This is a genomic window from Bacillus sp. GbtcB10 (assembly GCF_019091365.1).
In the GTDB taxonomy this organism is placed as follows: Bacteria; Bacillota; Bacilli; order Bacillales; family Bacillaceae; genus Bacillus; species Bacillus altitudinis.
This window is the reverse complement of record NZ_JAGXJP010000004.1, coordinates 110,392-313,091: the sequence shown is the minus strand read 5'-3', so window position 1 is coordinate 313,091 and position 202,700 is coordinate 110,392. Positions and strand designations below refer to the sequence as shown.

The 202,700-nt window shown below is 41.1% G+C and carries 195 protein-coding genes, 1 pseudogene and 2 other annotated features (1 of these 198 running past the window's edge); of the genes and pseudogenes, 68 read left to right on the top strand and 128 right to left on the bottom strand.

The window, feature by feature from the left end:
- Positions 1-208: 208 nt before the first annotated feature.
- Positions 209-1,087 (bottom strand): nucleotidyltransferase-like protein, encoded by an 879-nt coding sequence (locus tag KVT11_RS16490; RefSeq protein WP_017358856.1) that lies wholly within the window; start codon positions 1,085-1,087, stop codon positions 209-211.
- Positions 1,088-1,276: 189 nt separating this feature from the next.
- On the opposite strand from KVT11_RS16490, the gene KVT11_RS16485 reads away from it, so the two are divergent.
- Positions 1,277-1,624, top strand: coding sequence for a YgzB family protein (locus tag KVT11_RS16485; protein ID WP_017358855.1), 348 nt, complete (start codon positions 1,277-1,279; stop codon positions 1,622-1,624).
- 35 nt (positions 1,625-1,659) lie between these two features.
- Here KVT11_RS16485 and perR read toward each other — a convergent pair whose 3' ends face one another.
- Both perR and bcp read right to left on the bottom strand, forming a co-directional pair.
- On the bottom strand, positions 1,660-2,097 hold the full coding sequence (gene perR, locus KVT11_RS16480; RefSeq protein ID WP_003217782.1) for a peroxide-responsive transcriptional repressor PerR: 438 nt from the start codon (positions 2,095-2,097) through the stop codon (positions 1,660-1,662).
- A gap of 159 nt (positions 2,098-2,256) precedes the next feature.
- Entirely contained in the window at positions 2,257-2,724 is a 468-nt protein-coding gene (gene bcp / locus KVT11_RS16475) for a thioredoxin-dependent thiol peroxidase (RefSeq protein WP_007496746.1), read from the bottom strand.
- Positions 2,725-2,853: 129 nt separating this feature from the next.
- Between bcp and KVT11_RS16470 the strand changes: the two genes are divergently transcribed.
- Positions 2,854-4,149: a glutamate-1-semialdehyde 2,1-aminomutase gene (locus tag KVT11_RS16470; RefSeq protein ID WP_116307681.1), complete on the top strand. Its 1,296-nt coding sequence runs from the start codon at positions 2,854-2,856 to the stop codon at positions 4,147-4,149.
- Between the two features lie 247 nt (positions 4,150-4,396).
- A complete protein-coding gene (locus tag KVT11_RS16465; RefSeq protein ID WP_116307679.1) occupies positions 4,397-5,470 on the top strand; it encodes an FUSC family protein in 1,074 nt (357 codons plus the stop codon).
- Positions 5,471-5,499: 29 nt separating this feature from the next.
- Here KVT11_RS16465 and KVT11_RS16460 read toward each other — a convergent pair whose 3' ends face one another.
- From KVT11_RS16460 to fabL, 10 genes and pseudogenes are all read right to left on the bottom strand, one after another.
- A complete protein-coding gene (locus tag KVT11_RS16460; protein ID WP_116307677.1) occupies positions 5,500-6,396 on the bottom strand; it encodes an ABC transporter permease in 897 nt (298 codons plus the stop codon).
- 18 nt (positions 6,397-6,414) lie between these two features.
- A complete protein-coding gene (locus KVT11_RS16455) occupies positions 6,415-7,416 on the bottom strand; it encodes an ABC transporter permease (RefSeq protein WP_007496737.1) in 1,002 nt (333 codons plus the stop codon).
- A 61-nt stretch (positions 7,417-7,477) separates the two neighbouring features.
- Positions 7,478-9,064 carry an ABC transporter substrate-binding protein gene (locus KVT11_RS16450; RefSeq protein WP_017358851.1) on the bottom strand — a complete coding sequence of 529 codons (1,587 nt, stop codon included), beginning with the start codon at positions 9,062-9,064 and terminating at the stop codon, positions 7,478-7,480.
- Positions 9,039-10,016 carry an ABC transporter ATP-binding protein gene (locus KVT11_RS16445; RefSeq protein ID WP_217609077.1) on the bottom strand — a complete coding sequence of 326 codons (978 nt, stop codon included), beginning with the start codon at positions 10,014-10,016 and terminating at the stop codon, positions 9,039-9,041. The genes KVT11_RS16450 and KVT11_RS16445 overlap by 26 nt, the downstream gene beginning before the upstream one ends.
- Entirely contained in the window at positions 9,985-11,007 is a 1,023-nt protein-coding gene (locus tag KVT11_RS16440) for an ABC transporter ATP-binding protein (protein WP_024718262.1), read from the bottom strand. Before KVT11_RS16440 ends, KVT11_RS16445 begins: the two co-directional genes overlap by 32 nt.
- A 112-nt stretch (positions 11,008-11,119) precedes the next feature.
- On the bottom strand, positions 11,120-12,862 hold the full coding sequence (locus KVT11_RS16435) for an ABC transporter ATP-binding protein (RefSeq protein WP_007496730.1): 1,743 nt from the start codon (positions 12,860-12,862) through the stop codon (positions 11,120-11,122).
- Positions 12,863-12,957: 95 nt separating this feature from the next.
- Positions 12,958-13,488, bottom strand: coding sequence for a nucleoside tri-diphosphate phosphatase (ntdP, locus tag KVT11_RS16430; protein WP_008341956.1), 531 nt, complete (start codon positions 13,486-13,488; stop codon positions 12,958-12,960).
- 147 nt (positions 13,489-13,635) lie between these two features.
- Positions 13,636-13,896, bottom strand: coding sequence for a YgaB family protein (locus KVT11_RS16425; RefSeq protein ID WP_017366881.1), 261 nt, complete (start codon positions 13,894-13,896; stop codon positions 13,636-13,638).
- A gap of 174 nt (positions 13,897-14,070) precedes the next feature.
- Positions 14,071-14,220: pseudogene (locus KVT11_RS16420) on the bottom strand (gamma-type small acid-soluble spore protein); the annotation flags it as partial.
- A 75-nt stretch (positions 14,221-14,295) separates the two neighbouring features.
- Positions 14,296-15,048: an enoyl-[acyl-carrier-protein] reductase FabL gene (gene fabL / locus KVT11_RS16415; RefSeq protein ID WP_007496726.1), complete on the bottom strand. Its 753-nt coding sequence runs from the start codon at positions 15,046-15,048 to the stop codon at positions 14,296-14,298.
- Between the two features lie 81 nt (positions 15,049-15,129).
- On the opposite strand from fabL, the gene KVT11_RS16410 reads away from it, so the two are divergent.
- Positions 15,130-15,354, top strand: a complete 225-nt coding sequence (locus tag KVT11_RS16410) for a hypothetical protein (RefSeq protein ID WP_008341962.1) — start codon at positions 15,130-15,132, stop codon at positions 15,352-15,354.
- On the opposite strand, the gene mutY is transcribed toward KVT11_RS16410, so the two are convergent.
- On the bottom strand, positions 15,341-16,441 hold the full coding sequence (mutY, locus tag KVT11_RS16405) for an A/G-specific adenine glycosylase (protein ID WP_017366880.1): 1,101 nt from the start codon (positions 16,439-16,441) through the stop codon (positions 15,341-15,343). The genes KVT11_RS16410 and mutY overlap by 14 nt on opposite strands.
- A 191-nt stretch (positions 16,442-16,632) precedes the next feature.
- Between mutY and KVT11_RS16400 the strand changes: the two genes are divergently transcribed.
- Positions 16,633-17,613 (top strand): metal-dependent hydrolase, encoded by a 981-nt coding sequence (locus tag KVT11_RS16400; protein WP_008341965.1) that lies wholly within the window; start codon positions 16,633-16,635, stop codon positions 17,611-17,613.
- Positions 17,614-17,631: 18 nt separating this feature from the next.
- Here KVT11_RS16400 and rsoA read toward each other — a convergent pair whose 3' ends face one another.
- Together rsoA and KVT11_RS16390 are read right to left on the bottom strand one after the other, a co-directional pair.
- Positions 17,632-17,853, bottom strand: coding sequence for a sigma-O factor regulator RsoA (gene rsoA, locus KVT11_RS16395; RefSeq protein ID WP_034620885.1), 222 nt, complete (start codon positions 17,851-17,853; stop codon positions 17,632-17,634).
- Complete coding sequence (locus KVT11_RS16390; protein WP_116307671.1) at positions 17,801-18,403, bottom strand: sigma-70 family RNA polymerase sigma factor; 603 nt, start codon at positions 18,401-18,403, stop codon at positions 17,801-17,803. Before KVT11_RS16390 ends, rsoA begins: the two co-directional genes overlap by 53 nt.
- Before the next feature lie 166 nt (positions 18,404-18,569).
- On the opposite strand from KVT11_RS16390, the gene KVT11_RS16385 reads away from it, so the two are divergent.
- The 3 genes from KVT11_RS16385 to KVT11_RS16375 all read left to right on the top strand — a co-directional run bounded on the left by KVT11_RS16385 (position 18,570) and on the right by KVT11_RS16375 (position 20,482).
- Positions 18,570-18,734 carry a YvrJ family protein gene (locus tag KVT11_RS16385; protein WP_003217819.1) on the top strand — a complete coding sequence of 55 codons (165 nt, stop codon included), beginning with the start codon at positions 18,570-18,572 and terminating at the stop codon, positions 18,732-18,734.
- A 94-nt stretch (positions 18,735-18,828) separates the two neighbouring features.
- Positions 18,829-19,992 carry an oxalate decarboxylase family bicupin gene (locus KVT11_RS16380; protein WP_017358845.1) on the top strand — a complete coding sequence of 388 codons (1,164 nt, stop codon included), beginning with the start codon at positions 18,829-18,831 and terminating at the stop codon, positions 19,990-19,992.
- A gap of 67 nt (positions 19,993-20,059) precedes the next feature.
- Positions 20,060-20,482 (top strand): regulatory YrvL family protein, encoded by a 423-nt coding sequence (locus KVT11_RS16375; RefSeq protein WP_110487603.1) that lies wholly within the window; start codon positions 20,060-20,062, stop codon positions 20,480-20,482.
- Positions 20,483-20,486: 4 nt separating this feature from the next.
- On the opposite strand, the gene KVT11_RS16370 is transcribed toward KVT11_RS16375, so the two are convergent.
- A complete protein-coding gene (locus KVT11_RS16370; RefSeq protein WP_025206969.1) occupies positions 20,487-20,954 on the bottom strand; it encodes a DinB family protein in 468 nt (155 codons plus the stop codon).
- Positions 20,955-21,160: 206 nt separating this feature from the next.
- Here KVT11_RS16370 and KVT11_RS16365 point away from each other — a divergent pair, with 206 nt between their 5' ends.
- Positions 21,161-22,294 (top strand): FAD-dependent oxidoreductase, encoded by a 1,134-nt coding sequence (locus KVT11_RS16365; RefSeq protein ID WP_110487604.1) that lies wholly within the window; start codon positions 21,161-21,163, stop codon positions 22,292-22,294.
- A 23-nt stretch (positions 22,295-22,317) separates the two neighbouring features.
- Here the strand turns inward: KVT11_RS16365 and KVT11_RS16360 are convergent, their stop codons facing one another.
- The 3 genes from KVT11_RS16360 to KVT11_RS16350 all read right to left on the bottom strand — a co-directional run bounded on the left by KVT11_RS16360 (position 22,318) and on the right by KVT11_RS16350 (position 26,557).
- Complete coding sequence (locus KVT11_RS16360) at positions 22,318-24,912, bottom strand: YfhO family protein (protein ID WP_210552339.1); 2,595 nt, start codon at positions 24,910-24,912, stop codon at positions 22,318-22,320.
- Between the two features lie 87 nt (positions 24,913-24,999).
- The gene (locus tag KVT11_RS16355) at positions 25,000-25,983 is read right to left on the bottom strand and encodes a glycosyltransferase family 2 protein (protein WP_008341983.1); all 984 of its coding nucleotides are present in this window, start codon (positions 25,981-25,983) and stop codon (positions 25,000-25,002) included.
- Positions 25,984-26,284: 301 nt separating this feature from the next.
- A complete protein-coding gene (locus KVT11_RS16350) occupies positions 26,285-26,557 on the bottom strand; it encodes a YfhJ family protein (RefSeq protein WP_017358840.1) in 273 nt (90 codons plus the stop codon).
- Between the two features lie 116 nt (positions 26,558-26,673).
- Here KVT11_RS16350 and KVT11_RS16345 point away from each other — a divergent pair, with 116 nt between their 5' ends.
- Positions 26,674-26,823, top strand: a complete 150-nt coding sequence (locus tag KVT11_RS16345; protein WP_003217849.1) for a small, acid-soluble spore protein K — start codon at positions 26,674-26,676, stop codon at positions 26,821-26,823.
- Between the two features lie 25 nt (positions 26,824-26,848).
- Complete coding sequence (locus tag KVT11_RS16340) at positions 26,849-27,022, top strand: YpzG family protein (protein WP_003217811.1); 174 nt, start codon at positions 26,849-26,851, stop codon at positions 27,020-27,022.
- Between the two features lie 227 nt (positions 27,023-27,249).
- Here KVT11_RS16340 and KVT11_RS16335 read toward each other — a convergent pair whose 3' ends face one another.
- A complete protein-coding gene (locus KVT11_RS16335) occupies positions 27,250-27,564 on the bottom strand; it encodes a YfhH family protein (RefSeq protein WP_017358839.1) in 315 nt (104 codons plus the stop codon).
- A gap of 3 nt (positions 27,565-27,567) precedes the next feature.
- Positions 27,568-28,359 (bottom strand): recombination regulator RecX, encoded by a 792-nt coding sequence (recX, locus tag KVT11_RS16330; protein ID WP_017358838.1) that lies wholly within the window; start codon positions 28,357-28,359, stop codon positions 27,568-27,570.
- Between the two features lie 95 nt (positions 28,360-28,454).
- Between recX and KVT11_RS16325 the strand changes: the two genes are divergently transcribed.
- The 3 genes from KVT11_RS16325 (at position 28,455) to KVT11_RS16315 (ending at position 29,731) form a co-directional block, all read left to right on the top strand.
- Positions 28,455-29,351 (top strand): TIGR01777 family oxidoreductase, encoded by an 897-nt coding sequence (locus tag KVT11_RS16325; RefSeq protein ID WP_217609076.1) that lies wholly within the window; start codon positions 28,455-28,457, stop codon positions 29,349-29,351.
- 52 nt (positions 29,352-29,403) lie between these two features.
- The gene (locus KVT11_RS16320; RefSeq protein WP_017358836.1) at positions 29,404-29,514 is read left to right on the top strand and encodes a YfhE family protein; all 111 of its coding nucleotides are present in this window, start codon (positions 29,404-29,406) and stop codon (positions 29,512-29,514) included.
- A 61-nt stretch (positions 29,515-29,575) separates the two neighbouring features.
- Positions 29,576-29,731, top strand: a complete 156-nt coding sequence (locus KVT11_RS16315) for a YfhD family protein (RefSeq protein WP_048002109.1) — start codon at positions 29,576-29,578, stop codon at positions 29,729-29,731.
- A 34-nt stretch (positions 29,732-29,765) separates the two neighbouring features.
- On the opposite strand, the gene KVT11_RS16310 is transcribed toward KVT11_RS16315, so the two are convergent.
- A complete protein-coding gene (locus KVT11_RS16310) occupies positions 29,766-30,353 on the bottom strand; it encodes a nitroreductase family protein (protein ID WP_024720283.1) in 588 nt (195 codons plus the stop codon).
- A gap of 270 nt (positions 30,354-30,623) precedes the next feature.
- Between KVT11_RS16310 and KVT11_RS16305 the strand changes: the two genes are divergently transcribed.
- Positions 30,624-31,880 carry a transcriptional regulator gene (locus tag KVT11_RS16305; protein WP_008341668.1) on the top strand — a complete coding sequence of 419 codons (1,257 nt, stop codon included), beginning with the start codon at positions 30,624-30,626 and terminating at the stop codon, positions 31,878-31,880.
- A gap of 35 nt (positions 31,881-31,915) precedes the next feature.
- Here KVT11_RS16305 and KVT11_RS16300 read toward each other — a convergent pair whose 3' ends face one another.
- From KVT11_RS16300 to mprF, 3 genes are all read right to left on the bottom strand, one after another.
- Positions 31,916-32,383, bottom strand: coding sequence for a thiol-disulfide oxidoreductase DCC family protein (locus tag KVT11_RS16300; RefSeq protein ID WP_025206964.1), 468 nt, complete (start codon positions 32,381-32,383; stop codon positions 31,916-31,918).
- A gap of 338 nt (positions 32,384-32,721) precedes the next feature.
- The gene (locus tag KVT11_RS16295) at positions 32,722-33,270 is read right to left on the bottom strand and encodes a thioredoxin family protein (protein WP_116307659.1); all 549 of its coding nucleotides are present in this window, start codon (positions 33,268-33,270) and stop codon (positions 32,722-32,724) included.
- Between the two features lie 93 nt (positions 33,271-33,363).
- Positions 33,364-35,934, bottom strand: a complete 2,571-nt coding sequence (gene mprF / locus KVT11_RS16290; RefSeq protein ID WP_079919260.1) for a bifunctional lysylphosphatidylglycerol flippase/synthetase MprF — start codon at positions 35,932-35,934, stop codon at positions 33,364-33,366.
- 168 nt (positions 35,935-36,102) lie between these two features.
- Between mprF and KVT11_RS16285 the strand changes: the two genes are divergently transcribed.
- Positions 36,103-36,582: a MarR family transcriptional regulator gene (locus KVT11_RS16285; protein WP_008341672.1), complete on the top strand. Its 480-nt coding sequence runs from the start codon at positions 36,103-36,105 to the stop codon at positions 36,580-36,582.
- Positions 36,583-36,599: 17 nt separating this feature from the next.
- Here KVT11_RS16285 and KVT11_RS16280 read toward each other — a convergent pair whose 3' ends face one another.
- The 6 genes from KVT11_RS16280 to KVT11_RS16255 all read right to left on the bottom strand — a co-directional run bounded on the left by KVT11_RS16280 (position 36,600) and on the right by KVT11_RS16255 (position 40,456).
- Positions 36,600-36,884 (bottom strand): hypothetical protein, encoded by a 285-nt coding sequence (locus KVT11_RS16280; protein ID WP_116307657.1) that lies wholly within the window; start codon positions 36,882-36,884, stop codon positions 36,600-36,602.
- Between the two features lie 12 nt (positions 36,885-36,896).
- On the bottom strand, positions 36,897-37,427 hold the full coding sequence (locus KVT11_RS16275; RefSeq protein ID WP_017366866.1) for a YfiT family bacillithiol transferase: 531 nt from the start codon (positions 37,425-37,427) through the stop codon (positions 36,897-36,899).
- A 13-nt stretch (positions 37,428-37,440) separates the two neighbouring features.
- Positions 37,441-38,448, bottom strand: coding sequence for a zinc-binding alcohol dehydrogenase family protein (locus KVT11_RS16270; RefSeq protein ID WP_052320912.1), 1,008 nt, complete (start codon positions 38,446-38,448; stop codon positions 37,441-37,443).
- Positions 38,449-38,537: 89 nt separating this feature from the next.
- Complete coding sequence (locus tag KVT11_RS16265) at positions 38,538-39,035, bottom strand: hypothetical protein (RefSeq protein WP_116307655.1); 498 nt, start codon at positions 39,033-39,035, stop codon at positions 38,538-38,540.
- A gap of 99 nt (positions 39,036-39,134) precedes the next feature.
- Positions 39,135-39,893 (bottom strand): anti-sigma factor, encoded by a 759-nt coding sequence (locus KVT11_RS16260; RefSeq protein ID WP_048002102.1) that lies wholly within the window; start codon positions 39,891-39,893, stop codon positions 39,135-39,137.
- The gene (locus KVT11_RS16255) at positions 39,890-40,456 is read right to left on the bottom strand and encodes an RNA polymerase sigma factor (protein WP_008341682.1); all 567 of its coding nucleotides are present in this window, start codon (positions 40,454-40,456) and stop codon (positions 39,890-39,892) included. Before KVT11_RS16255 ends, KVT11_RS16260 begins: the two co-directional genes overlap by 4 nt.
- A gap of 354 nt (positions 40,457-40,810) precedes the next feature.
- On the opposite strand from KVT11_RS16255, the gene KVT11_RS16250 reads away from it, so the two are divergent.
- Positions 40,811-41,137, top strand: coding sequence for a YnfA family protein (locus tag KVT11_RS16250; RefSeq protein WP_116307653.1), 327 nt, complete (start codon positions 40,811-40,813; stop codon positions 41,135-41,137).
- Between the two features lie 55 nt (positions 41,138-41,192).
- Here KVT11_RS16250 and KVT11_RS16245 read toward each other — a convergent pair whose 3' ends face one another.
- From KVT11_RS16245 to KVT11_RS16215, 7 genes are all read right to left on the bottom strand, one after another.
- A complete protein-coding gene (locus tag KVT11_RS16245; protein WP_116307651.1) occupies positions 41,193-42,908 on the bottom strand; it encodes an ABC transporter ATP-binding protein in 1,716 nt (571 codons plus the stop codon).
- 12 nt (positions 42,909-42,920) lie between these two features.
- Positions 42,921-43,847, bottom strand: a complete 927-nt coding sequence (locus KVT11_RS16240) for an ABC transporter substrate-binding protein (RefSeq protein ID WP_024720274.1) — start codon at positions 43,845-43,847, stop codon at positions 42,921-42,923.
- 111 nt (positions 43,848-43,958) lie between these two features.
- Positions 43,959-45,563, bottom strand: a complete 1,605-nt coding sequence (locus KVT11_RS16235) for a helix-turn-helix domain-containing protein (RefSeq protein ID WP_116307649.1) — start codon at positions 45,561-45,563, stop codon at positions 43,959-43,961.
- A gap of 75 nt (positions 45,564-45,638) precedes the next feature.
- Positions 45,639-46,679, bottom strand: a complete 1,041-nt coding sequence (locus KVT11_RS16230; RefSeq protein ID WP_007496663.1) for an NAD(P)/FAD-dependent oxidoreductase — start codon at positions 46,677-46,679, stop codon at positions 45,639-45,641.
- 153 nt (positions 46,680-46,832) lie between these two features.
- Complete coding sequence (locus KVT11_RS16225) at positions 46,833-47,462, bottom strand: rhamnogalacturonan acetylesterase (RefSeq protein WP_024720271.1); 630 nt, start codon at positions 47,460-47,462, stop codon at positions 46,833-46,835.
- Positions 47,463-47,591: 129 nt separating this feature from the next.
- Positions 47,592-48,077, bottom strand: coding sequence for a DUF6884 domain-containing protein (locus KVT11_RS16220; protein ID WP_116307647.1), 486 nt, complete (start codon positions 48,075-48,077; stop codon positions 47,592-47,594).
- Positions 48,074-48,622: a VanZ family protein gene (locus tag KVT11_RS16215; protein WP_008341698.1), complete on the bottom strand. Its 549-nt coding sequence runs from the start codon at positions 48,620-48,622 to the stop codon at positions 48,074-48,076. Before KVT11_RS16215 ends, KVT11_RS16220 begins: the two co-directional genes overlap by 4 nt.
- Before the next feature lie 164 nt (positions 48,623-48,786).
- On the opposite strand from KVT11_RS16215, the gene KVT11_RS16210 reads away from it, so the two are divergent.
- The 3 genes from KVT11_RS16210 (at position 48,787) to KVT11_RS16200 (ending at position 50,105) form a co-directional block, all read left to right on the top strand.
- Entirely contained in the window at positions 48,787-49,365 is a 579-nt protein-coding gene (locus tag KVT11_RS16210) for a TetR/AcrR family transcriptional regulator (RefSeq protein ID WP_008341700.1), read from the top strand.
- Positions 49,366-49,445: 80 nt separating this feature from the next.
- A complete protein-coding gene (locus KVT11_RS16205; protein ID WP_003217798.1) occupies positions 49,446-49,790 on the top strand; it encodes a DMT family transporter in 345 nt (114 codons plus the stop codon).
- Positions 49,791-50,105 (top strand): DMT family transporter, encoded by a 315-nt coding sequence (locus KVT11_RS16200; protein WP_017358818.1) that lies wholly within the window; start codon positions 49,791-49,793, stop codon positions 50,103-50,105. It abuts the gene before it with no gap.
- Between the two features lie 40 nt (positions 50,106-50,145).
- Here KVT11_RS16200 and KVT11_RS16195 read toward each other — a convergent pair whose 3' ends face one another.
- The 4 genes from KVT11_RS16195 to KVT11_RS16180 form a co-directional block, all read right to left on the bottom strand.
- Positions 50,146-50,958, bottom strand: a complete 813-nt coding sequence (locus KVT11_RS16195; RefSeq protein ID WP_116307645.1) for a leucine-rich repeat domain-containing protein — start codon at positions 50,956-50,958, stop codon at positions 50,146-50,148.
- Positions 50,959-51,341: 383 nt separating this feature from the next.
- On the bottom strand, positions 51,342-51,668 hold the full coding sequence (locus KVT11_RS16190; RefSeq protein WP_019743549.1) for a hypothetical protein: 327 nt from the start codon (positions 51,666-51,668) through the stop codon (positions 51,342-51,344).
- A complete protein-coding gene (locus KVT11_RS16185) occupies positions 51,661-52,263 on the bottom strand; it encodes a class D sortase (RefSeq protein ID WP_116307693.1) in 603 nt (200 codons plus the stop codon). Before KVT11_RS16185 ends, KVT11_RS16190 begins: the two co-directional genes overlap by 8 nt.
- A gap of 21 nt (positions 52,264-52,284) precedes the next feature.
- On the bottom strand, positions 52,285-58,443 hold the full coding sequence (locus KVT11_RS16180) for a SpaA isopeptide-forming pilin-related protein (RefSeq protein WP_223255676.1): 6,159 nt from the start codon (positions 58,441-58,443) through the stop codon (positions 52,285-52,287).
- Positions 58,444-59,142: 699 nt separating this feature from the next.
- On the opposite strand from KVT11_RS16180, the gene KVT11_RS16175 reads away from it, so the two are divergent.
- A complete protein-coding gene (locus KVT11_RS16175; RefSeq protein ID WP_017358812.1) occupies positions 59,143-60,651 on the top strand; it encodes an AcpB/EbpR/MafR family transcriptional regulator in 1,509 nt (502 codons plus the stop codon).
- Positions 60,652-60,703: 52 nt separating this feature from the next.
- Here KVT11_RS16175 and KVT11_RS16170 read toward each other — a convergent pair whose 3' ends face one another.
- From KVT11_RS16170 to KVT11_RS16125, 10 genes are all read right to left on the bottom strand, one after another.
- Positions 60,704-60,985, bottom strand: a complete 282-nt coding sequence (locus KVT11_RS16170; RefSeq protein WP_017358811.1) for a hypothetical protein — start codon at positions 60,983-60,985, stop codon at positions 60,704-60,706.
- Positions 60,986-61,341: 356 nt separating this feature from the next.
- The gene (locus KVT11_RS16165) at positions 61,342-62,625 is read right to left on the bottom strand and encodes a hypothetical protein (RefSeq protein ID WP_074041641.1); all 1,284 of its coding nucleotides are present in this window, start codon (positions 62,623-62,625) and stop codon (positions 61,342-61,344) included.
- Positions 62,626-62,651: 26 nt separating this feature from the next.
- Positions 62,652-63,221, bottom strand: a complete 570-nt coding sequence (locus KVT11_RS16160; protein WP_060832175.1) for a hypothetical protein — start codon at positions 63,219-63,221, stop codon at positions 62,652-62,654.
- Positions 63,222-63,393: 172 nt separating this feature from the next.
- Entirely contained in the window at positions 63,394-65,313 is a 1,920-nt protein-coding gene (gene thrS / locus KVT11_RS16155) for a threonine--tRNA ligase (protein WP_116307691.1), read from the bottom strand.
- A 51-nt stretch (positions 65,314-65,364) separates the two neighbouring features.
- Positions 65,365-65,589, bottom strand: a binding site (T-box leader).
- Positions 65,590-65,627: 38 nt separating this feature from the next.
- Positions 65,628-65,852 (bottom strand) — a binding site (T-box leader).
- 74 nt (positions 65,853-65,926) lie between these two features.
- Entirely contained in the window at positions 65,927-67,111 is a 1,185-nt protein-coding gene (locus KVT11_RS16150; RefSeq protein WP_035391318.1) for a DUF1835 domain-containing protein, read from the bottom strand.
- A gap of 274 nt (positions 67,112-67,385) precedes the next feature.
- A complete protein-coding gene (locus KVT11_RS16145; protein ID WP_056703342.1) occupies positions 67,386-68,216 on the bottom strand; it encodes a DNA alkylation repair protein in 831 nt (276 codons plus the stop codon).
- A 213-nt stretch (positions 68,217-68,429) separates the two neighbouring features.
- Positions 68,430-69,617, bottom strand: a complete 1,188-nt coding sequence (locus tag KVT11_RS16140) for an MFS transporter (protein WP_116307639.1) — start codon at positions 69,615-69,617, stop codon at positions 68,430-68,432.
- A 26-nt stretch (positions 69,618-69,643) separates the two neighbouring features.
- Positions 69,644-70,465: a MerR family transcriptional regulator gene (locus KVT11_RS16135; RefSeq protein WP_099496393.1), complete on the bottom strand. Its 822-nt coding sequence runs from the start codon at positions 70,463-70,465 to the stop codon at positions 69,644-69,646.
- Between the two features lie 140 nt (positions 70,466-70,605).
- Complete coding sequence (locus KVT11_RS16130) at positions 70,606-70,929, bottom strand: carboxymuconolactone decarboxylase family protein (RefSeq protein ID WP_046526907.1); 324 nt, start codon at positions 70,927-70,929, stop codon at positions 70,606-70,608.
- A 26-nt stretch (positions 70,930-70,955) separates the two neighbouring features.
- Positions 70,956-71,345 carry a tautomerase family protein gene (locus KVT11_RS16125; protein WP_065460026.1) on the bottom strand — a complete coding sequence of 130 codons (390 nt, stop codon included), beginning with the start codon at positions 71,343-71,345 and terminating at the stop codon, positions 70,956-70,958.
- A 111-nt stretch (positions 71,346-71,456) separates the two neighbouring features.
- On the opposite strand from KVT11_RS16125, the gene KVT11_RS16120 reads away from it, so the two are divergent.
- Complete coding sequence (locus tag KVT11_RS16120; RefSeq protein ID WP_058214335.1) at positions 71,457-72,341, top strand: LysR family transcriptional regulator; 885 nt, start codon at positions 71,457-71,459, stop codon at positions 72,339-72,341.
- A 29-nt stretch (positions 72,342-72,370) separates the two neighbouring features.
- On the opposite strand, the gene KVT11_RS16115 is transcribed toward KVT11_RS16120, so the two are convergent.
- The 4 genes from KVT11_RS16115 to KVT11_RS16100 form a co-directional block, all read right to left on the bottom strand.
- Positions 72,371-72,784, bottom strand: coding sequence for a DUF6508 domain-containing protein (locus KVT11_RS16115; RefSeq protein WP_058214336.1), 414 nt, complete (start codon positions 72,782-72,784; stop codon positions 72,371-72,373).
- A 147-nt stretch (positions 72,785-72,931) separates the two neighbouring features.
- Positions 72,932-73,693 carry a methyltransferase domain-containing protein gene (locus tag KVT11_RS16110; RefSeq protein WP_377837153.1) on the bottom strand — a complete coding sequence of 254 codons (762 nt, stop codon included), beginning with the start codon at positions 73,691-73,693 and terminating at the stop codon, positions 72,932-72,934.
- A 441-nt stretch (positions 73,694-74,134) separates the two neighbouring features.
- Positions 74,135-75,520: a 23S rRNA (uracil(1939)-C(5))-methyltransferase RlmD gene (gene rlmD / locus KVT11_RS16105; RefSeq protein WP_411266128.1), complete on the bottom strand. Its 1,386-nt coding sequence runs from the start codon at positions 75,518-75,520 to the stop codon at positions 74,135-74,137.
- Positions 75,521-75,622: 102 nt separating this feature from the next.
- Positions 75,623-76,492, bottom strand: a complete 870-nt coding sequence (locus KVT11_RS16100; RefSeq protein WP_017358802.1) for a DNA-3-methyladenine glycosylase family protein — start codon at positions 76,490-76,492, stop codon at positions 75,623-75,625.
- Positions 76,493-76,925: 433 nt separating this feature from the next.
- Between KVT11_RS16100 and KVT11_RS16095 the strand changes: the two genes are divergently transcribed.
- The 3 genes from KVT11_RS16095 (at position 76,926) to KVT11_RS16085 (ending at position 79,051) form a co-directional block, all read left to right on the top strand.
- Positions 76,926-77,432: a hypothetical protein gene (locus tag KVT11_RS16095; protein ID WP_007496625.1), complete on the top strand. Its 507-nt coding sequence runs from the start codon at positions 76,926-76,928 to the stop codon at positions 77,430-77,432.
- Between the two features lie 131 nt (positions 77,433-77,563).
- Positions 77,564-78,523 (top strand): magnesium/cobalt transporter CorA, encoded by a 960-nt coding sequence (corA, locus tag KVT11_RS16090; protein WP_007496624.1) that lies wholly within the window; start codon positions 77,564-77,566, stop codon positions 78,521-78,523.
- A gap of 33 nt (positions 78,524-78,556) precedes the next feature.
- Positions 78,557-79,051 carry a DUF2716 domain-containing protein gene (locus KVT11_RS16085; RefSeq protein WP_099496392.1) on the top strand — a complete coding sequence of 165 codons (495 nt, stop codon included), beginning with the start codon at positions 78,557-78,559 and terminating at the stop codon, positions 79,049-79,051.
- Positions 79,052-79,083: 32 nt separating this feature from the next.
- On the opposite strand, the gene pdaA is transcribed toward KVT11_RS16085, so the two are convergent.
- Together pdaA and KVT11_RS16075 are read right to left on the bottom strand one after the other, a co-directional pair.
- Positions 79,084-79,875: a delta-lactam-biosynthetic de-N-acetylase gene (pdaA, locus tag KVT11_RS16080; RefSeq protein WP_024720249.1), complete on the bottom strand. Its 792-nt coding sequence runs from the start codon at positions 79,873-79,875 to the stop codon at positions 79,084-79,086.
- A gap of 102 nt (positions 79,876-79,977) precedes the next feature.
- Positions 79,978-80,169: an SE1561 family protein gene (locus tag KVT11_RS16075; RefSeq protein WP_003218031.1), complete on the bottom strand. Its 192-nt coding sequence runs from the start codon at positions 80,167-80,169 to the stop codon at positions 79,978-79,980.
- 147 nt (positions 80,170-80,316) lie between these two features.
- Between KVT11_RS16075 and yfkAB the strand changes: the two genes are divergently transcribed.
- The 4 genes from yfkAB (at position 80,317) to KVT11_RS16055 (ending at position 83,636) form a co-directional block, all read left to right on the top strand.
- The gene (gene yfkAB, locus KVT11_RS16070) at positions 80,317-81,438 is read left to right on the top strand and encodes a radical SAM/CxCxxxxC motif protein YfkAB (protein ID WP_017358799.1); all 1,122 of its coding nucleotides are present in this window, start codon (positions 80,317-80,319) and stop codon (positions 81,436-81,438) included.
- 7 nt (positions 81,439-81,445) lie between these two features.
- Positions 81,446-82,282, top strand: a complete 837-nt coding sequence (locus tag KVT11_RS16065; RefSeq protein WP_061418371.1) for a mechanosensitive ion channel family protein — start codon at positions 81,446-81,448, stop codon at positions 82,280-82,282.
- A 100-nt stretch (positions 82,283-82,382) separates the two neighbouring features.
- Entirely contained in the window at positions 82,383-82,784 is a 402-nt protein-coding gene (locus tag KVT11_RS16060; protein ID WP_017366831.1) for a nuclear transport factor 2 family protein, read from the top strand.
- 132 nt (positions 82,785-82,916) lie between these two features.
- A complete protein-coding gene (locus KVT11_RS16055; RefSeq protein WP_007496614.1) occupies positions 82,917-83,636 on the top strand; it encodes a YebC/PmpR family DNA-binding transcriptional regulator in 720 nt (239 codons plus the stop codon).
- A 374-nt stretch (positions 83,637-84,010) separates the two neighbouring features.
- Here KVT11_RS16055 and KVT11_RS16050 read toward each other — a convergent pair whose 3' ends face one another.
- The 3 genes from KVT11_RS16050 to KVT11_RS16040 form a co-directional block, all read right to left on the bottom strand.
- Positions 84,011-84,793 carry a YfkD famly protein gene (locus tag KVT11_RS16050; protein WP_017358796.1) on the bottom strand — a complete coding sequence of 261 codons (783 nt, stop codon included), beginning with the start codon at positions 84,791-84,793 and terminating at the stop codon, positions 84,011-84,013.
- 67 nt (positions 84,794-84,860) lie between these two features.
- Positions 84,861-85,928 (bottom strand): calcium/proton exchanger, encoded by a 1,068-nt coding sequence (gene cax, locus KVT11_RS16045; protein WP_217609075.1) that lies wholly within the window; start codon positions 85,926-85,928, stop codon positions 84,861-84,863.
- Between the two features lie 65 nt (positions 85,929-85,993).
- The gene (locus tag KVT11_RS16040; RefSeq protein WP_041090698.1) at positions 85,994-86,371 is read right to left on the bottom strand and encodes an OsmC family protein; all 378 of its coding nucleotides are present in this window, start codon (positions 86,369-86,371) and stop codon (positions 85,994-85,996) included.
- A gap of 75 nt (positions 86,372-86,446) precedes the next feature.
- On the opposite strand from KVT11_RS16040, the gene KVT11_RS16035 reads away from it, so the two are divergent.
- Positions 86,447-87,610, top strand: a complete 1,164-nt coding sequence (locus KVT11_RS16035; protein ID WP_099496391.1) for an MFS transporter — start codon at positions 86,447-86,449, stop codon at positions 87,608-87,610.
- Between the two features lie 14 nt (positions 87,611-87,624).
- Positions 87,625-88,134, top strand: coding sequence for a GNAT family N-acetyltransferase (locus KVT11_RS16030; RefSeq protein ID WP_099496390.1), 510 nt, complete (start codon positions 87,625-87,627; stop codon positions 88,132-88,134).
- Between the two features lie 32 nt (positions 88,135-88,166).
- Here the strand turns inward: KVT11_RS16030 and KVT11_RS16025 are convergent, their stop codons facing one another.
- The 4 genes from KVT11_RS16025 to KVT11_RS16010 are packed head-to-tail and all read right to left on the bottom strand — an operon-like array spanning position 88,167 to position 90,002.
- The gene (locus tag KVT11_RS16025; RefSeq protein WP_189337204.1) at positions 88,167-88,310 is read right to left on the bottom strand and encodes a hypothetical protein; all 144 of its coding nucleotides are present in this window, start codon (positions 88,308-88,310) and stop codon (positions 88,167-88,169) included.
- Positions 88,311-88,341: 31 nt separating this feature from the next.
- The gene (locus KVT11_RS16020; protein WP_008341753.1) at positions 88,342-89,160 is read right to left on the bottom strand and encodes a YihY/virulence factor BrkB family protein; all 819 of its coding nucleotides are present in this window, start codon (positions 89,158-89,160) and stop codon (positions 88,342-88,344) included.
- Between the two features lie 18 nt (positions 89,161-89,178).
- Positions 89,179-89,511, bottom strand: a complete 333-nt coding sequence (locus tag KVT11_RS16015) for a hypothetical protein (RefSeq protein WP_058214342.1) — start codon at positions 89,509-89,511, stop codon at positions 89,179-89,181.
- Between the two features lie 20 nt (positions 89,512-89,531).
- Positions 89,532-90,002, bottom strand: coding sequence for a low molecular weight protein-tyrosine-phosphatase (locus KVT11_RS16010; protein WP_017358791.1), 471 nt, complete (start codon positions 90,000-90,002; stop codon positions 89,532-89,534).
- Positions 90,003-90,176: 174 nt separating this feature from the next.
- Here KVT11_RS16010 and KVT11_RS16005 point away from each other — a divergent pair, with 174 nt between their 5' ends.
- Both KVT11_RS16005 and KVT11_RS16000 read left to right on the top strand, forming a co-directional pair.
- A complete protein-coding gene (locus KVT11_RS16005; protein WP_116307637.1) occupies positions 90,177-91,532 on the top strand; it encodes an alanine/glycine:cation symporter family protein in 1,356 nt (451 codons plus the stop codon).
- Between the two features lie 75 nt (positions 91,533-91,607).
- Positions 91,608-91,823, top strand: coding sequence for a DUF1128 domain-containing protein (locus KVT11_RS16000; protein WP_008341757.1), 216 nt, complete (start codon positions 91,608-91,610; stop codon positions 91,821-91,823).
- Positions 91,824-91,930: 107 nt separating this feature from the next.
- Here the strand turns inward: KVT11_RS16000 and KVT11_RS15995 are convergent, their stop codons facing one another.
- Positions 91,931-92,449, bottom strand: a complete 519-nt coding sequence (locus KVT11_RS15995; RefSeq protein WP_007496591.1) for a type 1 glutamine amidotransferase domain-containing protein — start codon at positions 92,447-92,449, stop codon at positions 91,931-91,933.
- Positions 92,450-92,703: 254 nt separating this feature from the next.
- On the opposite strand from KVT11_RS15995, the gene KVT11_RS15990 reads away from it, so the two are divergent.
- The gene (locus KVT11_RS15990) at positions 92,704-96,984 is read left to right on the top strand and encodes a multifunctional 2',3'-cyclic-nucleotide 2'-phosphodiesterase/3'-nucleotidase/5'-nucleotidase (RefSeq protein ID WP_099496388.1); all 4,281 of its coding nucleotides are present in this window, start codon (positions 92,704-92,706) and stop codon (positions 96,982-96,984) included.
- Between the two features lie 46 nt (positions 96,985-97,030).
- On the opposite strand, the gene KVT11_RS15985 is transcribed toward KVT11_RS15990, so the two are convergent.
- The 7 genes from KVT11_RS15985 to KVT11_RS15955 form a co-directional block, all read right to left on the bottom strand.
- Positions 97,031-97,465 (bottom strand): hypothetical protein, encoded by a 435-nt coding sequence (locus KVT11_RS15985; RefSeq protein ID WP_017358788.1) that lies wholly within the window; start codon positions 97,463-97,465, stop codon positions 97,031-97,033.
- Between the two features lie 82 nt (positions 97,466-97,547).
- Entirely contained in the window at positions 97,548-98,264 is a 717-nt protein-coding gene (treR, locus tag KVT11_RS15980) for a trehalose operon repressor (protein WP_017358787.1), read from the bottom strand.
- A 19-nt stretch (positions 98,265-98,283) separates the two neighbouring features.
- Positions 98,284-99,984, bottom strand: a complete 1,701-nt coding sequence (gene treC / locus KVT11_RS15975) for an alpha,alpha-phosphotrehalase (protein ID WP_017358786.1) — start codon at positions 99,982-99,984, stop codon at positions 98,284-98,286.
- Positions 99,985-99,999: 15 nt separating this feature from the next.
- Positions 100,000-101,433: a PTS system trehalose-specific EIIBC component gene (gene treP, locus KVT11_RS15970; RefSeq protein WP_116307633.1), complete on the bottom strand. Its 1,434-nt coding sequence runs from the start codon at positions 101,431-101,433 to the stop codon at positions 100,000-100,002.
- A gap of 143 nt (positions 101,434-101,576) precedes the next feature.
- Complete coding sequence (locus tag KVT11_RS15965) at positions 101,577-101,981, bottom strand: DnaJ family domain-containing protein (protein ID WP_017366818.1); 405 nt, start codon at positions 101,979-101,981, stop codon at positions 101,577-101,579.
- An 81-nt stretch (positions 101,982-102,062) separates the two neighbouring features.
- The gene (locus KVT11_RS15960; protein ID WP_058214346.1) at positions 102,063-103,787 is read right to left on the bottom strand and encodes a methyl-accepting chemotaxis protein; all 1,725 of its coding nucleotides are present in this window, start codon (positions 103,785-103,787) and stop codon (positions 102,063-102,065) included.
- 31 nt (positions 103,788-103,818) lie between these two features.
- Positions 103,819-105,477, bottom strand: coding sequence for a pyridoxal phosphate-dependent decarboxylase family protein (locus KVT11_RS15955; protein ID WP_217609074.1), 1,659 nt, complete (start codon positions 105,475-105,477; stop codon positions 103,819-103,821).
- A gap of 578 nt (positions 105,478-106,055) precedes the next feature.
- Between KVT11_RS15955 and ltaS the strand changes: the two genes are divergently transcribed.
- On the top strand, positions 106,056-108,038 hold the full coding sequence (gene ltaS / locus KVT11_RS15950; RefSeq protein WP_017358781.1) for a lipoteichoic acid synthase: 1,983 nt from the start codon (positions 106,056-106,058) through the stop codon (positions 108,036-108,038).
- Positions 108,039-108,139: 101 nt separating this feature from the next.
- Positions 108,140-108,727, top strand: a complete 588-nt coding sequence (locus tag KVT11_RS15945) for a YjgB family protein (protein WP_046344941.1) — start codon at positions 108,140-108,142, stop codon at positions 108,725-108,727.
- A gap of 42 nt (positions 108,728-108,769) precedes the next feature.
- Here KVT11_RS15945 and KVT11_RS15940 read toward each other — a convergent pair whose 3' ends face one another.
- On the bottom strand, positions 108,770-109,273 hold the full coding sequence (locus KVT11_RS15940) for a DoxX family protein (protein ID WP_007496570.1): 504 nt from the start codon (positions 109,271-109,273) through the stop codon (positions 108,770-108,772).
- A gap of 194 nt (positions 109,274-109,467) precedes the next feature.
- On the opposite strand from KVT11_RS15940, the gene KVT11_RS15935 reads away from it, so the two are divergent.
- Positions 109,468-110,226 (top strand): DUF817 domain-containing protein, encoded by a 759-nt coding sequence (locus KVT11_RS15935; RefSeq protein WP_060780872.1) that lies wholly within the window; start codon positions 109,468-109,470, stop codon positions 110,224-110,226.
- Positions 110,227-110,244: 18 nt separating this feature from the next.
- On the opposite strand, the gene nagE is transcribed toward KVT11_RS15935, so the two are convergent.
- Positions 110,245-111,609: an N-acetylglucosamine-specific PTS transporter subunit IIBC gene (gene nagE, locus KVT11_RS15930; protein WP_038475020.1), complete on the bottom strand. Its 1,365-nt coding sequence runs from the start codon at positions 111,607-111,609 to the stop codon at positions 110,245-110,247.
- Between the two features lie 190 nt (positions 111,610-111,799).
- Here nagE and map point away from each other — a divergent pair, with 190 nt between their 5' ends.
- The 3 genes from map (at position 111,800) to KVT11_RS15915 (ending at position 113,309) form a co-directional block, all read left to right on the top strand.
- Entirely contained in the window at positions 111,800-112,549 is a 750-nt protein-coding gene (gene map, locus KVT11_RS15925; protein ID WP_008341769.1) for a type I methionyl aminopeptidase, read from the top strand.
- Positions 112,550-112,875: 326 nt separating this feature from the next.
- The gene (locus KVT11_RS15920) at positions 112,876-113,037 is read left to right on the top strand and encodes a hypothetical protein (RefSeq protein WP_008341770.1); all 162 of its coding nucleotides are present in this window, start codon (positions 112,876-112,878) and stop codon (positions 113,035-113,037) included.
- Between the two features lie 134 nt (positions 113,038-113,171).
- Positions 113,172-113,309 carry a YflJ family protein gene (locus KVT11_RS15915; protein ID WP_008341771.1) on the top strand — a complete coding sequence of 46 codons (138 nt, stop codon included), beginning with the start codon at positions 113,172-113,174 and terminating at the stop codon, positions 113,307-113,309.
- Positions 113,310-113,350: 41 nt separating this feature from the next.
- Here the strand turns inward: KVT11_RS15915 and KVT11_RS15910 are convergent, their stop codons facing one another.
- The gene (locus tag KVT11_RS15910) at positions 113,351-114,001 is read right to left on the bottom strand and encodes an MOSC domain-containing protein (RefSeq protein WP_046527349.1); all 651 of its coding nucleotides are present in this window, start codon (positions 113,999-114,001) and stop codon (positions 113,351-113,353) included.
- A gap of 122 nt (positions 114,002-114,123) precedes the next feature.
- Between KVT11_RS15910 and KVT11_RS15905 the strand changes: the two genes are divergently transcribed.
- On the top strand, positions 114,124-114,396 hold the full coding sequence (locus tag KVT11_RS15905; protein WP_035391366.1) for an acylphosphatase: 273 nt from the start codon (positions 114,124-114,126) through the stop codon (positions 114,394-114,396).
- Between the two features lie 14 nt (positions 114,397-114,410).
- Here KVT11_RS15905 and KVT11_RS15900 read toward each other — a convergent pair whose 3' ends face one another.
- The 3 genes from KVT11_RS15900 to KVT11_RS15890 all read right to left on the bottom strand — a co-directional run bounded on the left by KVT11_RS15900 (position 114,411) and on the right by KVT11_RS15890 (position 116,705).
- Positions 114,411-114,836 carry a hypothetical protein gene (locus tag KVT11_RS15900; protein WP_041090675.1) on the bottom strand — a complete coding sequence of 142 codons (426 nt, stop codon included), beginning with the start codon at positions 114,834-114,836 and terminating at the stop codon, positions 114,411-114,413.
- Between the two features lie 100 nt (positions 114,837-114,936).
- On the bottom strand, positions 114,937-116,043 hold the full coding sequence (locus tag KVT11_RS15895) for a nitric oxide synthase oxygenase (RefSeq protein WP_046527348.1): 1,107 nt from the start codon (positions 116,041-116,043) through the stop codon (positions 114,937-114,939).
- Positions 116,044-116,147: 104 nt separating this feature from the next.
- On the bottom strand, positions 116,148-116,705 hold the full coding sequence (locus KVT11_RS15890; protein ID WP_019743519.1) for a PadR family transcriptional regulator: 558 nt from the start codon (positions 116,703-116,705) through the stop codon (positions 116,148-116,150).
- Between the two features lie 113 nt (positions 116,706-116,818).
- Between KVT11_RS15890 and KVT11_RS15885 the strand changes: the two genes are divergently transcribed.
- The gene (locus KVT11_RS15885) at positions 116,819-117,304 is read left to right on the top strand and encodes a phenolic acid decarboxylase (RefSeq protein ID WP_008341777.1); all 486 of its coding nucleotides are present in this window, start codon (positions 116,819-116,821) and stop codon (positions 117,302-117,304) included.
- Positions 117,305-117,376: 72 nt separating this feature from the next.
- Here the strand turns inward: KVT11_RS15885 and KVT11_RS15880 are convergent, their stop codons facing one another.
- From KVT11_RS15880 to KVT11_RS15825, 12 genes are all read right to left on the bottom strand, one after another.
- A complete protein-coding gene (locus KVT11_RS15880; RefSeq protein WP_046527347.1) occupies positions 117,377-119,008 on the bottom strand; it encodes a M14 family metallopeptidase in 1,632 nt (543 codons plus the stop codon).
- Positions 119,009-119,189: 181 nt separating this feature from the next.
- Positions 119,190-120,488 carry an Mg(2+)/citrate complex secondary transporter CitM gene (gene citM / locus KVT11_RS15875; protein WP_008341779.1) on the bottom strand — a complete coding sequence of 433 codons (1,299 nt, stop codon included), beginning with the start codon at positions 120,486-120,488 and terminating at the stop codon, positions 119,190-119,192.
- Between the two features lie 191 nt (positions 120,489-120,679).
- A complete protein-coding gene (locus tag KVT11_RS15870) occupies positions 120,680-121,657 on the bottom strand; it encodes a tripartite tricarboxylate transporter substrate-binding protein (protein ID WP_017358771.1) in 978 nt (325 codons plus the stop codon).
- A 2-nt stretch (positions 121,658-121,659) separates the two neighbouring features.
- Positions 121,660-122,358 carry a response regulator gene (locus KVT11_RS15865; protein ID WP_041090673.1) on the bottom strand — a complete coding sequence of 233 codons (699 nt, stop codon included), beginning with the start codon at positions 122,356-122,358 and terminating at the stop codon, positions 121,660-121,662.
- 3 nt (positions 122,359-122,361) lie between these two features.
- Positions 122,362-123,957, bottom strand: coding sequence for a sensor histidine kinase (locus KVT11_RS15860; protein ID WP_148780599.1), 1,596 nt, complete (start codon positions 123,955-123,957; stop codon positions 122,362-122,364).
- A gap of 141 nt (positions 123,958-124,098) precedes the next feature.
- Positions 124,099-126,852, bottom strand: a complete 2,754-nt coding sequence (locus KVT11_RS21105; protein WP_254636504.1) for an exosporium glycoprotein BclB-related protein — start codon at positions 126,850-126,852, stop codon at positions 124,099-124,101.
- 116 nt (positions 126,853-126,968) lie between these two features.
- Positions 126,969-128,051, bottom strand: coding sequence for a bifunctional diaminohydroxyphosphoribosylaminopyrimidine deaminase/5-amino-6-(5-phosphoribosylamino)uracil reductase RibD (gene ribD, locus KVT11_RS15850; protein WP_135226991.1), 1,083 nt, complete (start codon positions 128,049-128,051; stop codon positions 126,969-126,971).
- A 281-nt stretch (positions 128,052-128,332) separates the two neighbouring features.
- Positions 128,333-130,090, bottom strand: coding sequence for a WD40 repeat domain-containing protein (locus KVT11_RS15845; protein WP_008343181.1), 1,758 nt, complete (start codon positions 130,088-130,090; stop codon positions 128,333-128,335).
- Positions 130,091-130,094: 4 nt separating this feature from the next.
- The gene (locus tag KVT11_RS15840; protein WP_008343182.1) at positions 130,095-130,898 is read right to left on the bottom strand and encodes a formylglycine-generating enzyme family protein; all 804 of its coding nucleotides are present in this window, start codon (positions 130,896-130,898) and stop codon (positions 130,095-130,097) included.
- 32 nt (positions 130,899-130,930) lie between these two features.
- Positions 130,931-131,656 (bottom strand): GTP cyclohydrolase II, encoded by a 726-nt coding sequence (locus tag KVT11_RS15835; RefSeq protein WP_210552328.1) that lies wholly within the window; start codon positions 131,654-131,656, stop codon positions 130,931-130,933.
- Between the two features lie 517 nt (positions 131,657-132,173).
- Entirely contained in the window at positions 132,174-132,830 is a 657-nt protein-coding gene (locus tag KVT11_RS15830; protein ID WP_210552327.1) for a class I SAM-dependent methyltransferase, read from the bottom strand.
- Between the two features lie 1,141 nt (positions 132,831-133,971).
- A complete protein-coding gene (locus KVT11_RS15825) occupies positions 133,972-134,319 on the bottom strand; it encodes a YflT domain-containing protein (RefSeq protein ID WP_007496775.1) in 348 nt (115 codons plus the stop codon).
- A gap of 222 nt (positions 134,320-134,541) precedes the next feature.
- Here KVT11_RS15825 and KVT11_RS15820 point away from each other — a divergent pair, with 222 nt between their 5' ends.
- Positions 134,542-134,919: a YfmB family protein gene (locus KVT11_RS15820; RefSeq protein ID WP_017366799.1), complete on the top strand. Its 378-nt coding sequence runs from the start codon at positions 134,542-134,544 to the stop codon at positions 134,917-134,919.
- Between the two features lie 121 nt (positions 134,920-135,040).
- A complete protein-coding gene (locus KVT11_RS15815) occupies positions 135,041-136,045 on the top strand; it encodes an NADP-dependent oxidoreductase (RefSeq protein WP_099496381.1) in 1,005 nt (334 codons plus the stop codon).
- A 37-nt stretch (positions 136,046-136,082) separates the two neighbouring features.
- On the opposite strand, the gene KVT11_RS15810 is transcribed toward KVT11_RS15815, so the two are convergent.
- Positions 136,083-137,225, bottom strand: coding sequence for a DEAD/DEAH box helicase (locus tag KVT11_RS15810; RefSeq protein WP_046342921.1), 1,143 nt, complete (start codon positions 137,223-137,225; stop codon positions 136,083-136,085).
- Between the two features lie 152 nt (positions 137,226-137,377).
- Here KVT11_RS15810 and KVT11_RS15805 point away from each other — a divergent pair, with 152 nt between their 5' ends.
- Complete coding sequence (locus tag KVT11_RS15805; protein ID WP_008343192.1) at positions 137,378-138,931, top strand: ABC-F family ATP-binding cassette domain-containing protein; 1,554 nt, start codon at positions 137,378-137,380, stop codon at positions 138,929-138,931.
- A 46-nt stretch (positions 138,932-138,977) separates the two neighbouring features.
- Here the strand turns inward: KVT11_RS15805 and KVT11_RS15800 are convergent, their stop codons facing one another.
- Both KVT11_RS15800 and KVT11_RS15795 read right to left on the bottom strand, forming a co-directional pair.
- Positions 138,978-140,168, bottom strand: coding sequence for an MFS transporter (locus KVT11_RS15800; protein ID WP_210552326.1), 1,191 nt, complete (start codon positions 140,166-140,168; stop codon positions 138,978-138,980).
- Positions 140,169-140,427: 259 nt separating this feature from the next.
- Positions 140,428-140,853 carry a MerR family transcriptional regulator gene (locus tag KVT11_RS15795; RefSeq protein ID WP_017366797.1) on the bottom strand — a complete coding sequence of 142 codons (426 nt, stop codon included), beginning with the start codon at positions 140,851-140,853 and terminating at the stop codon, positions 140,428-140,430.
- A gap of 143 nt (positions 140,854-140,996) precedes the next feature.
- Here KVT11_RS15795 and folE2 point away from each other — a divergent pair, with 143 nt between their 5' ends.
- Positions 140,997-141,893 (top strand): GTP cyclohydrolase FolE2, encoded by an 897-nt coding sequence (gene folE2 / locus KVT11_RS15790; RefSeq protein WP_019743925.1) that lies wholly within the window; start codon positions 140,997-140,999, stop codon positions 141,891-141,893.
- 28 nt (positions 141,894-141,921) lie between these two features.
- Here folE2 and KVT11_RS15785 read toward each other — a convergent pair whose 3' ends face one another.
- Positions 141,922-143,814: an ABC-F family ATP-binding cassette domain-containing protein gene (locus KVT11_RS15785; RefSeq protein ID WP_017366795.1), complete on the bottom strand. Its 1,893-nt coding sequence runs from the start codon at positions 143,812-143,814 to the stop codon at positions 141,922-141,924.
- Between the two features lie 133 nt (positions 143,815-143,947).
- Here KVT11_RS15785 and KVT11_RS15780 point away from each other — a divergent pair, with 133 nt between their 5' ends.
- A complete protein-coding gene (locus KVT11_RS15780) occupies positions 143,948-145,021 on the top strand; it encodes a tetratricopeptide repeat-containing glycosyltransferase family 2 protein (protein ID WP_017366794.1) in 1,074 nt (357 codons plus the stop codon).
- 178 nt (positions 145,022-145,199) lie between these two features.
- Positions 145,200-146,591 (top strand): branched-chain amino acid transporter BcaP, encoded by a 1,392-nt coding sequence (gene bcaP / locus KVT11_RS15775; RefSeq protein WP_008344176.1) that lies wholly within the window; start codon positions 145,200-145,202, stop codon positions 146,589-146,591.
- A gap of 35 nt (positions 146,592-146,626) precedes the next feature.
- On the opposite strand, the gene KVT11_RS15770 is transcribed toward bcaP, so the two are convergent.
- Together KVT11_RS15770 and KVT11_RS15765 are read right to left on the bottom strand one after the other, a co-directional pair.
- A complete protein-coding gene (locus KVT11_RS15770) occupies positions 146,627-146,860 on the bottom strand; it encodes a hypothetical protein (RefSeq protein ID WP_008344178.1) in 234 nt (77 codons plus the stop codon).
- Between the two features lie 6 nt (positions 146,861-146,866).
- Positions 146,867-147,124, bottom strand: a complete 258-nt coding sequence (locus KVT11_RS15765; RefSeq protein WP_008344180.1) for a hypothetical protein — start codon at positions 147,122-147,124, stop codon at positions 146,867-146,869.
- A gap of 65 nt (positions 147,125-147,189) precedes the next feature.
- Between KVT11_RS15765 and KVT11_RS15760 the strand changes: the two genes are divergently transcribed.
- Positions 147,190-147,669 carry an Hsp20/alpha crystallin family protein gene (locus KVT11_RS15760; protein ID WP_008344182.1) on the top strand — a complete coding sequence of 160 codons (480 nt, stop codon included), beginning with the start codon at positions 147,190-147,192 and terminating at the stop codon, positions 147,667-147,669.
- On the opposite strand, the gene KVT11_RS15755 is transcribed toward KVT11_RS15760, so the two are convergent.
- Positions 147,650-147,877, bottom strand: coding sequence for a hypothetical protein (locus KVT11_RS15755; RefSeq protein WP_142154338.1), 228 nt, complete (start codon positions 147,875-147,877; stop codon positions 147,650-147,652). The genes KVT11_RS15760 and KVT11_RS15755 overlap by 20 nt on opposite strands.
- Positions 147,878-147,968: 91 nt before the next feature.
- Between KVT11_RS15755 and KVT11_RS15750 the strand changes: the two genes are divergently transcribed.
- Positions 147,969-148,373 carry a hypothetical protein gene (locus KVT11_RS15750; RefSeq protein ID WP_056705609.1) on the top strand — a complete coding sequence of 135 codons (405 nt, stop codon included), beginning with the start codon at positions 147,969-147,971 and terminating at the stop codon, positions 148,371-148,373.
- Here KVT11_RS15750 and KVT11_RS15745 read toward each other — a convergent pair.
- Positions 148,305-149,735, bottom strand: a complete 1,431-nt coding sequence (locus tag KVT11_RS15745) for an SLC13 family permease (RefSeq protein WP_210552325.1) — start codon at positions 149,733-149,735, stop codon at positions 148,305-148,307. The genes KVT11_RS15750 and KVT11_RS15745 overlap by 69 nt on opposite strands.
- Positions 149,736-149,966: 231 nt before the next feature.
- Here KVT11_RS15745 and pbp4 point away from each other — a divergent pair, with 231 nt between their 5' ends.
- Both pbp4 and KVT11_RS15735 read left to right on the top strand, forming a co-directional pair.
- Positions 149,967-152,006, top strand: a complete 2,040-nt coding sequence (gene pbp4, locus KVT11_RS15740) for a penicillin-binding protein PBP4(5) (RefSeq protein WP_210552324.1) — start codon at positions 149,967-149,969, stop codon at positions 152,004-152,006.
- Between the two features lie 145 nt (positions 152,007-152,151).
- Positions 152,152-153,390: an MFS transporter gene (locus tag KVT11_RS15735; protein ID WP_116307610.1), complete on the top strand. Its 1,239-nt coding sequence runs from the start codon at positions 152,152-152,154 to the stop codon at positions 153,388-153,390.
- 34 nt (positions 153,391-153,424) lie between these two features.
- Here KVT11_RS15735 and KVT11_RS15730 read toward each other — a convergent pair whose 3' ends face one another.
- Genes KVT11_RS15730 through rfbF form a run of 5 tightly spaced genes read right to left on the bottom strand, consistent with a single transcriptional unit; the run spans position 153,425 to position 158,206 of the window.
- Positions 153,425-154,354 carry a putative nucleotide-diphospho-sugar transferase gene (locus tag KVT11_RS15730; RefSeq protein ID WP_060780859.1) on the bottom strand — a complete coding sequence of 310 codons (930 nt, stop codon included), beginning with the start codon at positions 154,352-154,354 and terminating at the stop codon, positions 153,425-153,427.
- Positions 154,355-155,545, bottom strand: a complete 1,191-nt coding sequence (locus KVT11_RS15725; RefSeq protein ID WP_108611401.1) for a glycosyltransferase family 2 protein — start codon at positions 155,543-155,545, stop codon at positions 154,355-154,357.
- The gene (locus KVT11_RS15720; protein WP_108611400.1) at positions 155,542-156,453 is read right to left on the bottom strand and encodes a putative nucleotide-diphospho-sugar transferase; all 912 of its coding nucleotides are present in this window, start codon (positions 156,451-156,453) and stop codon (positions 155,542-155,544) included. The genes KVT11_RS15725 and KVT11_RS15720 overlap by 4 nt, the downstream gene beginning before the upstream one ends.
- Before the next feature lie 12 nt (positions 156,454-156,465).
- The gene (locus KVT11_RS15715) at positions 156,466-157,437 is read right to left on the bottom strand and encodes a GDP-mannose 4,6-dehydratase (RefSeq protein WP_057078351.1); all 972 of its coding nucleotides are present in this window, start codon (positions 157,435-157,437) and stop codon (positions 156,466-156,468) included.
- 4 nt (positions 157,438-157,441) lie between these two features.
- Positions 157,442-158,206 (bottom strand): glucose-1-phosphate cytidylyltransferase, encoded by a 765-nt coding sequence (rfbF, locus tag KVT11_RS15710; RefSeq protein WP_099496375.1) that lies wholly within the window; start codon positions 158,204-158,206, stop codon positions 157,442-157,444.
- 354 nt (positions 158,207-158,560) lie between these two features.
- Here rfbF and KVT11_RS15705 point away from each other — a divergent pair, with 354 nt between their 5' ends.
- Complete coding sequence (locus KVT11_RS15705) at positions 158,561-158,710, top strand: DUF1540 domain-containing protein (protein ID WP_008344201.1); 150 nt, start codon at positions 158,561-158,563, stop codon at positions 158,708-158,710.
- A 200-nt stretch (positions 158,711-158,910) separates the two neighbouring features.
- Positions 158,911-159,990 carry a DUF3900 domain-containing protein gene (locus KVT11_RS15700; protein ID WP_017360425.1) on the top strand — a complete coding sequence of 360 codons (1,080 nt, stop codon included), beginning with the start codon at positions 158,911-158,913 and terminating at the stop codon, positions 159,988-159,990.
- A gap of 63 nt (positions 159,991-160,053) precedes the next feature.
- Here KVT11_RS15700 and KVT11_RS15695 read toward each other — a convergent pair whose 3' ends face one another.
- The gene (locus KVT11_RS15695; protein ID WP_035391404.1) at positions 160,054-161,253 is read right to left on the bottom strand and encodes an MFS transporter; all 1,200 of its coding nucleotides are present in this window, start codon (positions 161,251-161,253) and stop codon (positions 160,054-160,056) included.
- A gap of 103 nt (positions 161,254-161,356) precedes the next feature.
- On the opposite strand from KVT11_RS15695, the gene KVT11_RS15690 reads away from it, so the two are divergent.
- Complete coding sequence (locus KVT11_RS15690; RefSeq protein WP_057078352.1) at positions 161,357-162,265, top strand: LysR family transcriptional regulator; 909 nt, start codon at positions 161,357-161,359, stop codon at positions 162,263-162,265.
- Between the two features lie 32 nt (positions 162,266-162,297).
- Here the strand turns inward: KVT11_RS15690 and KVT11_RS15685 are convergent, their stop codons facing one another.
- Positions 162,298-162,777, bottom strand: a complete 480-nt coding sequence (locus KVT11_RS15685; protein WP_017360428.1) for an aminoacyl-tRNA deacylase — start codon at positions 162,775-162,777, stop codon at positions 162,298-162,300.
- Between the two features lie 146 nt (positions 162,778-162,923).
- Between KVT11_RS15685 and KVT11_RS21100 the strand changes: the two genes are divergently transcribed.
- Both KVT11_RS21100 and KVT11_RS21095 read left to right on the top strand, forming a co-directional pair.
- Positions 162,924-163,397 carry an MFS transporter gene (locus KVT11_RS21100; RefSeq protein ID WP_223255674.1) on the top strand — a complete coding sequence of 158 codons (474 nt, stop codon included), beginning with the start codon at positions 162,924-162,926 and terminating at the stop codon, positions 163,395-163,397.
- Positions 163,398-163,432: 35 nt separating this feature from the next.
- Entirely contained in the window at positions 163,433-164,125 is a 693-nt protein-coding gene (locus KVT11_RS21095; RefSeq protein ID WP_246877068.1) for an MFS transporter, read from the top strand.
- Between the two features lie 13 nt (positions 164,126-164,138).
- Here the strand turns inward: KVT11_RS21095 and KVT11_RS15675 are convergent, their stop codons facing one another.
- Positions 164,139-164,870, bottom strand: coding sequence for a MurR/RpiR family transcriptional regulator (locus KVT11_RS15675; protein WP_017366780.1), 732 nt, complete (start codon positions 164,868-164,870; stop codon positions 164,139-164,141).
- Positions 164,871-165,074: 204 nt separating this feature from the next.
- Between KVT11_RS15675 and KVT11_RS15670 the strand changes: the two genes are divergently transcribed.
- Positions 165,075-166,403, top strand: a complete 1,329-nt coding sequence (locus KVT11_RS15670; protein ID WP_116307608.1) for a 6-phospho-beta-glucosidase — start codon at positions 165,075-165,077, stop codon at positions 166,401-166,403.
- Positions 166,404-166,435: 32 nt separating this feature from the next.
- Here KVT11_RS15670 and KVT11_RS15665 read toward each other — a convergent pair whose 3' ends face one another.
- On the bottom strand, positions 166,436-167,083 hold the full coding sequence (locus KVT11_RS15665; protein WP_116307687.1) for a DUF3885 domain-containing protein: 648 nt from the start codon (positions 167,081-167,083) through the stop codon (positions 166,436-166,438).
- Between the two features lie 113 nt (positions 167,084-167,196).
- On the opposite strand from KVT11_RS15665, the gene KVT11_RS15660 reads away from it, so the two are divergent.
- On the top strand, positions 167,197-167,397 hold the full coding sequence (locus KVT11_RS15660; protein WP_017360433.1) for a hypothetical protein: 201 nt from the start codon (positions 167,197-167,199) through the stop codon (positions 167,395-167,397).
- A 10-nt stretch (positions 167,398-167,407) separates the two neighbouring features.
- On the opposite strand, the gene KVT11_RS15655 is transcribed toward KVT11_RS15660, so the two are convergent.
- Together KVT11_RS15655 and KVT11_RS15650 are read right to left on the bottom strand one after the other, a co-directional pair.
- A complete protein-coding gene (locus KVT11_RS15655; RefSeq protein ID WP_116307606.1) occupies positions 167,408-168,322 on the bottom strand; it encodes an NAD(P)/FAD-dependent oxidoreductase in 915 nt (304 codons plus the stop codon).
- Positions 168,323-168,388: 66 nt separating this feature from the next.
- The gene (locus KVT11_RS15650) at positions 168,389-168,826 is read right to left on the bottom strand and encodes an Rrf2 family transcriptional regulator (RefSeq protein ID WP_017366776.1); all 438 of its coding nucleotides are present in this window, start codon (positions 168,824-168,826) and stop codon (positions 168,389-168,391) included.
- A gap of 181 nt (positions 168,827-169,007) precedes the next feature.
- Here KVT11_RS15650 and KVT11_RS15645 point away from each other — a divergent pair, with 181 nt between their 5' ends.
- Positions 169,008-169,379 carry a hypothetical protein gene (locus KVT11_RS15645; RefSeq protein WP_217609073.1) on the top strand — a complete coding sequence of 124 codons (372 nt, stop codon included), beginning with the start codon at positions 169,008-169,010 and terminating at the stop codon, positions 169,377-169,379.
- A 76-nt stretch (positions 169,380-169,455) separates the two neighbouring features.
- Here the strand turns inward: KVT11_RS15645 and KVT11_RS15640 are convergent, their stop codons facing one another.
- The 5 genes from KVT11_RS15640 to KVT11_RS15620 form a co-directional block, all read right to left on the bottom strand.
- A complete protein-coding gene (locus KVT11_RS15640) occupies positions 169,456-170,313 on the bottom strand; it encodes an SMI1/KNR4 family protein (protein WP_217609072.1) in 858 nt (285 codons plus the stop codon).
- 106 nt (positions 170,314-170,419) lie between these two features.
- Complete coding sequence (locus tag KVT11_RS15635) at positions 170,420-171,394, bottom strand: tRNA dihydrouridine synthase (protein WP_217609071.1); 975 nt, start codon at positions 171,392-171,394, stop codon at positions 170,420-170,422.
- Positions 171,395-171,773: 379 nt separating this feature from the next.
- Positions 171,774-175,355, bottom strand: coding sequence for an SIR2 family NAD-dependent protein deacylase (locus KVT11_RS15630; protein WP_217609070.1), 3,582 nt, complete (start codon positions 175,353-175,355; stop codon positions 171,774-171,776).
- A gap of 207 nt (positions 175,356-175,562) precedes the next feature.
- Positions 175,563-176,954, bottom strand: a complete 1,392-nt coding sequence (gene rlmD, locus KVT11_RS15625; protein ID WP_217609069.1) for a 23S rRNA (uracil(1939)-C(5))-methyltransferase RlmD — start codon at positions 176,952-176,954, stop codon at positions 175,563-175,565.
- Between the two features lie 61 nt (positions 176,955-177,015).
- Positions 177,016-177,924, bottom strand: coding sequence for a diacylglycerol kinase (locus KVT11_RS15620; protein WP_217609068.1), 909 nt, complete (start codon positions 177,922-177,924; stop codon positions 177,016-177,018).
- Positions 177,925-178,105: 181 nt separating this feature from the next.
- On the opposite strand from KVT11_RS15620, the gene KVT11_RS15615 reads away from it, so the two are divergent.
- Entirely contained in the window at positions 178,106-179,059 is a 954-nt protein-coding gene (locus tag KVT11_RS15615) for a nucleoside hydrolase (protein ID WP_213406480.1), read from the top strand.
- A gap of 30 nt (positions 179,060-179,089) precedes the next feature.
- Here the strand turns inward: KVT11_RS15615 and KVT11_RS15610 are convergent, their stop codons facing one another.
- Entirely contained in the window at positions 179,090-182,311 is a 3,222-nt protein-coding gene (locus tag KVT11_RS15610) for an efflux RND transporter permease subunit (RefSeq protein ID WP_035391423.1), read from the bottom strand.
- 131 nt (positions 182,312-182,442) lie between these two features.
- Here KVT11_RS15610 and KVT11_RS15605 point away from each other — a divergent pair, with 131 nt between their 5' ends.
- Positions 182,443-183,288 carry a TetR/AcrR family transcriptional regulator gene (locus KVT11_RS15605; RefSeq protein WP_116307594.1) on the top strand — a complete coding sequence of 282 codons (846 nt, stop codon included), beginning with the start codon at positions 182,443-182,445 and terminating at the stop codon, positions 183,286-183,288.
- Between the two features lie 182 nt (positions 183,289-183,470).
- Here the strand turns inward: KVT11_RS15605 and gatB are convergent, their stop codons facing one another.
- From gatB to gatC, 3 genes are read right to left on the bottom strand one after another with little or no spacing between them, the layout of a single operon-like run.
- Positions 183,471-184,901 (bottom strand): Asp-tRNA(Asn)/Glu-tRNA(Gln) amidotransferase subunit GatB, encoded by a 1,431-nt coding sequence (gene gatB, locus KVT11_RS15600; RefSeq protein WP_116307592.1) that lies wholly within the window; start codon positions 184,899-184,901, stop codon positions 183,471-183,473.
- A gap of 13 nt (positions 184,902-184,914) precedes the next feature.
- Positions 184,915-186,372, bottom strand: coding sequence for an Asp-tRNA(Asn)/Glu-tRNA(Gln) amidotransferase subunit GatA (gatA, locus tag KVT11_RS15595; protein WP_007496857.1), 1,458 nt, complete (start codon positions 186,370-186,372; stop codon positions 184,915-184,917).
- A 14-nt stretch (positions 186,373-186,386) separates the two neighbouring features.
- The gene (gene gatC / locus KVT11_RS15590; RefSeq protein ID WP_003213898.1) at positions 186,387-186,677 is read right to left on the bottom strand and encodes an Asp-tRNA(Asn)/Glu-tRNA(Gln) amidotransferase subunit GatC; all 291 of its coding nucleotides are present in this window, start codon (positions 186,675-186,677) and stop codon (positions 186,387-186,389) included.
- A 388-nt stretch (positions 186,678-187,065) separates the two neighbouring features.
- Here gatC and putP point away from each other — a divergent pair, with 388 nt between their 5' ends.
- Both putP and KVT11_RS15580 read left to right on the top strand, forming a co-directional pair.
- A complete protein-coding gene (putP, locus tag KVT11_RS15585) occupies positions 187,066-188,547 on the top strand; it encodes a sodium/proline symporter PutP (RefSeq protein WP_039168534.1) in 1,482 nt (493 codons plus the stop codon).
- Between the two features lie 168 nt (positions 188,548-188,715).
- The gene (locus KVT11_RS15580) at positions 188,716-189,408 is read left to right on the top strand and encodes an MgtC/SapB family protein (RefSeq protein WP_008344247.1); all 693 of its coding nucleotides are present in this window, start codon (positions 188,716-188,718) and stop codon (positions 189,406-189,408) included.
- Positions 189,409-189,452: 44 nt separating this feature from the next.
- Here KVT11_RS15580 and KVT11_RS15575 read toward each other — a convergent pair whose 3' ends face one another.
- From KVT11_RS15575 to pcrB, 5 genes are all read right to left on the bottom strand, one after another.
- Positions 189,453-190,460, bottom strand: coding sequence for a phosphotransferase enzyme family protein (locus tag KVT11_RS15575; RefSeq protein ID WP_217609067.1), 1,008 nt, complete (start codon positions 190,458-190,460; stop codon positions 189,453-189,455).
- Positions 190,461-190,623: 163 nt separating this feature from the next.
- Positions 190,624-191,811, bottom strand: a complete 1,188-nt coding sequence (locus tag KVT11_RS15570; protein ID WP_008344253.1) for a CamS family sex pheromone protein — start codon at positions 191,809-191,811, stop codon at positions 190,624-190,626.
- Between the two features lie 15 nt (positions 191,812-191,826).
- Positions 191,827-193,833 carry an NAD-dependent DNA ligase LigA gene (ligA, locus tag KVT11_RS15565; RefSeq protein WP_007496867.1) on the bottom strand — a complete coding sequence of 669 codons (2,007 nt, stop codon included), beginning with the start codon at positions 193,831-193,833 and terminating at the stop codon, positions 191,827-191,829.
- 44 nt (positions 193,834-193,877) lie between these two features.
- Entirely contained in the window at positions 193,878-196,100 is a 2,223-nt protein-coding gene (gene pcrA, locus KVT11_RS15560) for a DNA helicase PcrA (RefSeq protein ID WP_217609066.1), read from the bottom strand.
- A 57-nt stretch (positions 196,101-196,157) separates the two neighbouring features.
- Complete coding sequence (gene pcrB, locus KVT11_RS15555) at positions 196,158-196,850, bottom strand: heptaprenylglyceryl phosphate synthase (protein ID WP_008344257.1); 693 nt, start codon at positions 196,848-196,850, stop codon at positions 196,158-196,160.
- Positions 196,851-197,102: 252 nt separating this feature from the next.
- On the opposite strand from pcrB, the gene KVT11_RS15550 reads away from it, so the two are divergent.
- Positions 197,103-197,504, top strand: a complete 402-nt coding sequence (locus KVT11_RS15550; protein ID WP_223255673.1) for a DUF2283 domain-containing protein — start codon at positions 197,103-197,105, stop codon at positions 197,502-197,504.
- A 1-nt stretch (position 197,505) separates the two neighbouring features.
- Here the strand turns inward: KVT11_RS15550 and KVT11_RS15545 are convergent, their stop codons facing one another.
- Complete coding sequence (locus tag KVT11_RS15545; protein ID WP_017366762.1) at positions 197,506-197,736, bottom strand: hypothetical protein; 231 nt, start codon at positions 197,734-197,736, stop codon at positions 197,506-197,508.
- Positions 197,737-197,875: 139 nt separating this feature from the next.
- Here KVT11_RS15545 and KVT11_RS15540 point away from each other — a divergent pair, with 139 nt between their 5' ends.
- Complete coding sequence (locus KVT11_RS15540; protein ID WP_116307587.1) at positions 197,876-199,456, top strand: FMN-binding glutamate synthase family protein; 1,581 nt, start codon at positions 197,876-197,878, stop codon at positions 199,454-199,456.
- Between the two features lie 215 nt (positions 199,457-199,671).
- On the top strand, positions 199,672-199,887 hold the full coding sequence (locus tag KVT11_RS21090; RefSeq protein ID WP_234805336.1) for a DUF3916 domain-containing protein: 216 nt from the start codon (positions 199,672-199,674) through the stop codon (positions 199,885-199,887).
- A 64-nt stretch (positions 199,888-199,951) separates the two neighbouring features.
- Here KVT11_RS21090 and KVT11_RS15530 read toward each other — a convergent pair whose 3' ends face one another.
- Both KVT11_RS15530 and KVT11_RS15525 read right to left on the bottom strand, forming a co-directional pair.
- Positions 199,952-200,266: a YerC/YecD family TrpR-related protein gene (locus KVT11_RS15530; RefSeq protein ID WP_007496879.1), complete on the bottom strand. Its 315-nt coding sequence runs from the start codon at positions 200,264-200,266 to the stop codon at positions 199,952-199,954.
- Between the two features lie 531 nt (positions 200,267-200,797).
- Positions 200,798-202,540 carry an adenine deaminase C-terminal domain-containing protein gene (locus KVT11_RS15525; RefSeq protein WP_007496880.1) on the bottom strand — a complete coding sequence of 581 codons (1,743 nt, stop codon included), beginning with the start codon at positions 202,538-202,540 and terminating at the stop codon, positions 200,798-200,800.
- 125 nt (positions 202,541-202,665) lie between these two features.
- Between KVT11_RS15525 and KVT11_RS15520 the strand changes: the two genes are divergently transcribed.
- On the top strand, positions 202,666-202,700 hold the beginning of the coding sequence (locus KVT11_RS15520; RefSeq protein WP_081114585.1) for a YgaP family membrane protein. The gene runs 187 nt beyond the window's last position; only the first 35 of its 222 coding nucleotides appear in the window; it begins with the start codon at positions 202,666-202,668; its stop codon lies beyond the right edge, outside the window.

Sequence of the window (202,700 nt, the reverse complement as noted above, 5' to 3'; positions counted from 1 at the left end):
TTTTTTATAAAAACTCGAATTAACAGGTACGTTTTGTCTTGTTTAGTTTTCAAAGATCATCTTCGTTATCGCTCAGAAGCGACTTTCTTAATATAACATTTGAGCGCCGTGTGCGTCAAGTGTTTTTTCGAATTTCTTTTTGTCCGCTTTTCTTTCAAAGCAACTCGGTTGCTCATTAGCGACGTTTAATAATATACCATCATAATATTCATGCGTCAATATCTTTTTTAACAAAATATCCTCGGTGATAGATTTTTTGTCCCTTCGTCTCAATTGGCTCTACTAGCACAATTCCTTTTTCCACAAAGAAATCAATCATCACACTAAGATCAGGCGTGAAATGTTTGAGATCAGGATGTGCAAGAAGCTCGCCAAACAGCCAAATATCCTGCTGTTCCATGACATGACGCAAATGAGCCGCACCAATTTCTGCTTTTGAATGAATCAAGAAATCATTCGCTAGGAATAAAAGTTCTAACCGTTTATGAAGACTTTCGTGGCTTTCAATCAACTCTGAATAAAGTTTATATACTTCCGGCTCCATATGACGTACTTGGTTCCAAACGGTCACTTCTGGGTGGAAGCCTTTATCAATCACTTCAATACGCGCCAGGTGATGCAGGGCATGCACAATGGAATTATATGCATCGAGGAATTGATTTGATTCAAAAAATGCTTTTCCTTCTATATATCTGCGAATGAGCTTGCCATATTCTAAACCAATTTTGAGCTTGCGGTTAGAAAACGGGAATGTACTCAGTTCATCAATCAAGTTGAAAATATATTCATTTCGATCGAACAGGACTTTTCCGTTTAAAATCCAATCAATAATCCGTCTGTTGGTACCTAAGGTAATCCATTCCTTCAACTGATCATCTGTGACAACATTTAAAGAAGCTGTTTGGTGACCGGATTCATAGTGCTTAATAAATAACGGTTCTTCCGCATCCTTTACGATGACTAGAAGCGCTGCATCAAAGTTATCCGTCTCAGAAGATACTTTATGTCTTCTTTCTACTATAATCACAGCTAATGTATCTGGATGACTTGCTCTCTCTTGATAAATAGGACGGAGAAGATTTTCCATAGTGATTCCTCCAATACTCGGGTGTAAGGTTCTTCTCTAATGCTATGTATTTCTCCTCATAGAATCAAAATTCCTTCAATACATGAAAAAAGATCGTTGAATCATTATAAGCAATTTATTCACAAAACTCTATAACTAATTCAAACAGAAAGGTAAAATGTGCTATATTGGAGATAAGGGGGACTAGGGATGGCGAAATACTCCAGTAAGATTAATAAAATCAGAACATTTGCACTTAGTTTGGTTTTTGTTGGTTTTTTGATCATGTATATCGGTGTGTTCTTCAAGGAATCGGTCTGGCTGTCGACCTTCTTTATGCTACTCGGCGTGTTATCGATTGGATTGAGTACAGCCGTTTACTTTTGGATCGGTATGCTTTCTACGAAGGCAGTCCGTGTCGTATGTCCAGGCTGTGAGAAGGAAACAAAAGTGCTTGGGCGAGTGGACATGTGCATGCATTGCAGAGAGCCACTTACACTCGATCCAGCATTAGAAGGCAAAGAGTTTAATGAATCCTACAATCGAAAAAAGTCATAAAAATAAGCTGACCATTCAACTGGTCAGCTTTTTCATTAATGATTTTCTTTTTTTGCACATTCTTGACAAGTGCCATAGATCTCCAAGCGATGATGACTTACTGTAAAGCCTGTCACATGGGATGCAAGCTGTTCTACTTCATCAAGGCCAGGATAGTGAAAGTCAACGATCTTTCCGCAGTTTTCACAAATCGCATGGTAATGGTCAGATGTCGCAAAATCAAATCGGCTTGAGGAATCCCCATACGTTAATTCTTTTACTAATCCAGATTCCCGGAAGACTCGTAAATTGTTGTAAACCGTTGCTACACTCATATTAGGAAATTTTCCTTCAAGTGCCTTATATATATCGTCCGCGGTTGGGTGTGTCATAGAATTTACGAGAAACTCCAAGATGGCATGGCGCTGCGGAGTAATTCGAACACCGGTTTCTTTTAGAGCGTCTAAAGCATCTTTTAGTTCGTGAGCAGCCATTTCATCATGCACCTCTCTTTTCAAAAATATTCTTATATTATAATCTTTATAAATAGTGTACCCCCAGAGCCGAAACTTTGTCAATTACAATCCTCTTTTTTACCTATTCTTCTATACAAAAAAGACCGGCACGACTGCCGATCTCATCACGTCAACATATTAAGCGTGAGCTTTCAGTTCCTCAAGCGCTTCTTCCACATGATCTTTCACCTTTACTTTACGCCACTCTTTCACAAGCTTTCCTTCTTTATTAATAAGAAACGTTGAGCGTTCAATTCCCATGTATTCCTTACCAAAGTTCTTTTTCAGCTTCCATACACCGAAAGCTTCAGACAATTTTTGTTCGTCATCTACAAGAAGCAGGAAAGGTAAGTCATGTTTTTCTTTAAACTTTTGGTGCTTGTCTTGACCGTCTGGGCTTACGCCGATGATCACAGCATCTAATTCCGCAAAGCTTTGATGGCGGTCACGGAAATCACAAGCTTCCGTTGTGCACCCCGGCGTCATATCTTTTGGATAAAAATAAAGGACAATGTGTTTCCCTTTAAAATCAGAGAGCTTTACTTTCTCTCCATTATCACCAAGTAATTCAATATCAGGTACTTGCTGCCCCACTTCGATTGTCATGATACAATCCCTCCAACCTATTTTTTCATTAGCCTATCCAATTTCGAGAAGATATTCAACTAAGGACGCTTGCATCGGCATGTTAAAATAATGATAGACGACGTGATACGTTGAGATAGGAGGCTATTTATGAAATTCACCGAATCAGAAAAATTACATCAAGAGGCGCTGGAGCATATTGTTGGAGGGGTTAACAGCCCATCTCGTTCATATAAAGCAGTGGGCGGCGGGTCACCTGTTGCAATGGAAAAAGGCGAAGGCGCTTATTTTTGGGATGTTGACGGAAACCGTTATATCGACTATTTGGCAGCATACGGTCCAATTATTACGGGACATGCTCATCCTCATATTACAAAAGCCATCACGAAAGCAGCCGAGACGGGTGTCCTTTACGGAACACCAACGAAGCATGAAGTCACTTTTGCTAAGATGCTGAAGGAAGCGATGCCTGCTTTGGACAAAGTTCGTTTTGTCAATTCAGGTACAGAAGCTGTGATGACGACAATCCGTGTCGCTCGCGCTTATACAGGCAGAACAAAGATCATTAAGTTTGCCGGATGTTACCACGGTCATTCTGATCTTGTGCTAGTTGCGGCCGGCTCTGGACCTTCCACTTTAGGAACACCAGATTCAGCGGGCGTGCCTAAAAGTATTGCCAATGAAGTCATTACCGTTCCATTCAACGATATAGACAGCTACAAAGAAGCATTAGACCGCTGGGGTGATGAAGTAGCAGCTGTTCTTGTTGAGCCAATTGTCGGGAACTTTGGCATCGTAGAGCCTAAAGACGGTTTCCTGCAGCAGGTGAATGACCTGACTCATGAAAAAGGGGCTCTAGTCATCTATGATGAAGTCATTACAGCTTTCCGCTTTATGTATGGTGGTGCACAGGACTTGCTTCAAATAAAACCTGACCTCACTGCATTAGGTAAAATTATCGGCGGCGGTCTTCCAATCGGCGCTTACGGCGGCAAAAAAGAAATTATGGAGCAAGTCGCCCCGCTTGGACCAGCCTATCAAGCTGGTACGATGGCAGGAAATCCCGCCTCCATCCTTTCTGGTATTGCATGCTTGGAAGTGTTAAAAGAAGACGGAGTCTACGAACGTCTGGATCAGCTCGGGGCCATGTTAGAAGAGGGAATTTTAGCCCACGCAAAAAAACATCAAGTAGATATTACAGTGAATCGCTTAAAAGGTGCTCTCACCATTTATTTTACAAAGGAAACGATTGTGAACTACGAGCAGGCTGAAAATACGGATGGTGAAATGTTCGCCCGTTTCTTTAAATTCATGCTCGCACAAGGTATTAACCTCGCTCCTTCTAAATATGAAGCGTGGTTCTTAACCATTGCGCATACTGAAAATGATATTTCTGAAACGCTCAAAGCAGTAGATCATGCGTTTGAACAACTGAAACAATCATAATGAAGAGAAAAACAGACGTAAATTCATGCGTCTGTTTTTTTATTTACCAGCTCTTGATTGTCAAAAGCGAGTGAATCTGTTACATTTTTTCTCAATACCTTCTTTTGATGTTTTCATGAACTTTCAAAAATCACTTGAATATTTCGGAAGACCGCTGTATATTACTTAGTTGTTTCATCAAAATATTTATGATATATGACAAGTGGTCATCTATTATCGAAAAGAAAGGAATGCAGGGACAAAACCAATGAAACTTGGAGCCCGTATTTTAAAAACTGGTATTGCCATTGTACTCGCGCTTTACCTGGCAACATGGCTTGGGTTGCCGACACCCGTCTTCGCGGGAATTGCAGCTGTATTTGCTATCCAGCCATCTATTTATCGATCATTTTTAACGATTGTTGATCAAGTGCAAGCCAATATTATTGGAGCAGCACTTGCCATTACGTTCGGTCTGCTTTTTGGCACAGGACCCGTCATCATCGGCTTAACTGCCGTCATGGTCATTGCGATTAATTTAAAGCTGAAGATTGAACACACGATTCCGATTGCACTCGTAACCGTCATCGCGATTTTAGAAAGTGCAGGGGATCATTTCCTTTCCTTTGCCTTAATTCGAACAGCAACTGTGGTGTTAGGCGTACTTTCTTCATTTTTAGTGAATTTGATTTTCCTGCCGCCAAAGTATGAAACAAAGCTTGTTCATCACATTATGGAAAATACGGAGGAGATTTTAAAATGGATCCGTCTGAGCTCCAGACAGTCAACTGATCATTCCACTTTAAAGGATGACATCGATCAAATAAAAGAACGCATGATCAAATTAGATCACATTTACTTGTTATACAAAGAAGAACGAAGCTATTTAAAGAAAACAACTTATGTCAAATCTAGAAAGCTTGTTTTATTCAGACAGGCAATCATGACGTCTAATCGAGCGCTGTACTTGCTGAAAAAGCTTCATAAGTTAGAAAATGAAATTCATTTGATGCCAGAGCATTTCAGAGAGAGCTTAACAGATGAGATTGATTATTTGCTTTATTGGCATGAACGTACCTTGATGAAGTTTGTTGGAAAAATGAAACCGCAGGACGATGATTTTCAGAATGAATGCTCTCTTCGTCTTGAAGCATTAACGAAATCATTTATTCAGCACCAGCAAAATCAAGAAAACAACTTGCTGGATTACAATATGCTGAATGTGATGTCGAGTATTATTGAATACCGTGATGAATTGGAGCATCTAGATACTTTGATTACAAGCTTCCAAACGTATCACCCAAAAGATAGTGAGATTGAGACAGAAGAAAAAGAAGCTTAAATAGAAAAGACCGATTCTTAGAATCGGTCTTATTTTATTTTCTTCATTTTAGGATCAAGGGTGTCTCTTAATCCATCTCCCATCAAGTTAAAGCCAAGAACCGTCAGCATAATCGCAATCCCCGGGAAAAATAAAGTCCATGGCGCTTGTACGAGATAAGGTCTCGCATCTGCAAGCATTTTCCCCCACTCTGGACTTGGCGCTTGTGCACCTAATCCTAAAAATCCTAAAGCCGCCGCTTCAATAATGGCAGTACCAATCGCAAGCGTCGCTTGAACGATGACCGGCACCATACTATTTGGCAGAATGTGACGAAGAACAATGCGGCGGTGTGACATCCCAACTGCTTTTGCTGCTAAAACATATTCTTCTTGCTTAATGCTCAGCACCTTTGAACGAACCAGCCGCCCAAAAGTCGGGACGTTAATAATCGCTATGGCAATAAGGGCATTTTGTAAGGAAGGGCCTAAGATGGAAACGATCGCAATCGCTAATAGAATGCTAGGAAAAGCGAGTAAAATATCAAATAGTCTTGAGATGACAGCATCCAGCAATCTGCCGCCGTAACCTGCCACCAATCCAAGCAATGTCCCTAAAATAACCGACCCGAGAACGGAGAAGAAACCCACCCATAATGAAATCCGAGCTCCATGCACGACTCTAGAAAATATGTCTCTCCCGAAATCATCCGTACCAAACCAATGTGCAGCCGAAGGGGCACTAAATCGTTCGCCTAGTGACTGCTCGTTGATTCCATAAGGAGCAATGAGCGGTGCAAAGATTGCTAGGATCAGAAATAAAAAGACAATCACAGTGCCAATGACCGCCAGCTTGTGCTGAAAGAACAGTTTCATCGATTCAAGAATCAGTGATTGAGAGCGTTCTTCCTTTTGTTTAGGTGCTTGAAGCTCTTTTTGCGCTTCCATGTCGTCACTCTCCCTTCTCTAGTATTTAATCCTCGGATCAATGACTGCATACAAGATATCCACAATGAAATTGATCAGCACAAATATGAGCGCAACAACAAGAATGCCAGTTTGAATAACAGGATAATCACGATAGCTAATTGCATCGTAAATATACCGCCCAATTCCCGGCCAAGCAAAGATCGTTTCTGTTAAAATGGCTCCGCCTAGCAAGAGACCTGTTTGAAGACCAATAATCGTTAAAATCGGAATGAGCGCATTTTTCAGCCCATGCTGATAAATGATGAAAAATGAACGTACCCCTTTTGCTTTTGCTGTTCGAATAAAATCTGAATGAAGAACTTCCAGCATACTTGCCCTCGTAATCCTTGCAATAATCGCAGCAGGAATCGTTGCGAGAGCGGTACTTGGTAAAATTAAATGCTTGATGCTGTCAAAGAATTGATCAAATCGTCCTTGCAAAAGCGTGTCCAGCGTATGGATATAAGTGATCGACTCTACCGGATTTCTGACGTTTTCTCGTCCTGTAGTCGGCAAAATACCTAATTCAATCGAGAATAGCCACTGTCCCATTAAGCCTAACCAGAAAATCGGCATGGACACCCCAATGAGCGCAATAAACATGGCCACATAATCAAAGAATGAATGTTTAAACCACGCACTAATGATTCCGGCATTCACACCGACAATAATCGCTAGCAACATAGCGAAGAAAGTCAATTCTAATGTAGCGAATAAGTAAGGCTTCATTTCCTGGGCAATAGCCGCTCCTGTTCGTATGGAAGTCCCTAGATCACCTTTTAAAAGCCCCAACATGTAGTGACCATATTGTACGTACCACGGCTGATCTAAACCAAGCTGAATCGTCAATTGCTCTACTGCTTCTTTCGTTGCCCGCTGTCCTAAGATGACCTGCGCCGGATTTCCAGGGATAAACCGAATAATAGAAAATACAACTAAGGTCATTCCGATCAGTACTGGAATGAGCATTCCTGCTCGCTTCATACAATAAGCAAACAAACAGCTTTCACCGCCTTTTCATTGTTTGGATAAGGGAGATCGAACGATCTCCCTTATTTGCTTATTCGAAATATACGTCAGTCAATGCTTCGGAACCAGTCGGATGCGGCTGGTAGCCTTTTAAATCTTTAGATGCGGCAAGCATTGGAATTGAATGGACTAATGGAATCCAAGGCGCTTCATCATGAATGATTTCTTGAGCTTCTTGATATAATTCATTTCGCTTCTTTTGATCCGTATCGGTCTGCGCTTCAATGAGGATGTCATGCATTTTATCGTTTTGGAAGAATGTATAGTTGTTACCGCCAATACTGTCTTTATCCAATAGTGTGTAGATGAAATTATCAGGATCGCCATTGTCCCCTGTCCATCCTAATAAGAACACATCTGCTTCGCCTTTACTTGCTTTATCTAAATAAGTCGCCCAATCATATGTGACGATTTCGGCTTTGACACCAACTTTTTCAAAGTTTGACTGAATGACTTCAGCTACCTTCATCCCGTCTGGCATATATGGACGCGGCACAGGCATTGCCCAAAGCTTGATGCGAAAACCGTCAGGGAAGCCTGCCTCTTTCAATAGTTCTTTTGCTTTTTCCGGATCATATGGATATGGCTCAATCTCGTCATTGTAGCCTTCTAATGACGGAGGAAGTGGATTTTTTGCTGGTTCAGCAAGCCCTCCATAAAACGACTCGATGATTGATTCTTTATCAACTGCATAATTGAGCGCCTGACGAACCAACTTGTTATCAAGCGGCTTTCTAGTCACTGTCAGCCCGATATAACCTACGTTCATGGATGGTCTTTCAATCAGCTGGAGCGCTTTGTCTGTTTTAATGCCATCTAAATCGGACGGATTGACGCCGTCCATTAAGTCAATTTCGCCTGTTTTAAGCGCATTTAAACGAGCAGAGTTTTCAGGAATAGAGCGGAAAATGATTTGTTTCAGTTTTGGTTTATCTTTTTGCCAGTAATCTTCGTTCTTTTCTAAGACAATACGGTCGTTCTGCTTCCATTCTTTAAACTTAAATGGTCCTGTGCCAACTGGGTTTTCTCTAAATGAATCACCGCTTTTTTCAACTGCTGCAGGACTAGCGATACCAAATGGTGACATGGCGATGTTTTTCAGAAATGTTGCTTGCGGGCGTTTGAGTTGAAATTCAATTTCATGCTCTCCTTTGACGATGATGTCTTTAATGACATGCCCTTTATCTTTTTTATAGCCGCCAAACATGCCGTAGTAAGGAAATTTTTCGGCATCTCCATTCATCCAGCGGTCAAAGTTGAATTTCACTGCTTCTGCATTAAAATCTGTGCCATCGTGAAATTTCACACCTTCTCTTAAGTAGAACGTGTAAGATTTTCCGTCCTTTGCAACATCCCATTCTGTTGCGAGGCCCGGATGGATGGTCGTGTCTTTTTCACCGTAATTCAAAAGTTTTTCAAACATATTCTCTGTGACCTTGAAGGTTTCGCCTTCTGTTGTTGTAATCGGATCAAGTGACGTAGAGTCCCCTCCTCTGCCGAATACGAGAGTGTCTTTTGTGGCTTTTTCTTCTGATGTTGATGAAGATGAACAGCCCCCTAAAAATAACGCAAGTGCCAGCACAAAAATGAAACTACTGAATAACCATGTCTTCTTCATTGTGTTCCTCCTTTTGATATAAATAGCACGCAGCTGCATGACCTGTTTCCTTCTCATACAAAGGCGGAACAGCTTGCAAGCATTGCGCCCACCTTTTTGGACATCTTTTATAGAAAGGACAGCCATCTTCTGACACCAGGGTGGATTCTTCCGCTGACACATCCTGCGTTTCCAGCACGTGATCCATATGTGGAATGGATGTCAGAAGAAGCGATGTATAAGGATGAAGCGGCTTGTGAAATACGTCCTCCGCAGGACCCATTTCTACAATACGGCCAGCGTACATCACTGCAATTCGGTCGCTCATATACTTGACAACGCCTAGATCGTGAGAAATAAACAAGTACGTCAGAGAAAGCGTCTTTTGCAATTCGAGCATTAAATTCAATATTTGCGCTTGAACCGATACATCTAAAGCGGAAACTGGCTCATCGGCAATCACAAGACTTGGATGAGTAATCAGCGCCCTAGCAATTCCAATACGCTGCCTCTGACCGCCGCTAAATTGGTGCGCATAACGGTCTCCATAGGATGGGTCAAACCCAACAATGTGCAGCATCTCTTTTACACGCTTTTGTCTTTCTGCTTTTGTTCCATGTTTATGAACAATGAGCGGTTCTTCTAAAATGTCTTTGATTTTCATTCGTGGATTTAAGGAAGCGTATGGATCTTGGAAAATCATTTGAATGTCTTTTCTGAAGGAACGCATGTCTCGTTCTTTCAGAAGCGTCACTTCTTTTCCTTTCATTTGAATTGAGCCAGAAGTCGGTTCGATTAATCTCATTAAGCTTTTGCCAAGGGTTGATTTCCCGCAGCCAGATTCGCCCACAATGCCGAGCGTCTCTCCTTCTTTCACGTGAAAGGACACTTGATTTAAAGCCAAAGTCGTCTGTTTGTGTTTAGAAAAAAATGCCGATGTGTCATAACGCTTCGTCAGTTGATTCACTTGCAACAGTGGGTGATTCAGTGTCTTCTCCTCCTTCCATTAGAAAACATGCGACGCGGTGATTGTGTGAAATGGATTGTAAAGATGGGTCTTTTTCAAGACATTGCGTCATTTGATATGGACAGCGTGGTGCAAATTGACAGCCGGACCGAATAGCTCCTGGCTTAGGTACATGACCCGCAATAGACATGAGTTTTTCTTTTTTCTCTTTAAATGATGGAACAGAGGCGAAAAGACCTTTCGTGTAGGGATGGAGAGGTTTTTGGAAAATACGGTCAACGGTTCCTTCTTCTACGATTCGACCGGCATACATAATCATGACACGCTGGCATATTTGCCGCACGACGCCTAAATCATGAGTAATAAATAAAATAGCGGTGTCCATCTCTTCATTTAACTTTTTGAGCAAACGAAGAATTTGTGCTTGGATGGTGACATCAAGTGCAGTCGTTGGTTCATCTGCAATCATGAGCTTTGGGTGACACAGCATCGCCATCGCAATCATCACACGCTGACGCATGCCGCCCGATAGTTCATGTGGATATTTTTTGAGTAATGACGCTGCTTGTTTCAGGCCAACCGTTTGAAGCAAATCTACCGCCTTCACTTTTGCTTCTTTTTGGTTGATAGTCTGATGTGTGAAAAGGGCTTCTGTCATTTGCTTGCCGATGGTCATGAGTGGATTGAGAGAAGTCATGGGTTCCTGGAAAATCATTGAGATGTCATTCCCTCTGACCTCTCGCCATTGTTTCTCCGACAGTGACAGCAGGTTTTGACCTTCAAATTGTATGTGACCTGTTGTTTCTGTTTGGTGATTCAGCCCCATTAAAGACATCGATGTGATGCTTTTCCCGCAGCCAGATTCGCCCACAATACCTAAGGTTTCTCCTTTTTGAATAGAGAATGAGATGTCATGGACGATCGGCACTCTCTGTTTTTTTTGCTGAAAGGCAATGGACAGCTGTTTAACATCTAGCAATACTTCTTGTTCTTTCACATCTTCACCACCCCGTCATACTTTTTAAAATTGTATTGAGACAAGCTGGGAAATATGTCATGTTTTTGACAAGCATAAAAAAGCCTATCCGCTAGAATCGGATAGGCTTCTACTAATTTAATGTTTGAATGGTAAATAGATGGCGATAGTGGCTGTCTCGGTTCATTAATTCCTCATGTGTTCCTTTTTCCACAATCTCGCCTTGTTCCATGACCACAATGAGGTCCGCATGTGTAATCGTTGATAAACGGTGCGCAACTATAAAAGTTGTGCGATCTTTTGCCAGCTTTTGCATCGCCTCTTGAATGTAATGTTCACTTTCTAAATCAAGTGCAGACGTCGCTTCGTCTAAAATAAGCAGCGGTGGATTTTTAAGAAATACCCTCGCAATTGAAATTCGTTGTTTTTGACCGCCTGATAGCTTTACGCCACGTTCTCCTACTTTCGTGTCATATCCTTCAGGAAGAGACATGATAAAATCATGCGCATTTGCCGCTTTTGCAGCCGACACAATTTTCTCAAAGGATGCTTCCGGGTCTCCCACAGCGATATTTTCTTTAATGGTGTCACTGAATAAGAATGTATCTTGGAGCACCATTCCGACTTGATTCCGGAGGCTTCTTGCCTTGTACTCTTTAATATCAATGCCGTCAATTTCGAGTGATCCGCTTGTGACATCATAAAATCTTGGAATTAAGCTGACGAGTGTCGACTTCCCTCCGCCACTCATTCCTACAAGCGCAACGGTTTGACCTTTTTCTACTTTCAAGGAGATATTGTGTAAAATCTCTTCCTGTGTATGTTCATAACGGAACGACACATCTTTAAACTCTACCTCTCCTTTTAAGTGATTGGCTTCTTTTGCATTGGGCTTGTCTGTTACTTCATACGGTTCATCAATAAACTCAAAAATACGATCCATTGATGCTACTGACTGAGTTAAAGTCGTCGATGAGTTAATGAGACGACGAATCGGGTTGTACATCCGGTCAATGTAGCCGACAAAGGCAATCATTGTCCCAATTGAAAGCGACCCGTTAATGACGGTATAGCCAGCAAAAGCAATGATGAGCAGCGGCGCAATGTCTGTGATCGTATTGACGACGGCGAATGTTTTGGCATTCCAATTCGTATGATTGATCGCTTTGTTTAAGAAATTTTTATTTTCATCGTGAAAATTCTCTTGTTCGTATTCTTCAATCGCAAAGCTGCGAATGACAGGCATTCCTTGTACTCGCTCATGCAGGTGCCCTTGTACCTCAGCCAGTGCCTGCGACCGCTCTTTTGTCAGCTTGCGAAGCCGTCCGTAAAAATACTTCACTGCTAACGCATACAGCGGAAAAATAATGACAGACACAATGGTGAGTTTAAGATCCAGTGTACACATAATGGCTATCACAATCAGGACGGTCATCAAATCAAGCCAAATGTTCATAAGCCCTGTGATGACAAATTCCTTTGTTTGCTCCACATCGTTGATGACCCTTGAAATAATTTCCCCTGTTCTCGTGTTGGCGTAATAACGAAGGCTTAACTTTTGAATGTGCGAGAACAGTTTTTCCCGAATATCAAATAATACTTTACTGCCTGTCCACTGTGCATAGTATTGTCTGTAGTACTCAACAGGCGGTCTCATCACTAAAAATAATACAAGCATGATTCCCATAATAATAAAGAGAGTGGATGTTTTTTCTTCAGCCGATCCAGAGCCTTGAATGACATCATCAATGACATACTTTAAAAGCAGAGGCAATGTTAAGGGAATCGAGAACTTAATCATTCCGATCACCATTGTCAATGCAATCTGTTTTTTATACGGTGTTACAAAAGCCATGTAACGTTTTATGACCCCCATGTAAATCTCCTTCCCAATCTATCAGTGCCTCTTATCCGTACGCAGTCAAAAACCTGTTGGCTTTGAAAAGCCAAACAGGTTTTAGCTGCTGTTACTTATTTTGTATAACGCAAAAAACGTTCATACCACATATCCACAAATTCTGGAGCAAACGGTCCCTTCCGCTGGTGAATCCAATGCAGTAATGTATTTAGATGCTCTCGTAAGATACTATCGATTTCTTTTGGATAATTCATCTGCCTCTTATGATCTGCATATTCATCCTCATCCAAAATATTATACGTCATGTCCGGAAAGACTTTGACATCTAAGTCGTAATCAATATACTTAATCGCCTCTTCATCTGTCGCAAAAGGAGAGCTGATGTTGCAGTAATAATACACCCCATCATCTCGAAGCATCCCAATGACATTAAACCATTGTTTTGCATGAAAATAGCAAATAGCCGGTTCTCTTGTCATCCATGTTCGGCCATCGGATTCAGTCACCATTGTTCGATCGTTTGCACCAATGATACACAATTCCGTTGCTTTCAGAATCGTGGTTTCATTCCAAATCCTGTGGATCAAGCCATTATGTTTATAGCTTTGAATTTGGATGGTTTCTCCTTCCTTGGGATAGCCCATATTTTCTCCCCTACTTTCTATAACAAACAAACCTAACAGTCCAAAGACCTAATTTTCCAACTAAACATGTCTCTATTATATTATACCGTTACATCATTAAAAAATGAAATGAAAAAGCCATTCAACCCAATTGAACGGCACACTCTTTTACATGACGGTTGAGCTCTTCTCCATTTGTTTATACGAATTGATGACTTGTTCAGTCTGTTTTGTAAATAGTGTTTGGACTTTTTGCAGTTCCTCTCGTTTTTGTTTGATTTGATCATGAAGCTTATGCCGCTCTTCCTTTTTTTCACCTTGCAGCAATCGTTTTTCTGTCTCTAAGTACAGATCAAGTTCCCCTTGTACATCGAGCAGCTGATCCATAAGCTGCATTTGTTCTCTGACAAGCTGATCGAAATCAGACATCTAACTCCTCCCTTTCATTCGTATCGACTTTTTGTATCTATACCATTTCTTGAAAGAAGGAAGAAGTCCTTTGACTGTTTATGTAGAGGTTTTACAGGTTTTGTCGGATGGTGGGGAGAGGCAAAAAGAAAAGCACTTCATTCGTAGATGAAGTGCTTCCCTTTGTTTCAGTGATTAGCTGTTTTGTTGTTTGTTTTGCTCAGCTTTTTGGTTGTATTTTTTTACGTGCTGTGCGTCAGTCTCGCTAGCAAATTCAGTGCCATATTGACCGCCTTGTGCAGCAGCTTGGTTTTGTTTTTTCACTTGTTGTGCGTTTGTTTTGTTTTGTTGTTTATCCATCATTATCACCTCCACGCACATTAATTTGTGCAGAAGGTGTATATCTTATTCATGTTTTTTTTAAACAAGCAAAGAACGTCCGCCATCGACGATAATCGTCTGTCCTCTAATCATATCTGCTTTGCCTGATACAAGGAATTCTACACTGTCGACCATGTCTTTAATTTCCACCATACGGCCTGCTGGTGTATTTTTCTTAGCGTCTTCTAATAGCTCTTCACGATTTGGGAAGTGCTTGAGTGCATCTGTATCAATGGCGCCGCCTGATACGGCATTCACAACGATATTTTTTTGTGACAGCTCAACGGAAAGGTAGCGTGTCAAAGCTTCTAGTGCTGCTTTAGATACACCGACCACCGTGTAGTTTTCAAGGTAGCGGATAGAGCCTAGTGAGCTAATGCTGACGATATGTCCGCCGCCGTTTTTCTCCATTAATTTGGCTGCTTCTTGTCCGCAGAATAACAAGGCTTTCGCATTGATATTCATGGTCCAGTCCCAATGATTTTCTTCAAGATCCATGATTGGGCGCTGAACGCCAGATGCCGCATTGTTCACAAATACGTCTAAACGGCCAAACGTTTCGTCAATTTGCTGGAACATGTCTTTGATTTTCTCTGGCTGACCAACGTTGGCTTTGACAACTAATGTTTTAACACCCATCGCTTCAATTTCTTCAGCTGTTTCAAGTGCTGCTTTTTTGCTTCTTGCATAGTTAATGACAATGTCATATCCTTTTTCAGCCAGGCGAAGGGCTACTTCTTTCCCGACACCTCTACTGCTGCCTGTAATTAGTGCACATTTACGCTTGTTCATTATGGTTCATCTCCTGATTTGAATAGTTTTCGTCCATTCGCTTCACACTAATAGGAAAGTTCCTATTAGGAGGTTACATTCATGTATGTCGGACGCGATTTAAGCCAGCTTGGCATGATGTCAAAGGATCAATGGAAAGATACTGAGCTTGCTTTTTTTCATCATGCTTTCCAACAAATTTTACCTTATTTAAACGAAGAAGGGCAATCTAAGTATCGAGAAATCATTTCTGAAATTGAAAACCGCGGGGGTCTGCACCGAAATGAAGCCGATTATACCCATGGTACAACGGTTAAATATGACTAGGTTGTTCAAGAGCCATCTTCCATATTTTTTGATGTGAGACTGGCAAAGCATATGCCTCAAATTCTTCTGTTGTGACTTTTTTCAGCATCGTGTCATCAGATACAGAGGTCACACGTCCAAAGAAAACAGAAATATTCCAGATGAGGTGGGTAAATACATGTTGAATGGTGCCTTCTAAATCACCAAGTTCTGCTTGTACACCCGCTTCCTCTTTTAAGAAATCAATCAGCTGCTCTTTTTCCGTTTTTCTTCCCTTCATTGTTTCCATGTTTGGGAACTCCCATAAATTCGCAAGCAGACCTGTACTTGGACGCTTATGAATATAGAGGTGGCCTGCATCATCAAATAACACCACCGCTGCCATTGATTTCGCAGTCGGCTTTTTCTTTTTACTTTTCACCGGCAGCTCATGCTGAACGCCTTCCTCAAGTGCTGAGCAATGCATGTTTACAGGACAAATGAGGCATGCAGGAGAGGTTGGGGTACAAATAAGCGCACCTAGCTCCATTAGCCCTTGATTGAATTCTGACGGCTTTTCCCGGGAAATGAGCTGATCAACCGCAAATTCGAAAATGTTTCTCGTTTTTGGTTTTGCAATATCATCCCATATGGACAAGATACGGGAAATGACCCTCATCACGTTGCCGTCTACCGCAGGGTATGGCTTGTTATAAGCGATACTCAGCACTGCGCCGCTCGTATACGGACCTACACCTTTCAGCTTTGAAAATTGTTCTTTCGTATCAGGGACAACGCCCTCGTAGGATTCATATACTTCTTTCACAGCAGCCTGTAAATTACGCACTCTTGAGTAGTAGCCCAGACCTTCCCATGCTTTCATGACCTTTTCTTCATCAGCTAAAGCAAGATCTTTCACCGTCGGGAATTGCTCCATAAACCGGTTGAAGTACGGAATGACCGTATCCACTCTCGTTTGCTGGAGCATCACTTCTGATACCCAGACGCGGTATGGATCTTGATTTTCACGCCATGGAAGTGTTCGTTGTTCTTTTTCATACCAATCGATTAAATCATGCTGAAAACCCGCAATATCTTTGCGGTCCAGCTTTTCTTGAATGTCTTTCATCTCTATACTCCTTCTTATCGAACCGAGAGCTAACGTTCTGAAAAGAACCTTATTTGTTGTATACTGTTTGTAGATACGTTAACATGTTACATTAAATCGGGATAAAGCAAAAGTGATTTTGCACATAGTCTTGATGAGAAACGTATACTTTGTATGATTGTTCCTAAGCATGACAACTAGGAGGTAATCAATTGGACACTGGTACTCATGTAGTAATGGGCATTTCTCTTGGGGGACTTGCGCTTTTAGATCCAGCCGTCAGCGCAGATCCACACATGGCACACGCCGTGATGATCGCGACCATCGCCGGCTCCCAAGCACCAGACATTGATACTGTGCTAAAACTAAAAAATAATGCAGTTTATATAAGAAATCACCGGGGATTTACTCATTCCATTCCGGCTGTACTGTTTTGGTCATTGCTAATTCCTGCTGTGATTTTCCCATTTGTGCCGGGGGCGAATTTACTTCACCTTTGGTTATGGACACTATTAGCCGTCGTGCTTCATGTGTTTGTCGATATATTCAATGCATACGGCACACAGGCCATTCGTCCATTTTCAAAGAAATGGGTAGCGCTTGGGATCATTAACACGTTTGATCCGTTTATCTTTTTTACCCATCTTGTCGCCATTGTCGTTTGGGCGATTGGCGGGCATCCCGGCTATACGTTTATTACGCTGTATGCCGTGATTTTCTGTTATTATATCGTCAGGGTCATCATGCAGCTTCAGATTAAACGTCAGCTGCGTGCACGATTCGATGAAATTGAAGACATTATTATTTCGCCTACAATGAAGTTCAGACAATGGCGCATTGCCGTGAAATGTAAATCCTCTTTCCATGTTGGACGCAGTATGAATGGTGAGATCATCATTTTAGACACCTTTAACCGTGTGCCGGTCCCTGATACAGAGATTATGAAAATTGCCAAGCAAGACGAAAACATTTCAGCCTTTCTCTCCTTCTCCCCTGTCTACCGGTGGGAAGTGGATAAATACAAGGATCATTATGAGGTACGGTTCATTGATTTGCGCTACCGCAGCAAAGGTCATTATCCTTTTGTCGCGATCTGCCATATCGACATGGACCACCAAATCAAAAACTCCTATACCGGCTGGATTTTCAGTGAAGAAAAACTGCAAAAAAAATTAAGACTCGGCTCTGTGTGAGCGAGTCTTTTTTTGTGCTTACAACTTCGTCATATATTCCACAATAAACTCCCAAAAGCCAGGTCCCTCTTGGTAAATCAGCCAGTCTACTTTTTCGATGAGTTTGATGTAGAGTTCTTGTTCGAGGTCTTCTCTTTCTTGATATGCCGTGTTTTGTAGTTTCTTTTTGATCATGGGTGTGAAGGTTTCAATGAGTTCTTCCATTTCTCCATTGGTCATTTTTTCTTCGTTCACGGACATCTCCCCCTGTTTCTTCTTTTAGTTTGTTGAGCGCTTTTTTGTGGATGTTTGAGATGTTTTGTCTCGTTTCGCCTAGCCGGTCGGCTATTTCTTTCATTGTTTGACCTTCAACATAAATATGGGTTAAGACCATTTTTTGTTTGTCTGTGAGCTGCTGGTAGGCCTTGTACAATCTTTGATCTTGCAGGTGCTCTCCTAAGTCTTGCTGGTTGAAGAGCACGGCTTCATACGTATCGGTTTGAACAGGGTCTTTCACTTCTTGCGTATCAGGATGATCAAGTATGAGCGGAAAACGCTGCTGCTTTTTTTTCACTCGTTTGTCAAAGTCGACTGAAAAGATGCGGATCATTGTGGAAATATACTTGATGATGCGGATTTTTTGATAAAACTGCTTGAACTCGGAATCTAGTTTTTTCGCATTTTCTTCGTTTGGCTCTTCCATGACTTGCCGGAGCAGCTGCTGGTTTTTAGGATTGCTTAAAAACTGCTGAATGAGCGGGTGATCAATGATTTCTTTCCATTTTGCTTTCAATAACAGCCGATAATCCATGTGCATCCTCCCCTTTGTTCTCTCTACTTGCATTAAGTGGACAAAAGTTAAAAAAAGTAAACTTTGTGAAACGGGTCTAATGGTTCATTTTCTCCCCCTTTAATTTCCTATTTCTTCTTTCATACCACTTATAGAGAAGACGAGCATCCGCTGGGAGGTGAGACAAATGGAGACCTTTTTTTCGGAGGAATGGTTGAAGCAGCTCGGTCAGGCTGGCTTTCCTGCCATTTTGACGGTTTATTTGCTGACACGTTTTGAACGAAAGTTTGATGAATTAAGTAAACTCATCCAACGATTGGTCGCTGTTCAAAAAAATGATGAATCAGATTGACATCTTCTTGATTCGTTTCACCTTATGAAAGCGAGGGCGAAATGAAAGGCCTTTTGTCACCTCACACAATACGATGTTGAAAGGGGATTTTAACATGAGTGAAAAGCAAAATGGGGTACCACAGCCGATTCGAGGAGAAAAAGGAGCAACGGTCAAAATTCCACGTAATCTCGAGCGAGACAGACAAAACCCAGATATGCTCACGCCACCAGAAACCGATCATGGAACGGTTCCCAACATGAAATATTCTTTTTCTGATACGCACAACCGTTTAGAAAAAGGTGGTTATGCAAGAGAAGTCACGGTGCGTGAACTGCCAATTTCTAAAAGTCTTGCCTCTGTGAACATGCGGCTAAAGCCTGGTGCGATTCGCGAGCTGCACTGGCATAAGGAAGCGGAATGGGCGTACATGATTTATGGGGAAGCACGAATTACATCGGTTGATGCAGAGGGGCGCAATTTTACAGAGGATGTGACAGAGGGTGATTTGTGGTACTTCCCTTCTGGCTTGCCGCACTCTATCCAAGCACTTGAACCGGGAGCTGAATTCTTGCTTGTGTTTGATGATGGATCTTTCTCTGAAAATAGTACGTTCCAAGTGACTGATTGGCTTGCCCATACCCCAGAGGAAGTCGTTCTCCAAAACTTTGGAATGACAAAGGAGCAATTTAAGAAGCTACCAGAGAAAGAGAAGTATATTTTCCAAAAAGGAATTCCTGGTTCCCTTGAATGTGACAAGGTGCAAACAGAGCAAGGGGAAGTCCCAAATTCTTTTAAATATGAATTGTTAAAGCAAGAGCCGATAACGTCAAGCGGTGGACAAGTGTGGATTGCGGACTCTACCAATTTCAAAGCGTCTAAAACGATTGCATCCGCTCTTGTGAAAGTTGATCCAGGTGCCATTCGTGAGCTGCACTGGCATCCAAATACGGATGAATGGCAATATTTCATTTCTGGAAAGGCACGAATGACGGTCTTTGCTTCTGATGGACATGCGAGAACCTTCAACTATCAGGCGGGAGACGTTGGCTATGTGCCATTTGCGATGGGGCATTATGTAGAAAATACAGGTGACGAACCGCTTTATTTCTTAGAAATCTTCAAGAGTGATCATTATGCAGATATCTCACTCAATCAGTGGCTTGCGGTCACACCGAAACAGCTTGTTTTGGATCATTTAGATCAAGGTGAAGAATTCTTGAAATTGCTTGATACTGAAAAACATCCTGTCATCGCTGCACCTAAAAAAGAGGATTAATTCTACCTTCCTGCAAAAAGGCTGTCCTTTTTGCAGGTATCTTCATGTAAAGGAGTGTTGTTTACCCATGCAGCAATCTGTTCACGCTTTATGGCAAGGGCTGAAATGGCTGATGGCGATATCAGTTATCTGTTACATATTTTTGTTGTTTTGTGTGCTGTTCTTTCATTTGACCGGTGCTTTTTACCAATCGGTTTTATCGCTGCTACTGTTTATGGGCATCTACGTCGTACTCGGGATCTCTTTTGAACATCTGGAACACGTGCTCATGCGGTTTCTTCGTAAGTGTCGGTCCAAAAAACGATCCATCGTTTTCTATACCGTTTTATTTCACCTTTTGTTTATTTGGGGTGCTGTCTACTTATCAGATGAATTGGTTGACGGCATTTTGCTGACTACTTCTGAAGAAATTCTCTTTGCGCTAAGTCTTTGGCTATTTCATTTTTTGTTTGATTATGCGTCGTTTTCGTTTGATAAGGAAGCTTCGTGAGGCGCTATCGTCTTTCTGTAGAGAGCGCTTGTTTGACCTGCTCCATATGATGGAGATCATGTTTAATCAAACCTTGAAAATAACTTGATAACGTCAGCTCGGTTTGACCGATCAGAAAGGGTGTAGCCCAGCGAGATGCTTCGATTTTCTTCATTTCTTGAAGCAATTTTGTTCTAACAGCAATAAATCGCCCGATCGTCTCGCTTCTCTCTTCCTTTCTTGCTCTTTCGGCTGACTGCTGATTCATTTCATGCACATCAGGTGCCTGAGGTAACGCTTTATTGTTCCAAAATTCCTTTAGGCGATCGTGTAAAATAAATTCATCCCATGGAACGAAATGTGCGATGATCTCAGCAATGCTCCACTTTCCATCAGCGATGGCGCTACGCCATTCTTCTTCTGTTACTTCCGTTAGTGACTGTACCCATTCAAGGGTGTGTTCATAGTGTTTTATCACGGTGTCTTTGTTCATGTTTTGTTATCCCCTTCATGTTTTTAAAAGAAGTTGATCAGAAATTGGTTAGTTTCATTCTTGCTAAATCATTTATAACATATTATCATATACTTTAATTACCAAATGAAAAGGGGGAATTGTGATACGCTGTCCTATATGAAAAAGCTTATTTTTTTGCGCCAAAATAAACCGACCGGTCTGTTTATAAAAAGGGAGGAAAAATGATGAAATCTCAAAATGTGATCATTATCGGCAGTGGTGTAGCAGGATTGGCTACTGCTTTATTTTTAAAAAAGGCTGGAATGGAAAGTACGATTTATGAAAGCAGGTCAGATGAAGAATTAGAAACAGGAGCAGGTTTTTTACTATCTCCGAATGGGGTAAAGATTTTGGATGGAATCGGGTGTAAAAATGAAGTGATAGCAAATGCAACAGTGATAAAGAAGATCCAGCAAATAAACAGTGAAAATGAAATAGAAGCGATCTTTCACAATTATAGTGAAAAATATTATGATGCCCCTTTACTGAACGTCATGAGAGACCAAATCATCAAATCACTTTTAAAAGAAGTTCACCGCCAAGGAATAGAAGTGAAATACAACAAAAAGTTAACCTCGATCAAACAGCAGCCTCATTCCGTTCAGGCTCTTTTTGAAGATGAAACTGTGATAACAGGTGATATCGTAATAGGAGCAGATGGAACTTTTTCTAAAACAAGAGAGGCTATTGCGTTTAATGCTAAATTAGACTATAGCGGTTTTTGGGGACTACAAGGAGTATCGTTTGTGAAGGATTTTGTATTGGATGAGGCAACAAGTTATTTTTACAATGACGGAAACTTTCAATTCATTTTTGGGAAAGCGCATCCAACAAATAAAATGAATATTTTATGGCAAGCTTTCTCTCAGTGTCCTGAGAAGTTACCTACAAAACATTTTGAGAAAGCCAATCAAGAAACCATCCGACAGTTATTATATAAACAAATGGAACATTGGAACATTCCTAAACACCTTTCTGACATCATCGATCATACAAACATGTTCTTTCCAAGAAGTATCTATGAAATAAAGGATTTTCCTGTGTGGTCAAAAGGACGTGTTGTTCTTGTAGGTGATGCGGTACATACGGCGAACCCTTTTGTTGGTCAAGGAGCATCGTATAGTCTAGAAGATGCCATGCTCATAGCAAAGATGCTAAGGGATCATGATTATCGAGATGCGTTCTATTATTATGAAAAGGATCGAAGAAAGAGGACAGAAGAATTGAATGCGCTATTTCAGCACATGAGTATTCAAAACGATATTGATAAAAAAATGAACGAATACACGATTGAATGGGATGAAGAAACTTACGTATGAGATGAAAGATAAAAAAACACCACTTATGATGAAAAGTGGTGTTTCTTGTTTTTTCTCCGTGCATATAAAATCGCAACGATCAAACTGACGAGTGAAATCAATGCGAGAATTCTGATATAAGGCGGATAGTAGGTTAGCACGATCTCGTTTTTGCCTTTTTCTATTGGAAAACCGATAAACGCATAATTGGCTTGTTCAATATCGGTTTGATGGCCGTTCACCGTGAGCTCCCAGCCTTTTTCATATGGAACAGGCAGAATCATATAATCATCGCCGCGCTTGTTCTCATAAGAAATCGTAAAGCGGTTATTTTTAAGTTTCACCTGCTGGCTGCCATCATCCTGTTTTTCTTTTTCATATGCCCGCGCAAGGGTGCGGTAAGGCTCATGATACAGCTTTAATTGACTCAGCTCATACGTCCCTTTTGGCACTCGTATGGAAAGGATTTTTTCCGCAGGGACTCGGATCGTCACGTCATTAACGCCTGTTTTGTAGATAGACGTATTGCTTTTGCGTGATGTGACGTAGTCATCCACAGATAACTGAAACCCTTCGTTACGGTCGGTCCGCTTCACATAAAAGCTCACATACACATCCCCCACGCGAGCGATATCATCTGGAAGGGTGATATTCAGCCCGCCCGTTTTTCCGTATACATCAAGCACGCCATTTTCGTATACCGCTTGTTCAGTATGAATGTTTGTATCCTTTATTCGATCAGCCGATTGGTCGATTTCAGCATTTCCTTTTTTGTTTAAGATCACACCTTGCAACATCGCATGTTCTTTATCAAGTGCTGACGCATGCTCTAGTGACTTTTCTGAATAGACGGTACTCGTTGTTCTTGCAAATGGGAGCGGACGTGTATTTTCATACACTTCATAATGTTCGCTTTCCAATATTGGCTTAAAATAAACCGGCGGTGAGAAAGACATCGATTTGTCTCTCATATAATACTTCCCGTAGGTCAGACTGTATAAATTCGCCCTGTCCCCCATTGTTGCATACCGGCTGACACTTTCCCGTCCCATATCAATTTGCAGGTCATTCCAGTAGAAATGGAGCAGATGCTGATTCAATATACTTGAATACGCACTCATGCCTTGAAAGCCTTCAAATAACGGGGTGTTGTTGCGCACGCCGTTCATCCAATCAATCCGGGCAAGCGGATCTTCTTTTGAGCGGCTTTGAATCTGCTGAATGAGCTTCATTTGCTCATGTCCAGCATACGCCTCACTATTCAGATACGTATCTGATACGCTCTTAATATTGCTTCTTTCAAATAAGTAGCCCTGCTGATACACGCCTGCTGTCAGTAAGCTCACAACGATGAGCACAGCTGAAAAGAGACGAAGGTGCAGACGTTTCCCCGCATGTATCGAGAGGAAGAACAAGCTGATCACAAGTAGTCCTATTCCGGTAAATACAACAACATCCATATTTCCCTTTGCTCGTTCTGAAAGGGCGACTGCGAGAAGGAATACAATCCAAGCGCCTAAAACCGCACGTTTTTTCCACTTCCACTCCATTTGCGAGAAATGCTTGATGGTGATGGCTACGACTGCTCCGACTGTAAAAGCAAGAATGTATTCAAATCTGTACTGCGGTGCAGAAAAACCATTAAACACGCTCGCCATCTTTGGACTGTAGTGAAAAATGATCAGCAGAACACTGATCGATGTGAACATGAAAAACCATCTGTTCCGGTATAGCGGAACGAGAAACAGACAAATCAGAAAGATGACCGGCAATAAATACACCCTGCTTGTAAACAGCAGATGATCATGCAGCTCGAACCAAGGAATTGCCTGTTCATACGGCGGTCTTACATTATTGAGAAAGCCGTAAACAGACGGGATAAAAAAGGCAGCACTGATCCCAAACGATAACAACGTAGAGATCGCAAGGGTCCAGAACACCTTCCAGCCTCGCTCCTCGCTTTGAAGCTTAATCATATATCTGAAGACGAGATAAATGGCTAAAAAGATAAAGTGAATGTAAGCAAAGTAAAAGTTATTGATCAGCATGAGACTGCAAGCCGCAATAAACCATGCTGGCTTGCCTGTTTTGAAAATACGTTCAACCCCAAGCACAAGCAGCGGAAGCCACATCATGCTGTCGGTGAAAAACTCCCAAAACGTTTGATGCCGAAAGTACACAATAGACAGTCCGTAAATACCGGCACCTGTCAGCGCCCCCAGCCTATGCTGCACAATCGAAAGGAGCACACGATATGCGATGAACAGAATGACTGTCAGCTTGATCACACTCAGCCAGATAACTGCATTTGCCCAAAAGTGAATGTCTGTTGACTGTATAAGGTGAAGCGCATTTAATAGCCAGACAACAGCGACTGTGACCATAAAGACCATCGACGTTGTAAAATAATAACCTAATTGCGTATATGTACCGCCGCCTAGGCCAAATTGATAGGAATAAAAGAAGTTTCCTTTGATGTATTCGTCATACAGCAGCTTTTTAAACGGGAGCATTTGCGAAATGCCATCCCCATCTCCCGTCATATATCGGCCTTGCGTATATTCATATAAGAAAAAGGAGTGGCCTAATAAAGCAAGAATGAGGCACATTCCAATGAGTATCCATCTACGTTTCATCATCTAAATCCTTTCTCCAAAAGATCCACTGTTCATTGAAACAAAACAACCCAGCAAGCGATTCGTGCTTGCCGGTTATTTGACTCCACGTTATTTAAATAACTGCGTTAACACTCGGTCTTGTTCTTTTGAGCTTGTCTCTTGTTCCATGACATTTGATTCTTGAATTAAGTAATGCGGCCTCTTTTTCGTTTCATAGTAAATCCGGCCAATGTATTCTCCGATCACACCTAGACTCAAGAGCTGGACACCACCGAGGAAAAGCACAGCTGAGATTAAAGTGAAATAACCCGGTACCATGATGCCCGTTCTGACGATTTGAATAAAGGTCGCCACGATGTAAATCAAAGAGAGAAATAAGATCAAAATACCCGTATAAAAACAAATACGCAGCGGGCGGTTGTTAAAGGAAATGACACCATCAATCCCGTAGTTAAATAATTTCTTCAGTGACCATTTTGTATCACCGTGCTGTCTTTCCACATTTTCATAATAGATGACCTTTTCTTCAAAGCCAATCCAGCAAAAAAGGCCTTTTGAAAAACGATTTCCCTCTTTTAGCTGAAGCAATGCGTCGATCGCTTGACGGGAAATTAAGCGGAAATCTCCTACCCCATCACGCAAGTCCACTTCGACCACCTTGTTCATCACTTTATAATACATCGATGATAGGTAAGAACGAAGCTTGCTGTCCCCTTTACGGTTTCGTTTGGCAATGACTTGATGATAACCTTCTTCGTAGCCTCTAACAAAATCCTGAATCAAATACGTTGGGTGCTGTAAGTCGGCGTCCATAATGATCGCAGCTTCCCCTTTTGCATGCTCAAGACCTGCTAAAATTGCAGCTTCTTTCCCAAAGTTACGAGAAAAGGAAATGTATTTGACTTTTGCACTTTTGTGAGAGAGCTCTCTCATGTATTGAAGCGTATTGTCTTTGCTTCCATCATTCACAAAGATGATTTCAAAGTCATAATGAAAATCGCGAAACTCTTCCTCGAGTGCCTCAAAGATTCGTCTGATGTTTTCACCTTCATTGTAAGAAGGAATTATAACAGAGAGCAGTTCCCGTTCCATATCGCACCTTCTCTTCACTTTTTTCACATAGTCTGTTATGTTCATTATTCCTTTTTTGTCAGAAAACGAAACCCTTTTTTATTATCCATAAATTTCATGTATCCTTAATCGTTACATTATATCAGAGTTTTATTTCCAGTGATTTTCACCAACATGAATTTAATGTAATTTTAAGTTTATCCATTGTAAAAAGCCTGTAATTTTGATCACAGACTGGGTATTGTTTCATAAAATTGTTTAGTTATTTATATATTTTCCTGTTTATTGAAAAAGATGAGTAGAAGTGAAAAGGGCAACCCTTTTAATGCAGTAGCCCTTTGTTGTTTTGTTGCAAATGCTCATTTGCCTTCGATTGTTTATTTTGAAATAAATGCAGCTGAGCACCATAGCTTTCGATCCATTCTTGGACAATCCGTTCAGTCGTTTCCTGTCCTTTATATTTGCGGCCAGCCTTTGCATAGGTTGTTTCAAAATCACTCCAAAGGAGCTCTACCCATGTACGTGCTTCTTCATATGTGAGCATATTGTTTTTTTCCATTAGTTGTTCGGTTAATCGCTCAAAATATTGTTCCATACTGGTTCCTCCTTCATCTAGCAGAAAGTGCCTTTTTAAAAAAATCTCTTTTTTCATATACTACCCTTACGTCTTCAAAAGACGCAAATGATTTGTATTGTTTGGAGGGAATCAGTATGCGTAATAAAGCAAAGGGCTTTCCAAATCAAGTGAATCACAAGTTTGAAGGCGAACCAGGGGCCACAGATGCTTATGCGTCTAAAAGGCCGAACGGTGAGACGAATACACGTCCACAGGAACGTATGAGGGCATCAGGGAAACGCTAATTTTTCCAAAGGGAGTGCTTGAGATATGAGTTCAAATGGGAAATCGTATATGGAAGACTTTGTTCAATTAAGAACAACCGCTTACCCTCAACCATGGGCGAATGCTAAACATTCTGCCTCTCAGGTCAACGGAGAAACGCAGCAAACGCAGCACGACATCGTACTTCAGAACAACGTCCGTAAACAACGTTCGAAGTAAAGAAAAGGACTGATCTCTAACGATCAGTCCTTCAGATTGTTGACAAAGGGCTAAAATGAACTCGATTTTAGCCCTTTGTCTTCTTTTCAGCGTGATAGAAAACCTTTGCAGCCCTAGGAAGGACGAGTACTGGCGCGGAGCGAATTTCACATTCGTGAGCACCAGCACGCAGGACTGACAAAGAATGCGAGGGTTTGTCTACACGCTGAAGGACTGATCTCTAGGGATCAGTCCTTTTGCGTAAGCATTGAAATCGGCAGGGCATCTTCTTTATTTGGCGCTGATACTCTGTAGCCCCAAGCAAAAACACCATTTAAATACTCCACATAAAACAGCTCGTCTGTATCTTTGATGTGATAAGTCGTTTTGGTCTGAATAGCAGCTGGATCTAATAAATAGGCTTTCGCCATGTCAATTTTCCGCTCCAACACGGCATATTCATTCACAATGCCTAGCTGCTCAGCTTTTCTTGCTTTTTCAGAAAGAGCGGCAATCTCCTGCTTTAATTCGTATTCTGTCATTTCACTATAGCGTTTTTCCATCTGTCATTCCCCTTTGTCTAAAACGTGATCAATTGTATCAAGATCAAATCCTTTTCGGTAAAGGAATTGCTTCACTTTCATTTTTTTCTCAAATGATCCGTCATAACCTACCTTGCGTTTTGCCTTCTCAAGCATATAGTGAAGGGCTTCTTCTTCCTTTTCCTCTTCTTGTCCATCATAGGCTTCTTGAAGGGCTTTATCAATGATATCAAATGAAAATCCTTTTCGCTGAAGCTGCAATTTGATACGCTGTTCAATTTCTTTTGCGGACCGGTTTTTCTCTTTCTTAACCAGCTTTAGCACTTGTTTCACTGCTTCCTCTAGCTGCAAATCATTCGGATATTGCGATAGTGCTTGTTCGATGGTGTCATCGTCTATGCCTTTCAGCTTTAATTCTTTTTTTAGCACTGACGGGCCTTTGCTATTCGTTTTTCGGTGGGTGCTTACATACGCTTCTGCAAATTCAAGATCATTTACATACTTATAATGTTTTAATTTGTGTATAATTTCACTAATAGCAGGTGCTGGTATGTCTTTTTTCGTCAAATAATCGGTGACTTCTTTCACTGATCTCATCCGATACGATAAATAATCGACGGCCTGCTGAAATCCTTTTTTTACTGCATCACCGAATTGAATCTCTATGATATCGGCTTCGTCCAGCTCTTTTCCCTTTTTCAAATCATGCTGGACGAGCACATCTAGATCAACGCTAAAAGCGTACTTTTCATCAAGAAAGATGTTCACGCGTTCTGTATTGTTTTTCTGAGCAGAGATTTTCGTAATATAGGGCATCCTGTGATCACTCCTTTTTTCAAACAGTCAGGATGTTTCTTCTGATTCAAAATCGTGAAAGATATAGGTATGTATATGAGAGGAGAAGATGTCAATTGAATATCGCCATTACCGGAGGAACCGGGTTTATCGGCCAGCATGTCACAAAGGTGCTCGCAGCTGAAGGACATCATCTATATATTTTAACAAGAAATCCAAAGGAATCCGAACAAAATCATTTACACTATGTGCAGTGGCTGACAGAAGGTGCTAAGCCTGAACATGAATTGCCTGCGATTGATGTATGGATTAACCTTGCTGGAAAATCCATTTTCACACGCTGGACGGACAAAGCAAAAAAAGGCATTCTCTCCAGTCGTCTTCAATCAACGCAAGAAGTAAGACGCATCATAGAAGCGCAGGAATCGAAACCATCTGTGCTCATTCAAGCAAGTGCTGTCGGTATCTATGGCACTTCCAAGACAGAGGATTTTACGGAGGAGGCCCCACCAGCCGATACAGACTTTTTAAGTCATACGTCAAAGCTTTGGGAAGCTGAAGGGCAAAAAATTGAGGCGCTTGGTATTCGCACGGTTTATACACGCTTTGGGGTGGTATTAGGAGAAAAAGGCACACTTCCTCTTATGACCTTGCCATACAAGCTGTTTGCCGGTGGAACAATTGGCTCTGGCTCGCAATGGGTATCTTGGGTTCACGTGGAGGATGTAGCACATCTCATTGCGTATGCCATTCTACATGATCACATATCAGGTCCACTCAATGTCACGTCTCCAAATCCTGCTCAGATGAAGCAGCTGGGGCAAACCATTGCATCTGTCCTTCATCGCCCTCACTGGCTGAAGGTGCCGTCCTTTGTCATCAAAACCGCACTTGGCGACATGTCATTGCTTGTATTAGAAGGCCAGCGCGCCCTGCCGAAAAAGGCACTGCTGTCTTCTTATGAATTTTTACACCCTGAGCTAAAAGAAGCGATTTTGCATTCAGAGGAATAAATGTTGTCAAAAACACCCATCCTATTAAAAATGAGATGAGGGGGCGATTTTGATGAAGAAAAAAGAACACCAGCCGACTTCAAAACTGAAGAAAACCCAGGAAGTTCTGTATCAGCAGGAATTCAAAAAAGCGGAAAGAGCAGCAGAAAAAAGAAACAAATAAAGCGGATATTCCTCTTTTACAAGCACATAACTAAAGTGATCTTGTAAAGGAGGGAAAAGCTTTGAAAAAAGACCAACTCAAAAAATCCAACCAGCAGCTTGCGGCACAAGAGACGGATGGCGAATATGTTGAATTTTCCAAAGAACTTGCAGATCCGAATGACGTAAAAGCGATGGCACGTATGAAAGCAGCCGATCAGCGTGCCAAAAAACAATAAGTAAAAAAAACAGACCTTATCAAAAGGTCTGTTTTTATTTGATTTCAGTTAGCAGGCTTGATGCCTTCTGACGTGACTTTTCCTCAGGCACCTCTTCTGGATAACCGATGTGAAGAATCGCGGCAAAGCGTTCGTTTTCCTTTAATCCCATATCCTGTTGAAACCCTTTGTCGTATAAGATACGGCCGCTCTTCCATACCATACCGATTCCTTGATCCCAAGCCAGCAGCTGGAAGTTTTGAATGAGCGCACTCACAGCGGCAAAATCATCATTTCTCACAACTGGATTTTCGTCTTCTTTTAGAACAACAAGTAAAAGTGCTGGTACTTTAGAAAAATAATCTCTGTACTGATTAATCTTTTCTTCTTTTGCGTCTGGATTGTTGCGTTTAAAGAAAGCAATAAACCGCTCAACAAATACCTCTTTCGCTTCATCCGTCACTGCATATAAAAAACGCCAAGGTTCCGTGATTTTATGATTGGGTGCATAGACTGCGTCCTCTAATAATGGCTGAAGCTGTTCAATGCTCACCGGCGTTTCTTTGAATTTTCGAATCGATCGTCTATATCTGACAGCGTCTCGAACCGTTAACGCTTCTGTTTGTTGTTTTGTTTCTGGCATATATGTCATCCTTTCAATCAACCTTAATTGAAATTGATTCTCATTCACATTATAAACATGATCATGTGCTGTTTGCAAATAAGACCTCACCTCTCTGCTAAAAAGTTGTTTGCCTTTTTCAAGTAATGTTACAATCATATTACGTTTTAAACAAATTTTGAGAAAAAAGCCAAGATGATGAAATGATTTCAGGTATTTCCACTTTGTCTCATGCGGCTATTTTTTCAAAAAGCTTTCAACCCATGATTGGAAGGGAGGCTTCTGGATGGAATGAAAATCAATATTGGGCAAATCATCAAACTCTATCGTTATAAACAAAATATGACCCAATCGGAGTTGGCAGAAGGAATTTGTTCTGTCTCTCATTTAAGTAAAATTGAAAATGGCTCAAAAGAGGCCAATCAAGATACGATCAATCTTTTGCTTGAACGGCTTGGAATTAGTCAAGAAACGCTGTCGCAAAAGGCGCGTCATCTGTTGTCATTACTCGATGAGTTTCAGATGAACATGTATTTCTATGCGCTCGATCAAGCAGAGCAAAATGCAGAAATGATCATTCATCACGAGGAACAGTTCTTTTCGCTAGATTTAGGGATTCAGTATCATTTGTCCTTATTTCAATTTTATTTATTAACAGAAAAACAGCAGCTTGCCTTAAAAACGCACCGCGTGCTTAAGAAGTTTGAAAAAACCTTTATTGACACAGAAAAAGAAACGTTTGAATATCTAGATGGCATCCACCAGATTAAAATCGGTCAGCTCGAAGAAGGATTGAAAAGACTTGAAAGCTGCTTTTCTTACGCTTCTGTTGAACAGAGCGACCTGTATTATCACTATGCAAAAGCACTTGGAGCCATGGGGCATCTCGGTGATGCGCTTGAGGCCACACATCAAGCAATGGATTTGTATAGACAAAAAAATAATTTCAAGCGGGTCATTCATTGTACACTCATTCATGGGGTCATCTCACTGGAATTAAAGGCCTTTCAAACAGCTAAAAGATATTTAAAAGAAGTGATTTTACACACATCGCTTCACCCTGATGCTTATATTAAGATGACAGCTTATTTTTATTACGGGGTTCTCTTAAAACGCCAAGGCGATTTCTCATCCGCTGTGCCTTATTTACTAGATTCACTCAATTATTTTAATCAAGAACAGATAGAAGATCGTTACTGTGAAACGCTTTATGAAATCGCGACATTGTATGCGGAATATGATCGCAAAAAGGCGCTTCCATACATACACGAGCTGCTCAAACAGCCTCGTATTCAACCAAACTGTTTATATATGATTAAAATCTATAAATTGATGATTGAAGAGAATCCTCATGATTTGAAAACTTATTTAGTAGAAGCAGCGATTCCTTACTTTGAACACAATCAGCTCCACAATGAGTACTTGTTTGCTCTTAGAACCTTGCTTTCCTATGCGGCTTCTGAGCTTGATAAGCGTGCATATATGTCTTACACAACGAAGCTGCTTGATCACTTAGCATCATATATCCCGTATTATAAAAAAGCATGACCTTCTGCCGATCGAAGGTCATGCTTTTTCTATGATTAGATGGTCTTTTGTTGATCTGTATCGGGACGGGTGACTTGTTCGACAGAATGAATGTACCGTTTTCTCGCAAAATAATCGTAAGCATGCTGCCCAAAGCCAAGCCAAATGCTGAGTACAATGAATGGGACCGTTCCCCATAATGCAGGGATATGACAAGCCATTCTCAGCCACGTATAAATCCCTGAGTTTTTTTGATTTTTCGCTAAGTAAATAGACACGATTCGTTTCTCTGCCTTCTCTTCACTAATTTTATTCAGTCTCAGCAGCTGTGAGTTTCTAAATGATTCAAAGTGAATTCGGTTTTTCCAATCGAGTGATTTCAACAGGTCAATTGCTTTTGCACATGAAGGACTTTGTCCGTCATAAAACACAAGCAGTCTGAGTGATTTGATGGAACGCTGTTCTCTTTTCTTTGATTCAGCGAGCTTCTTTTTTTCTTGATCGAGATAGATGATTTTTTTCATAAATTGATCGCCAGCCCTTTTCCTTCATTTATTTTTTTTAGTTCGTTCAAAGGAGATTACAACTAGATTACTATAGTTGCTGGGCCTCTTGTATTGGGAAAAAGCCATCCGACGTGCGTTATATGAGCCTTTAGATAAGGGCAAAATAGCTGATTTCATGGCATATATGAGGTTTTTCAACTAAAAGTGGTTGGGAAAATCGTGATGCTTTGCGGTTTTCTGCGGTATTTGATAGAATTCTGCGGTTTTTCTACATCTTTATGCGGTGTTTTGTAGGTGAAACGCAAAAACAAGATAAAAAAAGACTACTTCCCATTGCGGCGAAGTAGTCTTTTGGTTTATATTTTTGCCAAAACTTCTACTATTTCTTTCTCAATATCTTTCCATAAGTAACGATCTGTCGTATAGTGATGTGCGGCTTCTTTCGCAAACACTTTAAATGCCTCCTCAAAATCAGGTGCATCTTTATCCGGCTTTTTCTCGTCGACAAAGCACTGAGCTTCTGCTGAGCGAGGTCCCCATTTCCCCACTTCTTTCCCGTCCTGATCAATAATGACGATAATCGGAATCGATCTTGCGGTCCCGTTCGTTAAATACTGATCCATCAGGTCTAGGTGCTCGTCCCGAATGAAATAGCGCGCATCAATCAGTGCTTCATTTGCAATACGCATGAAAATAGGTACATTGACCATCGCATCACCGCACCAATCTGCCGTGATCACAAGCGCTCTGAGCTTTTTCTTTTGAAGTTTTTGAAGCAGCTCTTTTTCCTTTTGATGAATTGCGTACTGGTTGTACACCGTGAGTAAGTTTTCACGGTTTTTCTCCATGTTGTGTACATATGTACGTTCAGCTAATCCCTTTGTAAACCATTCATTTAGTGTCATGTGAACATCCCCCTTACCCTTCAACTTTACCACTTTTGCTATTCTTTTGTCTAAAAAAACCTTCACCTAGTGAAAGGTAAAGGTTCTTTGGACTTATGGACGCCGTTTTCGATTTGGGTCCATTCCTATCAGCTTAGTGACGAGCACCATTGTGACAGGCAGTGATGTATTCTTTTTATACGCTAAATATTTTCCGCGCCATTCTGGTTTATATTTCTGTTTAAACGACCGTAAGCCGCTGAAACTATACATATATCTGACGTTATTGAAGATGACACTCGCCAAACGTTCTGTCAGAAAGGACTGGTGGAACGTGCCTACATTCGATAATGGCGCCATTCCCATGTTAAAGGATGTGTAGCCTTTTTCTTTCGCCCATTGAAAAAGGTGGATAAAGAGTGCATCCATCATCCCGTTCGGTGCATCATGCATATGACGCATGAGGTCGATGGATATCTCTCCTTTTTGATACATCGGCATTAAGGACACAAAAGATATGATCTGTCCTTGTTCATCCTTTAAAATCGCAATCGGTGCTTTTTGAATGTAGTCTTCATGGAAATAGCCTAATGAAAATCCTTTTTCTTTTTTCTTGCCCAGCCAGCTGTCAGAGATTTGTTTTAAGGTTGAGATCAATTCCTCTGAAAAGGGCGGCTCCAGCATTTCAAACGTATAGCCTTCTCGTTCAAATTTATTTGCGACAGCCCGTAAGTTTGATTTTTTCTTTCCTGACAAAGAGAACGTTTCTAAATCGACCATGGCTTCTTCCCCAAGCTTAAAGAAGTGAAAACCTAGGTCATGATAAAGCGCCATTCCTTCACGTTCTACTTGATAAAAAGCGACACGATAGCCTGCTTTTTCTGTCTGCTCCAAAAATTCTTCCAGTACAAGCGGATAAGAGGCTCTACGCCCAGAAGGATCTCCAAGCACAATAACGCAGCGGCCAATCCGGCCAAACTGAAGCATCGCCTCTCCATCACTTGAGAAAAACAGTTTTTTGTCTCCCAAAAAACCTAGATGACTAAGAGCATTTCCTCCCTTTTCTTCGAGAAAAGTTTTTAATTTTTCTTCATCTGCTTCTTCGCCGATTGGAACTGCTTTTTTATTAAAAATCAATTTGCTAATGAAAAAGAAAAGAGGGACGCCAATTAAAGCAATCATACTGGTCATCGTGATATGCCGTTCATTATGAACCAAATAGTCCTTGCTTAAGAAATGACCAATTTTCATCCAAATGAAGTTCCCAATGACATTATAGTTAAACAACACGAGTAAATATCCGGCGGCGGCGGCCACAAACTGATTCAAAGAATAAGGCGCCTGCTGCTTCACAAATTGATTTCGAAGCGAGAAAAATACCACCATGATGACCGGCAATATAAAGATCAAACTCAGGTTAAACCCTTTTAGTAAAGTAAACACAAAGCCGCCTGCTAGGGCAATCATTGTCAATAGATAAGACCGTTTTGTTCTTTTATACACTTCAATGGACAAAATCATTAAAATGATCCCGAACATTAAAGAAAGACCATTAAATCCTGATAACAAAAAGCGTGGAATGGTTGTAATCACACCTAAACGATCAACAGGAAGCACAACGGAAGCCATAATGAGCAAACCGCTTCCAAACGTTAAAATGGACAAAGATCCGTACAATAAACGGATAAGCAGAGCACGGTGCAACACAATTAAGACGTTTGTTGTTTCAATAGCAGGCGCCATTCTCGGATTGCCTTCAAGACGCCTGAGTGTTGTTCCAGTTAAATCGTATGCCGCTAGACAAAGTCCAAGAATAAACGGGAAAATGGAGTAAACGAAGCGGTACAAGACAAGCGCTGTCAGTACCATCTCTTTATCAAACCCAATGTATTGCATACTGAGTAAAAAGATCAGATCAAACGAACCGAATCCGCCCGGAACCATACTGATTAAACCGCCGATTGACGCAATCGCAAAGACGCCTAATACAATACGGACATCAACGTTCATCCCCATAGAGACAACAGCCATGTACATGACAAGACCAGCTGCCAGCCACTCTAAAAACGATGCACCAATATAAGCATAGATCGGGTGCTTCAGTCCGTTTTCACCGCTCTCAATCGAGCTTTTTCGAATGGACGCCATGATGATGTAAATGGGCACAATACAAGCAAAAATAATGACAAATGCCCATAACCACGGCTCCTGACTAATAATACTTTCAACAGGCAGGACCCTAACTAAAATCAAATCACTGAAAATAGATAAGCCTAGCAGAACAGAGGATGTTAAAAGCGCAATGCCTTTCAGCAGTTTTTTCGTATCTGTTATGTATTCCTTGTATAGAAGCGTTCTAAGCCCTGCTCCTGATAAACCACCGAATCCAAGTACACTGTTAAAGGAGTTGGCGATCCAAGAAATTCGGATCGTTTTCCAGCCGCTGATGGGCATATCAAGGCTTTTTCTTAAAATAAAATCATATAAGGACATGGACAAAACAGCGACAAGTCCAAGAAAGACAAGAATAAACAAGTCCATTCGATTCAAGCTGTCAATAATATAAAACGTCTTTTTAATGGAAAGGCCGCTCAGCTCCTGCTTGGCGACAAAAATTAAGACAAGGATGATCACGATCGGAAAAAGCATTTTTAAGATCGTCATACCCGTTTTTTTGTTCCACATGTTTTTCCCAACTTTCTAAGTTGCTTCATTAATTTCAACTGACCATTATTATACAACAAATACCACTTAATTCATGCAGTTTAACATTCAAAAGCTTCATGATACTTTCAATTAGAAGTAAAAATCAGTAATATAAAGAAAAGAGCCGCTTAAAGGAAGTGAACAAGCGTGGAATATAATATTCATGACACCACCGTACTAAAAGAGGAAATCCTATCTCCTGAGGAAAAAAAGACATGGGTGCTGTATATGAAAGTGCTCACTGCTGCAGGACTTGGAGATGTTTCTGAATGGATGAAGCTGGATATGAGTATGCCTCAAATGAAGGTGCTCATGCTGCTCAATAACCATGGCTCTCTTAAAGTGTCCGAAATTGCTGAAAAAATGGGGGCTTCTTTGTCCAATATGACAGGGCTGCTTGATCGGTTAGAACAATCGAACTTTGTGGAACGAAAGCATTCTGAGCGTGATCGTCGAATCATTGTCGTAGAATTGACAGAGGAAGCGAAAAATATTTTCAGAAGTATTTATCAAAAAGGGCATGAAAAAATTAAAAATTCCCTGCAACGGCTCAATGACGAGGAAAAAGAAAAAGTCAATGAAGGTCTAGCGATTTTAGAAAAAGCACTTCGTCCCGAACGTGGCTAAAAAAGGAAAAAAGACGGTCACTTGAGGTCCGTCTTTTTTATTTCTTCTTTTTCTTGTTTATCTGGGGTGAAAAGATATTGACGAATGACTTCCCGGTCATCCCACAGGAGATAACCTAAACCGATAATGAGAAAAATGATGCTGATCCACGTACCGCCTGGGAGTATATCTTTCAGTTCCTCGATCGTTCTTTCTGCGCCTACATTTCCACCATAACGAATCTCAAACAAAACGAATTTTGCTATATAAAACAATGCCGCCGTGCAGATAAACATAGCGCCGACAATTCTTCTACTAGACATGTGTTAACTCCTTTACTTCCACTGATTTCTTTTGATTAATTCCGTGATATGGGCAAGATGATGCTGTGAATGCCAGACGTACATTCCTGTTGCATCATATAAGGACACCGTTTGTTGATCGGCTGGATGGTAATATGCAGCGTTGAAATCTTCCTCTGTCATCTCGCGAAGTAATGTGACCCATCGGCGATGCAGACTGCTGATTAACGGCAGCGATAGACTGATAGACGCCTTACTGTCAGGAAGTGAAGCAAATGCTTCCTGATCATATGGACGTATGTGCGGTGTTTCTTCTGTCAGCGCAAGTTTAAATCGCAAGTAGGCGTTCAGATGGCTGTCGGCTACGTGGTGAATGAGCTGACGAACGGTCCATCCACCTGGCCGGTATGGGGTATCCAGCTGATCATCTGTCAATGGAACAACTGCCTCTTCATACTTTTGAGGAATGAGTGCCAGCTCATCAATCCATGCCTCCAGCTGCTTTTTCGTTTGTTGGTCCACCCGTTCATATAAGCCAATCGGATATTGTAATGACGTCGTCATTTGCTGCCCCTCCTTAAAATCCTTCTAGAACAAATTTACCTATCATCTTCCCTTGCTCAAGTGTTTGATGTGCCTGCTTCAAATTGGCGGCATTGATGGGGCTAAGCACCTTTGTTAATGTATGTTTTAACTTCTTCTCTTCAAATAATGTACTCGCTTCTTTTAAAAGCTCGTGCTGCTTCATCATATCCGATGTTTTGTACATCGGCCGTGTGAACATGAATTCCCATACAAATGCAGCACTTTTATTTTTGAGTAATTGAATGTCTAAATGCTGCTGATTTTCAACAATGGTACAGATCGTCCCTTGAGGTTTAATCGCTTCTGCCATCCCTTTGAAATGGCCATCTGTATCATTTAAGCATAAAATGTAATCCACTTCGCCAATCCCTTTTTCCTGAAGCTGCGCTAAGAGCGGCTGGTGATGGTCAATGATATGATCAGCCCCTAATGAGAGACACCATTCATTTGTTTCAGGTCTTGAAGCAGTGGCGATCACAGTCGCTTTCGCTAATTTGGCGAGTTGAATGGCGATAGAGCCCACTCCGCCTGCTCCACCGATGATCAGCAAGGTCGAGCCTTCTGCATTCCGCTTCATATGCATTCGGTCGAATAGCGCTTCATATGCCGTAATTGTTGTAAGAGGCATGGCAGCTGCTTCGGCAAAAGAGAGATTTGCAGGCTTTTTCGCCACAATTCTCTCATCCACAAGCTGGTATTCACTATTTGAGCCTTGTCGCGTGATATCTCCTGCGTAATAGACGTGGTCACCCGGCTGAAACAACGTACACGCTTCGCCCACTTCCACCACCGTACCGCTTGCATCGTAGCCAAGAATTTTCAGTTCTTCTTCTTTCTGATTCTTCGGTGACCTCACCTTTGTATCCACTGGATTCACCGACACAGCCTCTACTTTCACCAAAATATCCCTGCCAGCTGCTTTGGGCTTTGCCACCTCCTGATCGATCAAGCTTTGTTCATGCTCAATTGGCAAATACTCAAATAGTCCAACTGCTTTCACTCGCTCGCACTCCCTTTCTCCATGCTTCTTTTCCACATTTTATCATACATTTCTGATGCTGATGGATCAGTCAGCAAGCGATTGCACATTTAGGAGTTCTTCAAAGCCCTTCGTTCCCTCACGATGTAAGAAGGTCGAGCCTTTTGTAAAGAGAGGACATAGGTGAACCAGCCGCTCGATTTAAAGAAGTACTGAACATAATAAAACTGAATGTGCTGAAAGAAAACGACGATGAACAGAAAAATTGTGAATGATAGCGTTACAATGTCTCCCTGCATCCATCCACTGATCAATAACATCACAAAACCGAGCATCATGAGCTGTTCGAGCCTCTGCACGATCTGGACAACGAGATGTCCCCGTTTGGTTAGGTCACCTGATTGGCGCTTTCGAATGTTTCTCGATTTATAAAACCATACGATACTTGTCACTAGATGATGAATGATAAAAAGAGCGATCATGACCATAAATAAAGGAGTTGATTCAAAAAGGTCTTTTATAATGAATGGGATCACCAAAAAATAAAATGCGGTAAATGCGTGTCTAGCTGATAAGAGAAATAGTTGTTTTTCTATGTATCGCTGCATGTGTCTCACCTCTATATGTAGTACGTCTCATTTGTCATAAGGTTCCTTCTGCCTATCAAAAAAGGATGCCCTGAAAAAGGCATCCTTCATGAATCAAGCTTAAAATGCAGCACTCAGTACGACAGGGCCTTGCGGAAGCTTGTTATCCTTTTTTGGTTCAAGGGTGACAGCCACAGTATCCCATGATTCGTTTGCTTCTTTTTCAGATAACGCATAGGTGACGGTGCCCTCCCCTTTGCTATCTGTTTTAAAGGCACCGGCCGGAACAGGCTGATCTCCTTTAATGAGCCATACTTGATAAACAGCTGATGAATCAAGCTGATCTTTTAATCCGTCGGCACTCACGACAAGCTCTTTTTTGCCGTGATGCTCAATCACTGAAAAAGCACCCGTTGTTTTTGCTGATTCGGCAGATGCCAGTGATTTTGTCGCAACAACTTTGATAGATTCTTCTGCTTGATCTGTTCCATTTGTTAAGAAATAAACGTTCCCAGCTGCAGAAATGAGAAGCAGTGCGGCAACGAGAGGCAAAAGCCATTGATTTTTTTTCTTCATTGGCGGTTTCATCTCATTTGCATCACGAACCATTTTGAGATCTTGAGGCGGGTTCGATGTTGCAGCGATTGTTGTCTCTCGTATCTCTTCTTCAAATACCCTGGATAAAATGCGGTCTTTCATCCCTGCCGGAGGCGTTTCGTCCTCTGCTAGAAACGGAATATCAGACATGAGCGATGTCAGTTCTTCAAGCTCTTCTTTGCAATCCGAGCAATGTTTGATGTGCTCTTCAAACTGCGCCTTTTCTTCTCCTTGTAAATGCCCGTTAAAGTAATCAATGACTTGATGTTTACACTGAGTCATGCCTCTTCCTCCTTTCCTCCGCGAGACAGTTTCGTTCGTAAATGCTTCAATGACAATCGAACTCTTCCCTTCACCGTTCCAATAGGAATGCCTAGTTTTTCCGCAATGCTCTTTTGTGTCATTCCTTTAAAATAGACATCTTCGATGATGGTTTGCTGTTCTTTCGACAATGTTGATACTGCTTCACGTATGATTTGTTTTTCTTCGTTCCATTCTACTTCTTTTGACACATCTTCTTGATGATCTGCCAAGTATTCAATATGCTCATCTTCAAGAGCTGTTTCATTTCGGTGTTTCCTTAATAGATCGATTGCCGTGTTTCGTGACATCATAAATAACCATGAGGAAAATTTCCCTTTATCTGTATTATATTCTCCTATGCCGCGCCAGAGCTTGATAAAGACTTCTTGAAGCACTTCCTCCGCCAGCTCACGGTTTCCAGTCATTTTATAAATAAACGAATATAACACACGTTCATAGCGATCGTACAATATTTCAAGCGAGGGCTTGTGTCGATCATGTTTGATCTTGTGATACAGCTCAAAATCCTTCAGTGTGTCCATGGTCATCTCCTTCCTTTTTCATGAGAAAGAGCATTATGCATTCATCATGAAATCTTCACGTATGGCTCATCACTCAAATTGCTGAGATAAGCCTCCTTTGTACTTTACTCTTTTTTCAAGGAGAAAAAAAGAGCGCTGAAAAAGGAAATGTGTTCCTCATGAGAATGTACTTACTAAACGGATGGATTGACCATTTGGATCACCCGCCTCAAGGAAAGTCAAGAATGCATGTGTTTCATTCACTGTTCAGTTGATTTTAGCAAACTCTCATTAGTCTCTCAATTTACATCAGGTAGAACGCATCCTTTCATCATGTCATAATAGAACGAAATAGGAGAACTGGAGTGTCCGAAAATGATTGTAACGATTGTTCTTTTTTTATTAGCTGGTCTGGATGAAATAGGCGGCGGTTATCTTGTCTGGCTGTGGCTGCGTGAAGCAAAACCCGTCAGCTACGGAATCGCAGGTAGCCTCATCTTGGTCGCTTACGGCGTCATCCCTACATTCCAGCAGTTCCCGACCTTTGGGCGGGTTTATGCGGCCTATGGCGGTGTTTTTGTCGTTCTCGCTGTGTTTTGGGGCTGGTGGGTCGATCGCAAAACCCCTGATATGTACGACTGGATGGGTGCTTTGATCTGTTTAGCTGGTGTCAGTGTGATGTTATTTGCCCCCCGCAGTTAATGGTCGGATGATGATCACACGCTAAAAAGCCGGCAATATGCCGGCTTTTCCTCTTTTACATTCTAAATTGTGTTTCATACAAACGCCGGTACATCCCGTCCATTTCAAGCAGGTCCTCATGCCTGCCTTGCTCCTTGATGCCCTCTTTTGTTAAAACTACAATCCGGTCAGCATGCTGGATGGTCGCTAGGCGATGCGCAATAATAAACGTGGTTCGTCCTTCAGATAGTTCTTCAAGTGAGCCCTGAATAAAGGATTCTGTCTCCGTATCCAGAGAAGATGTGGCTTCATCTAAAATAAAAATTGGCGGATTTTTAAGAAAGATACGTGCAATGGAGATACGCTGTTTTTGTCCGCCAGATAACATCATTCCGCGTTCACCGATGATCGTATCAAGCCCATTTGGCAAGCTATTTACAAGATCCTTCAGTTGGGCTTTCTCCACTGCCTGCCACACTTCTTCATCAGATGCATCGAGTTTTCCGTATAAAATGTTTTCTCGGATGGTCCCATGGAATAAATAAATATCTTGCTGGACGACACCAATTTGTCTACGCAGCGAAGGCAGTGTCATCTTTCTTGTCTCTATGCCATCAATTGTAATGATTCCCTCCTGCCATTCGTAAAAGCGTGGCAGTAAACTGCAAAGCGTCGATTTTCCAGCACCAGAGGGACCTACGACCGCAATGGTCTCTCCTTGTTTCACCTCAAGATTGATGTCATGAAGAACCGGTTTGTCTGATTCATATTGAAAAGACACGTGCTCAAAAACGATATCCCCTTTTAACTGATCAACTTCAATGGCATCATCCGCGTCCTTTTCATCAGGTGATTGATCGATGAGTGATGCAAATCGTTTAAAGCCCGCTGCACCTTTTGGATACATTTCAATGACTGCATTGATTTGTTGAATGGGTCCTAAGAAGATGCCTGTTAATAGTACAAATGACACAAATTCCCCATACGTCATATTTTTTTGCAGCACAAACCATGCGCCGCATACAAGGCCAAACACTGTCACACTCTTAATAAGAAAATGACTAACAGCGGTATGCACAGCCATCATTTGATATGTGGTTAGCTTTGTCTTTCTAAATTGCTCGTTATGTTCAATAAATCGGTCCATTTCATGTGATTCATTTCCGAATGCTTTCACAACCCGTATGCCACTAATATTGTTTTCCACACGTGAATGGAATTGACCAATACTCGAGAACATTTTATCAAAAGCAGCAGACATTTTTTTCGTAAAGTAGACGGATAATCCGATCAAGAATGGAACGACAATAAATGTGAGAACCGCCAGCTGCCAATTAATCGACAGCATCAAGCCAAAGGCACCCGTGAGTGTCATGATCGCGATAAATAAATCCTCCGGGCCATGATGCGCGATTTCTCCAATATCCATTAAATCATTTGTCATACGGGACACGAGTTTTCCCGTTTTCTTTTTGTCAAAGAAGCGAAAGGACATTCTTTGTACATGAGAAAATAGCTGATTCCTCATATCCGTTTCTATATTAATGCCTAATTTGTGCCCAAAATAGGTGACGACATAATGCATCGTAGAACTGATCACGTATAAAACGAGGAGCAGAATGCCCCAAAACCAAATGGCATTCCAATCACCGTTTGGCAGTAAATCGTCCATCACTTTACTGATGGCAAGGGGAAAGGATAATTCGAGTAAGGCTGCCAGTACTGCACAGGAAAAATCTAATATAAACAGCCCCATATATGGTTTGTAGTATGAGAAGAAACGCTTTAACAATTGACAGACCTCCTACCGATCAGACATTTCTGTCAATATGTCAGCAAACTCTTCCGCTTGATTGGCTACTGCAATCGGATCGTAAGGCCAGAAGAACTCTGTATCCATTTGATAGGTCTGCTCTTTTTTGACAGATTCTAGACTCTTCCAAATAGAATTGTTTTTATCAAATGTTCCGCCGTTGCTTTCATCGATGAAAATGTAGTCTCCTGCATATTCAGGAAGGGTTTCATACGAAATGACTTCATACCCTGTCTTACTTTTTAAAATCGTATCTCTGACCTGTTTTGGCGGGTTTACCTGTAATTGCTGATATAATGCCTGCCCGCCTCGATAAATTCCGTTACCATATACATAGACATCATTTTTAAAAGCACCCATGATCGAGACCGTTTCATTCTCTTTTAAAGCAGACTTCACTTTTTTCCTAGCAGCCTCAATTCGTTGATCGAAGGCGGTGAGGAATGCTTTTCCTTCCTCTTCTTTATTTAAAATTTTTGCCAGCGTCGTTAATTCTTCATGTGCATCTTTGAAAGAACCGTAAGGATACACGATGGTAGGGGCTATTTTTTTGTACACATCATAGACTTTTTCATCCTGTACCGCTGTGATAATCAGATCAGGCTTTAAGCTAAGTGCTTTTTCAGCTGAACGCTCGTCACTGATGTCCTCTATTCCTTTTATCTTGTCCTTTAAGTGTACGTTCTTTAAATCCTGCGTGGTCGATCCCACAGGCTGAACGTCAAGTGCAATCACACTCCCTAAATATCCATCTACAAGAATTCGTTTAGGTTCAGCTGGAATCTCTATCTTTCCTTTCACTGTTTCAACCGTTTTCGTTTCTTGCTTTGATTCTGCTGTTTTGGCTTGTTCTTTATTGCCACAAGCCGTCAATATCATTAGAAGAATGACAGCACATATCCAATACGTCTTTTTCATCTCCATATTCCTCCTTCATTTTCGCCACTACAAATGAGAATAGTTATCAATTACTAGTCTCATGTATTCTATCAACCTCATCTGTCGTGGTCTATGGAGGATTCTCGCAACTTACATATGGACAATTGTTGGATAGGCTGGCTGTGTCAATTGAGAGACAAACCGGTCCATCAAAAGAAGTGCACGCTCTCCTTCATCAAATCGAAACTCCTCCAGTTTTACTGGATAAAAGGTACCATTTTTCACAGCCGATAATTGACGAAGAACATCACTTTCTTCCATTCGCTTGTCCATTTGCCTATACCACCCATATTGGTCAGAGACAATAAAAAACATATGATCCGCCTCGTATTCTCCAAGTCTCTCTAAAGGAATGACTGTATGTTGATTAGGAAGAAGAACTTCTTCTAAAATGGCTTTTGGAGGTTTTAAGCCAAGCGTTTCGTAAAGATAGAAGGCCCCTCTTGCCTCATAGGACCACATATACACTTTGTCATGTCCTCTCATTTCATAGATTGCAACGGTCTCGCCTTTTTCTCTAAAGGAAGACAGGCTGTTTCTTGCCTGTTGACTAAGCTGTTCAAATCGTTTCACCCATTCGTTTGCCTCGTTTTCTCTTCCTAAAAGGCGTCCTATAGACAGTACTTCTTGTACAGCATGATGACCGGCGTATGGCAGAACAAGAACAGGTGCGATTTGCTCCAATCGCTTGATCAATGCAGGTTTTGAATAATAATAGTTAGGGACGATGATGACATCTAATTGAAGTGATTTAAAGACGTCATCAGGCGTATGTTCATTTATGACGAGCGAACTAGCTAGATGTTCTTTGAGTATATCTGAATGGAGATCGGTTTCTTCGTCAATACAAACAGGCTCAATGCCTATTGCAACCAATGACCCGACAAATTGAAAAGCAGCAATCCGCTCTGGTCTTCGGTTCATTCGAAACTGACTGGGCGTTCTTCCTGTTTTTTGACGGAACTTCCTGCTGAAATATAAACTGTCTGCATACCCGACTTGCCGTGCTATGATTTGAATTTGATCGTCTGTTTGCAGAAGACGTTTTTTGGCTTCGTCTATTCGAATTTGTGCAATGTATTCTGTCACACTCATCCCCATACTTTGTTTGAAAAAGGTAGAAAAGTAACTTTCATGAAACCCCATCTTATGAGCTAAGTCTTTTCTTGTTAGTTTTTGATCATAATGCTCAGCCATATACTGCAAGATCATGTTAATCGAATAATGCACTTTTTCGTTGTATGGCTTGGATTGTTTGCGGAAAATGAACATGATTTCTTCCAGCCATTTCGCCTGTTCTTGTATGATTTGGCTCGCCTGTATTTGTTTGATGTAAGAAAAAAGGACGGCAGAGCCTTTCACCACTTCCCCGTTATCAGGGAGATGATCGTGATTCACCTTATAGACCAATTCATTTTGTGCATCTTGTGCCAGAGTGAATTGGTCAAATGTGACAGTATAGATCTCCACTTGCTCGCTCGATAAAGATTGAACCATGACATCTATTCCTGAGCGGATCAACACACTGTCTTTGGCGTTTAGCTCATATCGAATTCCTTCCATGTCAAGTCTCACCGCACCGTCCGTAGTCAAGAACATCAGTGAAGATGTTTGCCATGAGTCCGTTTGTTTCACAGAAAGAGATCGTTTACTGCTTTCTTTCATGCGAAGAATTGTATGAGTATAGGCGGTCATTTTCTCTTTCTCCTTCCATATAAAAAAGTGCTAAAATAAACCATTTTAGCACTTCAATGTCTGACTGAATGGTGATTATCGCGCTCCAGCCGTTTGTAATTCTTTGTTTTTCTCTTTAAAGCGTTCATTATGTGAAGACACGTACGCTACTTTTTCTGCTTCTGGTTCGATGTATAGCTTTGCGCTATTGAGTGCATTGACTCCATCAACAAACGTACCGGCAATTAAACGCACTTTACTTTTATGTGTGCATAAGTCGCCAACTGCATAGACACCAGGTAAATTGGTTTCCATCTTTTCATTGACCTCGATGAGTCCCCACTCACCTTGCTTGAGTCCCCATTCTGATAGAACACTTAAATCACCTTTCATGCCATGGTTGACGATGACAGCATCGGTTTCGATTCGTTCGATGTCGCCTGTTTCTAAGTGCTGAATGGTGACGGCTTCAATTTTGTCACCTTGACCATGAAGCTCTGTGAGTTCATGCGGTGTGAGAATGCGAGCACTGGATGCTTTCATGTTGGCAACGTTTTTTTCATGTCCGCCAAACATATCACGACGATGCACAACGGTCACACTTTCAGCAATTGGAACGAGGGCATTTGCCCAATCAACAGCTGAATCTCCGCCTCCAGAGATGACCACCCGCTTCCCTGCAAACGTCTTTAGCTCCTGCACAGTGTAATAAAGGTTTGTTACCTCATAACGGTCTGCATGCTCGATTTCAAGTTTTCGCTGAACTGGAATTCCGTGACCCATGGCTAAGATGAGGGTCTTTGTCAAATGACGATCGCCATTTTCAGCCGTCAGCAGGATATGACCATTCTCATCCCGCTCGAATTGCGTGATTTTTTGATTCAACGCAATCTCTGGTTCAAATGTTTTCGCCTGCGTTTCTAACTGCTGAATCAGCTGTTCACCTCTTGTTGGCGGCAAACCACCCACATCCCATATGACTTTTTCAGGATAGAGGAGGATTTTTCCGCCAAGGCTTTCGTTATACTCCAGTACCTTCGTCTTTAAATCCCGCATCCCGCTATAAAAGGCGGTGTACATTCCTGCTGGACCGCCGCCAATAATGGTGACGTCAAACAATTCAAGTTGTTCTGTCATTTGAGTCCCTCCAGTTTTTCATCGATTGATCTATTTATAAGTGATATTGATTCTCATTATCATATGTACCTATTGTAGTCTACTCTGGTGAAGGGAATCAATAGCTTTCTGCAAAAAAAGAACAGGACGAGCGCTTTCTCGTCCTGTCATCCATCACACAATCGTTAATCCAAGGTCCTTTAATTCTAGCGAAACAAGCCTTGCAATCGCATCTGCTCCTTCTTTTGTAAAGTGCGTGCGATCCTCTATACCTGTTGACAGCATAAAGTAAGAAGTCGTTTTCTCTATGCCGGAAATTTGATAAAACTGAAGGCTTGCCGTATTTAAATCTACAAGAAGGACTTCTTCTTCATCAGCTAGTTCTTTCATCGCGGCACAGTAATCAGGGAAATCATTGATATATTCTCCGTCTTTTTCATGAAAGCGGCCGACTGGCGTTAATAAAAGTGGTGTTGCCCCTTTTGCTCTTGCTCCGTGAATATATTGAGACAAATAGCTTTTATACGTTGTGAAAGGATCTGTATGCCGTTCGGGCTTCTCCGTTGAAGCATCATTGTGCCCCATTTGTGTAAACAGCCAGTCTCCCGGCTGAATGACGGACAATATCTGATCAAGGCGTCCTTCTTCAATGAATGTCTTTGAACTTCTTCCACCGATCGCCCGATTCTCGACTTTGACATCATGCGCTGTATAACGGTGTAAAAACTCTCCCCATCCTCCTTGAACAGGACGATCCGGGTAAGATGAAACGGTTGAATCACCAGCTAAATAGATGGTTGTCATGTTCATACGCCTCCTTTTTCATTGAGCCACCTCTTCAAGAGCGATGCAGACGCTAGTGGCTACTGAAAAGATATGAAACCATTCACATCGCTTATTCAATGATTCTCTTTTTTGTGCTGAAAACCCTGCTTACGAGGAGATATGAGTGTATGAAATATGCGGCGGAAGTTCTATTTTTGTCTCAGTCGCTCTCTTTAATGCCTGAAGCATATAGCCAATGCCTTGATAGGGAGCGAGCGGATAATTCGCCTTTTGGTGAGGCTGTAATAAAGGATCGATCACTTTCCGATATTTCTTTCCGCCTAGTATGACTAACTCATCATATGCGGCGAGATTTTTTTCATCAAATTGATGACTCAGTTCTTCTCGTGTCACCTGTTCCTTGTGCGGTTTGCCAAATGCCACATCATAATTTTCATGAATCATGTCCCCCGCCTTTAGGAATCCGTGCTTTGCGGATAAGATCATCCAGTCTGAAAAGAATGTTTGAGCATAGATTTTTGTTCGCTGATGCAGCGGACTCAAGTAGACGAGACCCGCTGGCTGGCTTCCTGCCTCTGGATTCACGTCCCATATTTTCTTGGCGCCGCACGGGATGATACATATTCGCTTCATCTCTTATTCTCCTTTCTTCGCCGGTACGTTACATAGACGATACAGCCTAGTGCCGTTCCAAGTGTATTTAAGATCATATCATCTATATCACTGCTTCTTGTAATCATACCAGATTGTGAGAATATCCATTGAAGGATTTCGATGATCGCTGACAAGATCAACCCAGCCAGCACCGCCTTTTGAAAGCGACATGTCCGAAAGGCTTGATATAGAAAAAAACCAAGCGGCACAAATAAGAGAATGTTCCCTGCCAAATTTAAAAAGACAAGGTTTGGATAGCCATGCTGAAAGGCGTGTAGGTTTTGTTGAATGGAGTGGAAGGGAATCAGATTGACGCTCACTTGATCTTTTGGTGCCGAAAAGCGATTCGGAAAGACCGTTAAATAAAAGAGAACATTCGTATATACAAATAGAAAAGCAAGGACCATTTCTGTTCGTAAATAGATAAAACGTTGCTGTTTTTTTGCCAGTCTATATCTCATATTTAGATAGAACGGGACGAGCAGAAGAAAATAAGCCATTGAAAACATAGCACTGGATGTCATACAAATAGCTGCCCCTTTCTCACGTCATGCTTGACCATATTACAGGTTATTCAAGCTTTTCTGTATCTATTCATCACTTATTCTCACAATCCATGCGATATTGACAAATCGTCATTTTCTCGGTATACTGACTGACATTCAGTCATTTTAAGGTCGGTGATCCTGTGTCAAAACGAGAAAAAATTATGCTTGCTGCGATTGATGCCTTTAAAGAGAAGGGAATTGAAAAGACGACTATATCGGATATTGTGAAAACAGCAGGAGTAGCGCAAGGAACTTTTTATTTATATTTTCCTTCAAAGCTGTCTGTCATGCCTGCCATCGCTGAACATCTAATCGCACAGATGGTCCCTGCCATTGAAAAGGAACTCACTCAGCATGCGGATGTACTTGATCAAGCAGATGCACTAGTTGAATTTATTTTCTCTTTTACAAGACAATACCGTGATGTTCTTGCCCTAACGTATTCAGGTTTAGCTGCCACCGAGCATTTAAAGGAATGGGAAGATATTTATGAACCGATTTACAAATGGGTCGCTTCTTTTTTAGAAAAGGCAAAACAGGACAAAAGAGTACGTGCGAACTTGAACTGTCAATATGCTGCGAAATTCATTATCGGTTTACTTGAATCATCAGCTGAGCAAATGTACTTATTTACAGAAACAGATACAGAAGAGGTTCTAATTCAAAAACGAGAGGTGAAGCAATTTCTCCTTTACGCACTTGGCATAGAGACACCTTAACTTAGTACAGCACTTGCTGTACGCTCTTTTTTGGCTCCAAAATGACGAATCGTCAGTTTTAAGGTTTAGGAGGAAATACGATGAAAAAAAGCTGGATGTATGTTGCACTCACATGTTTATTTGAATTACTTTGGGTGTTTGGTTTAAATAGAGCTGATGCTGTGTGGGAGTGGGCGATCATAATCTGCCTGATCCCGGTTGATTTTTATTTTTTAATGAAAGCCTGCGAGAAGCTGCCGACAGGGACTGTGTACGCCGTGTTTGCAGGAGTTGGAACGATTGGTACATCTTTGATGGATTATGCGCTATTCGGCGGTTCGTTTTCATTAGAAAAGCTTTTATTTATGGGTATTTTAATTCTCGGAATTATTGGACTGAAAGTGTCTGATGGAGATGCACATGAGCAGAAAGGAGAAGCGGTATAAATGGGCTGGTTTTTTGTACTGTTGGCCTCTGCCTGTGAAATTGGCGGAACCATTGGTCTCAATATGTTTAGTAAGAAAAAGCAACTCACGACAGGTATTATATTTGTCGGCGGATTTGCCTTATCCTTTTTGTTTTTGTACGCCTCGTTCTCTTCCGTTCAAGTCTCCGTTGCCTATACGGTCTGGATTGGACTTGGAACAGCGGGCTCTGTCTTGTTTAATATGATTCTATTTAAAGAACCGAAAAACATGATTCGTATCCTCAGCTTGCTGCTGATTGTGATTGGCGTCGTTGGGCTGAAGTTGTTTGCGTAATAGAAAAAGCAATGGAATAGATTGTCCATTGCTTTTTCAGTTAATCTTTATACTTTTCTTGGTACGCTTTAAATTGTTCTTCGTATTTTTTCAACTTTTCCCCATCGACTTTTGAATTTAATTTCGGTTTCCGCTTTCCAATTACCATTACATCTTTATCTACAATAGGACTTGATAAAAAGATGTATGGTGCAAAACGATCACACTTCGTATGTGGAAGGGTGACGGATAATCTAGCATATTCTTCTGTCGGGAATTGGTTTGAAATGTCAAGTTCCTTGAGTCCCTCTAATGCCGATATTGGCTCTAAAGACTCGTCCTTCACTTTTATATTTGATAAGCACAGATATTTTAAATTCTTGAGGTATCTTAAAGGTTGTAGAGTATTTAAATTTAATGAATTCCAAATCCCACCTGACAATTGCAACCATTCTAAACCAGTGTTTTTTTGCAAAGGAGCTATGTCATTCAACTTTGAAAAATCTGTTAAGGATAAAGATTTTAAAAAAGTGTTTTTTGATAGATCCCATAAACTTTGTGCCTTTGTATTCCATTCAAGTGCCAATACCTCAACATCTTGAAGATAACTGATGATTGATAAATCTTCTACTCTCAGTTCACGCATATAGAGCATTTTAGGGTTAACTAAGCTCAAGATCGTATTAAATTCCTTTTGGCTCACTTTGTAAATCCACAATTTCGTCAGGTTAGAAAAAGAGTTCAACCTATCAATATTTTTTGTTTTTCCTGTGATTAACAACTCTGTGGAATTTTCATCTACAACGGCTAAATCATGAACAGCTTCTGGTCGTGCATCATGACGAAAAATATATTGAGGGTCTTCTTTTAGCATTCTTTTACCTCCACACCTACTAATGACGGATATCTAAATGAATTTTATCAGAGTTTTTCCGAAGAAACAGGGAAAGGGATAAAATCGAGATGGTCTTCCTTGGTCCGTTTAACCACAATCCGCCGATGATTACGTCTGTTTTCAATCCATTTTATAAAATCTTTTTCATCTAAAATATGGAGCAACAACATATCAACGACTTCGCTTTCACTATACTCCATATATTCTGCACAGGTCTTGACGCTAGCTCGTACTCTTTCATATAAACAAATAAAAGAACTCCAATTCATATACGAATTAGAGTCCTCATTATATGACTAATACAATTTTCCCACCTTAAAACCGAACCCGTTAATCAAAGCCCTTCCTTTTTTATTTCTCGTTTAATGTGGATCATGCTGCTCAAGCAAGAGATCCATTGCGTAAATCGATTCGCCTTTTTCATCCAATAAAAAGTACACAATCAAAGGCTCTCCAAAGGACCCTGTCTGCTGCGTGAACAAAACACATGTGAATTTTTCAATACCTATCGGAAGCTTTTTTCTTAATAAAGGATGAAGAATAGGCGAAGTCCGAATTGTATCTATATCCACATCCCAACGTTCGTTTTTTAAAGTGGGATAATGCTCTGATAACAGTTGGTGTAACATGTCGGTCGTGAACGCTGCTTTTCCATCGAACCCATCATCTATTATGTTGGTGTTATACATCCGACGGTTGCTTATCCTTTGAAGCATTGATTCGTATTCCTTTTAAGACAAAGCGTTTCTGGCCATCAAGTGTACAAGTGATCAATGTCAGTTCTTTTATCCCGCGATCCTTTAATACATCTACATCCGTCGGTTCTATCGTAGCAGAGCTGACAATTTTATATTCGTATGTTTCTGCTTGATGATGTAAGACGACTTTTTCTCCTTTAGGCACCTCTGGCAGCTGCCGGAAAAGCCGGTCGCCTCTATACCCTCTATGGCCTGCAATCGTGAAATTTCCTTCACCTGGCATTTGATGAGATTTGATTTGAGTCAGTGCAATACTTAAATTTTCTTTTGTTGTAACAGGTAGCACTTTTTCATTTAAATCAATTGACGGGATTTCAAGCTCCATCGTATCTCGCAGGTCTTCTTCTGACACAGTTAAATGTGGAATAGAAGAAAGGGCATCACTGTCATTTTCTTCAATCATTTTCAATGCCTGTTCCATGGCTGCTGTCTCCTGAGAAGTTCGCCACTCATATAGAAAAGGAACGGAGATGAGCATTAGTCCCGCGACCACCAAAAAGCTGCCTAATAAGGTTCTTTTTTTCATCAATACACTCGTTCCTTCCTTTTACTGAATGGTTCTTCTTCTGACAACAAGAAGAACAGTTCCAGACACTACTAGTAAAATCCCTGCATACATCAAATAACGAAGCCATACTTCCCCAGTCTTTGGCAGCTCCCCGTTTGAGTTTGAGCCATGAGGTGGATGTTGATCCCCTTGATCTGAGGCTGGAGGATTCGTGTGGTCCTCTTCATTCTTCATTGGAGCATTTTTTACAATCAATGTCTTGATCTCCACTTCGCCCATTTGAATTGTAAAAGCGAGTGGTTTCTTTAACGCTACATAACCATTTGGAGCTTTCGTCTCTGTGAGTGTATATTCACCAGGTTTAAGCCCTTTGACAATGGCTTCTCCGTCTTTTCCTGTTGTCACAGATTTGATGATTTTCCCGGCTTTTGTACGAATGTCAAAGGCTGCACCTTTTAAGGTTCTATCTGTCTGCTGGTCTACCTTTATGATACGCAGACTTCCTAAAATCAAGTGATTCTTCGCTGTTAATTGAAGAGGCTTCTGCTGATTTTTCTCAATCGTAAACCGGATCGGCTGATCATCTAATTCATAGCCGTGAGGCGCTTTCGTTTCAACGAATTGATATTCTCCCGGTTTTAGATCGTTGATGTGAAGCTTTCCTTTTTGATCCGTTACAAGTGATTTCTTCAACGTTTTCCCGTCTTTACTTTGAAGAGCAAACTCTGCGTTTTCCAGCGTGTGTCCTTCAGCATCCACTTTGGTCAGTTCCACTGCTCCAGGCGTCAGTTTGTTGATCATTTCTACTTTTGCTGGTTTGTCTTGACCTAATCGAATCGTAAATGAGACAGGTGTCTGATCCAATTCATAGCCGGCAATGCTTGCTGTTTCGACAAATCGATAGGTTCCTGGCTTCAGTTGATCGACTGTCAGTTGACCGTTTTTGTCTGTCTTTAAGTCTTTCTGAATACGCTGATCATGCTCATCCATCAGATCGAAGGTCACCCCAGCGAGCAACTGACCATCTTCTCCTTTTTTCTGAAGCTTCACAGCACTTGTCGTGCGAATATTTTCTTTTGTCACTTTGACCAGTTGATTTGGATTGAAATCAATCTTGAAGTCTACTGGTTCTGCATCAAGTTGATGTCCAAAAGGAGCCTTCGTTTCAACCAATTGGTAAGCGCCTGGTTTCAAATCGTTGACAGTGATGATGCCTTTTTCGTTGGTTGTTAAACCTGACAGCAATTCTTTACCATTGTCATTGAAAAGTGTAAATTCTGCGCCTTTCAATCTTTCTTTTTCTTCGCCTATTTTTGTTAGTTCTACAGAACCTTTCTTGAGCTGATTGATCGCCTCCACTTGAATCAATTCTTTTTGACCTAATTCAACTTCAAAGACAAGTGGTTTCGCACTCAATTCATAGCCTTCAAGACTCTTTCTTTCAACAAATTGATAGGTTCCAGGTTTTAAACCTGTGAAGGTAATCTTTCCATCCTGATTGGTTGTAATCCCTTCTCCTCCTGCCACTATCTTTCCTTTGGCATCAGATAGATCAAAGACAACCCCTTCTAATGATTTCCCATCTTCTCCTTTTTTGTGTAACAGCACTCCGCCAGTTGTGCGGCTATTTTCTTTTGTCACACTGACCAGCTTCTCAGGGTTAAATGGAATAGCAAAAGTGACAGGTGTTTCGTCAAGCTCATGACCGAATGGCGCCTTCGTTTCAACAAACTGATAGGTTCCAGGTTTCAGATTGTTGACGATGATCTTCCCGTTCTCATCTGTGACAAGACCTGTTTTTATCTCTTTTCCATTTGCATCTACTAGCTTGAATTCTGCTCCTTCAAGCACATCATTCTTTTCACCGAGTTTCGTGAGCTGGACAGCTCCAGTTTTGAGATCATTGATCACTTTGATCTCTGCCGGTTTTTTTTGTGCGATTTCGATGGTAAACGGATAAGGTTTATTTTTCTTTTGGTAACCATCAATACTCTCTGTCTCCACAAGCTGATATTTGCCCGGTTTGAGGTCATCGACCAACAGCTTCCCATCTTCATCTGTTGTCAAATCTTTACGCACGACTTTGTCATTTTGATCCAAGACTTCAAATCGAACACCTTGAAGCTTCTTGCCATCTTCCCCTTCTTTCATCACTTCTAATGCACTTGTTTCATAGAGGTTCTTTTGTGAAATGATGACTGGTTCTTTTGGATCGAGTGGTACTTCAAATGTGATGGGTGTTTCATCTAATACATAACCGTCTGGTGCGTTTGTTTCGATGAGCTGATACGTACCCGGTCTTAGTTCATTGATCGTGATCTTGCCATCTTTTCCTGTGACAAGCGCACCATTTAGCTCATGCCCATCTTGATCTAAGAGCTTGAACTGTGCACCTTCTAGTCTCTCTCCGCCTTCACCTATTTTGCTCAATTCTGCAGAGCCTTTGATGATGTCATTTACTGCGGTGACAACCGTTGTTTCTGTTTGATTTTCTTTAATGGTGAACGGCCATTTTTGCTGATTTAATTGATAGCCTTTCGGTGCGTTTGTTTCAACAAAATAATAGGAACCTGGCTCAAGATGTTTGAATAGGATTTCTCCTTTTTCATCCGTTTTCAAATGGGTTTGGACGGTATCTCCAGATTCATTTTTCAGTTCAAATTCTGCATTTTCTAATGCCGCACCCGTTTCTTTGTCTTTTTTCGTGAGCTTCACATGCTGGCGGATTTCTTGGTTTTGCACCGTCATGCTGTTTCCTATTTTCGTTTGATCTCCTGATTCGTAAGGCTGATCAATCGTGACATTGATCGGTTCCTTCGTTTTCAAATAACCATCAGGTGCTTTCTCTTCTGTCACGATATAGTCACCATACAGAAGACGATCAAATCGAAGAGCTCCTTCTTCATCTGTTGTCTTTGTTCCAATGACGATACCGCTCGCAGCATCTGTCAGAGAAAAGCTTGCTCCTTTTAGCGCTTTTCCACTACTCGCATCTACCTTATGAATGGTTAAAGCGCCAATCGCTCCTGTGCCATCTCCCATGCCAGCGGTACGTTTGACCACAATTGAGGCTTCGGATTCCTTTTTGATTTCTTTTACATTTTCACCTCTAAACGTTACTTCGTTTTGAAGTGTACTTCCCACCTTATCTAAAATGAGAGATTGGTATTCTAAAATATATGGTCTCGTGATTTCTTCTTTAAATTTGATTTGAAAAGAATCTGGATCGAATTCAAGGTCTAGTTCATAATCCTTCCCTTTTTCCAGCTCATCCTTTTTAGTCACTTGCCCCTTTTCATCTATTGTTGTCGAGTACAGATGAAATGAGTTTTCTATTATGGCTTGATTACTGCTCGGATGGTCTATAATCGTCGCATCTTGGACTGTTGATTGACCAAAGTTGATATTCAGTTTCCAATCAATGACTTTCCCTTGTTGATTTCCTGATTTGCTCGTGTATTTCCCTCCATTTGGAATGGACACCACAGCATTCACGTCTGATTCTTTCGTCTTTCCATCATAAAGGGTCGCTTTATTTTCGTAGGTTTTCTGTACTAAATCCATTCCTTCAACACTTGTTTGATACGTGATTTTGTATGGGGAATCAATGGCATGTTTGAAAATGACTTCGAAGCCTGATTCTCCCTTTTCATTTTCAAGGAATTTGATGTCATAATGTTCTTTCGCTAATACTTCTTTTTCTTCCGCACCATTTTCCCCGCCTTGTAAATCAAGCGAGTAGACGATAATTGAATCTTTAAGCAAACGCTGATTTCCTTGAATGAAATCCTCGATTTTCGCCTCTTCTAGATGCTTCAAATTATAGTTCACACCGATATTCCATGTGATCTCTTTTTTCTTTGCATCATATGTTCCATTCTTGAACCCATTGGACTGCGTGTATGTGTCAGGCGTAAAGACAGATTGGTTTTCCTTCGTCAAATCCTTGCCATCTTCATTTACCCATTCAAGTTTTACATGGTTACGCAAGTTCTTTTGATCTTTATCTGCTCTTTTTTCATAATCAAAAGACGTTGTATATGTGATAGTATGTTCTGTCTTGATTTCTTTCGTAAATTGAATATCAAATCCATTTGCATGTTCAACGATTTGATAATCTGTGCCTTCTTCAAGCACTGTATTACCTGTCGTCACTTTTAAACTATCTTTTTGCAGCGTCAATCCTTCGTTTGTAAACGTATCTTTTAATATTACGTTGTTCATGGTTTGTTGATCTTTGTTGAAGATGATACGCCATGGAATGGTTTTGTTCTTGTAATTCGGTGTTCCATGATTTTTCGTTAGGATTTGCTGGTCAATTCTTTGCTTCCCTTGTTCGCTCTCTTTGCCAGCTGTTACAGTATTGATAATGTCTTCAGCTTCGAAAATTCGCTCGGTTGCTTTTGTTTGATATGTGATCAGGTAAGCCGATTGGATATCTTGATTGAATTGCAAGGTAAACCCGTTTTGTTCATCCTTTTTTTGAGGTTGAACCACATAATCTTCAAACGCTTTTGTTCCTGATTCTTTGCCATTCTCATCAATTGTGACTTCTTTGACTTGAATTGAATCAGATATTAGCGCCTGTGTACCGTTAAAGAAGTCTTCTATCAAAGCATCCTTTTGAGCCAGCTTTTTTTCGTTATAGTTATACCGAATTTCCCAAGTAATCGTTTGAGTGACTGGATCGTAGTGGGCGGCTTTTTTATTTAAAGGACTGCCTCTTGTCACATTCACGGTTCCTTCTGCTGAACTAATCTCTTTATCAGCAGAGACAAGGGACGCTTTATTACGAAACACAGACTGATCTTGATTCGTAATGTCCGTTTCATACATTAAACGGTAAGCGAGATGCACGTCATCTTTAAATTCGATCGTGAAATCTTGACCATCTGCTGTTTGGCCGATGGTGTAGTGATTTTCGTCAAGCAGCTGTCCAAGCGATGTTTCACCATTTAGCTTTGTATCTACACGATAAAGCTTGATTGAATCTTTTTTTAACGCTTGACCTTCTTGAATCGGATCTAAAAGTTTCGCTTGTTTCACATCATCTAAGTCCATATTAAAATCGACTGTCCATTGAATGGTTTCAGCATTGTAAGATCGATTGGGTTCTCCCTTTTTAGAGACATTCGGACCATTTGGAATGTATTGAATCGGAATCGATATCGTATCTTTGCCTTCAATCGGGGTAATCACCACTTCTTTTTCTTCAGTGATCACTGTTTGTTTATCTAATTGTGTCCATACTTGAAGTGTTCCTTGGATATTTGAATATTGTTTAATAAAATCTGTGAACTCGATGGAGGCATTTCCGCTTTCATCTACAGAAAAATAGCCGATGATCGATTGATTAAATTTCATCTCGAGTCGATCGATTTTTTCGTAAATGACTAATTCCTCTGGAACCTTGAAATGGAATTCATCCCCGCCATTATAGTTATGACCATTCGGGATGGCCCACTTATAGTTAATGGAAATCAGTGAGTTGACGTCAGGCTTATCAACTGAATTACCTTCCTGATCTTCAAAAATTAATTTCGCATCAGTAAGGAGATTTTCTTGTATCTGCATTTGTTTTGAAACACTTTGCAGCCCTACACGCTTAGACACGTTCACTTTGTTTTCTAGTAACTCCTCTTCATCGCTTTGTGTCTTTTGAACAGTTTCTTGATTGTTAGCAGCTTTGTCTTTCTCCGATGAGATTGAATCATCTTTTGAAAGATTTTCTTTATGCTCATTTTGCTTTGTTTTCTCTTTTTTCTCAGCTATACTGGTGACGTCAATATCTATAGATCCTTCTAAATTCGGATCAAGCTCAATATCCTCATTGAATGTGACAGTCACTTCATTTTGTTGTGAAACGGTATACTCACCAACAGGGATGTCATCGACAGTAATGAGTTCTTTCTGCTCCTTCTCTACCTGCATGACTGAAGGAAGAGAGAGAATATACGGATATTGCTTTTTGAGATCAATTCCTTTAATAGACCAATGCACAATGGCCTTTCTAACTTGCTGATCTTCTATGTTTGATAACTTGTTGCCTTCGCTATCAGCAAACTCAATATTCCCATAAATATTCTCTTGAATGTCTTTAGCTTGTGCCCCTGCTAAAGGCAAGATTCCTAATATAATAGACTGTATGACTAACATGGTCATCAGTGCCACCGACAATATTCTTTTCAATACATCCACCCTTTTCTACAATTATTTTTCAACAACGATTAAAAAATCATTTGTATACTGTCTGATCAATCACTCCGCTTCTGATCAAATTTTTCTAAAAATTGCATCTTAAGACCCTATGAATAAAATGAGTTGATCAACCATGAGTTTGAAAGGTCATCATGAGTAGTAGATATAGTAGCTGGATAGGGGTCTATAGCAATGGGGAATAGTGAGAGGGAACATGAAAAGAATAAATGTGAATTTTTCTATTTATACTGGAATGAACAACAAATGATTAGTACATGCATATATAAGCATGTATTCACATATAGAACGTTCATATAAAATAAGCATGTATCATATGGTATGTATGGTGAGATAGTTCAGCATCATATAGATCGCATTCCTTCTACTCCCTTCCATATGGTAATCAAAAAGCCGATGCTTTTTATTCTTACTTTTACCGTTTGAGCAGCAAAAAAATAAACAAAATGATCCATTTTTATGGGATTCATGGCATACTTATCATCTTTTAAAAGAAAGATATGGAGAATTAGGGTATAACATTTGTTTTCGTCTAATTTTTTTCTCTTTTATCATGAAAAGTGAAGACAAAACGATTTAGCCTAAACATTAAAATCATTTTATGCCTATTTAGAAATTAAAATGTTCTTTAAGTGAACTTCATAATATAAAGGCAAGCCAAGGGAAGGAGTTAGTTGTTTAATGGAGCTCATTGATAATAAATCAAAGAGATGGATAAAAATTCTAAAACTGCTTGTATCAAAAGATAAGTGGTGGAGCCTTCAAGAGATATCGAATGAACAAATCGGTTCGGTTCGTGCCATTCAAAACGATTTAGAACAAATGAAGTCGTTCCAAACAGAGAACGGTGAGCCGTTAATCCGCATAAAGCCAAGACAAGGCATATCCATTTGTTATACACAGACGATACGAGTCGACTACTATATCAAAGAAATTCTAAAAGATACGATTGAAATTCGATTGATTGACGGCGTTTTCTTTGAACAAAACAGGTCTTTCTATGAATGGATGGACACGCTGAATATCAGTAGATCCACATTGTATAACACCATACATAAAATCAATTCGCTTCTTACCTCGTATGACATTGAGTTACGACCAGATAGTATGCAGTTCCATGGAAATGAGAAGGAGATTCGTCAATTTTTTGTGGAATTTTTGTTTGAAGTTTATGGAAGCAGGCTTTGGCCATTCGATGATATTCAAAAGCAAGATGCAGTTGATTTTTTACAAAAGCTATTTCAGGTGCTCGAAGTCAATCTACCTGATGTGGCTTTAGATAAATTTTGCCTATGGCTCGCCGTTTCCATACACCGATTGAGGAAAAATTTTACCATACGACGCAATTATAGGTACTCAATGGATAAGGAAAAACAAACATCTACAGCTAAAGGTATCTATAAACAAATCAAAAACTTGGAAGAACACGTTTGCCAAATGACAAAGGACACTTTTGGTGTTACATTGGATCGTCACGAATTTGTCTTTTTATTATTGATTGAACCAGCTATTGGCCATTATAAATCAATTGAAACGGTCGAAGAAAAATTGACGTTCTTTCAATCGCATACACCACAGCTCTTTGAAGCCATTCATTCCTTTATCAATCAATTGGAGTTGATTTTTCATCAAGAGGTGGCTAATCGCAAGGCGATGACACTGATTCTTCTCCAATATTATGTGTATTCTAGGGAAATTACCGTAAGAGATGGATTCCTTTTCAAAAAGAAATCGAGTTATTTATCAGAGGTAAAAAAACAGCTTCCTTACTTCTATTCGAGGATTACTCATATCATCCAAGAGTTAAAAACAGACGATATACTCGCTTCTTTTGTGAAAAATGAACGAGAATTGATTCGTATCATTACTTCTAACTGGAGAGGGCTTGTTCATTTGGAAATGGATCGGAGAAACGTGTTGAACATTTTTGTCATTTCAACATTAGGTTATAATCATAGTTTGTTTATTGCGGATTTAATTAAATTAAGATTGCCTCCTCTCATTCATATTTTCACAAGTCCAGAAAATACATTAAATGAACTGACAATGGATCGACTTGGGATTGATATGATTGTGACCGATACTGAGCTTCCTCATCAATTAGGACGGTCTACGCTGCTGATCAGCTCTTTTCCAACAAAGAAAGAATTGGACAACTTGCACTCAAGATTGGCTGATATGACAAACTAAGTTTCACCAAAAAAGCTGCTGAGACATGCTCAAGCAGCTTTTTGGTTCTGTATTAATGAAGCACGATTTGTTCATTCATCAAATCAATGGCGTAAAGCGATTGCCCATATTCATCTAATAGAAGGTATACTTTGAGCGGGGCAGTGGTTTGATCTGTTTGCTGCGTGAATAGGACACAAGTGAATTTTTCAATCCCATCTGGCAGCTTGCTTTTCAGAAAAGGATGAAGAATAGGAGAGATTCGAAGGGTATCAACATCTTTCAGCCAAAGCTCATCTTGTAACGAAGGATAATGGTCAACCAAAAACTGACGAAACACTTCCAATGTACTCAAGGTAGATATCCTCACTTTCTTCTAACTTGGCTTCAAACTCACCTAAAAACAAACGGAACCAACTCATCATATGATCTCGGTACACGTATTTTCGCATACGGCTTGAGACATGATCACTTACTTTTTAGACTTGATACTGTAGATCAACTGTACTGTCACGAATGTTCAATATGTATAACGTTTCCTATGTCTTCTCATTGACTCCACCACGAATTCAAACAATGGACCTATGATCATATTCTTACCTGTTTTCTTTCGTGATGAAACGACAACTTCCTGCTACAAAATTCCATTTTTCTGCAAAAAAGAGGGAGATGGGACAAAAAAAGAACAGCTCCTCACTGTTCTTTTGGAAGTTATGAAAGGTCTGTCAAAGAGAACACTTCGCCGCTCACTGCATCAATGCCATCATGACAATCGAGCCTGCCGCATAAAACATATTGTTTTTGCACATCGTCATAGACATAGATAGGTATAAGTTCGAGGCGTTCTCTCAATGTTTCAAAGGCTTGTTTCTGAGTTATGGTGATTTCACTAGCTGTTTGAGATGGATTGAGTATCCCACATACTTGAAACATCTCTTTTTTATCTATGTAATTAATGGCTTCAAAAGTGTTGGCATCAATGAAGACCTTGATTTTATCCATAAATCCACAGCCTTCTTGTTCATTCGTTTTTAATATCGCATGGATGTATCCGTGATCACGTTGGAGTGTTTTTAGAACCCACTTTCCTGTATCCTTTGGATATTTTTGCGCCAAGAAGGTGCAGACTGCTTTGATACACTCATCCTGGTCTTCTTTTGATATCGGGAGGGAATCTGGTGATGATTCCAATGAGAAAGCTTGTTCAGCTGAAATGTTCTCATGAATGTCCATTTCTTTTTTTTCAAAGGCACTGTTTATCGGTTCATTCCACTCAATGACTTCATTCATGTGTATACAATGCGTTTCTTCACGCCCAATTTCAAACGGAAGAGTTCCTGTTCCATCGTTCTTCACATAGATTTCTTCTAACGCATAAATAGACCGGATTTGATTGTGCTCGAAGGAAGGCCATTGAAACAGCTGCACTTGCTGCTCAGCTAAGTTCTCCACCTGATCAAGGGAAAGCACATACTCCTCATCTTTCAGTAATGTTTTGGCTAAAAATGGACCGTGATGTGTAAAGTACATGAGCTGTCCATGTTCATTCCATTTCACTTCGATTCTGCCTGAAGGTGTTACTTTCACACCATCTATTGCTTCTTCGAAAGAAAGTTCCCCTTTCTCCTTCAGATGCATATGAAAATGCTCTCCATAGATCAATCCTGTTTCTTGTTCGATCCATTGAATGACATGAGCTGGATAAGGTCTCTTAAACGTGACACCATGCTGCGCATAGGTTTTGTCCATAACAAAAATAACTGATTCGGTCTGTCCTGTATTCAAGTTCACTTCAATGACAGCTGTGCCGTCTGGGTTTAGATCATCGTCCTCGGGTTCCGTTTCATGAGAGGGAAACCATTCCATATTCAATGTATACACCGTTTCATTGAACATATTGACGTAGCGATGAAAACTGTGTCTTTTTAGATAGTAAAGATCTAAGCCAAATTTCGTCTTTGTCTGATCGATCAGTTGTTGTATGTTTGCATTCATTTATTTCACCTCAAAATGATTCAGTCTTATGGAAGAACAAAGATGACGATAAAGCCGAAGATAACGATCGCTGTTAATAATCCTAAAACCATTGACACCATGTTTGTTTTCTTTGTAAAGCCTTTTAATTCATGCTCTTCAGTCGACCGGTCGATTTTTCTAAAGCGAAAAAGCATGCTTAAATTAATAAGGGCTAGAGTTACAAATAATAAGAAAATTAAAAGCATAGGTTGTATGTTTAAGAATGGATTTGTTACATCTTGGAAGCTGAATGACTGAAGGAACATCAGACCACTTAATACTACTCTTGAAATATTTTCTGCCTTCTTTTCTTTCTCCCACTCTTCCCCCAATTTTTCTTTTTCATAAATGGCTATCTGCTCGAAAAGGGGAATGAAAGACTTTGTTGATCCTTTTTTAATAAAACCATAAATACTTAGAAAGAGCATAATAATTCCTAAACAAAGAAAGAAATGTGTAAATCGAATGTCAGACATTTGAAGCAAGATAAAAAAAGCGACGATTATGATGCCGGCTATTAAATTAGAAACGACTATTTGCTTTGACCTCATCTTTTTTAATGCAGCTTGTTCCATACAATACTCCTCCTCGTTTCAAATGTTTCTGTTAAGCGCTCTATCTCTATTACGATGTTATTGAAAAAATGTTTCAATATTTTCCCTTTCAATTGTCAATTCGGCTTTTTCACAAATGAAAAGACGCCCACCATTCAATGAACGTCTTATCCTTCTTCATGAAATCAGCACATCATATTTGAGCTGTTCTGTCTTTTATTTGCTGGGCTGCCAAGTGTTTAAAGTCATCAATAGACAGCAGCTTTGACATTTTTTCTCCATGTTGTCTGATGTTCAGTGTTTTTTCTTGCATTTCTGTATCTCCAATGACAGCGATATAAGGAATTTTTTGCATTTGTGCTTCTCTCATTTTATAGCCGAGTTTTTCATCCCGTTCATCGATTGTGACTCTAATTCCGATATTTCTTAATTGCTGCCGCACCTCTATGCAGTAATCAAGGTGAACGCTTGAGACAGGTATGATTTGTACTTGGATTGGTGCGAGCCATAACGGGAAGACGCCGGCAAAATGTTCAATGAGAATACCAAGGAACCGGTCAAGTGAACCAAAAATGGCACTATGAATGACAACTGGCCGCACCTTTTCATTTTTCTCGTTGATATATGTTAAATCAAATTTCTCTGGCATTTGAAAATCCAGCTGAATTGTGGCGCACTGGTGGCTCCGCTTTAGTGCATCTTGAATATGAAAGTCGATCTTCGGACCATAAAATGCCCCATCTCCTTCATTTAAGTAGTAGTCAATCTTTAACTGATCAAGCACATTTTTTAGCGCTTTTTCGGATACATCCCAAATAGCGTCATCCCCTAATGCTTTTTCTGGACGAGTGGATAGTTCGACTGAATACTCAAAACCAAATGTCCGATATACGTAATCAACTAATTGGAAAATCTGTTTAATTTCAGCTTCAATTTGTTCTTCTCTCAAAAAAATATGGGCATCATCTTGGCAAAATGTTCTGACCCTGAACAATCCATTTAATGCTCCGCTGAATTCATGACGATGCACCTGACCAAATTCAGACATTCTAATTGGAAGGTCTCTATAGGAATATAAGTTATTTTTGAACATGAGCATATGCCCTGGACAGTTCATCGGCTTTAAAGCAAAACTTGTATCGTCTACTTCTGAGAAATACATATTCTCATGATAATGATCCCAATGACCTGACTTTTCCCAAAGTTCTTGGTTCATCATAAATGGCGTACTTACTTCTTCATATTGCGCTTTTCCTCGCACTTCTCTAGAAAAGGCCATTAATTCATTTCTGACAATCTGACCTTTTGGTAAATAAAACGGCATGCCTGGCGCTTCTTCTGAAAACATAAAGAGGGATAACTGTTTCCCTAATTTCCGGTGATCACGTTTATTTGCTTCTTCCATGAAATGAAGATAATCAGCTAGATGATTTGGATGCTGAAACGCTACACCATACACTCGCTGCAAGACATCCTGATTGCTATCTCCCCGCCAATAAGCCCCTGCCACACGTGTTAGTTTAAATGCCTTTAAATACCCTGTAGAAGGTAAATGGGGACCGCGGCACAAATCGATAAATTCTCCTTGCTGATAAATCGTGATGGCTTCTTGTCGAGGGAGACTTTTTAAAATATCCAGTTTATATGGATCATGTGCAAACATCACTTCAGCTTCTTTGTAAGAGACTTCCATTCTTTGAATAAGGTGATTCTCGTTTATGATGTTTTTCATCTCTTTTTCAATCATTGCCAAATCCTCTACGCTTAACGTTTGATTCAGCTTCATATCATAGTAAAATCCATTCTCAATGACAGGTCCGATCCCCAGTGTCACATTGTCATATAACCTTTTCACAGCTTGGGCTAATACATGTGTAGCTGTATGACGTAACACTTCCAGCCCTTCTTTTGAATCAAGTGTTAGAATCGAAACCCCCGCATCGTTGTTTAACGGATAACTTAAGTCCACTGTCTGATCATTGATCTTTCCCGCTACTGCTTTTTTTCTTAAACTTGGGCTAATATGGGAGGCAACCTCTGCGACTGTCGTACCTGCGGAGAACTCCTTGATCTTTCCATCTGGAAATTGAATTTTCACCATTTTTTCTCTCATCACTGACACACCTTTCTCTTTTTTGAAATAAAAAAACACACTCATCCCTCATAGAGGGACGAATGTGTAATCCGTGGTTCCACCCAAATTCCCATAACGCGTATTCGCTTTATGGCTCTGGTGCCGTAACGTGGCGTAGACGGTATTGGATACTGTAATGTTCCCCAATACAGCTCAAAGGTGGTAAGATAGCTTTTCTGCGTTAGGAAGATTTCACCGTGACTTCCCTCTCTGTGAACCGATAAAAGCTACTCATGTCCTTTTCAAAGCAATCATGCTATAAAAGTAAACAAAAAAAACACACCCATCCCTCATAAAGGGACGAATGTGTGATCCGTGGTTCCACCCAAATTCCCATAACGCGTATTCGCTTTATGGCTCTTGGTGCCGTAACGTGGCGTAGACGGTATTGGATACTGTAATTTCCCCAATACAGCTCAAAGGTGGTAAGACAACTTTTCTGCGTTAGGAAGATTTCACCGTGACTTCCCTCTCTGTGAACCAATAAAAGCTGCTCATGTCCTTTTCTTCGCTTTTGATTTCTCCATATATTACATGATGATGGGGAATGATGTAAAGATTTATTTTGTATAGTGCTATTGAATTTTATTCACTAAATGAAATGTCTTGTCATTTCACTGGGGCTATATTCGACTTGATACTTAGGAGATAACGCATTCTTCACTTCTTCCGTTATACACTCCCCTGCTTGATTAAATTTCTTTTCCATTTCTACCCCTTCTGGCAGCAAGTCATCTGTTTCTTCATCAAACCAACAACCATACTGTATGGCCCAATTCCATATTTTAGAGAATAGTACATCGCTTATAGGTACATCATCTCTTTCTAAATGACATTGACAATGTCCGCATTGAAAAGGTTCGCCACCATAGGTTCCTTCAATTTTCACATAAGGTTGGTGCTCAAAATCACGACAACATACCCATTTTTTGAATTCCTGACCAAATGTTGTCAGTTTTATCGAGTAATAACGCATGGACGTTCGTTTTCCTTTCATAGCAAAAACACCTTGATCAATCAGCTTCTTTAGCCGATACTCAATAAAATCATCTCCGATATATTGTTCTAAATGACCAAGGACTTCTCCAATTAAGCGTGGAGTTACAATGTATTCCTCTTCTGGCTCGGACAGATGAAGCCGCTTAGCCATTTTTACTAAATAAGCATCAAATTCATCTTCTGGTACGTTAATTGTTTGTTCACTTCGCCATATCCGCAGCGTATGATCTGTTTCGGCAATGTGAAGCCACTCTTCTTGTAATCGTTCTCTTTCTTCCTTGGAAATGGTGTGAAAGTGATTTTTACTTTCATAAATAATTTTAAATTTTTCAGATGGGATTTCCCCAGTATGTCGAAGGTCCATGCGAAACGTCTTTGTATTAAAATGGTGATCATATGCAATCGCTGTATTGATGACAGACACGTCCACGTTTTTTCCTTTTAATAAATAGATGGCAAATCGTAGACCTATTTGTTCATGTGCATTGTTGCCTATCCATATCATTAAATGTGATCCATCTTTTATATCCTTCACTTGTTGAATCATTATTTGCTGATCGATGACCATATCATCAAATCTACCAAACTCATTGGACATGACATGACGAAGCCACTCAATACGAGTCTCTTGTCCTTGACGTTCATGTAAGTGTGTAAGTGGGCCAATGGAGTAGATATCATCAAAGGTGATGATGTCTTCCACTGGTTTTTGCTTCATTTCTCGTAATGCTTGTTTTAAACTACCAGCAGTTGCTGCCCCAAATACGATATGTATCATCATTCGTCTCCCTTTATCTTACATTTTATTTCATCTTCACCTATTCATGGTTCTTTCGTCAATTCTATTGAGTCAATTTCATTCAAAAGTATGACAAGGAGATGATTAGATCTTTACAGAAGTAATCATGGCAGAACAGTGGAAGCTAGACTTTTACGAAAAACAAAAAGCCCCACGAAATGGGGCCATTTGCGTACAACTCTCTGAGACTTTCTTTCCGATTGATTTATCGATAGAAATCTCCTCATAAAAGGAATGTAGATCATGCTCTAATTCACAAATTCCCCTTCACAATCGTTCTTTTGGCTTTCTTAACAATTCTGCTAGTCGCTTTTGTATCAGAATCCATTGACCACTGTTCGCACAGGTTTCGTACCCAATCAGGCTGTGTTTTACTAGCGTCATTCAGCCAGTTTCCTACAGAATCTTGAACATATGTTGATGGATCAGATTTGAGGTGATTTAGAATTGGCAGTGCTCTTTCTGGCTCCTGTTTTAATAACTCAATATGCTTTGTCCATACACCTCTTGGACGGATTGCCTCTACAGAGAATCGACGAATATTTTCATCCTCACTTTTTGCCCATTCTGTTAAATATTCTATACTTTGATCGAGCTGCTGACTTAGACTTTCTCTCACTGACATCCAAGCAATTTCGCGTACACCAAAATGATGATCAGCTGCAAATGGCTGAATGTACGCTAGTTTCTCTTCTAAAGAGGATGAATGCTGTTTGTTCATATAAGCAGCCCAGCAGCGGACGCTATCAGATATGTGACAACTGCATGCCTGTATGACTTCCACTCTTTTTTCCTCATTTTCTTCCTGCAGCATTTCATCTAACAAATGACCGATAAGACGAATCGCTTTCATGCCTGACTCCGCTTTTTGTTTGGCGATTTCTGCTGAAAGATCGATTAAATGTTTGTCTAAACCAATGGACGGCAAAACATGCTGTAATAGAGTCACATGATTGACAGCCAGCCATTCAGTTAAATTGACACTCTCTAACTCTCCCTGATTCAAAAGAATCAAGACGTCATGAGGAATGTCACTCCCCTTTCGAGCGCCTTTACGATTGATGATCTTCTCACTTATTGGCATTATGTATTCTCTCCTGTCTAGTAGTACTTTTGTTTGACATACATTTTTAAAATAATTTATTATTCACCCTTAAAAAGCTAGTGTGAAATTGATCCCTTCATTCTTTGGATATTTACTCCTATTGTAGCAAATAAACTTCTCAACTGGTGCATTCTTCAAATCAAAAAAGGAACTACCGAAATAAGTAGTTCCCTCAATACTAGTAAATCTATGTTACCTTCCTTGCTCCATCACCTTCAAACTCTTATGCTGAGAAATTCGGTCAAATGCCACCATCAGAATGGTCATGAGCAAAGCGAGAAGAACCGTTCCAGCGCTGATCCAGCTGAGGTTCAATATAGATGTCCTGCTCAATACAAGCCCTCCTACCCCCGAGCCTAAAGCAAATCCAAATTGAATAAATGATGTATTGACACTTAATGCGATATCAGGAGATTTCGGTACAAGTGTGACAAGATATAGCTGCTGAGCTGGCGATGTGCTCCATGTAGCGATCATCCATATCATGATAACAGCCACCATGACCACGAGATTCCCTGTGACAAATGCTAGTAGCATGAGCATCATGATTTGCAAGATGATGCCAGAAAAAATCGTGAAGATTGGCCCTTTTTTATCTGCTGCCATCCCTCCAAGGCTTGATCCTAAAAAGCTGCATATTCCCGCTAGTAACAAAATGCCACTGATTTCTGTGATGCTTAGGTTGGCTGATGCTTGCAGGAAGGGCGTTAAATAGGTAAATAAAGTCGAATATCCCCCTACATAGAATAACGTGACTGCCACTGCAAGCAATATTCGCTTGTCTTTTAAAATCGATAATTGCATACGAAGCGTCACCGATTCTTGTTCTTTCATAGAGGGGATTCGCCTGTACACAACAATCAGCGGAATAAGCGTGATCACTCCAATGGCTGCGAATAATGCTTTCCATCCGATCATACTGCTGAGAAATGTGCTGATCGGCACTCCTAGAACCAATGAGCTGCTTAATCCCATTAAAATGATGCCAATCGCTGTTCCTCTTTTTTCCCGTTCCACAAGACGAGTGGCCACAGCCATTGCCACCACAATGGCCGTCCCTCCACTAATTCCTTGTAAAACCCTTGTCATCAGCACCATTTCAAACGAATGGCTGACACTTGTGATGATATTACTTAAAGTAAAAATGATCAGCATCCATGATAATATTTTTCTGCGGTCGATATTGATGGTTAGTGCAATGACAATCGGTGCGCCGATTGCTGCTGAGAGCGCTAAGGATGTGACCAATAAACCAGCAGCTGATGTCGTGACCTGTAAATCATCTGCGACCATTTGAATAATCCCTGTAATGATATATTCGATTGTTCCGATTAAAAAGGCTGCTAAAGCAAGTAAATAAACAACGGCTTTATTTTTCATCGTGACGTTTCTCCTTTGGGCAATGTTTACACTTCATTTTTTATAGGAATTTGAATTTCAATGAGTCTTCCTTCTTCATTTTCAGACAATGGGTAATAAATCTCTCTGCCCGGCTGATCTTCTTTCACGCGGTATCCGTTATTTTCGATCCATGTCGCCAGGTCAACACAAGCAGTTTGTGCAGATGGAGAATGTGAATGAAATAAGAGTGTCGCCATGGTGTCTTCTGCAGGTAACGTGCGAATTGTCATTCCCTGAGGAAGCGAGCATCTTAACGATTTGACGGAATACCCCACCTCAAATTCGAACTCACTTTCTTTATCCAGTGATTCTCTCCATAGCACCACTTGTGGTCCCGAGATCGATTCTTGTTGATGTTTATGTAATAAATGATGAAACATTTGAAAGAATGAAGGGATTTCTTCAACAGTTCCGTTGGATTGAAAAGACATGATGCGTTTGCTTTCAACCGATTTGATGATGACCTCCTGCTCTTTTTCAACACAACCCTCTCGTTTGATGAGGTGCATCCGCTCCTTAATACGCGCTAATTTCTGCTGTTCTCTCTCGATCAATTGCTGAATCTCACTTTCTTTCAAGAGAAACATGCCCTGAATCTGCTCGACAGAAATATCTTCACGAAGAAGCTGACTCATTTGCTTTAACGTAAAGCCTAATTCCTTGTACAGAAAAATCCGATTAACCTCAAGCAGCTGCTCAGCTGAGTAATACCGGTATCCAGATTCTTGATCGATCTGTTTAGGTTTTAATAAATCGATCTGGTCATAATACCTTAAGGTTTTGACAGGGACTTTACTTAACATAGAAAAATCGCCAATCTTGAACATCCTGCATCTCCTCCGTTTTGTTGATCTGATCAAAGTATAAACCTTTCAGTAAAGGGGAAAGTCAATAGAAGATTTTAAAATACAATTTATTCGCATATAAAAAAGCCCTATCTCAAATAGGGCTCGTTGTTTGATGAATTTTATTTGTCCTCCAAAATATGTTTAGCCGCTTCTAGTGCTGAAGCTGCTTTAGGCCATCCGATATAAAAACTAAGATGAGTGATGACTTCAATCAATTCGTTCTTGGTGACACCATTTTCTTTGGCAAGATGTAAATGGTATTCCAGCTGATTCAGACTGCCCGTACTTACTAAAGCTGAGACTGTAATCATACTGCGATCTCTAAGAGAAAGTTCCTCCCTTCTCCATAAATCTCCAAAGAGAACTTTTTCTGAATACTCAACAAATGCTGGAGCAAAATCTCCGAGAGTGAATTTTACAGTTTGCTTGATTGGTTGATGCATAGCTATTTCCCCTTTCAATCGTTCCGTTACTTGATCATCTGCGCAAGCCCTTCTCCAAAGGACCAATTTTCCAAGCCTGTCTCAATCAGCATAATGAATACATTTTCTTTTGATATATGGAGTTTGTTATACAACTGGTCAGCTATTTCCTTATATAAAGATTGCTTCTGTCCCTCGGTTCTTCCTGAACCACATGTAATTTGGATATATAAAAGACGATGATCTCTTTCATGACGAACAAGATAATGGGGATCAAAAAAAAATTCTTCTTTCTTATGTGAACTGAATACCTGAAAGTAGTCTTTTTTAGGAACTTGAAATTCTTTTATCAGAGCCTTCATGATCGTTTGGCTAATAGAAGTTAAGCTTTCTTTATCGTACTCATCTTCCATATAATTGACTTTTACAAATGGCATGTATGTCATCTCCCTTTTTCTGTCTCACTTCATTTTACATCCCAATACTCGTTTTATATAATTGAATAATATATAAAAATGTATTCATATATCGAATGGAGAATATTAGAAATGGACCTAAAAGAGTTAAAAGCATTTCAAGCCGTGATTCAGGAAGGGACCTTCTCAAAAGCCGCTCAAAAATTGAATTATGCACAGTCGACCATAACGAATCAGATTAAACGATTAGAAAAGGAGTTAGGATTTCAATTGTTTGTAAGAGGATGGGAGGCTGAATTAACCCCTTCAGGACAATTGTTTGCCAAAGAGATTGATCAGTTGATACTCCATTGGCATTTTGTATTAGAGCAATCACAAAAACTCCAAAAAGAAGAAATCGGAACCTTGAATATAGGCGTCATAGAACCAATTGCTGTCTCTATTCTTCCTTCCGTCCTTCAAACATTCAGAAAGCAAAAACCGAATATCACATGCCACTTTATCATCGGTAATACAGATTTCCTTCACAAGCAGCTCCTCCAGGGGGAGATCGATTTTGCTATTGCAGGGGAACCTGTGATGAACACACTTCCGTTTGAGGAGTTGTACAAGGAGGAAATGTCTTTTATTATTGCAAAACAGCAGGCAGATCAAGTTGGAACGATCTCATTGATCAAGGAACTTTATGAACAGCCTCTGATCATAGGCGGGGAAAGTTGTTTATATCACATGAAGTTACAAAAGGAACTTTCAAGAATAAATGTGGAGCCCTTCACTTATACCGTCAGCCAGATTTCAGCCATTCCATCATTTCTAAAGGGATTTCCCTCTGTCGGCGTCGTCCTTTCCTCTACCCCATTATCAGACGAGTTTGTGAAAATTCCAATTGAAATGGAGGACCCTTTTATCCCGATAGGAGTCTTAACTCATAAGGACCCCCATCTCTCTCTGGAAAACACCAAGCAGCTGCTGCTTAATCTATTTCGTCAAGAAGCGGAGCAATTCACATGCTCGTGATCTCGTATCAAAAACAAAAAACCTAGATTTCATACATCTAGGTTTTTTAATCTTTCAAGCCATTTCAAGATCGCTCCACTTTTAAAGAAATTGAATATGGCTCCCTCACTAAATCGCTCAGCTCTCAAAACCCCCATGATGAGAGCAAGTACACACTGTGCATTTAAATTTGAAATGTCCACATGCTCCATATCGTTCGTTCCCCATTCAATGCCATTTTCTTTGAGGATTTCTCTATAGTGGATAAGTTCCATTTCTTGATGCTGTTCTGCAAAGGTATAGACATCTTCAATAAAGCGTTGGACCGTTTCTGAATAATTCACAAAAGGCATCTGGATTGGGCGTTCAGCTATTCCATCATTTTCTTGATCGATCACCCATTCTCCGATATGATCCTCCTGAAGCTTCGGTATGTATTTTGTCAGAATCTCAAATTGACTCATCGTTATCCTCCTCTATTTTTTTAGAATGCTTTCAAGTCCGACAATAATAAAAGGAAACATTTTCAGGCCATGTATCGTGCATACAGGAATGACATTAGTTCAGAATTAAGCTGGAGCCTTCAAATAGATCGAAGGCTCCATTTCCAACTAAATTGCTTTAGCTAAAATCATAAATCGGTGTTGTTTTGCGTCAAAATAACCCTTTTGTTCAATGGTTTTATGAATGGTGTATAATTCATCCTTGAAATTACTTATTTCAAAACCTGGCACTTGCCAAGGAATTGCTTTTAGATAATACACCAATGCTCCGATATCATAAAATCTTAGAATGGGGAACTCTTCAGCACTTTTCAACACCTCAAAATGATTCTCCTGTATCTCTTTTAAAGCTAGCTTTAAGTTCCAATCAATAAATTCTTCATTTATTGGTACCCTTAGATTCTCATTAATCTCTATGCAATCGAGTCCACCGACTTGTTGAGTTAGAAAAATACCTTCTTTCGAGATAATTCTTCTCACCTCTTGAGATGAAAATGACTCATGTTGATTGATGATAAGATTAAATTTTCCAGTCTCAAACGGCAAATTTTCATCATTAGAAATTTGAACTACCTTAACTCCTAAAGGGGTTAATCGTTCTTTTGCGACAGGTACATTAGGTAAGTAACCTTCTGTAGCATAAACTGATGTTGGAAAAGGTCTTAATTTTGATAAAAACTCTCCACCACCTGTTCCCATGTCCAGCATTGATTTTGCACTTTGAACAAGAGAAGTAGCTATACTACCATATGACCATGAAAGCAACTCACTTTTCATTCTTCCAGTTTCAGATATGAATGAGAAATCCCACCCAACAAAAGGTTCATCTGCTTGTTTTATAAATGAAGAAAACTGTTTGTCATTCATCATAATCCCTCCAATTATCATTTTGCAGTTTTAATGATTAAATAATAGGTGGGCCTCTTACGAATATATAAAGTTGTTATATTTCATGTTCTTTTAGTCTCATATTCAATAACTCCCTGTAAGAATCTTGATTTTTGACATTCATTCCAAAATTCATTCAACTGATATTTGAGTAAGACATGATTTTGTTTGAGAATCGAGAGTTCATGATGGATGTCTCATTATAGAGGTCTAAGTACAATGATAGAAGAGAATACGAAAAAAGAGCTTAGGAAAAAATAGATTGTTAGTTAAAGTAAAACCCCTCCTGTTGGAAGGGTTTTTTCATTTAGTTACTGCCTTTTCTATTGCTGTTTTCGGTCCACCAATTTCGTCTGCTGTGGGTCCATATATAGTTGGAATCGTTTGAATGCATTTTGGTCTATCATAGCTGTCATTCCCTTTTTATTTAAGAGATAAAGACACTACACACTCCACATGAGCCGTATGCGGAAACATATCCACTGGTTGCATGTATTCGATTTTGTAGTCTTTTGACATGTATTCAAGGTCTTTTGCTAGTGTGGATGGGTTGCAAGAGACGTAGACAAAGCGTTTTGGTTTGACTTGTTTGACGGTGTCTAAGAAGGTGCGCTCGCAGCCGGTTCTTGGCGGGTCGACGACGATGACGTCAGGACGGAAGCCTTCTTTGACCCATTTTGGCAGCCAATGTTCAGCTGTTCCTGTCACATAGGTTGCGTTTTTCAGGCCGTGTTTTTTGGCATTTTTCTTCGCGTCATCAATTGATTCTTTGATGACATCCATTCCTCTTACTTCTTTTGCGCCATCTGAAAGCCACATCCCAATGGTCCCAACGCCGCAATACGCATCGACAACCTTTTCTTTGCCTGTCAGTTTGGCCGCTTTTTTCGCTTCATCGTAAAGCTTTAGCGTCTGCTTCGGATTCAATTGGAAGAAAGCACGTGCACTCAATTCAAATGAGACGTCTCCTAAAAATTCTTGAATGACCATATTGCCAGCTAGGTGAGATGTTTTATGGCCGAAGATGACTGACGTTTTTTCGCCATTGATATTGTGCATAATAGACGTCACTTCTGGCAGACGTTTTTGAATGGCTTCGGCGATTTCTTTTTTCTTTGGAAACTCAGGCTTTGATGTGACAAGGACGACTTGGACTTCACCTGTTTCAAAGCCAACACGCACAACAATCGAGCGCACGTCGCCTTTTCTTGTCCGCTCGTTGTAGACAGATACGCCGAATTTCTCTAAAGTTTTGCGGACGACGCCTGTTGTTTTGTTCGTTTTCGGATGCTGGACGATACATTCCTTGATTGGGACAAGTTTATGGGAATTCAGCCCATAAAGCCCTGCGATGATGTCGCCGCTATGTGATCTTCCGACTTGGAACTGACTTTTATTCCGATAGTGCCATGGATCTTCCATACCGATTGTTGGTCTAATGTCGATCTTTTCAACCGACAGCTTTGTATGACGCTCCATTGATTGAATGACAATATCGCGTTTTTCCTTTAACTGCTGCTCATACGCCAAATGTTGAAGCTGACAGCCGCCGCACTCTTCGTATACTGGGCATGGCGGTTTGACTCGATGTTCTGAGCGCTTGCGGACTTTCCTCACCGTACCTTCTGCATATTTCGCTTGAACATTCGTTGCTTCAACTACTACTTCCTCACCTGGAAGTGCACCTGGGACAAAGACCACTTGCTTTTTAAAATAACCGACCCCTTCCCCATTAATTCCAAGGCGTTTAATGGTAAGCGGGAACTGCTGTCCCTTTTGCAGAAGGGCTCCTTGCTGTTTTTCTTTCACGTTTATTCTCTCCGTTCTATTTAAACCTTTATCAGTTGTCCTCATTTTATTCCATCTGAATAGTATATCACGACTTGGACGAAGAGCGAAAATGCCTTTCAATTATTTATCTGTCTCTATACTTCTCCATAAATAAAGGGAGGCGTAGCTTAAATACGGTGCCCACTCCTTGCTTAAAACTGCCATCTCTTCTTTTGTTGGCTTTTCTGGCAGGTCAAAGTGACGTTTGATCGCATTTTGAATCCCGATATCTGCCATTGGAAAGAGATTTGGTCTTCCAAGTCCATTCATGAGGACATTTTGAACCGTCCAAGGTCCAATCCCTCTAATCGGAAGCAGACGTTCTTCAATTTCAATATCCGTTAAGTCGTGTAATTCTTCTAAATTCAGAGAGCCGCTCACTATTCGCTTTGAGACATCAATCACATATTCCGCTTTTCGCTGACTGAATTGCAGTTTTCTCAAATCATCGGTTTCAAGTGATGCAATGGTTTCCGGTAAAGGGTCAAACCAAACGCCGTCGATTTGCTCACCATACGTATGAACAAACCGTTTCGTCAGCTCATAAGCAAATGCAAGATTGAGCTGTTGATGAATGATGCATTTCATCAAGCAATGATATAGATGGAAATCCAGCATAAGCGGCGTTCCGATATGACGTTCAAAAATGGGCGCAAGATTTGTTTGAGCAAAATGGTCATGCACGGCATGTAATTGATGCTCCATGCCAAATATCCGCTTCACCTCAGAAAGGATGGCTTCCTCCGGCCCGTTAGCCTGTACCCGGAACGAAGGTGCTTCTTTTGTTCCTGTCGCTTGAACGACTGCAATGTACGGTTTATGATTCAGCCTCATCGGTACTTTGATTTCTCTTTTATCCAGATCGACCGCCTTTAATGGATCGCTCGACAAACGTCTCAGCACTTGATCGAAGTGATAGGGCGGTTCAACCAATAGGTGTTTTTCCCACATGTTTTTCCTCTTCCTTTCTGTCAACACACGCAGATGTGATTGTTTCACTTTGCATGAATGATTCTCTATATTGAATACTTTTAAATATAAAGAGTACAAGAATTTATCAGTTATATCTTCCTTATTTATGGTCATTCTCCTTTTGGATAGATGAAAATTTTTAGTCGAATTTAGCTAAAATTCGACAGCAATCTTCAACATTTTAGGATCATTTTCCTTAAATTAGAAATAGAACCTATGGGTGATATCTTCTATTCCAAAAATATTTGTATAATTATGACATATCAAGGAGGTGAACAAAGGAATTAGCGGATTAGGCAATCATTTGTTTCATCTTGCAGGAACATATTTACCTCATTGATAACCGGCTTCACCTAGTTTCACGTTTTACTAAAAGAAGACCCAAAATTTAAAAACAAAGGAGATCCGACCAATGAAAAAAACAATTCTTTCTGTTGCCCTTGCCACTGCTGTTTCTTCGACACTACCAGTATTCGCTGACGCTGCTGAGCAAAAAACTGCTCCAGTTTCAACAACTATTCAGCAAACTGTGTTAAACAAAGCTGCTGAAGGTAAAGCAACGACAAATGCGACAAATGTTAACATTAACTTTGACGTACTTGGAATTGCCAATGCATTAATTAATGCTGCAAATGCTAACACAAACCGTGAAGGCTTTGTCAAAGGATTAATGGAGTCTGCTTTCTATGCTGCTGGCGCAAAATACAATGTTATGGTATTTAACTTAAGCCAAGGCTATGAGACTCGTTTCAACGGTGTTAAAACGTTTGCTACTGTTAAATACGGAAGCATTACGTACGGAGTTTGGGTATTTGAAAATGGATCTTTCACAAACAAAGGTGATGGCGGTTACATCAACTGGGCATTTAGAGGTTGGTTCGACCGTAACGGTGGTTTCGTCAACTTCCGTCGTCCTTAATTCTCGCTTTATCCATCAATCATACACGCACATTGGACCGATCTCAGCGATGAGATCGGCTTTTTTATGGTGAAAACGTATAAGTTCACCGCTGCTGCTTCATGATATAATGCAAGTCTGGAGGGGTGCACATGCTGAAAAAACTTGCAGTGACAAAAAACGGCGACTTGATTGAACATGCAACATTGCAGCAGCTTTCAAGCCCCGATATTGCCTGGTATTGGATTGATTTTTATGCGCCAACGGAAAAGGAAGCAGCACTGTTAAAGGAATTTTTTCAGTTCCATCCGCTTGCGATTGAAGATTGCTTCCATTATTTACAGCGGCCGAAGCTTGATTTTTATGAAGGGTATTTATTTTTCGTTCTTCATGCCCTCAATCAAAAAACACTTCGATCTGAGGAAGTCGACCTGTTTGTTGGAGAAAACTATATCGTTACTTTTCATTTGAAGGAAGCACCCTACATTGATCGAGTCATTCGAAAGCTCAAAGGGTCTGATAAAGCACGAGAGAGCGGTCCAGAGCATATGGCTTATATGCTGATTGACCAGCTCGTCGATGATTATTTTCCTATTATTTATCAAATTGAGGACAGGCTCAATGAAATCGAGGATGAAGAAGGGCATAAAACGTATGGTACATTAATGAACGAAGTATTCGGGATTCGATCCGATTTGCTCAAACTGCGCAGAACCATTATCCCGATGAGGGACCTCTTATATCGAATTGTGAACACGAATATGATGAAAAGCGATGCAAACCGGCAAGCATATTTTAATGATATTTATGATCATCTATTGAAACTAACAGAGATCGTTGAGTCAAACCGTGATATGACAGCCGATTTACGAGACAGCTATCAAACACTAAATTCCAATCGAATGAATGCCATCATGATGACACTGACCATTGTTTCGACGATTTTTATTCCACTGACCTTTATTGTTGGGGTGTATGGGATGAACTTTGATAACATGCCTGAATTACACTGGAAATATGGCTATTTTGGCGTACTGATTTTCATGGGTTTGCTTGTCTCAGGGATGCTTTTGTGGTTTAAACATAAAGGATGGTTTAGGATTTTCAAATAGTTTTTTGAGAGAAGTACTTGAAAGGGAGATACTATGGAAAACTGGATTCCACTGACAGACAAAGAACTAAAGTACGCATGGAAAACATTTGATCAAAAGTTTAAATTTAACCCAAGCATCTCTCGCTTTCCCGGTTTTCAAGCACCATCTCCTTACATCACATATGATATCTCTGCTTATTTCGAGGACCCTTCTCTCCTAAGTGGGGATGAAGACCTTGAAAAGAAGGCACTGCTGTCTTTTCAGGAGAATATCACCGGAACGGACGAATATATGCAGGTACTTGATTGGCAGCACGAATGCTATTGGATTACACCATACGGCTCATTTGAAAAAGATGAATTTGGAGAATGGAGAGTTCCTGTGCTCCCAAATGGGGATTACTATTTCTTTTTATCGAAAGAGATGACCTGGGGTTTACTAGGACATCCTTGGGAGCAAAGCATCACGATTTTCGGTGAGGGCTTGATTGACTCCTTTACTCGTCATCGTCCCCTTTTGTTCCAGCGTAAAATAAGAGAAGGATAAGTCAAAAAGCTTGCAGTGTCTGCAAGCTTTTTCTATAGCTGAGGGAGATGCCATACTTTTTCAAGCATGAGATCGTCTAAGCTTTTAAAGGTATATCCTTGTTTTTTTAAAGCAGTGATGGCATCATCAAGTGCCTCGGCATTGTCCCTTGAGACGGTATGAAGTAAGTAAATGGCACCCGGATGCGCCTGTTTCATCATTTGATTGTACGCATACTGTTTTCCTTTTTGATGGTGGATGTGCCAATCTACAAACGCTACTGACCAGAAAACGGTTTGGTAGCCAAGCTGTTTCGTTTCCTTTAGTACCCTTTCACTGAACACTCCGCGCGGTGGACGAAGGTAGAGGTTATCTTGTTTTCCTGTGATTTTGTATACCGCTTCATTGACACGATCTAGCTCTTCTTTGATTTCTTTCGTGCTCTTTGTTGTTAAATCTGGATGGTGATAGGAATGGTTGCCAATAATATGACCTTCCTCTGCCATACGTTTGATGAGCTTAGGCTGGTCCTTTACGAAGTGCCCAGTCACAAAAAAGGTGCCCGGTACTTGATGTTTTTTCAGCACGTCCAAGATTTTGGGTGTGTATCCATTCTCATAGCCATTGTCGAATGTAAAATAAATCTCTTTCTTTTTCGTATTTCCTAAATAGAAAGCATCATATTTCTTTAAGAGTGTCGTCAGTTCCTTGCCGGCATCTGCTGGCTTGTGCTCTTTGCTTTTAGCAAATCCCCAATGAATCGGCTGATTAGACACGGCTTCTAGGTTGGAAAAAGGCATCGATACAAAAAGCGCACATAAACAGATCAGTATGCATTTTTTCATTTACGTCACTTCCCGGTTTTTCTTCTATTGTGCAGAATATACCGGGTACTCATACACTTTTTGACCTGCCAATTTAAAGAAAAAAGCCCGCATCAGCGCGAGCTATTCTTCCTTCCAATCGGTTTTAAACCGTTCATATTTCGCTTCCAGGTCGTCAATCATCTGGATGAGTCTGTCTATATCCTCAACGTCTGTGGATTCAGGATCTAATGAATCAATCACATTCATAAACATATCTAATCGGTTCTTTAAATAATCAACCTGCTGCTCTTTGCTGTCTGCTGCCTTGCCCATAGATACACTCCCTTTAGCATTTGTTTATAGCTTATCTTTTTTTCCTTTGTAAATCAATTGTGTCCCCTCTTGCGTATAACGGTGATGGGGCTTAAAATTAACTGTTGGCGGGTCTATGTTTGCCCGAATGAAAAGGAGATAGATACCATGAACCAAAAAACTGCACTTCGTCCGATTACACCTGCATTCGACCCTTGGGAAGCCTATCTCGATGTGCAGGATTACGGAGAAATGAAGCTGACAAATATTGAATTGACGACAACGACGTTGTGTAACATGAGATGTGAGCACTGTGCGGTTGGCTATACTTTGCAGCCAAAAGATCCGAATGCACTGCCACTCGATTTACTGCTTCGCCGTTTAGATGAAGTACCGCTCTTGCGTTCCCTTAGCATTACAGGCGGAGAGCCGATGCTGTCTCTGAAATCTGTACGGGAATATGTCGTTCCTTTATTAAAGTATGCCCATGAACGCGGCGTCCGTACCCAAATTAATTCGAATTTAACACTTGATTTGGCTCGATATGAAGAGATTATTCCATACTTGGATGTCCTACACATTTCACATAACTGGGGGACGGTCGAAGAGTTTGCTACGGTTGGTTTTGCAATGATGGACCGAAAGCCAACCTTTGAGCAGCGTGAGAAATTGTTTAACCGCATGATTGAGAATAGTCAGGCCCTTGTGAAAGCGGGTGTAACCGTATCTGCTGAAACGATGCTGAATAAGCGTACGCTTCCTTATATTGAACACATTCATCGTCAAATCGTGGACGAGATGAAATGCCAGCGCCACGAAGTTCATCCGATGTATCCAAGTGATTTTGCGAGCGCCCTTGAATCATTGTCGCTTCCACAAATGCGGGATGCGATTCATCAGTTGCTCGATGTTCGTGATGAGAACACATGGATGCTGTTTGGCACATTGCCATTTTATTCATGCAGCACAGATGAAGAAGACCAGCGCCTCTTGACTCGATTGCGTCAAGCGAAAAATGTGACAGTACGAAATGACCCTGATGGCCGTTCACGGTTGAATGTGAATATTTTTGATGGGAATATTATTGTGACAGACTTTGGCGATACACCACCATTAGGAAATATTGAAACCGATACGTTGCAATCAGCTTATACACGCTGGATGAACACAAAATTGGCAAAAGAACTGAATTGTCATTGCCCAAGTGTGCAATGCCTTGGTCCGAATGTTCTTGTGAAAAACAGTTATTATCAAGATGTTGATTTTACTTCTCGTACAGCCAGGGGGTAACCGATAGATGGACGAAACATTTCTGACAGTGGTCAAGAACAAATACATTGAAATTCTCCTTGTTGGCTTCATTCTTTGGCTTGCCGTCTTTATGATCAACAAAGCGCTTCAGATTTTCTTTAAACGAACTGAATTCATTGAAGATAAAAAGAAAAAAACGATTGAGAGCTTGGTCAAATCGGTTTCAAAGTATACAGCTTCCATATGTTTTGTCTTATATGTGATTTCTCTATTTTTTCATGACTTTGGGAAGATTCTTGCGGGGGCTGGTGTTGCTGGAATTGTCATTGGTTTTGGCGCTCAGACCTTGATTCGTGATATTTTAGCCGGCATCTTCCTCATTTATGAAAGGCAAATTCATAAAGGTGATTATGTGACGGTCAATAATCTTTTTAACGGAACCATTGAAGAAATTGGTCTCCGGTCTTTGCAAATTAGAGAATGGAGCGGCAAGCTTTTAACCATTTCAAACGGAGACATTCGTCAAATCCAAAACTACAATATGCACTACATGCGTATCACAGAGTCAGTCTTGATCAGCGCAAACCAAAATCCTGATATTGCTTTCAAGGCGCTAGAAACAGCATGTGATCAGTTAAATCAAATGCATCATGATTTACTGAAAAAAGATGAATTCCAAAACGCCATTGAACCTTTTCAGGTTCATGGCATTATGGGGCTCAATAAATTGAATCGCGGGATTGAGATCACCGTAAAAGGAATGGTCGAGGATGAAAAATACTTCGAAGCCGCCCTCGCTGTGCGAAAAGAAATGATCACACAACTTCATCAGCATGATGTGAAATTGCTTGAGGATCTCGTCTATCCACAGCCTGCAAAATAACCTCATTTGTGATGGGGTTATTTTTTTGATTGTTTTTAGTTAACCGGTTAATTATAATATTATATAGTTAACCAATTAACTAAAAGGAAGGATGTTTACATTGAGAAAAACTGAAGCGATTTTTTTTATTAAGCAAATGTATCAAGAGGTGTTAATCCAATTAGATATAGAAAAGGTGGAGACTTATTTTTCTTCAGATTATCAGCAAGTCACTGATGGAAAGGTCTCTTCCCTTGAAGAATTTAAAAAGCATCTCTCCACATTAAAAGTCATGACCAAACAGCTCGACATCCCCGCCTTTCATGATATGTTGTTTGATGAAGAGACTCAGCAAGGGTGTTTTCGTTACACTGTACATGTTGAGCTGTCCACAGGAGACCACGGTCTAATAGATGTGATGGCGTTATTTACTTTATTAGATGGTAGAATCATTCGGTGTGATGAGCTGACTAGACCGCATGAGAAAAATAAGACGCTTGAACAACTTGGACATATCAGCTAAGAAATTCCTTTCATTTCAGCCCTCTTACTTCTATCCTCTTGACTGATTCATGTATAATAGAAAGCAGATTGATTTCATGCAGCATGGGGACCCTCATACTGTGTATTTACTAATTGAAAGAGAGTGAATAAGATGGGTCGTAAATGGAACAACATTAAAGAAAAGAAAGCATCAAAGGATGCCAATACAAGTCGTATTTACGCAAAATTCGGGCGTGAAATCTATGTGGCTGCCAAGCAAGGTGAGCCAAATCCAGAATCAAACCAAGCACTTCGTTTTGTCCTAGAACGTGCAAAAACATATAGTGTCCCAAAACACATTGTGGACCGTGCGATTGAAAAAGCAAAAGGCGGCGCAGAAGAGAACTTCGATGAGCTGCGTTACGAAGGATTTGGTCCAAACGGATCTATGGTGATCGTTGATGCCCTGACCAATAACGTCAACCGCACAGCGTCTGATGTTCGTGCAGCATTTGGGAAAAACGGCGGAAATATGGGCGTCAGTGGATCTGTTGCTTACATGTTTGACCAAACAGCGGTGATCGGTGTCGAGGGGAAAAGTGAAGAAGAAACGCTTGAACTTTTAATGGAAGCAGACATTGATGTACGTGACATTATGGAAGAAGATGATACGGTGATCGTCTACGCTGAACCAGATCAATTCCATCAAGTTCAAGAAGCGTTCAAACAGGCAGGCGTAGAAGAATTTACTGTAGCCGAAATCACAATGCTGCCTCAAAACGAAGTGACATTAGATGATGAATCGAAAGCACAATTTGAAAAACTCATCGATGTATTAGAAGAGCTTGAAGACGTGCAGCAAGTTTATCATAATGTGGATTTAGGGGAATAATCAGCTAAGCCATCGTAGTTGTTGGATTCATTCAACTTCCGCGTTGGCTTTTTTATTGTCTAGGTAAGGTTTACGTTCTACTCAAGACCATGTAATATGAAGAAACAGTCGTTTCCACAAATAACCAAGGAGCTGAGTTTCATTTTTAAAACATGGTGGTTTTCGTATTATGGCTTTATGATCCTCCCTTTTATTGGCCTATGCTTAATTTTCAACAATTTGACGATATTCACTAAAGTCTTTCTCTTTCTTTTCTTTGTATGGTTTTTATATAACGCCTTTGATTTTTACATTCATGAAATGAAAAAGAAAAAAGATAGGACATCTTAATCAAAAAACAGTCATCTCCCCTTGGTAAGAGGAGATGACTGTTTTTAATTCATCCCTTGAAACCCAAACGTCAGGTGATCCTGAACAGGAATCCAAGCGCCGATTCCTTGTGAGGTCACATTTTTTACGACAAGTTTGCGTTTATTTCCCTTGAGCACAAGATACACTTCTCCGTAAGTAACCTTTCCTTTTTCGTTAATGGCTGGAGCGTATGCATGCAGGGATGCTGCTTTTTTCGGAGATACGTGGTAGGACTGATCTCGCTTTGTTCCTGCACCAATCACTGTGTCGAAGGCGAGCGGAAGTTTTGTTTTTTGGATGGCTTTTTGCATCATCAATGTTTTCACATCTTCTGGGTTTGGTACTTTTGCTGTGAGCCCTCCACTTACTTTTACTTGTTGCTTTTGCACATATTTGCCGATGGCTGTTTTGTTTCCGCCTCTATTATCAATGTGATTCGTGTTCACTTTTTTGTATTCCCAATTGGCGACGGTTTCGTTTGAATCATAGCTAAGTGCCCATCTTCCAAGAAAAATCGTTGCCCTGTAGCCAACTGCTAGCGGTGTACCTGATATACTGGATTCATTCAGCATTTTAATTAAATGTGTATTTTCAATTGGTACACTTGTTGTTTTAAATAATTCGGCCGTCAGCTCGCTCGGCTGTAGCAGCGGTTGATCTTGTGACGCATTTGGATACGTATTTTCCTTTGAGATACTGGCGACAGACGATGGCACCTTAAACGGCTTTGCTGCCTCGGCTGGAAAACTGTATAGGAAACTTAAGGATAAGAGAACAACAAACATGATGCGGGGCATCTTTTTCATATCATCACTCTTTCTCATTCATTTTTCCATAGTATTTTCCCGAAAGACGTCCCTTATCCACAAAAGATTATAAAAGGAAAAATCCAATCGCCATAATGAAATAGGCAGCGAGCAATGTAGCACCTTCAAACCAGTTCGTATCCCCATCATTTGAAAGGATCACGGTTAGTAAAACAGAGGATGCCATGGCAATGAGTTCTGGTAATGAGAAGATCAGTGGCATTTGCTTTTCAAAAAACAGAGAGCTGATCACAAGGATCGGTGCGACCATCATGGCGACTTGAAGCGTAGAACCGAAAGCAATTTCGACCGCGACATCCATTTTGTTTTTATACGCCATAATGACAGCAGATGCGTGTTCTGCTGCATTACCGACAATCGCAACAATGATGACCCCGATAAACAGTTCACTCCAGCCAAACTGTTCTCCGACTGTGTCAAATGTATGGACGAGCCGCTCTGAAATATACGCCACAGCAATTGTCGCAAGGAGTAAAATCGCCGTGGCAAACTTCCCAGACCATTCTAGTGTTTCTTCTTCCGTCGCTGCTTCTCCTTCCGTAATTTCCTGCTTGGCAACATAAACACCTCTGTGGCTGACCAGTTTGAAATAGAGTGCTGCGACATAAAGCAAAATCATCACGATGCTAATGCCGATACTTAAAACAAATTGACGATCTTCTGCCATCCCTATGGAAAAGACTTCTGGAATGACAAATGCCACAATAATCGCAAACATAAGCAGCCCAGAGTTATGCCTTGCATCGTGGACATTGAACTCTTGTCGTTTAAATTTCAATCCGCCAACGAAAAAAGACAATCCAGCCACGAGCAGTAAATTGCCGATCACTGAGCCAGTGAGTGAAGCAAGGACAATGGCGGTGAGTCCTTGTTTTAATGCAAAAAATGAAATGATTAATTCCACTGCATTTCCAAAAGTAGCGTTTAATAACCCACCAATTCTTGGTCCCGCTATAATGGCAAGACTCTCTGTCGCTCTTCCCATATAACTTGCAAGACCGATGATGGCGATACAATAGACGGCGAACATGACAGCCTGCGGAAAATGAAGAAAACTACCAATTACAGATAATGGAACACCGATTGCGACAATCACAAGAAACAAACGATTCATACAGCCAATCTCCTTTACATCATATCTGACTGTTATTCTTTCGTGAGTGCCGGCATCATATACATTTAGATTCGTTCGTGTGAAAGGGTGATATCAATCGTTCCTTTCACGGATTGCACCATGGAGCAATGCTTCAACGCAAGTTTCATTACTTTTTCCAGCTGTTCATCAGAGGTGCTGATGCTTTCAAAGATCATATGTAAATGAATATGAGTGATTTTGTTTACAGTTCCTTCTCTTGTCGTTTCAGGCGTAATGGTCAGTCCTTGATAGGATATTCGTTTTTTCCGGCATACATGAATGACCATTTCTCCAAAACAGCCCGCAATAGCCGAGGTGAACAATTGATACGGCCTGTATCCCGCTTCTTCATTTCCTGAAATATGTAGCTGCCTTTGATCAGCATTAGCGACCCACCGATCATTTTCGTATATCAGCTTCATTCCTTTTCCACCTTTCTATTGAAACCCCTATGGTTCCATTGTACGATGAAAGCATGAACTTGTAAGGAGCTTCTTATGTCGAGAATTCATTTTATGATTTTAATTTTACTTGTATCCGTATCTGGTTTTTCACAGGGAGCGTTACTGCCAGTTATTTCGATTATTTTCGAACATGCCGGCACTTCCCCGACGTTAAACGGACTGCATGCCACAGGCTTATATCTCGGCGTGCTGCTTGCGTCTCCTTTTATGGAAGCGCCGCTGCGCCGCTTCGGATTTAAACCATTGATCGTCATTGGGGGCGCTGCTGTCTTTTTAAGTTTATTTAGCTTTGTCTTTATTGAATCTTATGTCGTCTGGTTCTTCTTGCGGCTGATGATCGGCATCGGTGATCATATGCTTCATTTCTCCACACAGACGTGGGTAACCTATGCCTCATCATCTAGAAATCGCGGGCGAAATATTTCATTGTATGGGTTATCCTTTGGACTCGGTTTTGCCGCTGGCCCTTTTTTAACACCGCTCATTGAAATCAATCCATCCTTGCCGTTTATTGTGTCTGGTGCAGTTAGTTTGTGTATTTGGCTGCTTGTGTTTGTTTTAAAAAATACATATCCTGATACAGGTGAGATGCAGACGTCAGAGCAGACAAATAGTTTGAAGCGCTTCAAGAAGGCGTTTCAATTTGGCTGGGTAGCGTTTATGATGCCGTTTTGCTATGGCTTTTTAGAAACGACGCTCAATAGTAACTTCCCTGTGTATGCGCTGAGAAGCGGGGTGACGATAGATGCTGTTGCGTTTATTTTACCTGCGTTTGCGATTGGGAGTATTGTTTTTCAGCTTCCTCTCGGGATGCTGAGTGACCGTTTCGGCAGACGACGCATGATTTTAGTCGTGACACTCGTCGGTTCATTCTTTTTCCTTTTAGCAGGGATTTTCATTCAGTCCGTTTTGGCTGTTGCGATCTGTTTCTTTATCGCAGGTATGGCTGTAGGTTCGACCTTCTCACTTGGCATCAGTTATATGACGGACTTATTGCCAAAGCATCTGCTGCCTGCTGGGAATTTGATGTGCGGGATGGCGTTTAGTGCAGGAAGTATTCTCGGTCCGGTTCTTGGCGGATTCTTTGTGCAGACGTTCGAGGGCATGAATTTACTCTATCTTGTCAGTATCGTGATTTTATTTGTGTTTTGCTGTGTTCGATTTGGGAGGACGCTGGCAGTGGTTGAAAGTAACTAAATGGAGGATCTATTTTGTTTACATTTAACATTTCAAATGACTTAAAATTGGCGTGTTTACAAGTAGCCGATGCAGAGACATTATTTGCACTTATCCAGCAGAATAAAATTCACTTGGGAGAGTGGCTACCATGGGTGAATCACTGTTATCGCATAGAAGATGTTCAATCTTTTATTCAATCTGCCCACACTGCCTATGCTGAACGAAAAGACATAGAAGCGGGTATCGTATTAAACGATCAATTAATTGGGGTGTTCCGCATGACGTTTCAGCATCGGATAGGCAATATTGGGTATTGGATTGGTCAAGATGCACAAGGGCAAGGTATTGTGACCAAAACAGTGAAATGGATGACAGATACTTTTGCTCCTGAAGTCGATGGATTTGAAATCTTTTGTCCTGTTGGTCATGTCAGAAGTGAACGTGTTGCGATGAAAGCAGGGTTTCAGCTCGATCCTCACTATCAGCCAAAGCCTGATGCAACTTTTCTCCTGAAGCGTTATATACGGATATTGAATCATTAAAAACTCCCCTGCACCTATGCAGAGGAGTTTTTTCATCTAGTGATACCCATTTTGCCCATTCGCACTTCCACTGGTTTTGTGCTTTGGCTGATGGCCTTTGTTTTGTTTTGTGTTGCTTCCGCCTTTTTTCGATTGTTTAGACATTCAGTATTCCCCCATCCGTCAAGATTGAACATGTTCGTTCTCCTTTAGGATGCCCGGATTTCTTCACACCTTGCCTGGTACGATTTTACGCTTATGTAAAAGCGCATTGAGCTCGCCGCCGAGGATGATCATAATGCCGGTTAAATAAAACCAGATCATTAATATTATGATTCCCCCAATGCTTCCGTACATCGCACTATAGTTGGCAAATTCGCCTACATAAAATGAGAACAGCATGCTGACGAGAATCCAGCCAACAGATGCAAATATGGCGCCTGGCAGCACAAATTTCAATTTCAGCCTGATATTAGGGGCAAAATAATATAGGGATGTAAAAACAATCAGTAAAATCAGTGGACTAATAATCCATCTCATGGCTGTCCAGATGGTGAGAAACGCATCTGACTGCCCTACTAATTTGGCAACGAATAAGCCAAGCTCTTTTCCAAAGACAGGCAGCATCAAGGCAAAAATAATCGTAAGCACCATCGCAATGGTTAAGATGATCGATGTTAAACGTACGAGAATGAAGGAACGATTTTCCTCAACTTCGTAAGCGTGGTTAAATGCTCTGACAACCGCATTAATGCCGTTGGATGCAGACCAGAGGGCCGCAATAATCCCGAATGACAACAATCCGCCGTTACGGTTATTCAGCGTCTCTTCGGCAATGGATTCAATCATCGAAAGCGCTCCCTCTGGCGCATAACCAGAAATGACGCTTAGAACATCCTTTGATGTCAGCGGCAAATAACCAACAAGTGTCAGCACGAAGATGAGAAACGGAAATAATGAAAGCAAAAAGAAATACGCAAGTTCAGCTGATTTTGCCGGTCCTTCATGCAGCAAAAAGCGTCCAATTAACGCTTTAACAAAACCCATACGCCTCATCTCCAATGATCAATCTTTCTGTTTCTTTTGAAAGTGATCCTTTGTTTCTTCAATAATCTCTAATACCTTTGGTGTTGTTTCCTTTAACTGATTCACCTGTTCATTCAGAAAAGACAAATCATCTGAGACCGTTCTCATCAATTGCTTCGTTTCTTCCATTTTTCCCCTCACGCAAGCAGACATCCTGCCAGGCTCCAAGCGGTATTCATCCAGCTTTTGCTGGCAGTCATTCCATTTTTCTTTCAGTACAGTTCTTGTTGGACGATGAAATAATGTCAGCAATATGCCGCAGGCTGCGCCTATAACAGCTCCCCGAAGCACGATTTGTTTGTTCTCTTCCATCTCATCTGATCTCCTTTCAGTTAAAGGTGTCTCTCTTTTTTTACATACGTCAAAAAACGATCAATTCCTGTTTCAATTAAATCATGTACTTCCTCAAAGTTCCCAGTGTAATAAGGATCTGGCACATCGTCTCGATCGTCGTCTTCTACAAAGTCAAGAAGACGGCCAATAAAGTGATGTTTTCCATAGCCAGCTAAACTGCGGAGGGCGCCTACATTTTCAGCATCCATCGCAATGATATAGTCGTATGTGGTGATATCCTTATCCATGATTTGTCTTGCAGTCATTCCTTCATAGCTGATACCCTTTTCATCAAGCAGCTTTCGTGTTCCTTCATGCGGAGGACTGCCTTGATGCCAGCCGCCAATGCCTGCTGAATCAATCACAAAGTGTTCACTCAGCCCTTCGTCTTCGACTCGTTTTCTAAACATCGCCTCTGCCATCGGTGACCTGCAAATATTGCCGAGGCACACAAATAATACATGAATCATCCTTCATTCTCCTCCTATCTTTTCCCTAAGAATCCCTTTGGAAAACCTTTTCTCTATCATATCAAGCCCTTTTTCTTTTGGAAACTTTGCAAGAAAAACTCCCATCGGCATTGACAAAATACACAAAAAAAGGAGAAACTTTAGGAGAATTACACAAACAAAGGGGGACATTAGATGGGAATCATTGAGCAGTTTGTCACGACGATGAACAATTTTTTGTGGGGGCCTCCCCTGTTGATTTTAATTGTTGGTACTGGAATCTACCTCACCTTTCGCATCCTCTTCATTCAAATTAGATTACTTCCTTATTCTTTAAAGCTCGCTTTTTCAAAACAAGACAAAACATCAGAGGGAGATATCTCCCATTTCCAAGCATTAATGACGGCTCTTGCTGCAACTGTCGGTACAGGGAATATCGTCGGTGTTGCCTCAGCTGTCATTGCAGGTGGTCCTGGTGCAGTATTTTGGATGTGGTTTGCTGCATTTTTCGGGATGGCCACCAAGTTTGCAGAAGCAGTTCTTGCTGTGAAATACAGGGTCAAAAACGAAAAAGGCGAAATGTCTGGCGGACCTATGTATTATTTAGAGCATGGCTTAAAACAGAAATGGCTAGGGGTGCTATTTGCTGTTTTCGGTGCCAGTGCTGCCTTTGGGATCGGCAACCTGGTACAGTCTAATTCCATCTCAGGCGTCATGAATTCTACTTTTCAAATTCCAACATGGGTAACAGGTATCATCATTACTGCCTTTACGGCACTCGTGATTTTAGGCGGAATTAAAAGTATCGGCCGAGTGACATCTATTTTTGTACCAGTCATGGCTTTATTTTACGTCATTTGTGGTCTGATCATTCTTGTCATGAATGCTGATCTTGTTCCAGGCGCAGTTGGGCTGATTTTTTCAGATGCCTTTACAGGTCAAGCCGTAGCAGGTGGTGCAATTGGAACTGTCATTCGCTGGGGTGTCGCACGAGGAGTCTTTTCCAATGAAGCTGGTCTTGGATCAGCACCAATTGCTGCTGCAGCTGCGAAAACGGATATGCCTGCCCGTCAAGCGCTCGTCTCTATGACGCAAGTGTTTATTGACACCATCATTGTTTGTTCTATCACTGGCATTACGATTGTCATGGCAGATATGTATTTAACAGAAAAAAGTGATGCGCTGACTTCGTTATCCTTTGCTCACTTCCTCGGTCCAGCTGGCTCAACTATTGTGGCAATCGGGCTGCTCCTGTTTGCCTATTCAACCATCATTGGCTGGTCCTATTATGGAGAGAAATGCTTTACATATTTGGTGAAGGATTCGTATGTCATGTATTATCGCATCGTGTTCGTGGTAGCTGTCTTTTTCGGTGCCGTGTTTAAGAATGACTTCGTCTGGGGCGTAGCAGATATGCTCAATGGACTGATGGCCATTCCAAACTTAATTGGACTCATCGGTTTATCAGGTGTTGTGGTGTTTGAATCCAAACGAATCATTGATAAGATCAAAGAGGAGAAAAAGGAAAAAAACATTTCAGTGTCGTCATAATAGCCCTTTTATTCTTTTGCTTTTCTGTTAAAATAGACATATTATTCGACACATGCAGGAAAGGACGTGCCGCCCTTGTCACAGCAAAAAGCGGCTGAAGTCAATCAGCTGATTGAAGACATTTCACAAAAGCTCAATATGCTGAATATTGGAGTCATCAAAGCCGAAGACTTCAGTCCAGATAAGTATGAAGATATTGAATTTCTTCACCAAATGGTGATGAAAAAATCTTCATTCAGCCCAAGTGAAATGCAAGCCATTGCAAGCGAGCTGAAAAGCTTAAGAAAATAATCGTGCACCTGATACTGAATTGCGGTTGACGCCGCTTTCTTACATCCATGCACAGAAAAAGCCAGCACCTCGCAAGGTGCTGGCTTTGTTTATCCTGTCAAAACTACTTATTTGGCGAGCAGTTTTAATGATTCACGGTTAAATGCTGGAATGTCATCAGGTGTACGGCTTGTGACAAGCTGATCCTGACAAACGACAACTTCTTCATCTTTGAATTTGGCGCCTGCGTTTTCCATATCTACTTGAATGGATGTATAGCCGGTTGCGCCTCTTCCTTCCAGCGTCTTCGCTGTAATAAGCAATTGCGGTCCATGACAGATCGCAAATACTGGTTTTTTCTCGTCCATAAAGGCTTTTGTGAATTGCACGTAGCGATCATCCGCACGCAGAATGTCTGGTGAGAAGCCGCCAGGAATCAGAAGTGCATCGAAGTCTTCTGGTTTCACGTTATCGATAGACGCATCGACTCTTACTTCTGCCTCTCCTTGCTTTCCTTTCACTGTTTTTCCTTTTTCGTTTTCAATTACTGTGATCTCATGGCCTGCGTCTTTAAAGGCTTTTGCAGGCTCGGTGAATTCAACATCCTCAAAGTAATCTGTTAAGACAACTGCAATTTTCTTACCCATGTAGAAACCCTCCTGCTTGATTATCGTTTACACTACACACTATACCCCCACCAATTGAAATCAAACATCCTATCCCTATGAGAAAACCCCCTTTCATAAAAATAAGCATTTAGACTCATTCACATTCCCTTAACAAGGTAATTCGTATGATTTATGTTATCTTTACAATAATCTGCAAAAAATAACTACAAAAGTTAACGAAACATTTCTACAATAGGTATTGTGGTCAAAAAAATTAGAAAGGCGGAGATCAGGTGAAGAAGCAAGCACATAGGTCTAAACGAAGGAAAAACCTGTCTATTCTGCTCACTTCCATTATGTTGATTAGTCTCATTCTCCCAGCAGTACCTACTCATGCAGAAACAGAAAGCGGCAGCGCCGTAAAGGTCAGTATCTTAGCCACAACGGATGTTCATGCGAACATGATGAATTACGATTATTACAGCGACAAAGAAACAAATGAATTCGGTTTGGCAAAAACAGCCGAGCTGATTGACAAGCACCGTTCACAAAATCCTAATACACTCCTTGTTGATAACGGAGACCTGATTCAAGGAACCCCTCTTGGAGAATACGTTTATAAAAATGAAAAAGACAGCATCATCAATCAAACAAAGGTTCACCCCATTATTCATACACTCAACAAACTAAAATATGATGCAGGCACACTCGGCAATCATGAATTTAACTACGGTTTATCTTTTCTTGACGGTACCATTGCGGGCGCCAACTTCCCGATTGTCAATGCAAACGTCAAAAAGTTAAACGGAGAACACCGATTTACTCCTTATGTCATTCAGGATAAAACCTTTAAAGATGCAAACGGAGCCTCCCAAACTGTGAAAGTCGGTTACATAGGATTCGTACCACCACAAATTATGACGTGGGATAAGAAACATTTAGATGGACAAGTTCAAGTGCAAGATATTGTGGAGTCTGCCAATGAAACCATTCCAGAAATGAAAGCAAAAGGCGCAGATGTCATCGTCGCTCTTGCTCATACAGGAATTGAAAAAACAGCTTCACCTAAAGGATCAGAAAATATGATCTTTGACCTTGCCACGAAAACAAAAGGCATTGATGCGATTGTGTCTGGCCACCAGCATGGCACATTCCCAAGCGCTGAATATAGCGGCGTTGACAAATTTGATGTCGCAAAGGGAACCATTAATGGCATTCCTGTCGTCATGTCAAAAAACTGGGGAAGCTACCTCGGGGTCATTGATTTAACGCTAGAACCAGACGGAAGCAACTGGAAAGTCACAGACGGAACAGGCAAAATCGAATCCGTTGCCGGGGTGACATCTCAAAACAGTACAGTGAAAAATGCCATTCAAACAACTCACCAAAACACCCTAGATTACGTCAGAAAGCCAGTTGGAAAAACAGAAGCAGACATTAACAGCTTTTTCGCTCAAGTGATGGATGACCCTTCTATTCAAATCGTGACAGATGCCCAGAAATGGTATGCACAAGAAAAAATGAAAGATACTTCGTACAAAAACTTGCCGATTCTCTCTGCAGGTGCACCATTTAAAGCCGGCGGACGCAATGGTGTGAACTATTATACAAATATCGCAAAAGGTGATTTAGCGATTAAAAACATCGGTGATCTTTACCTTTACGATAACACCGTGCAGATTGTAAAACTAAAAGGCAGTGAAGTAAAAGACTGGCTTGAAATGTCTGCTGGTCAGTTTAACCAAATCAAACCAAATACTTCAAATGAACAGCCTATTTTAAACGAAGAATACCGCTCATATAATTTTGATGTGATCGATGGTGTGACGTACCAAGTAGATGTCACACAGCCTGCTAAATACAGCACAACAGGCACACTTGTTAACGCTAGTGCGAACCGCATCAAAAACTTGTCTTACAACGGAAAACCCGTTTCTGACAATCAAGAATTTTTAGTCGTGACAAACAACTACCGTGCATCTGGCGGCGGAGGGTTCCCGCACCTCACACAAGATAAAGTGGTGCTCGCCTCAGCAGATGAGAACCGCCAAGTGCTGATGGATTATATTATTGAACAAAAAACCATTAACCCAAGCGCAGATCAAAACTGGTCCATTGCACCAGTAAAAGGCGCAACAGTCACCTTTGAATCTTCTCTACTTGCAAAACCGTTCGCAGAGAAATCAAGCAGCGTCGACTTTATTCGGAATGCCAGCACAGACGGACTTGGCGTGTACAAGCTAGCGTTTAAAGATGATGGTACAACAGAACCACCTGCAACAGACAATTGGCATTTAACGGTGATGCATACAAACGATACACATGCACATCTGGATGATGCAGCAAGACGCGCAACCAAGATCAAAGAAGTTCGCGCCCAAAGCGAAAACAATATTTTATTAGACGCTGGAGATGTCTTCTCTGGTGATCTCTATTTCACAAAATGGCAAGGACTTGCCGATCTGAAACTGATGAACTTAATGAAATACGATGCCATGACGTTCGGGAATCATGAATTTGACAAAGGTCCATCTGTCCTTCGTCAATTCCTGACAGGTGATGCATCCAGTGTAGATGCTAAAAACCGTCACCAGTTTGAAAAACCGAACTTCCCGATCGTGTCATCAAACGTGAATGTCTCTAAGGAAAAACAGTTAAGCGATTTAGTGAAAAAACCAGCAACATTTAAAGCTGGTGAGAAAAAAGAAGCTGGCATTTACCCTTACATTCTACTTGACGTAAATGGTGAAAAGGTCGCTGTATTTGGTCTAACCACTGAAGACACAGCGATTACATCCAGCAGTGGTCCCAACATTCAATTTCAAGATGCATACAAAAAAGCAAAAGAAACAGTCAAAACCATTCAAACTAAAGAAAAAATCAATAAAATTATTGCGCTCACACATATTGGCTATAACCGTGATCTAGAACTGGCTCAAAAAGTAGATGGCATTGATCTCATCATTGGTGGTCACACCCACACCCTTGTTGAAAAATTAAAGGTCATCAATAAAAAAGAACCAACGATTGTTGCGCAAGTAAAAGACTACGGACAATTTTTAGGAAAAGTAGACGTGGCCTTTGACAAAAAAGGCGTCGTACAGCCAAAAGAATCTACTTTTGACCTCATCACGATCGACGACTCTGTGAAAGAAGATGCGGACGCAAAAGCGATTCTTGATCAGTACAAGGCAGATATCCAAGATTTAAAAACCGAAAAAGTCGGGACGTCAGATGTCTTTTTAGATGGACAACGTGAACACGTCCGTGCAAAGGAAACGAACCTTGGAAACTTTATTGCAGATGGCATGTTAAAGAAAGCACAAGAATCTGCTGGGGCTGACCTTGCCATTACAAACGGCGGTGGTATTCGAGGCAGCATTGAAAAAGGAGATATCACATTAGGGGATATTTTAACTGTGATGCCTTTTGGAAACACACTATATGTCGCAGATTTAAAAGGCAGTCAAATTAAAAAAGCGCTTGAACAAGGTCTTTCAGGCATTGAAGAAGGCGGAGGCGCATTCCCTCATGTAGCCGGTATTGAATATACGTTTACACTGAGTAAACCAGCTGGCAGCAGACTGATTGATGTCAAATTGAAAGATCAAAAGGGCAATCTGACTGACATTGATGATCAGAAAACATACCGCGTGGCGACTAACGCATTCGTCGGCACAGGCGGTGATGGCTACAGCGTCTTTACAGAAGCGTCTCATGGTGAAGACTTAGGCTATGTTGACTATGAAATCTTCAAAGAACAAATTGAACAGGCAGACGGTCATATTTCTCCAGTCATCGACCATCGAGTGAAAGAAGTATTCCTTCCTCGCTTGAAAGGAAAAGGCGCCTATGACATTCAAGATGATGAGAAATTCCAAACGTATGTGCAGCATACGAACAAAGCATTGCTCTATTTAGACAAAGCAACCGAAGCGAAAAAGGTTCAATTGTCTCTATCAAAAGGACAAGTAGCTGAACTGAAGAAACGAGAGCAAGATCCAAACGTCACCATCTATCATGACAAAGTCGGTCTAGCATTACCGCTCTCCAATTTGTCAGAGCAACAAGCAGATATATCAATGGCAAAAACAAATAAAGTGAAAAACGCATTAACCGACACATACGATTTCCGAATCAAACAAGATCAGAAAAATGTCTCTACCTTTAAAGATCCTGTCACACTGTCCTTTACATTAGATGCGCCTGAAAAAGCGAAAAAACCAGGTGTCTATTATGTCGATCGTGAGAAAAACCGCTATGCCAAAACAAGTAACGGTTCATTCAAAAACGGGATTGTCTCAGGTAAAACGGAGCACTTTAGTGAATACACCGTACTCAATCAAAGTGAAGCTGCTGGAACAGCTCCAGACCAAACTGGCGGAGACGGTGGAACTTCTGCTCCAGGCGGTTCGGATCCAAGTCAGGATGGAAGCAGCATGCCAGGCGGCACACTGCCGAATACGGCAACGATGATGTATACAGCGGTATTAATTGGCTTGCTCATGCTCGCCTCAGGCGGTATCCTTTATTACTACCAGCGCAAGCGCACACGAAACAAAGTATCATCTTAATAGAAAAGGACAGAGCATTTGCTCTGTCCTTTTTTGCATCTCACTATCAATCTTGGGATAAATACATCCAATGACGGTCATCAAATTCTTTCACATCATCTGACCCTATATGACGCAGCATTCTATTAAAGAACGTGATATCATCTTCATCATCAACGGCATATAAATCCTTTTGAACATATTCTCTCGTAATGAAATTCGTTAAGTTCGTGTTATTCACAAATTCAGCAAAGTACGATTTCACAAGGGTTGAATCTTCTTCACTTAATGTTTCATCACTGATAATTGAAATATGAAATACATTCAAAATCGCTTGAATGTCTTCTTCATCCATATAACATAATGGCTCTAATTTTCTATCTTCTTCCGTAAACGGTTTTCGCGTGTCTTCAATGATGACATAACATAAAATCCTGTGACCTTTCATCACGCTAAAAATTTCTAAATCTCGTAATTTGAGTGGTCTATTCAGTCTGATCATTTTTCCTCCTGAGATGTTGCTCTCGTTATTGTTTAATCCCTTGTTTCCCTACAACCTGAAATAGACAGAGCTTCGGCCCTGTCTACTTCTCTCTTCTAGCAAAATCCACGAATCTGAAACGATCTAGCCGGTGGCGGCTTTCAGTGTATTGGAATAGACTCGTATCCTCCAAGAACACATAATTTTTCACCACCACCACATGATCAAACCCGTTCAAATCAAGATACCTCTCATCTTCTTCAGTACATGGCTCGACCACAAATTCCTTTTGAGCATAACTAATCGAGACCCCAAGTTCTCCTTCAATATACTCGTAGATCGATCCTTCACAAATGTCCTTAGACAAGAACGGCACATGTTTTTGCAAGAAGTAATCTTTGTCTAAAATGACTTCTTCTCCGCTAATATTGCGAGAGCGAATGACTTCCCAAACGTCCTCCTGCCCACTGATTTTCAGCTGAGACTGAATATACTGATCTGGCTTGATTAAACCGAACTCATGAACCGTTGTTACCGTCTTGCGTCCAAGCGTTTGGGAAAGCTCTTTAAAGCTGACAAGACCCGAAACTGGGAACTGCATTTTCTCTCGATTCAGCAATACTGAGCCTTTCCCACGAATTTTTTGGATATAGCCATTTTGCACAAGGATGTTTAATGCCTTTCTCACCGTCTCACGGGATGTGTCATACATGACAGACAGCTCATGTTCTGATGGGAGGATGCCTTTATCCTGCCATTCACCTTGTTCAATTCGTCTAGCGAGCTGATCATAAATCACTCGAAACTTATTCTCTTTCATTTTCCCTCCGCCCCATTTACTAGCGTTTGGTTAAATGATAAACGATTGACTCATATGGGCGCAACGTAAATCCCTTGATATCTGCCGGCACATCCTCATAATTGGACAGCAAGACTTGCCCTTCCATTTCATTGACATCCTTTGCAAGCTCATCTGGAAGTGTAAAGTCCGTCTCGCCTGCATAAAAATGGTTGATCACGAGAATCTTCTCATCTTTGCCTTCTCGGACATATGCAAACACCTTTGGATCATCTGAAAGCAGTAAAGTAAAGCTCCCATAGGTGATTACATCAAGTTCTTTGCGAAGTCTACAAAGGGCTTGATAATGATAAAAAATCGACGTCTCATCTTTTAAGGCAGCTTCTACTGAAATGCCGTTTTGAGCTGGTTCAATCCAAGGCGTACCTTTTGAGAACCCCACATTTTTTTCCGACGTCCATTGCATAGGTGTCCTTGCGTTATCTCTTGATTTGACCTGTAAAATCGCCAAAGCTTCTTCCTTTGTTTTCCCTTTTTCAAGCATGACTTCGTACATATTCAGTGATTCGATATCGCGGTATGACGAAATGTCCTCAAAACGAGGATTCTTCATCCCAATTTCTTCACCTTGATAAATATAAGGAGTGCCTTGCATCAAATGAATGGTGGTCGCCAGCATCTTCGCTGATTGCTGATGGTACGTGCCATCATCACCGTATCTAGACACGATGCGTGGCTGATCATGGTTGCACCAAAATAATGCGTTCCAGCCGCCGCCCTCATGCATTTTCGTCTGCCATTCTGACAGAATTGATTTCAACTCTAGAAAATCAAATGGCGCAATGGCCCACTTTTCACCGTTAGGATAGTCAACTTTTAAATGATGAAAATTAAACGTCATATCCAGCTCCTGCCGATCAGGTCTTGTATACCGAATGCAGTCTGCAATATTCGTTGAAGACATTTCCCCCACGGTCATGCTATCGTATTTCGAAAACACTTCCTGGTTCATTTCATGCAAGAATTCATGAATTCTCGGCCCATCTGTATAGTACATACGCCCGTCACCTTGCACTGATTGCCCAGCATCATCTAAAAAGCGTTGATCCTTTGAAATGTTATTGATGACATCCAGTCTGAATCCATCGATCCCTTTTTCAAACCAAAAGTGCATGATGTCATATACTTTCCTGCGCACTTCATCATGTTCCCAGTTGAGGTCTGCCTGGGTAACATCATATAAATGAAGATAATAGTCACCTGTCGCTTCATCTAATTCCCACGCTGGCCCGCCAAACTTTGACTGCCAATCATTCGGAGGAGAGCCGTCCGCTTTCGGCTCCTTCCAAATATAATAGTCTCGATACGGGTTTTCCTTCGACTCTCGGGAGGCTTGAAACCACTCATGGAAAATAGATGTATGGTTCACGGCTAGATCCATGATGACACGAATCCCTCGTTCATGTGCTTCTTTCAGCATGTGCTCAAAATCGGCCATTGTGCCGTACATGTCATGGATTTTTGTATAATCACTAATATCATAACCGTTGTCATGCTGTGGTGACTCATACATAGGGGTCAGCCAAATACAATCCGCCCCTAGCTCTTTGATATAGTCGAGCTTTTTCGTCACGCCATTGATATCACCTGTACCAGAGCCTGTTGTGTCTAAAAAGCTCTTCGGATAGATTTGATAGACCACGGCTTTTTTCCACCACGGTTCGTTTGTTTGTTGATTCAATTTCCTTCACCACCACTAGTTAAGTTCTTGTGATACATCCTTCTTTTTAAGTTTTGCATATAAAAGGGTACCAATGAATGGGACGATCAGCACAATCACCATTCCGATGGCAAATGCCCCCCAATATTTCGGAATGATCGAGAAGATTCCTGGAATGCCTCCAACGCCGACTGAACTTGCCAGTACCCCTTGTGAGGCAATAAACATACCAGCTATCCCTGAACTGATCAGGGCAAAAATAAACGGGAATCTATAGCGCAAGTTCACCCCAAACATCGCCGGTTCAGTAATCCCCAAGTAAGCAGAAATACTTGATGTCAGCGAGAGCCCTTTTTGCTTTTCATCTTTTAAGACAAACATCATCGCAAGTGCCGCTGATCCTTGAGCAATATTAGATAGTGCGAGCATTGGCCATAGGAACGTGCCGTGCAGTTTTGAGTTAATCAGCTGAATATCGACTGCTAGGAACGTATGATGCATCCCTGTAATGACTAACGCTGCATACAATCCGCCATATAAAAGACCGCCAAGTGCTGCGAATTGCTGGAATACGGTGACGAGTCCAGATGTTAAAACGTTTCCGATCGCAAATGTAACGGGACCAATGACGATAAATGATAAAAATCCAATGAGTAATAATGTAATTGGTGCAACAACTAACAGCTGAATACTTTCAGGTGTCCGTTTTGTTATAATTAATTCGAGCTTTGCGAGTAAATAGGAGGCGACGAGTATCGGAAGAACCTGCCCTTGGTAACCTACCTTTTGTACTTCAAGTCCAAACAAATTCCAAACAGGAATGTCACCTGTCTTTTCCGCCGCTCCATACCCCCACGCATTCAACAGATCTGGATGTACAAGCATCAGTCCGAGGACCATCCCTAAAAGTGGATTACCTCCAAACCGCTTGACAGCCGACCAGCCAATTAATGCTGGCAAAAAGGTAAAGGCAGTGCCTGCAATCAAGTTGATCATATTTGCTAAATCCGCCCATGCCGGATACACATCCACAATGGATTTTTGATCAAAGAAAATATCAGGAGCTGTTAAAATATTATTAATCCCCATCAATAAACCGGCTGTCACGATAGCTGGAAGGATTGGAATGAAGATATCTGCAAGCGTTTTCACCGCACGCTGAAGTGGGTTTAATTTCTGATCAGAGGCACGCTTGACGTCCTCTTTTGTCGCTTCGCCGATTCCCGTCTGTTTGACCATTTCGGCATAAACCCGATTCACCACTCCTTGACCAATGACCACTTGGTATTGGCCATTCGCTGAGAAAGATCCCTTCACTTCATCAATTTGTTCTAGTGCTTTCTCATCCACCTTAGCTTCATCTTTTAGCACAAAACGAAGTCTTGTCACACAATGTGTGGCTTGATCAATGTTTTCTTTGCCGCCAATGGCTTTCACAATCTGATCTGCCGCTGCCTGATAATCAGCCATGCTATCCCCTCCGAGATCGTTTTTTTATAAGAAAAAAGAATCAAAACTTGTATATACATGTTCACTTCATATTTTATATTTGTATATACATGTAGTCAATAAGAAAATGTAGCGCTTTCATAAAAAAAGCTCCCTCAATGTGCTCAGAGAGGCAGCGTGTCATCATCTTTTTTATGCTCCGTTAGTTTTTCGTAGACCCTATTCTTATAAAAGGAGGAGGCTGGACGAGCAAACGTTTGGCGCTTGGATGTGAGTTCATCGAGGCGTTTCTGTTTTTCCTCACATATGAGAGAGAGTTTTTTTCTTTCTTCTCCATCTATACTCGTTTTCAGTAATTCTTTGACCGTCATTAGTTCTTTTTTCAAAGCGGTTTCTTCCCCGGCAAAGCCTGCATTTTTCATGATTCGATAGCCCATCCTCAGCTCTTCAGGTACATGAGCAGCATCATCCTTTGGCAGAGGTTTCCCAAAGCCTGATAGTCCTTCAAAAGCTCCATGGTCCATCGCCTTTTTGATCCGTTCTTCTGACAATCTCTGCGCAAAATCCATGACACGTCTCCTTTCAGATCGTCTGATATTTGGTTAAGCATAGCAAAAAAGCTGGCTCTCTTCCAAGAGCCAGCTTTCTCATTATTTTTTGTCGATTTTAAAAGTAGATACCATTTGTGCCAAGTCCTCTGACATGTCAGAGAGCTGTTCAATCGCACTTGAAATTTGCTGCATGCCAGCACTTTGCTGTTCTGTTGCTGCCGCTACTTCTTGAGAGCTTGCCGCATGTTCTTCCGACACGACCGAAATTTGTTCAATCGATGTAGAAATTGTTTGATATGCTCGTTCTACCTGCTGAATAGATTGAAGCAAATTGTTCGTTCTGCTTGCAAATTGAGACACTCCATCATAAATACCAGCGAAGTTCTGCGAGGTGCCTTTCATTTGCTCACGGCCTTCTTCCACTGCTTTACTGCTTTCCTCCACGCTTTCAAGGACACGCTGACTATTTTCCTGTGTGCCAATGACTAAGTCTGAGACCGTTTTAGCTGCATCAGCTGACTGTTCAGCTAACTTACGGACTTCATCAGCGACAACAGCAAATCCTTTTCCTTCTTCTCCTACACGTGCGGCTTCAATAGAAGCATTCAGTGCAAGCAGATTCGTTTGCGCTGAAATGTCCGTAATAATGGAGATGACACTTTCAATTTCTGTTGAATGTGATTGCAATTCTTCTGCCGCTTGCTTGGAGCTTGTCATCATGTCATGTAACATGTTGAGATGTTCAAGCACATGCTGCACCAATTTTTGACCAGATTCTGACTGCTCTTGTACTTCTGATGAAACAGATTTCATTTCATCCACTTCTTTTGTCACGCCTTCGATTTGAGTATCGATTTCCGCAACAGATGTTGTGCAGTCTGTAATGTTTGCGACTGAATCATTGATTCCTTCACTCATATTCGTCATCGCTTCTGACACTTGTTGTGCACTTTGACTAGATTCCGTTGTCACTGTGCGAAGCTGTGAAGACATTCTCGACACTTCACTTGATGAGTTTGAGATCTTCCCAATAAGCTCTTTGATCCGTCCCTGCATTTTCTGGAAGGAAGCCGCTAATTGACCGATCTCATCTTTACTTTGAACTTCTACCATGCCAGTTAAATCACCATCTGCAATTCGATCCGCTGATTCCATTAATGAGCGTGCTGGTTTTGCAATTCTTCTTCCCATGAAGAATGAGAAGAGTAATCCACCGATGAGCACAATCGCAGATGCTACTGTAATATAAATTGTCAGTTTTTTCGTTGTTGCTGGAACAACAGACGCATCTAAGTCAATTCCTAAAATCCCCGTGAGTTCACCACCTGAATCTTTAATTGGTAAAAAGACGGATTTATGAGTCCCATACGAATCAACGTAAATGTCACTTTTGACCATTTTATCTTCAGAAAGAGCTTCTTTCATTTCATCTGAAAAGACATAATCTTGATCAAAATCATTGTCTTCCCCTGTTAGTACGATGATTCTTTCTTTGCCGCCCTTATTTGATAACACGTATAAGTTCTCAAGCGTATGATCTTTTTGTAGTTCTGTGAATTTCTTTTTGATCTCCACATAAATAGGGTCATCCTTCCCGCTAATGCTAAGGACATTTCCATCCATATTATCGATTTCTTTTTTCGCTGTATCAATATCTGTTGTTAATCGATAATCAAATTGCTTTAATAATTGGGAGGATAAATCCTGGCTAACTAAATAAAATGTTAGAACGAATAATGCAACGGTTGCGAGTAATGTTACGACAACGACTGACATGATTTTGGAGGATATCGTAAGTCCTCCAAACTTCCTTTGTTTCGCCATTTTTTTCTACATCTCCACTCTCAATTTTAATTTAAGCCTCTACACTTTCAAATTGTCCACAAACAGATGCAATGACATCTTTTAAATAAGATACGATATGAGGGATATGCTCCGGTAACGTATAAGGTGAAATCACAAAAAATTTACTCACACTTAGATAGAATTCTTGACCTTCTTTGGCATTGACTTGTAAAAACTTCGTTGTATCACCAAAGAACATTTCGTCTCTTTTCTCTCCAAGCTTTTCAAAGAGGATTTTGTTCAAATCATTGTTACGCTCAATTTCCATAGCAGTTGCTTCTCCAGATATTTCTTCCTTAAAACGAGGAGAACCGTCTAGGTAAATTCTAAACAATGTAGCCATTCCGACATTGTCATCATTGACGACTTCTGCTTGCGGAATTTCCTGACGGAGCGCTTCTCTAAATGCAAGGTTCACCTCTAAAAATTGACCGAGCAAGCGCTGGTATCCTTCAATTCCAAACGTTAGCAGCACACTTAGCATGCTGATGGAGCTTCCCATTCTTGAGCATTCAAGCGTATAACCGGTATGGTATTCCCCGTATCCTCTATGTCCAACATATGGTGTTTCTTGTTCTTCTAGGTCCAAGCGCTTTAAGTCAGCAGCGTTTTTCACTAAGAATAAACTAGATGTGTACGGTGTTTGTCCAAGTTTTTGAAAATCAAAACACATCGTATCAGCAAGAGAAAGATGCTGAAACTTTGCTTTGATTTCTTTTAACATACGAAGAACACCGTCTGAGAATTGCAGCGGGTTTTCAGATACATCATACTCATTAAAGAAAGCAAAGAATCCACCAAGCGCCGAATCTGCATGAATATGCGGCACCTTGAGACCATACTTCTCAGCAATGGCTTCGGCCGTTTCACGCACCCCTTTTACATCATCAATTGCAATGGCATCTGTTGTTCCGGTTGTTGCCACAATATAAACGGGAATTCCGCCATTTTGGGCAACACGTTCCATTTGACAACGCAAATCTTCCATATCCATCGAATGATCTTTATTCGTCTTAATTCTGATTAAGTTGTCTGTGCCAAGCCCTGTTGCTTCCATTGACTTAAATAAGCTGTAATGTGCTGCATCAGAACAAAACGCATAAAGATTTTGCGGGACACCTTTTCGTAATGACTCCGGTGCAACTTTCGAAATTGCTAAACGAAGCCCCGAGAAAATAGCCCCTTGACCTCCCCATGTTGTGTAGCCCCCGCTCACATTTGGATCATATCCGATGAGCTTAGACATCATTGAGACCACTCTGACCTCAGCTTCTGCGCCTGCTGGTCCATACACATCCCATAGGTTGTTTCCGTTAACCAGCATAGCCGTCAGCATGCCTAGAATTCCTGGTGTACTTGCCATTGGCAAAATGTTCGTGAAGAAATACTTCGTGTGGTATGGATGATTATGTAAAAGCTTCAGTAATTCTTCATTCACAAGTTCCGCTTGTTGTCCGTTCATCGGAATTTGACTTGTTTCAGTGAGCTTTTTGTAAAAGTCCTCCTCGCGATTCTTTTCACCTTTTAGGTGAGCACGGTTCGGATCCTTCAGGTCATCGACCCCTGAAATGATCTGTTCCATTAATTTAATGAGTTCTTTCCGCTCTTCTGCATTTCCGTCCTCACTCGGAAACCAGTTCTGAACGAGGTTCTGTGCTCGTACAGTCATATACTATCAATCCTTTCAATGGAAGATTTCCTGTCACTGTCTATATCGACCCCGTTTCAAAAGTTTATAGTGTCGAACTGTTCACTTAAGTATATTTAGATAATTTGTTCACCCATCAAAAAGAATAGAACCCTTACAATACACATCAAAACCATTATGTTTGTGAAACAACAATATATATCAATATACTTTCTTGAAGGAATTATTATCCAGACAATTCAGCGGTTTATTCATTCATTTTTTTTACTTAACCTGCATAAACATTAATAAACACTGGAAATACGCCTAAATACACCATTGTAGAAATCAAATTAATTCTTTAGGCTTGTGTCTTTTTACCTGTTTTATTGATATAGCAACAGGAAAAATACAGAATTTTCTGTAATTATTAGGATGAATTTCACAAAAAGTTTTTCGGAGATCGAATATTTTCGATGTCTTCCCATTTCTAGCTCGGACAGGCTGCCTTAGGTGCTCACCGGTTATGACTTTTCTATTTGTGCATTTCATGGTATATTCTAATGGTTCGTTTTCTTTCGTTCCGCCTCTTCCGTTTAACGGAGAAAAGGAGTGTTTAAATGAAAACATTTATTCAAAAAAGGGGCCTCGGCTTCTTTGTAATTGCAGCCATCTTGTTATGGCTCAAGACGTATACAGCTTATTTAATCGAATTTAAACTTGGTATATCAAATGTGCTTCAGCATATTTTGCTTTTTGTGAATCCTATTAGCTCCAGCTTGTTCTTTCTTGGCTTTGCTTTATTGTTCAAGAAAAAATGGCAGCCTGCCGCTATCATTGTGATTCACTTTTTCATGTCTTTTTTACTTTACGCAAACATCGTGTACTATCGATTCTTCAATGACTTTATCACGCTGCCTACAGTGATGCAGGCAGGAACGAATGGCGGACAATTAGGTGATAGTGCATTTTCACTCATGCGTTGGACTGATATGTTTTACTTTCTCGATACCATCATCTTGATCGTACTCGCAGTCCGCATGAAAAGACAGCAGCAAACAAGTACAGCAACTGTACCTGTTCAAAAAACAAAATCGTTTAGACTCGTTCTTGTGTCCTCTGTTCTGATCTTTGTTGTCAACTTAATCGCAGCAGAAATTGATCGCCCAGAGCTTTTATCAAGATCGTTCGACCGCAATTATTTAGTCAAATACTTGGGTGCTTATAATTTTACGGTGTTTGATGCCATTCAAAATGTGAAATCAAACAGCCAGCGTGCCCTGGCAAATTCAAGTGACGTAACAGATGTAGAGAATTATCTAAAGGCGAACAGCGCTGATCCAAACCCGGCTTATTACGGGAAAGCGAAAGGCATGAACGTCATTACGATTTCTCTTGAATCACTGCAAAACTTTGTCATTGATTACAAAGTGAATGGAAAAGAGGTCACTCCTTTCCTCAATTCATTAGCCCATGACAACAAAACGTTTTATTTTGATAACTTCTTCCATCAAACAGGACAAGGAAAGACATCTGATGCGGAATTTATGATGGATACGGGGCTTTTCCCATTATCACAAGGCTCTGTGTTTATTAACAAAGCTCAAAACACATATCAGGCGCTTCCTGGCATTTTGAAAAAGGACCAATACACGTCCGCTGAATTCCACGGAAATACGAAAACGTTCTGGAACCGGAATGAAATGTTTAAGTCCTTTGGATATGACAGATTTTACGATTCTGAGTACTACGATATGAATGAACAAGATACGAAGAACTATGGATTGAAAGACAAACCGTTCTTCAAAGAATCCATGCCAATGCTTGAAAATCTAAAACAGCCGTTTTATTCGAAATTCATTACGCTGTCAAACCACTTCCCATTTGGTATGGATGAAGGTGATACCGATTTTGAACCTGGCGACTTCGGAGACTCCGTCGTTGATAACTACTTCCAATCTGCTCATTATTTAGATGAAGCCATTGAACAGTTCTTTAATGACTTGAAGAAATCCGGTCTCTATGACAATACCGTCGTCATTATGTACGGTGACCATTACGGCATTTCAGAAAACCATAATGAAGCGATGGAAAAAGTGACTGGCGAAAAAATTGGAGACTATGAAAATGCCCAGCTTATGCGTGTGCCGCTCTTTATCCATGTGCCAGGCGTAAAAGGCGGACAGATTCATAAATACTCTGGTGAAGTCGATGTTGCGCCTACCCTTCTCCACCTGCTCGGAGATGATACGAAGAACTATTTAATGTCTGGTTCTGATATCTTATCGAAGAACTTTAAAGAGCTTGTGCCATTTAGAAATGGAGACTTCGTGTCTAAGGACTACACGAAAGTAGGCAACAATTATTACAGCAACAAAACAGGTGAAAAAATCGAGCCGACTGAAAAGGCATCACAAGAAAACGAAACGGTGAAAAAGATGCTAGAGACATCTGATAAGATTGTCACGGAAGATTTACTCCGTTTCTACAAACCTAAAGGCTTTACACCAATTGAGCGAAATGATTATGACTACACAAAGAAAGTACAGGATGAAAAAGATTCCTCTTCCGCCAAAGATGAATCCAGCTCGTCTTCCAAATAACTTTCTCATTTAAAGCCCCAGCCGATCCAAGATCAGCTGGGGCTTTTTACGTTTGATCCGCATGACACCGGGTATAGGTGAAGAAGGAGGGATTATTGATCATGAAAAAAACAGCAGCATTTCTCGTGACCGCTTCACTCGCTTCTTCCACCTTATTTGCTTTCAGCCCGGCGATTTCAGCGCACGCCCTGACCCAAACGCAGGCAGAACAATCCATTCCTCAAGGGCCGAAAGCAGCGCTAAACAGTATTTATCAGCTAGCACATCAAGGACAAATGCCATACTATGCAGAAGGACTCAAAATAGGGGTTCAAACAAAAAAAGACGTACGACATAAACTAGGACAGCCTTATCCAGAAACCGGTCAAAGCGGCTTTGATTTGTATCATGCTGAGATGGGCAACCCTGGATTTGCTTTTCACTATGACAAAAAAGGCAAGATTAACGAAATCCGTTATTTTGGAACAAATGTAGAAAAAGAAACGAATATCGGAGGAATGACTCCTTCCCTATTAAAGAAACAGCTTGGACCAGCAGATTCAGTCAGCACCATCCCGCAAACAAAAGAGAAAAAATACGTTTATCAGACCGGTAATTATGAGCTCGAATTTATCGTCGGACATGATCCAGATATCAGTCAGCACGAGCTGACTGTGGTGCATATTAACCTCATCAAAGCCGGTTCCTAAATAAAAAGCATCCTGAGTTTTCACTCAGGATGCTTTTCTTTATTATGATGCCACTTCTAAATGCGGCTTTCTTTTCAGTTTTCGCTTAAGGACTGGACCTGCTACATAATCAAGGCCAAGTTTTCCGGCATTTCCTTTCGCTGCCATAATGAAGACGGCGATCAGAAGAAGAAGCGGGTTAACAGAAACGGTTCCAGCTAGTAAGAAAGAGACATTCATCACGCTTCCAAAAAAGGCTGCTGTTGTTGTGAACAATCCAACAATTAGTCCTAGACCAACTAAGATTTCTCCCCACATGACCATGGCACTGAAGAGTCCGGCATTTGGCAACGCGACATTTTCTAAAAACCAGACATAGAACGGATAAACAAGATGTCCATCTTTCACAACAGGTTCAGCTATGGCAAATTGCAAATATCCTGATGCATCGAATCCGCCTGTTAGTTTTCCAATACCAGATGTCAGCCAAGTCCATCCGATATAAAGTCTTGCTGCCAAAAGGATAACCGCTGCCCATACATTCGTTTGTAAGAATTTTGTAAACATGATGATGCCTCCTTTTAAATTATGTGAAATATTTCACATTTTCTTTATGATCTTATTATACTACTTAATATACATTTGTGATCCTTTTCACATATATATTCACAAATTGTTCATGAATATCTAGTCGAGGTAAACTTTTCCCTTGCTATTGCCGTCTAAGTTATTTCAGACAGTAAAAAGGGGTTACATTTTGTATGAAAACATTATTTCATTTTGCTTATTTACAGGCCATCTCTTGTCTATTTCCTGTCATGATCTTTACGGCGCTTGCCCTATCAAAGGTCGTGTCTATTCCTTTTCTTCATCGATATGATGTTATTCTTCTGCTTTGCCTCATGGCACAGCTTCTCATGCTGATGCTACGGCTTGAGACGCTGACAGAGTTGAAGGTTATTTGTCTCTTTCATGTGATTGGAATAGGCTTAGAAATCTACAAAGTACATATGGGTTCATGGTCCTATCCTGAAGAAGCTTATACGAAAATTTTTGGGGTTCCGCTCTATAGCGGTTTTATGTATGCGAGCGTGGCAAGCTATATTTATCAGGCACTGACTCGGCTTCACGTGAAGGTGAAAGCATGGCCTCAGCCGTATCTTTCGATTGGGATCAGTTTATGTATTTACCTCAATTTCTTTACTCATCACTGGATTTATGATCTACGCTGGTGGCTGACATTACTCCTAGTGGTTGTGTTTCGAAAAACAGCCGTTTCCTTTCAGGTCGGTTCATCGACCTTTCGCATGCCGCTTGTTATCTCGTTTTTGCTGATTGGCTTTTTTATTTGGGTGGCCGAAAATGTCACGACCTTTTTAGGAGCATGGCAATATCCAAATCAGCAGCATGCTTGGTCTATCGTCCATCTTGGTAAAATCAGTTCATGGTTTTTACTTGTTGTCATCAGCATTGTACTGGTGATCGAACAGCGAAAACAAAAAAACGTTCAGCCCATTTGATCTGGCTGAACGCTTTTTTTAGTCCCGAGCGACTTCCTTGCGAAGATCATCGGCGACAAATTCGACATTTGTTCCAATGATGATTTGTACGGAAGTTTTTCCTGACGTCAGTACCCCTTTGGCACCTGCTTTTTTCAATGTACCTTCATTTAATAAATTGGTATCTTCTACTGTTAAACGAAGACGGGTCGCACAATGGTCAATTGTGGTGATATTGCCTTTGCCGCCTAGTCCCTCTACGAGAATACTTGCTCCGGCAGTATGTGTATCATCCCCTGAAATATCTTCGATGTCATCATCTTCCCTGCCCGGTGTTTTTAGCTTTAACAATTTAATCAGGAAATAGAAAACAACAAAGTAAATCACGCCATAGATGACCCCAACTACAAGTAACAGAATGGGTTTTTGCGCAATTCCAAAACTTAAAACGTAATCAATCGCACCCGCTGAAAAAGCGAAACCGCTATGAATGCCTAAGGTGTTGACAATAAAGAGCGAAAGACCAGTTAATATCGCATGAACACCATATAAAAGTGGAGATAAAAACATAAATGAGAATTCAATTGGTTCTGTGATCCCTGTAATAAATGACGTCAGTGCCATTCCAATCATAAGACCGGCTGTTGCTTTTCGTTTTTCAGGCTTTGCGGTCACAACCATCGCGAGACATGCCGCTGGCAGCCCGAACATCATCACTGGGAAGAAACCAGTCATAAAGACACCTGCACTTGGATCGCCTTTGAAGAACCGCGCTAAATCACCTGTCGCTCCGCTGAATTCACCGAATTGAAACCAAAATAGATTATTCAACACATGGTGAAGTCCTAATGGAATGAGCAAGCGGTTAAAGAAGCCAAACAGCCCGGCACCCGTTGCTCCAAGACTTAAAATCCACTCTCCCAAATCATTGATCACACTTTGAATTGGAGGCCATACATATCCAAAAACGGCTGCTAATAGAATGGTAAAAAGTGCTGTCATAATTGGCACAAGCCGTCTTCCACTAAAGAAACCTAAGTATTCCGGCAGTTTCGTGTCCTTAAATTTATTGTAAACGTAACCTGCCAAAAGTCCGCACAAAATACCACCCAATACCCCCATATTGTTGGTAGAATTGATCGACGTGGTACCAGCTGACAAAATAAAATAAGAGATCGCTCCAGATAACGCCGCTGCCCCGTTACCGTCCTTTGAAATACCAATCGCTACACCCATAGCAAAAATTAAAGCCAAATTCGCAAAAATTGCATTTCCTGCCGCATGAATAAACGGGATGTTGAATACATCTTCTCGCCCAATAGCCAAAATGATACCCGCTGCAGGAAGCACAGCGATTGGAAGCATAAATGATTTTCCTAACTTTTGAAAAAACTGAAACACCATCTTATTTCTCCCCCCTTCGTCATCATCATGAACAAATCTCTCATGATGTTCATAAAAAATATATCATATGCACATCTAGTTATCTATACCAATTTGTCCACACCTCACCCGAATCTCAGCCTTTACTCTTTTGGCGTAAAATGTGGTAAGCTATTGAATAGAATGAAGTTATAGAAAGCGGGAATGAACAGTGATTGTCAAACATGATCATGAGTTAGAAGCCTTAAAAAAAGTCGGCCGAATTGTCGCTTTGGCAAGAGAAGAAATGAAAAGCCAAGCGAAACCAGGCATGTCTACAAAAGAATTAGATTTGATTGGGAAAAAAATATTAGAAGAGCATGGAGCCAATTCAGCTCCTGAAAAAGAATATGATTTCCCCGGTACGACTTGCATCAGTGTCAATGATGAAGTCGCACATGGCATTCCAAGTGAAAAAACCATTTTACAAGAGGGCGACCTTATTAATATTGATATCTCAGCAGAGCTTGATGGATATTATTCCGATACTGGGATTTCATTCGTTTTAGGTACAGGAGATGCTCGTCTTGAAGCATTATGCCAGTGTGCAGAGGATGCATTCCTTGAAGGATTAAAGCACGCGAAAGCCGGAAAAAGACAAAATCAAATTGGCCGTGCAGTCTATAATACAGCCAAAGAACAAGGATTTACCGTCATTAAAAACCTGACAGGACACGGCATTGGGAAAAGCCTGCATGAAGCACCTAACCATATTTTGAACTATTATGATCCATTCGATAATGCTTTGTTTAAGAATGGGACAGTGATCGCCTTTGAACCTTTCATTTCAACAAATGCTGAATCGATTTATCAAGCAGATGACGGCTGGACATTTAAAACACCTGATAAGAGCCTGGTCGCACAGATTGAACATACGATTGTGATCACAAAAGACGAACCGATTATTTTAACAAAGCTGTAAGTAAGCGGGTCCCCTCCTTCACTGGAGGGGATTTCAGTTTGTTGACAAAGGGCTAAAATGAACTTTATTTTAGCCCTTTATCTTCTTTTTAGCGTGATAGAAAACCTTTCCAGTCTAGGAAGGACGAGCATCGGCGCGGAGCGAATTTGACATTCGTGAGCACCGAAGCGTAGGACTGACACCGAATGCGAGGGTTTGTCTGCACGCTGCAATCCCCTCCTTCACTGGAGGGGATTTTTTCATATCTCTTTCACGAATCTGTCACGACTAAACAAAAATGCCTGTGGTAAAATAGGCAAAGATATGCGAAAGGGGTCTTATTTGATATGTGGTTCATCATCATCGGTGTTATCTTCTTTATTGAAAGTATTATTTTAACGGTTGTAGGTATTAAGAAAAAACAATCCATGATGACCTACCTCGGGATTGTCATCATGATTATGACAGTCGGCATGATCATCGTTACCCTCAACCCGCCAAATTCATAAATGATTATTTCCAGCATATACATGGATCATAGGCAGATAGAATCAGTTTTCATTTCTAAACACCTGCACACTTTTCACGTCCTTTTTTGAGATGTTACAATGCAGGCAGTTTCCATTGAAAGGAGTTTTCTATCATGCATTATGGTAGCAAAGGCTGGTATGTCGAAGAATTAAAGAAGCTTGGTGTGACCAAGCATGAAGGAAGAAAGCTTCAAAGTTTTAAAACTTATTTCCTTGCAAATCTTCTTGAGCAAAAGAAAACGAGCTCTTAAATGTTGAAAAGCCGTACATCCATATCAGATGTACGGCTTTTTTATATGGGCTGAACACGTTTTTCTAAAGACTTCCTGACCACATCTGCTAAGGCATCTACTTCAAGAACTGCTTTCAGCCTGTTTTGATCTACTTGACGGTATTTGACTTCATTGACTTCGTGGACTGTGATGGGATGGGGCGCTTTTTCGACTAACACAAGAGCTTCATCAGGAGAGACCATTCCTTCTTTCAGCACACGCAAATAAAAACCGGTATATCCCGTTTGCTGCACTTCCTTCACAAGCTTCATGTTTCCATGCTTAAGAGAGAGCTTCACACATGGCTGTCTTGGCTGGCTGACCTCAACTAGCGCTTCCCCAAACTGAAATACATCACCAATAAGGACTTCTGTCTCTACAAGCTGATGCACGGTCACGTTTTCACCGAAGGCTGCCTCCTGTAACGGCACCCCTAAAAATTGCTCAAAATAAGTATAGTGATCATATGGAAAGACGCAAACGGCTTTATCATCACCTCCGTGATGGACCAAATCACCTTGTCCATCTCCATCAAAATTGAGCTTACTCAAATAAACAGGCTCGTGAATACGCTTTTTGTTGATGGCTGTTTTGATTTCTTTACCATTCACATAGGTGGTGATAGGTTGTCCTACTTGAATTCCTTCGATGTCGTACCTTGTCTGCCCCACTCTCGCCATCTCCTTTGATTGTCTGATTGCTTTTATTTTACATGGTTTGACAGTCAAATCATAGTCGGTACGTGAAGGAACGAGACAGGTTATGGTACGATGAGAAAAAAGGAGAGATGACATTGGTTCATTATCACGCTATTGTAAAAGGACGAGTGCAAGGAGTCGGCTTTCGTTATTTTGTTCAAGGAGAAGCCGTCAATCGAGGGATAAAAGGCTGGGTACGCAACACAGATGAGGGTCACGTGGAGTTAAAAGTAGAAGGAGAGCAGCAGGAAGTTTTTGACTTTTTAGAGACCGTCCGTAAAGGCAGTCCTTTTTCAAAAGTCACACATTTGGACATGGAGCCGCTCACCAAGTTCGCCCATTATCAAGACTTTCGGATTAAAGGATAGTAGATGTGTGTCCTTTATTTCACAACAGTAAATGGGTTTGCAACATAATAACCAATCAAGGTTGTACGTGAAGCATCTTTGTAGAGACTCACATGAACATCATAGTTGGCTGATCCACTGTTAGGAAGTAATAAACGAGTAGGTGCTGCGAAAGCGTTTTGTCCAGAGATAGACCCTTCGTGTGTAAAGACTGGTGTCACTGGGAAAGTAAGTTTTCGAATAGCAGCTGTATAATAAAGTGTTTCATTTGTTGTTGCTGTCATGTTGACGTTGACCTGAGGATGAAGCGAAGTATAAGTTGAACGATCGGTTGTCACCTTTAAAACGATGTCATTCTGAACCATTGCTCCAGTCGTTGCTTTAGCTCTTTCATCACCTAGTGGTAGAAATCCGTTGAAACTGAATACAGCCAAAAATATGAGCAACGTCATTTTTTTCATCTATATTCCCCCTTTTTGATTTCACCGCCATTAAACCATCATTTTCCAAATCAAACAACATTCCAAAGACTCATTTCATACAAAAAAACCTAGCTTTTCGCTAGGCTCTTTCCGTCCCGTGGTAGGGTTTTTCCTGATAAAAATAATTCGGTTTCACGATCGTATTGTCATAGTGACGATGGAAGATATGCGTAGCAGCTGGTGATACTGGCGGAATCAGCCATGTCCAATCACCAGTCAGCTTACGGTCAGCCTTTTCTTCCTGTTTTTCAAACTGCTTGAATTGATGGGCTGCTGTATGGTGATCTACAATGGTTACCCCTGCCTCGCGATAAGAGTGCAGAACCGCGACATTCAATTCGACAATGGCTTTGTCTTTCCAAAGTGACGAATTTTTTGTTGTATCGAGCCCTAAAATAGAAGCGACTTTTTTCAACATATTGTAGCGGTTTTCGTCAGCTAGATTTCGTGCGCCAATTTCTGTTCCCATATACCATCCATTAAACGGTGCCGCATTGTAATGAATGCCACCAATTTCTAATTTCATATCAGCAATAATCGGAACAGCATACCATTTCAGTCCTAAATCACCGAACCCATCATATTCAGGATGAGTGATCTCTACCTCTTGAACGATTTCTTTCGGAAGATCATACAAAACCGGCGGCTGATCTTTTAGCTGAAACATAAGTGGCAGAAGGTCAAAATGCGTGCCTTCGCCTTTCCAGCCATGCGCTTCACACAACTTGGTTAATTCAAGTGATGCCTCGTCCCCAATGATGCCATATTCCGACTCATATCCCGCATAACGAACGAGCTGATGATTATAAATAACGACTTCCTTCCGTCCCTTGTTCTCTGGTGGGAAGATGGTAATGGACGGTTTGATTTTACCCCCATTTGTCGCATACTCAATATGATGAAAGAGTGCCTCTTTCACCTCATCTTCTGTTGTCACGTGCCGGCAGTCATGCACATGCAGTGTTGACCAAAACAAGCGCCCAATGCACCGGTTGCTGTTGCGCCATGCCATTTTTGCCCCGTGAGCTAATTCTTCCTGCGTATGAGTATACATGCCTTCAGACTCAATTTCTTTTTTTATTTCATGCAGACGTGCTGCTTTTTCTTCATTTGATTTGCCTAATTCTTCATAGCATACAGAAATAAAAGCTTCTGCTTCATTCCACAACGCTTCTTGGTTACTCAAACATACTCGCCTCACTTTAATACGAATATATCCATTGTAGCGGTTTCTATTAATAAATTCACTTGTTTCAAACCATTTTTTATCATATCGTGCGACGATTGTCCTTAGACAATGGATGAATCAATGACTTCAAGGGTCTTTTGGAGCCAGCGAACATACCCTTTTTCCCTTTCGATTGCTCTTGTCAGTACTAAATAATGCCCGAATTGTGTTGAATGCAGTGATTGGGCAGATGGATCTTCTTCTGTTAAAATGTTCAGTTTCTGTTCAAGCATCTCCACTTTCTTTGTTCGCTCCTGCAGCTGATGTGAGAAGAGACCGACCGCTTCTTTTTGATCCATAGATGAGATAAAGAACGTTTTTAACATAAATTCATCTTTTGTTGTGTCTGGAATCGGGCCTTTTTTCCTTAACCATTCATGCAGTTCTCTTTTTCCTGCATCAGTGATTTGATAGACCTTCTTCTCTAGCTTTTTTCCTTGTATGTGAATATCAAATTCAATAAAACCCTCTTCTGTTAGCCGCTTTAATTCAGGGTATATTTGACTATGCTTCGCACTCCAAAACTGTCCAAGGGAATCTTCAAAGTGTTTCTTCATATCGTATCCCGTCAGCTCACGCTGATCTAGTAAGCCAAGAATGGCATATTTCAGTACTCTCATGACATGCCTCCAACGCATATTCTTTGACAATAGTATACCATACACCCTAAAATAAACATGTAAATCATGACATGTTTGAAACAACATCATTTTAATTGAAAGAAGGAATAAACATGGATCAATTCGTTGGACTTCATATGATTTATACGTATGAAAATGGCTGGGAATATGAGATTTACATTAAAAATGATCACACCATTGATTACCGTATTCATAGCGGAATGGTTGGAGGCCGCTGGGTTCGTGATCAAGAAGTGAATATTGTGAAACTGACAAAAGGGGTATACAAAGTTTCCTGGACGGAACCGACTGGGACAGACGTGTCTTTAAACTTTATGCCTGAGGAAAAACGCATGCATGGCGTCATTTTCTTCCCAAAATGGGTGCATGAACGTCCAGATATCACCGTTTGCTATCAAAATGACTATATCGATCTCATGAAAGAATCCCGTGAAAAATATGAAACCTATCCTAAATATGTCGTACCAGAATTCGCAGACATTACGTACATCCACCATGCTGGGGTAAACGATGAAACGATTATCGCAGAAGCACCGTATGAAGGCATGACAGATGAGATCAGAGCTGGACGAAAATAGAAAAAGCGGCACGCACTGTGCCGCTTCTAGATGGTTGACAAAGGACTAAAATGAACTTGATTTTAGTCCTTTTTATTTCATACCTAACGTCTTTTGAGATAACAAGAATCGGTAAACTGGTAGTTCATCGCCTACTTTCGATGCAATAAAACCTGATGACATATAGCTGTCTTTTGATTCTGGTTCAAGGGCAAGCGATAGCAAATTGGTTTGCGGCTGTGCCGTCACATATACCTTTGTTCCTTTTGGCAGTTGACGTTTCTTTTCAACGAGTCTCGTTTCAAGCTGAATATCTGTTTTGCTTGTTTCCACTCGTTTTGTTACCTGATAGGCTTGTACAGGTACTTTCATGCCAACAGGAAGTGTCACACTTTTTAACCCTAAAGTCCTGAGCTTTCTATCTACTCCTTCATGTCCTGGGAGAATAAGATAAGCTGTCGGCCGTTCTCTTGTCAATACAGGAACCGCATCACTTGCACTATGAAAACGTACCGGGACATTGGTGGTTTGTCCTTTCTCAATATCCACCATTTCAAGTGAATCGTTCACAGGCGCCTTGAAAGCATCTTGAATGACTACTTGATCATCATCATTTGGTTGAAGACCTTTTTTCACAAGTTTCAGCCGCTCTGTCACCATTTGCTTCTTCACCTGCTTAGCATGCTTCACTGTTGTCTCAATGATTTTTTCATGAGTGGTGACTTGTGCTGCCACACGCCGGGTAAAGTCCTCTCTGCCAATTCCAATCCCTCTGCTTTCTACGAGAAAGGATAAAGCTGGTGAAAGCGCTAGGGCATTTCGGCCAATTCGTGCATCAGTTCCGCCTTCATAAAGATCGATTTTTCCGTCCTTCCCTCTTGTGTTTGTATAATATAAATCGTTGGAAAATCCCTTATTCGTCAATGTTTCACGCACTCCGTTGACGTACAATTCATTTGACGTGAAACGAATACTTTCAGGAATGTTCAAATTCTTACCGGATAATATCAGCAAATCGTGATACTTGAGTGCACCTGATGCACCGATGTCTTCAAACTGCTTTTGACCAACATCATATTCATGGGCATCGATGACGACCTCGGGCGCAAAGCGATTAAATTCTTGATGAAGGGCTGTCAGCTCTGGAGATTCTAGTGTCATGTGGTCACGGTTGCCATCCATTCCGTTTGCAAGCCTGCGGTCAAATGCATAAGAACCATCTGGATTGATTCTTGGAACAATGATGACGTTGACATGGCTCAGTATACGCTCTCCTTCATCACCTGCTAGTCGTTTGGCGATGACAAGGGCAGATTCACCGGAGGCTGGTTCATTTCCGTGTATTTGTGCTTGAAGCCAGATCGTTGGCTTTTTTGACAGTGGAGAGATGTGACGATCCTTTGTAAAATAGAGGGCTGGAATGGACCTGCCTTCAATGGATGTTCCAATCTGTTTTTGCGTGGCGTAAGGACTTTTACTGACAATGTCACGTAAAAAATCTTGAAGCTCTTCTTGTGTGGTAAATGCTTCTCCTTTTTTCTGAAAGGCAGGAGTATCAAACGTTTCGTCAGGCTCAGGATACAGTTTTTGAACCGTGGCTGGCTGCTCATAGCTTTTTCCATAATAAGGGGTCTCTGCATTCGCTGAAGCTGGTGTCACCATCGACAAACTTCCTGCCATGAGGCATATAGCAGCAAAAAGAATGGTACTTTTCTGTTTGGACATGCTATCCTCTCCCTTCGTTGATTTGCATTATAAAGAAAAAAACAGCAAAAGTGTCAGCATTTTTCAAAAATATATCTTTTGGAGGAATCATGCATGTCTTTATATAGGGCAAATGAATGGATGTTGCCCTGCAATAGGACCTAAAAAAGAGCGCCTGCATGAGCAGCAGACACTCTTCTCATTACCAGATCGAAATGGCCCCAATTAGAACCGCCATCACTGTCATGGCGACGACTGCAAGAACCGCCCATTTCATGCCAAATTTCTGATGCTGATCTAGTGATACCCCAACGAGTCCCACAAGTAAATGAGTCGATGGAACAAGTGGGCTTAACATATGAATCGGCTGACCAATGATAGATGCTCTCGCAATCTCAATTTTATCGACACCGTACGCTGCCGCTGTTTCTGATAGGATCGGCAGTACCCCATAAAAGTATGCATCATTTGGCATAAAGAAAGTGAAGATCCCGCTTGTTAGCGCGACAATGACTGGAATAAACCCGCCAAGCTGCTCTGGAATAGCTGAAACAATCGAAATCGCCATTTCATCAACCATTTTCGTCCCAGTTAAGATGCCTGTAAAAACACCTGCTGCAAAGATCATGGAAGCAATCGCTAAGACGTTGGTTGAGTGAGCCGCAATCCGCTCACGCTGCTGCTCTAAATTCGGATAGTTCACGATAATTGCCACACAGAAAGCCAGAACAAATAGAACCGTTAAGCTGACTTTTCCTGAGACAAGAAGGAGCACCAATAACAACGTAAGCGTTAGGTTAAACCACCAAAGTTTCGGTCGCTTAATATCATCTTGCAGCGCTGCTGCCATTTCATTTGCATGAATCGGCTGTTCTAGCTCAATGACACCAAGACGTTTTCTTTCAGACTTCCCAAGAAAGTATGCCACCACAATCATGCTCAAAACCCCTGCACCAATGACTGGAATCATCGGGCCAAATAAAAGCGATGGATCAACGCCAAGTGCACTTGCCGCTCTAGGTGTTGCCCCTCCCCATGGTATCGTATTCATAATCCCCATGCCGACTCCGGCAATACCCGCTAAAATAATCGGACGAATGCCAAGCAGTGTAAATAGTGGAAGCATGGCTGTTGTTGTAATCATGTACGTTGTGGTTCCATCACCGTCAAGTGCGACAAGCATCGTCAGGACGGCTGTTCCGACAACAATTTTTAATGGATCGCCTTTGACGATCTTTAAAATTTTCGCCACCATTGGATCGAATAAACCTGCATCAATCATAATCCCGAAGTACAAAATGGCAAACATGATCATGACCGCCGTTGGTGCAACTTGCTGTACACCTTTGACAATCATGTCTGAAATTTCTGTAAAATGAAAACCTGCAATAAGAGCAAATGCAATCGGTGTTAATACCAATGCCGTTAGAACAGACATACGTTTCGTCATAATTAAAACCATAAATACAATCATCATAAGAAATCCTAAGATCGCTAACATTTCGTTCACCCCTTATGTTGTATACGCTTTCATTAAATGTTGGTATCCCATTTCCAACCCTTTCTGTCATGATATCTGACGCCTGAATTGAAGTAAATATTATGAATTTTAATTCTTTTTTGGTCGATAAATGCTTTTTGTTCATTTTGTGCAATTGTTGTTGTTTGTTGGTTCCATGAAAAAAAGCGGTCTTATTTGACCGCTTGTTCTCCTTGTATAAATTGCTCATATCGCCTTAATTGATCTTCCATAAAGACCTTTGCTTCTTTACTGTTCATATAGCGGCCTGTCCAGCCTTTTTGTTTTAACTGCTTTTTCCATGACTTCGTTTGCGTCATTTTTTGAAGAAGCTGATCCCATGCTCGAATGTCGTGCTGATTCATTTGCTTTGGTCCCATCACACCACGCCAATGAGAGAAGATGAGCGGAATCCCTTGTTCTTTCCAAGTGGGCACGTCTTTGAATCCTTCTAAACGCTGATTCGTTGTGGTTGCAACGAGCTTCAACCTTTTCTTTTCATAATCATGGCGAACTTCTGTAATGGTTGTAGTCGCCGCATCTACCTCATGGTCAATGAGTGCTTGAAATAAATCATCTGCACTGTCAAATTTTAAAAACTGAATGCGGTACGGATCTATCCCTGCCATTTCGGCAGCCCGTGCGAATGAGATTTGATCATCATTTCCAAAGTCCGGGGCAAACCCAATTTTTAAGGAATCTGGTTTCTTTTTTAATGCGTGTAATAGCTCCTTTCCATTTGAGAAAGGAGAATCAACTGGCACTGCGACTACCTGCCACTCTTCCGCAAGAATAGCGAGCGGGGTAACATCATTCATGGTCACGTTACTGCTGCCCAGCAAATTACGGCTTAATAATAAGCTTGAATTTAAACTGATATAATTGGCATCTCGCTCCATCATATAGGTCCATCCTTTATCAACCGTTCCGCCTCTTTGATAAAGAATATGCACAGGCTCTTCCACTAGCTTTTCTTGTTCTAGCACGGTTTTCATCACTTGAGCTGTTTGGTCAAATCCGCCGTCAGGTACACCTGATACCACAATGTATAATGGGCTGTGCTCCAGGAAAGAATCTTTTGCTGTTTTTTCATTAAAGGTGAGCGTTGTACAAAGGCAGACCAAAATGAGTAAGAGTATTCCTTTTTTCATTTTTATGACTCCGTTTGTTTTTTGGCGGGATAATATTTTCGTTCTGGTCTACCAATGATTCCATATGCCAGCTCTGCCCGGCATTCTCCCGTTGTCACAAGATACTCTACGTATCGTCTTGCTGTTGTGCGTGATGCGCCCATTTTTTCTCCGAGTTCTTCTGCTGTAATTCCGTTCATCTCTGCTGCCATGAATGTTTTCACTTTGTCCAAAGTCAGTGAATTAATGCCTGTTGGCAAGTCTCGATCATCCTTTTGTTGCGATTCTTCCTGTATTTGACCAAAAAACAGATCAATCATCGTTTGATTGACTTCCTCTTTTGAATTGATTAACTCTCTCTTCTCTTTATATTCGGTTAACACCTGCGTGAATTTTTGGGCGGTCACTGGTTTGATTAAATAATGAACGACTCCATAATGCAGGGCGTCTCTTAACAGCATCGTTTCCGTTGCAGCCGTGATAATGATCACATCCACTTCAGGATGGCGCTCTCTTAACAGCGGCAAAAGGTTCGTGCCGAGCTCATCAGGCATGTAGACATCAAGTAAAATGAGATCCACTTGTTCTTTTTGAAGTGCCTCCCACAGATCCTTTGCACTCTTTGCCTTGCCGGCCACTTGAAAGCCTTGTACCTTTTGTATATAAGATTCATGAATCGCAGCGATTCGAAAATCATCTTCCGCAATGAGTACCTTTATCACAACCTATTCCCCCTTTGTGCCTTTCGGTATGTAAACAGTGAAGATGGCACCGCCTTCTTTTTGGTTCGCAACTTCAATCCAGCCCCCAAGTTCATCTAGCACTTCTTTGACATTGGCAAGTCCATAACCTCGCCCTTCTCCCTTTGATGAATGTCCTCTTGTGAAAAGTTGTGAAATGGCTCCTTCATCTACACCGTCCCCTGAATCAGATACCTCTATGATAATATCAAATCCAATATCTGTGATGAACAAGCTGACTTCTCTTTTCTCTTTATTCAATACAGCCTCAAACGCATTGTCTACGAGATTGCCAATGATGGTGATAAAGTGAGATAAACTCAAATGGGCTGGGAGCGGCTCCAATGAACTATTTTCATCAATGTGAAAATGAACCTTTTTCTCAGATGCCTTTCCTAACTTCCCAAGTAAAATGGCTTGTATCTTCGGAGAGCGAATTTGTTTCATGAGTAAATCATGCTGGCGATTTTGAAGTGTATACTCTTCTTTAATTAACTCAATGGCTTCATCCACTTGTTTCAACTCAAGCAAGCCTAAAATAGCGTACAGCTTATTCGAAAATTCATGTGTTTGTGCTCTCAAGTCTTCTGAATATTGACTGACCTCTGTCAATGTATCCAGCAGCTTTGTCAGCTCTGTTTTCTCCCTGAAGCTCACAATTCCTCCAAATACTCGATTGTCCTGCACCACTTTTTTGACATTTAGCACGAAGGTTTTATCATTGACGACTGATTCTATGTTAGGTTCAATCGTCTCTACCTTTAGATAGGAAAGAAGATTGGCATTTGGCAACACTTGATCAATATGAAGAGGTAGCGTTGAAGAGACGCGTAGCATCTGTTCAGCTGACGTATTCATCATCGTAATGGCACCTTTACGGTCAAATGCAATGATTCCCTCTTTAATTGCATGCAGCATCGCTTCTCTTTCTCGATATAATGAAGCAATTTCATGCGGTTCAAGCCCTAATATATCTTTTCGAATACTCCTTGTTAAAAAAATGGCTCCAAATACCCCAGGCAAGAGCACAAGAAGGGCAATATAACTTAATTTGAAGAGTTGATGAGCTGTCGCTTGATCGATATCTCTTTTTAAAAATTCGACACTGACGGTCCCAATAATTTCTTCATGACTGCCTGTTTCTTTCATAATCGGGGCACTGCCTCTGACAACGGTTTCACCATCAGAATCACCCGTTGATATGGAAGTTCCTCCAAATAGCAGTGTACTTCTTCCTTCCGACACACTGATGGTTTTCCCTACATCCTCATGGTTCGTATGAAAAAGAACCTTTCCTTTTTGATTGGTGATAAAAATGGCATGCGCTCTTACTTGCTCCTTCATTTGTTCAAGCACAGCCTGTTCTTCATTTTGCGAATCTCCCGTGGCCACCGATGTTTTAATGGGCGGCATATAAGATATCGTTCTAGCAGTTTGCACCGCCAGCTGTTCAGCTTGACTCTGCCTTTCTGATGTCTGTAAAAAACCAAAACAAATGGTCAATAAGGCAATAACAACAAGTAAAAGACCAATAATTAACCCCAAAATTTTTGTTTGTAAAGTGACTTTCCTTTTGCCCATCCTCACCGCCACAACCCCTAATTCAGTAGATTCACCCGAATAGACTCTAAGAAAATCATATCATTTTTTCTCATGAAGTTAAGAGAAAATTCACACAGACAAAAAAGGATGACTCAGTATTGAGTCATCCCTGTGTGCCTATTACGTGATGGATAAACCAGCACTTGCATAGCCTGCTACAGTATTCACTAAGGAAAGACCAGTAGCTGTTGCCGAGAATACGACAAGCAATCTTGTTTCTGGTGTGACTGGTACATTTAAACCAGTAGCGATACCGTTTGTAATAGCCCCTATCGTTAAAACACCGGTTAACGCTGGAGCCAATGTAACGCTCGCTACTTGAGTGAAGCTGTTATCTGGTGTTGGTGAAGCAAACAGACTAGCAGTTACAGTAATACTCGTGCCAACTAAAGAAAGGGCTGCAGTCGTGCTAAAATAGCCAGCAAATGACGTAATGGTTCCAGCTCTTGGAACGGAGAATGCCATGTTTAACAATGTTCCTGCTGCTCCGGTTAAATCAATGATTCCTCCTACAATACTGACACCTGTCGCCGAGTTACCGAATCCGACCAAGCTAGATGTTCCAACTAGACCGCCTGCGATTGTGGTTAAAACAGCTGGCGTACCAGATGCAAATGGAATAATCGCACTTGATCCTGTCACACCTGTGACGCCTGTTGCACCGGTTGCTCCCGTGGCACCGGTTCCTGTAGCCCCTGTTGCACCGGTCGCTCCCGTGGCTCCGGTTGCTCCCGTGGCTCCGGTTACTCCGGTTGCTCCCGTGGCTCCGGTAGCGCCAGTTGCTCCGGTTACTCCGGTTGCTCCCGTGGCTCCGGTAGCGCCAGTTGCTCCGGTTACTCCGGTCGCTCCCGTATCTCCCGTAGCACCTGTGGCTCCGGTTACTCCAGTCGCTCCCGTATCTCCCGTTACACCTGTGGCTCCAGTTACTCCAGTCGCTCCCGTATCTCCTGTTGCACCTGTAGCTCCGGTTACTCCGGTCGCTCCTGTATCTCCCGTGGCGCCTGTCACACCTGCGGCTGCCAATAACGTATAATCTGGAGACGTATCTGGTGTGCCAGTTGGTGGCGCTGTATTTACGATATAAGTTCCACCTTCATATGTCACCACTTGACCTACTGGATAGGTTGGAGCTGTTGCTGGGTCAAATGCCAAAATACCAGCTAACCCTACTCCGGTTACTCCGGTCGCTCCCGTATCTCCCGTTACACCTGTCGCTCCCGTATCTCCCGTTACACCTGTGGCTCCGGTTACTCCAGTCGCTCCCGTATCTCCCGTTACACCTGTCGCTCCAGTTACTCCGGTCGCTCCCGTATCTCCTGTTGCACCTGTAGCTCCAGTTACTCCGGTCGCTCCCGTATCTCCCGTTACACCTGTCGCTCCGGTTACTCCAGTCGCTCCCGTATCTCCCGTTACACCTGTCGCTCCGGTTACTCCAGTCGCTCCCGTATCTCCCGTTACACCTGTGGCTCCGGTTACTCCGGTCGCTCCTGTATCTCCCGTGGCGCCTGTCACACCTGCGGCTGCCAATAACGTATAATCTGGAGACGTATCTGGTGTGCCAGTTGGTGGCGCTGTATTTACGATATAAGTTCCACCTTCATATGTCACCACTTGACCTACTGGATAGGTTGGAGCTGTTGCTGGGTCAAATGCCAAAATACCAGCTAACCCTACTCCGGTTGCCCCGGTATCTCCCGTTGCTCCTGTGGCTCCGGTTACTCCGGTCGCTCCTGTATCTCCCGTAGCGCCCGTGGCTCCGGTTACTCCAGTCGCTCCCGTATCTCCCGTTACACCTGTGGCTCCGGTTACTCCAGTCGCTCCCGTTACTCCTGTGGCTCCGGTTACTCCGGTCGCTCCCGTATCTCCCGTTGCACCGGTCGCTCCTGTTCCTGTTGCTCCCGTGGCACCCGTATCTCCTGTGGCTCCGGTCGCTCCAGTAGCACCTGTATCTCCAGTAGCGCCGGTCGCTCCTGTTCCTGTTGCCCCTGTGGCACCCGTATCTCCTGTGGCTCCGGTCGCTCCGGTTGCGCCTGTATCTCCAGTAGCGCCAGTCGCTCCTGTTCCTGTTGCTCCTGTGGCACCCGTATCTCCTGTGGCTCCGGTCGCTCCAGTTGCGCCTGTATCTCCTGTTGCTCCTGTTCCTGTTGCTCCGGTTGCACCCGTATCTCCTGTCGCACCCGCAGCGGCTAGAAGCGTATAATCTGGTGATGTATCCGGTGTACCCGTTGGTGATGCTGTGTTTGCAAGATACGTTCCACCTTCATATGTCACTACTTGACCCAATGGATATCCTGGTGCCGCTGCCGCATCAAAAGGAACGACTCCAGTTAGACCTACACCAGTGGCTCCTGTTGCACCCGTCGGACCTGGATCTCCGGTGACACCTGTTGGTCCTGTACCTGTTGCGCCCGCAGCTGCTAAAAGCGTATAATCCGGCGATGTATCAGGCGTACCTGTTGGTGGTGCTGAATTTACCACATACGTACTGCCATCATATGTCACCACTTGACCTACTGGATACGCCGGGGCTACCGCTGGATCAAATGCTACAATCCCTGTTAACCCAACGCCTGTTGGGCCTTGTGGACCTGCCGGGCCGGCTGGACCCGCTGGGCCTACTGGACCCACTGGACCCGCCGGACCTGCTGGGCCTCTCCTTCCTCTTCCCCCTGGCGGTCCTTGAATGACACACACACAAGGATCTTTTCCGCAGCATGGATTTTTTACTGGTTTCCTTTGTTTGTCTGATTTACCTTTCTTACAACTATCACATTCCCAGCCATCATCCTTATACGCATCATACCAGCTTCCTTTTTGGTAGTGGTCTGTCGAATGAGTTGGGTATATCTTTCCGCATTGTCTACATTTTCTCATAGAATCACCCCAATCCATCGTATTCATCATGATCGATAAAGGTGTATGTACAATTTTATTTTTATCAAAAAATTTGAAAGGCCTTGCACTCTACGTGCAAGGACCTCTCTCCATCGTTAAAATGTCATCGTCATTTTTAAATCTTTTCCTACCATACTATATTCAATATCCGCTGGACGGATCGCCTTTTTTAGTTTTTTCACACCTTCTCCTTCAAAAAAAGTAGGTGCATCTTTCCCTCCGATTAATAAAGGTGCCATATAGATAACAGCTTCGTTCACAAGGGATGCTTCTAAAAATGACGCACTCACACTGCCCCCTGCCTCTACAAGCACTGACATCACAGAGCGCTTCTTCAACATGTGTAACACATCCTGAAGATCTGTCCGGTGTTCTCCGCTTGTGACAAATACTTGATGACCTTTTTGTATCAACTGTTGATACTTTTGATGATCATAATCTTGTGATGTACAAATTATGGTTTCTGCCCTATGATCTGTTAAGCATTTGGCATGAAGCGGTATCCTTAATGTTGAATCTAAAATGACACGAATGGGCTGATGGTTGAATGAATCCTTTACAATTAAGCCGGCATCATCTTGAATAATCGTTTCCACTCCTGTCAGCACCGCATCTGCTTCTTGACGTAAGCGCTGCACTTCTGTTCTCGCTTCTATTCCAGTGATCCATTTGCTTTCTTGCTCAGCCGTGGCAATTTTCCCATCTATCGAAATAGCTGATTTTAAGACAACATATGGAAGGTTTGTTTGCATCAAATGAAAAAAAGGAGCATTTAAACGATCTGCTTCCTGTTTACATATCCCTTGCTCCACTTCAATTCCAGCCTTTTTCAAAAAGGCAATTCCTTTACCTGCAACAACCGGATTCGGATCTTGGGTGGCAATCAACACTTTCTTCACACCACTTTTGATGATTGCTTCGGTGCAAGGGCCTGTTTTTCCGTGATGTGTACAAGGTTCGAGTGTCACATACATGTCAGCTCCCTTCGCCTTTTCTCCTGCCATTAGCAGTGCATGAATTTCAGCATGAGGCTCGCCAGCCTTCATGTGCGCACCAATCCCAACGATCTTACCGCTCTGAACAATCACTGCACCAACAAGCGGATTGGGTGAGGTTTGTCCTTTCATCGCCTTCGCGTTGGCAATCGCCAGCTTCATATAAAAAACATCGTCTTTCATCTCGGGCTCCTTTCTTCTCTCAAGGGAAAGAACTCCTTCAGAAAATGAAGGAGTTCTATTCTCATGTGCTATACTTTCTCAAGCCGTTTCTTTTCAGATCGATCATAGTAAGGCAAGGAATAAAACAGTTTATATGATGCTCGTTGTTTACAAAAACAGCATTTGCGACATTCATATTTATTAATGAGGAGCACATGCGGACAATTGAGTACAGTCAGACCTTTTTTCATATGTTCCTTGCAAACACTTATCATGAGAATCCCCCGCTTACATTCTTTTTCTTAATGAGAGATTACTTCTTTCGGAAATTGTTCAAATAAGCGCAGTACTTCCGTATGTGTGCCATCTTCTCGAATATGATAAATACCACCGTCATATGAGCTTGCATACACATCATTTCCTAGTTGTCTAATGGCACTAATGCCATTCTTAGCAATTCGAATCGGACCTGTATTGACATCTAGCTCTGGATTCCAGACCACAATATATCCCCAATAGTCTCCGCTCACAATATAGCCAGAGTCTGTCACAGTGATGGATTTAATGGAATATTGATGCTCGTTGTGCTGATTTAAAATTCTGCCTGTATGCAAATCAAACAATCGGACGTTTTTATCACGGCTGACAATGGCAATACGATCTCTTTTGCTATCAATAAATACATCATTTAACAGCTCTGTCGCCCCGATATATTCTGCTGTTAAGGACAAACTCTTTTTATCGAGAAGACAGATGGTTCCTTCAACTGCCGCTGTGATGATATGATCTCCTTCTACCTTTAATGCTTTGACCGCGCAATCATGTGCTTTAGAACGGCCGATTTCCTTTAAGTGTTCAGTCGAAATGACATGCACATAACCGCCATAAGTGCCGATATAAAATTGACGATCCTCCTCATGGAAATACACACTATTGACAGGACCTGTGTTGAGATCAAAAGAGACCATTTGCTGCAATGACTCGTGTACAATATGCACCTGACTCGCATGATCGCCCCATGCATAATAGCTTCCATCCCGTGCAACAGCCACTCCATTTGTGAGAACACCTGTTGATTTTGCGATTTCGATTCCATTCTTTCTGAATTTTCCGTCATCTGATGCAGTGATAATATCACCCGCTTCAGTCAACGCAATATCATTAATAGAAGGTGTCGCCAATTCCTGCTCATCAGAGATCACTTTTCCTTCTTGAATGGACCATTCACAATACGTTTTCCCAAAGCTGGCTCCTAAAATGGCTTGCTCGTCTTCTGTCCAAACAAGCGAGCGCTCCCATTGATATTTATGAGGCAGCAGCGTATCAATTAAATCACCGGTTTCATAATTCCACAGCTTAATTAGATGGTCATAACCCGCTGTAAGCAAGTAGTTACCGCTCGGTGAAAAATTCACACGTTTCACACCTTGTAAATGAGCTTTAATGATTTTTTTCTCCTGTAATGTAGCGGCATCATAAATGATGACCGTGCCATCGTCTCTACCAAGGGCGAATACTTCTTTTTGATTGCTGCCGCTGATGGTATCCAGCTCATAATCAAACGGTCCAATTTCACCTACAATTTCTCCTGTTTCATAGAGCCATACAAGGACATAGCCATCGTCACCAGTTGTATAAGCTTTATCCTCATGAATCCATACAGCTAATACATCCTTGCTATGTCCATGGAATTCTCTTAAAATGGCTCCCGTTTCAATATCCCAAACTAAGCATCTTCTGTCTCTGGACACCGATACAAGAAGCGTATCCTGCTTTGCAAATGCGACAGCTTCCACATCATCCGCATGACCATATAGCGTACGAATTCTTGTATGTGTGCCAGTATCATATAATTGAATGGTATAGTCTGACGATGCACTCGCTAAATACGTGCCATTTTCCGAAAGGGATAAAGAGTTGATGATATGCTCGTGACTGCCAATGAATGTTCCTTCTCCCGTGGCACGGTCCCATTTATAAATACAGCGGTCATAGCCGCCTGTGTAGACAATTTGGTCATGCTGAGTTGATAAAACGGATGTAATCGGTCCTCTATGCATGGTTTTACACTCCCACCTTTATATGTTGTTTTTGACGAGTAACTATACGAAAACCAGTAAATCGAAAAACAGGGTCTGGGTGTTTCCCGTGTCTTCTTGCGACTCTGCATAAATCTCCGCCTCTTGCGAAGGAGCCACCTTTTAAAATGTAGTAATCACTGCCGAGTGTCTCGGTTAAATCATCTACAACCTCAATTCCGCCTTCATATATGTGATACTTGGTGTTGACCCATTCTTCGACATTGCCACCCATATCATATAGTCCAAATAGAGATCTTCCTTTTTCGTAATGACGGACAGGTGTCGTTTTTTCAATATTTGATTCGTGCGTATTACAGTAAGAGGGATCAAACTCATCTCCCCAAGGATATTGATGTCTCGTATTGCCCCGGGCAGCATATTCCCATTCTTCCTCAGTAGGGATCGATACCTCATATCCAAGCTTCCCGCTCAGCCACTGACAAAATGAGAAAGCTTCCTCGATGTCCATGCCCCAAGCTGGATGGTCTTTTCCCCCGCCAAGTTCTAGGTTCGTCAAGCTCTCTGGATAAGGCTTTCCTGTCTCGTCGCAATAGCTTTGATACCATTCATTGGTGACGACCGTATCTGAGATGAAAAATTCACTCATATACGGCTGATAAGATGGAAATTCTTTGTACAGCCATTTTTGAAATTTTTTCTCACGGCCATAGGCTGGATTCAGAAGTTTGTCCTTCCAAAATTCTGATGCCTTTTTCATATCTTCTTCATTACTTCCAATCGTCGCATAGCCGCTTGGGATTTGAATCCAATTGATATCAGGTTTCACGCTTTTCTCCCGCCTTCTTTAAATAAACTCATCTACTGATTAATTAATTTCTTCTCATCGACCATATGCCCTGATGCTGCTTTTGCCTTTAAATATGCTTCATTATAGAGAGAGGCTTCTACCGTATGATCAAACCGTAAAACCGGAAGACCGTAAGCAGCAATGGAATCGACTTTATCTGGATTATTGGTTAAAAGATGCAATGGTATCCCTTTGTTTAAATAGTGCAAGACAGCCGCTGCTTCCTCGTAATGCCGATCATCATCTCCGCAGCCGATCAACCTGTTCGCCTCAAATGTATCTAGTTTCATTTCCTGTAATTTATACGTGAAGGCTTTGGCCATTAGCCCAATAGAGCGCCCTTCTTGATTGGCCATATACACAAGCATGCCTTTTCCATAATCGGTGATTTTTTTTAGCGATGATGCAAGCTGTGGACCGCAATCACATTTCAGTGACCCAAACACATCCCCTGTTTGGCAGACACTATGAATTCGCACAAGCGGCGGCACTTCATTTTCAAAGTCGCCAAAAAGGAGACAAGAGGAAAATGTTTGCTGCTCGGTACTCATTTGTACAATAGACTCAACCGTTGGCGTTGTATCAGCTTCTACAGATGCAAAGGCATACCATGTAAACTGCACTTCTTCATGTTCAATAGAGATCGGCAGGTTCACTGGCCCCACGAGCAAATAGTGTTTTTCTTGAAATGTAAAATGATGAATCATTGATTGTAGTTCAGCTACAAACTTGTTCATTTGTCTCCCCCTATTCATCACTGCACCCCATTGAACTCTCTCAGCGCAGTGATGGCGTGATGAATATGTGTATGCACTCCCTTTGCACCCTGAGCACCGGTTCCAGCTAGAATCATGGCTCAGGAGAAATTTCCTGACATACTGGCTGAATAGATGTGCGATGCCAATCATCCATCAGTACCTTTCATAAAGACTCTTTTTAGACTGTCACTTGTCCAGTACAAAGGAGCAGAAATCGAGCTTCATACGCTGTATTCTCTGTAAGAGAGCAACACCATTGGATGATTCTTGAATGGAAACTGACATGCTCTTTCTCTAAGAGAATATCTCTGCTAGCTTCGAGCTGCTTTCTCCTTTACTAGAAGCTCTGGTCCTTCAAATGCACGTCATCCGGTTGTGCCCTTTGATTGGATGAATAGTCCGTACTTCAATTCAGCTACATTGATTGAAGCATGACACCCGCCTAGGTACGCACCAAGAACCATCACATCAAACATCGCGTTTATCCTCCTTTGCACTAGATTTTGACAGCAATGACATGATGCTGGCTGATCCCAACCTTCGCTTGTAATGGTGTAATCGAAACGAGCTCAAGTCCTGATGTACAAATCTTTTCTCCAAGCTGAGTATCTGAGAATGAAAAATGGAAGCGTCCATCTTCTCCGATTAAGCCTGTTTTCCACTCTTCTCCCCATACAACAAGGGAAAACACACCACCTTCATGAAGCAGCGAGGAAATCTGCTTTAAGTATCGTTCGTGGTCATCAGGGTGCTGATGGTGAAAGCAGCCATGATCTAAAATCAAATCAAACGTCAGCTCGCGCCCTTGATCCATTGACCAGGACATAAAATCTTGATGATAAAAATGGACAGGAACCTCTTTTCTCTTCTTCAATCCTTGCCATTCCTCATGCTCATAAAGGTCAATGCCGGTATATGCCGACAGTCCTTGTAAATGTTCAAGAGCCCGTCCATTCCCGCAGCCGATATCCAGCACAGAAGCAAGTGCATCCTTTTCCCTGGAACGCCATGCCTTGAGAGACATCACAGCAGCGTCTGTTAATGATGGATCAGTGGACCACATATCTGTTCTTTGCTCATAGTGTTCTTGAAAAGCCATGCGCATTTTCTCTAAATACAACCCGCTGTCTTCATGATACAAAGCCTTTTTCATCACGTGACCTCCTTCAATTCACAATCACCTTTCCTAACAAAGGTGGTTTTCAAGCAAAAAGCCTTATGATAAAATGAAAGATGGATTTTTTAGGAAATCTGTTTTCTGAAAAAGGAGAGAAGCATCCCACATGTCACTCTTCTTTTTCAGCACTCATCTTCACATACAACCACAGCCATTCAACTGTTACAGCGCCTCAGTTTGTTATACATTTTCTTCATATGGGTTCACCTCCTTAACAGCGCTAGGAAAGCGCTTTCTTTATGATGATCCTCTGAATACCTTGAACAATATCATTGAGAAATAGGCATCGTAGAAAGACGAATCTACCATTCTAAGCTATCTATCATCCATTTCTTTTTGTCTAATAGATATTTCTTCGGTATCGCTCTGCCTCAGAAGCGCTCTCCCCTAGGTCTTAATGCATGATCATTAACAGAATAGATCCAGAAGTACACCTATCAGAAAATTTAACAACTAATTCCATAATGACTTGATTAAGCCAAATATATTGTTTTTAGATTATTTTGTCAACAAATTATTTCCTAAACATTAGAATGATTTTCTAATTGAAAATACAGGTATATTTCGTGGTTTTTTGACCTTAAAACACTTATTTCTACACAAAAATATAACTTAAACCAATAGAACTAAGAAATTTATCTACTAAATTACACAAGATTTTTATTTCATTTTGAGATAAAAATAAAGATATCATAATTATTTCCCGAATGGTTTTTTGTGATATTTTCACTACTTTTTTCATTTTTTTGATGGTATCCTTTGATGTTTCTATATTTTCAATTAGACATTTTACTGTTTATCCCAATTTTTTATCCTTTCTTATTATAGTGAAAAAGACAGATGGTAGATTTTAATTATCACAGCATGAAAAAAAGCCCCTTACAAAAGTAAGAGGCTTTCAGCGTGTAGACAAACCCTCGCATTCTTTGTCAGTCCTGCGTGCTGGTGCTCACGAATGTGAAATTCGCTCCGCGCCAGTACTCGTCCTTCCTAGACTGCAAAGGTTTTCTATCACGCTGAAAAGAAGACAAAGGAATAAAATCAAGTTCATTTTAGCCCTTTGTCAAAAATCTGAAAAAAGCCCCTTACAAAAGTAAGAGGCTTTTTACGATGGCGTTTATGCCCAATTTTTCACTTTTTCATGGTCAGTCACAAAGAGAAGAACTTTTCCTTCGTCTAAATGTTCTTCAAATGTCTCAGCTTCTTCTTTTGAGAAACCAATTTCGTGAATCTTATTGCGGAGTTCATCTCCCTTTTTGCTAAAGATGTTTCCAACCGCATGCTTGAGTCCAACTTCTTTTGGACCTATCGTATTGGCATCTGCGTTGCTTGCAATACGCTCAGTTCGATCATCGTCATGGGACAGAACATAAATGTCCTCTCTTGCAACACCGAGTTGTTTTAATTGCTCCACATCTCTTTGAAGTGTTTCATCATTTGAATACTCTCTTACAACAGGTTTCATTTATTATTCCTCCTTTAACGTCTTACGAATCTTTTACCCGTCACTTTTGTCATTAAACCCTCCTCCGGCACATCCATTTTTACTCTGTGAACTTAATGCGTCTATGGACTTATTTTTGACAAAAAGACTGTAAAAATGACTAAATTTTCTGAAAAATTATATGCTTTCCTTGTCATTTGTTGTACAATTCTTATACTGGAGGCTAGAAATGGGGGGGAGCTGATGTATTATTTTTCAGCTGAGCAGCAGTTTAATGCATGGGTTGTCAGTGATTTGGTGAAACAGCTTTTTCAAAAATGGAATCCTGAAGAATCAAAAGCAAAGCCGCTTACTTTGTTTGCTGAACAGCACTTTCACATCTGCATCGATTATCTCTTTTCTATTATTATTAACATTGGAGATATCGAGTCAATCGAACAAGATCCACAAGACCTGTTGTCCTCATATTTAAATATCCTTTTTCCTTTTGTGACGCACGATATGATGAAAGCCTCCATGCAAAATGCAAATGAATATTTGTTAAAAGAACGTGATGCGGATGAGTATCAACTGTTTGGTTGTCTCCCGCCGCTCCTTTCTGTCTCTCTTCAAAAAAAGTAGTCCCCTTCTTTTAGATGGTGGCTGCTTTTTTGTATGTGCTTGGAAAAGACCGTATGTTTTGAACGAAAAGAAGCATCATGTTAATGTAAATCTAGGTTGCAAGTGAAAGGGAGGATTTGACATGAGTCAACAAAAACAAATTCAATTAGCAAAACGTCCAAAAGGGTTACCTACTAAAGATGTTTTTCATTTTGAAACAGTTGATATACCAACGCCGCAAGATGGCGAAGTCTTGATTCAAACGAAATATGTGTCTGTAGATCCTTACATGAGAGGACGAATGCAAGATACAAAATCCTATACACCTCCGTTCAAGCTGAATGAAGTCATTCAAGGTGGTGTGGTCGGAGAAGTCGTCGAGTCCAAATCTCCTCAATTTGAGAAAGGGGATTTTGTACTTGGATTCCTTGGCTGGCAGGAATATTCTACTGCCAAAGCAGAGTCTCTGACAAAAATTGATCCATCCATTGCGCCGTTATCTTATTACTTAGGGATTTTGGGCATGCCAGGACAAACCGCCTATTTTGGACTTCTTGCGATTGGTCAGCCAAAAGAAGGCGAAACGGTTGTCATTTCTGGAGCCGCAGGTGCCGTTGGTTCTGTTGTCGGACAGATTGCTAAAATCAAAGGTGCCCACGTTGTTGGAATTGCCGGATCTGATGATAAGCTGGCTTATTTAAAAGAACTGGGCTTTGATGAAACCATTAATTATAAAACAACCAATGATTTAGATGACGCCATTGCAAAAGCCTGTCCAAACGGTGTCGATGTGTATTTTGACAATGTGGGCGGCGACATCTCTGATGCTGTAATGAATCATTTGAACCGTTTTGCACGTATTCCAGTCTGCGGCGCCATTTCTTCTTATAACATTAGTGCAAGCGAAGACATTGGCCCTCGTGTGCAAACAAAACTCATTAAAACAAGTGCATTGATGCAGGGCTTCATTGTTGCCAACTACTCTGATCGCTTTGAAGAGGCAGCAAAAGATCTCGCACAATGGGTAAAAGAAGACAAACTGACTTACAAAGAAACCATTATCGAAGGCTTTGACAACATTCCTGATGCATTCCTTGGACTATTCAAAGGGGAAAATGTCGGAAAACAACTTGTCAAAATTTCATAACAAAAAAGGACCCTGCCAATTATGGAGGGTCCTTTTATTATGCCTGCTTGGGCGCAAGGTGCAGCTGGCCTTGCTTATACACAATTTCTTCAAGCGAAAGATTCAGCTTTTTCGCCATTTTTTTCAGCATTGATTGCTCTTGAGGTGTGACAAGACTGATGACTGCGCCTTCTTTTCCTGCGCGTCCGGTTCTACCTGAACGGTGGATGTAGCCCTCTTCATTTGGCATATCTGCATGAATCACATATGGCAGATCATCAATATCGATTCCTCTTGCTGCAATATCTGTTGCAAGGAGGAGCGGAAATTCACGCTGTTCAAAAGCCTTTAAGATGACAGCACGCTCTGCTTTCTTCGCTTCACTGTGAAGCACACCAAGGTCGACATGGTGGTACGCTAATTTCTCTGCATAAATGCTTAAGTTCGTAATGTCACGTACAAAAACGAGCGCCTGCATGTCCTCAAGCCGTGATAGCTTTTGCAGCAGTTTCACTTTGTCACGCTGATCACATAACAGATAATAGTGACCCACTTTCTGCGCTTCTTCCTCGCTTCTAGCAATTTTCAATACTTCTGGTTCAGATGTCATTTCTTTGATCAGCTGAACGGTTTCTTCTTTCAATGTTGCAGAAAAACAAAGGATTTGTCTTTCTTTTAATGTGGACTTAATGATCCCTTGGATCGTTTTCATATGCTCTGGCACAAGAAGCTGATCTGCTTCGTCTAATACAATCGTTTTGACTTCGTGCATTTTCAGTTTCTTGATTTTGATTAACTCTTGTACGCGACCCGGTGTCGCCACCACGATATTCGGGTGTTTTTTTAGCTTTTCCTGCTGCTTCTTGATATTTGCCCCGCCTATTAAGGAAATAGCTTTGATGTCTGAACCTTGTTTGAACTCTTGCACGACATCAAAAATTTGCATCACAAGCTCTCTTGAAGGTGCCAAGATTAAGACTTGCGGGTGTTTGATACTCACATCAATTTTATTTAAAAGCGGCAGAACATACGCAAGGGTCTTCCCTGTTCCAGTCGGTGATTCTGCGATCACATCGCGTTTTTCCGTAATCCACTCTGCTGTTTGTTCTTGTATCGCTGTTGGCTTCTCAAAGCCAGCCGCTTCAAAGTTCTTTTGAATAAATGGCTTTGCTTCTTTCAAAAATGCCCAATTTTCCGTCATGTTGATCTCCTTTATCCTCATTCAATCTATCCTTTAGTATCTCAAAATCAGCTTTGAAACGCAATTTTTCTTTTGATGCTTTTATCGAGCCGGACAGTTCGATATAATCATGAGAGGCACTAGCCGTTTTGAATCTATTTGAGGTGTAAAAAATGATATTATCTGTTAAAGATTTAAGTCATGGCTTTGGCGACAGAGCCATTTTCCACGAAGTCTCCTTCCGGTTATTAAAAGGCGAGCATGTCGGCTTGATTGGCGCCAACGGTGAAGGAAAGTCAACGTTTATGAATATTATTACTGGAAAGCTTGAGCCAGATGCAGGAAAAGTCGAATGGGCAAAAAATGTCCGTGTCGGCTACCTCGATCAGCATACCGTGCTTGAAAAAGGAAGAACTATTCGTGAAGTCCTTCAAGATGCATTCCATTATTTATTCTCAATGGAAGCCGCAATGAATGACATTTACGAAAAAATGGGTGAAGCAGATCCTGATGAGCTAGAAAAGCTTTTAGAAGAAGTAGGCGTCATTCAGGATGCCCTGACGAACAATGATTTTTATATCATTGATTCCAAGGTAGAGGAAATTGCAAGAGGTCTTGGGTTAACAGATCTCGGGCTCGATCGTGATGTGACAGAGCTGAGCGGCGGACAGCGGACAAAAGTACTGCTTGCGAAATTGCTGTTAGAGAAGCCTGAAATTCTTCTTCTTGACGAGCCGACCAACTATTTAGATGAACAGCATATTGAGTGGCTGAAGCGCTATTTGCAGGAATATGAAAATGCGTTTATCCTCATTTCACATGATATTCCGTTCCTAAACAGTGTCATTAACTTGATTTATCATGTCGAAAATCAAGAACTCACGCGCTACGTTGGTGATTATGATCAATTTAAGCAAGTGTACGAAGTGAAAAAGCAGCAGCTAGAAGCAGCGTATAAAAGGCAGCAGCAAGAAGTGGCTGAACTAAAGGATTTTGTCGCGAGAAATAAAGCACGTGTCAGCACTCGAAATATGGCGATGTCTCGTCAAAAGAAACTCGATAAAATGGACATGATTGAATTAGCAGCGGAAAAACCAAAACCAGAATTCCACTTTAAACCTGCACGTACATCAGGGAAATTGATTTTTGAAACGAAGGATTTAGTCATTGGGTATGACGAACCGCTCTCTCGTCCATTGAATTTAAAAATGGAACGCGGACAGAAAATTGCGTTATACGGTGCCAACGGTATCGGAAAAACGACACTGCTCCGAAGTCTTCTTGGAGAAATATCCCCCATTTCTGGTGAGGTGGAACGCGGAGAATTCCTGCATATAGGCTACTTTGAACAAGAAGTAAAAGAGCAAAACAGCAACACTTGTATCGAAGAGGTGTGGAGCACCTTCCCATCGTACACACAATATGAAGTCAGAGCTGCCCTTGCCAAATGCGGTTTAACGACAAAACATATTGAAAGCCGTGTGTCTGTTTTAAGTGGTGGTGAAAAAGCGAAGGTCCGCCTTTGCAAGCTCATTAACGAAGAAACCAATTTGCTTGTTCTCGATGAGCCGACAAACCACTTGGATGTCGATGCAAAAGAAGAATTAAAGCGCGCATTAAAAGAATATAAAGGCAGCGTCCTATTGATTTCCCACGAACCTGAATTTTATCAAGATGTGGCCACTGAAACTTGGAATTGCGAATCCTGGACAACAAAAGTATTATAACGACAAAAAAGCCTTATATCTTCAAAAGATATAAGGCTTTTTCTAATTAATGACCTGCTTGGATATTCACCAAATGCTTACGTCCAAGGAGCAGGATGATCATGCCTAAGAGAACCACAGCCGCCCCTACATAATAAGGTGTGCTTGCTGTGTAAGTTTCAGCGAGTACTCCCGCAATCCAAGGCGCAATCGCACCACCAATAAATCGTACAGCACTGTATGAGGATGATGCAATTGAACGCTCAACAGGAGCCGAGCCCATCACAGCCGTCGTCAGCACCGTATTGATCATGCCGAGGATGCCCCCAGCAATGACAATCCCGCAAATGACCACGACCACATGTGAAGTCCATATTCCAATGCCGAATAAAATCACAGCAAACGAAGCAAAGAGAATCACAAGAGCTGTTAATGTACCCAATTTACGATGAATGACCGGCGCTGAGAAGACAGATGTCACAGCCAAAAATAATCCCCATCCAAAAAAGACATAGCCAAGACCATGCTCATCAAGATGAAGCACAAATGGCGAATAAGCTAGAAGAACGAAGAATCCAAAATTATATAAGAAAGCAGCAGATGCCATCGTTAAAAGCCCCTTATATTTCAAGGCTCCAACAGCTTCAAATAATTTCACCTTTTTCTGCGGCTTTTGCATAGGTGGAAGCATAAAGGTAATGGCTAAAAGAGCAACGAGCATTAACACTGCCACGCCAAAGAATGGCCCGCGCCAAGAGATCGTTCCAAGCTCACCACCAAGGAGCGGCCCGACAGAAATCCCAAGACCTAGTGCCGCCTCATATAAAATGATGGCTTTCGCACTTCCTCCAACAGACACACCGACAATCACTGATAATGCCGTTGAAATAAATAAGGCATTCCCAATGCCCCATCCGCCTCTAAAACCAATTAATTCATTAATGGTTGAAGAAGTACCGCCTAAAGCAGAAAAGACAATAATAAAGATGAGTCCTAATAATAACGTCCATTTGGCACCAATACGACTAGAAATAAAACCGGTAAAAAACATCACAAAGCCGGTGACAAGCAAATAGCTCGTAAATAAAAGAGACACCTGACTTGGAGATGCATGTAATTGTGATGCAATGGCTGGCAAAATTGGGTCTACAAGCCCTATGCCCATAAATGAAATCACACAAGCAAAGGCCACCGCCCAGACGGCTTTTGGCTGTCTAAGCAAACTCGTACGCTGTTTCAATACTTCTTCTTCCTTCATTCCATCAGAACCTTTCCTACAGTTGTTTAACAAAATAAAATAAACACGCTGAGGTGTTTATTTTATTTTGTTGACAAAGGGCTAAAATGAACTTTATTTTAGCTCTTTGTCTTCTTTTTCAGCGTGATAGAAAACCTTTGCAGTCTAGGAAGGACGAGCACTGGAGCGGAGCGAATTTGGCATTCGTGAGCACCAGAGCGCAGGACTGACAAAGAATGCGAGGGTTTGTCTACACGCTGAAATAAACACGCTGAGGTGTTTATTTTTGTAATTGCTCAATGGCATGAGCCGCTCTTTCTTTCATCATTTCAAGATCCTTTTTAAAGGATTGAATCGTTTCTAGCTTTTTTGTAATCAATTGATGCTGCACAGTCAGCTGCGCATCAATATCTAACAGTTTCTCTAATCGTTCCTTCGGGTCAAGTGACAGCAAGTAGCCTTCTTTATTCAGCTCTAACTGTTTTCCTATTTCCATAAACGATTGAAGCTCTTGTAAAGAAAAGCCAAGTACTTCTTTGGCCTGCATCACTTTCTCCAGTTCTTCCATGTCATCCTCTGAGTAAAGTCTGACACCGCCCTCTGTCCGCTTTGGTGCTGATAATAAACCAATCTCTTCATAGAAACGAATGGTTCGTTTCGTCAGACCGCTTCTTTTCGCCACTTGATCAATTTTCATCCATTCCATCACCAGTGCCTCCTGCTCATCAATTCATGTTTTATTATACACCTTTGTGACCTTAACGTAAACGTTAATGTTTGATCACTTGATTTCTATTGTGGTTTGATGCAGAATAAATAGGAATCATTACGTTTTAAAGGAGGTACCTTATGCGTTCATTTCCATCCAAAAAAGAACGACACGCACAATTCGGTTCTGTCCCGCCAAGCGCTAGAACAAAACCTTGTCAAAAAGAGGACATGATAGACATCCAACAAACCGAACAGGACTTTTATTTTGATCTGGAACAGGTCGGAATTTGCCGTGTGTCGTACCCTGTACATATTTTGTCTAAAACGACTCCACAGCACCAAACCGCTTCCGCTGATTTTACGCTGAGTACATATTTGCCAGCTCATCAAAAAGGCATTCATATGAGCCGTCTCACCGAGCAGCTTCACTCATTTTATGAGAGCGGAAAGCCGGTGGATGTGGATTCCTTAAAAGAATTGACAGCACAGCTTGCCAAGCATATGAATCAGCCATCTGCCTCGATTCAAGTTTCCTTTCCGTGGTACATGGAAAAAAAGAGTCCCATCAGCGGAAAGTCCGGTTTGATGCATGCAGACGTGCAATATGACATCCACTTTCATGAAGAAAACGGATGGATTTGTCATATTGGCTGCACTGCTCAAGTGACAACGTTATGTCCTTGTTCAAAAGAAATCAGTGAATACGGCGCACATAATCAGCGTGGCACTGTATCGATTCAGGTAGAGCTGTTTGAACAAGGTCAACTCCCTGATGACATGAAAGCAGATCTACTGCAGATCATCGAGTCTAATGCGAGTGCGCCCCTTTACCCTGTACTCAAAAGACCAGATGAAAAACAAGTGACCGAAGAGGCCTATGAAAATCCACGTTTTGTAGAGGATGTTGCGAGGTTAATTGCAGCAGAGCTATATGAACAAAACTGGATCAAAGGCTTTCAAATTGAATGTCGAAATGAAGAATCCATTCATCAGCACGATGCTTATGCCAAATGTTCTTATCAAAAAAAACTGTAGATCGTCTCTACAGTTTTTTTGCCAGCCTTTATTTTTCATTACTTTCTAATTCCTCAATTATCAGCGACAGTTCTGTCCAGCGATCCATCGCTTGTTCTAATTCTTCAGCGACGGCTTTTTGCTTGTCCATCAGCTCTTGAATTTTCCCAAAATCACTGCCAGCCTCTGCAATGCTGGCTTCGAGCTGTTGGTGTTTGTCCTCTAAAGCTTGTATCCGATCTTCAATGCCATCCCATTCAAGCTGGTCCTTATAGGATAGTTTTTTCCTCTTTTTCGGTGCAGCTTCTACTTGTTTTTCAGCAGGTTTTGTCTCTGTTCGCTTCTGTTCTTTTTCTTGCTCCATGTAATCGCTGTAAGCACCTTGGAAGTGTGAAATACGTCCATTCCCTTCAAACACAAGCAGACGATGGACGACTCGATCTAAGAAATAACGATCATGCGACACGGTGATGACTACGCCTGGGAACTGCTCCAAATAATCCTCTAAAATGCTGAGCGTCTCTGTATCAAGATCATTCGTCGGCTCATCTAAAAAGAGAACATTCGGCTCTTCCATCAATACCTTCAATAAATACAATCTGCGGCGCTCTCCCCCTGACAGCTTGCGGATAAACGTGCGCTGCATGGATCTAGGGAATAAAAATCGCTCCAACATCTGCTCTGCTGTCACAATGACGCCATCTGCCGTTTTGACAATTTCAGCTGTTTCTTTGATGTAATCAATGATATTCAGCTCTTCATTCATTTCGTTATGGTCCTGCGTGTAATAGCCAATGCGGACTGTTTGTCCAATGGTCAATTGTCCGTTCGTCGGTTCTATTTTACCCGCCAGGCAATTGAGTAAAGTTGTTTTGCCCACTCCATTTGGTCCGATAAATCCGATACGATCCCCTGGCACGACTAAATCACTGAACTGGTCCACAAGGGTTTGTCCAGCAAATGTGATGCTGATCTCTTCTGCCTCAATCACTTGTTTTCCAAGCCGGTGAGAACCGATCGCAAAATCAAGCTCTCCCTTTGCATCAGGTCCCTTTTGATCCTTCAGCTCTTCCACTCTGCCGATACGTGCCTTTTGCTTTGTCGTTCGAGCCTTTGCCCCTCTTCTCAACCATGCAAGCTCACGTCTAAGCAGGTTTTGACGTTTCGTTTCTTTTACTTGAGCTTCTGCTTCTCGTTCCGCTCTTTTTTCTAAAAAGACTTCATAATTTCCTTTATATGTGTAAAGCTGCCCCTGATTTAATTCATAAATCCGATTGGCGACACGGTTTAAGAAATAACGATCATGGGTTACAAGAATGACAGCCCCACTGTATTGACTCAAATATCCTTCAAGCCATTCAATGGTTGCGTTGTCTAGATGGTTTGTCGGCTCATCTAAAATCAGCAAACCCGCAGGCTGGATTAAATTTTTGGCGATCGCCACACGCTTTTTCTGTCCGCCTGATAACGCATGAACAGATCGGCTCACATCTTTGACGCCAAGCTTTGTCAAAATCGTTTTCGCCGAAAGGTTCGCATCCCATGCGTCTTCCTGATCCATTTTATTTTGCATACGCATAAGCGCTTCTTGTTTTGCCTCGTTTTGTGGATCATGCTCTAAATCAGCCAGCGCCTTTTCATAGGCTTTCATTGTTTGAATCATTGGTGCTGTTCCTGAAAAAATATAGTCGAGAATCGTTTCATCCCCGCTCATTTCAGGATCTTGCTCGAGAAATTCGATATCAAGTGTCCCTGCCTTTGTGATGTCGCCTTCCTCAAATGATTCAAGTCCTGCAATGACTTTTAAAAGCGTTGACTTCCCTGTTCCATTCGGTCCAATTAACCCGATGCGTTCCTTTGGTTCTATATGAAAAGAGATATGATCAAACAGCGTTTTTTCGCCATAGGTTTTATATAATCCTTCTACATTCAATAAACTCATTTTATCAGCCCTTACATAGATTCTTCCTTTATTTTAAATCAGCCAGTAGCAGAAAACTAGTTTTAAAAAAACCCGCTGCTGAAAAGAATGTTTCCTTTTGATGCTCGATACACTATGAAGAGGTGATCTAAAGATGATAACCATTAGTTTATGTATGATTGTGAAAAATGAAGAGGAGGTTTTGGCTGACTGCCTATCTTCTGTTCAAGACATTGTAGATGAGATGATCATTGTTGATACAGGATCAACGGATCAAACAAAGGACATTGCTCACTCCTTTTCAGCAAAGGTGCTCGACTTTGAATGGGTCCAGCATTTTGCAAAAGCACGCAATTTCGCTTTTTCCCATGCGACTAAAGAGTATATCTTATGGCTGGATGCCGACGATGTCCTACTTGAAGAGGACCGACAAAAACTGCTTCAGCTCAAACAGACGCTAGATCCCGCAGTAGATGCCGTCTCGATGTTTTACCACGTTGGATTTAGCGAGGACGGTCAGGTGAATTTTAAATATAGAAGAAATCGGCTCGTCAAGCGTGCCTTGAACTTTCAGTGGTATGGGGCCGTTCATGAATTCCTTCAAGTGTATGGCAACATTTTTCCCGCTGATATCGCCGTCACCCATCAAAAGCGTAAGAAAACAACCGCCGGAGAGCCTGGACGCAATCTGCGCATTTATGAAAACATGCTTGCAAAAGGCGAAGAGATGACACCTCGTGATCTCTTTTACTTCGCCAATGAATTACGAGATAACAAGCAGCATGTGAAGGCGATTCGCTTTTATCACAAATTTTTAGCCACAAAACAATGCTGGATTGAGGATGAAATTCGCACATGCCAAAATTTAGCTGACTGCTATTATGCAGTCGGTTTTGAGGAAGCCGCCTTATCCTCCTTATTGCGATCCTTCTTATATGATCAGCCCCGTCCAGAATTTTGCTGCCGGATTGGGGATCATTTCAAAGCACAAAATAAACACAAAGCAGCGATCTATTGGTATGAGCAGGCACTGAAAGCGCCTGAAATCGAAACAGCCTTTACACTGACACAATATAAAACATGGTATCCTCACCTTCAGCTTTGCTATTGTTATTATCAGCTCGGTGATTTGGCTCAAGCGAAAACCCATCATCTTGCATCCTCAGCCCATTACCCAACACATCCGAGTGTGCTGTACAATGAAAAAATATTTGCTGAAGAAACGTAAATCTCCTGTTATCACATCCGCCTGTCAATGACGGCGGATGTCTTTTGATACACATTAGACTTTTGTGACATTTAACACTTTAGTGATTTAAAGCGTTTTTCAGCCAATTGACTAAATTGTCATTTACGCATATACTAACATTCGTCTTACGAAAAGATTTATCCATTAGGAGGTCAACATGAGTTCTTTATTTAGAAAAAAGTCTCTCGATCAGCTCATGCTTGAAAGTCAAACGAAGCGGCTGAGCCGTTCTTTGAATACATTTGATTTAATCTTGCTTGGCATTGGCTGTGTGGTCGGGACTGGAATTTTTGTGATAACGGGGGTTGCGGCTGCGAAAGATGCGGGACCTGCGATTATTATATCTTTTATTTTGGCTGCGATCGCATGCGCCCTTGCTGCTTTTTGCTACGCTGAATTTTCCTCGTCCATTCCAGTGTCAGGAAGTGTCTATACGTATTCTTACGCAACACTTGGAGAATTCCTCGCCTTTTTAATGGGCTGGGATTTAATGCTTGAATATGTTGTTGCGCTCTCTGCTGTGGCAAGCGGATGGTCATCCTATTTTCAATCACTGCTCAGTGGATTTGGTCTGCACATACCGAAGGCTTTATCGGCTGCACCCGGAGCCGCTGATGGGGCCATCTTTAACCTGCCAGGCGCACTCATTATTTTACTCATTACCTTTATTGTCTCAAGAGGCGTAAAAGAGAGCACAAAGCTGAATAACATCATTGTGCTCATCAAAATTGCCATTGTCCTCCTCTTTATCATTTCAGGCTTTGCTTACGTTAAACCTGAAAATTGGACACCTTTTATGCCAATGGGCTTCCATGGCGTGATTGCTGGAGCGGCCACTGTCTTTTTTGCTTACCTTGGATTTGATGCAATCGCTAATGCATCTGAAGAAGTCAAAAACCCACAAAAAGCGATGCCGATCGGAATCATTGGTGCGCTCGGTGTTTGTACGATTTTATACATCGGGGTTTCATTTGTCTTAACAGGCATGGTTCACTACACGAAGCTGAATGTCAGTGACCCTGTCGCTTTTGCTTTACAAGTGGTTGGCCTGAATAGTGTCGCTGGTATTATATCGGCAGGTGCTATTATCGGGATTACGACAGTGTTAATTGCACTTGTCTACGCTCAGGTTCGTTTAACCTTTGCTATGAGCCGAGATGGACTCATGCCGAAAATCTTTTCAAACGTTCATCCAAAATCGAAGACACCGGTTGCCAACACTTGGCTGACAGGCGCTGTTGCGGCATGTATCGTTGGTTTCGTCAACTTATCAACACTTGCTAATTTAGTCAGCATCGGTACACTTGCGGCCTTTACAGTGATCTCGATCGCTGTGATCATACTCCGGAAAAAACATCCGAATATGAAAACAGCGTTTAAAGTACCCTTTGTTCCTGTCCTTCCCATCATTAGTGCGGTCATTTGTATGATATTGGCTGCCACACTGAAATGGGAGACATGGCGAGCCTTCCTCATCTGGGTAGCCATTGGTGTCGTTGTGTACTTCACCTATGCAAGACGCAAAAGCCATCTGAATCAAACACAATAGAAAAGAGACACGGGGTATCCCGGTCTCTTTTTTGTTTAAATCACACTGTTTTTCACTGAATTCGAGTCCACCATATCTGGATCTAATACGCTTGAAATCGGAATGACAAGCGGTGAACAATCTCCATTGTCCTCACCAAAACCTTGGTTCAATTTCATCGAGAGAAAATAATCGATCTGCTGATAAGGTCCTAGCGTCAGTGATGCCCCCCGATCCATTGCATTGATTTTAAAAGCACCGACATTGACGACTGAGGGTGAGAATAACATCACACATCACTTCCTTGGAATAGGTTTAGCTGCTGGCGAAAAAGAGGCAGGTGAGTCCACTTGATCTCGATCATCTACATGGCTCTTTGTTCCGACAAAACCGCTAGCATCTCCAAAATTCTGTCCGTACCCCTGATTTTTTTTATCTGAGTTTTGCCACTCTGCTAACAAATTTTGTCCGACATTCACCGCCGACGCATTTTCAAAGGAATTAATTTTTAACATGAAAATATTAATATTGATATACGGAGTTGGTTGAACCACAGATAAACCTCCTTTTTATAGGTATATGCGAGCACCCATCAAGTATGTTAACAGGAGGTCTTCACATGGACTTCGAAAAAATGAAGCAGTGGATGGACATTGCCCAGCAAATGCATGGAGATGATTTTTGGAAAATGATATTCGATGATGAGCAAAGATCTCCCTTTATGGCAAATGGTCCGTCTCCATTTACATTCTCGCAGCAAGATCAGCGAGGAACAGATGCATCGTTTCCACCAGTCGACATTGTGGAAACCCCTACTGAATTTCAGTACTTAATTTATCTGCCTGGCTACCGGAAGGAAGATGTTCAGGTGCTGTCATATGGTGAATATTTGGTTGTAAAAGGACAGCGTTTTTCCTTTTTTAACGAACAGGATTTTCGCCAAAAACAAGGAAAGTATGGTCCGTTTGAAAGAAAAATTCGGCTCCCAGATATGATTCTTGGTCAAATGAATGCGGCCTTTAAAGACGGCGTGCTATACATTCGCTTGCAAAAGGATGAAGGAAAAGCAACTGCGATAATCATAGATGACGAATATTGATACTGACTGCGTCTATTAGATCACGATCATCAATCGTTTCAATCGGCAAGATCGTGATCACGCTATCGGCATTTTGTTCACCAAAACCATTGTTTCTTTTGATCGTCGAGCAGTGATTTCGTACGATCGTTGAACCGAATGTCATCGAGGACCCTGTACCAATCGTATTCGTTTTCATATGGGTAATCTGAATGCGTGTAGGCAGCATGCACTTCTCCCCTTTCATGTATCTCTATAAGTATATACCGGGCAGCTTTTCCATAGACTAGAGCAAGGCGAAAGAAAAGGTTGTGGTCCACTTGAAACATTTCATTCAATCACTCTTTAAAAAAACCGAAGCCAGTCCATCCCCATCTGTCGTCGAGCTGGAAAAAAGACTCACCGCTCTTGAGCAAAAAATGTCTGCACCTGCTCCGCCTGTCTCTGAGGATACGCACATTCACATTGAATCACTGCATGTGGACAAAATTGACTACCATTTAGAGTTTGGTGAGCTTTCCATTGATCAGCTTAAAGGCAGACTCAACATTGGGGCCACCTATTACACGCCAAAGGACCCGCACCTCAAAAAGGCAGCTTCAGTACCGAAGCCAAAAGAAACAAAAACACCAAAAGTCTCCATTCGATCAAAGTCTTCATCTCAGCACGACCGGAAGCCAGAAATAAACCGCAAGCACAATCGCTACAATACTGATCACATTTAGCCAAAAACCAGCCTTGACCATATCAGATATTTTCAGCACATCTGCACTAAAGACAGCCGCATTTGGCGGTGTGGAGATTGGCAGCATAAATGCACATGAAGATGCTAACGCAGCCGCAGCCATTAAGCCGTACGGCTCCATGCCAATTGCAAGTCCAAGCCCTACTGTAATTGGAATCATCATGTTCGCAACTGCTGTATTGGACATAATTTCGGTCATAAATAAAATAGCGCCCGTTAAAATAATCAGAAGCATGAGATACGACAGCCCATTTAAATGCTGTAAATTTCCCCCGATCCATCCTGTTAGATTGGTTTCTGCAAACCCTGTAGCGAGCGAAAGCCCGCCTCCAAACAAAAGCAAAAGCCCCCATGGCAACTGCTTCATATCCTGCCATTCTAGTATTCTCTCTCCATTTGTGGCTGGAATGAGAAATAACAGCATCGCCCCAAAGATTGCGATCGACGTATCCGAGACAGGAAGCCCGCCAAACAAAAAGATTTTAAAGATCCATAAAAAAGCCGTCATAAGAAAAATAGCAAAAACCCATTTTTCTTCTTGTTTCATTTTGCCTAAATCCTCTAAACCCTTCCGTATAAACGCTGCTCCCATTTCCCCTGTGTGCTCTACCTTGAACTGTATCTTGGTCAAATACAGAAATAAGAGAATAAGCAGAACAGCCGCCACCGGAAAACCAAACAAAAACCATTCAAAAAACATAATTTCTCGATCTAACAGCTTTTTTGACATCGCCGCAAAAACAGCATTTGGCACAGACCCAACGAGTGTCGCCAGTCCGCCAATAGAGGCTGAATAAGCGACCGATAATAGGATGCTTTTACTGAATCGGTCAAGAGATGCACCAGACAAAATATCGTTCGCCTTCACCTCTTTAATCACAGCCAGTGCCACCGGCAGCATCATCAGTGCTGTGGCTGCGTTTGAAATCCACATAGATAGAAAAGCCGTTGCCATCATAACCCCTAATACAATGCGGTCACTTCTTGTACCAATGATGTTTAAAATATGTAAGGCCATTCTTCTATGTAAATTCCATTTTTCAATGGCGATGGCAATCATAAATCCGCCCATGTACATAAAAACAATCGGGTCTCCATAAGCTCTTGATGTTTGCTCCATCGATAGCCCGCCAAGTGTTGGCAAAAGGATGATGGGCAATAAAGAGGTAGCCGGTATAGGCAAAGCTTCTGTGACCCACCATGTCGCAGTCCAAGCCGTAACGCCCAGTACGACTCTTGGTGCATAGGTCAATTCACTTTCTGGAATGAGCAAAAAAATAAGCAAAAAGAAGATCGGTCCAAGAACAAGTCCAGTCAGATTCACTTTTTTATAAACGATCACAATTCCTCCTCCATGAAAACGCTTTTAATTTTTTCTAATTTTTCACATTCGATGATCACATAAAAAATCCTTTAAATCATAAGAAAAAATGAAGATATCCTTATGAAACAACTGTGTCTTGATTCATATTTCCACTTCATGTCTTGGTCTATTTTCATAGGAGAAACTATACAAATCCTACACAGTAACTGTAAACTATAGAGGATCTAATCAAAAATTGAGGTGTTTTCATTGTATACAGATCAACGAAAATCATTTTGGAAACAGAAAAAAGTCATCATTCCCCTTCTTAGCATCATCGCGATTGCTGCTGCTCTCTTTTTCTTAAAAGATACGCTTTTCTCAAAAGAAAAGGAGGCGCTGAAAGCCGCTGAATCCTTTACGAAACATCTGGAGAAAAAAGAATTCACGAAACTGGCAGATGAGGTCACAAGTGGCTCTCTGAAAGCCAGTGACTTTTCTAAAAAACAACTTGCCGAAAAATACGATAAGATCTTTAGCGGCATTGGTGCAAGTGATCTAAACGTCTCAAACGTCAACGTAGAAAAACAGGACAAAGGAAATGGGTATCAATTCACCTATGAAGTCACGATGAAAACGTCACTTGGAAAGCTGAACAAACTCTCTTACAAGGGCGTTCTCTCCGAAGAGGATAACGAGTGGAAAGTAGACTGGAAACCAAATCTCATCTTCCCGCAAATGGAAACGGGTGACACCATCAAAGTGACAACGGATCCTGCGGTACGCGGAAATATTGTAGATCGAAAAGGGCGCACGTTAGCCGAAACAACTGGTGGACACGCACTTGGCATCATCCCTGGAAAGCTCGGGACAGGTACGGAAAAAGAAAGCAACATCAAAAAAATCAGCAACGCTTTTGATATAGATGAAGAGCTGATTCAAAATCAGCTGAAACAAGCATGGGTCACAGATGACACATTTGTCCCGCTAAAGTCTATGTTAGAGCAAAAGCCGATTCCAAAAGACATAAATGGCGTCACCTATCAAACGAAGGAAATGCGCTACTATCCATATAACGAAGCCGCTGCCCATCTGACAGGCTATGTGGGAAAAGCAAATGCGGATGATATCAAAAGAAATCCAGCTTTAAAGGCGGATCAAATCATCGGCAAAACCGGCCTTGAATTCACATTTGACAAGAACTTAAGAGGACAAGATGGCGGAAGCATCCTCATTATCCATGATGAAACAGGTATTGAAGAAACATTACAAAAAACAGACCGAAAAGACGGAAAAACAGTCAAGCTGACCATTGATGCATCTTTACAGAAAAAAGCCTATCAACAGCTGAAAGGTGAAAAAGGGGCTGTCACCATTATGAACCCATCATCAGGTGATTTATTAGCGCTTGTTAGCACCCCTTCTTACGATGTCAATTTAATGACCAACGGGATCACGCCTAAACAATATCAAGCATACAGTGAAAATCCCGATCTTCCATTCCAAGCTCGATATGCGAGCAGATATGCACCAGGATCTACATTCAAAACCATTACAGCAGCGGTTGGACTGGAAACAGGTGTCACAAAGCCTAATAAAGTACGCACCATTCATGGACTGAAATGGCAGAAGGATCAATCTTGGGGAAATTATCGCATTACACGGGTACATGACAAAGAACAAGTCAATATGGTCGATGCCCTCGTGTACTCAGATAATATTTATTTTGGACAGGAAGCCCTTGAAATCGGCAAAGATACTTACGAGAAAAAAGTGAAAACATTTGGGTTTGGTGATGATTTAAACATGCCGTTTACAATGAAATCGGCACAAGTGTCTAACGACGGAATCAAATCAGACATCTTACTTGCCGACTCAGCATATGGTCAAGGAGAATTACTCATGTCACCAATTGAACAAGTACATGCCTATTCTCCATTTGCAACAGGAGGAAAGCTTGTGTACCCTCGAGTCATTCAGGATGAAAAAACAGCATCACCAAAACAGATCATCAAAGAAGATACAGCAAATACGGTGAAGGACGCACTCACTCAAGTCGTCACCAATTCAAACGGAACCGCTCACTCGTTGCAAATAAAAGGGGCTGATATAGCCGCTAAAACGGGAACAGCGGAACTAAAGAGCAAACAAGGTGCGACAGACGGTACTGAAAATGGATTTTTACTTGCGTTTAATCCTAAAAAAGAAGATTACGTCCTCGTCGGCATGATTGAAGGTGTGAAAAACCGTGGAGGCAGTGGACTTGTCATTCAAAAAATGAAGCCTGTCATCGCTTCTTTCTATAAATAACCCTTTAGAGACACACGCTCCATCAAGCGCATGTGTCTCTTTTTTTCTAAATCATGACAATTTGCTATTGTTTTATAGTTCACCTTATGAATAAAATGAGGAGAATGAAAAAAAGAAACAAGTTGAATGAAAGGAGGAAGTCTCATTGGCTATTGCTGCTCAAACAAAGGATAAACCTCAAAAAGCGGTCACCGGTTCAACGGTTTATCCTATTTTATTGATTATTGGTATTTGCCATATGCTCAACGACACATTGCAAGCCGTGATTCCTGCCATGTTCCCTATTTTAGAACGCTCAATGGGGCTGACCTTTACTCAATTAGGGCTAATCGCCTTTACATTAAATATGGTCTCCTCTGTCATGCAGCCTGCGATCGGGTGGTACACAGATAAACGGCCGATGCCCTATGCACTGCCTATCGCATTATTTTCAAGTGCTGTCGGCATTCTCGGCCTTGCGTTTGCACCATCATTTGCGACCATCCTGCTGTGCGTCGTCTTTATTGGACTTGGCTCTGCGATTTTCCATCCAGAAGGCTCACGGGTTGCCAACATGGCAGCTGGTCCTAGACGGGGTCTTGCTCAATCCATCTATCAAGTCGGTGGAAATACAGGTCAAGCCTTTGCTCCGCTAATCGCTGCATTCATGCTCGTCCCTCTCGGTCAGCCAGGTGTGGCTTGGTTTACGATTGTTGGAATGATTGCTGTCGGTTTCCTTCTTTATATTTCGAGATGGTACGCAGGAAGACTTCAAACCATTCGAGCACAAGCGAAAAAAGCGCCTGCAAAAGCAGCAAGATCTGAACTTCACCGCAAATCAGCGCTCACAGCACTTGGCATTATCGTCTTTCTTATTTTCGCACGTTCTTGGTATGGAAATGCGATCTCGAATTTCTATGCGTTTTATGCGATTGAAAAATATGGTTTGACGATTAAAGAATCACAAACTTATATTTTCTTATTTCTTATATTGGGTGCGATTGGGACATTTTTAGGCGGGCCGCTTGCAGACCGCTTCGGCAAGAAAACCGTCATTTTAATTTCTTTATTAGCATCCTTTCCACTTGCCCTGCTTCTCCCATTTGCCGGACCAGTTGTTGCTTATGTTTTACTTGGACTTATTGGGATCATTCTGACTTCAAGCTTCTCTGTCACCGTGGTCTATGCCCAAGAACTATTTCCCGGGAAAATTGGCACAATGTCTGGTTTAACTGTTGGACTTGCGTTTGGTATGGGAGCGATTGGATCCGTTGCCCTCGGCTCATTAATTGATGCAGTCGGTTTAACGCCTACCATGATCGGTGTCGCCTTTTTACCGATATTAGGCATCCTAGCCTTCTTACTGCCAAGCGATCAGACCATAGCGAAATGGAATGAATCATAAAAGGTAAAAACCGCTCAATAAATGAGCGGTTTTTTCATATCTCATAAAAATGCGTGTCAGGAACATGCTTCTTTGCAATAAACCCCTGCTGAAAGTCTGGAAAGACCTTTTGCACCTGTTTAATTTTCAGATGAATCAAATCCGCATACGGAATATACAAATGATCCACAAGAGTGTGTTCTGTCATATAGTAATACCAATTCAGATTAAAGTTCTTTTCATCAATGATCGTAAAGGCAGAAAAATGATAGAACAGCAGTGGACATTCGTCGAGATACATATCTCCTTTCACAACGGAGAGCTTATAGTTTTCAATATTCCAAATCGCTGCATTGGCACCTTTAGATGCCACCACATGGACACCCTCAAAATCATCGACCCATCTTTCAACATACCGCTGATCACCATATGTCTTTTTTTCCGTATCCATTTCTACTGTACAGTGCGCAATGCAGTTCTCTTTCCACTGCGTCACAGCCCGTTTGGCCACATCTGTGTTTCGACAGCCTACAAAGCCAGTATTAAAACGGCCGGATAATTCATAAAAGTGATAGAATCGCTTGGAATTCATATGATCTGTCAAAAATACATGAGCGAGTGGATTTTCTGCAAATATCGCCTCTGGATCATGATAAAAATACAAATCCGTATCCAAATGAGCGAGATAATCTGCATCAGAGGACTCAAGAATTTTGAGTAGAAACGCAGGCTTAAGCGTCCAGCAATACTCGTGGAACGTACGATCCGCCTTTGCTTTTCGCAGCGAATCATCTTCCACATCTTCAAGCTGTTCATATTGGACATGTGGATGAGGAAACTGACTTAACACCTTGTAAGCCAAAGGATCAGCACATAAGACAGAAAGTTTGTATGATTGAGCCGTCTGCTCAAGTGAATGAATCAGCGCCAGCAGCTTAAATACATGGGTATTGGACACAATGGTTGTGAAATGATAGGATGCCATCTACAACACATCCACTTGGAACAAGTCAACATGCAGCAGCTCTTTTGTGAGCCCTTGAATGGCTTCTACCAGCACCGTGCATCCATGTTCCTGCTTGGCAAGCTGGGCCGCCTCTGACAGCTTTTTCAAAGGGAAATGCTTTGCCGTCAGCACGTCCTTTTGATCACGTTTAATGCCCACATTCCGCTCTGTGATCATATGAAGTAGCTCCAAAAAATAAGCAAGCAGATCATCATATGCTGCATTCTTACGCAGCTGGCGAATGTCTTTCACGATATCATTTGTCACGGTATGAGAAAATGGTCCAGAGAAAGCCAGATGAACATCAATCGAATCAATATTGTTGTACTTCTCGCACATATACAAAATGTTATATTTGATGTCATCGAATGACGTTAAATTACTTGGATGTTCCTGATGCACACTTAAAATATCCTCACGCAGCTCAAATGAGAGGCCAAGCTGATGCAGACGAATGCCTAAATCATAATCCTCAAACCCGTATCGAACGATTTTTTCATCAAACATCCCTAGTTCCATAACATGCTTTCGCTTGACGGAAGAGTTATTTGTGATAAAAAATCGCCACGGCAATTGATAAGAACTTAAATCATAGTCGTACGTGTTTAAAATGTCTTTCAGAATATCAATAAATTCGGACTGCAAGTCGAAGCTTCTCTCTAGAAATGCGCCGTTTTTTATTTCCTCCATCGACACAAGAGACGTTTTGTCTTTCATTTTCCGCTGATACAGCCCTTGTTTTTTTAATCGATTCACATGATCTTTATCAAAACCTTTGTAAAAATAACGATAGATTCGCTTCCAGCAAACACCGCAAATCACACGGTCCTCATGATCAGCATGTGCCTCTGCGTGCTTTTGAATAAATTGGGGCTCTGCCAACATATCGCTGTCATGGAATATTAAGAGGTCTCCCTCTGCCTCACGAATGGCATGATTGCGCCCCTTGGCAATTCCTTGATTGACAGGAATACGCACCTTTTTGAATGGAAAGTTCACCTCAATGTTTTCGAGCATTTCCATCGTGCCGTCCGTTGACCCATTATCAGCAACAATGACCTCAAATGGAATATCGGTTTCCTGAAGCGTTAAGGAAAAGAGGCTCCCTTCTAAACGCTCTTTCGCATTATAACTCGGAATAATGACGCTGACTTTCGGCTTTTCATTCATGCGCCATCCTCCTCCAGTTTGGCATAGCCGTTAAACATCGGATTGACTTGTTCTACCGATTCAATCACATGACGCAGCACTTCCCGATAGGCTTCTTGGAAAAATGGCAAGTCATCTCTTCCTTTTTCATGGATTTGCTGCATATCATCTTTGCTTAAGATCCGAAAACCACTGAAATGATAGCAAATGAGTGGGCTTCCATCCTCAAGCAAAATACGTCCATTCTCTTCCTGATAAGAATGCTGGCCATAATTCCAGTGACCAATATTCACACCCTTTGTTTGAATATCTTCTACTTTTTCAAACAGCATCGGCATATGATCCAAATACCCTTGATCGCCAAATTTTCCTTCTCCAGGCGCATTTTTGCATTCCTTTAGACATTCTTCTTGCCACCAGCTCAGGCACTTTCGGCCGGCTTCATCTCCTTTAAAATGGAGGAAGCCTGAATTGTAGCGCCCTAAAAGTTTTTGAAGCATCTTCACTTCCTCTGGATCAAAGCTTGGAATGACAATATCCCCTCTTGATAGAAGCACAGACGCATCAGGCTGGTTTTGAAAAATCACTTGCGGACGCTCATAAAAGAACAAATCCGCATCAAGATACGTCACTTCCTCCGCCTGGTCCTGCTTAAATAGCCACTCAATCCAAATCGGTTTTAATGTCCAGCAATATTCCGAATCATTTCGTTCCTTTTTGATCTCTAGAAGCTCCGGCGTTTCAAGCTCACGCACATGAACAAGATCGACATGCGGGAAATTCATTTGATGAAGCAAATCAAATGCAGCATCATCCATACATAACGTCTTGATGACAGCATCATCTTCTACTTGCTTCAACGATAAGAAAAACGCAATGGCTTGATAAAGTCTTCCACTTGATAGAACCGTACAATATATGCTGTTCATCTGTATACACCTCTATTTTTGAAAGAATTCGCGATACCATTCAATTGTCTTTTCTAACCCTTCATCAATGGAGTAATCAGGCTTCCAATCAAGCAGCTTTCTCGCCTTTTCTGCTGATAAATATTGATGCTTAATCTCATGCGTTCCTTGATTCAAAATACACGGCTTCAGTTCACTGCCCATCGCCTTTAAGATTTTATCAACGAGCTCAAGCACGGTCAGCTGAATTTCATTACTAAAGTTAAATGCTTCTCCTGCAAGCCCTTTTTCCTCCATTTTTTCAGCTAGGAGTAAATAAGCCTTGACCGCATCTTCAATATAGAAATAATCACGGATAAAGGTTCCGTCACTTCTAATTTCTGGCGCCTTTCCCTCTAACACAAGCTGGATGGTTTGCGGAATGATTCGGTTAAAATTCAAATCCCCGCCTCCATATAAATTACCGCAGCGCGTAATACAAACCGGAAGACCATATGTGTTGTAGTACGTGTGAGAAATTAAATCTGCACAGCTTTTTGACACATCATATGGATGCTTCCCGTTAAGCGGCATGTCTTCATCATAAGGAAGCTGCTCTTGATCCCCGTATGCTTTATCACTCGATGCCACAATCACTCGTTTGATAAGCGGCTGTCTTCTGCATGCCTCCAGCACATTCCATGTTCCTAAAATATTGGCTTCAAATGTAGAGACCGGGTGACGATTTGCGACTCCAACAATCGCTTGGGCGGCCAAATGAAAGACTGTATCAATCTCATATTCTCCTAACGCACGTTCTATCGTTTGCATGTCCTCAAGTGCGCCTTGGACGACATTCATCTTTTCAAATTGACCGCCTTGATATAAGTTCGATCTTGGCACCTGATCACGTACAAGCCCTGTTACGTTTGCTCCTTGATCTATCAATTCCTTGACGAGGTAACTCCCTAACAATCCCGTACACCCGGTCACAAATACGTTTTTCCCATTCCAAAATCCGCTCATGCTGTCACCAAACCTTCCATGGTTGTTTTCCTTCAGTCCACATGCCGTTGATTTCTTTCAAGTTTTTATACGTATCAATTGCTGTCCAAAATCCGTGGTGCTCATAGACTGCAAGCTCGCCATCATTCGCCAAGTTCTGAAGAGGCTCTGCTTCAAAGACGCACTGATCATCATCTGTTAAATAATCAAAAACCTTTGGAGACAACACAAAAAATCCTCCATTGATCATCCCGATACTGTCTGTCTTCTCAGAGAAGGATTGTGCCATCCCGTTATACACCTTCAGCGTGCCGTACTGTGATTTCTTTTCAATTCCTGTGACAGTGGCAGCTGCTCCAAGCTCTTGATGGCGCTTGAGCAAATGAAACATATTGATATTGGCAAGTCCGTCACCGTACGTCATCATAAATGTCTCATCACCAATATAATCCTGTACCTGCTTTAACCGCCCGCCTGTCATCGTATTCTCACCCGTATCTAAAAAAGTGATTTTCCAGTTCTCCGAATTCCCTAAAAGCTTTATTTCCCCTGTCGACATATCCAGCTGCATGCTGTGATGCCGCCAGTCGTAGTTGAGAAAATACTCTTTGATTTTCTCTCCTTTATATCCAAGCAATAAGATAAACTCGTCTACACCGTAATACTGATAGATTTTCATAATATGCCATAGAATAGGCCGATCTCCGATCATAGCAAGTGGTTTAGGAAGCGCTTGTGTGACCTCACTCATTCTCGTTCCCTTTCCTCCGCAGAGAATGACTGCTTTCATCTTCTCCCCTCATCTCTCTATGAAAATTTTTGATTGAAAACCCTATCTTCATGCGGAAAATCAGTACATGTACCCTTATACTTTGTCCGACATCAGGTTTTGAATCTACTCTATTCATATGTCGGAATAAGAGAGGATGCCACTTAGCATTTAACTATTTTTACAAACAAAAAAGAGCGAGATTTGCATTCTCGCTCTTTCAAAGTTTAAATTGTATATTTTCAGGGTAGATGGTATGATAAACATGTGCATATACAGCACAAACAGCCTCTTTCGATAAAGAGACTACTAGATTGAATGAACTCAAGTGGCAGCTTGCTTCATTCTTAATATGAATCACGGAGGTGAATTCCCATGGCACAAAATGTACTTTGTGAAGTGAACTCTTGCCGTTTTTGGGCTGACAACAGCTGTACAGCTTCTACCATTAAAATTGGTAAAAGCACAATGACTGACGTGACTCGCAATGCTGAAACGGATTGCGAAACATTTGAAACAAAATAATACATGATTTTCTGAGATGAAGGAACTGGCAGGTTCCTTCTTTTCTTTTATCATTCTATCAAGAATGATAATTATTATCAAGCGTTTTTGAATAAACATTTCTCGGGAAATAATGACACGAAATTTCTCCATTCGTTGACGATTTTCACTCCTTTTTCTATACTCAACATATCCAAAGAAGAAAAAGTGGTGACCAATCAGTGGATTTTACGATACGTTTTCTATCATTCTATGTGGTTGAAATAGAAGGCAAAGAGGAACAAGCAAATAAACGGTTTAAACATTACCAAACATTAGACCAAGAAGAATTTGAACAAAGTGAGCTGAAAGACTTTCTAGACGGTGAGCTTAAAAAAATCGTCAAACGAAAAGTGGACAGACACCCTAAGTCTGAGCAAGTACCGACTAAAATTGGCCGATTTATTGTCGAACCCGGGCATGAACTCGATTCAAATCCAAACTACAATTTATTTCATCAGACGAGATTTGCAGATACAAAAGAAGTATTTAACGAATGCAGTGAACAATTTGTTCGCACCTATTTAGATACAAGTGCTGTCAGAGGCGGCGTGTTTTTGGTTGCATCTGCGGTTCCTAAAAAATATTTCGATGACTCTTTTGTCTTTATCATGAAATGCGATTTTGAACAGAAAGTCGCTTCTATTGCTGATACATCTACCTTGATCAAAAAAGTAGAAATGGCGATTACAACAAAAAACATGAAATCGATTCAATACCCGTTTATGCCAGAAGAGGGCATGACAGAGGAAGCCGAAGTGAAAATTCACCAATCCTCACACGCTCGTTATTTTGAAGACTTTCTGAAATTCGTCGAATACGGAGAATCGATGCCTGAAATCATGAAATCACAGGTCATGAATATGGTGCAGGAACATGTATTTGAAACATTTCAGGATGAAAGTGAAGAATTAAAACAATTTGAAGAGGACCTTGAAATATGGGAAGCAAGTGAAAAACGGGAGATTCGGGAAACACTCGATACAGAACAGGTCACACTAGCGGCTTCGCATATTGTTGAACAAACCCCTGATATCACAATGAAAATGCGTCTAGGCGAAACAGAAATTAAAGGACTTTTAGCCGACTTCGGCCACTCGATTCATATCGCAAAGGTCAACAATCGATATGTCGTGCTCGTTGAAGCAGATCAAATTGTATTTGAAAAAGGAAGCACACCTGTTGAATTCCATAAACCCAATGGATTGAAAGAGGTCGTCAGCCAACTCACGCAAAAAGCCTATGATTCAGACTTAGAATAAGAGAATATGACTGCCTCCTGCGATCAGCTGCATGAGGCAGTTTTTTATATAAAGCTTTATTTTTTACACTGCACTAGAAGAAACATGCTGCCCGCTTCTTATCCACATGCTGACGAGCATTAAGCTTATGATAAGCATCAGCCAAAAGACGCTGTTTGTTCCGAAAAACTGGATCAACGTATACCCACACAAAGGTCCTAAAGCAGCCCCCATATCTTGAACAAAAGAATAGCTGGCGAGAAAGCGGTTCTTATCTGTTTGAGCAGAAGCTTTTTGAAAGGCAAGTGTATCGGTGAACGTTGTGACAATTGTTGCCATTAGTTGAATCAAAAGCAGCATCAATAGGAACCAGCCGCTTACCTTCAACATGATCACAAGAAAACTGAGCCCTCCAAATGAAAGAAACATCCAGCATAACATTCGTTCCTTCATCACAAGACGATCAAACCATTTGCCCGTTCTCGGTGCGAGAAATGGTTCCCATCCCCACCTGAGTGCTTGAATAACACCGCTTAAAGCCGAAGCTCCGATGACAAAGCCAAACAGAGTCAATTCATCTTGGGCAATCTTTGCTTCAATGACATGACTCAGGGTGGATGCGAATAAACCTTGGATGATCAGTGCGATCAGCATGCCTGTTATCAGTACTTTTACCACATCTCGTGTAAACCACTTCTGTTTGATGCCATGATACACCTGCGTGCCTTCTCTCTTTTCAATTTCATCCAACGATACATAAAAAATGCAGCCCATTAATGTGAGTAAGCCAAAGACAAGCGTCATGGACTGAAAACCGATCAAGCTGGCAAGGATTCCCCCAAATAACATGCCAAATAAACTGCCAAGCCGGTAAAGCCCATTATAAAGACCCGTCAAATGTCCTTGTGAGCCTTCGTCCATTTCAGCTAGGACCCTCATCCCACTCATACGGAGTAACGTCCAAGCGAGACCCCATGCACAGCGGCAAATCAATAGCAGCCAAAATCCACTCATACCATATAATATCGTGGTCACTGACGCGATCAATATTGCGATCAGTACACCGGTCTTCATTGGAATATATCGATAAAGCCACCATACGACAGGTGCTAGCGGGATACGAATGAATCGGTTGATAGACAGCAGTAACCCCACCTCCCAAATGGATGATAAACCAATCTCTTTCCAATAGACCGGGAGAACAATATAGAGCATTGAATCCCCAATAAGGGCAAATGCTGTGATGAGTGCAATTGACACCACTTGCTTTTGACGACGATCCATTTTTTCTTCCCCCTTCGCTACCTTTACGATAAGGGATACCTTATAATAAATCTAATGAATGTTTTTGATTGAATCATCAAAATAATTGATAGGCGGTGCAAAGATGAATTTACATGCCCTCCGTATTTTTGCAAAGGTAGCCGAAACAAAAAGTGTCACACAAACGGCAGACGTGCTGTCTTTGACGCAGCCGGCTGTGACAGCACAATTACGAAGCATTGAACGAGAGATCGGCTTTCGTCTTTTCAAACGAAACGGCCGGGGGATTACCCTGACGGAGATGGGGAAGATCCTGTATCCATATGCCCGGCAAGTATTCGAGGCGGAAAAAGAAGTAGAATATCAGATTACTCTTCTGCAAAACGGAAAAAAAGGAAGACTCAGAATTGCTTCTACCTACGTACCACTTAACTTTTTACTGCCTGATTGGCTTGCCTCTTTTAAAACAGCATCGCCACAGACAGATATTGAATTAAAAAGCGGAAACTCCGCTCAAGTGATCGAAAGCCTGCTTCAATATCAATCAGATGTGGCGATCGCCGTAATAGAGGACCTGCACCACGAAGATCTTCACACCTCTCACTTAACTGATTTAAGTTATGACTTTATCGTTCCAGTGGATCATCCGTTAAATGGACAAACCGTCCCCCTAGAACGCCTAAGCCATGAACCTTTTTTAATGCGAGAAGAAGGCAGTTCGACGAGAGACAAGCTTTTTTCCCTTTTTACCGCTAAAGGAATTAAAAAACCGACCGTTGATTTACAATTCAGTGGTGTCCACGAAGCCATTCAAATGATCAAAGCTGGCTATGGCATTACCCTTGTTCCTCGTGACGCCGTTCAGCGAAGCTTAGAACGCGGAGAAATTGGGCGCGTGTATATCGAAGGAATAGACATTATCAGACCTGTTGTGGTCTGCAAACGGGCGAATGACCTTGAGGAAAATAGGACGGTGAATGCTTTTCTGCAAATGAAAGACATCGGACCCTTTATAGCACCTGACTCCAATTAAAAAAGTGCCTGCTTCAGCAACAGGCACTTTTTCTATTCGGATGGCTGAACAAGATCAAATGGGACCGCTTTTGAGGCTATCACTAATTGTTCTGGTGTGATGAGTATTTCATTTCCCCATTCTCCTGCTCCAACGCCTAATATCTCTTCTTCTAATAGCGATGCTTCGATAATCGTGCGGAACCCTTCAGGCTGCCAGCAAAATGGCGGAATCGAGCCAATCCGATAGCCCGTCACTTCAAGCACTGTGTCTGGTGAAGCCATTTTGATATTACGAGAGCCAGCGGCTTTCTTTAGTTTCCCTGATTTGATGTGCTGGTCAGCACCCACCATTACAAGCAGCTGCTCGCCTTCCCCTGTTTCAAAGATCAATGTTTTGATCATTTGTCTTTCTCTAAAACCAAGAGCAGCCGCTACATTCGCTGCGCCCTTCTCTGTGTCGGCAGAAAATGTTTTGATGTCATACGGGATGCCATGCTTGTCCAAAAAGTCATGAGCTGGTAATTTTTTCAATGGATTGAACCCCTTTCCTTACGATGTTCTTTCATTTAGCTTATCACAATCCTCTCATCCTTAAGATGTATTTTTCAATGGAAAACCTCTGAACACTTCGCCAACATGCTATACTGAACTTGTTTTTGAAAAGGAGTCGGTTGGATATGGGAAATAAGTTTTGGTGTTATACAGGCAGTAAAAGCCTTCTCATGCTAAGTGATATTCTATTTTTGATGACAGTCACATTGGTTATTTATCAAGATACACAATCTGTCGCTTATGCGGCTGTATTTCCGCTCATAAGAACACTATGTCAGCTATTGGCTGGGCTCCTCTCTCCTGTTTTGACAGAACTCTTTCAAGCCAAGCGTCTATTGAAATGGGTCCCTCTTTTACGTATTGGAATGCTCGTCGTATTCACGACCCAATTTGATTTCTTTCAGCAGCACCTGATCTGGCTGTTTAGTGCATTCGTTTTGATTTCCATCACAGGCGGGTTCATCAGCCCTTTATTACAGGCCATCATGCCGATGCTTGTATCAGCAAATCAGCTTGTGAAAGCGAACAGTACAGCCTCCGTTTTTTATCAATCTGTTCAAATCGCCGGCTATTCGTTTACTGGAATGCTCGCCTGTTGATTGGTCCATCTTATTTAATGTGGGCCTCTTGTTTCATGATTGTGTTGTCCTATCTATTGATCATCCCTGTTTTTTCTCTACTCAAGCAAGAAGACACGGTTCAAAAAGAAAATAAGATGAACGGGTTCAAAGATGGCTGGAAGATCATTTGGACAAACAAAACGGTTCGCATCCTGACTTTCATGGATGTTAGTGAAAATATTGCAGGTGCTTTGTGGGTCGGACCAGTTACGCTTGCCTTTGTCACACTTGTTTTAAATGAAGGTGCGGAATGGTGGGGATATATCAATGCCGCATATTATATAGGTGCCATTATAGGCGGACTCATGGCCGCATGGCTAAGTCAGTTTATTCAAAAACAACTTCTCCTCTTTATGGCAGCGGGCTCTTTTATTTATGCAGTGCTGACGATCCTATTTTCGCTAAACAGCCTGCCATGGCTTGCATTGCTGCTTTGTATTTTAATGGGGCCTGCCTATCAAATCCGAGATGTCTCTCAGCAAACCATTCTCCAAACGGAAACGCCAGTCCATGAGTTATCAAAGGTGTATGCGGCTCAATACGTTCTCTCTTCTATGTCTGTCAGTTTATCTATTTTCTTTGTTGGATTAATTGCGGATACATTCGGAGCGAGATTTGTGTATTTGTTAGGCGGACTGTTTGTACTCATCTGTTCCGGGATTGCCATCACCACTTTCATGATGCAGAAAAAAAGAGCCACTGTTTAAGGCAGCGGCTCTTTTACTTTTCTTTTAACATCGCAAACATGTCACGCGCCATTGCTTCTAGGATATACACAACGGGTGTCTGTGTGGTGATGTTGGCTCTATGGACTCGTTCATCTGTGACGTAATAAGCAATATTTAAGTCAGAAATACGAGAAATTGTGCAGTGCTGATTGTTTGTAATACTAATGATCGTGCTGCCTTCTCTTTTTAGTTTCGAAATATGATCAATCGTAATACTGTTCTCTCCTGATACCGACAGCACAATGGTGACACTATTGTCTAAATACTGCATATTCATCGGGAAAAACGGATCGTTGATGTAAAACGAAAATTTCTCCAGACTTGAAAAGTACCTTGCCCCATACTGCGCCAAAATACCAGAACTGCCCGTCCCGATAAATAGCACATTTTTTGCATCCGCAATGAGTTTGGCGGCCTCTTTAATCTTCTCTTCAAAATCTCCTTTAAGTGTCCGTTCGATAAATTCATACAGGAAATGCTGCGTGCTTTTCAAAGAAGGTGTTTGTTCTGCTTCTAAATACATTTTGAGCTTCACCTTAAATTCTGAAAATCCTTCACAATTCACTTTTCGACAAAAGCGAAGGACAGATGAGGTCGATATATGTGCGGCATCTGCCAAATCACGAATTCTCATATAGACGACTTTTTCACTGTTTTCCATAATGTATCGGTATAAAGCGCTTTCTAGTTCATTAAAGCTGGAAATGACCTCACTTGAAAACATCTGACTTCCCCTTTCTCCAACAACATGACACAACACGTTTCTTTTATGTAACAAATCTCTAAATAGGGCACCCTTGCCTAAAGACGCTGAAACCGTTTACGCACAAGGTACTCTCACGATAAGCTATAGATGTACAAACAAATGATAAAAGATTGATTCACTCTATTATAACATTGTGCGTTACATTATTCGGAGGTGCAGAACATGGCAAAAGGATTAAAGGTTGTCACAATCGGCGGAGGATCAAGCTATACACCAGAACTTGTCGAAGGATTTATTAAACGGTACGATGAATTTCCAATTAGCGAACTTTGGCTCGTCGATATCGAAGCAGGTAAAGAAAAACTTGAGATCGTCGGAAATCTTGCAAAACGCATGGTGAAAAAAGCGGGACTTCCAATCGAGGTTCATTTAACTTTAGATCGCCGGAAAGCACTGGTAGACGCTGATTTCGTCACAACACAATTCCGCGTCGGATTACTGGAAGCACGTATGAAGGATGAACGTATTCCTTTAAAATATGATGTCATTGGTCAAGAAACAAACGGTCCAGGCGGTCTATTCAAGGGTCTGCGCACCATCCCTGTCATTCTTGAGATTGTGAAAGATATTGAAGAATTATGCCCGGATGCTTGGCTTGTGAATTTCACAAATCCAGCTGGTATGGTCACAGAAGCCGTACTTCGCTATTCAAACCACCGCAAAGTCGTCGGCTTATGTAACGTACCAATCGGTATTCGCATGGGCATCGCCAAAGGACTTGATGTCGACGCAAGCAGAGTCGAAGTCAGCTTTGCTGGATTAAACCATATGGTCTTTGGCCTGAACGTGTTCTTAGATGGCAGAAGCATCATGGATCAAGTGATCGAAGACATGGCAGATCCAAATTCCACCATGTCCATGAACAACATTCAAGCGATTCCGTGGGATGCAGATTTCTTAAAAGGGCTTGGTGTGATTCCTTGTCCGTACCACCGCTACTATTACAAAACAAGTGATATGTTGGCTGAAGAAAAGAAAGCAGCAGAGAATGAAGGAACTCGTGCAGAAGTCGTTCGTGCACTAGAAAATGACCTGTTCGAGCTTTACAAAGATCCTGATCTTGATATTAAGCCACCACAGCTTGAAAAACGAGGCGGTGCTTATTACAGTGATGCAGCATGTAACTTAATCGCATCTATTTATAACGACAAGCACGACATTCAGCCTGTAAACACCATCAACAATGGCGCCATCAGTGACATTCCAAATGATTCTGCCGTTGAACTGAACTGTGTCATCACAAAAGACGGCCCAAAACCAATCGCTGTTGGTGAAATGCCGGTCGCTGTCAAAGGACTTATTTCTCAAATTAAATCCTTTGAACGTGTAGCCGCTGAAGCAGCCGTGACAGGCGACTACAACACAGCACTTGTCGCCATGACCATCAATCCGCTCGTCCCATCAGATGCCATTGCAAAAAGCATCCTAGATGAAATGCTAGAAGCACATAAAGAATATCTGCCACAGTTTTTCAATAAAGTAGAAGCATAAAAAGAAGCCGCACTTGTCAAAGTGCGGTTTTCTTATTTCCCAGCAAACAACTGATCCATCTGAGCACGGTCATAGTCTAAGAGCCAGTGCTGTAAACCTTCATAAACTGGACGCAGATGTTCTGGATCTGCCGCAATAAGATCACAACCTCGATCATCATATAAGTGGAAAATCATCTGTTTTGAGAGATTGATGAGATAAATGTCATAACCAAGCTTTCCTTTCAAGATTTGATTCGGTTTGTAGAAATCCTCTTGGCATATGGCTTGTAATAGCGGGCGCAACCGAATATCTTGCAACTGACACTTGATTGTAAATCTCTCTATTTTCATTGTTTCTTCTTGTTTTGGTTGTATATAGGTCAAACGCTCGTGACGCAATCGGTGACGCACTTGTCGGTCGGCATATTTCTGATAAACTAGGAGCTTTTGCTTCGTTAATTCATGTTCATGCTGCGTATAGACATCCGTGACAAGTAGAATATCGTCTTCTGGATCAAAAGCATATCTGACAATTTTCAAAGCCCGATCGCCTGCTTTTTCTAATACAACCGATTCTTCTCCTAATGACCAATCTGCCACTTCAAAGCGAAGACCAAAAGGCCACCCATAAAAAAGAGGCGGCGTGAGGACAAGATCAGGAAAATGACTATTTAAAAAACGATTGGTTTGATCGCTCATCTCATGTCCTTCCATTGGTTTTATTTCTTATTTTACCGTTGAAACTGATGGAAATTCAATTGGAAATAAACTGTCATTTCTTATATGATAGAAAGAGATGGAGGTGTGACCAATTGAAAAAATGGTTTTTACAGGTGTTCCTCACCGCATTGATCACGATGTGGATACAGACTGGACTTGATCAGGCGAACATCATTCAAATCACCAATGTATGGGTCGATGTCAGTAGCTGGATCCTAATCTTCTTTGTCATCTACGCACTTTTTGAATGGACTGCTCACGTCTTAGCAAAACGGAAAATCGCTCATCGCTGAACATCTCTTTTTACAGAGATGTTTTTTGTTGAAACTCTTCCTGCACAAGTTCATGAATCACGCCCATTCCTGCCTGACTTCCGGCTGCTGCTGCAAGAACAAGCTGAGCAGGCCCGCCTAAATTATCACCACATGCAAAAATACCGCTGACGGTTGTACGCCCAAGAATATCTGCTTCAATGCCCCCATTTTTCGTCATTTGACAGCCTAGTTTTTCAGCAAAAGGGGTTGACTGCTTGAAATCACTTGCGACAAATCCGCCTTCTCGTTTCACTGTTTCCCCATTCGCAAGGTGAATTGAGTGCAGCTGACCATTGTCATGATGGATCGCTACAATTGGCACATCAATAACTTGAATAGAATGTGCTGATAACAGTGCTTTCTCCTCTTCAACTAACACTTGCTGTCCATTTGTAAACACAATCAAATCCTTTGTCCAATTCGAAAGAAGTTTCGCCATATGCGAAGCGCGCTGGTTCTCTGCAATCAGGGCAAGTGGCTTATCCTTCAGCTCCCAGCCATCGCAGAAAGGACAGCTAAACAACGTCTTTCCATACACTTCATGAATCCCGTTGATCTTTGGCAATATGTCCTGAAGTCCTGTGGCCAAAATAATTTTTTTCGCTTCGAATCTTTCTCCTTCTTGTGTCATTAACGCGAAGTTGTCCTCATGATTTTGTATCTCCACAATTCTGCTTCGTTTGATTTGGATATTGGGGTAGTTTTGAAGATCCGCTTCTCCCGCTTGTCTGATCTCAAACGGTGTCACTCCATCATTTGTAATAAATCCATGTGATTCCTGAGTCACTCGATTTCTTGGCATCTCATCATCGAATACCATGACCTGTTTTCTGCCCCGCCCCACAACAAGAGCTGCATTTAATCCGGCTGGTCCGCCTCCGATAATGGCACAATCTAATAACATGTCAATCTCTCCTTTTTATAAAAGACTTTAAAGACTCTTAATATCTATAATTTACTCAAAAAAAAATCACATCTTGAAAAATGGATTTTTTTCTGTCTGCTCTATTTGGCTTGCAATATCAACTAACCGCTTTTGACTTAACGTCTCCTGCATTTTCATTTCAACATCCTGCATGACTTGTTCAATCAAACAGCCATCGTGAGGCATGAAAGAATCATGTTCTAAAGAACAACGAAATAAATGGGTTTGTCCTTCTACCGCCTGAATGACGTCTAAAAACGAAATGTCTTCTTTCTTTTTCAGAATGGTGTAACCACCTTTTGCGCCAGGTGTTGATTCAATTAATCCCGCCTTCACAAGCTTTGTTAAAATTTTGGATAAATAAGTGGGTGAAAGATCTTGCATCTTGGCGAGAGGTTCAACGCCTATTGCTTTCCCCTTTGGTGCAAGGGTTAAAAAGACCATCGTATGCAGCGCATAGTTGGTCGCTTTAGAATATTTCATAGAAACATTCCTTTCTATCTATTGTAGACCTTTTATATCTGTAATTGATCATAAAAGATTCAAGAAGAAAAAGCAAGTATTGTGGATCTGCTTCTTTTTTCATTCCACATTTCGCATTTCCTTCCGATAATAGAAGTAAGCACGAATAAAAGCTTGATGAAGACTAGAAGGAGTGAAAAAAATGTCAGATCAACAGCACAATGCAGCACACGAAGAAGAAGAGGAATTTAACGTATACGACATGCTTCCACCCGCAGGAACAATCATTGGCGAAGCAACAGAAGAAGAAATGGAAGCTGCGGCAGCATTAGAAGTGAGACATTACGCCTTTATGCGTCTGCAAGACTCGTACATTCAATTTGATGGATCTTCTTATAAAGAATTGCTTAAAGACTTTCAAGAAATAGAATTTGATTCTGCAAAGTTTTGGAGAGCCATCGCACGACGCCTGCAAGTCCCATACGAATGGCCAATCCGAATCGATCATGCAAACGGTCCTATTTATATTGGTGAAACAGAAGATAGCCGTGAGGTTGAGGAGAGTGCGGAGTAAAGGAATTGGTGACCCCCCTTTTAATAAGGGGGGCTTTTTAAGAAATTTAAAAGATTTTTCACATGAAATAGATATCTTATTGCTCTTCTAAATCAAATTCCAACCACAATGATATATTAAAAGCGATTTCATGCATTTCATCTATTTTTGATTGATTCAATTCCTCCGCAAAACGACGTGCATTTTGAAAAATATCGTCATTCTGCTTAATCACCACAGCATTCAGTGTAAGGATTGTACTGAGCGCCCAGCCAGCAGTTACTAACAAATTTTCGTCTTGAATGGCGTTCATAAAAGTTTCTACTTCTGAAAAAAACCACTTGATATCATCAATTTGTTCTATATGAAAAAATACAATATTCTGAAGTGCCTCAGGATCTCCGGTCTTCAATATTTCTTTCACTTCTTCTTTTGATAATGGCGGATTCTGTTTTTCATATTCAGCCTGCCACTCTTCATCCGACATTTCATCTTCTTCACTATCCTCTGCGGTATAATGCCCCGCAATCAGTTCATCAAACGAATCCGCTAATTTGAAATCCGTCTCATATTCTAGATCAAAGTAGTGAATCGGCGGATGCTCCTTTGTTTCTCTATAATCCAATGCAATCCATGTATGACCATCCCCACAAATGAGCACAAGTCCCTCAGGCAATTCCCATTCCTCTATTAAATAATCACTATCCATAATACCTTCGCCTTTGGCAATTCCTCTTAAATGATCAAATGACACATGATCCTCTGCCCATCCATTCGGCTGGTCCGTTGGAAAAGCATTATGCAAGGTATAACCGCCATTTTGTTCAAGAATCAGTTTCTTATATGTATCAGGCAAGATGACGCCTAGTTTTTTTTCTGCTTTTGCAATGTCTTTTTCATTGATTTTCTTAAATGTCTCTTCACTTTCTCTGTCTATATCCCAAAATGGTTTCAAATAAAATACCTCCAATTGTTATTTCTATCTCATTTTACCATTTGAGAAAACTAGTTTAATAGTCCTACTCATAAAAAAGAGAAGGGTTCCCCCCTCCTCTTGTTGATCATGATTGTTCTTGATTTCTCTCTTCAAATTCATCTAGCATTGCACGCACTTCATCTGTTGATGATGTGTTCATTAATTGGTTTCTTAAGAAACTCGCTCCTCTGAAACCTTTTACATAAATCTTAAAGAAACGGTGCAATGCCTTGAATGGACGCAAACCTAGTGATGAGTATTGATCATGGAGATCAAGATGTAATCTTAAAAGACCAAGCAGTTCATCACTTGTATGCTCCTTCGGCTCTTTTTCAAAAGCAAATGGGTTATGGAAAATCCCGCGCCCAATCATCACTCCGTCCACTCCATACTGTTCTGCGAGCTTTAAGCCTGTTTGACGATCAGGAATATCACCATTGATTGTCAAAAGAGTATCAGGGGCTACTTCATCACGCAGTTTTTTAATCTCAGGAATGAGTTCCCAATGCGCATCCACCTGGCTCATTTCCTTTCTTGTGCGAAGGTGGATCGATAAATTCACAATATCTTGCTCCAAAATGTGTCTAAGCCATCCGCGCCATTCATCGACCTCAGTAAAACCAAGTCTTGTTTTGACGCTGACAGGTAATCCCCCAGCTTTTGCTGCTTGAATCAGCTCTGCGGCAACATCTGGACGAAGAATCAAGCCACTGCCCTTCCCATTTTGTGTGACATTTGGGACAGGACAGCCCATATTAATATCAAGCCCCTGAAATCCCAACTCCGCCATTCCAATGCTCATCTGTCTAAAGTTCTCAGGCTTATCTCCCCAAATATGAGCAACAATCGGCTGCTCATCCTCTGTAAACGTTAAACGGCCTTTCACACTTTGAATGCCATCAGGGTGGCAGTAGCTCTCACTGTTCGTAAACTCTGTAAAAAACACATCCGGTCTCGCCGCCTCACTCACAACATGACGAAACACAACATCTGTCACTTCTTCCATTGGTGCTAATATAAAAAATGGCCGCGGTAAATCACGCCAGAAATTTTTACTCATCTTTCATCCAATTCCTCTCATGACATAGCGCCTTAAAGGGCATGTCCTTCTGTAAATTCTTTCAGCAATTTTTATCATTATATACTTTAATATGAACTAGGCAAAATTGCAAAAAAGGACATTTGATCATGGACTACGGGATGAAAAGATTTATTTTAAAAATTAGTTACTTGATGCGAGTAAGAAATTTAAAAATATCCTGAAATTAATGCTTTTATGAAATCAAATAGCTATTTATTTTTATAACAAATCTCGTGGAAAAACTCTACATGGTTAGACTCTTAACGACATAATGTATTGTGAAAATCGGAAATCAGACTGAAAAATAGATTTTTCCACACTGTAATAAATTTTTAAAATTTTTTTACTTAAATTCAATTTAATCAAAAAGTGGGGCATATTTACGGACTTCAGGAAGTTTAGATTTTCTCGCAAATAATCTCCACTTCTCTACATCTATACATTTATGGGATAGTACATTCTTATAAATATATCCAGCCAATCCAGTTGATTCAGATATTAACTCAAATTCCTCATCCGAGATAAAACTGTTATGATAATATCCCTTATTATAATCTTCAATTATAAAATTTAGTGTTTTATTAATTATTTCAAACTCTCTAGCATTGAATACTTCCGGTACATATTGACATATGAATTTTAATGTTCTTGTTACTTCTAAGAGAGTAGTCTCTTTTCTATATTTATATAGATACAACAATTCATTCTTTAATTCTGATAAGTCCATATTAACTTCATTTCTTTTACAAAAGATAATTAAATCATATATTGCAATAACAACTGATTTAACAATTTTCAAATCAGTTGTTAATAAATTATCGAGTAATTTGCCCGTCTCACTTGGTTCCAGTACATTAATTCTTATTAAAACTGGAATTAATAAAATGGCTTTTTGAGGTTTGAATTTAAGTAAATTATTGTAAATTTCTCCAATAAGTCTTTTATCATTATTAGATAAACACGATAATGGGATGTTTGCCAAGAAGGAATTTTTCAAAAATACTATCATTTTTATCAAATCGTCGTTTCCACCAAAAAAATCATGTTTTTCAACTGACAGCAACCATTGTTCTTGATTTTCCCACCATTCAAAAAATTTCTCCAGCCACTTCTTGTACATTTCATCTGTAACATCATAACTGTAATCAATATTATCATTTATAAAATTGGGAAATATGTTTTTTAAATCACTTAATAATATATCTAGATTATTATTGTTAGTAATTACATTATTTTTAAATGACCTGGGTATGCTTTCTTCAATTCTCTTTTTGGCATAATCCCCCTGAATTTTGAGGTCATTAGTTAATTTAAGAAGATATGATTCTAATAAATAATCACTATAGTTATTATTTTCCCTATCTATAATAATACGAATAGCTTCTCCTATCCTGTTTTTGTTTTCTTTGTCTAAATTATTTATTTCAATAAGTCTAACTAACCTTGCTAAAGCTGCGTCCCTTATAACACTTTTTTCGTTTCTCAAGATACCAACAAGTCTATTTATATCGCTCCTACTAACTTCTATATTAACACAACTAATGTTCCCAACTTCAAATTGAAATTCAAAAGAAGGCTCAAAGAAATTATAATGGTCTAATTTTATATCTTTAAGTTCTCTATTTTGCTCCCCTATTATTGGTAATTTCAAAATTCTACTGAAGAAATCAGCTTTTTCTTGAGTATTTTTATCAAAAAAGATTCGCCTAAACAAAGGAGAAAATATTTTGTTAATTATATGTGTATACTTAATATAGAGCTCTTTATCGACAAATAATTTTATTACTAAATCATCGATTTTACCTTTTTCTTCTTTAGACAATACCGAATATATACGAGAAATTACTTCTAATAGGAGCTGAGTATTTGTATTTTCTTTATTGTTAATCCCATTCATAACTATATTGAAAAAGACTGTCATTTTAGAGCTTTCTGCTTTAAAAATAATTTTTCTCGAAAAGAATTCGTCTATTTCTTTTAAGTCACCCATTTGAAGATATATGATCCAAGAATAGAATGGATATAAATATTCCAAATTATTAATAGCATTATTTAATAATGATTTTATAGATGATATCTTTTCAATTTGAATTCCAAATTCCTCTGAAATCATTATTAAACAATACGAATCAACTAATTCTGTTTCCAAAACATTTCTAAAATTGTTTGTCTTAATTATTTTATTTGGATCGAAACCTTTTGTTACAAACGCACCGGATTTACTTTGATAAGGTCTAATTCTACTATATATGAAATCCAATTCTTTTAGAGGATTACATAATTTTGATTCTAAATATGATAATCTGTTCCGACTATTCTTTAGTGAAAATTTATCATTATTATTTATCTCAATTAGTCTGACTAAAGCAATTCCTTCTACTGATAACAAATGATAATCATCGCTTTTAATAGTTAACATTTTTCTAACACTACCCAAACAATCCTCTAATAATTCAATCGCTTGACTTACTTCTCCTAATCTATACAATATATTTGCCTTATTAATAGTCATTTCTAAATTTTTTTTTGGGAATGTCCACTCACTTATCAGAGAAAAGACATCAGCAAACTTATAATTAGCTAATTTAAATAAGATTTTTTCAAATAGAAATATATTTCGTTGTTCTTCGTTTAAATTTAATTGATTAAGCAACTTAATATTAATTTCAAAATCATTTTTATCAAAATCTAATCTTGCTTCTTTTAATAGTCTTAGACATATAGTGTTTAAATCATCATCAACTAAACTTAAATCTTCAAAACTTTCTTGAACTAGTTGTTTCATTAATTGGTGAAATTGAGTATTTATAGGAATAAGAAATTTATCATATAACCAAATAAGTTCTTTAACCACTTTAATATTGGTTAATAAATTGCTTTTTTTCATTTCTATGAGTAACAAAATTTCATTACATGTCATTTGAATTTTATCAACATTCTTCTTTTTAATAATATCTGGAACAATTAACCACCCTGGATATTCTCTACGATTTTCTATTAATGTATCTACAGCATCTTCTATAGAAATATAATTTTTATAATATGAAGTATATGGCCATAGTATCTTTTCTTTTCTATCTTCGTATGATAAAAATTCAAATATATTTTGGAACATTAATTCATATATATTTGAATGTTCATTTTCATCGTAAACTTCTTTGAAGTCGATAAGCGTTATACCTTTATCTCTCAGTTTTTTTTCTCTTTTTTGTTCTCCATATGCTAACATGTATATTTTAGGCATATGATCCCCTAGATTATCATGTACCCAATTAGTCCATTTTTCAAAATTGGGGTCATCTCCTGAGAAGCCTATTAATACTAGTGTAGTTTCCATAATAGACTGTTGAACCATATTGACAAGTGGAGCAAATTCCTTTTCGTATGATTCATAATCATTTTTTGTAAATATAAACGGGCGCTTAGATGGAAAACTTCCATGAAGTTTAATAATTCTAGGAGAAGAAGAGCTTGAGATGTCACTACTATCATAAATTACTTGGTAACTTCTTTCATAAACATTTGGTAAAGCTCTCTCTAAAAGGGTATCGTAATTCGTTGTATATACATCTGACCAAGGTAATCTTAATAAACTTTCATGAAGTTGACTAGGCTCATAATTTTGATCTGGTATCGCCTGCTTAAGTAGTTCATCTAAGTTAGCTCGTCCATATTCATCTGCATACAACTGACCAATTTCAAGAACATCTAACTCTGCTATCTCTTCTTTTCTTAATCCTTCAGAAATTTTATTTTTTAAATCTGACCATAAAGACATACTCTCAAAAGACTCTTTAAGCTTTTCAGCATTTAAGCTAAAACCAGAACCAACCATTAAAGATACTCTACTCTTACCATCTTCTTTCCATAATTTAGATCTAATATTTTTTAAGTGGTTGTACATCTTTAATTTTCTTTCAAAAATACAATTTCCACTCAAAATTATTCCCCCCTACTTAATAAAAGATAAATTATTTCTTAATAATATCTATGTATCTATTATAGCAGTTTAATATGTATCTTAAACCGTCTCATTACCATTTTTCAAATAATATATTTGAGTCAAATTGTTAGTACCTTCTAATACATATATATAAACAAAAAAGTGAGATTCCAAAAGAATCCTCACTTTTTTTAAAATGTTTTTTCAATCAAATATTTCTTTGTTTAAAATTAACTGCGCCACACACTCCACATGACTCGTATGCGGAAACATATCCACAGGCTGCACTTCCTCCGTCACATACCCACCATCTTCAAGAATACGCAAATCACGAGCTAGCGTCCCAGGATTACAGGATACATACACAACACGGTTTGGTTTCATCTTTAAAATCGTATCAAGCAGTGCTTCATCACAGCCTTTTCTTGGCGGATCGACAACGAGAGTGTCTGCTTTAATGCCTTCTTTGTACCAGTTTGGGATGACGGTTTCTGCTTCACCGACTGCGAATTCGACGTTTTTAATTCCGTTTAAGGCAGCGTTGCGTTTTGCATCTTCAATTGCTTCTGGGACAATTTCTACGCCATATACTCTGCCTGCTTTTTGTGCGAGAAATAAGGAAATCGTACCGATTCCGCAATACGCATCGATCACGGTTTCTTCTCCTTGCAGCTCGGCATATTCAAGGGCTTTGTCATAAAGAACCTTTGTTTGAGTTGGATTCACTTGATAAAACGAGCGAGCTGAAATGGCAAATTTGATGTCGCCAATCATGTCATAAATGTATTCTTCGCCCCATAAAACGGTTGTTTCGTCTCCGAAAATAACATTTGTTTTCTTTGAATTCACGTTTTGCACAATTGACCGAACGTGTGGGAGGCGTGCTATAATCTGCTCAATCACCTGTTGCTTTTGCGGAAAATCAGCCGTTCTTGTGACAAACACAACCATCATTTCACCTGTTGCAATGCCGTAGCGAACCATGACATGACGCAGCCAGCCTTTATGCCGCTCTTCGTTATATGCTTTTATGCCAAACGCATTGCAGATGTCTTTTACTGCCTGTACCACTTCGTCATTTTCTGATTGCTGGATCAAGCATTTTTCCATATCAATGATTTCATGGGTACGCTGCTGATAAAATCCTGCAACAAGTCCGCCTTCTCGTTCACCAACAGGTACTTGTGCTTTGTTTCGGTAATTCCAAGGGTCTTCCATGCCGAGTACAGGATGAACTTTTACACGGCTCATATCAAGCTTACCGATCCGCTCCAATACGTCCTTTACTTGTTTCTGTTTAAAAAGCAGCTGACCTTCATAGCTCATGTGCTGAATTTGACAGCCTCCGCACTGCTTATAGATAGGACATGGCGCATCTTGCCTGTGCTGACTTTCCTTTGTCAGCTCCATGAGTCGTCCAAAAGCAAATCCTTTTTTGACACGTGTGACTTTGATTTTCCCTTGTTCGTCAGGAAGGGCATTCGGTACAAACACAGGGAAACCCTCGATTTTCGCTACTCCTGCACCTTCGTGCGTTAAATCTTCGAAGGTTACATTGTAGTATTCATTTTTTTGAACAGGCGGTTTCATTTTCACCAATTTTATCACCTCATTTGCAAAGAAAAACTTGGTCGCCATAAGGAACCAAGTTCAATCTTCACCCTATTTTTTCAGCTGTTGCTTTTGGCACAATAAATTCAATGTGGCGATACAGGTTTTCAAATTCACCTGGCAGCATGCCGCCGTATTCACCATCTAAATTTAATTGCATTTTATCTTTTACATCTACCTTTACGCGATTCGCTTTTACGTAGATGACATTGTTATCATGAATATGCTCGCCTCGAAGTGCAAGGCTGACCACTCGAATGGCTTCTGCTAGATTGACCTTCTTTAGAATAATCAGGTCAAACATACCGTCATCTAAAATAGAATCTGGTGCCAGCTTTTCAAAGCCGCCTACTGAGTTTGTTAGTGAAACAAGAAACAGCATGATTTCTCCATGAAACAATTTGCCGTCATATTCAATTTCGACTTCTGTCGGGCGAATGGAAGGAAGCATCTCCATACCTTTCAAATAATACGCAAGTTGTCCTAGCATGGTTTTCAGCTTACTAGGCACTTCATAGGTCAGCTCTGTTAATCGGCCGCCTCCCGCAATATTAATGAAATACTGTCCATTCACTTTACCAATATCAAGCGGCTTTGCTACACCATCAATGATGGCATCTGTCGCTTTTAAAATATCTTCTCTTGGAATGCCAAGTGCTCTTGCGAAGTCATTGGTCGTTCCAACTGGAATGATTCCTAATTTTGGTCTTTTTTCAAGCGGCGCTAATCCGTTGACGACTTCATTAATCGTGCCGTCTCCACCAGCTGCTACAATTAAATCAAAGTCTCTCTGTGCGGCTTTTTCGGCTGCTTGTGTTGCATCTCCTGCACATGTCGTCGCATGACAAGATGTTTCATAGCCAGCCTGTTCAAATTTTTGCAAAACCTGCGGTAAATTCTTCTTAAAGAGTTCACGTCCAGATGTCGGATTGTATATAATTCGAGCACGTTTCATTCATCATCATCCTATTATCATTATGCAATCTATTTTCACCACTAACAACCTTTAATTATACTATGAGATTTGAAAATGGCAACAGAACAACCCCCTAATATTTGAAATCTCACGGTACGTTTCCCTCAGCAGATCAGCATTCTGATAAGATAAAAGAAAACGATGAAAAGGATGGTATGCCATGAAAAAGCCTGTCTATTTCAACCATGACGGCGGTGTTGATGATCTCGTGTCCTTATTTCTGCTTCTTCAAATGGAACACCTGAAAGTGATCGGGACGTCTGTGATTCCTGCTGATTGTTATTTAGAGCCTGCGCTGAGCGCTTCTCAGAAAATTATTGATCGATTTAGCCCATATGAGATTGAAGTAGCCGCTTCTAATTCTAGAGGTGTCAATCCATTTCCAAAGGAATGGCGTATGCATGCTTTTTATGTAGATGCCCTGCCGATTTTAAATGAAAAAGGCGCTGTTGATACAAAAGTATCTAAGCTTCCTGCACATCTTCACCTGATTGAAACGGTGAAAAAGTCAACAGAACCTGTTACCCTGCTCTTTACAGGACCGCTCACAGACCTTGCACGCGCCTTAGAAGAAGATCCTTCCATCTCAAATAAAATTGAGAAACTGGTGTGGATGGGTGGCACATTCCTTGAAAAAGGCAATGTCGAAGAACCCGAGCATGATGGAACAGCAGAATGGAATGCTTTTTGGGACCCTTATGCTGTGAGCACCGTATTTCAAGAACGTTTTCCAATTGAAATGGTCGTACTGGAAAGCACGAATCAAGTCCCGCTCACACTCGATGTCCCTCAACGCTGGGCTTCCCTTCGCTCTCACATCGGGATTGACTTTATCGGACAATGTTATGCCTTTTGTCCGCCTCTCATTCATCACGAAACAAACTCGACTTACTACTTATGGGATGTGCTGACAACCATCACTCTTGCTTCTACCTCATTTACCCGTTCAAAAGAAATGAATGCAATTGTTTATACTGAAACACCAAGACAAGGACGTACCGAAGAACATCCAGATGGAAAGACGATTCATGTCATTGACCACGTCGATCGGGAGGCCTTTTTCGAGGCCTTTGAAGAGCTTATGAGAAAAGCGGTTTGTCAGATTTCATCATAAAAAAGCCCCGCTCATTAGCGGGGCTTCCTCTTACTCTTCTTCAGCGTACTTTTTCTTACGTCTAAACTTGCTTAAGATTTCATACACGATTGGCACGATGACCAATGTGAGAAGTGTAGAACTTGTTAAACCGCCAATAACGGTGACGCCAAGTCCTTTTGATACGATCTGACTTCCGCCTTCAAAACCTAATGCGAGTGGCAGCAATGCACCAATTGTCGCAAGTGCCGTCATTAAGATTGGGCGTAATCTTGTTGTACCTGCTTCAAGTAAAGCTTCTCTTGTTGAAAGGCCTTCTTTTTCTTTATGAATCACTCGGTCAATCAAGACAATGGCATTTGTTACAACGATTCCGATTAGCATCAGCAATCCAATCATGGCATTTAAACTGATGGTTTCTTTCGCTACAAACAATCCAACGAGTGCACCAATAACTGTAAATGGAAGTGAGAACAGAATCGCAAATGGTGCAAGACCTCCGCCAAATGTAATGACGAGAACGAGGTATACAATCGCAATCGCTGCAAGCATTGCGAGTCCTAGCTGTGTAAAGGATTCCTCAATATCCGCACTTACACCGCCTGTATCAATCGTAACGCCAGATTTCAAATCAAGCTTGTCAACTTTCTTCTGGACATCTTGTGTCACACTTGATACGTCGTCTGTTGTCATGTCACCAGATACTTCAGCATAAATCTTCCCATCACGCTTTGTCACAGTGTTTGCTGTTGTGCCATCTTTCACTTTCACCACATCGCCAATTCGGACTTGTTGTCCTGTTGGTGTTGTGATCTTTTTATTCTCTAGATCTTTTTTACTCTTGTATTCATCTTTTTCCGTTTGAAGCTTCACATCTAGTTCTTTGCCGTCCTCTGTTACTTTCGTCAACGTTGTTTCATTACTTTGAGGAGCGATCGCCTGTGCGATTTGTGAAGCGGTTAAGCCTAGTTTCGCCAGTTTTTCTTGATCTGCATTAAACGTATATTCGTCATATTTCTCAGATAAGCTTGTGCTGACGTTTTTCAAGTTCTTTTCATCTTTTAAAATGTTCTCGACATCTTTGACTGTGCCTTCAATATCACTTGCTTTGTCACCGTACACATAGTACGTCACTGTATTGCTTGCGCCAGCAGATGAGAAGTCTTGTGATTTCCATTCCCCTTTAGACGTTTTGTCTTGAAGGGCTTTAACCATACGATCTTTTTCTTTATCAAAGTTCGGTGTGTCCTCGTCGTATTGTACGAAGAATAATGCACCGTTAGAGTTTCCGCCAACACTTGCTGTCATTGCATTTGAAGAGCCTAATGAATATTGAACCGTATTGACATGATCACGTTTCATTAAGTAATCTTCTGCCTTTTTCGTTTCAGCAATGGCTTGTTCTCTTGTTTGTCCAGGCTCTGGCGTGTATGTCACCATTGCCGTTTTTTCTGCTTCCTGTGGTAAGAAGCTGACACCGACAAGTGGTGCGAGGAATAAGCTTCCGACCAGCATCAGAATCGCAATTCCTGACGTGATCCATTTATGGTTCAATGTCCAATTGAGTACACGTCTATAACCACCAGCAAGTTTGCTTGGTTTGTGTTCTTTCACCTTTTTCGCTTTGCCATACAGGTTCTTTCTAAATAGGCTGTGAGCCATCATTGGAACGATTGTAATGGCGACAAGTAGTGAAGCCATTAGAGCAAACACAATGGTTAATGCAAACGGGATGAATAGTTCACCAATCATTCCACCCACTAGCGCTAATGGCAAGAATACCGCAATTGTGACAATCGTCGAAGACATAATCGGAATAAACATTTCTTTTGTGGCTTCTCTAACGAGTGCTTTGCCTTTTAACGGTTCATCTTTTAACGCCATTCGTCGATAGATGTTTTCTATGACAACAATCGAGTCATCGACAACACGCCCAATGGCGACTGTCATGGCACCAAGTGTCATGATATTTAATGTGATATCTAGCTGATTTAATAATAAAACAGCAATCAACAGGGATAACGGAATAGAGATGACCGAAATTAATGTTGATTTGATATCTCGAAGGAACAACATGATGATAATGATCGCAAAGATTGCTCCGATGATCGCCTTGTTCAGCATTGTGCTGACAGATTCTTTAATCGGCTCTGCTTGATCATATGTCGTGCTGACTTTGATTCCTTTATTGTCTTTTTTGAATGTATCAAGTTCTTTTGTGACTGCTTCTGCTACACTCACTGTGTTGGCATCAGAGCCTTTGACAATTTGCAAACCGATACTATCTTTTCCGTTCGTTCTAGAAATCGATTCTGCATCTTTCACGACTTTAATATCTGCTATCTCAGAAAGTTTGATTGTCGGCAGTTCTACAGATTGACCGCTTGCTGCACCAGTTTGTTGCTGAGCTGCTGCTGCTTGCTGCTGACTTGCACTTCCCGCCTGTTGATCAGCACCTTGAGCTCCTGCATTTTCTGAGCCGCTAGAAGACGCTCCAGCTCCTGCGCTTCCCGCACCGCCGCTTGCACTTGGTGTGACAGGAATTCGCATGTTTTTCAAATCTTTAACACTTAAAATATTGCCATCCACTACGACTGATTTTTGCTTGTTGCCAAATGTGTATAACCCTAAAGGTACATTGACATCAGAGCCTTTGATCATGTTTTGGACAGTTTCTTCATCTAAACCATATTCCTTCAATTTCTTTTGTTTAAAAGAAAATTCTACTTCTTTGATTTGTTGTCCAGAAGCTTCGACAGACGAGACACCCTCTAAGCTTTGAAGAGAAGGAATAAGATCATTTTCCACTTTTTGTGTCAGGTCTTGTAATGATTCTTTATCACCGGAGACACTTAGAGCTAAGATTGGAATCGCATTGATGCTAAAACGTGTGATTTTTGGTTTTTCTGCATTTTCTGGAAAATTGATATTGCTAATGGCATCTTCAATTTCCTTCTTTGCTTCATCCATATCTTTATTGTAATCGTACTCGATTTGAATCGATGAGGCATTTTCAAAAGAATTAGAAGTGACCACATTCACCCCATTGAGATTTTGTATCGACTTCTCAATTGGATCTGTCACCTTATCTGATACTTCGTCCGGCGTTGCGCCAGGATACGTTGTAGAAACCGTAATGACTGGAGTGTTGATATTCGGGATTGATTCTTGTTTCATATTCAATCCGGCATATAGACCAGCAACTGTTACGATAATCGTCATGAGCCATACAGCGAACTTGTTCTTTAATACAAAATTGATGATCGAATTCATTATGTCCTCCATTTTCCTTTATGTATTGACTGACTGGTCATTCTATATCATAATAAACGGTGATATACAATGCCGTCAACCATTTCACTTGCGTTTGACGTAACATTCTAAAGCTGAAGGGGCCTTATTTCATGAACGAAAAAAAAGAAAAAATCATTAAAGCAAGCATTCAGTTGTTTGCGAAAAAAGGTTTTTCTTCTACGACCATTCAGGAAATTGCAGATGAATGCGGAATTTCTAAAGGTGCATTTTATTTGCATTTCAAATCAAAAGAACAGCTTTTCAACAGAGCGTTTGAATATTATATCGACACGTCTATGCAAAGTATTGAAAAGATTCGAAAAGAAAATCAACATCTTGCGCCTAGAGATATCTTTCAGAAACAAATCGCTGAACAGTTCCAGCACTTTGCTGAGAACAAGGATTTTATCATTTTGATCCTCAGCGAGAACATTATTCCGGAAAACCAGCAAATTAAAAAGTATTCCAAAACGGTTAAAAAACAGATGAATGATGAAATCCAAATTTCTATTTTGACCACGTATGGACAGGAGATCGAACCATATATAACTGACCTGTCAGTCATGATTCAAGGAATCATCCAATCTTATGTGCAGGTACTGCTTTTACAAGATCAGATGCAATTATCATGTGATGAGCTCTCATCCTTTATTCTCGATCGATTTGATGATTTGGTTCATGGGCTTCTTCGTTCTCATGCGAAGCCGATTCTGAAGCAAAACATTTGGGATGATGAAGCGCCAAATGCCGCTACTCTTCAAGAAGAGCTTCGATTGTTAAAATCTGAGCATCTGCTTTCGGATGATACCCTTGTATCCATTGAAGTTATTGAAGAAGAATTGGCCAAAAATGAGCCTCGCAAGCCGGTCATTCAAGGGATGCTGACAAATTTAGAAACGTGTGAGGACTCCGCTGTCCAAAGAGCTGTGGAACAATTGAAGCTATTCCTCCAATGACAATACGTGGCGATGTTCACTTTAGTTCACCTTTATCCCCTTCGAATATGTGCTAAAGCTTATGCTTCATTATAAAAAAAGAACCCATGAATTGATATACGGCGGTGGTCTGAATCTGTGATAAGACCCTGTCATATCCATCAACAAAAAAACCGCCTCAATGAAGAGGCGGTTTTTGCGATTTATCGTTTTTTAATTTCTTCAAGAAGAATCTTGTTGACCATCGGTGGGTTTGCTTGTCCCTTCGATGCTTTCATGATTTGTCCGACTAAGAAACCAATTGCGCGGTCTTTTCCATTTTTGAAGTCTTCAATGGATTGCGGGTTGTTATCAAGAGCTTCTGTGACAAGTTTGAGCAGTGCACCTTCGTCAGAAATTTGGACAAGTCCTTTTTCTTTGACGATTGTTTCTGCGTCGCCCCCATTTTCGATAAGCTCTTTGAATACCTTTTTGGCAATCTTAGAAGAAATCGTTCCTTTTTCGATAAGCTTGATCATGCCAGCCAGTCCTTGCGGCGTTAGCTTCGTATCTTCCAGCTCTTTTTGGGCCGAGTTTAAGTACGCAGATACTTCACCCATGAGCCAGTTTGATGCTTGCTTCGCTTCTGCACCTTCTGAAATGGTCGCTTCAAAGAAATCAGACATTTCTTTTGTCAGCGTCAGTACCATTGCGTCATATGCAGGAAGTCCTAGTTCATCAATGTAGCGTTTGCGGCGCTCGTCTGGAAGCTCTGGAATGGATGCTCTTACACGTTCTTTCCACTCGTCATCAATATACAGCTCCACCAAATCTGGTTCTGGGAAGTAACGGTAATCATCAGAACCTTCTTTGACACGCATGAGGATCGTCTTTTTAGACGCCTCGTCATAGCGGCGAGTTTCTTGTTCGATCAAGCCGCCAGAAAGCAATACTTGCTCTTGACGTTTTTCTTCAAACTCAAGACCTTTTTGGACGAAAGCAAATGAGTTTAAGTTCTTCAGCTCTGTTTTTGTTCCAAACTCTTCACGACCGATTGGACGAAGAGAAATGTTGGCATCACAACGTAGTGAGCCTTCTTCCATCTTACAGTCAGAAACGCCTGTATATTGAATAATGGATTTTAATTTTTCTAAGTAAGCATACGCTTCTTCTGGCGTACGAATGTCAGGCTCAGATACGATTTCAACAAGTGGTGTACCTTGACGGTTGAAATCGACGAGTGAATAACCGTCGCCTGTGTGCGTCAGTTTTCCTGCATCCTCTTCCAAATGAAGACGTGTAATACCAATTCGTTTTGTCTTGCCGGCTACTTCAATTTCAATCCAGCCGTTTTCACCGATCGGTTTATCAAATTGAGAAATTTGATACGCCTTTGGGTTATCAGGATAGAAATAGTTTTTACGGTCAAATTTTGTATCAGTTGCAATCTCACAGTTCAGTGCCATTGCTGCTTTCATCGCAAAGTTAACCGCTTCTTTGTTCAGCACAGGCAGTACGCCTGGATAACCAAGATCGATGACACTTGTTTGCGTATTGGCAGCCGCACCAAAAGGCGTCGGTGAGCTTGAGAAAATTTTTGATTGTGTTTTGAGCTCTACGTGGACTTCAAGTCCAATTACCGTTTCAAAGTTCATTCTGATTCACCCCTTACAGTTCAGGTTTTGCTTTATGATGATCTGTTGCTTGTTCGAAAGCGTGAGCCACGCGGTAAACGGTTCCTTCATCAAAGTGTTTACCGATGATTTGCAGTCCTAACGGAAGACCATTTGCAAATCCACAAGGCACACTGATTCCTGGGACGCCTGCAAGGTTAACAGGGATCGTTAAAATGTCGTTTGCATACATCGTCAGTGGATCGCTTGTCTTTTCACCAATGTTAAATGCCGGAGTTGGTGTTGTTGGTCCTACAATGACATCATACTTTTCAAAAACATCTTCAAAGTCTTTTTTGATCAGTGTACGGACTTTTTGCGCTTTTTTATAGTATGCATCGTAATATCCTGAGCTTAGAGCGAATGTGCCAAGCATGATGCGGCGTTTGACTTCGTCTCCAAAGCCTTCAGAACGGGTATTTTTATATAAATCAATCAGGTTGTCTGCATTGTCTGTACGGTAGCCATAGCGAATACCGTCAAAACGAGCAAGGTTTGCAGATGCTTCTGAAGATGAAAGCAAGTAGTAAGTCGCAAGCGCATATTTAGAATGCGGAAGAGATACTTCTTCCCATGTGGCACCAAGTCCTTCTAATACTTTCAACGCTTGAAGAACAGACTCTTTTGCTTCTTCGCCAACACCTTCGCCAAGATATTCTTTTGGCACAGCGATTTTCAAGCCTTTGATGTCGCCAGTTAATGAAGAAAGAAAATCTGGGACATCGACATTTGCACTCGTTGCGTCCATTTGATCAACACCAGAAATCGCTTGAAGAACATATGCATTGTCCTCAACATTACGCGTAATCGGCCCAATTTGATCTAATGATGAAGCAAATGCGATTAAACCGTATCTAGATACACGGCCATACGTTGGTTTAAGACCAACAACACCACAGAATGATGCCGGCTGACGAATGGAGCCGCCTGTATCTGATCCAAGAGAGAATGGTACTTCTCCAGCTGCAACAGATGCTGCTGATCCACCACTTGACCCACCTGGAACTGTGTTTAAATTCCACGGGTTTTTCGTTGCTTTGAAGCCCGAGTTCTCCGTAGAAGATCCCATCGCAAATTCGTCCATGTTTAATTTACCGATTGTGACAGCTTCCGCTTCTCTTAAGCGGTTCACAACGGTTGCATCGTAAATAGGATCGAAGTTTTGCAAGATTTTACTTGATGCCGTTGTACGTAAATCTTTCGTCACGATGTTATCTTTGACACCGATCGGCATACCGAACAATAGACCAAGCTCGTCCTTTTCACCAACTGCCTCGTCCAATTCCTTTGCGTACGCACGTGCTTTCTCTTCGTCCAGCGCTAGGAATGCTTGTACTTTCCCGTCTACTTCATGGATTCGTTTATAAGACTCGTCCACTAAATCAGAAACAGACAGTTCCTTTTTATGTAAAAGCTCTTTTAATTCAGAAATTTTGTGGTCAAACAGTGACATGCCTCAGGCCTCCTTTAGTCCAAAATTGATGGCACACGAATATAGCCGTCTTTATGATCAGGCGCGTTTTTGATGACTGCCTCAATGGAAAGACCTTTATTCGGAACATCTTCTCTCATGACGTTTTTCATTTTTAATACGTGTGTTGTTGGTTCAACGTTTTCCGTATCTACCTCGTTTAACTGCTCTGCAAATGAAATGATGCTATCAAGCTGTTCTGTAAACATCTCAGCTTCTTCTTCTGTAATCGCAAGCCGTGCCAAATGCGCAACATGCTTTACTTCTTCTATTGAAATTCTTGACATGCAGGTTCACCTCCAAAAATGATACGTGTTCGTGGTCATGATCATAAGTCATATACACTTTATCATATCAAATTTTACTGTTCTAAAGCAACTTTACGAGGACGCCCAGAAAGGCTTTGTCCACTATTGTCTAAAATATTCATCAAGCTGACTTTTATTTTTCAGAAAATTTTTTCTTTTATTTAATTGAGTAAACGCTTACATATAGACGCTTATCACGCATACACGTATTTTTTTGTCTGATGAGGATGTTTAAGAAGGTTGATCACTTGGGAATACTCTGATAGGTTAAGTAACCATAGCAGTGAGCAGACAGTTCAATAGGCTGTTCTTTGTATATTTTGATTGAGGTGATGTCAAATTAATACGAAAAAGGTGATATGGAAACATGAGTATTGAGATTGTAATTTCTCTATCTATTTATTTTATTGGAATGCTTGCCATTGGCTGGTATGCATTCAGAAAAACAAACGACTTGAATGATTATATGTTAGGCGGACGCGGGTTAGGTCCTTATGTAACGGCTCTATCTGCTGGTGCAGCTGATATGAGTGGGTGGATGCTGATGGGGCTTCCAGGCGCTATGTATACAACCGGTCTTTCATCTGGATGGCTTGCTGTTGGTTTAATTAGTGGGGCTTACTTAAACTATCTATTCCTAGCGCCACGATTGAGATCATATACAGAAGTTGCTGATGATGCGATTACCATTCCAGACTTTTTTGACAAACGGTTTAAAGACTCATCTACTTTATTGAAAGCTGTCTCAGCTGTCATCATTATGATTTTCTTTACGCTTTACACCTCATCAGGTATGGTATCAGGCGGACGCTTATTTGAATCAGCGTTTGGTGCTCATTATATGTTTGGTTTAATCTTAACTTCTAGTATCGTGATTTTGTACACACTATTCGGCGGCTTTTTGGCAGTTAGTTTAACTGATTTTGTTCAAGGAGCTATTATGTTTTTAGCATTAGTGCTCGTGCCGATCGTTGCCTTTACTCAATTAGGTGGACCTGTTGCCACATTCAATGATATTCAACAGATTGACCCTAAATTGCTTGATATTTTTAGAGGAACGAGCGTCATTGGCATTATTTCCTTCCTCGCTTGGGGACTCGGTTACTTTGGACAGCCGCACATTATTGTTCGCTTTATGGCGATTACGACTGTAAAAGATTTAAAGCCAGCACGTCGTATCGGTATGAGCTGGATGATTGTGTCTGTCATTGGTTCACTATCTGTCGGTTTAGTCGGCGTGGCGTATGTTCATGAAACAAGCACCACTTTGGCAGACCCAGAAACCATCTTTATTGTGTTTTCTAAAGTGTTATTCCATCCATATATTACTGGATTTTTACTTTCTGCCATTTTAGCTGCAATTATGAGTTCAATTTCTTCTCAGCTGCTTGTCACTGCAAGTGCGATGACAGAGGATTTATACCGTACATTCTTTAGAAGAAAAGCCTCTGACAAAGAACTTGTGATGATTGGACGTATCTCTGTACTAGTCGTAGCGATTGTTGCCATTGGTCTCTCTCTAAACCCAAGTGATACCATTCTTGACCTTGTCGGTTATGCTTGGGCTGGATTTGGATCTTCATTCGGTCCCGTCATCTTGTTATGTCTATACTGGAAACGAATGAATCATCATGGCGCTTTAGCCGGAATGATTGTTGGGGCTGTTGTCGTTCTCGTTTGGATTTCAACAGGCTTAAACAACACGACTGGATTGTATGAAATGGTTCCTGGATTTATTTTAAGTGGTTTGACTGCTATTATTGTCAGCCTCTTAACAAATAAACCGTCTAAAGCTTCTAAAAAGCTGTTTAGCAAAATGGAAGACCATCTCGAAGAAGAAACAAAATAACCAGACATGAGGAGTCATCTGCATTATGCGGATGACTCTCTTTATTTTTCAATAAAATGCTTTTCTTTCTCCCGTTTCTGAATAAAATAGAAGTTGTGCAGCCATATGGGCTGTGAGAAGATCATATACATGATGTGAAACGTACATGAAGTGAAAGGAGCGATACGCATGTTTTGGACAATTGAATGGGATACGGTCTTAAAATTAGCCGTTGCCACCTTAATCGGTTTGATCATCGGTCTTGAACGCGAACTTAAGAAAAAGCCGCTTGGGCTGAAAACGTGTATTGTCATTGCTGTCAGCTCCTGCGTATTAACCATCATCAGCATTGATGCAGCCTACAATTTCCCTCGAGTCTCTAAGCTTCAAATGGACCCACTCAGGTTACCGGCGCAAATTATATCTGGTGTTGGTTTTATTGGAGCAGGTGTGATTCTTCGCAAAAGCAATGACGTCATCTCAGGTCTTACGACATCTGCGATGATTTGGGGAGCAGCAGGACTTGGGGTTGCAACAGGTGCAGGTTTTTATAAAGAAGCCTTCCTCAGTCTTTTCTTTATTCTTGTCAGTGTGGAATTTTTACCTTGGCTCTTCCAGCGGATTGGACCCATTCGCTTACAGGAAAAAGAAATCCGCATCAGAATGTCACTTTCTGATCGAAACCGCATGACAGAGATTTTAAAAGAAATGAAAGCACTCAATATTCGCATTCATTCTGTACGTATTGATGATTTAAAGGAAAAAGACTATCCGATCATGGAAGTACGTGTTCGCGTACATAAAGACCGCTATACAACCGATGTGTACTTTGATATTAAAGATTTAGAAGGCGTTGTTGGTGTGAAGTGTGATACGGTGTAGGATCAAAAGCCCCTTGCTATGTGAAACAGCAAGGGGCTTTTGATTTATGTTGTTAGCTGATGAAAGTCAAAAGGCGTAATTGGGGTTTTGTCCTCAATCTCCTTTCGAAAACGCGCCAGCATGGCACTTTCGTCAGCGCTTAGTGTTCGGAGATCAAATGCTTGATGTAAAAGCCCATAAATAAGCATATGACGCAGCAAAAGGAAATCTGGTATTGTCGCCAGCCATGCGTCATCAAGCTCATTCTCCTGTCGATAGCCTTTGAGAAAATGGCTCATAAATTCACCCGTAAATTCAGCTTTATCCTCATACGGAATCACCGGATACCAAAGAACGTTGTATAGCAAAATGCTCATATCGTTGATAAACCAGTGATACCCACAATCATCAAAATCAAATGCAATGATTTCTCCCTGATGATAGTGGAAGTTCCCGTGATGTAAATCCGCATGCACCAGTCCATAGACATCCTTGGATATTCGGAGCTGGTGAAGCTTTTGCATCAGTTCATCTTTTCGCTGCAACACAACCGTTTGATCAGAAGGAATATACGTTTCAAGCTTTAATTGCTCCTCCTCATACCACTCTTGACGCTTATAGCGAGGATCTTTCACTTGATATTGTTTAGTCGTTTGATGCATACGCCCTGTATAGGCTCCTAACGCTTGAAACAACTGTCCATTCCAATCTGCTTCGGTCACTTTTCTGCCAGGCGCCTTTTCGTACACTCTCAGCAAAAAAGCGCCTCCTGCTTGATCGGGAATCGCTTCAACATCTTTTCCTCTTGTGGATAAAACCGGTTTAGCTACTGAGATTCCATGTTGAGATAAATACCGAATCCAGTCCATTTCTCCTAAAATATATGTGCGAGAGCGGCGTATGGTATGGGTAATTTTCAATATATAACTCGACCCTTTTTCATCCGTATATTCATACACATAATTTTCTGCATCGGCTAGAAATGTGACCTGTTCTGGCTGAAAATGATAGAGTAGAGCCGCTTTCTTTAAGACCATTTGTTCATCGTATCGTGCTTTTACTTCTTTATGCATGCTGATTCTCCTTTTATCGTCTTTTTACTTATACATGACGGTAATCAGCATTTATAAGAGCATCAACATACCTGCCTTTCCTTTTGGTTTCCTCACATACTTTGACAAAAGTTGAAAAATTCCTCTAATTAGAAATAAAAAACCGCCAAAAGGCGGTTTTTATTTAGTCATATATATGGACCGTTGGTTCTTTATCTTCGGCATTTTTTGTGATGAGGGCTTCTTGCTGATCAGAAGAGGTGATGTTGATTTCTATATTGGTGCTCTTATAGTAATCCATGACTTCACCTGTTAAGTATTGCGTGAATGCCACGACTTCTGTTTTTCCGTAGAATTGCATTGGAATTTCTACTTTCATTTTTTGCAAGTTCCCGTTTTTATAGAAACCTTTGCCTACCACACCTGTGTAATTCGGGAAGTAGTCTTCTACCTTTGTCTTGAAGCGGTCGAATCGCTCTGAATCATCTTTATAGCTGCTCTTGGCATTATCTGAAGGGAAGAAGACATTCTCTTCTTTAATCGTATCCCAACTGCCAATATCAGCTGATCCTGCTTTTACATCGGTTTTAGCGATGAAGTTTCCTGGAACAATAGATGATTTTGGCGCTTGTTTATAAAGGGCAATCATGACCGGGACTTTTTGCAGTCCGTCCATTTGACGAAGTCGTTTAATGACTTGTTCCGCAATTTTTTCGCCCTCTGCTAAAAGTTTCTTTGAATTTTTCGATGAATCGATGGTCACCTCTTGCTGAGGATCCCCGATATTTTCGCGATAATAATAGACAGAGTTAAGCGCAAGACCGATGACAACCCCGCCAAGCTGTAAGCTATTTTTATCTTTTCTGATTAAGTAATTATGCTCTAGCATGGAAGCTAAGTAGATTGGACTATTTTCATTTTTTGACTTTGTTGAACCTGAGTTTGGAAGAGCAGGGTTTAAACCTAAGTTCTTAAAGTCTTTGTCTTCTTTTTCAGCTTTTTTCAGATCACTGCCTGTTTTTTTGCGGGCAAGCCAGCTGAGAACAGTATCTTCATCTAAATGCTGTCCTTCTTGGAACAGATAGTCGTTTGTATTGAATGATTCTGTTGCCAGGCGCATGAGTCCTGTTTCAAATTCATCAATGTCTAAGCGTGTATTGAGACGCTCTGCTGTTAGTCCTCTTGCCGCTCCTTGTTTAAACGGCAGCACCATTTTGTAATAGGAATCAGAGATGTTGTACATTGGGATGATCGCTGTTTCTTTTGTTTCATCCGTTTTTTGTGTGACCTCTTCCTCGTCCTTTCCCCCAAAAGGTGCACACGCTGACAATACCAGTGTGAGCATTGTCAGCAGCAATAGCAACTTTTTCAATAGAAAACACTCCTCTTATTTCTTTAGCTCCTCGAGCATTTTGGCTTCGTCCCAAATTTCAATATTGAGTTCTTCTGCCTTTGTCAGCTTACTTCCAGCTGCTTCGCCGGCAATCACTAAGTCTGTTTTTTTACTCACACTTCCTGCTAACTTGCCGCCTAATGCTTCGATCGCTGCCTTTGCATCATTTCGAGACATTTCTTCTAATTTCCCCGTCAGCACAATCGTTTTTCCTGCAAAGTAGGAATCACTTTCTTCTACTTTCACCGGTTTTGGCCCTGTGTAGGTCATATTGACACCAAGTTCTTTTAGTTCATTTAGCAGATCTAGTATTTCTTCTTTCTCAAAGTACGTGACGACTGCATCGGCCATTTTTTCACCAATTTCATCTACTTCAAGTAATTGTTCTTTCGTTGCTTGTTTTAACTGATCGATATCCTCAAAGTGCATGGCCAACGTCTTCGCTGCTTTAGAACCAATAAATCGAATACCAAGTCCAAATAATAACCGTTCAAGAGAGTTTTCTTTCGATTGCTCGATCGAACGCAGTAAGTTATCGACTGACTTTTCACCCATTCGTTCTAGCTGAATCAACTCTTCTTTTGTTAAACGGTAAAGGTCTGATACACGAGAGACAAGCTGTTCTTTGAAAAGTTGTGTAATGACTCGCTCGCCTAGCCCATCAATATTCATCGCATTACGAGACACAAAGTGAATGAGTCCTTCACGTATTTGGGCAGGGCATTGTGGATTGATGCACCGAAGCGCCACTTCTCCTTCAATTCTGACCAGCTCACTATGACACTCTGGACATTCAGTCGGCATGTGAAACGGCTTTTCTTCTCCTGTTCGCTGATCAACAAGGACCCCTGCAACCTCTGGGATAATATCGCCCGCTTTTTTGACAATCACTTGATCAAAAAGGCGGATATCCTTCTCTTTGATCAAATCTTCATTATGAAGAGAAGCACGCTGCACTGTCGTTCCTGCCACTTTTACAGGCTCAAGAATCGCTGTTGGGGTGATGACGCCAGTACGCCCCACACTTAGTTCAATATCAATCAGCTTCGTCACGACTTCTTCGGCCGGAAATTTGTACGCAACAGCCCAGCGTGGACTTTTTGCTGTGAAGCCTAGTTCTTCTTGCTGAGCCAATGAATTGACTTTAATGACAATGCCATCGATTTCGTATGAGAAATCAGCACGCTTTGTTTTCAGTGTTTCAATGAGGTCGATCACTTCTTCAATGGTTTGGCACATCCGTCTTTCTTTGTTCGTTTTAAAGCCAAGCTCATCGAGAAGATCAAGTCCTGCGCTTTGCGTTTCAACACCAATTTCATCAAGCTCCGCTATACTGTAGACGAAGATATCAAGGTTTCGTTTCGCTGCAATTTTCGTATCGAGCTGACGAAGTGAGCCAGCAGCCGCATTACGCGGGTTCGCAAACGGCTCTTCTTCGTTTTGTAATCTTTTTTCGTTAAGGGCTTCAAAAGAAGGTTTTGGCATAAATGCCTCGCCTCTCACTTCAATCGACAGAGGCCGATTGATTTTGAGCGGGATGGAACGAATGGTTTTGAGGTTCTCGGTAATATCCTCACCTGTTGTCCCATCACCCCGTGTGGCACCCCGGACAAACACGCCATTTTCATAACGGAGAGAAACAGCGAGTCCGTCAATTTTCAGCTCGACATTGTAAGCGACGTCGTCACCGACTGCTTGACGAACCCGGCGGTCAAAATCAAGAAGGTCCTGTTCATGAAACGCATTGCCGAGACTGAGCATCGGTGTACCGTGACGTACTTTTTGGAAGGCGTCTAAAACAGCACCTCCTACTCTTTGTGAGGGTGAATCCGCTGCTTTTAAATCAGGGTATTCTTCCTCCAGAGAGATCAGCTCACGCATCCGCGCATCATATTCAGCGTCAGGAACACTTGGACGATCCAGTGTGTGATATTCGTAGTTGTATTGATTCAAAATCTGGTGTAGTTCCTCGATCCGGCGTTTCGCTGCTTCTTTATCCATCTGCTTCTTCCTTTCACTTCATCCGTTTTGTCAGTCCTATCAGTTTATTGCTTTTCGATTGGCGCAAATGCGGCAAGGAGACGCTTAATGCCTGTAGGGCTTGGGAAGGCAATATCAAGCTCTGTGCTATCTCCACTACCTTTTACACTCACAACCGTACCAACGCCCCATTTTTTATGAGCGGCTTTATCACCGACAGCCCAGCCAATGCTGCCGCCGCCTGTGTTTTGAATGGTTTGCGTTTGGGGACGTGAGACAGGCCCTCGTCTTTGCGGTTTTTCTCTCGTCTGGCCAAACGGTGTTTTCGTTTCTTTTTTCTCATTTAGGTTGTCCAATAAATCAGCTGGTATTTCTCTGATAAATCGTGATTCCAGATTCATGTTCGTCCGGCCGAAGAGTGTTCTCATCTTCGCACTTGATAAATAAAGCTCTTCTTCGGCCCGTGTGATCCCCACGTAAGCGAGACGGCGCTCTTCTTCCATCTCGGCATCTTCCATTAATGAACGGCTGTGCGGGAAGACGCCTTCTTCCAATCCCATTAAGAACACAACAGGGAATTCAAGTCCTTTTGCTGCGTGAAGCGTCATTAAAATGACCGCATCCTGATCTTCTTCCTCAGCCTCATCCAGCTTATCAATGTCTGCGACGAGGGCGAGGTCTGTCAGGAAGGTGACAAGTGATTTATCTTCATTTTGTTCTTCAAAGTTTTTAGTGACCGATAGAAACTCGTCAATATTTTCTAAACGGCTTTGTGCTTCAATCGTTTTTTCGATCTTCAGTGCTTCACGATAGCCTGTTTTCTCTAGGATCTCTTCCGTTAATTCTGTGACAGATAAATAATCCTGCATATTTGTCATTTGATCAATGAGCTGTTTGAACTCATCAAGTGCATTGGCTGCTCTTGCACTGAGTCCAATGAAATCCACCTGACCAAGGGCTTCAAACATAGAGAGATCATTCATTTCTGCGTATGCGGCAATTTTATCAACAGAAGTCGCCCCAATTCCACGCTTTGGTACGTTGACAATGCGCGCAAAACTAATGTCGTCATCTGGATTTGCCACAAGGCGTAAGTATGCCAAAATGTCCTTGATCTCTTTTCTGTCATAGAACTTCGTGCCGCCGACGATGTTGTATTGAATGTTCGCCTTCATTAACGTTTCCTCTATGACACGTGACTGAGCGTTCGTTCGATAGAGGATCGCAAAATCAGATAACTTACGCTTGCCGCTCTGATGAAGCTGACGAATCTTGCCAGCGACAAATTGACCTTCACCGAATTCATTATCTGCGCGGTAATAGGCAATCTTCGCTCCTTCGTCATTTTCTGTCCAAAGGTTTTTTGGCTTACGGTTTGAATTGTTTTGAATGACCGTGTTTGCGGCATTCAGAATACGTTTAGTCGATCTGTAATTTTGCTCAAGCAAAATCACTTCACTAGACGGATAATCTTTTTCAAAGGAAAGAATGTTTGTAATATCAGCTCCACGCCAGCGGTAGATGGACTGATCCGAGTCACCGACCACACATATATTTTGAAAACGCTGAGCGAGCAATTTCACAAGCATGTACTGCGCTCTGTTTGTATCCTGATACTCATCGACATGAATGTATTGGAATTTTCGCTGATAGTGTTCTAATACTTCAGGGATCCGCTCAAACAGACGAATCGTCATCATAATAAGATCATCAAAATCGAGTGATTGGTTCTTGAGTAATCGTTTTTGATAATCTGTGTAGACGTCGCTGACCACTTGATCATAGAAATCACCAGCAGTTTTAGCGTATTCCTCTGCATCAATGAGTTCGTTTTTTGCACTACTGATTGAACCTAAAATGCTACGTGGATCAAACTTTTTAGGATCGATATTTCGTTCTTTTAAAATGTTTTTAATGACTGAAAGCTGGTCAGATGTGTCTAATATAGAAAAGTTGCGATTCACACCAATACGGTCAATATCGCGTCGTAAAATGCGTACACACATGCTGTGGAACGTAGAAATCCAAATGTCATCCGCACCAGGCCCTAAAATGGCTTGTACACGCTCACGCATTTCTCTTGCTGCTTTATTTGTAAAAGTAATCGCTAAAATGTTCCACGGCGCCACATGCTTTTCTGCCATTAAATACGCAATTCGATGCGTGAGCACTCGTGTTTTTCCACTACCTGCTCCTGCCATCAGTAGCAGCGGCCCGTCTGTTGCTTTGACCGCTTCTTTCTGCGCGTCATTCAGCCCTTCTAATAGATGATTCGATATTTCATTCATTTCATTCACCGCCAATTCGAACTTATGTTCTATTTTAACCCGTTTCGTCTTGTTTGACTATGATGACTTTTTCACTGCGTCGACTGTCTTTAACGCTTCTTTAAAATTGTCATAAATGACGTTCCCCACGACGACAACGTCTGCATGCTGTGCAAAGTCTTTCGCCTGCTCTTCGCTTTCAATACCGCCGCCATAAAATAGAACCGTTTCATGTAGCACTGCTTTGGTTTCTTTCACAAGCTCTATGTCTCCAAGCGTCCCGCTGTATTCTAAGTAAAAGATGGGTAGTTTCATCAAGTGCTCTGCCACTCTCGCATATGCCCTTACGTCATCTATATCCAGTGCCGTATTTGCCTCTGTCAGCTTAGCCGCTTTACACTCTTCGTTTAAGATGACATATCCTTCCGGCACAATCTCTTCCATTGACATCAAATCACCGTATTCCTTCATCGCATCCTTATGCAGACCAACAATCCAATCAGGATGAGCGCTGTTTAACACAGTGGGGATAAAATACAGGTCAAAGCCAGGCACAATCATCTCATGTGTCGAGATTTCAAGGACACATGGCACAAGAAAGCGGCGCACCTTTGACATCAGTTGCAGCACGTTGTCTTCTGTCACGTTGTCACTGCCGCCAATTAAAATGGCATCCGTACCGGATTCACAAATTGCTTCAAGTTGTTCATCGGAAATCTCTTTATTTGGATCGAGTTTAAAGACATGCTTCCACTCGGTAACATCATACATGAAAAACGTTCCTCCATTCGTTTCATTCCATTTAAATATTATAACAAAATCAGACACCGCAAAAAATGGGTAACCTCCTTCAGCTAAAAGTTTCATTCTTTTGAAAATAGTCGATTTTCATTTTAGGCGAGGTGAATGATTCAAGAGGCGCTGAGGGAGATAAATAGATCGATGCTGAACTGAAATGAGAGCTACTTCATCTCATCACATGATATTATACATGAAAGGAACATTTTACTATCGACCAAGCAGGTGAATGATTTGAAAAGAACCATCACATATGATCAAACGATCGGCATTGGATATATCTATCTCATCCCGCCTCGAATCGGGACAATCAAAGAAACCATTGAATTAGACGTGAATGAATGTGTGAACGTAGACATCGACAAAGAGGGCCGAGTGGCTGGGCTGGAGTTATTTGCAGAAGAAGCCAAGGTGTTGAAACTCACACCCGTTTATGAGGACGAGCTTTCGTTACGTTTTACGGATCAGGAAGTTCTCTCAACCTATCATTTATCGGGCATTGAATTTCTTTTCTCGACGCCTGATCACGAAGGGTTGATCGGTTTTACGCTTGTCGATCCTCTTCGATATCACATCAAAAAAAAGACAAGAAAAAACCGTTTTGAATGGTCAAAACGGTTTTTCTAAACTATTGTCTCACTTCATTAAAATAATGAACAGATGTCATGGCCCCTTCATCGACCATCTTGTTGTCTTGAATATCTAACGGATCAGGGTGACCAGCTTTTTCAGGAACCTTTTCATCTGAGCGGAACATGCTTGCCCATTTTTTGAGATGCTGTTTATTTTTCACTGCTAATAACACGGCACCACCAACCCCTAATCCTGCAAGTACATACGCATTCGGACGCTTATTCATGTATGTTCCCTCCCCTTATGATCTTATTTGTAAGTTACCCCGCCTTTTCATTTCTAAACGTCACAATCTGTTGAAGTGGTTTCTCTTTCAATGAAAAGTGGAATAACAACAGTAATGATAGAGAAAAGAGGGGATTTTCGTGACAACAACTTTCATTGTCATTGGCGCATTATTAGTGATTTTTTTCATCATACCAATCATTTTATTCATCTGGATTTGGATGCGAGATGAAAAACAGGAAGAGCATTCTGTCCTACGAAATTATCCGGTCATTGGAAAATTGCGGTTTATTTTTGAAAAAATAGGACCTGAGCTTCGTCAATATCTGTTTCTAAATGATCGAGAGGAGCTTCCTTTCTCAAGAAGAGAATACGAGCAAGCTGTCATGTCTGGGAAGTACAAAAGCCGGACAATGGGCTTTGGATCAAAACGTGATTTTGACAAGCCTGGTTACTATATTCGCAACGTCCTATTTCCAAAGCAGCGAGATGAGTTACGCATCGATCAATCTGAAAAAATCCAAACAAAAGTGTATCAGATCGATCAAGACAATTTACTGAGAAGAAGTGAACACACGAAAGAAGTCGAAGCAAAACCTTATTATCTCCATGAAGAAGATGTACAAATCATTGGTGAACATACGTGCCAAAAACCTTTCCGCGTCAAAGGATTGATCGGTCAATCAGCCATGAGCTACGGCTCCTTAGGCGACCGGGCGATTACGGCTCTATCCTCCGGCTTAAAAATGGCTGGTGGCACATGGATGAACACAGGTGAAGGCGGGCTTTCACCTTACCATCTCAAAGGGGGCGCCGATATCATTTGCCAGATTGGACCTGGTTTATTTGGGGTTCGAACAGAGGATGGCGCATTTTCGTTTGAAGAGTTTAAGAAAAAAAGTGAGCATGATGAAGTAAAAGCCTTTGAACTCAAGCTAGCACAAGGAGCGAAAACACGCGGGGGACACATTGACGGTGAAAAAGTCACAGAAGAAATTGCCCAAATCCGTAAACTGCCGCCACACCAATCCATTGACAGTCCGAACCGGTTCGAGATGTTTCACTCCATTCCTGACATGCTTGATTTTATTGAACAACTGCGAAACATCGGCGGAAAACCAGTTGGAATCAAGCTAGTTGTTGGACATAAAGAAGATATCGAGGAGCTTGCTCTCTATATGAAAAAAAGCGGAAAACATCCTGATTTCATTACAGTGGATGGCGGAGAAGGTGGCACAGGTGCTTCCTTTCATGAACTGGCTGATTCCGCAGGCCTGCCCATTTTCACCGCACTACCGATGGTCCATCAAATTTTGAAGAAATATGGGGTTCGAGATCAACTCAAGCTGTTTGCGTCTGGTAAACTTCTCTCCCCTGATAAAATCGCCATTGCCCTTTCCATGGGAGCGGATTTTGTGAATATCGCACGGGGCTTGATGTTCTCGGTTGGCTGTATTCGGGCGCAAGTATGCCACACGAATAAATGCCCTGTTGGGGTTGCCACCACAGATCCAAAGCTGCAAAAAGGTTTATTCATTGAAGAAAAGAAATACCGCGTCTGCAATTATATCCTGTCCCTTAGAGAAGGTTTGTTTAATTTATGCGCAGCAGCTGGAATTGAATCACCTATTCATTTTAACGAAAAACATATTATTTTTAGACAAGAAAACGGTCAGACAAGTGAAGTCCCTATGTTCTCAGGCACAGAGCAGTCTGTCTAGCTTAAAAAGGTGCGTTTCCGCACCTTTTTTTCGTTAACATTCTTGCTCAATCACGTCTAAAGAACTTAATAGATATTTGATAAGGAGAAAGAGTATGCGTGAAAAAAAGTCCGCGGTATGAAACGAAACGATGGGGAAATATATCGTGTCGTGGTCGCAGTCGATCTACCTGAATTATGGCATTCATAAATCATTGTGTTTAAAGGGATTCTTATGTGAAAGATTTCTTCAACAGACAAGGTGAGCATCAGACATCGCTTCCCCTTTCCGATCAGAGAAATATTCAAAAAGAATGTGATTTATCTGTTGCGCAAAATATGCGAACCATCGGTTTTAAGGAAGTGATCACTGATGACGATGAAGTGTCCTATGAAGGTGAACGATGGTTTATGGGAGAACTTGATGATATCAAAAAGAGCCATTTCAAATGAAATGGCTTTTTTTGTTCAACTTCAAAACGACAAATCATAAAGAATATTTGCAGTGAAAGCTGCTTTATTTTGTTTCGTCCGTTGCTTGTTGCTCTGCTACGCGGTCAAGTGCCATCGTATAGGCATCATTTCCGTAGTTCAAGCAGCGTTTGACACGTGAGATAGTGGCTGTACTTGCACCTGTTTCCGTTTCAATTTTGTGATACGTATTTCCCTCGCGAAGCATACGCGCTACTTCAAGACGCTGTGATAAAGATTGGATTTCATTGATGGTGCACAAATCATCAAAAAATCGATAACATTCTTCCAGGTCTTTAAGGGACAAGATGGAGTTGAATAGCTGATCTAAGCTTTTTCCCCTTAATTTATCAATTTGCATCTTTATACATCTTCTCCTTTACTATTGGCACACCGCTCCGCACTGACTTTTCCGAGAAAGCGGTATCTTTCCTGACTCATTTTTTTCAACCTCAGCAATGAGCTTTGAACGAATCATGACAGGTTTGGTTCTACGCTGAAAATGCCATCAGGTTCTTTCGTAAGCCGAAGCTTCTTTATCGTAAACAAATTCGACAAGTTTTGTCATATTCCTTGTGCGACAATCTGACAAACTTGTTTGCCTCCGATATCTAGAACACTTCTGCTCTGTTAGGTCTTTCCCTAAAAAACAGTATGTGTAGAAAGCTTGGCGAGACGACAAACCTGCGCCCCGCCTTGCTTGATTATTCAAAATATGTTGGTCGGCCAGCGTAACCGACAGATTCATTTTACAATTGGGCACTTCATTCGTCATGTCAAAGCCCTATGCTTTGTCACCATATCTAGCAGCGAAGAGATCTTTTGCTCACTCCTGCCCTATAACAGCGGTCAGAAATCTAGCAAATATGATACAGCTCCACTCTGTTATATTTTAACGCATTATAGACGGAAAGAGTACAGTTTTTTTCATGACATCAAATATTCCTCTTGGTGTCACCCGAATATACGGCAAGTGTGTGCTTTGGAAAAAGACAAGTGTATCAATCGGGCAGTCAAATGGATACCCGCGCTCAATGAGTAGCTCGCGTAACGTTTGCTCCTGCTGAAGAACCGTTTCAAACGATTCAGCTGATGCACAGCCTGATAATTGCAACGGGATTTCATGCAAAATCTTTCCGTTTTCTGCGAGCACAATTCCCCCGCCAATTTCTTTCATTCGCTTATGAGCAAGCATCATATCATCTTTATTTTTCCCAATCACTAAAATGTCACCAGTGGTTGAAAATGAGCTGACAAACCCTTGCACCTTGTTTGCAAATCCTTTTAACATTGTGTTCACGCGCCACTCGCCTTTTCGATCAATCAGACTGAAGAAGCTTTGATCATGGTCACAGGACAGCTGATTGACAGAGTTATCAATCTCCACTGTATAAGGCTCCATAATGACAGCATTTCGCATTTTGACACCAAGCGGCATTGAGAATTGCAAGTCACTCATCGTCAGGTCATAGCTTAAATCTAATGGTTCGAGCCCGCCATTTTCCCATTTTGTCTCTTGGAATTGATGCTGGTTCTCCCCCTCTAATTTAAGGATCACCCCTTTAGAAATCACCGTTTCTGGATTTGGATTCATCGGATCATCTAAAATATTCAAAGAAGCCAATCGACCAGGACCGACCACGCCTAATAAGTCATCAATTTGATAGTATTTCGCAATGTTAAAGGTCGCCATATTGTACGCATCAATAGTAGGCACGCCTTCTTCAAGGGCAATGGAAATGAGACGATTGATCATGCCTTCTTCATAAAAGTGAGGCGCTGATCCATCTGTTGTATAGAAAAAGTGATCGTAGTGCCTAAAGTCACGCTCATGCAACTCTCTTAAAATGTTCACTAAATCTGGGCGGATGGAAGAATGACGCAAGGACACATGATAGCCAAGAGACAAGCGTTTGAGCACATCGTCTGCATTCATTGCTTCATGATCACTGTCCGCTCCAAACAGCTTCATTTTTGTTAGCGTTTTCTCAGAAGCCCCAGGGAAATGCCCTTCAATTCGTTTTCTCTGCTTCTTCGTTTCTTGCATGCAATATAAAATGAGATCATCACCGTCCATTAATCTTGGCCAGCTCGTTAATTCGCCGCCTTGTAGGACGTCGGGATGATCAATCCATTCTTTCCGATAGTTAATAGGAAGCATCTCATCTTCATACCTGACCTCGGTTTGAAGATCGTATCTGGACCACCAGAAATACTGAAATGGCTGCTTTTTTAATTCGCATAGAGTGGAAAGCGCTTTCTTTTCATTGCTTTGCAAAAGAAGAAATAAGTTATCGCTGACCATCGTTGTTGTGCCAAATTGAGACACATATTCTGCAAGTGATTGGGGATTATAAATATGGAACGGATGCGCGTGAGGTTCAATATACCCCGGCACAATGTATTTACCTTCACAATCAATCACACGTTTAGCTGATTTATTTTGAGGAAGCTCTGCTCCGACATAAACAATTCGATCATCATGTATCCAAATATTTGCCTTCACCCATTGCTTCAAAAACGGGTTTAGCACGAGTCCATTCGTTAAAAGGAGTGTTGGAACTATTTTTGAGTCGACTACATCGATTTGTGTGCGGATGTCATTGTTTCTCCAATTAAAAGTACGTTCGGACATTCACATACTCTCCTTCATTTGTATTAGCCCTATCGTAACATAACGAACCACGTTACGCATTAATGAAACGTTACAATTTCTTGAAATCACACTTAAAATAATTTAAAAAAGGAGAATCACTTGCAATGAAACCTAATATTGGCTTAATGGAAGCGCTCAT

Coding starts and splice junctions, on each gene's coding strand:
- rfbF (WP_099496375.1), bottom strand. CDS start 158,206: ATGAAAGCAGTCATTCTCTGCGGAGGAAAGGGAACGAGAATGAGTGAG.
- KVT11_RS15755 (WP_142154338.1), bottom strand. CDS start 147,877: ATGCTGCCTACACGCATTCAGATTACCCATATGAAAACGAATACGATT.
- KVT11_RS16025 (WP_189337204.1), bottom strand. CDS start 88,310: ATGTTCAATCTTGACGGATGGGGGAATACTGAATGTCTAAACAATCGA.
- KVT11_RS16145 (WP_056703342.1), bottom strand. CDS start 68,216: ATGCCAATAAGTGAGAAGATCATCAATCGTAAAGGCGCTCGAAAGGGG.
- KVT11_RS15785 (WP_017366795.1), bottom strand. CDS start 143,814: ATGAGTTTATTGAATGTAGAAGGATTATATAAAACCTATGGCGAAAAA.
- KVT11_RS15780 (WP_017366794.1), top strand. CDS start 143,948: ATGATAACCATTAGTTTATGTATGATTGTGAAAAATGAAGAGGAGGTT.
- KVT11_RS16385 (WP_003217819.1), top strand. CDS start 18,570: ATGGAGACCTTTTTTTCGGAGGAATGGTTGAAGCAGCTCGGTCAGGCT.
- KVT11_RS16435 (WP_007496730.1), bottom strand. CDS start 12,862: ATGGGGGTCATAAAACGTTACATGGCTTTTGTAACACCGTATAAAAAA.
- cax (WP_217609075.1), bottom strand. CDS start 85,928: ATGAATCGTTTGTTTCTTGTGATTGTCGCAATCGGTGTTCCATTATCT.
- KVT11_RS15655 (WP_116307606.1), bottom strand. CDS start 168,322: ATGTTATTAGATTGTGCCATTATCGGAGGCGGACCAGCCGGATTAAAT.
- KVT11_RS15985 (WP_017358788.1), bottom strand. CDS start 97,465: ATGATCAGACTGAATAGACCACTCAAATTACGAGATTTAGAAATTTTT.
- KVT11_RS16250 (WP_116307653.1), top strand. CDS start 40,811: ATGATTGTAACGATTGTTCTTTTTTTATTAGCTGGTCTGGATGAAATA.
- KVT11_RS15810 (WP_046342921.1), bottom strand. CDS start 137,225: ATGACGGAAAATTGGGCATTTTTGAAAGAAGCAAAGCCATTTATTCAA.
- KVT11_RS16175 (WP_017358812.1), top strand. CDS start 59,143: ATGGAGCTCATTGATAATAAATCAAAGAGATGGATAAAAATTCTAAAA.
- ltaS (WP_017358781.1), top strand. CDS start 106,056: ATGAAAACATTTATTCAAAAAAGGGGCCTCGGCTTCTTTGTAATTGCA.
- KVT11_RS16135 (WP_099496393.1), bottom strand. CDS start 70,465: ATGTTCAAGATTGGCGATTTTTCTATGTTAAGTAAAGTCCCTGTCAAA.
- KVT11_RS16310 (WP_024720283.1), bottom strand. CDS start 30,353: ATGCCAGAAACAAAACAACAAACAGAAGCGTTAACGGTTCGAGACGCT.
- gatC (WP_003213898.1), bottom strand. CDS start 186,677: ATGTCAAGAATTTCAATAGAAGAAGTAAAGCATGTTGCGCATTTGGCA.
- KVT11_RS16425 (WP_017366881.1), bottom strand. CDS start 13,896: ATGTCTGATTTCGATCAGCTTGTCAGAGAACAAATGCAGCTTATGGAT.
- corA (WP_007496624.1), top strand. CDS start 77,564: ATGCTGAAAAAACTTGCAGTGACAAAAAACGGCGACTTGATTGAACAT.
- KVT11_RS16130 (WP_046526907.1), bottom strand. CDS start 70,929: ATGCATCAACCAATCAAGCAAACTGTAAAATTCACTCTCGGAGATTTT.
- KVT11_RS16125 (WP_065460026.1), bottom strand. CDS start 71,345: ATGCCATTTGTAAAAGTCAATTATATGGAAGATGAGTACGATAAAGAA.
- KVT11_RS16040 (WP_041090698.1), bottom strand. CDS start 86,371: ATGAAGCTGATATACGAAAATGATCGGTGGGTCGCTAATGCTGATCAA.
- KVT11_RS16345 (WP_003217849.1), top strand. CDS start 26,674: ATGCGTAATAAAGCAAAGGGCTTTCCAAATCAAGTGAATCACAAGTTT.
- KVT11_RS15770 (WP_008344178.1), bottom strand. CDS start 146,860: ATGTTATTCTCACCCTCAGTCGTCAATGTCGGTGCTTTTAAAATCAAT.
- KVT11_RS16165 (WP_074041641.1), bottom strand. CDS start 62,625: ATGAATGCAAACATACAACAACTGATCGATCAGACAAAGACGAAATTT.
- pdaA (WP_024720249.1), bottom strand. CDS start 79,875: ATGAAAAAATGCATACTGATCTGTTTATGTGCGCTTTTTGTATCGATG.
- KVT11_RS16020 (WP_008341753.1), bottom strand. CDS start 89,160: ATGGGTTTTGTTAAAGCGTTAATTGGACGCTTTTTGCTGCATGAAGGA.
- KVT11_RS15530 (WP_007496879.1), bottom strand. CDS start 200,266: ATGCAAATTGATAAATTAAGGGGAAAAAGCTTAGATCAGCTATTCAAC.
- KVT11_RS15915 (WP_008341771.1), top strand. CDS start 113,172: ATGCATTATGGTAGCAAAGGCTGGTATGTCGAAGAATTAAAGAAGCTT.
- KVT11_RS16470 (WP_116307681.1), top strand. CDS start 2,854: ATGAAATTCACCGAATCAGAAAAATTACATCAAGAGGCGCTGGAGCAT.
- KVT11_RS16240 (WP_024720274.1), bottom strand. CDS start 43,847: ATGAAAAAGACGTATTGGATATGTGCTGTCATTCTTCTAATGATATTG.
- treR (WP_017358787.1), bottom strand. CDS start 98,264: ATGAAAGAGAATAAGTTTCGAGTGATTTATGATCAGCTCGCTAGACGA.
- KVT11_RS16015 (WP_058214342.1), bottom strand. CDS start 89,511: ATGGAAGAGAACAAACAAATCGTGCTTCGGGGAGCTGTTATAGGCGCA.
- KVT11_RS16365 (WP_110487604.1), top strand. CDS start 21,161: ATGAAATCTCAAAATGTGATCATTATCGGCAGTGGTGTAGCAGGATTG.
- KVT11_RS15615 (WP_213406480.1), top strand. CDS start 178,106: ATGAAAAAGCCTGTCTATTTCAACCATGACGGCGGTGTTGATGATCTC.
- KVT11_RS16380 (WP_017358845.1), top strand. CDS start 18,829: ATGAGTGAAAAGCAAAATGGGGTACCACAGCCGATTCGAGGAGAAAAA.
- KVT11_RS15800 (WP_210552326.1), bottom strand. CDS start 140,168: ATGAAGGAAGAAGAAGTATTGAAACAGCGTACGAGTTTGCTTAGACAG.
- KVT11_RS16085 (WP_099496392.1), top strand. CDS start 78,557: ATGGAAAACTGGATTCCACTGACAGACAAAGAACTAAAGTACGCATGG.
- KVT11_RS16360 (WP_210552339.1), bottom strand. CDS start 24,912: ATGATGAAACGTAGATGGATACTCATTGGAATGTGCCTCATTCTTGCT.
- KVT11_RS16220 (WP_116307647.1), bottom strand. CDS start 48,077: ATGAAGCGAATATGTATCATCCCGTGCGGCGCCAAGAAAATATGGGAC.
- KVT11_RS15900 (WP_041090675.1), bottom strand. CDS start 114,836: ATGAAAAAAATGACGTTGCTCATATTTTTGGCTGTATTCAGTTTCAAC.
- KVT11_RS16120 (WP_058214335.1), top strand. CDS start 71,457: ATGGACCTAAAAGAGTTAAAAGCATTTCAAGCCGTGATTCAGGAAGGG.
- KVT11_RS16370 (WP_025206969.1), bottom strand. CDS start 20,954: ATGAACAAAGACACCGTGATAAAACACTATGAACACACCCTTGAATGG.
- KVT11_RS16095 (WP_007496625.1), top strand. CDS start 76,926: ATGAAAAAAACAATTCTTTCTGTTGCCCTTGCCACTGCTGTTTCTTCG.
- KVT11_RS16200 (WP_017358818.1), top strand. CDS start 49,791: ATGGGCTGGTTTTTTGTACTGTTGGCCTCTGCCTGTGAAATTGGCGGA.
- KVT11_RS16340 (WP_003217811.1), top strand. CDS start 26,849: ATGAGTTCAAATGGGAAATCGTATATGGAAGACTTTGTTCAATTAAGA.
- recX (WP_017358838.1), bottom strand. CDS start 28,359: ATGCCCTATATTACGAAAATCTCTGCTCAGAAAAACAATACAGAACGC.
- KVT11_RS21100 (WP_223255674.1), top strand. CDS start 162,924: ATGGGAAATAAGTTTTGGTGTTATACAGGCAGTAAAAGCCTTCTCATG.
- KVT11_RS15920 (WP_008341770.1), top strand. CDS start 112,876: ATGTGGTTCATCATCATCGGTGTTATCTTCTTTATTGAAAGTATTATT.
- KVT11_RS15575 (WP_217609067.1), bottom strand. CDS start 190,460: ATGCATAAAGAAGTAAAAGCACGATACGATGAACAAATGGTCTTAAAG.
- KVT11_RS16225 (WP_024720271.1), bottom strand. CDS start 47,462: ATGACAACCATCTATTTAGCTGGTGATTCAACCGTTTCATCTTACCCG.
- KVT11_RS15635 (WP_217609071.1), bottom strand. CDS start 171,394: ATGAGTAAAAATTTCTGGCGTGATTTACCGCGGCCATTTTTTATATTA.
- putP (WP_039168534.1), top strand. CDS start 187,066: ATGAGTATTGAGATTGTAATTTCTCTATCTATTTATTTTATTGGAATG.
- KVT11_RS15720 (WP_108611400.1), bottom strand. CDS start 156,453: ATGAACAGCATATATTGTACGGTTCTATCAAGTGGAAGACTTTATCAA.
- KVT11_RS16055 (WP_007496614.1), top strand. CDS start 82,917: ATGGGTCGTAAATGGAACAACATTAAAGAAAAGAAAGCATCAAAGGAT.
- citM (WP_008341779.1), bottom strand. CDS start 120,488: ATGTTAGCGATCTTAGGATTTCTTATGATGATTGTATTTATGGTTTTA.
- KVT11_RS16320 (WP_017358836.1), top strand. CDS start 29,404: ATGAAGAAAAAAGAACACCAGCCGACTTCAAAACTGAAGAAAACCCAG.
- KVT11_RS15830 (WP_210552327.1), bottom strand. CDS start 132,830: ATGAAAAAGGCTTTGTATCATGAAGACAGCGGGTTGTATTTAGAGAAA.
- KVT11_RS15885 (WP_008341777.1), top strand. CDS start 116,819: ATGGATCAATTCGTTGGACTTCATATGATTTATACGTATGAAAATGGC.
- KVT11_RS15650 (WP_017366776.1), bottom strand. CDS start 168,826: ATGAAATATTCTAAAGCGACCAACTATGCGCTGCATACGATGGTCTTT.
- KVT11_RS16465 (WP_116307679.1), top strand. CDS start 4,397: ATGAAACTTGGAGCCCGTATTTTAAAAACTGGTATTGCCATTGTACTC.
- KVT11_RS21105 (WP_254636504.1), bottom strand. CDS start 126,852: ATGAGAAAATGTAGACAATGCGGAAAGATATACCCAACTCATTCGACA.
- KVT11_RS16150 (WP_035391318.1), bottom strand. CDS start 67,111: ATGATACATATCGTATTTGGGGCAGCAACTGCTGGTAGTTTAAAACAA.
- KVT11_RS16065 (WP_061418371.1), top strand. CDS start 81,446: ATGGACGAAACATTTCTGACAGTGGTCAAGAACAAATACATTGAAATT.
- KVT11_RS15730 (WP_060780859.1), bottom strand. CDS start 154,354: ATGGCATCCTATCATTTCACAACCATTGTGTCCAATACCCATGTATTT.
- perR (WP_003217782.1), bottom strand. CDS start 2,097: ATGGCTGCTCACGAACTAAAAGATGCTTTAGACGCTCTAAAAGAAACC.
- KVT11_RS16235 (WP_116307649.1), bottom strand. CDS start 45,563: ATGACCGCCTATACTCATACAATTCTTCGCATGAAAGAAAGCAGTAAA.
- KVT11_RS15705 (WP_008344201.1), top strand. CDS start 158,561: ATGGCACAAAATGTACTTTGTGAAGTGAACTCTTGCCGTTTTTGGGCT.
- KVT11_RS15835 (WP_210552328.1), bottom strand. CDS start 131,656: ATGAACAAGTTTGTAGCTGAACTACAATCAATGATTCATCATTTTACA.
- fabL (WP_007496726.1), bottom strand. CDS start 15,048: ATGAACAAGCGTAAATGTGCACTAATTACAGGCAGCAGTAGAGGTGTC.
- KVT11_RS15935 (WP_060780872.1), top strand. CDS start 109,468: ATGAAAACATTATTTCATTTTGCTTATTTACAGGCCATCTCTTGTCTA.
- KVT11_RS15645 (WP_217609073.1), top strand. CDS start 169,008: ATGTCAGATCAACAGCACAATGCAGCACACGAAGAAGAAGAGGAATTT.
- KVT11_RS16305 (WP_008341668.1), top strand. CDS start 30,624: ATGAAAATCAATATTGGGCAAATCATCAAACTCTATCGTTATAAACAA.
- KVT11_RS15690 (WP_057078352.1), top strand. CDS start 161,357: ATGAATTTACATGCCCTCCGTATTTTTGCAAAGGTAGCCGAAACAAAA.
- KVT11_RS15695 (WP_035391404.1), bottom strand. CDS start 161,253: ATGGATCGTCGTCAAAAGCAAGTGGTGTCAATTGCACTCATCACAGCA.
- gatB (WP_116307592.1), bottom strand. CDS start 184,901: ATGAACTTTGAAACGGTAATTGGACTTGAAGTCCACGTAGAGCTCAAA.
- KVT11_RS16300 (WP_025206964.1), bottom strand. CDS start 32,383: ATGAAAAAAATCATCTATCTCGATCAAGAAAAAAAGAAGCTCGCTGAA.
- mprF (WP_079919260.1), bottom strand. CDS start 35,934: ATGTGGAACAAAAAAACGGGTATGACGATCTTAAAAATGCTTTTTCCG.
- KVT11_RS16230 (WP_007496663.1), bottom strand. CDS start 46,679: ATGACAGAACAACTTGAATTGTTTGACGTCACCATTATTGGCGGCGGT.
- KVT11_RS15965 (WP_017366818.1), bottom strand. CDS start 101,981: ATGGATTTTGCGCAGAGATTGTCAGAAGAACGGATCAAAAAGGCGATG.
- KVT11_RS15665 (WP_116307687.1), bottom strand. CDS start 167,083: ATGAGCGATCAAACCAATCGTTTTTTAAATAGTCATTTTCCTGATCTT.
- KVT11_RS15880 (WP_046527347.1), bottom strand. CDS start 119,008: ATGTCCAAACAGAAAAGTACCATTCTTTTTGCTGCTATATGCCTCATG.
- folE2 (WP_019743925.1), top strand. CDS start 140,997: ATGCGTTCATTTCCATCCAAAAAAGAACGACACGCACAATTCGGTTCT.
- KVT11_RS16355 (WP_008341983.1), bottom strand. CDS start 25,983: ATGGAACGGGAACTGCTCTCTGTTATAATTCCTTCTTACAATGAAGGT.
- KVT11_RS15995 (WP_007496591.1), bottom strand. CDS start 92,449: ATGGGTAAGAAAATTGCAGTTGTCTTAACAGATTACTTTGAGGATGTT.
- KVT11_RS16050 (WP_017358796.1), bottom strand. CDS start 84,793: ATGAAAAAGATGCCCCGCATCATGTTTGTTGTTCTCTTATCCTTAAGT.
- KVT11_RS16275 (WP_017366866.1), bottom strand. CDS start 37,427: ATGACGACGTCATTACAATATCCGATTGGCTTATATGAACGGGTGGAC.
- KVT11_RS15525 (WP_007496880.1), bottom strand. CDS start 202,540: ATGTCCGAACGTACTTTTAATTGGAGAAACAATGACATCCGCACACAA.
- KVT11_RS16215 (WP_008341698.1), bottom strand. CDS start 48,622: ATGACATCCAGTGCTATGTTTTCAATGGCTTATTTTCTTCTGCTCGTC.
- KVT11_RS16265 (WP_116307655.1), bottom strand. CDS start 39,035: ATGCAGCGATACATAGAAAAACAACTATTTCTCTTATCAGCTAGACAC.
- nagE (WP_038475020.1), bottom strand. CDS start 111,609: ATGGTGTTTCAGTTTTTTCAAAAGTTAGGAAAATCATTTATGCTTCCA.
- KVT11_RS16280 (WP_116307657.1), bottom strand. CDS start 36,884: ATGTCTAGTAGAAGAATTGTCGGCGCTATGTTTATCTGCACGGCGGCA.
- treP (WP_116307633.1), bottom strand. CDS start 101,433: ATGGCTGATTATCAGGCAGCGGCAGATCAGATTGTGAAAGCCATTGGC.
- KVT11_RS15815 (WP_099496381.1), top strand. CDS start 135,041: ATGAGTCAACAAAAACAAATTCAATTAGCAAAACGTCCAAAAGGGTTA.
- KVT11_RS15545 (WP_017366762.1), bottom strand. CDS start 197,736: ATGAATAAGCGTCCGAATGCGTATGTACTTGCAGGATTAGGGGTTGGT.
- ribD (WP_135226991.1), bottom strand. CDS start 128,051: ATGAAAGACGATGTTTTTTATATGAAGCTGGCGATTGCCAACGCGAAG.
- KVT11_RS16160 (WP_060832175.1), bottom strand. CDS start 63,221: ATGGAACAAGCTGCATTAAAAAAGATGAGGTCAAAGCAAATAGTCGTT.
- KVT11_RS15845 (WP_008343181.1), bottom strand. CDS start 130,090: ATGCATAGAGGACCGATTACATCCGTTTTATCAACTCAGCATGACCAA.
- KVT11_RS15580 (WP_008344247.1), top strand. CDS start 188,716: ATGTTTTGGACAATTGAATGGGATACGGTCTTAAAATTAGCCGTTGCC.
- KVT11_RS15870 (WP_017358771.1), bottom strand. CDS start 121,657: ATGAAAAAAGGAATACTCTTACTCATTTTGGTCTGCCTTTGTACAACG.
- KVT11_RS16195 (WP_116307645.1), bottom strand. CDS start 50,958: ATGCTAAAAGAAGACCCTCAATATATTTTTCGTCATGATGCACGACCA.
- pcrA (WP_217609066.1), bottom strand. CDS start 196,100: ATGAATGAAATATCGAATCATCTATTAGAAGGGCTGAATGACGCGCAG.
- KVT11_RS15620 (WP_217609068.1), bottom strand. CDS start 177,924: ATGAAACGTGCTCGAATTATATACAATCCGACATCTGGACGTGAACTC.
- KVT11_RS15725 (WP_108611401.1), bottom strand. CDS start 155,545: ATGAATGAAAAGCCGAAAGTCAGCGTCATTATTCCGAGTTATAATGCG.
- KVT11_RS16075 (WP_003218031.1), bottom strand. CDS start 80,169: ATGGGCAAGGCAGCAGACAGCAAAGAGCAGCAGGTTGATTATTTAAAG.
- KVT11_RS15825 (WP_007496775.1), bottom strand. CDS start 134,319: ATGAAACCTGTTGTAAGAGAGTATTCAAATGATGAAACACTTCAAAGA.
- ligA (WP_007496867.1), bottom strand. CDS start 193,833: ATGGATAAAGAAGCAGCGAAACGCCGGATCGAGGAACTACACCAGATT.
- KVT11_RS15820 (WP_017366799.1), top strand. CDS start 134,542: ATGTATTATTTTTCAGCTGAGCAGCAGTTTAATGCATGGGTTGTCAGT.
- KVT11_RS15955 (WP_217609074.1), bottom strand. CDS start 105,477: ATGACTGTACGAGCACAGAACCTCGTTCAGAACTGGTTTCCGAGTGAG.
- KVT11_RS15960 (WP_058214346.1), bottom strand. CDS start 103,787: ATGGCGAAACAAAGGAAGTTTGGAGGACTTACGATATCCTCCAAAATC.
- KVT11_RS15605 (WP_116307594.1), top strand. CDS start 182,443: ATGAACGAAAAAAAAGAAAAAATCATTAAAGCAAGCATTCAGTTGTTT.
- gatA (WP_007496857.1), bottom strand. CDS start 186,372: ATGTCACTGTTTGACCACAAAATTTCTGAATTAAAAGAGCTTTTACAT.
- KVT11_RS15715 (WP_057078351.1), bottom strand. CDS start 157,437: ATGAGCGGATTTTGGAATGGGAAAAACGTATTTGTGACCGGGTGTACG.
- KVT11_RS16375 (WP_110487603.1), top strand. CDS start 20,060: ATGCAGCAATCTGTTCACGCTTTATGGCAAGGGCTGAAATGGCTGATG.
- KVT11_RS16295 (WP_116307659.1), bottom strand. CDS start 33,270: ATGACACTAAATGAATGGTTTACAAAGGGATTAGCTGAACGTACATAT.
- KVT11_RS16260 (WP_048002102.1), bottom strand. CDS start 39,893: ATGACTCAGTGTAAACATCAAGTCATTGATTACTTTAACGGGCATTTA.
- KVT11_RS16005 (WP_116307637.1), top strand. CDS start 90,177: ATGGGAATCATTGAGCAGTTTGTCACGACGATGAACAATTTTTTGTGG.
- KVT11_RS15860 (WP_148780599.1), bottom strand. CDS start 123,957: ATGGGCAAAAGGAAAGTCACTTTACAAACAAAAATTTTGGGGTTAATT.
- KVT11_RS16255 (WP_008341682.1), bottom strand. CDS start 40,456: ATGGACACACTGAAGGATTTTGAGCTGTATCACAAGATCAAACATGAT.
- KVT11_RS16140 (WP_116307639.1), bottom strand. CDS start 69,617: ATGAAAAATAAAGCCGTTGTTTATTTACTTGCTTTAGCAGCCTTTTTA.
- KVT11_RS15675 (WP_017366780.1), bottom strand. CDS start 164,870: ATGTTTTCAAGTGAGGTCATTTCCAGCTTTAATGAACTAGAAAGCGCT.
- KVT11_RS16115 (WP_058214336.1), bottom strand. CDS start 72,784: ATGAGTCAATTTGAGATTCTGACAAAATACATACCGAAGCTTCAGGAG.
- rsoA (WP_034620885.1), bottom strand. CDS start 17,853: ATGTCCGTGAACGAAGAAAAAATGACCAATGGAGAAATGGAAGAACTC.
- KVT11_RS16460 (WP_116307677.1), bottom strand. CDS start 6,396: ATGGAAGCGCAAAAAGAGCTTCAAGCACCTAAACAAAAGGAAGAACGC.
- KVT11_RS16450 (WP_017358851.1), bottom strand. CDS start 9,064: ATGAAGAAGACATGGTTATTCAGTAGTTTCATTTTTGTGCTGGCACTT.
- KVT11_RS15940 (WP_007496570.1), bottom strand. CDS start 109,273: ATGTTTACAAAATTCTTACAAACGAATGTATGGGCAGCGGTTATCCTT.
- mutY (WP_017366880.1), bottom strand. CDS start 16,441: ATGAAAGACATTCAAGAAAAGCTGGACCGCAAAGATATTGCGGGTTTT.
- bcaP (WP_008344176.1), top strand. CDS start 145,200: ATGAGTTCTTTATTTAGAAAAAAGTCTCTCGATCAGCTCATGCTTGAA.
- KVT11_RS21095 (WP_246877068.1), top strand. CDS start 163,433: ATGATTGTGTTGTCCTATCTATTGATCATCCCTGTTTTTTCTCTACTC.
- ntdP (WP_008341956.1), bottom strand. CDS start 13,488: ATGGGCTATCCCAAGGAAGGAGAAACCATCCAAATTCAAAGCTATAAA.
- KVT11_RS16100 (WP_017358802.1), bottom strand. CDS start 76,492: ATGTGGGAAAAACACCTATTGGTTGAACCGCCCTATCACTTCGATCAA.
- KVT11_RS16485 (WP_017358855.1), top strand. CDS start 1,277: ATGGCGAAATACTCCAGTAAGATTAATAAAATCAGAACATTTGCACTT.
- KVT11_RS15760 (WP_008344182.1), top strand. CDS start 147,190: ATGGACTTCGAAAAAATGAAGCAGTGGATGGACATTGCCCAGCAAATG.
- KVT11_RS15890 (WP_019743519.1), bottom strand. CDS start 116,705: ATGAGAGTACTGAAATATGCCATTCTTGGCTTACTAGATCAGCGTGAG.
- KVT11_RS16350 (WP_017358840.1), bottom strand. CDS start 26,557: ATGGAACAATATTTTGAGCGATTAACCGAACAACTAATGGAAAAAAAC.
- KVT11_RS16205 (WP_003217798.1), top strand. CDS start 49,446: ATGAAAAAAAGCTGGATGTATGTTGCACTCACATGTTTATTTGAATTA.
- thrS (WP_116307691.1), bottom strand. CDS start 65,313: ATGAGAGAAAAAATGGTGAAAATTCAATTTCCAGATGGAAAGATCAAG.
- KVT11_RS15610 (WP_035391423.1), bottom strand. CDS start 182,311: ATGAATTCGATCATCAATTTTGTATTAAAGAACAAGTTCGCTGTATGG.
- KVT11_RS16010 (WP_017358791.1), bottom strand. CDS start 90,002: ATGATTCATGTATTATTTGTGTGCCTCGGCAATATTTGCAGGTCACCG.
- KVT11_RS15795 (WP_017366797.1), bottom strand. CDS start 140,853: ATGGAATGGATGAAAATTGATCAAGTGGCGAAAAGAAGCGGTCTGACG.
- KVT11_RS16490 (WP_017358856.1), bottom strand. CDS start 1,087: ATGGAAAATCTTCTCCGTCCTATTTATCAAGAGAGAGCAAGTCATCCA.
- KVT11_RS16190 (WP_019743549.1), bottom strand. CDS start 51,668: ATGTATAACACCAACATAATAGATGATGGGTTCGATGGAAAAGCAGCG.
- KVT11_RS16035 (WP_099496391.1), top strand. CDS start 86,447: ATGTCGAGAATTCATTTTATGATTTTAATTTTACTTGTATCCGTATCT.
- KVT11_RS16335 (WP_017358839.1), bottom strand. CDS start 27,564: ATGGAAAAACGCTATAGTGAAATGACAGAATACGAATTAAAGCAGGAG.
- KVT11_RS15670 (WP_116307608.1), top strand. CDS start 165,075: ATGGCAAAAGGATTAAAGGTTGTCACAATCGGCGGAGGATCAAGCTAT.
- KVT11_RS16110 (WP_377837153.1), bottom strand. CDS start 73,693: ATGATGAATGACAAACAGTTTTCTTCATTTATAAAACAAGCAGATGAA.
- KVT11_RS15805 (WP_008343192.1), top strand. CDS start 137,378: ATGATATTATCTGTTAAAGATTTAAGTCATGGCTTTGGCGACAGAGCC.
- bcp (WP_007496746.1), bottom strand. CDS start 2,724: ATGACAATCGAAGTGGGGCAGCAAGTACCTGATATTGAATTACTTGGT.
- pcrB (WP_008344257.1), bottom strand. CDS start 196,850: ATGTATGATGTTACCGAGTGGAAGCATGTCTTTAAACTCGATCCAAAT.
- KVT11_RS16185 (WP_116307693.1), bottom strand. CDS start 52,263: ATGAAAAAAAGAACCTTATTAGGCAGCTTTTTGGTGGTCGCGGGACTA.
- KVT11_RS16410 (WP_008341962.1), top strand. CDS start 15,130: ATGTATGTCGGACGCGATTTAAGCCAGCTTGGCATGATGTCAAAGGAT.
- KVT11_RS15945 (WP_046344941.1), top strand. CDS start 108,140: ATGAAAAAAACAGCAGCATTTCTCGTGACCGCTTCACTCGCTTCTTCC.
- KVT11_RS16390 (WP_116307671.1), bottom strand. CDS start 18,403: ATGGATTATCGGCTGTTATTGAAAGCAAAATGGAAAGAAATCATTGAT.
- yfkAB (WP_017358799.1), top strand. CDS start 80,317: ATGAACCAAAAAACTGCACTTCGTCCGATTACACCTGCATTCGACCCT.